At 68.3% G+C, this 161,688-nt stretch carries 133 protein-coding genes, 7 pseudogenes and 3 riboswitches (1 of these 143 cut by a window edge); of the genes and pseudogenes, 52 read left to right on the top strand and 88 right to left on the bottom strand.

Annotated elements, in window-relative coordinates; genetic code table 11:
- From tnpA to AC3IFE_RS03055, 3 genes and pseudogenes are all read right to left on the bottom strand, one after another.
- A partial coding sequence (gene tnpA, locus AC3IFE_RS03065; RefSeq protein ID WP_489189557.1) for an IS66-like element accessory protein TnpA occupies window positions 1–326 on the bottom strand: 326 nt, incomplete at its 3' end.
- A gap of 84 nt (window positions 327–410) precedes the next feature.
- Window positions 411–1,001, bottom strand: a pseudogene (locus AC3IFE_RS03060) (LysR family transcriptional regulator); the annotation flags it as partial.
- An 82-nt stretch (window positions 1,002–1,083) separates the two neighbouring features.
- Window positions 1,084–1,827 (bottom strand): SDR family oxidoreductase, encoded by a 744-nt coding sequence (locus tag AC3IFE_RS03055; RefSeq protein ID WP_489189556.1) that lies wholly within the window; start codon window positions 1,825–1,827, stop codon window positions 1,084–1,086.
- Between the two features lie 206 nt (window positions 1,828–2,033).
- Here AC3IFE_RS03055 and pdxR point away from each other — a divergent pair, with 206 nt between their 5' ends.
- The 8 genes and pseudogenes from pdxR (at window position 2,034) to AC3IFE_RS03015 (ending at window position 7,975) form a co-directional block, all read left to right on the top strand.
- Window positions 2,034–3,533 (top strand): MocR-like pyridoxine biosynthesis transcription factor PdxR, encoded by a 1,500-nt coding sequence (gene pdxR / locus AC3IFE_RS03050; RefSeq protein WP_089467483.1) that lies wholly within the window; start codon window positions 2,034–2,036, stop codon window positions 3,531–3,533.
- A 309-nt stretch (window positions 3,534–3,842) separates the two neighbouring features.
- Complete coding sequence (locus tag AC3IFE_RS03045) at window positions 3,843–4,343, top strand: Ohr family peroxiredoxin (protein WP_089467482.1); 501 nt, start codon at window positions 3,843–3,845, stop codon at window positions 4,341–4,343.
- A 121-nt stretch (window positions 4,344–4,464) separates the two neighbouring features.
- Window positions 4,465–4,742, top strand: a pseudogene (locus tag AC3IFE_RS03040) (bestrophin family protein); the annotation flags it as partial.
- Window positions 4,743–4,797: 55 nt separating this feature from the next.
- A complete protein-coding gene (locus AC3IFE_RS03035; RefSeq protein WP_256979609.1) occupies window positions 4,798–4,989 on the top strand; it encodes a hypothetical protein in 192 nt (63 codons plus the stop codon).
- 179 nt (window positions 4,990–5,168) lie between these two features.
- Window positions 5,169–5,648 (top strand): carboxymuconolactone decarboxylase family protein, encoded by a 480-nt coding sequence (locus AC3IFE_RS03030; protein WP_089467481.1) that lies wholly within the window; start codon window positions 5,169–5,171, stop codon window positions 5,646–5,648.
- 4 nt (window positions 5,649–5,652) lie between these two features.
- Window positions 5,653–6,057: a cupin domain-containing protein gene (locus tag AC3IFE_RS03025; protein ID WP_089467480.1), complete on the top strand. Its 405-nt coding sequence runs from the start codon at window positions 5,653–5,655 to the stop codon at window positions 6,055–6,057.
- 148 nt (window positions 6,058–6,205) lie between these two features.
- On the top strand, window positions 6,206–7,138 hold the full coding sequence (locus AC3IFE_RS03020; protein ID WP_489189555.1) for an MBL fold metallo-hydrolase: 933 nt from the start codon (window positions 6,206–6,208) through the stop codon (window positions 7,136–7,138).
- Window positions 7,139–7,396: 258 nt separating this feature from the next.
- Window positions 7,397–7,975, top strand: a complete 579-nt coding sequence (locus AC3IFE_RS03015) for a YbhB/YbcL family Raf kinase inhibitor-like protein (RefSeq protein ID WP_489189554.1) — start codon at window positions 7,397–7,399, stop codon at window positions 7,973–7,975.
- A 234-nt stretch (window positions 7,976–8,209) separates the two neighbouring features.
- Here AC3IFE_RS03015 and AC3IFE_RS03010 read toward each other — a convergent pair whose 3' ends face one another.
- Window positions 8,210–9,223, bottom strand: coding sequence for a hypothetical protein (locus AC3IFE_RS03010; protein WP_489189553.1), 1,014 nt, complete (start codon window positions 9,221–9,223; stop codon window positions 8,210–8,212).
- Between the two features lie 246 nt (window positions 9,224–9,469).
- Here AC3IFE_RS03010 and AC3IFE_RS03005 point away from each other — a divergent pair, with 246 nt between their 5' ends.
- The 6 genes from AC3IFE_RS03005 to AC3IFE_RS02980 are packed head-to-tail and all read left to right on the top strand — an operon-like array spanning window position 9,470 to window position 14,902.
- Window positions 9,470–10,612 (top strand): acyl-CoA dehydrogenase family protein, encoded by a 1,143-nt coding sequence (locus AC3IFE_RS03005; RefSeq protein ID WP_489189552.1) that lies wholly within the window; start codon window positions 9,470–9,472, stop codon window positions 10,610–10,612.
- Window positions 10,613–10,661: 49 nt separating this feature from the next.
- Window positions 10,662–11,564 (top strand): HpcH/HpaI aldolase/citrate lyase family protein, encoded by a 903-nt coding sequence (locus AC3IFE_RS03000; protein WP_489189551.1) that lies wholly within the window; start codon window positions 10,662–10,664, stop codon window positions 11,562–11,564.
- 8 nt (window positions 11,565–11,572) lie between these two features.
- Complete coding sequence (locus AC3IFE_RS02995) at window positions 11,573–12,226, top strand: pyridoxine/pyridoxamine 5'-phosphate oxidase (protein WP_179233389.1); 654 nt, start codon at window positions 11,573–11,575, stop codon at window positions 12,224–12,226.
- Window positions 12,217–13,455 carry a cystathionine beta-lyase gene (gene metC, locus AC3IFE_RS02990; RefSeq protein WP_301739108.1) on the top strand — a complete coding sequence of 413 codons (1,239 nt, stop codon included), beginning with the start codon at window positions 12,217–12,219 and terminating at the stop codon, window positions 13,453–13,455. The genes AC3IFE_RS02995 and metC overlap by 10 nt, the downstream gene beginning before the upstream one ends.
- Window positions 13,449–14,093, top strand: a complete 645-nt coding sequence (locus AC3IFE_RS02985; protein ID WP_089467963.1) for a glutathione S-transferase family protein — start codon at window positions 13,449–13,451, stop codon at window positions 14,091–14,093. Before metC ends, AC3IFE_RS02985 begins: the two co-directional genes overlap by 7 nt.
- Before the next feature lie 20 nt (window positions 14,094–14,113).
- Complete coding sequence (locus tag AC3IFE_RS02980) at window positions 14,114–14,902, top strand: glutamine amidotransferase (protein WP_489189550.1); 789 nt, start codon at window positions 14,114–14,116, stop codon at window positions 14,900–14,902.
- Here the strand turns inward: AC3IFE_RS02980 and AC3IFE_RS02975 are convergent.
- The 5 genes from AC3IFE_RS02975 to AC3IFE_RS02955 form a co-directional block, all read right to left on the bottom strand.
- Window positions 14,825–15,559 carry an autoinducer binding domain-containing protein gene (locus AC3IFE_RS02975; protein WP_089467471.1) on the bottom strand — a complete coding sequence of 245 codons (735 nt, stop codon included), beginning with the start codon at window positions 15,557–15,559 and terminating at the stop codon, window positions 14,825–14,827. The genes AC3IFE_RS02980 and AC3IFE_RS02975 overlap by 78 nt on opposite strands.
- Window positions 15,560–15,644: 85 nt before the next feature.
- Complete coding sequence (locus tag AC3IFE_RS02970) at window positions 15,645–16,076, bottom strand: hypothetical protein (RefSeq protein WP_089467962.1); 432 nt, start codon at window positions 16,074–16,076, stop codon at window positions 15,645–15,647.
- A gap of 59 nt (window positions 16,077–16,135) precedes the next feature.
- Window positions 16,136–17,674: a DHA2 family efflux MFS transporter permease subunit gene (locus AC3IFE_RS02965; protein WP_489189549.1), complete on the bottom strand. Its 1,539-nt coding sequence runs from the start codon at window positions 17,672–17,674 to the stop codon at window positions 16,136–16,138.
- Complete coding sequence (locus AC3IFE_RS02960) at window positions 17,671–19,035, bottom strand: HlyD/EmrA/EmrK family protein (RefSeq protein ID WP_089467469.1); 1,365 nt, start codon at window positions 19,033–19,035, stop codon at window positions 17,671–17,673. Before AC3IFE_RS02960 ends, AC3IFE_RS02965 begins: the two co-directional genes overlap by 4 nt.
- A gap of 9 nt (window positions 19,036–19,044) precedes the next feature.
- Window positions 19,045–20,544, bottom strand: a complete 1,500-nt coding sequence (locus AC3IFE_RS02955) for an efflux transporter outer membrane subunit (RefSeq protein ID WP_089467468.1) — start codon at window positions 20,542–20,544, stop codon at window positions 19,045–19,047.
- A 103-nt stretch (window positions 20,545–20,647) separates the two neighbouring features.
- Between AC3IFE_RS02955 and AC3IFE_RS02950 the strand changes: the two genes are divergently transcribed.
- Both AC3IFE_RS02950 and AC3IFE_RS02945 read left to right on the top strand, forming a co-directional pair.
- A complete protein-coding gene (locus AC3IFE_RS02950) occupies window positions 20,648–21,484 on the top strand; it encodes an AraC family transcriptional regulator (protein WP_489189548.1) in 837 nt (278 codons plus the stop codon).
- 120 nt (window positions 21,485–21,604) lie between these two features.
- Complete coding sequence (locus AC3IFE_RS02945; RefSeq protein ID WP_489189547.1) at window positions 21,605–22,972, top strand: glutamate--cysteine ligase; 1,368 nt, start codon at window positions 21,605–21,607, stop codon at window positions 22,970–22,972.
- Between the two features lie 19 nt (window positions 22,973–22,991).
- On the opposite strand, the gene AC3IFE_RS02940 is transcribed toward AC3IFE_RS02945, so the two are convergent.
- Window positions 22,992–24,104 (bottom strand): 3-deoxy-7-phosphoheptulonate synthase, encoded by a 1,113-nt coding sequence (locus tag AC3IFE_RS02940; protein ID WP_489189546.1) that lies wholly within the window; start codon window positions 24,102–24,104, stop codon window positions 22,992–22,994.
- Between the two features lie 383 nt (window positions 24,105–24,487).
- Between AC3IFE_RS02940 and AC3IFE_RS02935 the strand changes: the two genes are divergently transcribed.
- From AC3IFE_RS02935 to AC3IFE_RS02920, 4 genes and pseudogenes are all read left to right on the top strand, one after another.
- Window positions 24,488–24,898, top strand: a complete 411-nt coding sequence (locus AC3IFE_RS02935) for an acyl-CoA thioesterase (protein ID WP_089467464.1) — start codon at window positions 24,488–24,490, stop codon at window positions 24,896–24,898.
- Between the two features lie 28 nt (window positions 24,899–24,926).
- Entirely contained in the window at window positions 24,927–25,574 is a 648-nt protein-coding gene (locus AC3IFE_RS02930) for a hypothetical protein (protein WP_489189545.1), read from the top strand.
- Window positions 25,571–26,122, top strand: a complete 552-nt coding sequence (locus AC3IFE_RS02925; RefSeq protein ID WP_489189544.1) for a shikimate kinase — start codon at window positions 25,571–25,573, stop codon at window positions 26,120–26,122. Before AC3IFE_RS02930 ends, AC3IFE_RS02925 begins: the two co-directional genes overlap by 4 nt.
- Window positions 26,123–26,608: 486 nt before the next feature.
- Window positions 26,609–26,825: pseudogene (locus tag AC3IFE_RS02920) on the top strand (SDR family oxidoreductase); the annotation flags it as partial.
- A 31-nt stretch (window positions 26,826–26,856) separates the two neighbouring features.
- On the opposite strand, the pseudogene AC3IFE_RS02915 reads toward AC3IFE_RS02920, so the two are convergent.
- Window positions 26,857–27,039 (bottom strand): annotated as a pseudogene (locus AC3IFE_RS02915) (LysR family transcriptional regulator); the annotation flags it as partial.
- Between the two features lie 262 nt (window positions 27,040–27,301).
- On the opposite strand from AC3IFE_RS02915, the gene AC3IFE_RS02910 reads away from it, so the two are divergent.
- The 4 genes from AC3IFE_RS02910 (at window position 27,302) to AC3IFE_RS02895 (ending at window position 29,394) form a co-directional block, all read left to right on the top strand.
- Complete coding sequence (locus AC3IFE_RS02910) at window positions 27,302–27,721, top strand: organic hydroperoxide resistance protein (protein WP_069620746.1); 420 nt, start codon at window positions 27,302–27,304, stop codon at window positions 27,719–27,721.
- Between the two features lie 66 nt (window positions 27,722–27,787).
- The gene (locus AC3IFE_RS02905; RefSeq protein ID WP_089467460.1) at window positions 27,788–28,114 is read left to right on the top strand and encodes a DUF4148 domain-containing protein; all 327 of its coding nucleotides are present in this window, start codon (window positions 27,788–27,790) and stop codon (window positions 28,112–28,114) included.
- 69 nt (window positions 28,115–28,183) lie between these two features.
- Window positions 28,184–28,513, top strand: coding sequence for a DUF4148 domain-containing protein (locus AC3IFE_RS02900; protein ID WP_489189565.1), 330 nt, complete (start codon window positions 28,184–28,186; stop codon window positions 28,511–28,513).
- 164 nt (window positions 28,514–28,677) lie between these two features.
- Window positions 28,678–29,394 carry a GNAT family N-acetyltransferase gene (locus AC3IFE_RS02895; RefSeq protein ID WP_089467458.1) on the top strand — a complete coding sequence of 239 codons (717 nt, stop codon included), beginning with the start codon at window positions 28,678–28,680 and terminating at the stop codon, window positions 29,392–29,394.
- A 52-nt stretch (window positions 29,395–29,446) separates the two neighbouring features.
- Here AC3IFE_RS02895 and AC3IFE_RS02890 read toward each other — a convergent pair whose 3' ends face one another.
- From AC3IFE_RS02890 to AC3IFE_RS02880, 3 genes are all read right to left on the bottom strand, one after another.
- Complete coding sequence (locus AC3IFE_RS02890; protein ID WP_489189543.1) at window positions 29,447–29,902, bottom strand: MarR family winged helix-turn-helix transcriptional regulator; 456 nt, start codon at window positions 29,900–29,902, stop codon at window positions 29,447–29,449.
- 107 nt (window positions 29,903–30,009) lie between these two features.
- Window positions 30,010–30,138 (bottom strand): hypothetical protein, encoded by a 129-nt coding sequence (locus AC3IFE_RS02885; RefSeq protein ID WP_256979608.1) that lies wholly within the window; start codon window positions 30,136–30,138, stop codon window positions 30,010–30,012.
- On the bottom strand, window positions 30,135–30,506 hold the full coding sequence (locus AC3IFE_RS02880; RefSeq protein ID WP_089467457.1) for a GFA family protein: 372 nt from the start codon (window positions 30,504–30,506) through the stop codon (window positions 30,135–30,137). Before AC3IFE_RS02880 ends, AC3IFE_RS02885 begins: the two co-directional genes overlap by 4 nt.
- Window positions 30,507–30,599: 93 nt before the next feature.
- Here AC3IFE_RS02880 and AC3IFE_RS02875 point away from each other — a divergent pair, with 93 nt between their 5' ends.
- Window positions 30,600–30,800, top strand: coding sequence for a hypothetical protein (locus AC3IFE_RS02875; protein ID WP_489189542.1), 201 nt, complete (start codon window positions 30,600–30,602; stop codon window positions 30,798–30,800).
- Window positions 30,801–31,138: 338 nt separating this feature from the next.
- Window positions 31,139–32,608 (top strand): MFS transporter, encoded by a 1,470-nt coding sequence (locus AC3IFE_RS02870; RefSeq protein ID WP_489189541.1) that lies wholly within the window; start codon window positions 31,139–31,141, stop codon window positions 32,606–32,608.
- Between the two features lie 66 nt (window positions 32,609–32,674).
- Here AC3IFE_RS02870 and AC3IFE_RS02865 read toward each other — a convergent pair whose 3' ends face one another.
- The 5 genes from AC3IFE_RS02865 to AC3IFE_RS02845 all read right to left on the bottom strand — a co-directional run bounded on the left by AC3IFE_RS02865 (window position 32,675) and on the right by AC3IFE_RS02845 (window position 37,320).
- Complete coding sequence (locus AC3IFE_RS02865) at window positions 32,675–33,568, bottom strand: LysR family transcriptional regulator (protein ID WP_089467961.1); 894 nt, start codon at window positions 33,566–33,568, stop codon at window positions 32,675–32,677.
- Between the two features lie 122 nt (window positions 33,569–33,690).
- The gene (locus AC3IFE_RS02860) at window positions 33,691–34,518 is read right to left on the bottom strand and encodes an alpha/beta hydrolase (RefSeq protein WP_489189540.1); all 828 of its coding nucleotides are present in this window, start codon (window positions 34,516–34,518) and stop codon (window positions 33,691–33,693) included.
- Between the two features lie 216 nt (window positions 34,519–34,734).
- Window positions 34,735–35,118 (bottom strand): VOC family protein, encoded by a 384-nt coding sequence (locus AC3IFE_RS02855; RefSeq protein WP_034207330.1) that lies wholly within the window; start codon window positions 35,116–35,118, stop codon window positions 34,735–34,737.
- 27 nt (window positions 35,119–35,145) lie between these two features.
- Window positions 35,146–36,108, bottom strand: a complete 963-nt coding sequence (locus AC3IFE_RS02850; protein WP_489189539.1) for a hydroxymethylglutaryl-CoA lyase — start codon at window positions 36,106–36,108, stop codon at window positions 35,146–35,148.
- A gap of 21 nt (window positions 36,109–36,129) precedes the next feature.
- The gene (locus AC3IFE_RS02845; RefSeq protein ID WP_489189538.1) at window positions 36,130–37,320 is read right to left on the bottom strand and encodes a CaiB/BaiF CoA transferase family protein; all 1,191 of its coding nucleotides are present in this window, start codon (window positions 37,318–37,320) and stop codon (window positions 36,130–36,132) included.
- A 259-nt stretch (window positions 37,321–37,579) separates the two neighbouring features.
- Between AC3IFE_RS02845 and AC3IFE_RS02840 the strand changes: the two genes are divergently transcribed.
- Window positions 37,580–38,545: a D-2-hydroxyacid dehydrogenase gene (locus AC3IFE_RS02840; protein ID WP_489189537.1), complete on the top strand. Its 966-nt coding sequence runs from the start codon at window positions 37,580–37,582 to the stop codon at window positions 38,543–38,545.
- Between the two features lie 201 nt (window positions 38,546–38,746).
- Here the strand turns inward: AC3IFE_RS02840 and AC3IFE_RS02835 are convergent, their stop codons facing one another.
- The 6 genes from AC3IFE_RS02835 to AC3IFE_RS02810 all read right to left on the bottom strand — a co-directional run bounded on the left by AC3IFE_RS02835 (window position 38,747) and on the right by AC3IFE_RS02810 (window position 43,851).
- A complete protein-coding gene (locus AC3IFE_RS02835) occupies window positions 38,747–38,959 on the bottom strand; it encodes a hypothetical protein (RefSeq protein ID WP_006497261.1) in 213 nt (70 codons plus the stop codon).
- A gap of 202 nt (window positions 38,960–39,161) precedes the next feature.
- Window positions 39,162–39,599: a hypothetical protein gene (locus AC3IFE_RS02830; protein ID WP_301739095.1), complete on the bottom strand. Its 438-nt coding sequence runs from the start codon at window positions 39,597–39,599 to the stop codon at window positions 39,162–39,164.
- A 111-nt stretch (window positions 39,600–39,710) separates the two neighbouring features.
- A complete protein-coding gene (locus AC3IFE_RS02825; protein ID WP_060318577.1) occupies window positions 39,711–40,634 on the bottom strand; it encodes an ABC transporter permease in 924 nt (307 codons plus the stop codon).
- Window positions 40,634–41,506: an ABC transporter permease gene (locus tag AC3IFE_RS02820; RefSeq protein ID WP_301739094.1), complete on the bottom strand. Its 873-nt coding sequence runs from the start codon at window positions 41,504–41,506 to the stop codon at window positions 40,634–40,636. Before AC3IFE_RS02820 ends, AC3IFE_RS02825 begins: the two co-directional genes overlap by 1 nt.
- A gap of 49 nt (window positions 41,507–41,555) precedes the next feature.
- Window positions 41,556–42,635, bottom strand: a complete 1,080-nt coding sequence (locus tag AC3IFE_RS02815; RefSeq protein WP_301739093.1) for an ABC transporter ATP-binding protein — start codon at window positions 42,633–42,635, stop codon at window positions 41,556–41,558.
- 49 nt (window positions 42,636–42,684) lie between these two features.
- Window positions 42,685–43,851 (bottom strand): ABC transporter substrate-binding protein, encoded by a 1,167-nt coding sequence (locus tag AC3IFE_RS02810; RefSeq protein ID WP_301739092.1) that lies wholly within the window; start codon window positions 43,849–43,851, stop codon window positions 42,685–42,687.
- 468 nt (window positions 43,852–44,319) lie between these two features.
- On the opposite strand from AC3IFE_RS02810, the gene AC3IFE_RS02805 reads away from it, so the two are divergent.
- Window positions 44,320–45,024 carry a glutathione S-transferase N-terminal domain-containing protein gene (locus AC3IFE_RS02805; RefSeq protein ID WP_301739091.1) on the top strand — a complete coding sequence of 235 codons (705 nt, stop codon included), beginning with the start codon at window positions 44,320–44,322 and terminating at the stop codon, window positions 45,022–45,024.
- Window positions 45,025–45,282: 258 nt separating this feature from the next.
- On the opposite strand, the gene AC3IFE_RS02800 is transcribed toward AC3IFE_RS02805, so the two are convergent.
- Window positions 45,283–46,410 (bottom strand): AraC family transcriptional regulator, encoded by a 1,128-nt coding sequence (locus AC3IFE_RS02800; RefSeq protein WP_489189536.1) that lies wholly within the window; start codon window positions 46,408–46,410, stop codon window positions 45,283–45,285.
- A 595-nt stretch (window positions 46,411–47,005) separates the two neighbouring features.
- Between AC3IFE_RS02800 and AC3IFE_RS02795 the strand changes: the two genes are divergently transcribed.
- Both AC3IFE_RS02795 and AC3IFE_RS02790 read left to right on the top strand, forming a co-directional pair.
- Window positions 47,006–49,489 carry a flavin-containing monooxygenase gene (locus AC3IFE_RS02795; RefSeq protein ID WP_489189564.1) on the top strand — a complete coding sequence of 828 codons (2,484 nt, stop codon included), beginning with the start codon at window positions 47,006–47,008 and terminating at the stop codon, window positions 49,487–49,489.
- A 41-nt stretch (window positions 49,490–49,530) separates the two neighbouring features.
- Entirely contained in the window at window positions 49,531–50,448 is a 918-nt protein-coding gene (locus AC3IFE_RS02790; protein ID WP_489189535.1) for an alpha/beta hydrolase, read from the top strand.
- A gap of 222 nt (window positions 50,449–50,670) precedes the next feature.
- Here AC3IFE_RS02790 and AC3IFE_RS02785 read toward each other — a convergent pair whose 3' ends face one another.
- On the bottom strand, window positions 50,671–51,192 hold the full coding sequence (locus AC3IFE_RS02785; RefSeq protein ID WP_489189534.1) for a MarR family winged helix-turn-helix transcriptional regulator: 522 nt from the start codon (window positions 51,190–51,192) through the stop codon (window positions 50,671–50,673).
- Window positions 51,193–51,320: 128 nt separating this feature from the next.
- On the opposite strand from AC3IFE_RS02785, the gene AC3IFE_RS02780 reads away from it, so the two are divergent.
- Window positions 51,321–52,499 carry an MFS transporter gene (locus AC3IFE_RS02780; protein ID WP_489189533.1) on the top strand — a complete coding sequence of 393 codons (1,179 nt, stop codon included), beginning with the start codon at window positions 51,321–51,323 and terminating at the stop codon, window positions 52,497–52,499.
- A 117-nt stretch (window positions 52,500–52,616) separates the two neighbouring features.
- On the opposite strand, the gene cobM is transcribed toward AC3IFE_RS02780, so the two are convergent.
- The 5 genes from cobM to AC3IFE_RS02755 form a co-directional block, all read right to left on the bottom strand.
- A complete protein-coding gene (cobM, locus tag AC3IFE_RS02775; RefSeq protein WP_089464757.1) occupies window positions 52,617–53,345 on the bottom strand; it encodes a precorrin-4 C(11)-methyltransferase in 729 nt (242 codons plus the stop codon).
- Between the two features lie 43 nt (window positions 53,346–53,388).
- Window positions 53,389–54,120, bottom strand: coding sequence for a cobalt-precorrin-6A reductase (locus tag AC3IFE_RS02770; protein ID WP_489189532.1), 732 nt, complete (start codon window positions 54,118–54,120; stop codon window positions 53,389–53,391).
- On the bottom strand, window positions 54,117–55,205 hold the full coding sequence (locus tag AC3IFE_RS02765; RefSeq protein WP_489189531.1) for a cobalt-precorrin-5B (C(1))-methyltransferase: 1,089 nt from the start codon (window positions 55,203–55,205) through the stop codon (window positions 54,117–54,119). The genes AC3IFE_RS02770 and AC3IFE_RS02765 overlap by 4 nt, the downstream gene beginning before the upstream one ends.
- Window positions 55,205–56,476 carry a precorrin-6y C5,15-methyltransferase (decarboxylating) subunit CbiE gene (cbiE, locus tag AC3IFE_RS02760; protein ID WP_489189530.1) on the bottom strand — a complete coding sequence of 424 codons (1,272 nt, stop codon included), beginning with the start codon at window positions 56,474–56,476 and terminating at the stop codon, window positions 55,205–55,207. The genes AC3IFE_RS02765 and cbiE overlap by 1 nt, the downstream gene beginning before the upstream one ends.
- A gap of 123 nt (window positions 56,477–56,599) precedes the next feature.
- Window positions 56,600–56,941: a hypothetical protein gene (locus AC3IFE_RS02755; protein ID WP_489189529.1), complete on the bottom strand. Its 342-nt coding sequence runs from the start codon at window positions 56,939–56,941 to the stop codon at window positions 56,600–56,602.
- Between the two features lie 101 nt (window positions 56,942–57,042).
- Window positions 57,043–57,233: riboswitch (cobalamin riboswitch) on the top strand.
- A gap of 107 nt (window positions 57,234–57,340) precedes the next feature.
- Here AC3IFE_RS02755 and cobG point away from each other — a divergent pair.
- The 5 genes from cobG to AC3IFE_RS02730 all read left to right on the top strand — a co-directional run bounded on the left by cobG (window position 57,341) and on the right by AC3IFE_RS02730 (window position 63,490).
- Window positions 57,341–58,702 carry a precorrin-3B synthase gene (gene cobG, locus AC3IFE_RS02750; RefSeq protein WP_489189563.1) on the top strand — a complete coding sequence of 454 codons (1,362 nt, stop codon included), beginning with the start codon at window positions 57,341–57,343 and terminating at the stop codon, window positions 58,700–58,702.
- A complete protein-coding gene (locus AC3IFE_RS02745; protein WP_489189528.1) occupies window positions 58,695–59,321 on the top strand; it encodes a precorrin-8X methylmutase in 627 nt (208 codons plus the stop codon). Before cobG ends, AC3IFE_RS02745 begins: the two co-directional genes overlap by 8 nt.
- Entirely contained in the window at window positions 59,318–60,052 is a 735-nt protein-coding gene (locus tag AC3IFE_RS02740; RefSeq protein WP_489189527.1) for a precorrin-2 C(20)-methyltransferase, read from the top strand. Before AC3IFE_RS02745 ends, AC3IFE_RS02740 begins: the two co-directional genes overlap by 4 nt.
- The gene (cobJ, locus tag AC3IFE_RS02735) at window positions 60,049–61,770 is read left to right on the top strand and encodes a precorrin-3B C(17)-methyltransferase (RefSeq protein ID WP_489189526.1); all 1,722 of its coding nucleotides are present in this window, start codon (window positions 60,049–60,051) and stop codon (window positions 61,768–61,770) included. Before AC3IFE_RS02740 ends, cobJ begins: the two co-directional genes overlap by 4 nt.
- A gap of 364 nt (window positions 61,771–62,134) precedes the next feature.
- Window positions 62,135–63,490, top strand: a complete 1,356-nt coding sequence (locus AC3IFE_RS02730) for a chitinase (RefSeq protein ID WP_489189525.1) — start codon at window positions 62,135–62,137, stop codon at window positions 63,488–63,490.
- Between the two features lie 102 nt (window positions 63,491–63,592).
- Here the strand turns inward: AC3IFE_RS02730 and AC3IFE_RS02725 are convergent, their stop codons facing one another.
- The 4 genes from AC3IFE_RS02725 to AC3IFE_RS02710 form a co-directional block, all read right to left on the bottom strand.
- Entirely contained in the window at window positions 63,593–64,342 is a 750-nt protein-coding gene (locus AC3IFE_RS02725; protein WP_489189524.1) for an IclR family transcriptional regulator, read from the bottom strand.
- 60 nt (window positions 64,343–64,402) lie between these two features.
- Window positions 64,403–65,569, bottom strand: a complete 1,167-nt coding sequence (locus AC3IFE_RS02720; protein WP_489189523.1) for an acyl-CoA dehydrogenase family protein — start codon at window positions 65,567–65,569, stop codon at window positions 64,403–64,405.
- Between the two features lie 142 nt (window positions 65,570–65,711).
- On the bottom strand, window positions 65,712–67,013 hold the full coding sequence (locus tag AC3IFE_RS02715; protein WP_489189522.1) for a CitMHS family transporter: 1,302 nt from the start codon (window positions 67,011–67,013) through the stop codon (window positions 65,712–65,714).
- A gap of 134 nt (window positions 67,014–67,147) precedes the next feature.
- Window positions 67,148–68,311 carry a CaiB/BaiF CoA transferase family protein gene (locus tag AC3IFE_RS02710; RefSeq protein WP_489189521.1) on the bottom strand — a complete coding sequence of 388 codons (1,164 nt, stop codon included), beginning with the start codon at window positions 68,309–68,311 and terminating at the stop codon, window positions 67,148–67,150.
- 278 nt (window positions 68,312–68,589) lie between these two features.
- Here AC3IFE_RS02710 and AC3IFE_RS02705 point away from each other — a divergent pair, with 278 nt between their 5' ends.
- Window positions 68,590–68,850, top strand: a complete 261-nt coding sequence (locus tag AC3IFE_RS02705) for a hypothetical protein (protein WP_089467428.1) — start codon at window positions 68,590–68,592, stop codon at window positions 68,848–68,850.
- Between the two features lie 152 nt (window positions 68,851–69,002).
- Window positions 69,003–69,425: an NUDIX hydrolase gene (locus AC3IFE_RS02700; protein ID WP_489189520.1), complete on the top strand. Its 423-nt coding sequence runs from the start codon at window positions 69,003–69,005 to the stop codon at window positions 69,423–69,425.
- A gap of 39 nt (window positions 69,426–69,464) precedes the next feature.
- On the opposite strand, the gene AC3IFE_RS02695 is transcribed toward AC3IFE_RS02700, so the two are convergent.
- The 8 genes from AC3IFE_RS02695 to AC3IFE_RS02660 form a co-directional block, all read right to left on the bottom strand.
- Window positions 69,465–69,791, bottom strand: coding sequence for a low molecular weight protein tyrosine phosphatase family protein (locus AC3IFE_RS02695; RefSeq protein ID WP_089467426.1), 327 nt, complete (start codon window positions 69,789–69,791; stop codon window positions 69,465–69,467).
- Between the two features lie 26 nt (window positions 69,792–69,817).
- Window positions 69,818–70,450, bottom strand: coding sequence for a DUF1993 domain-containing protein (locus AC3IFE_RS02690; protein WP_489189519.1), 633 nt, complete (start codon window positions 70,448–70,450; stop codon window positions 69,818–69,820).
- Between the two features lie 25 nt (window positions 70,451–70,475).
- Window positions 70,476–70,928 carry a YaiI/YqxD family protein gene (locus tag AC3IFE_RS02685; protein ID WP_060172200.1) on the bottom strand — a complete coding sequence of 151 codons (453 nt, stop codon included), beginning with the start codon at window positions 70,926–70,928 and terminating at the stop codon, window positions 70,476–70,478.
- A gap of 61 nt (window positions 70,929–70,989) precedes the next feature.
- Window positions 70,990–71,598 carry a vWA domain-containing protein gene (locus AC3IFE_RS02680; RefSeq protein ID WP_489189518.1) on the bottom strand — a complete coding sequence of 203 codons (609 nt, stop codon included), beginning with the start codon at window positions 71,596–71,598 and terminating at the stop codon, window positions 70,990–70,992.
- Between the two features lie 68 nt (window positions 71,599–71,666).
- On the bottom strand, window positions 71,667–72,752 hold the full coding sequence (locus AC3IFE_RS02675) for a magnesium chelatase ATPase subunit I (RefSeq protein ID WP_489189517.1): 1,086 nt from the start codon (window positions 72,750–72,752) through the stop codon (window positions 71,667–71,669).
- A complete protein-coding gene (gene cobN / locus AC3IFE_RS02670) occupies window positions 72,749–76,558 on the bottom strand; it encodes a cobaltochelatase subunit CobN (protein WP_489189516.1) in 3,810 nt (1,269 codons plus the stop codon). Before cobN ends, AC3IFE_RS02675 begins: the two co-directional genes overlap by 4 nt.
- Window positions 76,559–76,564: 6 nt before the next feature.
- Window positions 76,565–77,653 (bottom strand): cobalamin biosynthesis protein CobW, encoded by a 1,089-nt coding sequence (cobW, locus tag AC3IFE_RS02665; protein WP_489189515.1) that lies wholly within the window; start codon window positions 77,651–77,653, stop codon window positions 76,565–76,567.
- A 328-nt stretch (window positions 77,654–77,981) separates the two neighbouring features.
- Window positions 77,982–78,245, bottom strand: a riboswitch (cobalamin riboswitch).
- Window positions 78,246–78,327: 82 nt separating this feature from the next.
- Window positions 78,328–79,824, bottom strand: coding sequence for an EAL domain-containing protein (locus AC3IFE_RS02660; protein WP_489189514.1), 1,497 nt, complete (start codon window positions 79,822–79,824; stop codon window positions 78,328–78,330).
- Between the two features lie 291 nt (window positions 79,825–80,115).
- A riboswitch (cobalamin riboswitch) is annotated at window positions 80,116–80,353 on the top strand.
- A gap of 110 nt (window positions 80,354–80,463) precedes the next feature.
- Here AC3IFE_RS02660 and cobA point away from each other — a divergent pair.
- The 4 genes from cobA to AC3IFE_RS02640 are packed head-to-tail and all read left to right on the top strand — an operon-like array spanning window position 80,464 to window position 83,590.
- Window positions 80,464–81,273 (top strand): uroporphyrinogen-III C-methyltransferase, encoded by an 810-nt coding sequence (cobA, locus tag AC3IFE_RS02655; RefSeq protein WP_489189513.1) that lies wholly within the window; start codon window positions 80,464–80,466, stop codon window positions 81,271–81,273.
- Window positions 81,270–81,647, top strand: coding sequence for a cobalamin biosynthesis protein (locus tag AC3IFE_RS02650; protein ID WP_489189512.1), 378 nt, complete (start codon window positions 81,270–81,272; stop codon window positions 81,645–81,647). The genes cobA and AC3IFE_RS02650 overlap by 4 nt, the downstream gene beginning before the upstream one ends.
- Window positions 81,648–81,680: 33 nt before the next feature.
- Window positions 81,681–82,283 (top strand): cob(I)yrinic acid a,c-diamide adenosyltransferase, encoded by a 603-nt coding sequence (gene cobO, locus AC3IFE_RS02645; protein ID WP_089467418.1) that lies wholly within the window; start codon window positions 81,681–81,683, stop codon window positions 82,281–82,283.
- Between the two features lie 2 nt (window positions 82,284–82,285).
- On the top strand, window positions 82,286–83,590 hold the full coding sequence (locus AC3IFE_RS02640) for a cobyrinic acid a,c-diamide synthase CobB (protein WP_489189511.1): 1,305 nt from the start codon (window positions 82,286–82,288) through the stop codon (window positions 83,588–83,590).
- 170 nt (window positions 83,591–83,760) lie between these two features.
- Here the strand turns inward: AC3IFE_RS02640 and AC3IFE_RS02635 are convergent, their stop codons facing one another.
- On the bottom strand, window positions 83,761–84,924 hold the full coding sequence (locus AC3IFE_RS02635; protein ID WP_489189510.1) for a M20 aminoacylase family protein: 1,164 nt from the start codon (window positions 84,922–84,924) through the stop codon (window positions 83,761–83,763).
- 324 nt (window positions 84,925–85,248) lie between these two features.
- Here AC3IFE_RS02635 and AC3IFE_RS02630 point away from each other — a divergent pair, with 324 nt between their 5' ends.
- Together AC3IFE_RS02630 and AC3IFE_RS02625 are read left to right on the top strand one after the other, a co-directional pair.
- Window positions 85,249–86,319, top strand: coding sequence for a type IV toxin-antitoxin system AbiEi family antitoxin (locus tag AC3IFE_RS02630; protein WP_489189562.1), 1,071 nt, complete (start codon window positions 85,249–85,251; stop codon window positions 86,317–86,319).
- Window positions 86,288–87,193 carry a nucleotidyl transferase AbiEii/AbiGii toxin family protein gene (locus tag AC3IFE_RS02625; RefSeq protein ID WP_089467415.1) on the top strand — a complete coding sequence of 302 codons (906 nt, stop codon included), beginning with the start codon at window positions 86,288–86,290 and terminating at the stop codon, window positions 87,191–87,193. The genes AC3IFE_RS02630 and AC3IFE_RS02625 overlap by 32 nt, the downstream gene beginning before the upstream one ends.
- A 51-nt stretch (window positions 87,194–87,244) precedes the next feature.
- On the opposite strand, the gene AC3IFE_RS02620 is transcribed toward AC3IFE_RS02625, so the two are convergent.
- The 9 genes and pseudogenes from AC3IFE_RS02620 to AC3IFE_RS02580 all read right to left on the bottom strand — a co-directional run bounded on the left by AC3IFE_RS02620 (window position 87,245) and on the right by AC3IFE_RS02580 (window position 109,501).
- Window positions 87,245–87,661, bottom strand: coding sequence for a PIN domain-containing protein (locus tag AC3IFE_RS02620; RefSeq protein ID WP_089467414.1), 417 nt, complete (start codon window positions 87,659–87,661; stop codon window positions 87,245–87,247).
- Complete coding sequence (gene vapB, locus AC3IFE_RS02615; protein WP_089467953.1) at window positions 87,658–87,921, bottom strand: type II toxin-antitoxin system VapB family antitoxin; 264 nt, start codon at window positions 87,919–87,921, stop codon at window positions 87,658–87,660. Before vapB ends, AC3IFE_RS02620 begins: the two co-directional genes overlap by 4 nt.
- A gap of 250 nt (window positions 87,922–88,171) precedes the next feature.
- Entirely contained in the window at window positions 88,172–89,188 is a 1,017-nt protein-coding gene (locus tag AC3IFE_RS02610) for a GNAT family N-acetyltransferase (protein ID WP_489189509.1), read from the bottom strand.
- The gene (locus tag AC3IFE_RS02605) at window positions 89,188–90,027 is read right to left on the bottom strand and encodes a formyl transferase (protein WP_089467412.1); all 840 of its coding nucleotides are present in this window, start codon (window positions 90,025–90,027) and stop codon (window positions 89,188–89,190) included. Before AC3IFE_RS02605 ends, AC3IFE_RS02610 begins: the two co-directional genes overlap by 1 nt.
- Window positions 90,028–90,115: 88 nt before the next feature.
- On the bottom strand, window positions 90,116–92,356 hold the full coding sequence (locus AC3IFE_RS02600; protein WP_489189508.1) for a TonB-dependent siderophore receptor: 2,241 nt from the start codon (window positions 92,354–92,356) through the stop codon (window positions 90,116–90,118).
- Window positions 92,357–92,401: 45 nt separating this feature from the next.
- Window positions 92,402–93,780 (bottom strand): annotated as a pseudogene (locus AC3IFE_RS02595) (lysine N(6)-hydroxylase/L-ornithine N(5)-oxygenase family protein).
- A gap of 33 nt (window positions 93,781–93,813) precedes the next feature.
- Window positions 93,814–94,845: a GNAT family N-acetyltransferase gene (locus AC3IFE_RS02590; protein WP_489189507.1), complete on the bottom strand. Its 1,032-nt coding sequence runs from the start codon at window positions 94,843–94,845 to the stop codon at window positions 93,814–93,816.
- Window positions 94,835–99,823 (bottom strand): amino acid adenylation domain-containing protein, encoded by a 4,989-nt coding sequence (locus AC3IFE_RS02585; RefSeq protein WP_489189506.1) that lies wholly within the window; start codon window positions 99,821–99,823, stop codon window positions 94,835–94,837. Before AC3IFE_RS02585 ends, AC3IFE_RS02590 begins: the two co-directional genes overlap by 11 nt.
- A 9-nt stretch (window positions 99,824–99,832) precedes the next feature.
- Window positions 99,833–109,501, bottom strand: a complete 9,669-nt coding sequence (locus AC3IFE_RS02580) for an amino acid adenylation domain-containing protein (protein ID WP_489189505.1) — start codon at window positions 109,499–109,501, stop codon at window positions 99,833–99,835.
- A 273-nt stretch (window positions 109,502–109,774) separates the two neighbouring features.
- On the opposite strand from AC3IFE_RS02580, the gene AC3IFE_RS02575 reads away from it, so the two are divergent.
- Window positions 109,775–111,520 carry a cyclic peptide export ABC transporter gene (locus AC3IFE_RS02575; RefSeq protein ID WP_089467408.1) on the top strand — a complete coding sequence of 582 codons (1,746 nt, stop codon included), beginning with the start codon at window positions 109,775–109,777 and terminating at the stop codon, window positions 111,518–111,520.
- Between the two features lie 192 nt (window positions 111,521–111,712).
- Here AC3IFE_RS02575 and AC3IFE_RS02570 read toward each other — a convergent pair whose 3' ends face one another.
- From AC3IFE_RS02570 to AC3IFE_RS02505, 14 genes are all read right to left on the bottom strand, one after another.
- Complete coding sequence (locus AC3IFE_RS02570; protein WP_489189504.1) at window positions 111,713–112,738, bottom strand: ABC transporter substrate-binding protein; 1,026 nt, start codon at window positions 112,736–112,738, stop codon at window positions 111,713–111,715.
- A complete protein-coding gene (gene fhuF, locus AC3IFE_RS02565) occupies window positions 112,735–113,535 on the bottom strand; it encodes a siderophore-iron reductase FhuF (RefSeq protein WP_489189503.1) in 801 nt (266 codons plus the stop codon). The genes AC3IFE_RS02570 and fhuF overlap by 4 nt, the downstream gene beginning before the upstream one ends.
- The gene (gene fhuB / locus AC3IFE_RS02560; RefSeq protein WP_489189502.1) at window positions 113,532–115,622 is read right to left on the bottom strand and encodes a Fe(3+)-hydroxamate ABC transporter permease FhuB; all 2,091 of its coding nucleotides are present in this window, start codon (window positions 115,620–115,622) and stop codon (window positions 113,532–113,534) included. The genes fhuF and fhuB overlap by 4 nt, the downstream gene beginning before the upstream one ends.
- A complete protein-coding gene (locus AC3IFE_RS02555) occupies window positions 115,619–116,470 on the bottom strand; it encodes an ABC transporter ATP-binding protein (protein ID WP_489189501.1) in 852 nt (283 codons plus the stop codon). Before AC3IFE_RS02555 ends, fhuB begins: the two co-directional genes overlap by 4 nt.
- Window positions 116,470–117,477, bottom strand: coding sequence for a TauD/TfdA family dioxygenase (locus AC3IFE_RS02550; RefSeq protein WP_069620685.1), 1,008 nt, complete (start codon window positions 117,475–117,477; stop codon window positions 116,470–116,472). Before AC3IFE_RS02550 ends, AC3IFE_RS02555 begins: the two co-directional genes overlap by 1 nt.
- Window positions 117,478–117,522: 45 nt before the next feature.
- Window positions 117,523–117,765 (bottom strand): MbtH family protein, encoded by a 243-nt coding sequence (locus AC3IFE_RS02545; protein WP_006476052.1) that lies wholly within the window; start codon window positions 117,763–117,765, stop codon window positions 117,523–117,525.
- An 85-nt stretch (window positions 117,766–117,850) separates the two neighbouring features.
- Window positions 117,851–118,519, bottom strand: a complete 669-nt coding sequence (locus AC3IFE_RS02540; RefSeq protein ID WP_489189500.1) for an RNA polymerase factor sigma-70 — start codon at window positions 118,517–118,519, stop codon at window positions 117,851–117,853.
- A 334-nt stretch (window positions 118,520–118,853) separates the two neighbouring features.
- The gene (locus tag AC3IFE_RS02535) at window positions 118,854–119,876 is read right to left on the bottom strand and encodes a fimbrial protein (RefSeq protein ID WP_089467401.1); all 1,023 of its coding nucleotides are present in this window, start codon (window positions 119,874–119,876) and stop codon (window positions 118,854–118,856) included.
- Complete coding sequence (locus tag AC3IFE_RS02530; RefSeq protein ID WP_489189499.1) at window positions 119,873–120,619, bottom strand: fimbrial biogenesis chaperone; 747 nt, start codon at window positions 120,617–120,619, stop codon at window positions 119,873–119,875. The genes AC3IFE_RS02535 and AC3IFE_RS02530 overlap by 4 nt, the downstream gene beginning before the upstream one ends.
- A 17-nt stretch (window positions 120,620–120,636) precedes the next feature.
- On the bottom strand, window positions 120,637–123,123 hold the full coding sequence (locus AC3IFE_RS02525; RefSeq protein WP_489189498.1) for a fimbria/pilus outer membrane usher protein: 2,487 nt from the start codon (window positions 123,121–123,123) through the stop codon (window positions 120,637–120,639).
- An 88-nt stretch (window positions 123,124–123,211) separates the two neighbouring features.
- Complete coding sequence (locus AC3IFE_RS02520; RefSeq protein WP_301739057.1) at window positions 123,212–123,724, bottom strand: fimbrial protein; 513 nt, start codon at window positions 123,722–123,724, stop codon at window positions 123,212–123,214.
- Window positions 123,725–124,550: 826 nt separating this feature from the next.
- Window positions 124,551–126,038, bottom strand: coding sequence for an efflux transporter outer membrane subunit (locus tag AC3IFE_RS02515; protein WP_489189561.1), 1,488 nt, complete (start codon window positions 126,036–126,038; stop codon window positions 124,551–124,553).
- Window positions 126,038–129,178 carry a multidrug efflux RND transporter permease subunit gene (locus AC3IFE_RS02510; protein WP_489189497.1) on the bottom strand — a complete coding sequence of 1,047 codons (3,141 nt, stop codon included), beginning with the start codon at window positions 129,176–129,178 and terminating at the stop codon, window positions 126,038–126,040. The genes AC3IFE_RS02515 and AC3IFE_RS02510 overlap by 1 nt, the downstream gene beginning before the upstream one ends.
- Window positions 129,179–129,193: 15 nt before the next feature.
- Complete coding sequence (locus AC3IFE_RS02505; RefSeq protein ID WP_489189496.1) at window positions 129,194–130,396, bottom strand: MexX/AxyX family multidrug efflux RND transporter periplasmic adaptor subunit; 1,203 nt, start codon at window positions 130,394–130,396, stop codon at window positions 129,194–129,196.
- Window positions 130,397–130,546: 150 nt separating this feature from the next.
- Between AC3IFE_RS02505 and AC3IFE_RS02500 the strand changes: the two genes are divergently transcribed.
- Window positions 130,547–131,209 carry a TetR family transcriptional regulator gene (locus tag AC3IFE_RS02500; protein WP_489189495.1) on the top strand — a complete coding sequence of 221 codons (663 nt, stop codon included), beginning with the start codon at window positions 130,547–130,549 and terminating at the stop codon, window positions 131,207–131,209.
- A gap of 324 nt (window positions 131,210–131,533) precedes the next feature.
- Window positions 131,534–132,808: a M23 family metallopeptidase gene (locus tag AC3IFE_RS02495; RefSeq protein ID WP_489189494.1), complete on the top strand. Its 1,275-nt coding sequence runs from the start codon at window positions 131,534–131,536 to the stop codon at window positions 132,806–132,808.
- A 211-nt stretch (window positions 132,809–133,019) separates the two neighbouring features.
- Here AC3IFE_RS02495 and AC3IFE_RS02490 read toward each other — a convergent pair.
- The 18 genes and pseudogenes from AC3IFE_RS02490 to AC3IFE_RS02405 form a co-directional block, all read right to left on the bottom strand.
- A pseudogene (locus AC3IFE_RS02490) lies at window positions 133,020–133,478 on the bottom strand (ShlB/FhaC/HecB family hemolysin secretion/activation protein); the annotation flags it as partial.
- Window positions 133,479–133,480: 2 nt separating this feature from the next.
- Window positions 133,481–133,954 (bottom strand): annotated as a pseudogene (locus tag AC3IFE_RS02485) (hypothetical protein); the annotation flags it as partial.
- A 150-nt stretch (window positions 133,955–134,104) separates the two neighbouring features.
- Entirely contained in the window at window positions 134,105–136,039 is a 1,935-nt protein-coding gene (locus tag AC3IFE_RS02480; protein WP_489189493.1) for a rhomboid family intramembrane serine protease, read from the bottom strand.
- A 359-nt stretch (window positions 136,040–136,398) separates the two neighbouring features.
- Window positions 136,399–137,703, bottom strand: a complete 1,305-nt coding sequence (locus AC3IFE_RS02475; protein WP_089467388.1) for an MFS family transporter — start codon at window positions 137,701–137,703, stop codon at window positions 136,399–136,401.
- Window positions 137,704–137,935: 232 nt separating this feature from the next.
- Window positions 137,936–139,615 (bottom strand): SpoVR family protein, encoded by a 1,680-nt coding sequence (locus AC3IFE_RS02470; protein ID WP_089467387.1) that lies wholly within the window; start codon window positions 139,613–139,615, stop codon window positions 137,936–137,938.
- Window positions 139,612–140,880, bottom strand: coding sequence for a YeaH/YhbH family protein (locus AC3IFE_RS02465; RefSeq protein ID WP_006476064.1), 1,269 nt, complete (start codon window positions 140,878–140,880; stop codon window positions 139,612–139,614). Before AC3IFE_RS02465 ends, AC3IFE_RS02470 begins: the two co-directional genes overlap by 4 nt.
- Before the next feature lie 124 nt (window positions 140,881–141,004).
- Window positions 141,005–142,927 carry a PrkA family serine protein kinase gene (locus tag AC3IFE_RS02460; protein ID WP_027784391.1) on the bottom strand — a complete coding sequence of 641 codons (1,923 nt, stop codon included), beginning with the start codon at window positions 142,925–142,927 and terminating at the stop codon, window positions 141,005–141,007.
- 510 nt (window positions 142,928–143,437) lie between these two features.
- Window positions 143,438–145,219 carry a methyl-accepting chemotaxis protein gene (locus AC3IFE_RS02455; protein WP_489189492.1) on the bottom strand — a complete coding sequence of 594 codons (1,782 nt, stop codon included), beginning with the start codon at window positions 145,217–145,219 and terminating at the stop codon, window positions 143,438–143,440.
- 290 nt (window positions 145,220–145,509) lie between these two features.
- Window positions 145,510–146,439, bottom strand: coding sequence for a ribokinase (gene rbsK, locus AC3IFE_RS02450; protein WP_489189491.1), 930 nt, complete (start codon window positions 146,437–146,439; stop codon window positions 145,510–145,512).
- Window positions 146,436–147,467: a LacI family DNA-binding transcriptional regulator gene (locus AC3IFE_RS02445; RefSeq protein ID WP_489189490.1), complete on the bottom strand. Its 1,032-nt coding sequence runs from the start codon at window positions 147,465–147,467 to the stop codon at window positions 146,436–146,438. Before AC3IFE_RS02445 ends, rbsK begins: the two co-directional genes overlap by 4 nt.
- Before the next feature lie 35 nt (window positions 147,468–147,502).
- Window positions 147,503–148,522 (bottom strand): ABC transporter permease, encoded by a 1,020-nt coding sequence (locus AC3IFE_RS02440; protein WP_489189489.1) that lies wholly within the window; start codon window positions 148,520–148,522, stop codon window positions 147,503–147,505.
- Window positions 148,519–150,132, bottom strand: coding sequence for a sugar ABC transporter ATP-binding protein (locus AC3IFE_RS02435; protein WP_489189488.1), 1,614 nt, complete (start codon window positions 150,130–150,132; stop codon window positions 148,519–148,521). Before AC3IFE_RS02435 ends, AC3IFE_RS02440 begins: the two co-directional genes overlap by 4 nt.
- A gap of 145 nt (window positions 150,133–150,277) precedes the next feature.
- The gene (locus AC3IFE_RS02430; protein ID WP_060318414.1) at window positions 150,278–151,228 is read right to left on the bottom strand and encodes a sugar ABC transporter substrate-binding protein; all 951 of its coding nucleotides are present in this window, start codon (window positions 151,226–151,228) and stop codon (window positions 150,278–150,280) included.
- A 569-nt stretch (window positions 151,229–151,797) separates the two neighbouring features.
- Window positions 151,798–152,724 carry a CysB family HTH-type transcriptional regulator gene (locus AC3IFE_RS02425; RefSeq protein ID WP_034186954.1) on the bottom strand — a complete coding sequence of 309 codons (927 nt, stop codon included), beginning with the start codon at window positions 152,722–152,724 and terminating at the stop codon, window positions 151,798–151,800.
- A gap of 75 nt (window positions 152,725–152,799) precedes the next feature.
- Complete coding sequence (locus tag AC3IFE_RS02420; RefSeq protein ID WP_089467379.1) at window positions 152,800–153,858, bottom strand: sulfate/molybdate ABC transporter ATP-binding protein; 1,059 nt, start codon at window positions 153,856–153,858, stop codon at window positions 152,800–152,802.
- A gap of 13 nt (window positions 153,859–153,871) precedes the next feature.
- Window positions 153,872–154,816: a sulfate ABC transporter permease subunit CysW gene (gene cysW / locus AC3IFE_RS02415; RefSeq protein WP_489189487.1), complete on the bottom strand. Its 945-nt coding sequence runs from the start codon at window positions 154,814–154,816 to the stop codon at window positions 153,872–153,874.
- Window positions 154,813–155,706: a sulfate ABC transporter permease subunit CysT gene (gene cysT / locus AC3IFE_RS02410; protein ID WP_489189486.1), complete on the bottom strand. Its 894-nt coding sequence runs from the start codon at window positions 155,704–155,706 to the stop codon at window positions 154,813–154,815. Before cysT ends, cysW begins: the two co-directional genes overlap by 4 nt.
- Before the next feature lie 135 nt (window positions 155,707–155,841).
- Window positions 155,842–156,879 carry a sulfate ABC transporter substrate-binding protein gene (locus AC3IFE_RS02405; protein ID WP_489189485.1) on the bottom strand — a complete coding sequence of 346 codons (1,038 nt, stop codon included), beginning with the start codon at window positions 156,877–156,879 and terminating at the stop codon, window positions 155,842–155,844.
- A 264-nt stretch (window positions 156,880–157,143) separates the two neighbouring features.
- Here AC3IFE_RS02405 and lexA point away from each other — a divergent pair, with 264 nt between their 5' ends.
- The 3 genes from lexA to AC3IFE_RS02390 are packed head-to-tail and all read left to right on the top strand — an operon-like array spanning window position 157,144 to window position 158,901.
- Complete coding sequence (lexA, locus tag AC3IFE_RS02400; protein WP_006476077.1) at window positions 157,144–157,791, top strand: transcriptional repressor LexA; 648 nt, start codon at window positions 157,144–157,146, stop codon at window positions 157,789–157,791.
- A gap of 25 nt (window positions 157,792–157,816) precedes the next feature.
- Window positions 157,817–158,152 carry a hypothetical protein gene (locus tag AC3IFE_RS02395; protein ID WP_069621440.1) on the top strand — a complete coding sequence of 112 codons (336 nt, stop codon included), beginning with the start codon at window positions 157,817–157,819 and terminating at the stop codon, window positions 158,150–158,152.
- Between the two features lie 29 nt (window positions 158,153–158,181).
- On the top strand, window positions 158,182–158,901 hold the full coding sequence (locus AC3IFE_RS02390; protein ID WP_489189484.1) for a DUF2939 domain-containing protein: 720 nt from the start codon (window positions 158,182–158,184) through the stop codon (window positions 158,899–158,901).
- A 96-nt stretch (window positions 158,902–158,997) separates the two neighbouring features.
- Here AC3IFE_RS02390 and AC3IFE_RS02385 read toward each other — a convergent pair whose 3' ends face one another.
- Entirely contained in the window at window positions 158,998–159,495 is a 498-nt protein-coding gene (locus AC3IFE_RS02385) for a universal stress protein (protein ID WP_069621438.1), read from the bottom strand.
- A 332-nt stretch (window positions 159,496–159,827) separates the two neighbouring features.
- Here AC3IFE_RS02385 and nodI point away from each other — a divergent pair, with 332 nt between their 5' ends.
- Both nodI and AC3IFE_RS02375 read left to right on the top strand, forming a co-directional pair.
- Complete coding sequence (nodI, locus tag AC3IFE_RS02380; RefSeq protein ID WP_089467372.1) at window positions 159,828–160,742, top strand: nodulation factor ABC transporter ATP-binding protein NodI; 915 nt, start codon at window positions 159,828–159,830, stop codon at window positions 160,740–160,742.
- 6 nt (window positions 160,743–160,748) lie between these two features.
- Window positions 160,749–161,582: an ABC transporter permease gene (locus AC3IFE_RS02375; RefSeq protein ID WP_089467371.1), complete on the top strand. Its 834-nt coding sequence runs from the start codon at window positions 160,749–160,751 to the stop codon at window positions 161,580–161,582.
- 37 nt (window positions 161,583–161,619) lie between these two features.
- Here the strand turns inward: AC3IFE_RS02375 and AC3IFE_RS02370 are convergent, their stop codons facing one another.
- A protein-coding gene (locus AC3IFE_RS02370; protein WP_069621435.1) for a hypothetical protein crosses the window boundary here: on the bottom strand, window positions 161,620–161,688 show its 3' end. The gene runs 354 nt beyond the window's last position; the window shows 69 of its 423 coding nt (coding positions 355–423); its start codon lies off the right edge, out of view; its stop codon occupies window positions 161,620–161,622.

The following is a 161,688-nucleotide window of genomic DNA, read 5'->3' as shown; positions in this document are numbered from 1 at the left end:
GGGCTCCTCTTCGGCGATTGCGGCACGGGTGCGCGCTGCGCCACTGGCATCACGTCGTTGACGGTCACGACCGGTACGAATGCCGATGGCGCCGGCTTACCAGCTGTCGTCAGCGCAGTCCCGCTCGTACGCTCGCGCAAGTGAATCCATTTATGCAGTTGGTTCGCATTGACGCCGGCCTTCAGCGCAAGTCCGGCAATCGACGCACCTGGCTGCATACAGGCCTCGACCAGCTTGCGCTTACCCTCTGGATCAAAGCGTCGCTTGCCGGTGGCGGTCACGCCCGTCACGCGCAGCGGAAAGAAATCAACTTCGTTCTCTGTCATCGGTTGCGTCCGCAAGTTGTAGTTGCGGACGCAAGCCTGCGCGCATTCAGCCTGGAATTCTAGGTGTGCTTAAATTCGCGCTTACGATGGTGCTGCGCAAAGCGCCATCTGCATCGGAATCAGTTGCCGCGCGATGATGCTGGAGTCCTCGATGCGGCCATTGCGAAACGCCACGTCGATCCGTTCCGACACCAGGTCGAGCGGCCGGTCGTCGAGCAGCAGGTCGAAGACGATGTCGGGGTACGCCCGTGCAAACGTTTCCAGCAACGGCGCAACGATTTTCCGGCCAAACCCCACCGCCGAGCTGATACGGATCAGGCCGCGCGGCGGCCCCTGCCGCAGTTCCAGCATGTCGTTCATGGCCTCGACGATCTGCGCGACGCCCTGGCGGCAGTTCTCGAAAAATCGCTGGCCTTCGCTGGTCAGCTCGGTCATGCGCGTGGTCCGCTGGAACAGCCGAGTACTTAGTTGCGTTTCGAGCTTCTGGACATTCCGGCTCACGGCTGGCCGTCCGACGCCGAGCCGTTCGGCGGCCTTGGTAAAGCTTCCCTCGCTCGCCACTGCAACGAAGGCAAGGATGCCTGCATAGCTCGCCCCGAAGCTCGCGGACAGCGCATCGGCGCGACCGGTCAGGTCGCGACAAACGCCCTGCCCCGAAGGTTCCGAATGATTCATTTCCGCTTCCTCAGACATGTCGCTCACTCCGATTGCCCGTTGCCGGCGTGGGTCGGCGAACCACTGCACACACGAACGCGAATCAGCTTCTTGCGAGCCACGGGTCGAGACCGATGCGGCCGAGTCGCGCACTCCCGAGCGGCACCAGCGATTTCTCCTCGACGCGGCCGCCGTAGTAACGGGCATCGCGATCGGTCACCACCGTACGCGTATCGCCGACCGATTTCAGATACCGCGCGACGATCTCCGCGAACGGCGCGCGATCCGGGCCCGCGATTTCGACCGTGCCGTTCCGCGGCCCGGTGAGCGCGATCTGCGCGACGAGCGACGACACGTCTTCCGCGGCGATCGGCTGAAACAGGCCGTCGCCGATGCGGACCGTGCCGTCCACCGTGCCGGCATCCGCGATGCCGCCGATGAATTCCATGAATTGCGTCGCGCGAACGATGGTGTACGGAACGCCCGCCGCCTCGATCGCCTGTTCCTGCGCGACCTTCGCCGCGAAATAGCCGTTCTCCGGCATGCGGTCGCAACCGACGATCGACAACGCGACATGGTGGCGCACGCCGGCCGCCACTTCCGCCTTGCCGAGATTGCGTGCCGACGTGCGGAAGAAGTCCAGCACCGCCTGCGGCTCCCATGACGGCGCATTCGCCACGTCCACGACGACGTCCGCGCCCGTCAATGCATCAGCCAGGTCTTCGCCCGTGATGGTATTGACGCCGGTGCGCGGCGACGCAGCCAGCGCATGATGACCGGCTTCGCCGAGCAGCGCGACGACATGCGAGCCGATCAGGCCCGAACCACCGATGACAACGATCTTCATCGCAAAATCTCCTGACGAATGGATTACATTGAACTGCGAGGGGGTACGCGGCGGCGTCGGATCCGTTGAAAGGCGATCGTGACCGTCGCATGCCGTGCCGCAATTGTGGAAGAATCATGTCCTATCCATAAGTGCCAAGAATCGTCGATCGGACTGGTCCATGCGGCATCGATTCCCGTCCTGTTCGCGCTACCCGGGAGACCGTGATGTCCGCGCAAACGCCCCCGCTGTCCATCGAAATCGACCGGCACCACCAGTTGCCCGTCTATCTGCAGATTTGCGAGCGGTTCAAGGCCGCGATCGCCGCCGGTCATCTGCGCCCCGGCGATCGCGTGCCCGCGCTGCGCGGCCTGGCGACGCAACTGAATACGGCGCGCGGCACGGTTGAGCAGGCCTATACGGTCCTAGTCGACGAGGGCTATCTGCAAATGCGCGGCGCGGCAGGCACGTTCGTCTCGCCGTCCCTGCCGGTCTCGCTGACGCAGTCGCTGCCCGCCTCCGCCGAACATGCCGACCCGCAGCGTGCGTCGGTCGGATCGAACGACACGCCGCCGCTACGCCGAGCGCAGCCGATCGCCGTCGCGCTGAGCGGCGAGCCGCACCCGCTGCAACCCGGGCTCCCGGCGCTCGATGCATTTCCGCGCAAGGTCTGGCACCGGCTCGTGTCGCAGCGCGCGCGCAGCAGCGAACGCGCACTGCTCGGCTATCCGGATCCGGCCGGTTACCGGCCGCTGCGCGAACACATCGCCACCTATCTGACGCTGTCGCGCGGCGTCACCTGCGTGCCGGAACAGGTGTTCGTCACCGGCGGCTACCGCGCCACGCTGGAACTCATCCTGCGCAGCCTGGCACGGGCAGACGAGCGCGTGTGGTTCGAGGATCCCGGCTATCTGCTCGCACGCGGGTTCCTGTCCGAGACCGGCGTACAACTCGTCCCCGTGCCGGTGGACGCCGACGGGATCGACGTCGAACGCGGCATGCAGCTGGACGCGCAGGCACGTTTCGCCGTGGTGACGCCGTCGCATCAGAGCCCGCTCGGGCATACGCTGTCGCTGTCCCGCCGCATCGCGTTGCTCGACTGGGCGGAAAAAATGTCGGGGTGGATCGTCGAGGACGACTACGACAGCGAGTTTCGCTATCTCGGCCGCCCGCTGCCCGCGTTGAAGAGTCTCGACCGGCGCGATCGCGTGATCTATTGCGGCACCTTCAGCAAGGCGATGTACCCCGGTTTGCGGCTCGCCTACGCGGTCGTGCCGGAGCGCGCCGTGGAGCGCGTCGAACGCGTGGCGTGCAGCATGAATGCCGGGTCGCCGCCGCTCCTGCAGGCGGCGCTGGCCGATTTCGTCGAACAGGGGCACTTTGCCCGCCATCTGAAGCGCATGCGCGCGCTGTACGGCGAGCGCCGCATGCTGATCGTGCATGCATTGCGTCAGGCGTTCCGCGAGCGGCTGATCGTCGAGTCGCCGGTGGGTGGGATCCAGTTCGCGGTGCGATTCACCGACGGGCCCGATGGGCCGGTCGACGACGTCGCCGTCGCCGCACGCGCGCGCGACGCCGGGCTCGCGGTCGTGCCGTTGTCGATCTGGTATACGAACAGCCATACGCAGCTCACGCCGCGCGGCCTCGTCATCGGGTTCGCGAACATCGTCGACGCGGACGAAGCGCAGCGTCACGCGACAACGCTGCGCGCCTGCGTCGGCCGCTGACGCGCGGGCCGCAGCCGGCCGGAGTGTCACAGTCCTGCGTCAGGGCCCCGATTGGTGTCCGACGGGAAACATTGAATCGCCCGCGACGGCCATACCGTCGCACGGTGCGCTCCGCTAGCATGGGGCGCCCTTCTCGATGGACGAACCTGGAGTCGGGCTGCACCGGAAGATCGCCGCGGTCCGCATACGATCGTTCGCTCCACCTGTTCGTGAAGAGGCCATCTGCCCGGCCGTGCAGCCCCCCTTTGCAACACGCTTCGACAAATGAACGACCGGGAATCGAAGCGTCGCCGAACTCGAGCACGCATCATGAATGACAACACGCTGCAGGCCCCGCCGCTCTCCCTCCTCGACAAGTATCGGGGTCGGGATTTTCAGCCGCTCTATACGACGAGCGTCACCGTGTCCGGTGGCGAGACGGGACACGGCCGCGCATCCGGCGTCGTGCGCTCGGACGACGGAAACCTCGCCGTCGATCTGCGCCTGCCCGCCGAGTTGGGCGGACCCGGCAACGGGACCAACCCCGAGCAATTGTTCGCGGCGGGTTTCGCCGCGTGCTTTCACGGTGCGCTGAACCTGCTCGAGCAACGCGCCGGCATGGAATCCGCCGATACGATCGTGGAGGTGCGGGTTTCGTTTGGCCGCGATCCGATGGACGGCGGCCATGCATTGCTCATAGACGTTCGCGTCCGGATGCCTGGCGTCGATCAAAACATCGCGGAAGAACGGGTTCGAGCCGCGGAGCGCCTGTGCCCGTACGCGAAGATGGCTAGACAAGCCATCGTCAATATCGTGACTGTCGTTGATTGACGCGACGCCCGTCGGGCGGTAGCGACACCTGTCCGCTGAAGACCTTCGTTGCGGCGCTGTCGCGCGTGGCCGCTGCGCCCTGCACTCGGTGGCGCGCCGAGCCCTCGATGAGGCAAATGAAATGCATCTCGGAAAATCGTACAAGTTGTCGGAGTTCCTGATCTGGACACGCTGGAACCTCTACGCGCTTTTCGTCTTCGGGACTGTGCCGGTCATTTTGTACAAGTTCCTGTGCGTCACATGGTTGTCGATCCCGCTGACGATCGTGGTCTCCTCGGAACCGCGACGTCGTTCATCGTCGGCTTCAAGAATGTCCAGACGTACAACCGCGCCACGGACGCGCTGGACATCTGGACCGAAATCGTGGGCAAGAGCCGTCGCTGGGGCCAACTCGCGCGACCACACGATCATCGCGTTATAGGAACGCGAGCGGATCGATATCCGCGACGCCACCGTGGCCGTCGAAGTCACGTTCGGTCGTGATTCGATGGATGGCGGATATGCGCTGATCGCCAATCTCACCGTCCGCATGCCGGGTATCGACCGGCAGTTCGCTGAACGTCTTGTCCGCGGCACGGAACGCCTGTGCCCCTATACGAAGATGGTGCGACAGGGAATCCGCAGCGTCCTCGCCGTGTCGGTGTGACTGAATCTCGCCGGCATACGTGGCGCACGATTGGTGCCGAAGCGACAACAGAGTGCAGGCGCGCCCGGTACTACTGCCCCGCGGGAGCCGCGATTACGATGGTTGCCACGCGGGTCGTGCGATCGATCGCGATACGCAGGGCCGGAAGTATCCATGTCCACAAATCAGGAGAACGGATCATGACGCAACGTATCAACTACTTTCAGCAATCGCCGGAATTCACCAAGAAACTCGTCGAGCTCGACGGGTTGTTTCAAAAGACGACGATCGAAGCGCCGGTCCGCGAGCTCGTCGAGATGCGCGCATCACAACTGAACGGCTGCGCGTTCTGCGTCGACATGCACGTCAAGATGGCCCGGATCCACGGCGAGCGCGAGCTGCGCATGCATCACGTCGCGATCTGGCGCGAGTCGACGCTCTTTTCGCCGCGCGAACGCGCCGCGCTCGCATGGACCGAAGCGCTGACGCAGCTTTCGTCGGATGGCTTGCCGGACGATCTCTACGAACGCGTGCGTACCCACTATTCCGAAAAGGAGCTGTCGGATCTGACCTTCCTCGTCGGTGCGATCAACTGCTGGAACCGGCTGAATGTCGCGTTCCGGATCGTGCCCGGATCGTTCGACAAGACGTTCGGGCTCGACAAGGCCAACCTGGAGTAACGACATGAAACGCAACATGCTCGCACTTGCACCGCTCGCACTGTCGCTGCTGATGCCCGTTCAGCCGGCTGCCGCCGCGCCGCACGCGACCGTTACAACGCTGACCACGGAGCCGTTGCCCGAGTATCCGGGCAAGGAGGTCGAGATGATCGTCGTGGATTATCCGCCCGGCAGCGTCGATCCCGTTCATCGTCACGACGCGCACGCATTCGTCTATGTGCTGGACGGCAGCATCGTGATGGGCCTGAATGGCGGGAAGGAGGTTACGCTCCATGCCGGCGATACGTTCCACGAAGGCCCGAAAGACCTGCACACGGTGGGCCGAAATGCCAGCAGCACGAAGCCGGCAAGATTCGTCGTGTTCCTGATCAAGAACAAGGGCGCGCCGGTCCTCACGCCGGTGAATTAGCGCAATCGTCGTCGAGGCCCGGCAACGCCGGGCCGTTTCCCCGGTTTTGGTCGAGCGAATGCGTCGCGATCGCGCGCGACCCAGGTCGTAATTCTTGACCATGCCGTTCTGTTCAGATTGCCCAACTTAATCAATAGGATTATTGAAGATGAGCGCAACAATCCGCAATGTGCAGCCGGTCACCGCCAACCTTGGAAAAGGCGGATCGGGCGAACTCGTGTCTTCCCGCTATGCCGTGCGCGTGGGCGACGTCGACGTCGTGTTGATTAGCGACGGCGTTTTGCCGCTGCCGACGTCCACCATGTCGACCAACGTGAGCGAAGCCGACCGCAACGAATGGTTCGACGGTCGTTTCCTCCAGCGCGACATGTTCGACTGGGCACTGAACATCGCGCTCGTGCGTAGCGGCGAACGCCTGATCCTGATCGACTCGGGCGTGGGTGACGGATTCGAATACTTCTCGCGCGCCGGTCGGTCGGTGATGCGTCTGGAAGCGGCCGGCATCGACCTGGCGGCGATCACCGATATCGTGATTACACATATGCACATGGACCATGTCGGCGGACTGAACGTCGATGGCGTCAAGGCCAAGCTGCGCCACGACGTGCGCATTCACGTGTCGGCCCCGGAAATTGAATTCTGGAAAAACCCCGACTTCAGCAAGACGGTGATGCCGGAAGCGGTACCTCCCGCGCTGCGCAAGGCTGCTGCAAAGTTCGTGGAACTCTATCGCGAGAACATCGCGCAGTTCGATCGGACCGTGGAAGTCGCCGCGGGCGTGTCGGCCCGCGTGACGGGTGGTCACACGCCGGGACACTGCGTCGTGGACATCACGTCCAACGGCGAGAAACTCACGTTCGTGGGTGATGCGATTTTCGAAGTCAACTTCGACAATCCCGATTGGCAAAATGGCTTCGAGCATGATCCTGAAGGCGCTATCGACGTCCGCATGGCGTTGCTCGACGAAGCGGCTGAAACCGGCGCACTGCTGGCCGCGGCGCATGTCGCGTTCCCTTCCATCGGTCACATTGCAAGGCGCGGTGAAGGTTTCCGCTTCGTGCCGGTACAGTGGGACTACTGATCGATACTCGACTCTCGACCATCGTCGTATAGGTGGCCTTGACGGTTGCCGGAGAACTGCCGCGAGCTCACATGACTCGCGGCGGTTTTTTCGTCAATAGTCGCCGGCACGAGCGACGATCGAATCGACTGAAAGTCCTGCCAGCGGCGTTGCAGCGAAAGCAACATCGTGGTTCGCGAATCTGCCTTCCGACGCGAATCGCTACACGATACGGTTGATGCCGGCGTACTGAACTCCTACCCTTCAACGGAGCACATCATGCGATCGAGGATTTTATTTCCCGCGCTGCTATGCACTTCAGCAGCAGTAGCGGTCATCCCGGCGACAGCCGGCGCGGCGCCGTTCACCATCAGGGTCGATGACCTCAGTCACGGACACTTCACGAACGAACATGTGTACGGAGGTTTTGGCTGTCACGGTCGGAACGTTTCACCGCGCATTTCGTGGACTCACGTTCCGCGCGGCACGAAGAGCATCGTCGTGACAATTTTCGACCCCGATGCGCCGACCGGCGGCCTCGGCTGGACTCACTGGGCGATCGTCAATATTCCACCTTCGACGTCGTCGATCGAAAAAGGCGCTTCCGGCAATCCGACGTTCTTGCCGGCGGGCGCGGTCGAGACGTTGACGGACTTTGGCGAATCCAGATACGGTGGGCCCTGCCCGCCTGAGGGAGCATCGCATCGATATGTCGTGACGGCGTCGGCCCTGGACGTGGCAAAAATTGACGTGGCGTCGGCGGCGAGTCCTGCGCTCGTCGCCTATCAGATGCACGGGAAAGTCATCGCTCAGGCCAAGTACGTCGCCAGATATCGTCGCGCCTTGACTGACGATTGATGGGTGCAATTACGCGGGGCGATCGGCTGCGTCGATACCCAATCTGGAAAGACTGGGCATGTCGACGGAACCTGGACTCATCACATTGGCCCCGATACCGCGCGCTTTGAATTCGAGCGCCCAACTGCGAGCGAAAGCTTCGAATACTTTCGCACGGGAGCTGGCCATGCAGCCTGCCGGATGGGTGACACCGACGATGCGCGAACTGCACCGATTCAAGGTCATTCGCCGGAACTAGAAATTGCGCGCGACGCCGACCATGAACATGTCCTGATCTTTGTCGTTGCCGGTTGCGACACGATTGAAGCGCAAGCTTGCCGCCCAATCGTTCGTGATCTGATAAGCCACTTGCGCGCTGAGCAACGCATTGAGTCGTGTCGTGCCCGAAACATCGTTCCGATCCCGCGACAGATACGGACCGACGCCTGCCGAAAGCGTCCATTTGCTCCTGATCGGCGCGACGTACCACAATTGCGCGGCCACGCCGCGTCGGCCGGCAACGCCATTGTTGCCTTCATAGATGAAGCTCGCCGAATAGGCCCACGCATTGCCGAGCGGCCGTTTGACTTCGACCATGTATCCCTTCTCGATCGGCACTTGAGGACGGTTCGTCTGCGACGTCCCGGCCCAAACGCCGACCTGCGTCTTGCCGTCCGAAAACGCCGGGCCCGGATCGCCGCCGAAATCCGAGCCGATACCGAAGAGCACCGCGTCGGAATTGAATCCGCCGATCATCTGGACGTGGTTGTACTGCAGCTTGAGGAAGAAGCGATTGGGAACGACGTAATACCGCACCGCTGCCGACGCGCGTACGCCCCAGCGCTTGTCGTTGCGTGGCTGGCCGTCGACATGCGTCGTGTCCATGCTGAAATACGGGCCCGCCGAAAATTCGAGCGCCACACGACTGCCGACCGGCCAACGAAACGAACCCAGGGCGGCAAAACCGTCACGGTGGTGATCCAGCGGATGCCCCTCGTTCAAATATGCAAGGTAGACGGAGAGGTAGTCATTCAAGACGTCGCCGAAGCCGACTTCGTACGCACGCCAATGCATGTCGCCGCCCTCGGTCGCGCGTCCGCCGCCATACACCGCGTAGACGTTGAGCGTTCTCCCGGATGGTGGGGGCCCGCTCGGCGAGCGCGAAGGACCCTCCTCGGCGTGCGCGTGTCCCGGCCCCGACAGTATTGTCAGACCAGCGATCGAGCTTGCGAGGACGAAGCGCGAACAGATGCGACGGCACTTTCCCATTTGGACACCCCCACCCTGGTCAGCACGATTTACTGGAAAAGCTGATAGCGATTATAGGCGGCGTCCGATCAGGCGGAGGACGTGCAGCGAGGCTGAAATGCGACATATCGCCGATCCCGCCAAACCGCTCATTCACCCTGCAACTACCACTACTGCCAGTACCTGCGCTGTCCCTGCCCCCTTAACCTTGTCGTCATCGCTGGCGCGCCGTCGAAGGCCGCGCCGCTTCGACCGGAGACAGGACAGATGCCATTCGACTGGACACAGGAACAGCACGCGACGCTTGCGCGGTTTCGCGAGATCGGCGCGGGGATCGCCGCCGCCGTGGAGCAGGACGGCCGTGCCCCCGCCGCATTCGACGAAGCCGGCTGGACGCGGCTCGGGCACGAAGGGCTGTGGGACATGATCGTGCCCGAGACGTATGGCGGAGACGGTCACGGCTGGTGGCATTTTTCCGCGGCGCTCGAAGGGCTTGCGTCGTCGATCCGCCGCCCGGCGCTGCTGCTGTCGGTGATCGCGCAGGCCGGCATGGTGCGCGCACTCGAGCGCCATGGCACGGCGGCGCAGCAGGACCGCTATTTCGGCGCGATCCTGCGTGGCGAACTGAGCGCAACCGCGATTGCCGAGCCGGGCACCGGCACCGACGTGCGCAGCATCGCGACGACGCTCGCCGAGCACGGCGACGGCTACCGGTTGACCGGCAGCAAATTCAATATCGCGCATGCGCCGCTTGCGCGTTTCATCCTCGTCGTCACGCGCATCGAAACGCCGGGCCGGCGCAATACCGCGCTCGTGATCGTCGATCGCGACCAGCCGGGCATGACGGTGGCCGCGCCCGACCGCAAGCTCGGCCTCGAAGACCTGCCCACCGGCGCGCTGCATTTCGACGACTGTCCGATCACGCGCGGCCAGTTGCTCGGCGAACCGGGCGCCGGCCTCGGCAACCTGATCGACATTATCTCGCTCGGCCGTCTCTATTACGGCCTCGTCGCGGCCCAGGTGACGGCGCCCTATCTGCGCGATGCGATCGGCTATTGCCGCGAGCGACGCAGCTTCGACAGCACGATCGATGCCCACCAGTACGTGCAGCGCCGCCTCGTCGACCTGCGGATCGGCATCGAGCGCGGCACTTGGCTCGCGCGCGGCGCGCTCGCGCAGTTGCTGACGGATCACCCGCAGGCGTTGATGACGTGCTCGATCGCGAAGCTGGTCGGCGCGCAGGATCTCGTCGACGGCGCGATCGGTCTCGTGCGGCTGTACGGCAGCCTCGGCTATCAGGCCGGGCCCGTGGCCGCGTTCGCGTCGGACGCGCTCGGCTTCATGAGCGTCGGCGGCACCGAGGAAATGCATCGCAAGAACATCTTCAACCAGATGATGCGCGCCGGCTGAGTGCCCGCGCCATCGCCACGCGCTCCACGCGCCCTACAGGAAACCACGCATGACACCGACGAACCGACGCCCTTCCCGCCTGCGCCGCTCCTGGCTGTTTCTCGCCGGCGCCGATCACGATGCGCTCGTTGAAGGCACCGCGAGCGGCGCGGATGTGCTGATCCAGGAACTGGAAACCTTCACCCCTCCCGACCGGCGCCCGGCCGCGCGCGAACTGAGCGAGCGCGTGCTCGCGGGCTGGCGCGACGCCGGCGTGCTGGCGTCCGTGCGCGTGAACCCGCTCGACGCGGGCGGCATCGACGACCTGCGCGCCGCGATGCGCGGCCGCCCGGACATCGTGATGATGTCGTACGTGGCGACGCCCGAGCAGGTCGTCGCGCTCGACGAGGCCGTCACGCGCTTCGAGCGCGAATACGACATCGCGCCGGGCTCGACCGAACTGGTGCCGAACGTCGAGACGACGCTCGGCCTCGTGAACACGATGGCGATCGCGCGCTCGAGCCCGCGTGTGTCGGCCGTGCTCGTCGCGACCGAGGACATGGTGGCCGACATGTGCGCGGAACGCACCCGTGCGGGCCGCGAGCTCGACTACGTGCGCTCGCGCTTTCGCGTCGAATGCGCGGCGGTCGGCGTGACCGCGATCGACTGCCCGTACAGCTATGCCGACAACGAAGGCGCGGAACTCGACATGCGCGTGTCGCGCGGCCTCGGCTACCAGGCAAAGGCGATCGTCAACGCGCAGTTCGTGCCGGTCGTCAATCGCGTGCTGACGCCGACGGCCGATGAAGTCGCCCTCGCGCGCCGCGTGATCGACGCATTCGATCACGCGCGGCGTACCTCCGGCGGCCGCCGCGTGGCCGCCGCCGTCGTCGACGGCTTCCTCGCGGAAGTCCCCGACTATCTCGCCGCGCATCGGCTGATCGCCCGCGCGACGCAATTCGGCATCGCATGAGTGTCGCCATGGATACGATTGCCACGCGCCTGAAGGCGCTGAAAACCCTCGCGTATGCCGCACCGCACGTGCCGGCCGACAACTGGGCCGATACGCCGCACGCGCAGTTCGAACGCTGGCTCGACGAGGCCGTGACCGCGGGCGCGCTCGAACCGCAGGTGAGCACGCTGTCCACGGTCCACCCGGACGGACGGCCCGATGCACGTTCCGTCGTGCTGCTGAACCTCGACGCTCGCGGCTGGCACTTCGCGGCGAACGCGCGCAGTCCCAAGGGGCGCCAGCTCGCGAACCGGCCATTCGCGGCGCTGACGTTCTACTGGCCCGCGATCGCGAGCCAGATCCGGCTGAGCGGCCCGGTCGAGCGGTTGCCGGACGCCGAAGGCCATGCCGATTTCGCGAGCCGCCCCGAGCGGTCGCGCGCGAGCATCCTGGCCGGACGGCAAAGCGAACGGCTCGACGATCCGGCCGACCTGACGCGTGCGATCGACGCGCAGCTCGAACGGCTGGCCGCCGATCCGGCGCTCGTGTCGGCCGATTGGCACCTGTATGCGCTGGCACCCGACGAAGTCGAGTTCTGGCGGGCCGACAGTTCGCGCCGGTTCGCGCGGCAGGCTTATCGTCGCGCCGGCGAGCACTGGGAGCGGTGTGCGCTATGGCCGTGACGCCTGACGAACCGCCGTCGCCGGCGTGCGACGGCGCGCACGACCGCCTGCACGACGACACGCGGCTCGCGCACGCGGGCCGCGACAGCGCCGCGTGGCACGGCTTCGTCAATCCGCCCGTGTACCACGCGTCGACCGTGCTCAGCCCGACGGTGTCGGATCTGCTGAACCGCACGCAGCCGTATATCTACGGCCGTCGCGGCACGCCGACGACGGACGCGCTCGAGCGCGCGGTGACGAGCCTCGAAGGCGGCGCCGGCGCGGTGCTGTGCCCGTCGGGCCTGTCCGCATGCACGCTCGCGCTGCTGTCGTGCCTGAAGCCCGGCGACCATCTGCTGATGACCGCATCGGTGTACGGTCCGGTGCGTCACGCATGCGAAGGCGTGCTGGCGCGGCTCGGCGTCGAGACGACGTGGTACGACGGCAGCACGCCGGTCGCCGCCGCGTTTCGTCCGAACACGCGCGCACTGTACGTCGAGGTGCCCGGCTCCTACACGTTCGACATGCACGACATCCCTGCCCTCGTCGGGCTCGCGCATGCACACGGCGCGCAGGTCATCGCGGACAACAGCTGGGCCACGCCGCTGTTCTTTCAGCCGCACGCGTTCGGGATCGACGTGTCGATCCAGGCCGGCACCAAGTATCTGGTCGGGCACTCGGATGCGATGCTCGGCACGGTGTCGGCCAACGCACGCGCATGGCCCGCGCTGAAGCAACTGCATGGCGATCTCGGACTGTGCGCGGGCCCCGACGACGTGTATCTCGCGCTGCGCGGGTTGCGCACGCTCGGCGTGCGGTTGCGGCAGCACCAGCGCAACGCGCTCGCGGTCGCGAGCTGGCTCGAGCGGCGTCCCGAGGTGCAGCGCGTGCTGTATCCGGCGTTGCCGGGCGACGACGGCCACGCGCTGTGGCGCCGCGATTTCCGCGGCGCGTCCGGGTTGTTCTCGGTCGTGCTGCAGCCGGCGCCCGCGCATGCGATCGACGCGTTTCTCGATCACCTGGCGTTGTTCGGGCTCGGCTATTCGTGGGGCGGCTACGAGAGCCTCGCGCTGCCGTTCGAGCTGGATGCGCACGGCCTCGCGGCGCGTTGGCCGTCCGGCAGCCGCGGCGTGCGCCTGCACATCGGCCTCGAGGATGCCGGCGACCTGATCGCCGATCTTGCGGCGGGCCTCGACCGCTACGCGGCATGCGCGTCGATCGCCGCCTGCGAGGATGCCGCGCGATGCTGACCGTCTGGGGCCGCCGCACGTCGTTCAACGTGCAGAAGGTGTTGTGGCTCATCGGCGAGCTCGGCCTGCCTTACCGGCATATTGCGGTCGGCGGCGAGCACGGCTCGCTGCAGACGCCCGCGTTCGCGGCGCTGAATCCGACCTGCCGGATTCCGGTGATCGACTGGGACGGCGACGTCGTGTGGGAGTCGCACACGATCCTGCGTTATCTGGCCGCGCGCGTGCCGAACAATCCGTTCTGGTGCCGCGACACGTTCGCCCGTTCCCGCGCGGAGCGCTGGATGGACTGGTCGCAGACCGCGCTCGAACCCGACGTGATGACCGGGTTGTTCTGGGCACTCGTGCGAACGCCGCCGGAGCGGCGCGACGACGCGATCGTGCTCGACAAGGCCGCACGCAGCGCGACGCATTACCGGCTGCTCGACCGGCTGCTGTCGACCCAGCCGTTTCTCGGTGGCGCGTCGCCGGGCCTGGCCGACATCCCGGCCGGCGCGACGCTGTTCCGCTATTTCTCGCTCGACGTCGAGCGGCCGCCGTTGCCGCACGTCGAGGCCTGGTACGCCCGTCTGTGCCGACGGCCCGCCTACCGCGAACAGGTGATGGTGTCGTTCGACGCGTTGCGCGGCCAGCCGGGCTGACCTTCTACCGACCACACGACATGACGCACTTAGCCCTTCGTCCGATCCTGATCGTGCTGCATCGCGAGCAGTCGAGCCCCGGCCGGATCGGCCGGCTGCTCGCCGCCCGCGGCCATCCGCTCGACATCCGCCGCCCGCCGCTCGGCGATCCTTTGCCGGCGACGCTCGCCGACCATGCGGGCGCCGTGGTGTTCGGCGGGCCGATGAGCGCCAACGACGGCGATCGCTGGATCCGCGACGAGATCGACTGGATCGGTGTACCGCTGCGCGAGGCGGCGCCGTTTCTCGGCGTCTGCCTCGGCGCGCAGATGATGATTCGCCACCTGGGCGGCCGCGTGAACGCGCATCGCGACGGGCGCGCGGAAATCGGCTACTGGCCGATCGCCGCGACGCCGGCCGGCCGGCGGCTCGGTTCATGGCCGTCGCACGTGTACCAGTGGCATCGCGAGGGCTTCGAACGCGTGGCCGGGCTCGAGATCCTCGCGACCGGCGAGCATTTCGAGAACCAGGCGGCTCGTTACGGGCCGTGCGCGTACGGCGTCCAGTTCCATCCGGAAGTGAGCTATCCGATGATGCGGCGCTGGAGCACTGCGGCCGCGCACAAGCTGACGGCGCCCGGCGCGCAGGATCTGGCGACGCAGGCCAGCGAAGGCCGCCGGCACGATCGCGCGACGGCCGCGTGGCTCAGCGCGTTTCTCGACCGCTGGCTCGACGAGACGCCGGCATCAGCGTCAGGTCGGCACCGTCACGTCGGAGATGCTGATCAGCCCCCACTCGACCGCGCGCAGCACGGCTTCGTGCCGACGTGACACGTTGAACTTGCGGCGGATGTTCATGAAGTGGAAGTTGATGCACGACTCGGTCACGTTCAGGATGTGGCCGATTTCCCACGAGGTCTTGCCGGCCGCATGCCAGCGCAGGCATTCGACTTCCCGCCGGCTGAGGCGCGGCACGCTGTCGGGCGGTGTGTGGCAGCGCGTGCCCGCGATCGCTTCGCAGGCGATGTCGCGCAGCAGCGTGAGCGCCGCCAGATGCCGGTCGCAGCGCTCGCGCGTGGCGGCGAGATCGTCCGCGCTCGCGCACGACAGCATGCCGACCTCCCCCTTCGGGCCGCGCACGGGCAGCACGACGCCGCTGCGCATGCCGTACGCGGCCGCCGCTTCGTAGCATGGCCGTTGCCCGGCCAGCCCGAACAGCGTGTCGTCCCAGACGAGCGGCAGCGCCGAGCGGAAGCAATGTTGCAGCGTCGGATCGATGCGGTCGAACTGCCGCTGCCGGTACAGCGCCGTCCAGCCCGGCACGCCGCTGCTCCACTTGCGCGCGAGATCGAACGATGCGCCGGTAAACGGCAACACGATCAGCACGACCTTGTCGAATCCCATGCCGGCGGCCGCGTCGGTCATCCGCTGCCATGACGCATCCGTGTCGCCGGGTACCAACCATTTCAGGCAATCCAGTCCTTTCATACAAGCCACCCCGTTTATTAGCTGGAATCTGCAATCAGGCGGACTTGCGCAACCGGTTCGAGGCGTTGCGCGCGAACGGGCCGCGCTAGACCGCCTCCGTCAAGCGTCGCCGACCCGCCTGCTTCGCGTCGTCGAGCGAAGCCGTCACGTCGAACGGAATCCCGAACGCCTTTTCGATGCCGGCCGCGTTGGCGATGGCCGCTTCACGCTCGCGCGGGTCCGGTTCGACCGACACGAGCGCGCGGCAAACCGCGGCGAGCGCGGCGCGGTTCTGCTTGAGCCACATGCCGCGCTCCTTGCGGTCGTCGTGCGGCTCGTCGGGGCGGGCCGGCGGAAAGATCATGACAAACGGCTCGCCGTGCCGCATCAGCGCGTGCATGTCGTCGAGCCAGCGCTGCGCGTAGCCGGCGGATGCGATTGCATCGTTGCGCACGACGACGAGCGGAAATTCCGTGACGTCGAACACGGCGAGCGCCGCCAGCGCGGACGGCGCGTTCTGAGCGTGGTGGGTAGGCATCGGGTCAATCTCCATCGAATTGAACAACATGGGTCGGAACGGGCCGCGCGGCGCCCGCTTCATCGTTTCGCGGCGGCGCCGGGGCCGAACGGCGGGCGGGCGAGCCACACCACCGCGATCACGGCGAGATACACGCAGCCGAGCGCGAACGACACGTCGTTGAACGAAATCTGATATGCCTGCGCGTCGACCAGGTTGCCGAGCAGCGTCGCCGCGCGTTGCGGATCGCCGCCGCCGAGCTGCGCGAGTTCGGCGCGAACGGCCGGATCGAACGTGCTCAGGTGTTCGCTGAGCTGCGCGTGATGCAGGATCGCGCGCCGGTCCCACAGGAACGACGTGATCGACACGGCGAAGCTCGCGCCGAGCGTGCGCAGGAACGTGGACAGGCCGGAGCCCGCGGCGATCTCGTCCGGCTTCAGGTCGGACAGCAGGATGCTGTTGATCGGCATGATGAACAGCGCGAGGCCGAGGCCCTGCAGCAGCTGGATCAGCGCGATGTGCGTGAAGTCGACGTCGGGCACGAAGCCCGCGCGCAGGAACGACGACGTGCCGAGGATCGCGAACGCGCAGCACACCAGCACGCGCATGTTGAAGCGCGGCGCGTACTTGCCCATGAACGGCGTCATCAGCACGGGGATCACGCCCATCGGCGCGACGGCCAGCCCGGCCCAGAACGCCGTATAGCCGAGCGTGCGCTGCAGCCATTGCGGCACGATCACGTTGACCGCGAAGAACGCCGAGTACGCGAGCACCAGCGTCAGCGTGCCGGCCGCGAAGTTGCGATGCGCGAACAGCCGCAGATTCACGATCGGGTTCGGCTCGTTGAGTTCCCAGATCAGGAACAGCGCGATCCCGAACGCCGCGACCACCGACATCACGACGATGAACGTCGAGTTGAACCAGTCGGCTTCGTTCCCCTTGTCGAGCACGATCTGCAGCGCGCCGACGCCGACGACGAGCGCGGCGAGACCGACGTAGTCGACACGCGCGGCGACCGTCGTCTCGACGCGCGCCCGCATCTGCGCGAACACGCACATCGCGGCGAACACGCCGATCGGCAGATTGATCAGGAACGCCCAGCGCCACGAATAATGTTCCGTCACCCACCCGCCGAACACGGGGCCCGCGATCGGCGCGACGACGGTCACCATCGCGATCATCGACAGCGCGAAGCCGCGCCGCTGCGGCGGGTAGATCGACAGCATCAGCGCCTGCGTGGTCGGGATCATCGGCCCGGCGACGAGGCCCTGCAGCGCGCGGAACGCGACGAGCTGCGGCAGGTTTTGCGCGAGGCCGCACAGCAGCGACGCGAACGTGAACGCCAGCGTCGCCCACACGAACAGTCGGACCTGCCCGACGCGCTTGACGAGAAACCCGGTCAGCGGCAATGCGATCGCATTGCTGACCGAGAACGTCGTGACGACCCATGCGCTCTGCGTCGTGCTGACGCCGAAGTTGCCGGCGATCGTCGGCAGCGACACGTTCGCGACGGTGCCGTCGAGCACCTGCATGAACACCGCGAGCGCGAGGCCGAACGTCGTCAGCGCGACGCTCGACGGACGAAAGCCGGCGTCCGCGGACGGCATCGGGCCGCTCATCGCACACGCTCCGTACGCGCGGCCGCCGGCAGGTTCGCATGCACGACGTCGGCGATCAGGCTGTCGGCGCGCGCGAGTTCGTCGCGGTACACGTCGGTCCGGAACACCGGCGTATCCTGCGCGCGATGCGACAGCATCGCACCGCTGCGGTCGTGCTGGTCGACGCGCGCATGCATCGACAGGCCGATGCGCAGCGGATGCGCGTCGAGTTGCGACGGGTCCGTCAGTTCGATGCGCACCGGCAATCGCTGCACGATCTTGATCCAGTTGCCGGTCGCGTTCTGCGCGGGCAGCAGCGAGAACGCGCTGCCGGTGCCGACGCCGAGGCTCTGCACGCGGCCCGTATAACGCACGGCGTCGCCGTACAGGTCGGCGCTCAGCTCGACCGGTTGGCCGATCCGCATGTGCTCGAGCTGCTTTTCGGTGAAGTTCGCGTCGACCCACAACTGGCGCAGCGGCACGACCGCGAGCAGCGGCACGCCCGGCGACACGCGCTGCCCGACCTGCACCGTGCGCTTCGCGACATAGCCGGTGACGGGCGCGACGATGTCGGTGCGCGCACGGGCCAGATAGGCGGCGCGCAGCCGCGACGCCGCGGCCTGAACGTCGGGATGCGACGCGACCGCGGTGTCGTCGACGAGCGCCTTGCTCGTCAGGTGCTGTTCGCTCAACGTCGCGAGCGCGCTTTGCGCGGCGGCGTACGCGCTTTGCGCGGACGTCAGCGTGTCGAGCGCATGCGCGAGCTCCTCGCGCGAGATCGCGCCGGAGCGGCCGAGATCCTCGCGGCGCCGGTAGTCGGCCTTCGCCTTGTCGAGCGCGGTGCGCCGCGCGTCGAGGTCGGCGCGTGCGCCGTCGATGCTGTTCGCGAGCCCGCGCTCGTTGCTGTACAGGCCGCGCACCTTGCGCACCGTGGCCGCGAGGTCCGCCTGCGCGGCCGCGAGCGCGATCTGCGCGTCGCTCGCGTCGAGACGGACGAGCGGCGTGCCGGCGCGAACGAGGTCGCCGTCGTCCGCGTCGATCGACACGACGGTGCCCGTCACCTGCGGCGTCAGCTCGACGACGTTGCCTTGCGCGTATGCGTTGTCGGTGGATTCGTACCAGCGGCCGACGAGCCCGTACCAGATGCCCCAGCCGACGATGCCGAGCGCGAACACGCCGACGAGCGCACGCACGAGATGCTTGCGTCGTGCGGGCGGCGGCGTGGCCGGTGCGGCGCCGCCCGGCGCCGGTTGCGTGCGGGCGTCCGACCCGCCTGGCGCGCGCGGCGCACCGGTGTGGTCGGCCGACGGGGGCTGGCGGGCAGTGGCGGGATCGGTGGTCGCGGGCCGCGCGGGAGTCTGCAGGGTGTTGTCGCTGCTCATGGTTCGATGTCAAGGACGGTGGGAAGGAGTGGCGGCGAGCGCGACGTCGTCCGGCTCGGCGTGGAAGCCGCCGCCGAGCGCGGCGACGAGCTGCAGCGACTGGTCCGCGCGCTGGGCGCGCAACGCGGCGACTTCGCGGCTCGCGATCAACAGCTGCTGGCGTACGACGAGCGCGTCGAGGTAGCTGCCGACGCCGGCCCGGTAGCGCGCATCCGCGAGCCGCCATGCGTCGGTGGCGGCGTCGAATGCGCGCTGCTGCGCATCGGCCTGCACCGTGAGCGAATGCACCCGGTGCAGATCGTCGGCCACCTCGCCGATCGCGCCGATCAGCGTCTTGTTGTAGCTGGCGACCGCGACGTCGTATTGCGCGTCGCGCTTGCGCAGCACGCCGCGCCGTTCGCCGCCGTCGAAGATCGGCAGGCTCACGGCCGGGCTGACGTTGTAGGTGCGCGAGGCGGCCTGGAACAGCGATGCGCCGCCGCGCGTCGCGAGACCGATCAGCGCGGTGAGGCTCACGTCGGGCAGGAAGTCCGCGCGGGCGGCCGCGACGTTGCGGCTCGCGGCTTCCACCCGCCAGCGTGCGGCGACGAGATCGGCGCGCCGGCCGAGCAGCGCGGCCGGCAGGTCGGCCGGCACCGCGAGCGCGGCGGTGGGCAGCGGCGCGGGCCGCACGAGCGCGAGACCGCGATCGGGGCCGGCGCCGAGCAGGATCGCGAGCGCGATGCGCGCGCTGTCGATCGCCTGCGCCGCACGTGCCTGCTCGCGCATCGCGGCCGCGACTTCGCTTTCGGCCTGGCGCTGCTGCGCGACGTTGTCGATGCCTTTCGTGACACGCTGACGCGTGAGCGACAGCGCTTCGTCGGCGCGGTCGTATTCGGCCCGCGCGACGTCCTGCTGATCGAACGCATAGGCAAGATTCACGTAGGCGCGCGCGACGTTGACGGACAGCAGCACGCGCGCGGCCCGTGCATCGATCCGCGCGGCCCGCGCTTCGCCGAGCGCGGCCTCCCACGCCGCGCGGCGGCCGCCCCACAGATCGAGATCCCAGCTCAGGCCGAGATTGATCTCGCGCGTGTGGCTGAAGAAACCGCCGCCCTCGGCCGTCGAGAACTGCGTGCCGGACGTGCGTTCCCCTTTCGCGCTGGCGCGGCCGACGAGGTGCGGCAAGCGGGCAGCCTGGGCTTCGATCACGAGCGCCTGCGCTTCGCGCGCACGCGCATCGGCGGTCGCGAGATCGGGATTGCCGGCAAGCGCTTCGTCGATCAGCGCGTTCAGCTGCGCATCGTTCAGCGCAACCCACCAGTCGGCGGCCGGCCAGTCGGCGACGGGCGCCTGCGCGAGGCTGCGCGATGCGGCGAGCGTATCGGCGCCGCGCAGCGTGCCGGCGGGTGTGAGCCCGTCGCGGCTCGCGCATGCGCCGAGCATGACGAGCACGACGGCGACGGCCATTCGCGACAGGACGCGCGGCGCGACGGCATCGCGTGGCGGCGGAGCAAGTGCTGCATGCATCGCATTCCTCGGATTCGTTTTGGTTTGAACACGACACGCATTGTTGGACGCTCCCCGGCAAAGCTGATAATGTTGTTTAGACAAAAAATAATGAATTCCGGCCATGCCCATCCGAGAAGCTTTTCCCGCCCGCGCGGTGCAACGCGCCGACGCCGATCCGAGCGAACGCGCGGACGGCCCGTCGCTGATCGCCGTCTGGGGCGAGGACGACGGCAGCAACGCCTACCAGCTCGGCACGCGCGAGGTCGACTGGCACAGCCATCTGCGCGGCCAGGTGTTCTGCGTCGAAAGCGGGTTCGCACACGTGCGCACGCCACACGGTTCGTGGCTGCTGCCGCCGCATCGCGCGGGCTGGATTCCGCCGGGCGAGCAGCACAAGGTCAGCATCAGCGGTGCGTTGAGCGGCTGGAGCGTCGTGATCGCGCCGGCCGCGAGCCGCCGGATGCCCGGCCAGCCGTGCGTGATCGCGATCAGCGAACTGATGCGTGCGCTCGTGCGGCGCGCCGTGTCGTGGGCCGACCAGGACCGGCTCGACCTCGAGCAGGCGCGCATGAGCGTCGTGCTGCTCGACGAGATGCGCCGCGCGCCGCACGAACCGCTGCACTTGCCGATGCCGCAGGACCGGCGGTTGCTGCGGATCGCCAACGCGATCCTCGGGCAGCCGCACGACAGCCGGACGCTCGACGCGTGGGCCGAATGGGCCGGGCTGTCCGCCCGCACGCTGAGCCGGCTGTTCGTCGCCGAAACGGGCACGAGCTTCGCGCAGTGGCGGCAGCAGGCGCGGCTCACGCATGCGCTCGAACGTCTGGCGAACGGCGACAGCGTCGCCGACATCGCGGACGCGCTCGGCTATGCGACGCCGAGCAATTTCATCGCGATGTTCCGCCGCGCGTTCGGCGATTCGCCCGCGCACTACTTCGCGAAGCGCAAGCAACCGTAATGCCGCGCGGCATCGCCCGGCTCCCTATCACCCCTGCCAGTACTGCGCGCGCGTCGACGTCGCTATAGTCGCCGTGCGACCGGCCGGTCGGTCGCCCAATGTGACCTGTGGAGGGTGTCGATGTCGAATGCCGTCGGATCGGACAACACGCCGATCGTCTCCGAGCAGCAGCTCGCCGATCATCTCGCCGCCGGCTGCAAGCCGGCCGCGCAGTTCCGGATCGGTACCGAGCACGAGAAGTTCGTCGTTTCCCGCGCGACGCACGAGGCTGCGCGTTATGAAGGACCGGCCGGCATCGCCGAGGTGCTGGCGCGGCTGCGCGGCGACGGGACGCCGATCGTCGATGCCGGGCAGACCGTCGGCGTGATCCAGCGCGACGGCGCCGCGATCTCGCTCGAACCGGCCGGCCAGCTCGAACTGTCGGGTGCGCCGCTCGATACGCTGCACGACACGCACGCCGAACTGCACGCGCACCTCGCCGCGGCCCGTGCGGCATGCGACCCGCTCGGCCTGCGCTGCGTGCCGCTCGGCTTTCACCCTCACCTGTCGCGCGACGCGCTGCCGTGGATGCCGAAGCAGCGCTACGCGATCATGCGGCGCTACATGCCGCGCGTCGGCACGCGCGGGCTCGACATGATGCAGCGCACCTGCACCGTGCAGGTCAACCTCGATTTCGCATCGGAAAGCGACATGGCGCGCAAGCTGCGCGTGTCGCTCGCGTTGCAGCCGGTCGCGACCGCGCTGTTCGCGAATTCGCCGTTCCTCGACGGCCACCCGTCGGGCCTGCTGTCGACGCGCGCCCACACGTGGCTCGATACCGACGGCGATCGCTGCGGCGTGCCGGCGCTGTTCCTGTCGCGCAGCTTCGGCTTCGAACGCTACGTGAGCTGGCTGCTCGACAACGTGCCGATGTACTTCGTGCGGCGCGGCGATCGTTACGCGGACGCGACCGGGCACACGTTCCGCGATTTCATGCGGCGGCGCATTCCGCATCTCGAAGGCGAGATGCCGACGCTGGGCGATTTCGCGGACCACCTGACGACGGTGTTCACCGAGGTGCGGCTGAAGCGCTATCTCGAGATGCGCGGCGCCGATGCCGGCTCGCCGGACATGATGGTCGCGCTGTCCGCGTTCTGGACCGGCCTGCTGTACGATCCGGCCGCGCTGTCGGAAGCCGAGACGCTGGCCGCCGAGATCGACCGCGGCACGCTGCTCGCGCTGCGTCGCGACGTGCCGCGCACCGGGCTCGACACGCCGGCCGGCGGCCGGACGTTACGCGCGATGGCGGCCGATGCGCTCGCGATCGCGCATCGCGGCCTGCGCGCGCGGGCGCGCACGGATGCGGCCGGCCGCGACGAATCGATGTATCTCGCGCCGCTCGACGAGATCGTCGCCGGCGCGCCGACGCAGGCCGAACATTGGCTGGCCCGCTATCGCGATGCGTGGGCCGGCGACGCGACGCGGATCCATGACGAAGCCGCTGTCTGAGCGCATCGCGCCGGGCCGCTCACGCGCAGCACGCGAGCAGCGGCTCGTGCGCGAACTCCGCGCCGGGCGGCAGCGCATGGCCGCGTCGCCGGGTACGCACGGCGTGCGCGAGCGTCTCGAACAATCGCGCGGTATCGGCGAACGACAGGCACGCGTCCGTGATGCTCTGCCCGTAGCGCAGCGGCACGCCGGGCACGAGGTCCTGCCGCCCTTCGATCAGGTTCGACTCGATCAGCACGCCGACGATGCGCGTATCGCCGGCCGCCACCTGCGCGGCGACTTCCGCGCCGACGGCGAGCTGGTTCCGGTACTGGCGGCGGCTGTTGCCGTGACTGACGTCGATCATCACGCGCGGCGCGACGTGCGCGGCCGTCATCCGCTCGCAGGCGGCATGCACGGCGGCCGCGTCGAAATTCGGCTCGCGCCCGCCGCGCAGCACGACGTGCGTATGCGGATTGCCTTGCGACACGCTCGCGCATAGCCGGCCGTCGGCATCGATCGACAGGAAACGGTGCGCGTGCGCCGCCGCGCGCATCGCATCGACGGCGACCTGGACATTGCCGTCGGTGCCGTTCTTGAAACCGATCGGGATCGGCAGCGACGACGCCAGCTCGCGATGCACCTGCGACTCCACGGTGCGCGCGCCGATCGCGCCCCACGCGACCAGATCGGCCAGGTAGCGCGGCGACAGCGGATCGAGAAACTCGGTCGCGGCCGGCATCTCCGTGCCGTTGACGTCGCATAGCAGCGCGCGGGCCGTCTGCAGCCCGACGTCGATCCGGTCGCTGCCGTCCAGCAACGGGTCGTTGATCAGCCCCTTCCAGCCGACCGTCGTGCGCGGCTTCTCGAAGTACACGCGCATCACGATTTCCAGCTCGTCCGCAAAGCGCGCGCGTTGCAGCGCGAGCCGTGCCGCGTAGTCGCGCGCGGCGTCGGGATCGTGTATCGAGCACGGGCCGGCGATGACCACGAGCCGGTCGTCCGCGCCGTCGAGCACGTCGACGATCGCGCGGCGGGTCGTATGAACGGTGCGCGACGCGCGCGACGCCGGCGGCAGTGCGCCGGCCAGATCCGCAGGGGACGGCAAGCGCAGCACGGGGTCGCGGTTTGTCGTCCAGGCGTTTGCATGCATGGGGACTGCCCTCCTGTCGATAATGAGCGGGATTTTTTACTACAGCGCGACTGTATTGAATGGCGCTTTCGATGCGCAACTAACATATTTATCAGTTTCTCATTAATAACGTTATGAATGAGAAGAATAAGCGTCGGGTCCGATAATCGGGGAACCCGGCTTGAGAACGTTTGCAGTGTGCGAAATGGCGCGTGAATCGGGTTTAATTCGAAAATGCGGATGTGATTCTGCAGAGGGGAATGGAGGCTGGTGCGACTTTCCGCCACGCGTCGCTATTCGTTCTGATAGTGGCGACCCGATATTCGTTCGATTAATTTTCGGATGCCCGACAGGCCGTTCGGGCTCGAAAATATAAATCAACCCAGTCATCGCGGAGAGTCACCATGTCGAAACGACATTACGAAACCCCCATTCACGTCAAGTATCGCGATACGGATTCGATGGGGCATGTGAGCAGCCCCGTCTATTACGACTACCTGCAGCATTCGTATCTCTGCTACATGTTCGACCTGCTCGGCCTGCCGCGCAGCGAGAAACTGCCGCACATCATGGTGAAGACGCAGTGCGAGTACCTCGCGCCGGCGCAATTCGGCGACAACCTGACCATCCGCTCGAGCATCGTGCGCTTCGGCAGCAAGAGCTTCGATCTCGAACACCTGATGGAGCGCGACGACCAGACCATCGTCGCGCGCGGCGTGTCGACGCACGTGATGTTCGATTACGTGAACAACACGACGCTGCCCGTGCCCGACGAATTCAAGACGCGCGTGCTCGAATTCCAGGGGTCGCTGTGATGCGTGCGCATCCGTTCGGGAGCGACACGTGAGCTGCGCGGTGGCGCGCGCCCGGCGCCGGATCGGCGCGATCGTGGAGCGGCGGGACGATCGCGCGATCGTGATCGTCCGGCAGGCGGCGCAGGCCTTGCTCGAGCCGGCTGCGCTCGAGCGGCACCGTGCGCTCGCGTCCCGCCACGAGGACGAGCTGGAGGTGCTGCTGCAGCCGTGCGGTGGCGCGCACGACGGCGTGCGCACGCTGCTCGGCCGGCTGCGGGACGCCGGCGTGGCCGTCGCGCTCGATGCGGCGACGGTCACTCACGATGCGTCGCTGCTCGAATTCGCGAGCTGGGTCACACGGTGTACGACGCCCGACGGCTCGGCGACGGCACCCGACGACGCGGCCGTGCCGGGCGGTGCGCTGCTCGCCGGGCTGGTCGTGCGATGGCGCGATCTGCACGGCAAGTGGCGGCGGCCCGAGCGCGACGCGATAGCGGAACGCACGCCGCGGACTATCGCGGCGGATGCGGCCAAGCACATCGCAGCCGGCGATCCGGACGAGCCGATACTCGGCGCGCTGCTCGACGCCGATGACGCATCGACCGGCGCGGCGCTCGACACGCTGTCGGACGCGGTGCGCGCGCGACGGATCTGCATGGCGACGCGGGCGCGCTGGCCGCTCGCGCGACGGTTATGAACACCGCCGTCGCGACGGCCGGCGGGCGCGCATTTCTGGTCGGCATGATGGGCGCGGGCAAATCGACGCTCGGCCGCGCGCTCGCGGCTTCGCTCGGCTGGGCGTTCGCCGACAGCGACGACGAGATCGAGCGGCGCACGGGGCGCTCGGTCGCCGCGCTGTTCGACCTCGTCGGCGAAGGCGGCTTTCGGTTGCTCGAAACGCAGATCGTCGACGAGTTGACGCAGCGCGCGAACGTGGTCGTGGCGACCGGCGGCGGCGCGGTCCTGAATCCGCGCACCCGCGTGCGCCTCAGCGAACGCGGCAGCGTGATCTACCTGCATGCGGACCCCGATGTGCTGTGGCGGCGGACGCGCGACGACGCGCGGTGTCGGCCGCTGCTGCAGGCGGGCGAGCCACGGCAGACGCTCGCCGCGCTGTACCGGCTGCGCGACCCGCTGTATCGCGAATGCGCGCATGCGCTGGTCGATACGACCGCACACGGCGTCGCGCATGCAACGGCGGAGGTGTTGACGCTGCTGTTTGCGCGGATGAACGCGCCGGCGTGACGGCGCGTTCACTTCCCTCCCCTTCGAATCGACCGCACGCCCGGCGTCACGCGCGTTTTTGAAATGACGAGTTTGGATTATCGATAGTACTATTGTGATAAGAAAAGTTATCCGGATAGCGATATTTTATTATCCAACTACGCGTTTGCGTAGCCAGCGAATCGACGCTTCAAGCTGCCGGAAAATCGGTCCATCAGGCCAGATCCCGCCCGCGCCGGAATGCTGCCGTCGCGCATCGACGCGCTTGTGTGCGACGTGGCGTGCCGACTGGGCGAACAGCCGGTGCAACGGCGGCGTACCCGACTCCAGCGCGGCGATCGCCGCAGACCCTCACCTTTTTCCCGTCATTTGTTCCCGCGACGCAAGACTGTTGCTCCATGGCGGGTGTTCGAAATCGTGACCGGCACGCCTACAGTCTGCCCATCGGATTCATCGATCCGGTCGGTACCGAGACCGAACACCATTCACCTGTCCAGGTACATCATGAGCGCATCCAAAGTCGTCATCGTCACCGGCGCATCGCAAGGCATCGGGGCGGAAACGGTCAACGCAGCGCCCGATACGCACGCGACGGTCGCGTCGCTGCATCCGGTGGGCCGGATGGGCGAGATGAGCGATATCGTCGGTGCGATCCTGTATCTCGATTCGGCTCGTCACCGGCGAAATCCTGCACGTGGACGGCGGTCAGAGCGCCGGGCATTGAGCAGCGGCGTCGAAGCCGCGAGCCGGTGCGTCTATCGCGACGCGCCGGCGCGTTTGCCGCTCGGGCCGGCTGTCCGGCTGGCAGGCGCATGCACGCGCTGTTCGACGAGAAAGTCGACGAACACCCACACGCGCGACGACAGAAAGCGCGCATGCGGGTACAGCAGCACGAAGGGCCGCGACCGGCCGCCGAGGCCGGACAACACTTCCACGAGCCCTGCGGGGCCGCATCCGCCCCACCGGGCGTTTTGGCAGGCCCTGCCCGGCATCCGGCACGCATGCCGGCGCACCGCGCATCGGGGCCGGATCATCCGAAAAGCTTGTCAGGCAAGGCGTTACACGTTTCAGATACATTGAAATACAAAATATCGCATGCGATTTAATCGAATCCGCTTGACGGCGACGGTCGCCAAGCGGAGACTGCATCGCATGCGATCGAATCGCATCTGACACAAACCTCGACTGACGGAGCAAACGATGAGCAAGATCGACAAAGTGCTGTACACGGGCAAGACGCATACGACTTCCGGCGGCCGCGACGGGGCGGCGCGCAGTTCCGACGGTCGTCTCGACATCCAGTTGTCGTCCCCCGGCAGCGCCGGCACCGGCACCAACCCGGAACAGCTGTTCGCAGCCGGCTGGTCGGCCTGCTTCATCGGCGCGATGCAGCTTGCAGCGCGTGCCGAGAAGGTGACGCTGCCGGCCGATCTCGCGGTCGACGCCGAAGTGGATCTTGGCACGGCGGGCAACGCGTACTTCCTGCAGGCCCGGCTGAACGTGAGCGTGCCGGGGCTCGAGCGCGACGTCGCGCAACGCATCGTCGACGCCGCACACCAGACCTGCCCGTATTCGAAGGCGACGCGCGGCAACATCGACGTCGATATCCGGATCGCCTGAACGTTGCATCGGGCGGCCGAGCGCCGCCCTCCCGAATTCCCGATTCCTTTTCCATCGAGGTGAAACATGAAAACCCCATTGATCGCCGCCCTGCTCGTCGCCGTTTCGTCTGCCGTTGCCGCTCCGGCATTTGCCAATGAGGCCACCGTGACGCGTGCCCAGGTGCGCGCCGAACTCGCGCAGCTTCAACAGGCCGGCTATCCGCTGAACCGCGCGACCGACGCCACCTACCCGAGCGATCTGCAGGCGGCGCTGACGCAGATCCACGCCGACGATGCCGTCGCGGCCCATGCACCGGCTGCCGGCTATGGCAGCAACGGCGACACCGCGACGCAATCCGGCCGCCGGTATGTCGCGAGCGTGGCCGAGCGTTCGATCTACTTCGGCCATTGAACGAACGCGCGAACGGCGCCGATGGCCGGCGTGCGGTGCGTTCCCTGAATTCCTTTTCCATCGAGGTGAATAATGAAGTCCCAACTGATTGCCGCCCTTCTCGTTGCCGTATCGGCCACCGTCGCCGCACCGGTTTTTGCAAGCGAAAGCACCGTCACGCGTGCGCAGGTGCGTGCGGAACTGGCCGCGTTGCAGCAAGCCGGCTACCAGCCTAATCGCCCGAACGATCCGAACTACCCGGACAACATCCAGACGGCGCTGAAACGAATTCGCGACGACGGCGCCGTCGCGGCCGATACGCAGGCGGCCGGTTACGGCAGCGACGCCGGCGGCGCCACGCAGTCGGGCAGCCGAATCGCGCTGCGCACCGCCGAGCGCTCGGTCTATTTCGGACATTGAGCACGGTACGGCGAATTCGCCGCCGAAGTCCGTCATATAAAGCGTATGCGATGTAATCGCGTACGCTTTTTTATATTGCATGGATCCGCGTCGACGGTGCTATCTGCCCCGGCCCATCCCGGATTATTCTGTGCGGCATCCCATCTTCCACCAAGGAGCCGCCGATGCCGGACGCCACGACCGGAAACACGACAGGCGATGCGCACGTGCTCGACCGGGTCGTCTGGAATGCGCTGACGGGCAGGCAACGCCGCTTTGCGCTCGGCGACGGCCGTGCGTTGCGGTTCCCGACGGCCATCGCGCCATTTGCCGCGATCGACCAGCCGAGCCCGGCGTCGTTCGACGCACTGCGCATGCTGATTGCGGCACACGGGCCGGCGGCGCTCGTCACGCCGGACGAGATCGAGCCGCCCACGGGATTGTCGGTGATTCGGCGCGCGACGTTGCTTCAAATGATGTGGCAACGGACGTTCGACCCGGCACCCGAACCGGAGCATGTTCCGCTCGGTGAAGCCGACGTGCCCGACATGCTCGCGTTGACCGCCGCCGCGCAGCCCGGCCCGTTCGGCCCGCGCACGTTCGAGCTCGGCCATTACATCGGCGTGCGCCGTGACGGCAGGCTGGCCGCGATGGCCGGCCAGCGGATGCAGGTGGACGGATATACCGAGATCAGCGCCGTGTGCGTGGATGCCGCGTTTCGGCGGCAAGGGCTGGCGGCGCGGCTGATCCGGTCGTTGATCGCGACGATCGATGCGCGTGCGGAAACGCCCTTCCTGCACGTCCTCACGACGAACCGGGTGGCGATCGAGCGCTATCTCGCGCTCGGTTTCGCCGTCCGACGCGAGATGCACCTGCTGGTGCTGGACGAGGCGCGCGCATGACAATGCGGCCGGCGCGATGCACGCGTCGGCCGCTTGCGGCGCCTGAGTATTTTCATGCTTCGGTCGACCGGATCAGGTTGCCGCGCAGCGTGACGATCGCCTTCTGCACCTTCGCGAACTCGTCCGGCTTCAGCCCGGTCGCTTCGACCAGGTTCATGTCGAGCCCCTTCTCGCGCACGCGGCGGCCGCTTTTCGTCAGGCTGACGAGCACCTGGCGCTCGTCGGACGGATCGCGGTGCCGCTCCAGATAGCCCATTGCCTCGAGCTTCTTCAGGATCGGCGTCAGCGTATTGGATTCGAGGAACAGCTTCTCGCCGAGTTGGCCGACGGTCTGGTTGTCCTGCTCCCACAGCGCGATGATCGTGATGTACTGCGTATACGTGAGGCCGAGCTCGTCGAGAAGCGGCTTGTACGCCTTGCCGAACGCGAGGTTCGCCGAGTAGATCGCAAAGCACAGGAACTCGGACAGCTTCGGCGCGGCAGACGACGGGGTTTCGGTCGGCTTCATGGACTTCCTCCAGCGACACGAACGGTCGCAGACAATCGCATTATATATCGCATGCGATCTTATCGGAAGCATGATAATCGGGGGCGATCGGCTGAGGCGCGGCGCGCTCAGCCCGGCTTGCGGCGCTTGCCGGTTGGCCGACGGCTCATCGACAGCAACGTGCATTGCACCGGATGTGCGATTTCGGTGGCGAGGCCGCCCGCGGCAAACAGCAGGATCATCAGCCAGCGTTTCATGCGTCCTCCACGACGGAGAGGCTCGCGCCATCGGCGACCGTCGCGTCGAGCGCGTACGGATCGACGCCGTCCAGGCAACCGAGATTGACGCGCCAGCACGCCGGATCCTTGCGGGTCTGGTGGAACGGATAGACGCCGCACCGGCTGCAGAAATAGTGACGCGCCGTGTGCGTGTTGAAGCGATAGCACGTCAGTGCGCCCTCGCCTTCGACGATCGTCAGGTTGGCGGCGGCGAACATCGGGCTCATCAACGCGCCGCGCCGGCGGCACAGACTGCAGTTGCAGCGGATGGCCGGCGCGATCGCCGTCACGACTTCGAATTTGACGGTCCCGCAATGGCAGGACCCTTTGAACCAGGTGGCAGACATGATGGACTCCAAAGCGGTCATGCCTGCTTTATAGCGAACCTGAGCGCGGGCGGTGTATCTCACTGTATCGGCGGTCGGTGGAGATACAGGACATTGCAAATCCACGGCTCGCGCGATTGGTCCCGCACCGGTTGCATCCGCTCGATCGCCGCGCGCGTTTCGCGTTCGCGCGCCGCGAACGGCTCGGCAGCCGAAGTGTCGGCACGCATGCGGCGCATTTCCTGTTTCGGCCCCAGGATATTCGTCGTGTTCTGCCGGACCACGCTTTCCGCCATGGTGCGCGAAGCGGTCTGACGACCCGACTCTCATGGTTTTCCCCACCCGCCCGGCCGCGCGGGCGCACCCCGTTTCCGGCAAGTCACCCGTGTCACGCAGGCCGCAACGGCCTGCCGCGCGCATCCTGTCCCCCACGCGCGCCCGACCCTTTCTGCTCGGGAAAGGAGGCTTGAGACATCCTCAATTATCACGTGCCGCCGATTTGCCCACCATGTATCGGACGATCGGCGCAACCCGCATGGCAGGCGCTTGCGCGAGCCCGGCGATGCCTGTCGTCGCGCCGCGCGGCCGACCCGTTACGCCGGTCGCGAACGGCGAGAGCCCGCAACACCGCATATCGATAATCAGGAGACACCATGAACAGCCAATCCCTCGACCTCGACGGCCACGCGGGCGGACCCGCGTCCGCCCGCCCGCCGACCGCCGTCGCAGGCGCTAGCACCGGCGTCGACGCAGCGGCCCTCCCCGCCCGCCGCGTCACGCTCGGCGATTTCATGGACGATCTGCCGGTCGGTGCGTTGCATCGATTCGTCGTCTGGGTGATCGGCATCGGGTTGTTCTTCGACATGTACGAGATTTTTCTCGTCAGTACGATCGGCTCCGCGTTGCAGCACGAGTACGGGCTGAGCCGGCAAAGCGCCGATTTCAAGCTACTGCTGGCGTCCGCGTTCATCGGCATGTTCGTCGGCGCGATGTGCCTCGGCAGCCTGGCCGACCGTATCGGCCGGCGCAAGGCGTTCTTGCTCACGCTCGGGTGGTACAGCGCGTGCTCGCTGGTCGGTGCGTTCTCGGTGAACGCCGACATGCTCGTGGCATGCCGGTTCCTGACCGGCATCGGCGTCGGCGCAATCTATCCGGTCGCCGACAGCTTCCTGTCCGAAATCCTGCCGAAGGACAAGCGTGGGCGGCTCGCCGCGTGGGCCTATACGACTTCGTATGTGGCGGTGCCGCTCGTCGGCTTTCTCGCGCTGTGGCTGAACCCGCTGCACGTGGCGGGCGTGGCCGGCTGGCGCATCATTCTCGCGATCGGCAGCCTCGGCGCCGTATATGTGCTGTTCGTCCAGCACCGGCTGCCGGAAAGCCCGCGCTGGCTGCTCGCGCAAGGCCGCGCGGCCGATGCGCACGCGGCGTTGCGGCGCTTCGCGGAAAGCGCCGGCGTGCGCGTGCCCGAACACTTCGCGGAACCGGTCGAGCCGCAGCGGCCGCTCGGGCTCGGCGAGCGCATCGCGCTGCTGCGCCGCCAACCGTATGGCGCGCGCTACCTGATGCTGGGGATCTTTCACCTGTTCCAGGGTTTCGGCTATTACGGGTTCGGCACGCTGGCCGGCACGGTCGTGAAGAGCCGCGGTTTCGACGTGACGGACAGCACGCTGTTCATCGCGCTATCGTTCATCGGCTACCCGATCGGCTCGCTGCTGTCGATTCCGCTGCTCAACTGGATCGAGCGCCGCACGCTCGTGATCGTGTCGATCGTATCGATCGCGGTGTTCGGGCTGTGCTTCGCGTATTCGGGCAATACCGTGCTGATCGTCGGCTTCGGGTTCCTGACGACGTGCGCGTCGAACGTGTTCAGCAACGCGTATCACGTGTACCAGGCCGAGATCTTCCCGGCGCGCGTGCGCTCGACGGCGATCGGCAGCACCTATGCGCTGTCGCGCATCGTCAGCGGCGCGCTGCCGTTCGTGTTGCTGCCGGTGCTCGTCAATTACGGTGCGGGCGCGATGTTCGGCGTGATCTCGGTTGCGCTCGGCGTCGTCGCCGTCACGCTGCGCGTGCTGGGGCCGCTGACCACGCGGCGCAGCCAGGACGAGATCAATCCGGTTTGACGCGGCGAACGGCACGGCGCGCACGGGCGCATGCCCGCGCGTCGCCGTTTCATCTCATCGTCGCATTCACCGCGCCGACATGAAATCGAACAGCTTCGCGACGTCGGTCGTCAGCACCGTGCCGGCCTTCACGCCGACCCACAGCGTGCGCGTCGCCCACGCGTCGTCGAGCGTCACGACACCGAGCCGCGCCGCGCGCTCGCCGGTCACCGCGTCGCGCGGCAGCACGCCGATGCCGAGGCCGGCCTCGATCATCCGGCTCACGCCGTCGAAATTCGATACCTGGATCCGCAGCTTCAGCGAGCGCTCGGCCGCGAACGCGGCATCGGTCATCCGCGCGAGCAGCGAGCTGCCGTCGCTCAGGCCCACGTAGTCCTCGTCGAGCGTATCCGCGAAGCGGATGCTGTCGCGCGCGGCGAACCGGTGCGTGCGCGGCACGAGCAGCACGAGCTCGTCGCGCCGGTACAACCGCCGTTCGATGCCGGGCGCCGGCACGTTGTCGGCGAATACGCCGAGATCGGCCTTGCCCGACGCGAGCGCGTCGACGATCTCGTGGCTCAGCCGCTCCTCGAGACTGACCTTGATGCCGGGGTTGTCGGTGAGGAACGCGGCAAGATCGGCGGGCAGGAACTGGACGATCGCGGACGTATTGGTCCACACGTGGATATGGCCGCGCACGCCGGCGACGTAGTCGCTCATCTCGTGCGCCATCCGGTTCACCTGCTCGATCACCTTCGCCGCATGATCGAGCAGCGCGCGGCCCGCGGGCGTCAGCTCGACGCCGCGCGCGTGCCGGACGAACAGCGCGCTGCCGGTCACGCTTTCGAGTTCGGCGATGCGCTTGCTGACCGCGGACAGCGTGAGCTGGCCGTGTTCGGCCGCCTTCGTCAGGCTGCCGTGCTCGGCGACGAGCGCGAACACGCGCAGCGACTGCAGATCGAAATGAAGCGGGTTCACCATGTCGGGATCCTGGAGGGCCATGCCGGGTATGCGGTCAGCGCACCGGCCTGACGCCGATCATACGCCCGGGCCTTGCGCGTGCGATATGCACGACACGCACGATACGGCACGATATGACGCGGCTAGCGCGGCGCGATGGCGTGCAACGCGGCGAGCATCGCGCCGTCCGGCGTCGCGAGATCGTCGAGCACCGCGAAGTGCCGCATGCCGGGCAGCCACGCGCGGACGACCCGCTCGCCGGCCGCTTCGCACGCCGTCGCGTACACGTCTGCTTGCCGGATGAGTTCGGGCAGTTCGGCGTCGCCGACCGCGATGACGGTCGGGGCGCCGGGCCCGACGTGACGCAGCGGGCTGTATGCGTCGACTTCGTGTGCGGTGAGCTGCAGCTTGTCGTTCAGGCAGCACAGCGCGATCGGTTCGAGATCGACGAGCGGGCTGATCGCAAGCGCCGACACGACGGCCGGATGCGCGCGATGCATGGCCGTCAGGTGGCCGCCCGCCGAATGGCCGCTCAGGTGGATCGGCCGCCCCGCGATGCCGAGGCCGTCGGGATTGGCCGCGAGATGGTCGAGCAGCGCGCCGATTTCGCCGACGATATCGGTCATCGTCGCGACCGGCGCGAGCGTGTATTCGGCGAGCACGACGTCGTAGCCGCGCGCGAGCGGCCCGCTCGCCGCATACGCGAAATCCTCTTTCGTGCAGTGCTGCCAGTAGCCGCCGTGGATGAACACGAACAACGGCGCGTCCGGCTGTCCGCACGGCAGCCAGTCGAAGCGCTGCGCGGGCCGCGCGCCGTAACGCAGGTCGCGGCGGCCGGGCGTCGCCGCGTACAGCGCCGCGCTGCGCGCCTGGCATGACGCCAGCAACGCGGGGAAATCGGGCACGGCCTTCGTGTTCAGGTACGCGGCGTCGAGCGCCGTGCGGTCCATGCCGCGATAGAGGATCGTCATTCGGGAGGCACCTGGATCGGGTTGCGGATGCGCGCGGCGGGCGAATTCCGTGCGCGCGGCGAAGGCGGCGGCCGCGCCGCCGCCGTGGCGCCATTATGCGTAGCGCAGCCGCGCACGGCTATCCGGAATCGGCGGGCGCGGCGCCTGCCTGTCCGCTTTCGGCGAAGGACCGTGGCGGCGGGCGCGCAGCGTGCCGGTGCGCGCGCGGCCGTCGGATCAGATCGGTTCGGAGATTTCGATCAGGTTCAGGTCGGGATCGCGCACGTAGACCGAGCGGATCTTCTGCGTCGCGCCCGTGCGTTCGACGGGCCCTTCGACGATCGGCCAGTCGACGCGCCGCAGGTGCGCGATCACGTCGTCGAGCGGCACCGACGCGATGAAGCACAGATCGAGCGCGCCCGGCACCGGCACGTGCGCTTTCGGCTCGAATTCCGCGCCGCGCACGTGCAGGTTGATCTTCTGGTTACCGAAACGGAACGCGAGCCGGCCGGCGCCGAAGGTTTCGAGTTGCATCTGGAGCACCTCGGTGTAGAAATGCTTCGTCCGCTCCGGATCGACGCAGGTCAGCACGAGATGATCGAGGTGGTCGATCAGCGCCATGGAATTCGCTCCTGTTTCTGTTGACGTTCACGAGAAAGCGCGTTGCGCGGGCATGTCGCCGGCGTCGGCGCGCGGCGGCGGATGAAGGTCCGAGCGGCGCCCGGCCTTCAGGAGCTGGCTCGGCACGTCGTGCCCGATCAGCGCGGGCAGCCGCGCCGACGCGGCGAGCACGGCCGCAAGATCGATGCCCGTATCGTAGCCGTCGAGTTCGAGCATGTGCACGAGTTCCTCGGTGCAGGCGTTGCCGGTCGCGCCCGGCGCGTACGGGCAGCCGCCGAGCCCGCCCAGCGACGCATCGAAGCGGTCGATGCCGGCGTCGAGCGCCGCGAGCGTGTTCGCGAGCGCCATCCCGCGCGTGTTGTGGAAGTGCAGCGTAAGCTGCAACGCCTGGAAGCGCTCGCGGGCACGTGCGGACAAATCGCGCACCTGCGACGGAAACGCCATGCCCGTCGTGTCGCACAGCGTGAATCCGTGCACGCCGAGATCCGCGAAGCGCTGCATCCATGCGAGCACCGTTTCGGCCGGCACGTCACCTTCCATCGGGCAGCCCATCGCGGTCGACAGCGACACGTTGATCGCGACACCCGTGCCGCGCACCGCGCCGATCACGTCGCGCAACTGCGCGAACGACTGCTCGCGCGTCATCCGCAGATTCGCGCGGTTGTGGCTCTCGCTCATCGACATCACGAGGTTGACCTCGTCGACGCCGCACGACAGTGCGCGCTCGGCGCCGCGCACGTTCGGCACGAGCACCGTATAGACGACACCCGGCGCGCGCGCGATGCCGTGCATCACGGCCTCCGCGTCGCGCAGCGCGGGAATCGCTTTCGGCGACGTGAAAGACGTGACCTCGATCTTCGCGTAGCCGCAGGCGCTCAGCGCGTCGACGAGCGCGATCTTGTCGTCGGTGTCGACGAACGCCGCTTCGTTCTGGAAACCGTCGCGGGTCGCGACTTCGTGGATATGGAGTCGTTGCGGATGGCCGGTCATGTCTTCGTCCCCGTGGTTGTTTCAGATCACGCCGCGCGTGCGCCAGTCGTCGCGCGTCGCCGCATCGATGCCGAGCGATTCGAGCACCGCATCGGTATCCGCGCCGAGCGCGGGCGCCGGCCGCTCGATGCGCCCGGGCGTGGCGTCGAGTTTCGGCACGATGCCCGGCACGAGCACGGGCGTGCCGTCAGGCAGCGCGGCGTCGACGATCATGTCGCGCGCACGGTAGTGCGGATCGGCCGCGATGTCGGCCACGTCGTAGACGCGCCCGGACGGAATGCGCGCGCCGTGCAGCGCGGCGAGCACGTCGTCGAGATCGTGACGCGCGCTCCATGCGCCGATCGCCGCATCGATGCGCGCGACCTGGGCGACGCGCCCGTCGTTGTGCGCGAGCGCCGGATCGTTGCCGAGATCGGGCCGGCCGATCAGTTCCATCAGGCGCCGGAAGATGCTGTCGCCGTTGCCGGCGATCAGCGCGTACCGGCCGTCGCGGCAGCGGTACGCGTTGGTCGGTGCGATGCCCGGCAGGCTGCTGCCGGCCGGCTCGCGCACCGCGCCGAACGCCGCGTATTCAGGCAGCAGGCTTTCCATCATGTTGAACACCGATTCGTACAGCGCGACGTCGACGACCTGCCCATTGCCGCCCTGCTGTTCGCGATGCCGCAACGCGAGCAGCACGCCGATCACGCCGTGCAGCGCCGACAGCGAATCGCCGAGCGAGATGCCGACGCGTACCGGCGTGCGGCCCGGCTCGCCGGTCAGGTGGCGCAGGCCGCCCATCGCCTCGGCGATCACGCCGAAGCCGGGGCGGTCGCGATACGGGCCCGTCTGCCCGAAGCCCGACACGCGCAGCATCACGAGCCCCGGGTTGATCGCGGACAGCGCGTCCCAGCCCAGCCCCCAGCCTTCGAGCGTGCCGGGCCGGAAGTTTTCGATCAGCACGTCGGTGTCGGCGACGAGGCGGCGCACGACGTCCTGCCCTTCGGGCGTGCGCAGGTCGAGCGTGAGCGAGGTCTTGTTGCGCGACTGCGCGGCCCACCAAACGGACGTGCCGTCGTGCAGCAGCCGCCATTTGCGCAGCGGATCGCCGACGCCGGGCGGCTCGACCTTGATGACCTCCGCGCCGAATTCGGCGAGCATCCGGCCCGCGAACGGCCCGGCGATCAGTTGGCCAAGCTCCAGCACGCGGATGCCGTCCAGGGGGCGTGTCATGACTGTCTCCGATGAAATTGTGTTGTCGATGACGGCGATCATGACGGCGTTCGCGCCCGGTGAAAATCGATCGATGGTCAACCCGCCTTTCCGAAACGGAAAGGCGCGCGACAGCGCGAGCGCGGTGTCGGCGACGTGTGGCGCGTCAGCCTTTCCATCCGGGAAAGCGCGCTCGCGCAACGGTCAAACGACGGCGCGCGCGCCGCCGGCAGAATCGGATCCGTTCCGCGCCACCGGGCGCCTGTCAGCGAGACCCGCCATGTTTTCCGTTTCCTCTCCCGCGAAGATCGTGTTGCTCGACCGCGCGACGCTGTCGCCGCAGACCGTGCTGAAGCCGTTTCCGTTTCCGCACGTGGTGCAGGCATTCGACCGCACGGCCGCGCACGAAGTCGCGGCGCGCATCCGCGATGCGGACATCGTCGTGACGAACAAGGTGCGGCTCGACGCGACGACCCTCGCCGACGCGCGGCGGTTGCGGATGATCGCGATCGCCGCGACCGGCACCGATATCGTCGATCTCGATACGTGTGCGGCGCGCGCAATCGTGGTGAGCAACATTCGCGGCTACGCGGTGCGTACGGTGCCCGAGCACACGTTCGCGCTGATCTTCGCGCTGCGCCGCAGCCTCGTCGCGTACCGCGACGCGGTACGCGCCGGGCGCTGGCTCGACAGCGGGCAGTTCTGCTTCTTCGATCATCCGATTCGCGACCTGGCCGGTTCGACGATCGGGATCGTCGGCGACGGCGTGCTCGGGCGCGCGGTGGCCGCCATCGCGCGGGCGCTCGACATGCGCGTGCTGTTCGCCGCGCACGGCGACGCGGCGGGCGACGGTCATGCGCCGCTCGACACGCTGCTGCGCGTGAGCGACGTGATCACGCTGCACTGCCCGCTCACGCTCGCGACGCGGCATCTGATCGACGCATACGCGTTCGCGCGGATGGCGCGCCGGCCGCTGCTGATCAATACCGCGCGCGGCGGGCTCGTCGACGAAAGCGCGCTCGTCGACGCGTTGCAGTCGGGGCAGATCGCGGGCGCCGGGTTCGACGTGGTCACGCAGGAACCGCTGCCGGCCGCGCATCCGTTTCACGCGATCCTGTCGCATCCGGCGTTCATCCTGACCCCGCACGTCGCATGGGCCAGTGACGAAGCGATGCAGGCGCTGGCCGATCAGCTCGTCGACAACGTCGCCGCATTTGTCAGCGGAGAACCGCAGCACGTCGTGTGACACACGCAAACGAAACGGCCCCGCTCGATTGCTCGAAGCGGGGCCGACGGAACGCGGGACTGCTTACGCCAGCGACGCGGCACGTAACGGGGTCGTGCATTCGCGCTGTCTTGCGGCGGGTTTCCGAATACGTGACGAGACGACTTCAGGGTATTCAGACCGGCAGTGACATCGCGCAAGGCCGAAAAGCGGAAAGCCGGCTCAGTAAGCGGACATCTCGACGCAAGGATCGACCTTGGACGGCGAGCAGATGACCGAATACTTGGCGCTCTCGCGCATCAGCGCTTCGCCTTCATGCAGTGCGATCTTGATCTCGGGGTGACGCTCGTACGCGAGGAAGGCCGAGCACACGACGGCGGACATCACGACGAGGGAAAACACAAATTTTTCAAGGGTTTGGAAGCGTTCAGGCATGGTATGACCTTTCTCTCATGGCCGGAATTATACCTTGAGATAAGGGTTTTCCCTATAACCCTGCCTGCATACCGAGGATGCGCTCAAACGAGATAGGTGCGGTGCTCGCGCCCTTTTTATCGGAGGGGAAGCGCCGCGGCGCGGCCGGCAAGGCCGAGCCTGTTTATCCGGGGGAACGGAACGAAGGCTCGCCGCCCGCGCGTCACTGCGGCGCCGACGCGCCGCTCGCCGCATTGCCCGGCCATGCCTTGCCGATATGGTCGATCAGCGATTTCGCGGTGCCCGTCACGAGCGCCGCGTCGACGCCCGACGTCTGCCACGCGCCGTCGGCCGCCTTCACGAAGGTCAGGTTCGCGCGCGACGGCGAATAATCGGCGTTGCGCCACGTGACCACGACGTCGCACGAGTACGTGCGATCGCCGAGCTTCTTGCAGTCGCCGTCGGGTTTCGCCGAGATCACGTCGGCCGACACGGGCAACGGCTGGCCGAACAGCGCGTTCAGCCCGCCGTGGTTTTCCGCTTCGAGCGCACGGCGCACCGCGGCGTCGACGTCGCTCGACCCGGGCCCCTCGTGAAGCAGGTTGCAGGCGGCGAGCAAGGTCGAGGCGCCAGCGAGTGTCAACAGCGTTTGAAACTTCATGGATATCCGTCGATCGGGTGAACGCCGCGTAGTCTGCAACGTCCGCGTGTCGTGCGCGGTATCCATTTGTAACCAATTGCATGGCGGCGGCGCGTCCGTTGCCGCCCTCGCCTACTGCCGCTCCTGCTTCACGCGGCTCACGAGCTGGGTCGGACTGACGAACTGCAATGCGATCACGACCCACACGAGCGTGATGGCCATGTAGATCATCGCCATCGCGTCGATCGACTGCGGCGCGCGCACGCCGGTCGAGAACACCGCGTAATACAGCGCGACGACGAGCGTCTGCGTGCTCGGGCCCGCGGTGAAGAACGTCAGCTCGAACATCCCGATCGTGCGCACCAGCACGAGCAACCCGGCCGCGAGCATGCCGGGCACCAGCAGCGGCAGCAGCACATAGCGGAAATAGCGCCACGTGTTCGCGCCGAAGATGCGCGCGGCGGCTTCGAGATTGGGGTCGATCTGCTCGATGAACGGCGTCATCACGAGGATCACGAACGGCAGCGCCGGCACGAGGTTCGCGAGGATCACGCCCGGCAGCGTGCCCGCGAGCCCGATCTTGTACATCACCGTCGCCATCGGAATCCCGTAGGTGACGGGCGGCACCATCAGCGGCAGCAGGAACACCAGCAGCGCGAAGCGCTTGCCGCGAAACTGCACGCGCGCGAGCGCATACGCGGCCGGCACGCCGAGCGCGATCGACAGCAGCACGACCGCGCCGACGACCTCGACGGTCACCCACAGCACGCTCGCGAGCTGGAAGTCTTCCCACGCCTTCGCATACCAGTGCAGCGTGAAGCCCTGCGGCAACGGCGTGCCGAACCAGCGCGTCGCGACCGAGTTCACCGCGACGGTCGCGATCAGCAGCATCACGTTCAGCAGGAAGAACGCCATCAGCCCCCAGACCAGCGCCTTCCATGCGCGGCCGGCGAGGTTGCTTTTCATCCGGTGCGGTTTCCTTGCATCGACAGGCCGCGCATCGGGCGCATCGTGCTTCGGCGGCCACGTGCGAGCGGCATGATTGTCGGTCGCCATCAGCCCTTGCCTCCCGTCACCGCGCCCGTATAGAAGAAGCGGCGCGCGCCGAGCATCGACGCGACCACCAGCAACTGCACGAAGCCCATCACCATGGCGATCGCCGACGCGAGCGAATAGTCGTAGCTCTCGAACGCGGCTTCGGCCGCCGCGATCGAGATCACGCGCGTCGGGCCGGCCGGCGCGCCGAGCAGCACGGCCGACGGAAACACCGAGAACGCCTGCACGAACGACAGGCATGCGGCCATAGTGAGCCCCGGCACGAGCAGCGGCAGATAGATCTGGCGGAACTGCTGCCACGGGTTCGCGCCGAGCGTCGCGGCCGCGCGCGCGAGCGTCGGGTCGATGCCGCTGATGTACGACAGCATCAGCAGGAACGCGAACGGAAAACCCGACACGATCAGCGACAGCAGCACGCCCCAGTAGTTGTGCGTGAGGCGCACTTCGTCGGTGTACAGGTGCAGCCCCTGCAGCGCCTGCGGGAACCAGCCGTTCGGCCCGAAATACGTGAGCATCCCGTCGGCGACGAGCACCGTGCCGAGCGTGACGGGAATCACGAGCAGCGTCGTGACGAACTTCTGGTACGGCGAATGGCGGCGCAGCGCGAATGCGACGGGCACCGCGATGCCGACGTTGAGCAGCGTGGCCGGCACCGCGAGCTTCAGCGTGACGAGCACGGTCGACCACATCGCGGTGTCGGTGAAGAACTGCACGTAGTTCGCGAGCGCGCCGCCGCCGTTCGTCGGCTGGAACGACAGCACGAGGCCGTACGCGAACGGATAGACGAACAGCGCGGCAATGAACGCGAGCGCCGGCGTGACGAGCCAGGCTTTCGCGTCGCGCGGCGCGCCGCTGGTCGCGAGCGTGCTCATGCGGCCTCCGGGGTACACGCCGCCTCGCGCGCCGGCTTGCGCGGACCGTTCATTGCGCGTCTCCCGCATAGACGAGCGTGCGCGCCGGCGCCACGCGCAGCCGCAGCGCCTCGCCTTGCGCGAACTCGCCGGCCACGCGCGCCCAGATCGCACCGAACGGCGTGATCGCGCGGATCAGCAAGTCGCGGCCGCCGTACTCGACCGTCTCGACGGTCGCGTCGAACGCATTGTCGGCACCGGCTTCCGCGCGCTCGACGTCGTCCGGGCGCAGCGCGACCATCACGTCCTTCGCATCGAAGCCGGCCATCGGCACGCCGACGAGGCGTACGCCACCGGCTGTCACTCGAACGCCGTCGCCGGCCATCCCTTCGAGCGTAAACGGCAGCACGTTGCGATAGCCCATGAAGCGCGCGACGTGCAGGTTGTGCGGGCGCGTGTAGACGTCCTTCGGCGACGCGACCTGCTGCACGACGCCCTCCTTCATCACGACGATGCGGTCGGCCATCGACAGCGCCTCGTCCTGGTCGTGCGTCACGTAGATCGTCGCGCGTTCGAGCTGCGTGTGGATGCGGCGAATCTCGGCGCGCATCTCGATGCGCAGTTTCGTGTCGAGGTTCGACAGCGGCTCGTCCATCAGCACGAGCGGCGGCTCGATCACGATCGCGCGCGCGATCGCGACACGCTGCTGCTGGCCGCCCGACAGTTGCCCGGGCAGCTTGCCTTCGTGACCGACGAGCTGCACGAGTTCGAGCGCTTGCTGGGCACGCCGCCGCGTTTCCTGCTTCGCCACGCCGCGCATCTTGAGGCCGAAGCCGACGTTGTCGAGCACCGACATGTGCGGAAACAGCGCGTAGTTCTGGAACACCATCCCGAAGCCGCGACGCTCGGGTGGCAGCACGTCGATGCGCGTGTCGTCGAGCCAGATGCCGCCGCGCGTGAGCGGCTGCAACCCGGCGATGCAATTCAGCGCGGTCGATTTGCCGCAGCCCGACGGGCCGAGCAGCGCGATGAACTCGCCGCGCCGGATCTCGAGGTCGAGGCCGCTCAGCGCGGCGACCTGCGCGCCTTGCGCATTGGTGAAACTGCGGCACACGCCGTCGAGCCGCAACCGTTCGAAACTGTGCTTCATTCCACGAACTCCATCGACGCGGGCGCCGCGGCGCCCGCCGGTTCAGCCGTCACTTCGATTTCTGCGAGCCGATCTCGCGATCCCACTTCTGGAACGCGGCGACCATCGCCTGCGCGTTGAGCGGCTGCACGTGCGGGCGATCGGCGAGCAGCTTCGCGTATTCGGGGCGGCCGAATTTCCTGATCACTTCCTGGCTGTGCGCGGGCGCCATCTCGAGCGTCACGCCCTTCACCGCCGGGCCCGGATAGAAGTAGCCGTCGTCGTAGGTCATCGCCTGCTGCGCCGGCTCGAGCAGGAAATTCATCAGCTTGAACAGCACGTCGAGCTTTTCCTTCGGCACGCCCTTCGGGATCACCATGTAGTGCGCGTCGTTCACCCACGTCATGTTGTCGAACGCCTGGATTTTGAATTCGGCCGGCACGATGCCGAGCGCGCGCGGGTTGATATCCCAGCCGGTGACGGTGACCGTCATGTCGCGCGTGCCTTCGCCGAGCTCCTTCATCACCGCCGACGTGCCGCCCGGGTAGTACGGCACGCAGTCGTTCAACTGTTTCAGGAACGCCCAGGTCTTGTCCCAGCCGTTGATCGGGTCCTGCGGATTCTTGTCGCCGAGCACGTACGGCAACCCCATCAGGAACGTGCGGCCGGGGCCCGAGTTCGCCGGGCGCGCATAGATCAGCTTGTTCGGATGCGCCTTGCACCACGCGAGCAACTGATCGGGCGTCTTCGGCGGGTCGCTGACCTTCGCCGGGTTGTATTCGAGCAGCGGGCCGGCCGGCATGTAGGTCACTTCGAGGCCGTAGCCCTGCGCGAGATCCTGCATCTTGCGCGGGCCGGGCGCGTACTTGTCGAGCACGCCGGGGAACGCGGCCGCGTTGTCGGGCAGCAGCTTTTGCCACAGGTTCTGTTCGATGCCGGCGGCCAGTGCGTCGGTGCCCGTCAGTACGAGATCGATGTCGGAGCGCCCCGCCGCCTGCATCGCCTTGATCTTGCCCGGCAACTGCGGCGCGGGCGCGTTCGTGAACGTGACGTTCGCGACGAGGGTCGGGTTCTTCTCCTTGAATGCCTCGATGGCCTTCTGCGTCAGTTGCAGATTGCCTGCGACGTCGACGATGTTCAGCGATACGGGGGCGGCAACGGCTGAGGCGGCCGACAGCGTGAAGCCCAGGGCGAGTGCGATCCGGCGGACGCGGCGAGCGATCGGGGTGGTGTTCATGTCTCCTCACTTCGGTCGGTGGATGGGACTTTTCTTGTCAGGAAATCATGACGGTGTTATACGATGTCGGTCAACAAAAAACAGCCGGATGCGGGGCGGGACTTTCCCTGACAAAAAGCTTCCGTTTGTCGATGAATTGCGCGGTGCTCGACTTTGTCGGCAGTTGCGGGGTTGTTTTGCAAGACGTGTAGGACGTCGTATCTCGATGGGAGGCGAAATGTGCGGGGCCGCCTGCGGTCCGTCGGCCAACGGAGGCGCCCTACGCGTCGTGTCTGGCGGCATCGGCGCGACGCCAAGCACGGCTCTCGAGCCGACTCGTCGGCGGCCGGCCGACCCCTGCATCGATTTCCCGGATCGGCTACAGTGGGCGCTTTCGGCGCGCTGCGCCCGGCCGCCGCGTCGCGAACCGTGCGTGAGCGAGGCGGCACGGGCGCAGCGCGGATCATTCACTTCGACGAGCGAACCTTCATGCCCGACCTGTCCGCCTTCTCGATCACGCAAAAGTGGCCGGCCCAGCATCCCGACCGCCTCCAACTCTACTCGCTGCCGACGCCGAACGGCGTCAAGGTGTCGATCATGCTCGAGGAAACCGGCCTGCCGTACGAGCCGCACCTCGTGCGCTTCGACACGAACGACCAGTTGTCGCCCGAATTCCTGTCGCTGAACCCGAACAACAAGATCCCCGCGATCGTCGATCCGAACGGCCCCGAGGGCCAGCCGCTGCCGCTGTTCGAATCGGGCGCGATCCTGATCTATCTCGCGGACAAGACGGGGCAGCTGATCCCGAAGGATCTCGCGGGCCGCTACGAGACGATCCAGTGGGTGATGTTCCAGATGGGCGGCATCGGGCCGATGTTCGGCCAGCTCGGCTTCTTCCACAAGTTCGCCGGCCGCGATTACGAGGACAAGCGCCCGCGTGACCGTTACGTTGCCGAATCGAAGCGGCTGCTCGGCGTGCTCGACGCGCATCTCGCGAACCGCCAGTGGGTGATGGGCGATACCTACACGATCGCCGATATCGCGATCTTTCCGTGGGTGCGTAACCTGGTCGGTTTCTATGAGGCGGGCGATCTGGTCGGGTTCGGCGAATTCCGGCACGTCAAGCGGGTGCTTGATGCTTTCGTTGCACGGCCGGCTGTGGAGCGGGGGCTCAATATTCCGGCGCGGGGGTGAGTGACCGGGCTGCAGCGGGCACGCCGTCCGCGGCCCGCGCCGCGCTTGAGCCAGGCCCGCCGCGATGCGCGGCGGGTATTTTTTTGCTCGTCACGAATTTTCGGGGAACGCTGGAACGACTGTCGGTGTGCGGCCAGGAACGGTCAATCGACAAGTCAGCGCAGATCGTCGACAAGTTGTTTGAACCGAAGAGAATTATCTTGGGCATCAGCGAAGGCATGAGACTTACGCGGTTGCGGCATTGTACGCTGCGGAGTTTTACCGTTTCCGACGCCGAGTCCCGCTGCCGTTGCGAGAATGTTCCCGGCTTATGATCTCTTCTCTTCTCTTCTCTTCTCTTCTCTTCTCTTTTCGCCCGCCCGCGAGTCCCACACGATAAACCTGCGGCGCGACCCCGTACCATCTCTTGAAGGCTTGGGAGAAACTTGACAAGTCGCTGTAACCGAGCCGCTCAGCAATTTCGGTCAGTGTCAGCCGCACGTCGCCCAGCAACGTTTCGGCCATCGCACTGCGAGATTCATTGAGCAGGGTTCGGAACGTCGTGCCATCCTCCTGTAGCCTGCGCTTGAGTGTGCGCGTGCTTGTGCTCATCATCCGAGCCATTTCTTCAAGCGAAAGCGGGCGACCGTCCCATCCCGCATTCAGGTAGTGGCGGACCATCGCCGACGTGCCGACGCGGGCGCGCCTTGCGTCGAGCAAACGACTGCACATCTGTTCGCACATCGATACCGTGATCGGGTTTGCATGCGGCAGCTTTCGGTCGAGGTACGTGCGCTCAAACGCCAGACTGTTCGAACGCGCCCCGTACTCGGGCTCGACGCCTCCGATACGTAACGCGGGTGTAGCCGCATTACGTGCCGACGTCGCGCGCGTCGCCTGCAGCGCGAAGCGCGACAGCACGAAATCCGGACCTGAGATCTCCTGTAACAGCATCGCCGCAGCTGCCATATCGCGCTCGACACAGAACCGGCTCAATGCCATTGGTAGTGCCGGTGCGTCGAACTCGAGTACGCCCGCGTCGGGCTCATCGCGATACGTGATAACGGTGAATGCGTAGGTAAGCGGCAGGAAGCGCATCGCCAGCGCGAGCGCGTCTCGTGCCGTGGCGCTGGCGATCAGCCCGTAGCCCCACACGCCGTACGTGGAAAAGTGATAACGCAGCCCGACCTCGAGGCCGAGGTCATTCGGGTGACCGAGAGCGCGCAGCAGGTTGCCTGCCACTCCCAACTCTTGGGCGGCAGTTACCTCGACATTCGGATCGCCGAGTTGCGCTTGCGTCAGCCCCGTGCCGGCCAGCAGCGTCGCGTGAGACACGTCGCGTTCGCCGCCAAAGTCGACCAGCAACCGGACGCTGGCCGGACTCCGGGTGAAGTCCCAGAAACTCATGCGGAGAAACCCTCAAAGCGTCGATTTGGCCCAAATACTAAAGCAATTGTCCCGACGCAGCATTGGTGTTTTCCCATCCCGCAGGCACGATCGGCATCACTCAGTTGTCGTTCGAACGACACCATCGCATCCGGGAGGAGACCCCATGCAAACGCGTTGTCCGGCCGATGTTGCTGTCCGCTTCGAGCAGCAGCGCGAGGTGCTTACTCGTGAGCCGACGCTGCTGCTAGAGAAGCGGACCTCTTGCCTTGAGCGCCTGCGCACGCTGCACGAAGGAGGAGATCCGAGAAGTGCTGCGTTAGCACGCCGACACCCGTGTATCACCCGGTCGGCACATGAGGATAGGACACGATGCGCTCCTGCTGGCCGATCCTAACGCGTGCGTTGGCTCGAAGGGTGGTCCATCGTCGACGCGTCTGTGATGTCGACGCCAATCGGCGACAACATCAACGCACAGACGATCACGATCGCAGGCCAGGCCGTCGACCTGATTTGCGGCGTCAGTCGCGTGCATCCTTCATGGATGCACGCACCGCAGCCCCTGTTGAACCTAGCGCGACCGATGTCCCCAACACCAGTCAAGAGGAGACGCGAAATGCAATCGTCTGATTCCATTGCCCATTGCACAGAACCACTGGCCGCCATCGTCATCGGCGCAGGCTTTGCCGGCATCGGCATGGGCGTCGCCCTCAAGCGCGCGGGCATCGACAACTTCCTGATTCTCGAGCGCTCGAACGATGTGGGCGGCGTATGGCGCGACAACGGCTATCCCGGCGCGGCGTGCGACGTGCCCTCGCACCTCTACTCATTCTCGTTTGAACCGAATTCCGAATGGACACGAACATTCGCGCCTCAGCCGGAAATATACGCATACCTGCAGCGTTGCGCGGCCAAATATGGACTCGAGCAGCATCTACGCTTTCGAGCGGAGGTCACGCATGCTCGCTACGACGAGTCCCGCGCGTTGTGGTGCGTGACGTTATCAGACGGCTCGACGCTTGACGCGGCGCAGTTGATTAGCGGTACGGGGCAACTGAGCCGGCCGGCGCTGCCGAAACTGCCCGGAATGAACGAGTTCCGGGGCCGCGCTTTTCATTCTGCCCATTGGGATCACGATTACCGGCTAGAGGGAAAACGCGTCGCCGTGGTCGGCACCGGCGCCTCCGCCATCCAGTTCGTACCCGCAATCGTCGATACCGTTCGGTCGCTCACGGTCTTCCAGCGTTCGGCCGCCTATTTGATGCCGCGCCACGACCGGCAGTACAGCCAGTGGCAACGCGCGCTGTTCCGAAAGTTGCCGTGGATGATCAAACTACATCGCGCTGCGATCTACATGCGCTACGAGTCGCGTGCGATCGCATTTACGCGTATGAAAGGATTGATGAAATTCGCCGTCGGCCGGCCATTCCGCAAGTTGCTCACGCAACAGGTTCACGACGCGGCGTTGCGTGAACGACTTACGCCCGACTATCCGATCGGGTGCAAGCGCATCCTGCTATCAAGCAACTATCTTGCGGCGATGAATCGGGACAACGTCGAACTGGTTACGTCTGAAATTCGGCGCGTGACCGGGAGCGGGATCGAGACCACTGATGGCACGCTCCGAGAGTTTGACGCGATCATCTACGGGACGGGCTTCGCCGCCACCGAATTCCTCTCTCCAATGCGCATTACGGGGCGCGGCGGACTTGACCTCAACGAGGTCTGGCAGCGCGGGGCTGAAGCGTGGCTAGGCATGACGGTACCTGGCTTTCCCAACTTCTTCATGCTGTACGGTCCGAACACCAACCTCGGCCACAATTCGATCATCTACATGCTCGAAAGCCAGATTGCGCACGTGATGCGCTGCTTGCTGGAAATGCGGCGCTCGGGTGCAAGCGCAATCGAGGTCACTCAGCGTCGCTATCGGCGATTTAACGCGCACGTGCAGCAGCGTCTGGCGACGACGGTGTGGCAGGGCTGCAAGAGCTGGTATGTGGATGCGAACGGACACAACAGCACGAACTGGCCAGGTTTCACGTTTGGATACCGTTGGCTCACGCGGTACTCATCGCTCAACGCTTACAACTTCATCGAGCCTTACCGCAGCGTCGAAAATGTGACGCGGTACGCCGAGCCGATTAGTGCGCTGGAGTCTTTCAGTGCCAGCATGTTGAGGTTGCTCCTGCGCGTGACGTTCAAGGCATTCGTTCGGCCGCCCATCGGTGTCGGTACGCAACGCCTCATCGTGAGCGCGTTGTCATGCCTCATGCCGAGCGACGGGCCTGTACGTGTCGCGCGTCAAAAGGTCGAGGGCATGACCACCGAAGTGATTTCCCCCAGGCAGGCGGACGAAATGGGGACGACGGTGCTCTACCTGCATGGCGGCGGTTTCTGCGTGGGCAGTGCCCGAACCCATCGCAGCTTGACGACACGCCTCGCCGCAACCGGGATGACGGTCTGGGTGCCGCAATACCGGCTGGCTCCCGAGCATCCTCAGCCAGCCGCAATAGACGACGCACTGAGGTGCTACCGCCATTTGCTCCAGCGCGGTCTGGCACCCCACCAGATCGTGGTTTGCGGTGACTCTGCTGGCGGCGGTCTGGCTCTGAACCTGGCGTTGAGACTGCGTGATGCGGGCGAGCCTTTGCCTGCGGCACTGATGCTGTTGTCGCCGTTCGTGGACACGACCTTGTCGGGGGAGACAATTCGATCCGCTTCGGCGCGCGATCCCATGCTCGCTGTAGCATGGCTGAGGCAAGCTGTACGTTGGTATGCACCGGAGAACGAGCACCAGATTTTGGAAGCCGATCTGAGCGGCCTGCCCCCCATGCTGATTCAAGTAGGTGACCAGGAGGTACTGGAATCCGATTCGATCGGATTGAGCGCGCGTGCCGCTCGCTGTGGCGTGCCATGCCAACTGGAGGTATACGCAGGGCGTTGGCATGTGTTCCAGCTTCAGGCGGCGTTCCTGTCCTCGGCCGCAAATGCCGTGAGCCATCTGGCCACGTTCGCTGTGCAGAGGACACAACTGCAACCATTTCGGCACGCTTGGCATGAGGTCGGTGGCGACCCTGTCGCCAAGGCCATGATTCTCTGATCCAGCATTCGCATGAAATGCATGACCTTCGGAAGCCTAAAATGAAATCCCGCCGCAATCCAGATACCTCGCATGTGCGCCTGCGCGCCATCAAGTCCGCCTTCACCGCAGAGGGGGCGCTGTGCGGTGCCACACTCTATGTGCCGGAGGACGCTCGTCCCGATCAGGAGTTGCCCACCATCCTCATGTTGGGTGGCTGGGGCAGCATACAACGAGCCTTGACGTCATCGTTCACCCATAGCTTTGTCGAGGCCGGGTTCGCGGTGATGGAGTTTGATTACCCAGGCTGGGGCGACAGCGGCGGTTTTCCACGGCAGGGTATCAACCCCTGGCGCAGAACACGCGTAGCGGATACGGCACTGGCTTACCTCAAATCCCAGCCCATGGTGGCAGCCCATCAGATCACGCTGTGGGGTACTTCCTTTGGTGGTGGGCACGTGGTCGACCTGGCTTCCCAGCACCCTGAACTGAAGGGCGCCATCATCCAGGTGCCGATGCTCGATGGACTGGCCGCGACGTTAGCCACACCACCGGGTCGGCTCCTGAAGCTGATCTGTCTCGGCACGCTGGACCAGTTCAAGCCAGGTGGGTCGATCTACATTCCGACCCTGGCGCGCGAGGGCCGGTTCAGCACCATGGATCGCGATGGCGCCTGGGACGCCATGGAGATCGGGCTGGACGACTGGAAGTACGGCAGCTACGACAACCGCGTGGCGGCGAAGTCCGTACTCACCATGCCGTTCTATCGTCCTTGGCGACGTCTGAAGGACGTGAAGATCCCGATGCTCATGATTGGCGCCACAGGAGACACGGTCGCGCCGTTTGTGTCGGACAAAGTTCGGCGTGTCGGTAACCCGCACGTGCAGGTGATCGAGATTGACGCAAATCATTTCGACCCGTACTTTGATCCGCTGTTTCCGGAGGTGCTGGCACACCAATTGAAATTTCTCCGCCGATGACTGCGTGCCAAGCGCTTCTATGGGTCGACGGATTACTTGGCTGGAAGGAATGCCGACTATTAAAGGTCGGCAACGAGGTAGCGTTACTTATTCGACAGCCTCCTTGGCCACCTACGGCAACGAAAGAGAATGTCGACCGTCTCTTGCGGGTCGGCAAGCGACATCCGCGAAAATTCACGAATAGCTTTTCTGCCCGCGGCGTACGTTTCCATCACGCATTCTTCAACGCGGCGTCCCTTCCTTCCCTTCCGGCGCTCCGCCTTCCAGCCCCGCCAGCAACTTTCCCAGCAAGTGCGACAACTGCGCCTGTTCCGCCTCCGACAATGCAGCCAACAGCACCCGTTGATTATCGATATGCGCAACAACCGCTTCATCGATCAACGCCCGCCCGGCATCCGTCAGCGCGACGAGCGTGCCGCGCCCGTCGGCCGGGTTCGGCCGCCGCTCGACCCAGCCCGCCTTCTGCAGCCGGTCGATGCGTGCGGTCATCCCGCCCGACGACATCATCAGCGCGTCGTACAGCGCGGTTGGCGTCAGCGCGAACGGCGTGCCGCTGCGCCGCAGCGTCGCGAGCACGTCGAATTCGCCCGGCTGCATCCCGTAGCGCGCGAACAGCGGATTGAGACGGTCGCGCGCGATCACGAGCGCGGCTTCCTGCAACCGCCCCATCACCACCATCGACGTCGCGTCCAGATCCGGACGCTCGGCGCGCCATTGCGCGAGCGCATGCTCGGCTCGATCCATTAACCCTCCTCGGCTCGCCAGTTATCTTGACGTCGAGATAAATCGGCGATTATCTTGATGTCGAGATACTTTACCTGAAAACGCGCGGCGCCCCGCGGGCAGCCGCGCATCGATATCGAGGCCATGCAATGAATCGCTTCACTTCCCCCGGATGGCGGCTCGCCGTGATCGTGCTCGTCGGGCTGAACCTGCGGCCGGCGCTCGCCGCGGTCGGCCCGCTGCTCGACATGATCCAGCGCGCGACGGGGATCGGCGACGGCGCGGCCAGCCTGCTGACGACGATTCCGATCCTGCTGATGGGCCTCGGCGCGCTGAGCGCGCGGCGCCTGCAGCGCGTCACCGGGATCGCGGTCGGCGTGTGGCTCGGCGTCGCGTTGATCGGGCTGGCCTGCGCATCGCGCGTCGGTGCGCAGCATGCGTGGCTGCTGCTCGCGAGCGCGTGCTGCGCAGGCGTCGGGATCGCGATGGTGCAGGCGCTGTTGCCCGGCTTCGTGAAGGCGCATTTCGCGACGCGCATCGGCGGTGCGATGGGCGTCTATTCGACGTCGATCATGGGCGGCGCGGTACTCGCGAGCGTCGTCGCGCCGTTCGCCGCGGCGCGCTGGGGCTGGCTCGCCGCGCTCGCGGGCTGGGCGTTGCCGGCGGCGCTCGCCGCACTGGCCTGGCCGCTGGCCAGCCGGGGCGGCGACGCGCTTGCCGCCGGGCCGGCGTCGGTATCGAATGCTCGGCCGTCTCGTTCGCTCCGCGCGTGGCGGCTCGCGCTGTTCTTCGGCATCGCGACCGGCGCTTACACGCTCGTGCTCGCGTGGCTGCCGCCGTACTACATGCGGCTCGGCTGGTCGCCGACCGCGGCCGGCAGCCTGCTCGGCGGCGTGACGCTCGCGGAAGTTGTCGCGGGACTCACGATTTCCGCGACGATGGATCGCTTGCCCGATCGCCGGCCCGCGCTGCATGCGGCGATCGCGTCGCTGTTCGCCGGGTTGCTGGTGATGCTGGCCGCGCCGGAAGCACTTGCATTGCCGGCCGCGCTGCTGCTCGGCGCGGGAATCGGCGCGCTGTTTCCGCTGTCGCTGATCGTCACGGTCGACCATGCAGCCACGCCCGCCGATGCCGCGTCACTGACGGGGTTCGTGCAGGGTGTCGGCTATTTGATCGCCGGCTTGTTTCCGTTCGCGGCCGGCATCGTGCGCCAGCATCTCGCGGACCTGACGCCCGCGTGGATCGCGATGGCATGCCTCTGTGCCGTGCTGTTCGCGCTGGCGGCCGGGTTTGCACCGAAGCTGGCGCGGCACGTCGCGCGGGCCTGAGCGACGCCGCGGGCTAGCGGCGCGGGCGCCTGCATGCAGGCTGTCGTCCCGGGCATGCTCGCGCCAGGAATATCGTCGCGGCCCATCCGGATACTCGGCTCCACGGCGCAGGCGCGTTCAGCCCGCGCTCGCGTACAGCGTCGAATCCGCGAATCCTTCGGCGTCGAGCACGCGCCCGATCAGGATCAGCGCGGTGCGCTCGATCTGCGTGCCGCGCACCTTGCCGACGATGTCGGCCAACGTGCCCGTCACGCGTTCCTCGTCGGGCCAACTCGCGCGATAGATCACCGCCACCGGGCAATCGGCGCCGTAATGCGGCAGCACTTCGTCGACGATGCGCGCGAGATGGCGCACGCCGAGATGGATCGCGAGCGTCGCGCGATGCGCGGCGAGCGCGCCGAGCGCTTCGCCTTCCGGCATCGTCGTCTTGCCCGCGAAGCGCGTGAGGATCACCGTCTGCGCGACGCCGGGCAGCGTCAGCTCGACGCCGAGCGTCGCCGCGCACGCGGCCGTGGCCGTCACGCCCGGCACGATTTCGTACGGAATCCCGAGTGCTTTCAGGCGGCGGATCTGTTCGCCGATCGCGCCGTACAGCGACGGGTCGCCCGAATGCACGCGCGCGACGTCCTGCCCTTTCGCGTGCGCGGCGGCGAGCAGCGCGACGATCGCATCGAGGTCGAGCTCGGCCGTGTTCACGACCTGCTCCGCGCGATGGCCGTCGAGCACGGCGGCCGGCACGAGCGAGCCCGCATACAGGATCACCGGGCACGTGCGCACGAGGCGCTGGCCCTTTACCGTGATCAGCTCCGGGTCGCCGGGGCCCGCGCCGATGAAGTACACCGTCATCGAAATTTCTCCGTCAATTCGTGGGATGGCCCGCTGCGTCGCGTCACGCGCGCGCGGCCGGATCGAGTGCATCGACGAGCGCCGTGACCGAGTCGAACGCGCGGTCGGCATCGGGCAGCGGCGGCCGGCGCAGCATCACGACCGGCAGCCTGCGTTCGCGCGCGACGTCGAGCTTGGCCTCGGTGGCCGCGCCGCCGCTGTTCTTGCTGACGACGACGTCGATGCCCGCCAGCGCGAACAGCGCACGCTCGCCGTCGGGTGTGAACGGCCCGCGCGCGGCGAGGACCTGCGCACGGGCGTTGCCGGGGTGCGCATCGAGGCAGCGCACGAGCCAGAACTGGTGCGGCGGGATCGCATCGAGATGCGCGAGCGGCTCGCGGCCGAGCGTGAACAGCGGGCGCCTGAACGGCGCGAGCGCGGCCTCGATGCCGGCCCAGTCGTCGACCATCCGCCAGTCGTCGCCCGGTTGCGGCGTCCACGGCGCGCGGCGCAGCGCCCACAGCGGCACGCCTGCGTCGCGCGTCGCCGTCGCGGCGTTCGCGCTGATTTGCGCGGCGTACGGATGGGTGGCGTCGATCACGAGGCCGATGCCGGCGTCGCGAAGATACGCGGTCAGCCCGGCTGCGCCGCCGAAACCGCCGACGCGTACGTCGCAGCGCAGATCGTCGGGTGTCTTGCCGAGACCGGCGAGACTGTAGACGTGATGCGGGCCGAGCGCGCGCGCGATTTTCAGCGCATCGCCGGTGCCGCCGAGCAGCAGAATGCGTGGACTCATCGCGCCTCCCCGACGAAACGGCCTTGCCGGTCGATCGCGAACATCTCGACCGCGATCGACGGCGGCACGATGTCGCGCGCCACCCGCAGCGCATGCGTGCAGACGAGATCGCCGAGCGGCACGCCGTCGGCCTGCGCGAGTTTCAACGCTTCCTGGCTCGTGTTCGCGGCGCGCATCGTCGCCTGCAACGCCTCGCTCGCGCCGGCTTCGGCCGCCCACTGCGCGAGCAGCGGCAGATCGATGCTCGAATGGCGGCTGTGCAGGTCGAGATGGCCGGCCGCGAGCTTGCTCAGCTTGCCGAAGCCGCCGCACATCGACAGGCGCGCGACCGGCGCGCGCCGCAGGTGCTTGAGCACCGCGCCCGCGAAATCGCCCATCTCGATCAGCGCCATGTCGGGCAGACGGTAGTGCGCGCGCATCGCATCCTCGCTCGCGTTGCCCGTGCAGGCGGCGATGTGCGCGATGCCGTTCGCCCGCGCGACGTCGATACCCTGATGAATCGACGCGATATAGGCCGAACACGAAAACGGCCGCACGATGCCGGTCGTGCCGAGGATCGACAGCCCGCCGACGATACCCAGGCGCGGGTTCATCGTCTTCAGCGCGAGCGCCTCGCCGCCTTCGACGCCGATCGTCACGTCGAAACCGCCCGTGTAACCGTGTTCGGCGGCGAGCGCTTCCAGGTGCGTGGTCATCATCTGGCGCGGCACCGGGTTGATCGCCGGTTCGCCGACCGGCAGCGTGAGCCCCGCGCGCGTGACCGTGCCGACGCCCGGCCCCGCATGAAAACGCACGCCGGACGCCGCCGCGAGCGCGACGCGCGCGAAGACCAGCGCGCCGTGCGTGACGTCCGGATCGTCGCCGGCATCCTTGATCGTGCCGGCTTCAGCGCCCTCAGCCGTGGCGCGGCAGAATTCGAGCCGCATCATCACGCGTTGCCCCTTCGGCAGCACGATCTCGACCGCGTCGTCCGCGTGGCCCGCGAGCAGCAGACGCGCCGCCGCGAGCGACGTCGCGGTCGCGCAGCTGCCGGTCGTGTAGCCGAAGCGCAGCGGCGCGGGCTGTTCGGGGGTTTCGTCGCGCATCACGCGTCCATTGGGTTCGACGGATTCGACATATTCGACGAGCCGGCCGCGTCGGCTGCGTCTGTCGTGTCGGGTTTGCGCACGTCGTACAGCGTGACCGGCAGCGGTTGCCGCCACGTGTCGAAACGGCCGAGCGGTTCGGCGTGCGCGAGCGACACGCGCGTGAGCGTGCCGCCGTGCGCATCGCGCCACGCGGCGAGCGCCATCTCGCCTTGCAGCGTCACCGCGTTCGCGACCAGCCGCCCACCGGGTTTCAGCGACGCCCAGCACGTGTCGAGCACGCCGGGCGCCGTCGCGCCGCCGCCGACGAAGATCGCGTCGGGCGCGGCGAGCCCCGCGAGCGCATCGGGCGCACGGCCTGAAACGAGTTGCAGGCCCGGCACGCCGAGCGTATCGCGGTTGTGTTCGATGAAGCGCTGCCGTTCCGCATGCGCTTCGATTGCGATCGCCTGGCAGGATGGATGCGCGCGCATCCATTCGATGCCGATCGAGCCGCTGCCGGCGCCGACGTCCCACAGCAATTCGCCGGCCGCGGGCGCGAGGCGACCGAGCGTCATCGCGCGCAGGTCGCGCTTGGTGAGCTGGCCGTCGTGGCGGTACGCGTCGTCGGGCAGCCCGGGCGTGAGCGCGCGGCGCGGTGCGTCGGGGCTCGCCCGACAGTCGAGCGCGACGAGATTGAGCGCGGCGGTTTCGTCGATGTTCCAGTCTTGCGCGAGGCCGTCGATCCGCCGCTCGAGCGGGCCGCCCAGATGTTCGAATACGCTGATGCGCGTCGGCCCGAAGCCGCGGGCGGCGAGTTCGGCGGCGACCGCGGCCGGCGTGCGGCCGTCGGCGCTCAACACGAACAGGCGCCGGCCCGGCAGCAGGTGGCGGGCCAGCGTCGCGAGCGGACGCCCAACGAGCGAGACCGCACCGACGTCCTGCAGCGCCCAGCCCAGGCGTGCGGCCGCGAGCGACAGCGACGACGGCGCCGGCAGGACGCGCCATTCGTCCGGGGAAAGCTCGCGGGCGAGCGTCGCGCCAACGCCGAACAGCATCGGGTCGCCGCTCGCGAGCACGCACACGGGCGCGCCGCGGCGCGCGAGCAGCCCCGACAGGTCGAACGGCGACGGCCATGCTTCGCGCGCGGCGCGCAGCCGCGCGGGCAGCATGTCGAGATGCCGTTTCGCGCCAACCACATGCGTCGCGTCGAGCAACGCGCGCCGCGCGTGGCGCCCGAGCCCCGCGTAACCGTCGTCGCCGATGCCCACTACCGTCAGCCACGCCGTCATGCACCCTTCCCCATCGTTCGATTTCATACCGTGTGTAGCGATGCGCAGCCGCCGAGCTGCCGCGCATCGATCCGTTTCCGTGCCGCGGCATTGGCGCCACGGACGATGCCGCCACGCTCCTGGTCAGCCGCGCGGCGTGCCGCCGATCCACATCACCATCGCCAGATACAGTCCGGCGATCGCCGCGACCAGCAGCCAGCCGAGCAGTAGCCATGCGAGCGGTCGCACGCCGCCTTTCCTGAACAGGTAGGTTCCACCTGCCGCGATCGGCGCCGCGAGGCCGGCGAGCCCGACATTCTTCGGCCATTCGGCGGACGGCGCAAACGGAATCAGCATGCCCGCGAGCATCATCCATGCGGGGAGGCCCAGCAAGGCCAGTGCGATTCCGATGCCGAACAGCTCCGTCCTGCCGAGTTTCATCATCGCGGATACCGGCGTCGCGCCGATCGAATGTCGAGCCGCCAATCGTACCATCCGCGCAACCGCACGCCGGTCGTCACAGCCATGCTGCGACACCGTTGCAGCGCACACCGCCGATGCAGGATCGCCGCGAAAATCGGGTATCCTACGGCCGTTCGTTCGCCGGTGCCCTTCGGGGCCGAAGAGGGAACACAGGGCGCACCGCGCGCCGCTGTGGCTGCCCCCGCAACTGTAGACAGCGAGCCGATCTCCCCCTCATGCCACTGGTTTCACCGGGAAGGCCGGGAGGAGGCGCCGACCTGTCAGCCAGGAGACCTGCCGGCCAGAAAGTGCGTGCGTGCCAGTCGGCGTCGGGCGGGGTGTACCGATGCGTTGGCCGCGGCGCCACACTGTTCCGGTATCCCGTTGAGTTCCGCCCCCGATTCGATTCCTGCGTCGCCCGTCGTGCGCCCGTCGGCTTGCCCGGGGCTCGTGCGCGTGGTCGCGGCCGCCGACGGCGGGCTGTGCCGGATCAAGTTGCCGGGCGGCCGGCTCGACGCGCGCCAGGCGCGCGCGATCGCCGCCGCCGCGCGCCGGTACGGCTCCGGCGAGATCGATGCGACCAATCGCGCGAATCTCCAGTTGCGCGGCATTCGCGACGGCGCGGCCGATGCGCTCGCGCGCGCGCTGCTCGATGCGGGGCTCGGCCCGCGTACGAGCGCCGACAATACCGCCGTCGATGCGGCCGCGCTCGCGGCGAGCGACGACGTCCGCAACGTGTTGCTCAGCCCGCTCGCCGGGCACGACCCGGCCGCGCTCGTCGATAGCCGTGCGCTCGCCGTGCCGCTGCTCGACATGCTCGCGAGCGAGCCGCGCCGCGGCGAACTGTCGCCGAAATTCTCGATCCAGCTCGACGGCGGCGAAGCGGTCGCGGCGCTCGATCATCCGCACGACATCTGGCTCGCCGCGTGGCGTCGCGGCGACGGCGCGGTACGTCTCGCGGCGGGGCTGGCCGGCTGTCCGCCGGTGGCGCACCACGACCGGCCCGCGTCGGTCGACGTGTCGATCGATCAAGGCGTCGCACTGGTTCGCGCGCTGTTGCTCGCGTTCCTCGATCTCGCGCCGGCCGACGTCGCGCGGATGCGCGCGCTGCTGTCGACGTGCGGCGAACCCGCCCTGCTCGAGCGCGCGCAACGCTACCTGCCCTTCCCGCTCGCGGCCGATCCGACGCTCGCCGGCTGGCGACGCACGCGTGCCGACCCCGCGTCGCGTTTCGGCGCATACCCGTCGCGCGACGCGGCGCGCTGCAGCGTCGGCGCGCAATTCGCGCTCGGGCGGCTCGACGCGGCGCAACTGGAGCGGCTCGCCGCGCTGGCCGAAGCCGACGGCGACGGCACGCTGTCGATGACGCCGTGGCAAGGGGTGTTCATGCACGGCGTGCCGAACGAGCGTGCGGCGGCGACGCGCGAAGCCCTCGCGTCGCTCGGCCTCGTGTGCGCGGCGTCCGACCCGCTGGCGACCCTCGTTGCCTGCACCGGCAGCGCGGGCTGCGCGAAAGCGCGCGCCGACACGAAACACGACGCGCGCGTGCTTGCCGCGCGCATCGGCCATCCGCTCGACGTGCATCTGACCGGTTGCGAACGCCACTGCGCGCTGCCGCACGCTGCCACGCATACGCTCGTCGCGGTGGCGCCCCAACACTACGACCTTTATCGGCGCGACGCGGCCGCGGGCCTCGGCGCCCCGCTCGCGCGCCGTCTGACGATTGACCAGGCCGCGGTCCGACTCATGGACGCGCGGCGCAGCCAGGACACCACCGATGCTTGACTACATTCGCGACGGGCAGGAAATCTACCGCCAGTCGTTCGCGACGATCCGCGCCGAGGCCGACCTGTCGCAGGTGCCGCCCGATCTCGAGAAACTCGCGGTACGCGTGATCCACGCGAGCGGGATGGTCGACGTCGTGTACGACCTGCGTTTTTCCGTCGGCGCCGGCACGGCCGGCCGCGCGGCGCTCGCGGCCGGCGCGCCGATCCTGTGCGACGCGAGAATGGTCGCCGAAGGCATCACGCGCGCGCGGCTGCCCGCGGCCAACCGCGTGATCTGCACGCTCGGCGAGCCGGAGGTGCCCGACCTCGCGCAACGCGTCGGCAACACGCGTTCGGCCGCCGCGCTCGAACTGTGGCGTCCGCATCTCGCGGGCAGCGTCGTCGTGATCGGCAACGCGCCGACCGCGCTGTTCCACCTGCTCGACATGATCGATGCCGGCGCGCCGCGCCCCGCGCTGATCCTCGGTTTCCCGGTCGGCTTCATCGGCGCGGCCGAATCGAAGGCGGCGCTCGACGCCGACAGCCGCGGCGTGCCGTACGTCACGCTGCTCGGCCGGCGCGGCGGCAGCGCGATGGCCGCCGCCGCGGTGAATGCGCTCGCGACGGAGGTCGAATGACGCGCGTGCGTGGGCGGCTGTTCGGCGTCGGGGTCGGCCCCGGCGATCCCGAGTTGATGACGATCAAGGCGCTGCGCGTGCTGCAGGCGGCGCCGGTGGTCGCGTATTTCGTCGCGAAGGGCAAGAAAGGCAACGCGTACGGCATCGTCGAGGCGCACCTGCTCGACGGGCAGACGCAACTGCCGCTCGTCTACCCGGTGACGACCGAGGCACTGCCGCCGCCGCTGTGCTACGAGACGGTGATCGCCGATTTCTACGACACCGCGGCCGAGATCGTCGCCGCGCACCTCGATGCAGGCCGCGACGTCGCGGTGATCTGCGAAGGCGACCCGTTCTTCTATGGCTCGTACATGTACCTGCACGACCGCCTCGCGCCGCGCTACGAGACCGAGGTGATCCCGGGCGTGTGCGCGATGCTCGGCGGCACGGCCGTGCTCGGCCAGCCGCTCGTCTATCGCAACCAGAGCCTGTCGGTGCTGTCGGGCGTGCTGCCCGAGCACGAACTGCGCGAGCGGCTCGCGCGGGCCGACGCGGCCGTCGTGATGAAGCTCGGCCGCAACTTCGACAAGGTGCGGCGCGTGCTCGACGCACTCGGGCTCGCGAAGCGCGCGCTGTACGTCGAGCGCGCGACGATGGCGAACCAGCGCATCGTGCCGCTCGACGAAGTCGATCCGATAGCGTCGCCGTATTTCTCGCTGCTCGTCGTGCCGGGGGAAAAATGGCAAGGATGACGACGCCGCCCGCGATCGTGATACTCGGCGCGGGCGCGCTCGATACCGCGCGACGTATCCAGGCGCGTTACCCGGGCGCGCGCGTGCACGGTCTCGCGTCGCGCGTCAACGCCGACGTGCCGTTCGACGAACTCGGCGTGCATCTGCATGAACTCTATGCGCGCGGCTCGCCGATCGTCGCGCTGTGCGCGGCCGGCATCGTGATCCGCTGCCTCGCGCCGGCGCTCGCCGACAAGGGCGTCGAGCCGCCGGTGCTCGCGGTCGCGGAGGACGGCTCGGCCGTCGTGCCGCTGCTCGGCGGGCTGACGGGCGTCAACGTGATCGCGCGCGAAATCGCCGAATGCGTGGGCGTCGCGCCGGCGATCACGACGAGCGGCGAACTGCGCTTCGGCGCGTGCGTGCTCAATCCGCCGGAAGGCTATGCGCTCGCCGATCTCGCGCAGGGCAAGCGCTTCGTGTCCGACCTGCTCGCGGGCGCGTCGCCGCGCCTCGACGGCGCCGCGCCGTGGCTCGACGACGTCGCGCTGCCGCGCGATGCCGCGGCCGCACACGCGATTCGCGTGACGCCCGATGCGTGGCGCGGCGCGCACGACGAACTCGTGATTCATCCGCGCAGCGTGGTGGTCGGCGTCGCGGCGGATGCCGTGCATGCGGACGAAGCGCTGGCCGCGCGCATCGCAGCCTCGCTCGACGCCCAGGGCCTCGCACGGCTGGCGCTCGCGGCCATCGTCGCGCCCGCGTCGGCGATCGGCGAACCCGCGCTGGAAGAAGCGGCGCACACGCTCGACGTGCCGCTGCGTTTCGTCGATGACGATAGCGATCCCGATCGCGACACGCCCGCGGACGCCGCCACGCTGCTCGGCCGCGCATTACGCGTCGCCCACACACTGCGTGAAGCATCGAACGGCCTCGCGTGCGCAATCGCATCCCATCCGGTCGATCCGGCCACGCTCGGCCGCGCGCGCGGCCGCCTGACGGTACTCGGCCTCGGTCCAGGCGGCGCCGCCTGGCTCACGCCGGCCGCGCGCGCCGCGCTCGCGGACGCGACCGACATCCTCGGCTATACGACCTACGTGAACATGGCCGGCCCGTTTCGAGCGGACCAGCGCGTGCACGGCACCGACAATCGCGAGGAAATGCAGCGCGCGCGCCATGCGTTCGAACTGGCGGCCGAGGGCCGGTGCGTCGCGGTCGTGTCGTCGGGCGACCCCGGCGTGTTCGCGATGGCGGCGGCCGTGCTCGAAGCGCTCGATGAAGCCCGCAACCCGCACTGGGCCGCGGTCGACCTGCGCGTGGAGCCCGGCATCTCGGCGTCGCTCGCGACGGCCGCGCAGGCCGGCGCGCCGCTCGGCCACGATTTCTGCGCGATCTCGCTGTCGGACAACCTGAAGCCGTGGGACGTGATCGAAACGCGTCTGCGGCACGCGGCGCAAGCCGATCTCGTGATGGCGTTCTACAACCCGATCTCGCGCGCGCGGCCGTGGCAGCTCGACCGGGCGCTCGACATCGTGCGCGCGCATCGCGCGGCCGAGACGGTGGTCGTGCTCGGCCGCGACATCGGCCGGCCGGGCGCGACGCTTTCGACGACGACCCTCGGCGCGCTGCGCGGCGACCAGGTCGACATGCGCACGATGGTGATCGTCGGCTCGTCGACCACGCGGCGCTTCGCGATCGGCAACGCACGCGAATGGGTCTATACGCCGCGCTGGTATCGCTGAACGCCGCTGCGCCCGCCGGTTGCGCATACCTACCGCATCCGACGGCATTCGCACGAATGTGAACGCACAGGCGTGCGAGCGAGCCGTTCATCGACATGCCGGCGCGTCGCCGGTTCGCTGGAACCGGTCCATCCGCGCGGCGTCGTGCGATCGATCGGAAAAAATGCCCTCCGCGCGTTTCGATATTCGACCGAATCGGCAAGTTCGTTACGTATCGAGAATCGAATAACAAAAAGAAGAACACCTAAGTTTCCTATTCGACGCGAATCCTCCAAGATAGGCACGCCGCCGGCGGGACACGTGCTTTTCCCGCCGGCGACGATACGCAGGCCAGCGTATCCCTCTTCCACTTGGAGAACACAGAATGAACAACAATGTGTTGCCGCGTTTCATTCCGCGTGCGTTTGCCGCGGGTTGTCTGCTCGCGATGGCGAGCGTGTCGCAAGGTGCCGGCGTCTATGCGCCCTTTGTCGACGTGACGCTTTATCCCACGCCGCTGGTCGACCAGATCGGCGTGCGCCAGGGCATCCAGCAGTTCACGCTCGCGTTCGTGGTCGCGGGCAACGGCTGCGTGCCGTCGTGGGGCGGCGTGCAGCCGATCGGCAACGGCGCGAGCGGCGGCCTGCTGACCGCGCTGTCCACGTCGATCGCCAGCTACCGCGCGAAAGGCGGCGAAGTCGCCGTGTCGTTCGGCGGCGCGAACGGCACGCCGCTGATGCAGGCGTGCTCGACGGTTCCCGCGCTGAAGACCGCGTACCAGACGGTGATCGACACGTACGGCCTCACGCATGTCGACTTCGACATCGAGGGCGCGTCGCAGCAGGACACGGCGGCGGTCGCGCGCAACTTCCAGGCGGTCGCGCAACTGCAGGCCGACTACGCGGCGAAGGGCAAGCCGCTGCACGTGACGCTGACGCTGCCGACGATGCCGACCGGGCTCACGCAGGACGGCGTGAACGTCGTCAACGCGGCCATCGCGAACAAGGCCACGTTCGACGCGGTCAACGTGATGGCGATGGATTACGGCCCCGCGAACATCGACATGGGCGCCGCCGCGATCAGCGCCGCGCAGGCGCTCTATTCGCAGCTCGACACCGCGTTCAAATCCGCCGGCCAGCCGAAGACCAACGCGCAGCTGTGGCAGATGGTCGGCGTCACGCCGATGATCGGCGTCAACGACGTGCAGGGTGAAACCTTCACGCTCGCGAATGCGCAGACCGTGCTGAACGCGGCCGTCGCGAACGGCTACGGTTTCTTCGGCAACTGGTCGGTCGGCCGCGATCAGGCGTGCCCGTCCGGCGGCACGTATGCGTCGCCGACCTGCTCGGGCGTCGCGCAGCAGCCGTACGCGTTCGCGACGATCTTCAAGAAGCTCGACGGCAAGTGGGGCGCGGGCGTCACGCAGGACCCGAACTACGGCGGCGGCTCGGACGGCGGCACGCCGCAGCCGGGCGCACCGTGGGCGGCCGGCCAGGTCTATACGGCCGGCGCGACGGTCACCTACCAGGGCACGACGTATCAGGCGCAGTGGTGGACGCAGGGCGACGTGCCCGGCCAGGCGGCCGTATGGAAGCCGATCAACGGCGGCACGCCCACGTGGTCGGCGACGACCGCCTATCAGGGCGGCACGTGCGTGACGTATCAGGGCGCGAAGTATTGCGCGAAATGGTGGACGCAGGGCGACAACCCGAGCGCGGGCGGCGTGTGGGTGAAGTCGTGACGGTGCGACGCGCTCGCGCGTGACGCGCGGCGGGGCGTTGCCGGCGTGGCGGGACCGCACGCCGGCGACGGCCCTCTGCCGGCGCCGGCGCGCGCCGCCGCCCTACCCGCGCGCGTGTTCGGCCAGCAGCCGCGCCTTCGCGTCGACGAGCAGCGCCGCATGCGTGTCGCGATGCTGGCGGATCCGCTCGGTCGGCCCGACGACCGACAGCCCGTACCAGTCGCCGTCGAGCGTCAGCGCGACCGCGATCGCGATCGCCGACAGCTCGGGCGCGCTCTCGCCGAAGTTCTCCGCCCAGCCGAGTTCGCGAAACCGCGCGGCCTGCGCGACGAGCGCCGGGAGATCAACCACCGTCGCATCGGTAAAGCGTTCGAACGGCAGTTGCGCGCCGAGCGCCTGCTGCGCGTCGCTCGCGAGTTCCGCGAAGATCGCCTTGCCGATCGAGTTCGCGTGCAGCGGCCGCAGCTCGCCCGGCTGGCGCGTATAGCGGATCGCCTGCTCCGATTCGACGACGTCGAGATACGTGACCGACGCGCCCTGGATCTTGCCGAGCACGGCCGTTTCGCGGCTCGCGTCGCGCAGCGCGACGAGGTGCGGATGCACGATGTCGACGACCGGATCGGTCGCATCGATCGCGGCGGCGACCGTCTGCAGGCGCCGCGTCGGGTAGTAGCCGCCGCGCTTGCGCACTTCGTACAGGTAGCCGCGGCTTACGAGCGTGCGCGCCATCGCGAGGCAGCTCGACGCCGGTACATTGAGCAGGCGCGCGAGTTCGGTGAGCGGCAGCGGCCGCCGTTCGGCGGCGAACAGCTCGAACAGGTCGAGCGTGCGGGCAACGAGTTTGACGTCCATGACGAGCGCTTGATTCGGAACGGGAAACCGCGCGCCGGGCGGCCTGCCGGGGCGGTACGGTCAGTACGACTTCGGCAGCCCGAGCACCTTCTCCGCGATGTAGCACAGGATCAGTTGCGGGCTCACGGGCGCGAGCCTCGGAATCATACACTCGCGCAGATAGCGCTCGACGTGATATTCCTTCGCGTACCCCATCCCGCCGTGCGTCGCGATCGCCGTCTGGCACGCCTGGAACGCGGCTTCCGCGCCGAGGTATTTCGCGGCGTTCGCCTCCGCGCCGCACGACTGCCCCGCGTCGTAGCGCGTCGCGGCCTTCATCACCATCAGCCACGCGGCCTGGAGCTGCATCCACGCCTGCGCGAGCGGATGCTGGATCGACTGGTTCTGCCCGATCGGCCGGCCGAACACCACGCGCTCGCACGCATATTGCGTCGCGCGGCGCAGCGCGGCCTGCCCGAGGCCGATCGCCTCGGCCGCGATCAGGATCCGTTCGGGGTTCAACCCGTGCAGCAGATAGCGGAAACCGTCGCCTTCGTTGCCGATCAGGTCGTCGCGCGACACGCGCAGGTTGTCGATGAACAGCATGTTCGAATCGACCGCCTTGCGGCCCATCTTGTCGATTTCGCGCACCTCGATGCGGGTACGATCGAGGTCGGTATAGAACAGGCTCAGCCCGTCGGTCGGCTTCGCGACCTGGTCGAGCGGCGTCGTGCGCGCGATGATCAGCATCTTGTTCGCCACCTGCGCGGTCGAGATCCAGATCTTGCGCCCGCTCAGCACGTAGTGATCGCCGTCGCGGCACGCCTGCGTGCTCAGGTGCGTGGTGTCGAGGCCCGCGTCGGGTTCGGTCACCGCGAAGCACGCCTTGTCGCGCCCCGCGATCAGCGGCGGCAGGAAGCGCGCCTTCTGCGCGTCGTTGCCGAACACCTGCACCGGGTTCAGCCCGAAGATGTTCATGTGGACGGCCGACGCGCCCGACAGGCCGGCGCCCGACGCGCTGATCGCGCGCATCATCAGCGCGGCCTCGGTCATCCCGAGCCCGGCGCCGCCGTAGGCCGGGTCCATCGCGATGCCGAGCCAGCCGGCCTCGGCGAGCGCCGCGTGGAAATCGGCCGGAAACCCGCCCGCGCGATCGCGTTCGAGCCAGTAGTCGTCGCCGAAGCGCGCGCAGATTTTCTCGATCGCGCTTTCGATCGCGCGCTGGTCGTCGGTCAGGTCGAACTGCATGGATTGCTCTCCCGGAAAAAGCCGAGCGGCCGCGCCGCTCTCAAGAAAATGCCAGGGGGCGCCAGGGTTTCCGCTTCGAACGATGGTCCTGCGCGGGATTGCGCGCCGGAAGCATCGGCACGAAGCGGCAGGTCCCGGGCGCTCACAACGGAAACACGCCCACGATCACCGCGGCGAAGACCATCAGCACGGTGGCGGCCAACAGGAACGGAATGGTGAATTTCTGGTGCTCGGCGAGCTCGACGCCGGTCAGGCCGACGATCAGGAACGTCGCGGGCGTGAGCGGGCTCACCGGAAAGCCCGTCGTCATCTGGCCGAGCAGCGCGGCCTGCGCCATCTGGATCGGCGGCACGCCGAGCAGCTTGCCGCTCTCCGCGAGCACCGGCAGCACGCCGAAGTAGAACGAATCGGGATCGAACAGCAGGCTGAGCGGCATCGACAGCAGCCCGAGCACGAACGGCATGTGGCGCGCATGCTCGACGGGCACGTGCGCGACGACGACTTCGGCCATCGCCTTCAGCATCCCGGTGCCGGACATGATGCCGGTGAACGCGCCGGCCGCGAGGAGCACGCTCGCCATCATCAGCGCGGCCTTCGCATGCGCGTCGATCCGCTCGCGCTGCGCGTGGACGTCCGGATAGTTGATCACCAGCGCGGCGACCGTGCCGAGCATGAACATCACCATCGGGTCGACGATGCCCGACACCAGCGTGACGAGCACGACCAGCGTCAGTGCGACGTTGATCCCGAAGCGTCCCGGCCGGCGCAATGCGCGTTCGGCGTCGGTCAGCTCGCGCGGCGCGATCGCGAGCGCGGCCGCGCCGGCACGGTCGAGCCCGAGCCGTTTCGCCTCGCGCACGCCGAGCACCCACGCGGTGCCGAACACGAACGCGAGCCCGACGATCTGCACCGGAATCATCGGCGTGAAGATCGCCGAACCGGGAATGTGCAGTGCGGCCGATGCGCGCAGCATCGGCCCGACCCACGGCAGGAAGTTGACGCCGGCCGCCATCGATGCGACGCACGCGAGGATGCGGCGATCCATTCCGAGCCGCGTGTAGAGCGGCATCATCGCGGGCAGCGTGACGAGAAACGTGACCGCGCCCGAGCCGTCGAGATGGATCAGCAGCGCGAGCAGCGCCGAGCCCATCACGATGCGCGGCGGATGGCAGCCGATCACGCGCAGCACGCCCGCGATGATCGGATCGAGCATCCCCGCATCGGTGAGGATCCCGAAAAACAGAATCGCAAAAACGAACATCCCGGCGATCGGGCCGATGTTCTGTACGCCGTGCACGATGAACTTGCCGGTCTGCAGCCCGAAACCGGCCGCGAGCGACGCGGCCACCGGCACGACGATCAGCGCGACGAGCGGCGACAACCGCTTCGTGATGATCAGGCCGAACAGCGCGACGATGGCGATCGCGCCGATCCATGCGAGCATGATGCGTCTCCTCTTCAGCCGGTGCGCAGGTCGATGCGGGTCGATGCGCGGGCCGGCGTGATGTCCGAATGGGGGTATGCCGGCGCGCGCGGCCCTGCGCCGCGGTACGGCACGGCTGGCGGCGGCGATGCCGGTCAGGTGCGGCGGGGGCCGTCGTTGCCGTTATCGCCCGCAAACACCTGCGCCGCATGTTCGTTCAGCGCGGGCGGCGGCCGCCGGTACGTGGCCGGCGTGCGGCCGAGCTTGATCGGCGACGCGATGCCGCGATGCCGGCCCAGTTCGACCTTCATCTGCCGGTGCGCGACATGCGGATGGTCGAGCGCCGCGTCGAGCCCGAGCACGGGCGCGCACGGCACGCCGCGGCGCATCAGGTGCTCGGCGAGCGTCGCGCCGTCGTGCGCGGCCAGCGCCGTTTCGAGCAGCGTGCGCAGCGCGGCGCGGTGCTGGCTGCGCGCGCGGTTGTCGGCGAATCGCGGATCGTCGAGCCAGTCGCGCGTGCCGAGCACGTCGCACAGCGCCGCGAACTGCCCGTTGTTGCCCACCGCCAGAAAGATGTCGGCGCCCGCCGTCGGAAAACTGTCGTACGGCGTGATGTTCGGATGCGCGTTGCCGGTGCGCACGGGCGCGTTGCCTGAATGGAAGAAGTTCGGCGTATGCGGATGCAGGATCGACAGCGCGCAGTCGAATAGCGTCGATTCGACGAACTGGCCGCGCCCGCTCGCGTCGCGTTCGCGCAGCGCCATCAGCACGCCGAGCGCCGCGTTCAGCCCCGTGACGAGATCGACGATCGGCACGCCGACGCGCAGCGGTGCGCCGCCGGCTTCGCCGTTGACGCTCATCAGCCCCGCGAGCGCCTGTACGGCCGCGTCGTAGCCCGGCAGCCCGCCGAGCGGGCCGTCCGCGCCGAAACCCGACACGCGGCAATAAACGAGGCGCGGAAACCGCGCATGCAGCGCGTCGAACCCGAGCCCCCAGCGCTCCATCGTGCCGATCTTGAAGTTCTCGACCAGCGCATCCGCGTGTTCGAGCAGGCCGAGCAGCCGCTCGCGATCGGCCGGCTGCGTCAGGTCGAGCGCGATGCCGAGCTTGTTGCGGTTCACGCCGAGGAAATACGACGCGGTGTCGCCGTCGAACGGCGGGCCCCACGTGCGCGTCTCGTCGCCGGATGGCGGTTCGACCTTGATTACCTCCGCGCCGTGGTCGGCGAGAATCTGGGTCGCGTACGGGCCGCCCAGCACCCGCGACAGATCGATGATGCGCAATCCCGCCAGCGCGCCCTGCTGCTCGTGTTCCGCCATGCGTCTCGCTCCTGGTTCCGGTCGATCGGACTGCCGGTTCCGGTGGCCCGGCGCTTGCGCTCCGCTTCTCCGGATTCGACAAATAATTCTTGTGTGTGAATTTATATTCACACTCAGGAATTGCATTGTCAACCCCGGATGGACCCCGGCTGCCCCGCGGGTCACGTCGTTGCTCGCCAATAGCGACGACGCCGAACGCGGGCCGGTTGCGGTGACGCCCCGCCGTTCGTTAAGCTGGCGGCCCACGTTCATCCCGGACGATACTAGGCGGAATATTCATGAAACGATTGTGGCTGGCGGCCTTCGTGCTGGCGTCGATGCTGGGCGTCGCGCACGCGCAAAACCAGACTTTCCATTTCGGCGAAGGACAAACCGGGATGCCGGGCGCCGCGCCGCACGCTAGCGCGTCCACCGCCCGGCCCGCGCCCGCACGCCGGCATGTCACGGCGCCGTCGCCTCATCACCGGCGTGCCGTTCACACGCGCCGCCGTTCGCGCCATGCGAAGCCGACGCGCAGCGGGATCTACACGCACGCATGAGTGGCCGTCCGTGGCGCGACGGCAGTGCATGGAACTGTCACGAACGGCCGGTAACATCGGCGCGGCGGCTTGCATGCCGTCGCCGCCTGCTGTCGGACAACGGCCGCCGGCGTGCACTTCTCTCCACGCTTCAGCACCTGTCTTGCCAGACCATGAGCACCGGGCCGGATACCCTCGCCGTCATCAAGGAGCGCGCCACGATCGTGTGCCGTCAGCGCAGCAGCGTGCTGCTGGTCGCGCGCACCGCCGCGCGCTGGTCGCTGCCGGGCGGCACGATCCGGCGCGGCGAGACGCCGCTCGAAGCCGCGCGGCGGGAGCTCGCGGAGGAAACGCGGCTGGAGGGGCTCGCGCTCGACTACGCGGTGCAGTTCGGCGGCCTGACGAAGCTGCATCACGTGTTCGTGGCCGACGTGCCGGCGCACCTGACACCGCGCGCGAGCAACGAGATCGCCCGCTGCAAGTGGTTCGCCGTCGACCGGCTCGACACGCTCCGGGCGAGCGTGCCGACACGCAGGATCATCGAGCTGCTGCGGCTCGACTGTTTTTCCGCATTCGCGAGCCCGCCCCTTCGCTGAGGTCGATCCCGGCCCGGACTCGAGCACGGATGGCGCCGATTACCCGCGCAGGAACGGCCCGGCCTTGCGTTCGAGCAGCGCGACGAGTTCGGGCTGCATGAACGCGTAGCGGTCGGGGATATCGAGGCAGACGATCTTCCGGTGCTTCAGATGCGCGCCGAATTGCGCCGACAGTCGCGCTTTGTGCGCGCGCTCCATCACGAACACGATGTCCGCCCAGTCGAGTTGCTCGGCGGACAACCGCACGTCCGCGTCGGGCGCGAGGCCCGCGGAATCGGTTTCGATGCCCGGCCACGCGGCGAACACCGCTTCGGCCGTCGGGCTGCGCAGCCGGTTGCGGCTGCAGATGAACAGAGCGCGTGCCATGTCGCTTCGCGCCGCCTGGAGCCGGCTCAACCCTGCGGAATCGTGCCCGGCCGCACGTACGCGAGCATGTGCGGCACGCAATCGGCCTTGCCGAGTTCGACGCCGTGATGGCGCAGGATCGCGTACGCGGCGATCGCGTGAAAGTAGAACTGCGGCAGCGCCCAGTCGCGCGCGTACTGTTCGCCGGTCATGTCGAACGCGATCCCGTTCGACATCTCGAGCGGGATCGGCAGCGTTGCGCCGCCATCGAGCGCATCCGGTGCGAGTTCGCCGAGAAAGGCGAGCGTGCCGGCGATGAGCGCCTGCGCATCGGCCGGCGAGCCGGGTTGCGCATCGGCGTTCCAGCCGGCCTCGCGCAACGCGAGCAATGCCGCCGGCAGCGGTTCGCCGCGCAGCCGGTGAACCGGCTCCATCGCCTGGAAACACGAGAAGCGCACTTGGGCGGCGAGCGGATACATGTCGGGCGCGAGCCTCAGCGTCATCGCCGCGTCGGGCTCGTCGCCCGCGGCCTGCCGGTGCGCGATGGCCTTGTCGAGCCACGCGGACAGTGCGCGCAGCATCTGGGTATAGGTCGGAACGAGAAGTTGGGTCAGTGACACGCGTGCGCTCCTGTGCTGGGGTTCTCGTCCAACGATAGCAGCGTCGGCGCGAACCCGCATCCTCGCCGCGCGCAGACGCATGCCGTTACGGCTTGCCGTGCCGCGCGAGGAACCGGTCGAGCTGCGACGCGAACGTCTTGCCGTCGCGCGCGCTGAACGGCGCCGGCCCGCCCGTGTCGATGCCCGCGCTGCGCAACTGGTCCATCATCGCGCGCGTCGACAGGCGTTCCTCGATGTTCTCGCGGCTGAACCAGTTGCCGCGCGGGTCGAGCGCGTGCGCGCCCTTGTCGAGCACGGCGGCGGCCAGCGGGATGTCGGCGGTGATCACGAGGTCGCCGGCTTCGGCCAGCTCGACGATGCGCGCATCGGCCACGTCGAAGCCGGCCGGCACCTGCACGGCCTTGATGAACGGCGACGGCGGCGTACGCAGAAACTGGTTCGCGACCAGCGTCACGCGGATTTCGGCCCGACGCGCGGCGCGAAACAGCATGTCCTTGATGACGGCGGGACATGCGTCGGCATCGACCAGTACTTGCATGGCGGGAGTTTCCAGTGGGCAGAAGCGCAAACGCCGATCATAGCGCACCGCCGGCCGGCCATCAGCCGGCGAGATCCGTGCGCAGCGCGTCGGCCGTCACCCACTGCGCGCCCCACGCCGCGGCGAGCCGCGCGCCCTGCCCGATCCGCACGGCCGCATCGTCGAAGTCGACGAACACGACGTGATCGGCCGCCGCGGGTTTGGCCGGCATCTCGCGCGTGCGCCCGTCGGACAGCACCCACAGCCAGCGCTGCTTGCCGGGCTCGCGGCGAGCGGCGCGGGCAAGCAGCCGCGCGGCGGTCGCGATACCGTCCGCGAGCGGCGTGCCGCCGCCGCCGTCGACCGGCTCGAGCCAGCGCGCATTCCACCAGCGCGGCACGGCCGGGCCGAAGCGCCGCGCGGCGCCTTGACCGCCGAAGCAAATCAGCGCGGTTTCGACGCGTGCGTGCGCGGCCTGATCGAAATACGCGACGATCAGCCCCTTCGCGAGCGCGAGCCGCTCGTGCGACAACATCGACGCCGAACAGTCGAGCACGAAGCAATGCAGCGCGTGCGGCGCACCCGCGCGTTTGCCGTAGCGCAGATGCTCGCGATGCAGCGGGCCGCCGCGTTTCGCGGCGAGCGTCGCCGGCCACGCGACGGCCGTGCCGGCGCGCACCGTGCCCGGCACGCGCGCGGCGGCGCCTGACTGCCATCGAGGACCGCGAATCGCGTTCGCGGCGGCGCCGGCTCGATGGCTCAGCGTTTTTTTAGCGGCAGCGGCACCACGCTTTTCACGTCGCGCAGCCCGGCCGGTTCGGGCGGCAGGTAGCCCCAGTCGCCTTGCGATGCGGACGCGTCGGCCGCTTTGTCGTCGGTGTCGCCTTGTCGCTTGTCAGGCTGCCGGGGTGTATCCGGCCGCACACGATCGTCGCGCTCACCATCGTGCTGCGGCGACTGCTGCGACGGCGGCGGCCCCGCATGGCGCCGATGCCGAAGCACGGCTTCGGCCACGCGCGCCACATGCGACACCGTCACCGCGTCGGCCCGCTCCAGCGCGGCCAGCGCCCGCGCGGCACGCAGCATCACGAGATCGGCGCGCAATCCGTCGACGGCCGCGTCGATGCACAGCGCGCTGACGCGCGCGTGGACCGCATCGTCGAAATCCAGCGTCGGCAGTCGCGCGCGCGCCGCATGAATCCGCTCCGCGAGCTCCCGCTGGGCAGCCGCGTGACGCGCGCGAAACGCGTCCGGATCGAGATCGAACGCAAGACGCGCCTTCACGATCCGTTCGCGCTGCGCGGCGTCGAAGCAATTCTCCAGCTCGACCATCAGCCCGAAGCGGTCGAGCAGTTGCGGACGCAACTCGCCCTCCTCGGGATTCATCGTGCCGACCAGCACGAAGCGCGCGTCGTGCGCATGCGACACGCCATCGCGCTCGACGATGTTCACGCCGCTCGCGGCGACGTCGAGCAGCGTATCGACGAGCCCGTCGGCGAGCAGGTTTACTTCGTCGACGTACAGCACGCCGAGATGCGCCCTCGCGAGCAGGCCGGGCCGGAACCGCACGCCGTTTTCGGCCAGCGCATGCGCGAGATCGAGCGTGCCCGTCACCTGCTCGTCGCTCGCCGACAGCGGCAGCGTGACGAACTGCCCTTCCGGCAACAGCTCCGCGAGGCCGCGCGCGGCGGTCGATTTCGCGGTGCCGCGCGGGCCGCTGACGAGCACGCCGCCGAGCGACGGGTCGATCGCGGCAAGCAGCAGCGCCTGCTGCAACGCGTCCTGCGCGACGAGGGCCGCAAACGGAAAAACCGCGCGGGCGCGGTGCGTCGTCGGATCGGTCATCGCCGTTCTCCTTCCTGACGTTGTTCGCTGGCGAGCCAGATCGCTTCGATCCGCTCGCGATAGTGGCCCGGCTGCTGCCACAGCCCGCGCTGCATCGCTTCGACGAAGCGTTCGCAGATGCCGTGCAGCGCCTTCGGGTTGTGCCGTTCGAGGAACGCGCGGGTGGCGTCGTCGAACAGGTACGCGTCGGCGACGAGCGCGTACTGGTGATCGGACAGCACACGGGCGGTCGCGTCATAGCCGTACAGATAGTCGACGGTCGCGGCGAGTTCGGCCGCGCCCTTGTAGCCGTGACGCTTCACGCCGTCGAGCCATTTCGGGTTGACGACGCGCGAGCGGATCACGCGCGCGATTTCCTCGGGCAGCGTGCGCATCTTCGGCGCGACCGGGTTCGCATGGTCGCCGTGATAGATGCTCGGCTGCTGCCCCGACAGGTGCCGCACGGCCGCCGTCATTCCACCCTGGAACTGGTAGTAGTCGTTCGAATCGAGGATGTCGTGCTCGCGGCTGTCCTGGTTCTGCACGACGACGTCGATCGTCGCCAGCCGCTCGCCGAACACGTCGGGCGCCGCGTCGCCCGCGCTGTTCTGCGCGTACGCATGGCCACCCCATTGACGGTAGGCATCCGCGAGATCGGCGTCGGTCTGCCAACGGCGCTGGTCGATCAGGTCCTGCAGGCCCGCGCCGTAACTGCCCGGGCGTGCGCCGAACACGCGCCAGCCGGCGCGGCGCCGTGCTTCATCGGGCGCCACGCCCTGCGCGACCCACTTCTCCCGTTCGCGCTCGATGCGCGCGCGGATCGGGTTCAGTGCCTCGGGCTCGTCGAGCGCGGCGACCGCCTGCACGGCCGCATCGAACAGGTGCATCAGGTTCGGGAATGCATCGCGGAAGAAACCCGACACGCGCAGCGTCACGTCGATGCGCGGCCGGTCGAAGATCTCGATCGGCAGGATCTCGAAGTCGGTCACGCGATGGCTGCCGTGCGCCCATTTCGGCCGCACGCCGAGCAGCGCGAACGCCTGCGCGATGTCGTCGCCGCCCGTGCGCATCGTGGCCGTCCCCCACACCGACAAGCCGATCGCGCGCGGATAGTCGCCGTGATCCTGCAGATGGCGCTCGATCAGTTGCTGCGCGGATTTCAGGCCGAGCGACCAGGCGGCCTGCGTCGGCACCGCACGCGTATCGACCGAGTAGAAATTGCGGCCGGTGGGCAGCACGTCGGGACGGCCGCGCGACGGCGAGCCGCTCGGCCCCGGCGGCACGAAACGGCCGTCGAGCCCGCGCAGCAACTGGCGCATTTCCTCGCCGCCGCACGCGTCGAGCGCGGGCAACAGCGTCGAACGCACGCGTTCGATCACCGCGAGCGTATGCGGCCATTCGCCGGGCGGCGGCATGTCGATGCCTGAATCTTCCGAAGCGGCCCCGCACACGGCGTTCAGCCAATGCTGCGCAAGCCGTTCGAGCCGCTCGCGCGTATCGCCCGCATGACGCCACGGCGACGCGTCGAGCGTGTGCAGCACGGCCGGCCGCGGCCCCGTCCACGGGGCGGCCCAGTCGGCCGAAAGCGGGTCGAAATCGTCGCCGAGCGCGAGATCGCGCGCGAGCGCGCCGATCAGCCCGGCCCGTTCGCCCTTGCCGTCGCCAACCGGGAAGCGTGCGAGCGCGAGCAGCGTGTCGCGCCGCTGGCGCTCGACCGGCGACGCGCCAAACACGTGCAATCCGTCGCGAATCTGCGCTTCCTTCAATTCGCACAGCCACGCATCGACGCGCGTGAGCAGCGCATCCTCGTCGCCCGCATCGCGCGGCGGCGACACGCTCAGTTCGTCATGCAGACGATGCTCGGCGATCGTCGCGAGGATCGTCTTGCGCAGCAGCTTCGCGCGCCGCGCATCGACCATCAGCGCTTCGTAGTACTCGTCGACCTGCCGTTCGAGATCCTGCAGCGGGCCGTAGTTTTCCGCGCGCGTGAGCGGCGGCATCAGGTGATCGACGATCACGGCCTGCGCGCGGCGCTTCGCCTGGCTGCCCTCGCCCGGATCGTTGACGATGAACGGATACAGGTGCGGCAGCGGCCCGAGCGTCAGGTCGGGCCAGCACGCGTCGGACAGCGCGACGCTTTTGCCCGGCAGCCACTCGAGATTGCCGTGCTTGCCGAGATGGATGACCGCGTCGACGCGATACGCATCGCGCAGCCAGAAATAGAACGCGAGATACGCGTGCGGCGGCACGAGGTCGGCATCGTGGTAGCTCGCATAGTCGTTGTCGTCGCGTGAGCGCGACGGCTGGATGCCGACGAACACGTTGCCCGCGCGCCAGCCGGCGATCGTGAAGCGCTGTTGCCGCAGCGTCGGGTCGGCTTCGGGCGGCCCCCAGCGTTCGTTCAGCGCGTCGCGCACGGCCGCCGGCAGCCGCGCGAAACGCGCGACGTAGTCGGCCAGCGCGTAACTCTGAAACGCGGGACGCAGCGTGCGCACGGCGGGATCGTTGGTCACGCCTTCGGTGAGTTGGGCAATCAGTGCGTCGCCGTCGGGCGGCAGGTCGGCCACCGTATAGCCCGCATCGCGCAGCGCCGCGAGCACGCGCAGCGCGGAGGCCGGCGTGTCGAGCCCGACGCCGTTGCCGATCCGCCCTTCGCTTTGCGGATAGTTCGCGAGAATCAGCGCGATGCGCTTGTCGGCGTTATCCAGCGTACGCAGCCGGCACCAGCCGCGCGCGAGCGCCGCGACGAACGCGATCCGCTCCGCGTCCGGCTGGTAGCGCACGACGTCGACTTCGGTGTGCGGGCAACGATACGCGAGCCCCTTGAAGCTCACCGCGCGCGTGACGATGCGCCCGTCGACTTCGGGCAGCGCGACGTGCATCGCGATGTCGCGTGCATGCAGGCCCTGGTTGTCGGCCACCCATGCGTCGCGGTTGCCGCCGGACAGGATCACCTGCAGCACCGGCGCGTCGCCGGCCAGCACGTCGTGCTCGGGGCTGTCGATCGCGCCGGCCGCGAACGCGGTGGTGTTCAGCACGAGCGCGACGCCGTGCGTATCGCACAGCTGCGTGATGACCTCGCGGCTCACCGCGTCCTTCAGCGACGTCACCGCGATCGGCAACGGATTCAATCCTTCGTCGACGAGCGCATCGGCCAGCGCCTCGAACACGGCCGTGTTCGCGGCCTGCCAGTGCGCGCGATAAAACAGGATCGCGACGACCGGCGCGTCGGGCGTCCAGCGCGGCCGCCAGTCGTCGACGCTCGCGCGGTCACGCGCCGGGTGATACAGCGCGGCGGCCGGCAGCGGGCGCGGCGGTTCGGGTGCTTCACCGAACCCGAGCGTGTGAAACGCGATGCTGCGCAACAGCGCATCGGCGTTGTGCACGCCGCCTTCGCGCAGGTAGCGCCACCACAGCCGGCACAGCTCGGCCTCGACCGTGCTCTTCGCGACGAGGTTCGGATCCTCCTGCAGGTCGCCCGAGAACATCGCGAGCTGCTGCCCGCGCTTCGACGCGAGCGACACGGCCTGCTCGATCCCGTACGGCCAGTACGCTTCGCCGCCGAGATGATCGATCACGACCGTCTTCGCGTGGCGCAGCACGTCGTCGACGTAGAAATCGACCGACGCCGGCTGCCGCAGGAACGTGACGTTCGCGAGCCGCACGCTCGGGAACCCGGCCGGCAAGTGCGGCACGACGCTCGCGAGCAGCGACAGCGTCGTGTCGGCCGAACTCAGGATCACGATGTCGGCCGGCTGCTGGTCGATCCGGACGACGCCTTGCGTATCGTCGACGAAGCCGCCCGGCGTGGTGCGCAACAGATGCATCGTGCGTTACGCCTGTTGCGGCTCGGCCGCGCACGCGGCGTCGAACGCGCGTTGCAGCGCGGCCGCGTCGAGATCCTCGCCGATCAGCACGAAGCGGCTCGCGCGCGTTTCGCCGTCCTGCCAGCGGCGGTCGAAATAGCTGTCGAAACGGCGGCCGACGCCCTGGATCACGAGTCGCATCGGCGCGCCGGGCAGCGCGGCGAAGCCTTTCGCGCGATAGATCGTGTGCGTTTCGACCACCCGCTGCAACGCGGCGATCGTCGCTTCGCGCGTGCCGGCGTCGCCCGACACCACGACCGAATCGAAATCGTCGTGATGGTGGTCGTGATCGCCGTCGTCGGCCGAGCCGTGATGGTCGTGACGCAGGTGGATCGTCTCCTCCGACGCCGATTCGAGGCCGAGCAGCATCGCGAGATCGAGCTCGCCGCGCGTCGCGCGCACGATCTTCACCTGCGGCGGGATTTCCTCGCGGATCGCGGTTTCGATCTGCGAGAATTCGGCGTCGCCGACGAGGTCGGCCTTGTTCACGATCACGAGATCGGCCGACGACAGTTGATCGGCGAACAGTTCGTGCAGCGGCGATTCGTGGTCGAGGTTCGGATCGGCGCGACGCTGCGCGTCGACGGCCTGCGGGTTTTCCGCGAACTGGCCGCTCGCGGCGGCCGGCCCGTCGACGACGGTCACGACCGCGTCGACCGTGAAGCTGTTGCGGATCGTCGGCCAGTTGAACGCCTGCACGAGCGGCTTCGGCAGCGCGAGGCCCGACGTTTCGATCAGCACGTGATCGATGTCCGCGCGGCGCTCGACGAGCGCTTCCATCACCGGATAGAACTCCTCCTGCACGGTGCAGCACAGGCAGCCGTTCGCGAGTTCGTACAACTGGCCCGAGGCCTCGCCCTGGGCGCCGTCGGCATCGTCGCAGCCGATGCCGCAGCCCTTGAGGATTTCGCCGTCGATGCCGAGCTCGCCGAATTCGTTGACGATCACCGCGATGCGGCGGCCTTCGGCGTGCTGCAGGATGTGCCGCATCAGCGTCGTCTTGCCGCTGCCGAGAAAGCCCGTGACGATCGTGACGGGCAGCTTGCGTAGGGTCATGGTAGGTCCGGTGTCGAAGAGGGAATCAGGACGGGATCGTCGCGTCGGGGGCGGCGCGGCCATTCACGGGGCGGTACGCGGGAAGGTCGCCGCGCAGTCCGGCCGGACAGCCGCGGGACGGGCGGAACAATGGATCGGGCATGGTGCTTCCTTGCGAACGGTCGACATCGTGAATGCCAACACGGCTGCCGCCTGCCTCGCCCGCGTCGCCTGCCGTTCGCCGCGCCGGTCGCGCACGTGCGTGCGGCGGCAGATGGGCGGAGCAAGCATCGAACACCGGGCGTCGGGCCGGCTGCGGCCGTGGACGATGCGCCGCCTCCCCGCGGCGCTGAACCCCAACGTTTAGGCCGGTATCCGGGCTGACGAACACGCCGCTTCGCCTTCCCGGATGCGCGGCATCCAGTGGCGGTCGTCCGCATGCGCGGGGCATGCGGCGAAGCGGCGCTGCGTGGCGCTTGCGCGCGACGCGTTCGCTTACCGTTGCGGGGGCAGCACAGGTTGGCTCGACTGCGGTGCAGGCAGGCTCCCTGTTTCCCGTTTAACTGCACGCGCCGGAGCGGCGCGCGCGAGCACCAAAACGCGTGCGAGTGTAGGCGGCGGGGCCGGGAGCGTCAAGGCGAGCCGTGCGGGAGTCCATGCGAGCGCGGGTCGCGGCCGGGTTTTCGGTCCGATGCTCAGCCCGTTCGCAGCGATTGCGCCGTGATCGCGCCTTGCAGCGCTTCGACCGTATCGGGGCGCCCGAAATACCAGCCCTGCGCACAGACCGACTGCCCCGGCATGTCGAGCATGTGCGCCTGCTCACGGGTCTCGACGCCCTCGAAGACGACGCCGACCCCGAGCCGGCGGGCAATCGCCAGGATCTCCGGAATGATCGAGGTGCCGTCGTGCTGCGGCGTGGCCGGCAGCAGCGAACGGTCGACCTTGATGTAGTCGATCGGAAGATGCTGCAGCAGGCTCAGGCTGGAGTAGCCCGTGCCGAAATCGTCCATGTAGACGGGATGCCCGAGGTCGCGCAATTGCCGAAGCGCCGGCACAATTTCCGGCAGTTCCACGGTCGACCGTTCGGTCAGCTCGAAACCGACATGCTTGCGCGGCAATCCGGCCGGCCAGCAGTTGTCCAGCGTCGCCATCAGGCTGCCGTCCCGCAACTCGGGCGCGCTGATGTTGACGGTCACGCGAAAGTCCGGCGCGTTGTCGAACAGCGCACGCATCTCCCGCAGGACCGTGCGCACGACGAAGGCCGTGACGTCGACGATCATTCCGGCGCGTTCCGCCTCGGCAATGAACACGTCGGGTGCGGCCGGCCCGTCGATCCAGCGGATCAGCGCTTCGGCGGAGACGATCCGTGACGACGCGCCCAGCGCGACGATCGGCTGATAGCGCAGGACAAATTGTCCGTTTGCCAGTGCTCGACGTATCTGCGCCGCAAGCGCGGCCCAGCGTCGGTGCAGCATCAGCGCCCCGAGCCCCAGGCAGCAGCCCGCCGCGCCGCCGGCGATCCCCAGCAGCCAGGCGGCGTGCCGGCTGGCGTTGGCCAGCGCTTGCGGCGTCACGACGACGATGGCGCACACCGGCACGCGGGCCGAGCAGAACGATTTGCCGTCCCGAAACCCCGGCACCTGGCCGGCATCGACGTACGCCGGGACACCGCGCGCGTCGAGCCCGATGACGCGCGCGGTCGGGTGGCCGCTGAGCCCGATCAAGTAGTGCAGGCCTGACGGCGGCAGTACCCTGAAGGCGTCCAGATCCATCAGCAGGTTCGCCCGCCTTCCCGCGACCACGAGCCCCAGCGTGTCGGGGCTCGACAACAACGGCACGGTCCAGAAGGCCGACATCGTGTCGGTCAGCCGGAATGGCTGCCGCTTCGGAGAAAAGGGCCTGGGCAGCATGCCCAGCATCGTCGTGCAGAGCAGAGCGGCGCCCGACCGGCGTCCGACGTCCTTGACGTACTTCGACCGCACGGAAGCCGATCGCAACAGGCGCAAATCCTGCGGCGAGCAGTCCGCGTACGGCGACGCATCCACGTCGGCAAGCGTCCTGGCCGCCGAATCGAACACGACGTCGATCTGCTGCACGACTTGCGTCCCCAGCCCGGCAACCGATTGCGCCAGCACGGTCTTCGTGACCAGCGGCCACGTTTCCAGCGCCAACCCTGCCGAAACGACCAGCATGCCGATCGCGAGTGCATAACCGGCCCGACTGGAGGTTGTCCATCTGCGTACGTTCGCCATAGGCGCGGCACTTCGCGATGTAGTGGTAGTGGCCATCGCCCTGCAGGTCCGGCAGAGCGAGCCGATTTTGGTATGACTCTCGTCAGCTTGGTGCGACCGGCCACCCGAGGCTGAGCCTTGCTCATGACGCCGGCCAGATGATTGCACACCAGCGCGATGGCTCTCCCAAGGATTGCGTCCCGGACGGATACGGGCGCGGTTCGCCGGCCTCGCGCCCGATGCACGCTGTGCTATCGTATGCGCCGCGTTCGGTGCTCGCATGCGCATTCCGTGCATGCAGTTAAACGGGAAACAGGAGGCGGATATCCGCCCGGCCTGTGCTGTCCCCGCAACGGTACGCCGCCCGCGCCACGCGCTTTCCCGCGCGTGCGCCCAGGCCGCCCGCGATGCCACTGCCCTTCGACCGGGCGGGAAGGCTGCGGTCTGGCAAGCGGCCAGCCCGGATACCGGCCGACGCAAGGGGCGAGCGCGATGCTTGCCGAACGCCCGATCCGCGGGGAACGGATCGGGTGCGCATTCCCCCCGCGCTCGCGCGGATTTTGCCCGTTCCGACATGCACTGCCTGCCCGCCGGCCGCCGATGTGCCGCCCGCCTTCCCTGCTTCACTGTTTCGACACGGTGCGCGCCGTGCCGCGCGCGATGAGCCGCGCGTGGCTGATCGGCGCCGGCCCCGGCGACGCCGACCTGCTGACGCTCAGGGCCGTGCGCGCGATCGGCGCGGCCGACGTGCTGCTCGTCGACGATCTCGTGAACCCCGACGTGCTGCGCCACGCGCGCGCCGATGCGCTGATCGAGCACGTCGGCAAGCGTGGCGGCCATGCGTCGACGCCGCAGGAGGCGATCGTCGCCGCGATGCTCGCGCACCTGCGCGCGGGCCGCAGCGTCGCGCGGCTCAAGGGCGGCGATCCGTTCGTGTTCGGCCGCGGCGGCGAGGAGCTGATCGCGCTCGGTGCGGCGGGTTTCCCGGCGGAAGTCGTCAACGGGATCACCGCGGGCATCGCCGCGCCGGCCGCGCTCGGCATCCCGGTCACGCACCGCGGCGACGCGCAGGGCGTGATCTTCGTCACCGGCCACGGCGCGGGGGCCGACGAGCCCGACTGGCGCACGCTCGCGGCCACCCGCATGACGATCGTGATCTACATGGGCATCCGCCGGCTCGACGCGATTGCCGCGGCGCTGCGCGACGGCGGCCTGCCCGGCGACACGCCGTGCGCGGCGATCGAGAACGCGACGCGCCCCGACCAGCGCCACGTCCTCGCGACGCTCGATACGCTCGTCGATCGCGTCGCCGAAACCGGTATCGGTTCGCCGGCGATCGTCGTGATCGGCCGCGTCGCGGCGCTCGCCGACGATCCGGCGGTGCGTGCGGCGCTCGGCGGCCGCGCATGATGCGCGTCGCGCTCGGTGTCGGTTTCCGCGCGGGCGTCACGGCCGCGCAACTCGATGCCGCGATCCGCACCGCGCTCGCGCGCTATCCGGCCGCCGAACCGGCGCTCGTCGCGACGCTCGCCGACAAGGCGCGCGCCTGTGCGCTGCGCACGCTGTGCGCGCGCCGCGGCTGGCCGCTCGTCGCGTTCGATGCGGCGCGGATTGCGAATTGTCCCGAATGCGCGTCGAGCGCTCCGTCGGCGGCCGCGCTTGCGCGTTTCGGCGTCGCCGGCGTGGCCGAGCCGTGCGCGCAGCTCGCGGCGCCGCATGGCCGGCTGCTCGGCCCCAAATCCATTCTGGGCGGCGTGACGGTTGCGCTCGCCGGCCCGCTCTGAACCTTTATTCCGCTTTCGACAGGACGACTCCCGATGAAGACCGATGCCGAATCCCATCAACGGATGACCGAACGCCGCCGCGCCGGCCATGAAAAGAAACAGGCCGCCGCCACCCAGGAAAAGGGCCTGCTGATCGTCCACACCGGCAACGGCAAGGGCAAGAGCACGGCCGCGTTCGGGATGGCCGTGCGCGTGCTCGGCCACGGCATGCGGCTCGGTGTCGTGCAGTTCATCAAGGGCGCGCTGCACACGTCCGAGCGCGATTTCCTCGGCGCGGTCGCGGAGTGCGATTTCGTGACGATGGGCGACGGCTATACGTGGAACACGCAGAACCGCGACGCCGACATCGCGACCGCGCGCAAGGGCTGGGACGAGGCGCGCCGGATGATCGAAAGCGGCGATTACCGGATGGTGATCCTCGACGAGCTGAACACCGTGCTGAAGTACGAATACCTGCCGCTCGACGAAGTGCTCGCGACGCTCACGGCTCGTCCGGAATCGGTGCACGTCGTCGTCACCGGCCGGCACGCGCCCGATGCGCTGATCGATGCGGCCGATCTCGTCACCGAAATGCGGCTCGTCAAGCATCCGTACAAGGAGCAAGGCGTGAAGGCGCAGCGCGGCGTGGAGTTCTGAGCATGCCGGCCTGCCCCGCGCTGTTCGTCAGCGCGCCCGCGTCCGGACAGGGCAAGACGTCGGTGACGGCCGGCCTCGCGCGGCTGCACCGTCGGCTCGGCCGCCGTGTGCGCGTGTTCAAGACCGGACCGGATTTTCTCGATCCGATGCTGCTCGAACGCGCGAGCGGTGCGCCCGTGCATGCGCTCGATCTCGGCATGGTCGGCGAGGCCGGTTGCCGCGCGCTGCTCGCCGACGCCGCGCGCGACGCGGACCTGATCCTGATCGAGGGCGTGATGGGATTGTTCGACGGCACGCCGAGCAGCGCCGATCTCGCGGTCGCGTTCGGCGTGCCGGTCGTCGCGGTGATTTCGGCGAAGGCGATGGCGCAGACGTTCGCGGCGATCGCATTCGGGCTCGCGCGGTTCCGGCCCGAGGTGCCGTTTCACGGCGTGCTGGCGAACCGCGTCGGGTCGGCGCGGCACGCGGAATTGCTGCAACAGGCGTTGCCCGACGCGTTGCGCTGGCTCGGGCACGTGCCGGCCGATGCGGGCATCGCGCTGCCGGAGCGGCATCTCGGGCTGCATCAGCCGGCCGATATCGACGATCTCGATGCACGGCTGGATCGCGCGGCCGATGTGCTCGCGCAAACCGCACTCGCCGAGTTGCCGCCTGCCGTCGCGTTCGCGGAACCGGACGTGGCCGCGCCGCTGCCGCGCGCGCTGGCCGGCAAGCGGATCGCGGTGGCGCGCGATGCGGCGTTTTCGTTCATCTATCCGGCCAATCTCGCGTTGCTGGAGACGCTCGGTGCCGAGCCGCGGTTCTTCTCGCCGCTCGCCGACGAACCCGTGCCCGACGATTGCGACGCGCTGTTTTTGCCGGGCGGCTATCCGGAACTGCATGCGGCGACGCTGGCGGCGAATGCCCTGACGGCTCAGACGATTCGCGCGCATGCGGCAGCCGGCAGGCCGATCGTCGCGGAATGCGGCGGCATGGTGTATCTGTGCGAATCGCTGACCGACGTGGACGGCTCGACGACGCCGATGCTCGGCCTGCTGCCGGGGCGTGCGACGATGCAACGCCGGTTCGCGGCGCTCGGCATGCAGCAGCTCGATACGCATACCGGGCCGATGCGCGGCCATACGTTTCATTATTCGCGGCTGGATACGCCGCTGGCGCCGGTCGCGACCGCCATCCGGCCCGATGGCGCGGCCGGCAGCGGCGAAGCCGTTTATCGCGCGGGGGCGATCGTCGCGACGTACATGCACATGTACTGGCCGTCGAATCCGGATGCGGTCGTGGCGCTGTTCGGTGGGGAAGCGTTCTGAACGATCGATGTCGTGCCTGCATGACGCGGCACGAAGCCTGTCGAGATGGACGTCGCTTTGTAGCGACTACAGCATTCGACGGGCGCGGCTACAGATGTCGGTACATTTTGCATTCGCCCCGCTTAAGTGGGCCGATGGTCGGCCCTGTGCCGCATGTCTCGCCTCCTCCGTCACACCAGAAACGCCTCGGCCAGCTTGACCCAGTACGACGCGCCGGTCGGCAATGCCGCGTCGTTGAAGTCGTAGCCGGGGTTGTGCACCATGCAACCGCCCTCCCCGTCGCCATTGCCGATGATCAGGTAGCAGCCCGGCCGTTTCTCGAGCAGGAACGCGAAATCCTCGCTGCCGGTGAGCGGCACCATCCCGTCGATCAGATTGGCTTCGCCGACCCATTCGCGTGCGACGTCGCGTGCGAACGCCGTCATCTCCGCATCGTTGACGAGCACCGGATAGCGGCGCTGATAGTCGATCGTCGCGGTCGCGCCGAACACGGCCGCCTGCGCATGGACGACCTCCTTGATGCGCGTTTCGAGCAGGTCGCGCACGTCGGGTTTCAGTGCGCGCACCGACAGGCGCATCTGCGCGCGATCGGGAATCACGTTCGGCGCGTCGCCCGCATGGATCGCGCCGACCGTGACGATCGCCATGTCGAGCGGCGACACGTTGCGCGACACGATCGTCTGCAACGCCAGCACGATCTGCGCGCACACGACGACCGGATCGATCGCGCGATGCGGCACCGCGCCGTGGCCGCCGCGGCCCTGCACGTCGATGACGACGGTATCCGACGACGCCATGAACGGCCCCGGCAGGAAACCAAAGGTGCCGGTCGGGAAGCCCGGCATGTTGTGCATCGCGAAGATCGCGTCACACGGAAATTGCTCGAACAGCCCTTCGTCGAGCATCTTCTTCGCACCGCCGAGCCCTTCCTCGGCCGGCTGGAAAATCAGGTTCAGCGTGCCCGAGAAGCGGCGTTCGCGCGCGAGGTGCTTCGCGGCCGCGAGCAGCATCGCCGTGTGGCCGTCGTGGCCGCACGCGTGCATCTTGCCCGCGATCGTGCTCTGGTACGGCAGGCCCGTCGTTTCGTGGATCGGCAGCGCGTCCATGTCCGCGCGCAGGCCGAGGCGCTGCCGGCCCTTGCCCACTTTCAACTGCGCGACGACGCCGGTGCCGCCGAGCCCGCGATGCACGACGTAGCCCCACGACTGCAACTGCTCGGCGACGAGGTCGCTCGTCGCGAATTCCTCGAAACCCAGTTCGGGATGAGCGTGGATGCGGTGCCGGATCTCGATCATTTCGTCGGCGAGGCCTGCGGGAATCACGCTGTGCGTCACGGTGTCGTCTCCTGAAGTGCGGTGGGGAAGGTGCAGGCAGGATAGTGTGTTGAGCGACAACCGGACAGACAGAAAGTCGTCATGGCAGCAACTATTGATTGCCGGTCGAATCGCCTCTCCCATCCGGACGACTGCCGCGTGCGCTCGGTACGCGCGACACTCTGTGTTCAGGCTCGAATTTTCACACGGAGGTTATCGTTGGCTGCGACTCATCGCCCCGAAACAGCCCTTTCATATCAAATGCTTGAGAAAGTTTGTTCATTTTTTGACGGCTGTACATTTTTTGTATACGCTGACAAAACAATGAACAAGCGCTTCTCCGTGATGCCCGCGAATGCCTCCCTCCCGATGTCGGAACAGCACGTGCTCGACGCGGCCTGTGCCGCGTTCGCGCGCGCGACCCGGCGCTTCGATGCGCGGCCCGTGCGCGTGCCGGCGGCGTACCGGGCGCGCGCCGACGCGATGATCCGCTTCGACATCGCCGGGCAGACGTTCGAGATGCCGGTGGCCGTGAGTGTCGGCATCGACTCGCTGCAGGGCGCGCTCGCGGCGCTGCGTCGCCGCGGCGGCACGCCGGTGCCGGGCGAGCGGCCGCTGATGCTGGTCGCGCCTTATTTTTCTGCCGAACTGGCCGCCCGCCTGACCGAGCACGATATCCCGTTTCTCGATACCGCCGGCAATGCGAGCCTGATCCAGCCGGAGGCCACCGTGATGATCTCGGGCCGGCAGAAACCTGCCCGCACGCCGCGCCGTCAGGCGTCGCGCGCGACCACGCCGAAAGGGCTCGCCGTGATGTTCGCGCTCGCGACGCAGCCTGGCCTCGTCGCGCAGCCGTACCGCGCGATCGCCGCCGCGTCGGGCGTCGCGCTCGGCACGGTCAACCTCGCGATGGACGACCTGATCGCGCGCGGCCTCGTCGCGCAGCGGCGCAACGGCGAACGGCTGATGCCGGACTGGCCGCGCTTCCTGCAGGAATGGGTCGCGCTGTACCCGAGCCGCCTGCGCGCGAAACTGCCGGCCCGGCGGTTTGCCGCGATCGCACCCGACTGGTGGCGCGGCTTCGATTTCGCCGTGTTCGATGCACGGCTCGGCGGCGAAGCGGCGGCCGATCTGCTCACGCACGACCTGAAGCCCGCGACGATCACCGTCTATACGCACGGCGCCGTGCCGAACCGCCTGCTGCTGCAAGCCCGCCTGCGCCCGGACGAGCACGGCGACGTCGAACTGCTCGAAGCGTTCTGGCCGCCGTCGCCGACGCTCGACTGGCGCGAGCAGGACGTGCCGCTCGTGCCGCCGCTGTTGATCTACGCGGATCTCGTCTCGTCCGGAGACAGCCGCAATCTTGCTGCCGCCGAACACATCCATGACCGATACCTCGCCCACCCGCCCGCTTGAAATCGACGCGCGCCGGCCGCTCGAGCCGGCGGCGGTCGCGCTGCTGCAGGCGGTCGGCACGGCCTGCGCGCGGCTCGACGCGGCATTCGTCGTTGCCGGCGCGACCGCGCGCGACATCCTGATGTGGCACGTGTACGGCATCCGTCCGATGCGAGCGACGCGGGACGTCGACGTCGCTGTGTGCGCGGTGAGCTGGCCGTTTCATGCGCAGCTCGTCGATACGCTCGTCGCGACCGGGCGATTCGCGCTCGCGCCGAAACATCGGCAAAAGCTGCTGTTCGACAGCGGCTCGCCGGGTTTTCGCACCGAACTCGATCTGGTGCCGTTCGGGCCGCTTGAAACGCCGCCCGGCGAAATCGCCTGGCCGCCGGGCGGCGACTTCGTGCTGAACGTGCTGGGGTTTCAGGAGGCGGTCGATACGGCGCTCGCCGTATCGATCGGCGCCGGCGTCACGGTGCCGGTGGCGAGCCTGCCGGCGCTCGCGCTGCTGAAGCTGCTCGCGTGGAAGGACCGGCGCGCGCGCCAGAACAGCGACGCGTACGACCTGCTGTTCCTGCTCACGCATTTTCACGACGCGGGCAATCGCGAGCGGATCTGGGACGTTGCGCCCGATCTCGTAGAACTGCATGGTTTCCAGCCGGCGCTGGCGGCAGCGGCGTTGCTGGCGCGTGATGCGAAACAGATCGCGTTGCCGCAGACGCACGACGCCATTCACGCGCTGTTATCCGACGACGCGATTTACGCAATGCTCGGGCAGGATCTGCTGGCGCGTGCGTTCGCACTGTTGCCGGGTGAATTCAACGACGACGCGGACCGGTATCTCGACGCGTTCCGTGGCGCTTTTCTTGCCGCTCCGCTCGCGCGCGACGTGTGACGTGTAACGTGACGCACCCCGGCAAGATGACGACGCCACAGCCCATCCGGCTCAAGCTGCCCAGTCTTCGACAGACAACCCCGTGACACGACCGAATTCGCGGCCGTTGTTCGTGACCAGCACCGCGCCGGCCGCGATCGCATGCCCGGCGATCGACGCATCGTTTGCGCCGATCGGCGTGCCGCGCACGGCGAGATCCGCGCGAATCGCGGCGGTGGCGTCGACTGCCGCCGCATCCCACGGCAGCACGCCGTCGAGCCGCGCAACGAAGGCCGCGACGAGTTCCGCATGCTTCGGCGACGCTTCCTTGCCCACCGCGTCGAAGCGCATCTCGGCATAGGTCACGGCCGACACGACGATCCGGTGCTGCGCGTGAACGCACGACTGCAACCGTGACAGCACCACGGGCGGCCGCTCGCGCATGATGAACGAACAGATGTTCGTATCGAGCATATAGAGCGTGGTCACCGATGGGACTCCGACGGCGCATCGGCATCGCCGGACAGGTCGAAGCGACCGGATTCGATGACGGCCGGGCGTTCGGCCAGGAAATCGGCATCGGCCCGCGGTTCATTCGCGAACGACAGCCACGTGGGACGGACCGGCCGCAACAGCAGTGTGTCGCCCTCGCGGCGGATCTCGAGTTCCGTGACGCCCTCGAACTCCATGTCCTTCGGGATGCGGATTGCCTGGTTACGGGCGTTCTTGAAAATGGAAACAGTGCGCATGAGCCACTCCATGGGAGTACGATGCGCCCATTCTAGGCATATGCTGGCATATGTCAATTTGGCGGGACGCGAATTCTCCGCTGCGCCCCACGCCGTCGAGGATGTCTGATTCATGCTGCCGGCCTGTCGTCGATGAGAGGAGCGATCCATTCTTCATGACGCAGGCCGCGCGGTCCATATACCGGACGGCCGATGCATGCGCATCGCCAGGCCGCGCACGCCGTCGCACCGACGCCGCGCGCCCGCCCTCTCACGGCAACCGGAAAGTGTCAAAGAACGTCTCGCGCTCGATCACCGTGAGCGCCGCGCGCTTGTGCGGAAAATCGAATTCCTTCAGCGTATAGAACCCGAGCCGATGCATGTACGCGATATGCCGCACGTGATCGACGCGCGGCTCGCCGACGAGCCGCTGGGTACGCGGTTCGTCGACGAACATGTAGTGCAGCACCCCGCTCCACCACGCATGCAGCTTGCCGGCGCTCTGGAACCGCGAGTCGCCGATCAGCAGGTGCAGCCCGCGATCGTAGTCGTGCGCGTCGTAGAACGGCGCGAGGCGGTCCTCCTTCGCCCAGTAGAACTCGAAATAGCCGAACGGCGTGTCGTCGAAATAGCCGATCATCGGGTGCATGTGCGGGTCGGCCAGCCGTTCGGCGAGATACGCCGCATGCTCGTCGCGCGTGCCGCGCTGGTCCCAGAAATGCGCGACGCGGTCGAGGTTCATCCAGCCGCTGAACAGGTCCGCGTGCGCGTCGATGTCGACGGTGCGCAGGCTGAACGTCATCCCGACCTGCGGCATAGGGCGCGCATAGATCTCGCCGGCCGGCGACGGCGGCCGCACCGGATGACGATGGCCGTTCGTGATCGCGTAGCGCAGCGGCATCCCGCCGGACGCGGGCGCCTTCAGCCACGGCCGCGGATTCTGCCAGAACGTCGTGCGCGACACGGTGAGCCGCAGCGTGTCGCCCGCGACCTGCGCGCCGTCGATCACGCCTTCGCGCACCGCACGCGCCACGTACGACGCCACGGCCGCCGCATCGGCGCCGCCGAGCGGCACCGAGACCGTCGCCGCGTCGAGCCGCGTGTCGGTGTTGAACAGCGCCACCAGCGTCGGGAGCAGCGCGTCGGGTGCGTCGTCGGGCCGCCATGCGTCGAGCGCATGCTCGACGACGGCCGCCGCCTGCCCATGCACGGCGCCGTCGAGCGCGGCGGCCACTTCACCTTCGACGGCGTCGGCGGCGCCGGTCGGTTTCGTCAGCGTGTCTTGCATCACAGTGCTCCCGCGTCGTGGCGATCGGCGAGCACGTGCAGCCCGCGCTCGAGCGCCGGAAACAGGCTGCGCTGGAAGTTGTTCCAGCGCAGTTCGAGAATCGTGTCGTCCGGCGCGATCGGCGTGTCGAGCACGTCGCAGATCACCTCGCCGGAATCGATACCGTTGTCGACGTAGTGGAACGACGCGCCCGTCATCGTCACGGGTTCGATGGACGACGTCGCGCCGGTGGCCCAGTCGACCCGTTCGCCGCGTGCGCCGTGCAGCGCGTCGAGCGTCGCCCACGCGCCGCGCCGCTGGTACGGCGAATCGTCGGCGGTGATGCCCGGGTGGATGTTCGCGATGCGCCGGTGAAAGCGCGCGCCCGGCCGCACGAGTTCGTCGAGGATCACGAGCAGCCCGTCGAGCACGACGATGTCGGCGTCGAGTTCGAGCAGGCGCTCGAGCAGGCGGCGCTCGAACGCCTGTTTGCCGGCCACGCGCTCACGCGCGTCGCGCGGCAGCCGCCGATACGTCGACGGGATCGAACAGAACAGTTCGTCGACCGCCCGGCCCTGCACCGTCAGGCCTTCCGGCAGGATCCACGGGCGGCCCGGCGTGCGCGCGAAACCGTAATCGGCCACTTTCGCGCGATCGGCCGGCGAGCCTTCGTCGTCGTCGACGATCACGCCCTGCAGCGTGTAACGTTCGCCGAGCGGCGAATCGTTCAGGCGCTCGACGAGGAATTCGAGCGGCGCCTTCATGTAGCGCGTGCCGCCTCGATAAGCGACCGGCTGGCCGGCGCGATCGGCCGCGCCGTTGCGCAGCGACTGGATGTAGACGAGATTTTTCTTCGGCATGGATGCGTCGTGGAAAAAAGCGGACGAAGGCGCCGCGGCCGGCCCGCGCCGGCCGCGAGGGCCGGCCGGCGAGCCGTGGCGCGCGACGTCACCAGTTGTATTTCGCGGTGGCGATCACCGTGCGGTCGGTCCCGAAAACGCAGACGTTCGCCGACTGGCAACCGCTGATGTAATGGCGGTTGAACAGGTTCGTTCCGTTCACGGCGAAGCGCCAGTTACGCACGTCGTAATGCAGGCCCGCGTCGAACAGCGTGACGCTCGATACCGTCAGCGAGTTGTCGGCCGCACCGGCCGACGCGCTCTGGTAGCGAATGCCGCCGCCGAGGCCGAAGCCGGCGAGCGGCCCGGTGTGCCAGGTCCAGTCGGTCCACAGCGACGCCATCTGGCGCGGCCGCGGAATGTCGACCGGCCAGTTGTTCAGCGAGACGTCGTTGGCCTGCACGTTCTTCACGTCCTGATAGACGTACGACGCGATCACCGACAGGTTGCGCGTGACCTTGCCGGTCGCGCTCAGCTCGATCCCGCGCGAACGCACCTCGCCCGTCTGCACCGACTTCGTGCCGGTCGGGTCCTGGCTCGGCAGCGCCGACGTGAGTACGTTGGTCTGGTTGATCTGGTAGATCGCCGCGTTCAGCATCAGGTTCTTGCCGGGCGGCTGCCAGCGCAGGCCGGCTTCGATCTGCTTGCCGCGCGTCGGTTGCGGCAGTCCGCCGCCGAGCAGGTTCACGCCGATCAGCGGATTGAACGACGTCGCGTAGCTGACGTACGGCGACAACCCGTAGTCGCCCTGGTACGTGAGGCCGACGCGGCCGGTGAAGGCCGTCACGTCGGCCTTCGTCGACGTGCCGGCCGCGCGGTCGTCCTGCCGCATGTTGACCCAATCCTCGCGGCCGCCGAGCGTCAGCGTCCAGCGGTCCCACTTGACCTGGTCCTGCGCGTACAGGCCGAACGTGTTCATCGTCGTGTACGTGTTGGTGCGGAACGTCGCGTCGGGCGTGAACACCGCCGTCGTGACCGGCTGGTACACCGGGTTGTAGATGTTCAGCGGCGGCGCGGCGGCGAGCCATTCGCTGTCGGTCGCGGTCTGCCGGTTGTACTGGAAGCCGAGCAGCAGCGTGTGCTGCAGCGGGCCCGTCGCGAACCGGCCCTCGAGGTTGTTGTCGATGTCGAAGCGGCTGTAGTTCATCTGGAACACGCCGGCCCAGCGCGACACGTCGGTCGTGCTGCCGTCGACGAAGCCGTTGCCGAACACCGAGCCGTTGTCCAGCGACAGGTGCATCAGCCGGGTGTTCTGGCGGAACGTCCAGGCCGGCGTCAGGTTGCGCTCGAACTGGTAACCGACCGACCACTGCTTCTTGCGGTAGTAGTTGAAGCTGCCGTCGCCTTCGTAGATGTCCTTGTTGATCTGGCCGTTCGGGTTCGGCAGCACCGTGCCCTGCGCGGGCATGAAGTTCGACGAGATGTCGCCCCAGTCCTGCAGGTAGGTCGCCGACAGCGTCAGCGACGTATCCGCGTCCGGGCGCCAGCGGAACGACGGCGCGAGCGCGACGCGCTGGTCGTTGTTCGGGCCGGTCAGCGCGTTGCCGTCGCGCGCGACGCCGACGAACCGGTACGCATACTTGCCGTCCGGGTCGAGCTTGTCGCCGACGTCGATCATGAACTGCTTGCGCGCGTAGTTGCCGATCTGCACGCCTGCCTCACGCACGCGCTCGCCGTCGGCGAGCTTGGTGTGCACGTCGATGATCGCGCCCGGATCGCCCGCGCCGTACAGCACCGAGGTAGGCCCGCGCAGCACGCTGATGCTGTCGATCATGTACGGATCGACGCGCCAGCTCGCGAGATTGATCGTGTTCGGCACCTGCAGCCCGTTCACGTAGGCGGTCGGCGTGAAGCCGCGCAGCGCCGCGTACCAGTCGGAGCGGTTGTCCGACCCGTACGACGAGAAGCCCGGCACGTAGCGCAGCGCCGCGTTCACGTCGGTGGCGCCGGTCATCTCGATCTGCTGCGCGGTGACGACGTTGATCGTCTGCGGGATCTCGTTGAGCGGCGTGTCGGTCTTGGTGCCGGTCGTGCTGCGCTTCGCGACGAGTCCGACCGTGCCGTCGCCCTCCGAGGCCGCGTTGACGGTGATCGCCGGCAGCGTGCCGTTCTGCGCGGCGGTCGACGTATTCGCCGCCGCGCCATTTTGTGCACTGCTGGCCGACGCCGCGGCGCCTGCGTTCACGGCCGGCGCCGTCTGGGCATAGGCGTGCCCTGCCGCTGCCGTACCGAACGCCACGCTTGCCGCGGCTGCGATCGCACGCAAACGCGTGCCTGTTGCCCACTCCATCTTCTTCTGCTCCACTTTTTCATGCGGTCTCCGACCGCGCCTTTGTCAAAGAGCGAAAGCCATCCGGCCCGCGCTCACCCCGTTGTTCGGTCGTTGTTCTTGCGTGGCCCGGGCCGCGCCTTCGTCATGCCTGGGCGCGATCCCGTCTTCGAGCGACGCGCAGATTTCGTCGGCGCGGCGCGCCAGTACCGACAGCAGCGTGTCGGACAGGCCGTGGCTGTCTTCGCAGCAGCCTTGCAGGTAGATGCGCGGCGCGAAGTGCTCGGGCGTCGCGAGCAGGTAGTCGCGCGTGACCTCGCCGCGCGTGAGCGCATCGCCCAGGTGCGGCGCGAGCCCTTCGAGCAGCGCCGAATGCGTGTCGCGGCGGTAGCCGGTCGCGAGCACGAGCGCGTCGAAACGCTCGACGCGCGTGGCGCCGCTCATCCGGTCGCGCAGCGTCAGTTCGATGCGGCCGTCGGGGGGGGGCCCCCCGCCGCCTCGATCGCGGTGTTCGCGAGCAGCGCATGACGCGGCGTGCCGTCGATGCGCTGCAGGTACAGCATTTCGTAGATCTGCTCGATCAACGGCCGGTCGACCACCGCGTAGTTCGTGTCGCGATAGCGCTCGAGCAGCGCGCGGCGCGCGTCGTGCGGCTGCGCATAGACGACGTCGGTGAATTCGGGGCTGAAGATTTCGTTGACGAACGGGCTGTCGTCGGCCGGTTTCAGCGCGCCCGCGCGCATCACGAGGCTCGCGTCGACGTGCGGGAAGCGGCGCGCGAGGTCGATGAACACCTCGGCCGCGCTCTGCCCCGCGCCGATCACCGCGACGCGGCGGCGTTCGCCGTCGGGCGACGCGACGAGCCGGTCGATGTCGGCCAGATACGTCGACGAATGGATCACGCGGTCGCGGCCGAGCGCGGCGAACGCATCGGGAATCGCCGGCGTGCCGCCGACGCCGACCGACAGCGCGCGCGTGACGCGCTGGCGCTCGTGGCCGGCCGCGTCGCGCGACAGCACGCGCAGTGCGTCGATCTTCGCGCCGTCGCCGCGCACGGGTTCGATCCCCAGCACGGTCTCGCTGTAATGGACGCGATCGTCGAACGCGTCGGCCACCCAGCTCAGGTAGTCGTGGAATTCGACGCGGGTCGGATAGAAGTTCTTCAGGTTGATGAATTCGTTCAGCCGGCCGCGTTCGAACAGGTAGTTGATGAACGTGTAGCGGCTTTTCGGATCGCGCATCGTCACGAGATCCTTCAGAAACGAAATCTGCATCCGGCAATCGTCGAGCAGCATCCCGCGATGCCAGCCGAATTCCGGCTGGCGCTCGATGAAGCAATGGGCGAGCGTGTGCGCACCGCTGCGCTCCGCGAGGCGCACGGCCAGCGCCAGATTCGACGGCCCGAAGCCGACGCCGATCAGGTCGAATACGGTTTCTCTCTGCATGTCTCAGCTCCCTTTATCGGTGAATCCGGCCCGTCAGACGTGACGGCCGGAGAAGAACGTCTCGCGCAGCGTGCGCATCCACAGCGGCTGCGCGTCGGCCAGCGCGAGACGGCGCTGCCGCGCGAAGCCATGCCGCGCGAGATGGTCGGCAACCCGCGTGTGGCCGGCCGGAACGGCACAGCCGACCGCTTCGGTACGCAGGTCGTCGAGAAACAGGTAATGCACGACGGACGGCAGCCAGCCGGCCACGCGGTGCGCGCCGCGCCAGCGCGGCTCGCCGACCAGCATCCGCAGCCCTCGGTCGTAGTCGCGCGCCGCGACGTGCGGCGCGAGCGCGTCCTCCTTCAGCCAGAACGCCTCGAAATACGCGAACGGCTCGCCGTCGAAACAGCCGACGAGCGGTGTTACGTGCGGGTCGGCTTCCTGCGCGCCTTGCGCGCTGTGTTGCGCGGGCCGTGCGCCCGGCCAGCCGTCGCGCACACGCGGCTCGTCGAACCAGCGCGCGAGCCGCTCGGTGTCTTCCGCCGGCTGCCAGCCGCGCAGCGTGAAGCGCACGCCGAGCGCCGGCAGGTCGCGCGCATAGACGTCGCCGCGCGGGGCGGGCGGCCGGCGCGGATGACGCCGGCCGTCGGTGATGGTCGGCAGCGTCGCGCACGGCAGATGCGGGCCGGCGCGCCACAGGTCGGCCTGTTGCGCCCAGCCGTCGCGCATGCAGCGGCCGCCGTCGGCCAGCACGCCGCTCGCGCGCAGCGCGTCGAGCGCGCCCGCCGGCCCTGCGGCGGGGTCGAGCCGGATCGCCGCGTGGCGCGCGCTGTCCGAAAACGCCGCGGCCAGTGCGGCCAGCAGCGCCCGCCGCTGGTCGGCCGGCGCCGCGCGATGGTTGTACGCGACGAGGCGCAGCGCGCCGTCGTCGCCGAGCTGCGCGCGCAGCAACTGCGCGCCGATCCCGTCGCCCTGCGCGACGCGGATCTCCGCGCCGTCGCGCGCGGCGAACAGGCCGTCCGCGAACGCGAGGCGGTAGGTATCGAGCATCGTGAATCCGTCCGGGCGCACTTCAGCCAGCATGACGCGCCTCCTGCCCCGCTTCCGCGTGCGCATCGAGCCGCGCGCCGAGCGCCGCCAGCGTCGGCGCCGCGAACACGTCGGCGACCGTCAGCGCATGGCCGGCACGGCTCGCCGCGTCGACGAAGCGCACGACGTCGAACGACGTCGCGCCGGCTTCGAACAGGTCCGCATCGGGCTCGGGGGCGGCCGTCGAGAGCGTGTCCGACCACAGCGCGGCGAGCACGGCGGCCGCATGCGACGGCTTTGCGTGGAGCGGTGTCGCGGCGTTGGTACGTACGCCGGCCGCCGCGTGCGTGGCGGCGTGCGCATCGGGTCCGCCGAGCGCCGCCTGCGACGCACCGGCGAAACGCGCGACTTCGTCGTGATACAGATCGACGAGCGTCTCGACGAAATCGCGCGCGAGCAGTTCGTCCGCATACGAAAACGCGGCGCTCACGCGGCCGTCCGGATGCTCGACGATGTCCAGCTCCAGCGTGAACACGACGCGATGGCGCACGTCGTCGAATCCGGCCAGCGACAGGCCGGCCCAGTCGCGCGCGGCGGCGCCGGTCGGGCGGAGGTAGTTGTACATCACCTGGAACAGCGGATTGGCCTGCGCGGCGCGCGGCGCACGCAGCGCGGCCACGACGTCGGCGAACGGCACGTCGGCATGCGCATACGCGGCGAGCGCCGTGTCGCGCACTTGCGTCAGCACGTCCGCGCGGCGCGCGGCCGGATCGATCCGCGTGCGCACGACGACCGAGTTGATGAAGAGGCCCAGCGCAGTGCGGGCCGCGTCGCCCGTCAGCTCGCGCGTCGACGCGAGCACGCCGACCGGCTGGTCGGCCACGCCCGTCGCGCGGAACAGCGCGGTATTGAGCGCCGCGTGCAGCAGCATCGGCAGCGTCGCATGCGAGGCCGACGCGGCGTCGCGCGCGGCGCGAATCAGCGGCGCATCGAATTCGAACGCGATGCGGGCCGCGCGCCATTGCGGCACGGCCGGCGCGTCGGCGCGCTGCGGCAATACGCGCGACGGCAGATCGGCGAGCGCATCGCGCCAGTACGCGACGCGCGCCGGATGGCACGGCGCGGGCAGCACGAGCGGTTGCGCGGCCGGTTCGACGGCTCGATCAGCCGGCGCGGCGCTGCGTTGCACGCGGGCAACATAGCGGGCGCGCACCGCGTCGAGCCACAGCTCGATCGATTCGCCATCCGACACGATGTGGTGGATCGTCACCGACAGCACGTGATCGTCCGCCCCGAGCCGCAGCACGCGAGCGCGCCACAGCGGCGCGTCGGCCGCGAGGTCGAACGGGGCGAGCGCATCCGCGTCGGTCAGCGCGGCCGCGCGAGCCAGCGCATCGGCTTGCGCCGACAGGTCGATTACCGGCAGGTCGACCGCAACGTCCGCGTCGATCCGCTGGCCCGGCAGCGCGCCGTCGCGGACGACGAGCCGCGCACGCAGCGCCGGATGCACGGCCGCCGCCTCCGCGAACGCGGCGCGCAGCGCATCGACGTCCAGCGGGCCGCGCACGCGCAGCGCGACCGGAATGTTGTACGCGGCGCTGTCCGGCTGCGCGCGCCACAGGAACCACAGGCCGAGTTGCGCGGGCGACAGCGGCCACACGCCGTGCGCGTCCGGTTTGGCCACGGCCACGCCCGGCGCGGTGGCGCCGGAATGCGCGGCGCGCGGCGCATCGGCCACTTGCCGCGCGTATTGCGCAAGCACGGGCGCCTCGAACAGCGCGCGCACCGGCACGTCGCGGCCGAGCCGTTCGGCCACGCGCGTCGCGACGCGCACGGCCGCGAGCGAATGACCGCCGAGATCGAAGAAGTGATCGCCGCGGCCGACGCGTTCCAGGTTCAGCACGTCGCACCAGATCGCCGCGAGCGCGGCTTCGTCGCCGTCGTGCGGCGCTTCGTACGCGCGTTCGACACGCACCGGCGCGGGCAACCGCGCCCGGTCGACCTTGCTGTTCGCGTTGCGCGGCAGCGCGTCGAGCACGATCAGTTGCGCGGGCACCATGTAGTCGGGCAGCGTGCGGCGCAGGTGCGCGTCGAGCGTCGCGGCTTCGACCGGCTGCGCGGCCGCCTGTGCTTCGGCGGTCAACTCGACGTACGCGACGAGCTGCGCGAGCGCGCCCTGCCCGTGCACGACCGCGCAGGCTTCGCGCACCGCGTCGTGCGCGGCGAGCTGCGCTTCGATTTCGCCGAGTTCGATGCGCAGGCCGCGCAGCTTCACCTGGTGATCGACGCGGCCGATGAAATCGAATACGCCGTCCGCGCGGCGCCGCACGAGATCGCCGGTACGGTACAGCCGCGCGCCCGGCGCGCCGTACGGATCGGGCACGAAACGCTCGGCCGTCAGCGCCGGGCGGTCCAGGTAGCCGCGCGCGACGCCGATGCCCTCGCCGCCCAGGTACAGTTCGCCGATCACGCCGACCGGCAGCGGATGCAGCCGCGCGTCGAGCACGTGCGCGGTGCGCGCACCGACCAGCGTGCCGATCGGCAGATATGCGGCGTCGCCGAGCTTCGCGAGATCGTCGCCGGGGCGGAACATCCACAACGTCGGCGTGATGACCGTTTCGGTCGGGCCGTAGCCGTTGACCACCCGCACGTTCGGCAGCGCGCGGCGCAGCATCGCGAACGCCTCGCGCGACGTCGCCTCGCCGCCGACGGTCAGCGAACGCAGCGTCGGCGGCGCACCGTGCGCGAGCGCCCATTCGGCGAGCTGGGCCGCGCAGCCGGGCGGCACGTAGGTCATCGTCACGCCGTCGCGGATCATCATCGCGCAGGTCTGCGCGGGCGGCCACAGCACGTCGGCCGTCACCGACACGGCGGCGCCCGACATGTACTGCGAAAACCAGCCTTCGTGCGCGCCGTCGAAATTGACCGACTGGAACAGCAGGAACACGTCGTTCTCGCCCGCGCCGTAGCGCTCGGCGATCGCCGCGCAATGCAGCGCGAACGACGCGTGATCGACGATCACGCCCTTCGGCTTGCCGGTCGATCCCGACGTGTAGATCGCATACGCTGCATGGCCGGGCAGCACGGCCGGCAGCGCGACGTGCGCGGCTTCGTCGAGCGCATCGATTGCGTCGGCGCGCCAGATGCGCAGTTCAGGCAATTCGGGCAGCGATGCGGCGCTCGCGGCGTCGGTCAGCACGTGCGCGATGGCCGCATCGCCGACGATCTGCGCGAGCCGTTCGCGCGGATGAGCCGGATCGAGCGGCACGAACGCGGCGCCCGACTTCAGCACCGCGATCAGCGCGACGAGCAGGTCGACCGAGCGCTGCAGCGCGACGCCCACGCGCATCTCGGGCCGCACGCCGGCCGCCACCAGATGGCGCGCCAAACGTGCGGCACGGGCATCGACCTCGCCGCGCGTCAACGCGCGGTCGATATCGGCGACGCCACGTGCGTCGGGCCGCGCGTGCGCATGCGCGGCGATGCGCGCATGCACCGGTACGAACGGCTCGGCGTCGGTCGCGCCGGCCGGCGCGTTCCACGCGAAGAGCTGCGCGCGTTCGTCGGCGGGCAGCCAGTCGAGATCGCCGATCGGCATCTCGGGACGCGCGAGCGCATCGGTCAGCAGCGTGACGAAGCGCGCGGCCAGCCGTGCGATCGCATCCGCGTCGAACAGGTCGAGCGCGTAGATGAAGGCGGCGTCGAACGTGCCGTCCGGCGTCGCCTCGACGGACAGCGTCAGGTCGAATTTCGCGGACGGCGTGCCCGACGGCAGCAGCGCGGCCGACGCCGCGCCGAGCGGCGGCAGCGCGCGGCGTTCGCCGTATGCGGCCATCACCTGGAACAGCGGATGGTGACTCGCGCTGCGCGGCACGCCGAGCGCGTCGACCACCTGCTCGAACGGCACGTCCTGGTGCATCTGCGCGTCGACGAGCGCGCGCTGCGTACGCGCGACCAGCGACGAGAAATCGCCGTGCGCGGGCACGTCGACGTCGATCGCCAGCGTGTTGACGAAGAAGCCGATCAGGCCGGCGACTTCCGCGCGTTCGCGGTTCGCGGCCGGCACGCCGACGCAGATCCGCGCGTCGCCGGTCGCGCGCGCCAGCAGCGCATCGAGCGCGGCGAGCAGCACCGCGAACGGCGTCGCGCCGGACGCCGCCGCGAACGCACGCAACTGCGCGCCGATACGCGCGTCGAGCGAAAACACATGACGCGCGCCGCGCGCACTGCGACGGGCCGGCCGCGCGGACGCGCCGGGCAGCGTCAGCACGCCGCGCTGCGGATCGAGCCGCTCGCGCCAGAATGCGAGCTGACGGTCGCGTTCGCCGGCATCGAGCCAGCGGCGCTGCCACAGCGCGTAGTCGGCGTACTGGATCGGCAGCGGCGCGAGCGGCACCGGTTCCCCCGACGCATACGCGCGATAGAACGCCGCAAGCTCGAACAGCATCACGCCCGACGACCAGCCGTCCGACACGATGTGATGCACGGTCAGTGCGAGCCAGTGATGCGTCGCGTCGAAGCGCACCAGATGCGCGCGCACGAGCGGCGCCGTGCCGAGATCGAACGGCTCGGCTTCATCGGCCGTTGCCACCGCTTCGGCGCGCGCCGCGCGCTGCGCGTCCGGCAGCGCTTCGAGATCGGTTTCGCGCCACGGGCAGCGCAGCGGTGCGTGGATCGTCTGCGCGACGCCGTCCTGCGCTTCGTCGAAGGTCGTGCGCAGCGCCTCGTGGCGCGCGATCAATGCATCGCATGCCAGACGCAGCGCATGCACGTCGAGCGGCCCCGTCAGCGCCAGGCGCTCGGTGATGTGATACGCGTCCGGCGCATCGATCAGCCGCGCGTGCAGCCACAGCCGCGTCTGCGCGAACGACGCCGGCACGCGATCGCCGCGCGGCGTGCGCGGCGGAATCGGCAGTACGCGGAAGTCGATGCCGGCCGCGCCGAGCTTGTCGATGAAGACCGCGCGCTGCGCGTCGGGCAGTTGCGCGAAACGCGTCGCGAGCGCGAGCCAGTCGGGTTGAACCTTCGTCATCCGTCGTCCTTATTGGGTTTCCAGTTCGCCGAGCAGCGCGTCGATCGCGCTCGCCGCATCGGTCGCGCCGCGTGCCACGCAGGCCGCGTCGATCGCTTGCGCGCAGCGCGCGAGCGTGCGCGTATCGAACAGCGTGCGCAGCGGCAGCGCGAGCCCCCAGTGCAGGTTCGCCTGCGCATGGGCCTGCGTCGCGAGCAGCGAGTGGCCGCCGAGCAGGAAGAAATCGCCGTCGCGGCCGATCGCGTCCACGTGCAGCACGCGTTGCCAAATTGCCGCGAGCGCGCGCTCGGTATCGGTCGCGAGTTCGACGGTTTCGCTTGCTTCGCGCACCGGCGCGGGCAGCGCATGGCGGTCGCACTTGCCGTTCGGCGTGACCGGCAACGCATCGAGCTCGATCAACTGCGACGGCACCATGTACGCCGGCAGTTGCGCACGCAGCGCGTCGAGCAGCGCCGCACGGTCGAGCGGGCCGGCGTCGCCGCGCGCGACATAGCCGATCAGTTGCTCGTCGCGCACGATCACGACCGCATCGTTGACGCCCGGCGCCGCGCGCAGCAGCGCTTCGATCTCGCCCGGCTCGATCCGCTGGCCGCGCAGCTTCACCTGCGTGTCGACACGGCCGAGGTAGTCGAGCGCGCCGTCCGCGCGTCGGCGTGCGAGGTCGCCGGTGCGGTACATGCGCGCGCCCGGCACGAACGGATCGGGCACGAAGCGCTCGGCGGTGAGCGCCGGACGGCCGAGATAGCCGCGCGCGAGGCCCGCGCCCGCGAGATACAGTTCACCGGTCGCGCCGGCCGGCACCGGCTGCCATGCGGCATCGAGCACGTGCAGTTGCAGGTTCGCGATCGGATGGCCGATCGGCACCGCGACCGCCTGCGCGTCGTCGGGGCCGCAGGTCCAGTGCGACACGTCGATCGCGGCCTCGGTCGGCCCGTACAGGTTCACGAGCGTCGCGTTCGGCAGCAACCGCGCCATCTTCGCGACGAGTTCGGGCGCCAGCGCCTCCCCGCTCGCGACGATCAGGCGCACGCTGTCGCATTGCGCGGCGGCCGAGAAATCGTCGAGATACGCGGCGAACGCGGCGAGCATCGACGGCACGAAATGCAGCACCGTCACGCCGTGCGCGTGGATCGCGGCGGCCAGGCGCGCCGGGTCGCGGTGGTCGCCCGGCGCGGCGATCGCGAGCTTCGCGCCGATCGCGAGCGGCCACACGAACTCCCACACCGACACGTCGAAACCGAACGGCGTCTTGTGCAGCACGACGTCGTCGCGCGTCAGCCGGTACGCGTGCTGCATCCACGCGATCCGGTTCGCGAGCGCGCCGTGCGTGTTGCCGGCGCCCTTCGGCTTGCCGGTCGAGCCGGACGTGTAGATCAGGTACGCGAGCTGCGCGTCGTCGATCGCGATGGTTGCGTCGTCGATCTCGCCCGCTTCGTCGGCCAGCAGATCCGCGACCGTCAGCAACGGCGTGTCGGCGCCCTCGCCCAGCGCGGCCTCGACCGGCTCGCGCAGATGCGCCTGCGTGATCGCGACGGCCGGCCGCGCATCGCGCAGCAGGTATGCGATGCGCTCGGCCGGATAGTCTGGATCGACCGGCAGGTACGCGGCGCCGGCCTTCAGCACGCCGACGAGCGCCATCACCATGTCGAACGAGCGCTCGACGCACAGTGCGACCGGCGTATCGGGCTGCACGCCGCGCCGGCGCAGCGCGGCGGCGATGCGCGACGTAGCGGCGTCGAGTTCGCGATAGGTCGCGCGCTGCACGCGGCCGTGAGCGTCCGCGTATTCGAGTGCGGTCGCGTCGGGCGTCGCGCGTGCGGCGTCCATGAATTGCAGATGCAGCGGCTGACGCTGCGCGTCCGGCCAGGTTTGCGCCGTGTCCTGCGCAGCCGCCAGCGCATCGCGGGTCGCCTCGTCGGCGATCGACAGCGTGCCGAGCCGCGCTTCCGGCGTACGGGCCAGCGCATCGAGCGCGCAGGCAAACGCACGATGCCAGGTCTCGACCTGACGCGCATCGACGCGTGCGGTGTCGTAGCCGTAGTCGATCGTCAGTTCGGCGCCGCTCTCGATCACGAGCGTCAGCGCGAAATCGGTCGCCTCGATGCTGCGTACGCCGCTCAACGCCAGCGCGCGCGGATCGGCGTCGCGCACCGATTCGTCGACCGGATAGTTCTCGAACACGACCAGCGTGTCGAACAGTGCGCCGCCCGACCCGCGCGCCCAGCGCTGGATGTCGGCGAGCGGCGTGTGCGCATGTTCGGCGGCCGCCGCGTTTTCGCGTTGCAGCGTTTGCAGCCAGTCGGCCGCACGTTGCCGCGGCGCCGGTGCGGTGATGACCGGCAGTGTGTTGATGAAGAGGCCGAGCACCGAGTCGACGTCCGCGAGCGCATCGGGACGGCCGGCGACGGTCGCGCCGAACGCGACGGCCGGCTGGTGCGTCATCCGCTGCAGCGCGAGCGCCCATGCGCCCTGCACCAGCGTGTTGACGGTCAGCTTCAGCGCGCGGGCGGTCTGCGCGACGCGCGCCGTCGTGTCGGCATCGAGCGTCGCGCGCCACGTGACCATCTCGGCCTCCGCGCGGTCGGCCGTGCGTTCCGCGATCAGCGTCGGTGCGTCGAGCCGCGCCAGGCGCTCGGTCCAGAAGCGCTCGTCGGCGTCGCGGTCGCGCGTGCCGAGCCATGCGATGAAATCGCGATAGCGCAGCGCCGGGCGGCTCGCGAACGGCGACACGGCGTCCGGGTCGCGGTAGTCGCGCAGCACGTCGGCGAGCAGGCGCGCGGTGCTCCAGCCGTCGAGCAGCACGTGGTGACGCGTCCAGACGACCCGCCACGCATCGTCCGTCACGCGGATCAGCGTGAGCCGCATCAGCGGCGGCTCGCGCCAGTCGAAGCCGCGCGTGCGGTCGGCCGCGAGCCACGCGTCGAAATCGGCGTCGAGCGTGTCGCCGCGCGTGCGCCAGTCGAGCTGCTCGACCGGCATGCGCGCGTGACGATGCACGCACTGCAGCGGCGCGGCCTCGTCCGGCATCACGCTCGTGCGCAGGATGTCGTGACGCGCGACGGACGCGTCGAACGCGGCCGCCAGCCGGTCGGCATCCAGCGCGGTCGCGGTCGCGACGAGCTGGTTCACGTAGCTCGCGTGGCCCGGCGCGAACAACGCATGGAACAGGATGCCCTGCTGCATCGGCGACAGCGGATACACGTCGTCGATCGCGCGCCAGTCGAGCGGCGCGCGTTCGATCGCGGCCTGCGTGAGTCCGGCGGCCTGCGCGAGCGGGAAATCGCCCGGCGTCGCGCCGGCGCCACGATGCGCGATGCGCGATGCGCATGCGTCGACGAGTTCGCGCAGCGCGGCCGCGAAGCGTGCGGCGAACGCGTCGATCGTCGCGCGTTCGAATTGCGGCGCACCGTAGACCCAATGCACTTTCAGCGTGCGCGCGCCGTCGCCGTCCGTGTCGAGGTACGCATGAATCGCGAGCGTATTGCCGAGCGGCCCTTGAGGATCGCGCTCGACACCCGTGCCGCCGAAACGCGGGACGAGCGTCGCATCGCGCGGCGCGTCGAACTGGCCGAGATAGTTGAACGTGACGCGCGGGCGCGGCACGGCAGCCAGCGTCGCACGCGTGGCCGCATCGCCGTAGTGCGCGAGCACGCCGAAGCCGAGCCCCTTGTGCGGCACCGCGCGCAGCGTGTCCTTGACCGCGCACAGCGTGTCGCGGGCCGTCGCCTCGACCGGCAGCGTCACCGGGTAATGGCTCGTCAGCCAACCGATCGTGCGGCTGGCATCCGCATCGTCGAACAGCGCTTCGCGGCCGTGTCCTTCGAGTTCGACCCGGCACGATGCGGCGCCGCGCGCGCCGGCCAGCGCCAGCGCGAGCGCCGCGCCGAGCAGCTCGATCGTCTGCGTGCGATAGGCCGCGTGCGCGTCGGTGAGCGCGGCGCGGGTCAATGCCGCGTCGATCGTCTGCACGACGACGGCCGCATCGGCGTTCGTCGCCGCTGCGTCGGCGTGATCGGGCACGATGTCGTCGCCCTGCGCCATGCCGGCCCAGTAGGCGGCTTCGCCCGCGAACGGCGACGCCGGCTCCGTCGCCGCGCGGGCGAGCCGTGCGGCCCAGGCGTCCGCACGCAGGCCCGGCTGCGACAGGCGGAGCGGCGTGCGTTCGCATGCGGCGCGGTAGCCGGTGTCGAGGTCGTCGAGCAGGATGCGCCACGACACGCCATCGACGATCGCATGGTGAATTGCCAGATAGAGTCGCGTCGAACCGTCCGGCAGCCGTGCCGCACACGCGCAGGCAAGCGGCCCGTTGCCGAGGTCGAGACGGCGTTGCAGCGCATCGAAGCGCGCCAGCGCGTCGGCTTCGTCGCGTGCGACGACTTCGACGAACGGCAGCGCGTCGTACGGCTTCGCCGCGTCGCTCGCGTGCCATGTGCCGTCAGCGCCGCGCGCGAAGCGCTGGCGGAATGCGTCGTGATGCGTGAGCAACGCGTCGAATGCGCGTGCGAAGGCGTCCGCATCGAACGTGCCGCGCACATCGAACGACACCGACTGGTTCCAGTGGCCACGGCGCGGGATATCGAGCGCGAAGAAGCGCTGTTGCGCGGGCGTCAGGATCGGCGTGTCAGCCGGTGTTGCATGTGTCGTTCCGACCGTGCTCGCCGGCTGCTGCGCGGCGACGGCCGTGTCATCCGTTTTCGCGATGCGCGCGAGTTCGGCGACCGTCGGCCCGTCGAACAGCTGCTTCGGCGTGAAGCGCACGCCGCGCTTGCGCGCCCGGGCGATCACCTGCAGCACGAGGATCGAATCGCCGCCGAGTTCGAAGAAATTGTCGTCGCGGCCGACCTTCGGCGCCTTCAGCACGGCCTGCCAGACGTCGGCGAGCACCGTTTCGATCGTGCCTTGCGGCGCATCGCCGGACGCGGCTGCAACCGGCGCGACGGCCAGTTCGCGCAATGCCGCGCGATCGATCTTGCCGTTCGCCGTCACCGGCAGACGCGCGAGCGCGACGAATTGCGCGGGCACCATATAGTCGGGCAGCTTCGCGGCGAGCGCGGCACGCAAGGCCGCTTCGTCGAACGCGGCGCCGTCGCGCATCACGACGAACGTCGCGAGCCGCAGGCGGCCGTCGTGCTCGATCGCGAGCGTTTCGGCCTGCGCGATCGGGCCGGCCGCGCGCACGGCCGCACTCACCTCGCCCGGCTCGACACGGTAGCCGCGAATCTTCACCTGATCGTCGATACGGCCGAGGAAGGCGACGCGGCCGTCCGTACGCAACCGCACGCGGTCGCCGGTGCGATACAGCCGCGCGCCCGGCGTGAACGGATCGGGCACGAAGCGCTCCGCCGTTTGCGCCGGGCGGCCGAGGTAGCCGCGCGCGACGCCCGGGCCGCCGAGATACAGCTCGCCGGTCGCGCCGGCCGGCACGCACGCGCCGAACGCGTCGAGCACCAGCGCGCGCGCATTCGGCAACGGCAGGCCGAGCGGCACGCCGCTCGCGGGATCGCGCGCATCGGCGGCGATCGACGCGGTGTCGCATGCGATCGCGCCGACCGTCGCTTCGGTCGGCCCGTAATGGTTGATCACGCGGCAGGCCGGCGCGAGCGCGGCCAACCGCGCGACGAGCGCCCACGTGAGTGTTTCGCCGCCCGTCACGAGCGCGTGGCGCGGCAGCACGTCGGCCGGCACGCGCGCATCGAGCAGCGCCTGCAGGTGGCTCGGCACGATCTTCAGCACGCCGACTTCACGGCGGCGCATTTCGTCGGCGAACAGGTCCGGATCGAACGCGCACGCGGCCGGCAGCAGGTGCAGCGTGCGGCCCGCGCACAACGCGCCGAACAGCGTCGTGTGGCCGAGGTCGGCCGCGACGGTCGACACCATCGCGAACGATGCGTCGGGCGCGAACGCGAGTTCGTCGAGCATCCCCTGCACGTAGTCGGCCAGCGCGCCGTGCGACACGACGACGCCCTTCGGCGTGCCGGTCGAGCCCGACGTATAGATCAGGTACGCACCCTGTTCCGGGTGCGGCGCGACGCGCGCGCCGGCCGCATGGGCGAGCGTCGCGTCCTGCGCGAGCGCGTCGACGTCGAGCGGCTGCGCGTCGATGCCGGCCGGCCACGCGGCCGGCTCGGCGACGAGCGCCCAGCGCACGCCGCAGTCGGCAGCAGCCGCCGCAAGACGCGCGGCCGGCTGCGCGGGGTCGAGCAGCACGGCCAGCGCGCCGGCTTTCAGCGCGCCGAGCAGGCCGACGACGAAACGCGCCGAACGCTCGATACAGACGACGACCGGCGCTTCGGCGGCCACGCCGCGTTGCGCCAGCGCCCGCGCGATGCGATTCGATGCGTCGTCGAGCTCGGCGAACGTCAGCGATGCCGATGCGTCGGCAAGCGCGACGCGATGCGGATACGCGGCCGCCTGCCGCGCGAATGCGGCAACGACGTCGGCATGTTCGACGCGCAGTGCACGGCCGTCGCGCGGCTGGCGCGACACAGCCGATGCATCGCACGGCAGCGCGGCCGTCGTCGCATGCGGCTCATGCGCGGCGGACGCGACGAGCGCCGCATAGCTGTCGAGCCAGGCACGCGCGGTATCGGCATCGATGCAGTCGGTCGCATAGGCCGCGACCAGTTCGATCCCGTTCGCGTCGTCGGTGAAATCCAGCGCGAAATCGAAGCGCGCGGCGAGATCGGGCCCCGGCGTCGCGACCGCCGTGGCGCCCGGCAGCACGCTGTCGTGCCGTGCGTCGAACTGCTGCGCGAATTTCACGCGCAGCCATTCGTCGCCGCGCTTGACGGGCGGCTTCACCGCGTCGACGACGCGCTCGAACGGCACGTCCTGGTGCGCGACCGCATCGAGCGCCGCGGTACGCGCCGCGTCGACGAGCGCACGGAACGGCAGCGTCGGCGCCACGCGTACGCGCAGCGCGACCGTGTTCAGGAAAAGACCCAGCAACGCACGCGTTTCGGGGCGCTGGCGATGCGCGACCGGCACCGCGACGACGACGTCCGTTTCGCCGGTCAGGCGCGACAGCCACGCGTCGAGCGCGGCCAGCAGCACCGTGAAGACGGTCGCCTGCGCGTCGCGGGCGAGTTGCCGCACGTCGGCCGCGACCGCATCGGGCAGGCGTACCGATACGCGCGCGCCGTGCAGCGTGCGTGCGTCGCCCGGCTGGCGATCCACCGGCAGCGCGAGCGGGCCCGGCACGTCGCGCAACGCGCCTCGCCAGTAGTCGAGCTGGCGCTCCCCCTCGCCGCCGGCCAGCATGTCGCGCTGCCAGTCCGCGTAGTCGGCGTACTGGATCGGCAAGGCGGGCAGCGACGGTTCGCGGCCTTCGGCATACGCGCGGTACGCCGCCGACAGTTCGTCGAACGCGCAGCGCGAGCTCCAGCCATCGGTGATCGCGTGATGCGCGGTCAGCAGCAGCCGGTGACGGTCGTCCGCGAGCGCGACCAGCGTCGCGCGCAGCAACGGGCCGCGCGCGAGGTCGAACGGTTCGGCCGCGTCGCGCTCGGCAAGACGCGCGGCTTGCGCGTCACGGGCAGCCGGCGGCTGTTCGCGCAGGTCGACCGCGGCGATCGACACCGGCAGATGCGCGTGAATCCGCTGCATCACGACGCCGTCGTCGTTGTCGACGAGCGTCGTGCGCCATGCTTCGTGACGCCCGATCACGTGATCGAGCGCACGCTGCAGCGCGTCGCGGTCGAGCACGCCGTCGATCGTCCAGTGCGCGGCGATGTGATACGCGGCGCTGGCGTCGCGCGTTTGCGCGAGCACCCAGAAGCGTTGCTGCGCGAGCGATGCCGCACGATCGACGTACGGCGCACCCGCCGCGGCCGCATCGGCCGGCGCGCCGCGCGCGGCAATCGCGGCCAGCGGTTCGCCGGTCTCGCGTTCCGCGCGGTCGACGGTTTCGGCCAGTTCGGCGAGCGCCGGATCGGCGAACAGCGTGTCGAGCCGCAGATTCACGCGCACGGCGGCACGGATCGCGGCCTGCAACTGCATCGCGGCGAGCGAGTCGGCGCCCAGCGCGAAGAAACGATCGTCGCGCGACGGCGTGACGTCGAGGCCCAGCAGCGTTTGCCAGATATCCGCGATCTGTTGTTCGGTCGGCGTGCGTGGCGCCTCGCCGGCAGCTTGCGTCGTGTCGCGCGCGGCGGCAATCCGCTCGCGCAGCGCGGCACGGTCGAGCTTGCCGTTCAGCGTATAAGGCAGCGCGTCGCAACGTACGAACCGGTGCGGCTGCCACGCGGCCGGCAATTGCGCGGCCACGTGCGCCTTCAATGCGGCATCGTCGGCCGCCGCGCACAGCGCGACGCACGCGATCAGCCGCGTCGGCCCGCTGGCGGTGTCGGCCAGCACGGCCGCGTCGGCCACGGCCGGGTGCGAGCGCAGGCACGCGGCGATTTCCGCCGGCTCCACGCGCACGCCGCGCACCTGGACCTGATCGTCGAGGCGGCCCAGATAATCGTATGCGCCGTCGTCGCGCAGGCGTGCAAGGTCGCCGGTGCGATAGACGCGCGCGCCGGGTTCACCGTCCGCATCGGGAATGAAACGCTCGGCCGTGAGCGCCGGGCGACCGTGATAACCGCGTGCGACGCACACGCCGCCGAGCAGCAACTCGCCCACCCCAGCGGCGTCGGCGCCGTCGATGCGCGCGACCCGCGGGCCGATCACGCGGCCGATCGGCAGCGACGCAAATGCGTCGTCGGCGGCCAGCACCGGCGTCTCGCCCGGTTCGACCGGCCACAGCATCGGCGAGATCACGGCTTCGGTCGGCCCGTAACCGTTGATCAGACGTACCGCCGGGAACGTGCGGCGCACGAATTCGAACGCCTGCTGCGGCAGCGCTTCGCCGCCGAACGCGAGCACGCGCAAGGCCGGCGGCACGCCGTCGCGCGCGGCGACGGCCGCGAATTCGCGCAGGTACGCCGGCGGAAATGCGGCGACGTTCACGGCTTCGCGCACCATCAGCGCATGCGCGGCGTCCGGCGCGAACGGCTGCGGCGGCGCCACGACGATGCCGGCGCCGACCGCGAGCGGCGCGAGCCAGCATTCGTGCGCGGCGTCGAAGTTGACCGACGCGAAATGCAGCAGACGGTCGCCGGCCTCGATCGGCAGCGCGGCCGCGAGCGCGTCGCAATGCGCGGCGAGCGGCCCGTGCTCGACGACCACCGCCTTCGGCGTGCCGGTCGAGCCCGACGTATAGATCATGTAGGCGGCCGAACGCGGATGCACGGTCACGATGTCGTCATCGAACGCGGGATCCTGCGCGACGCCCGATGCCTTCTCCGTTGCGTCGAACGCGTGTTCGAACGGCGTGCCGAGCGCCGCGCGGCCGGCGGCGTCGACGATGCCGTGGCGCAATTGCGCGTCCTGCACGATCCAGTCGAGGCGCGCGGCCGGATGGCGCGGATCGAGCGGCACGAACACGCCGCCGGCCTTCAGCACGGCCAGCAGCGCGACGAACAGGTCGCCGGAACGCTCGACACACACGCCGACCCGCACTTCGGCGCCGACGCCGGCCGCGCGCAGGCGCCGGGCGAGTTGCGATGCGCGTGCGTCGAGCGCACCGCGCGACAGGCGCAGGTCGTTCTGGAAAGGCACCGCGATGGCGGGCGCGTCGGGCGCGATGCGCGCCAGTTCGCGGATTCGGTGATGCAGCGCAGTCGGGAAACTCGTCATGTGCGTGAAATCCTTCGGTCCGGCCGCTTCGGCCAAGTCTCGGGGCCGCTTGGGGCGGCTTCACTGGTGTGACGAACGACGCGGCCGATTTTTTACCGCTTTGTGCGCAAAATGCGTGCGACCGCTTTTTTTTGACGATGTCGCTAAATATTTGCGCGGCCCGTTCGTCTATCAGGGAGGAAAGCCGGAACGGGGTTCGCCCCGCCCGCCGCTTTCGCGCCGGATTTGCCGTTTTTCGCGTTATTGCCTGCCTTCCCTTTACCGACGTTGCCGATGACAGCCGCCCACGAGCCTTCTTCCCCGCCGTCCCTCGACGCTTCCCCCGGCCGCCCCGCGGCGCGCCTGATCCTTGCGCTGCTGCGCGAAAGCCGCGTGTCGCTCACGCTGGCGCTGACCGCCTGCGTGCTGAACGGTGTCGCGAGCGTGCTGCTCGTCGCGACGCTGAACCGCGCGCTGTCCCAACCGGGCGCCGCCGATGCGTCCCTCGCGTGGCGCTTCGCACTGTGCGCGGTGATCGCGCTCGTCACGCGGATCGTGTCGGGCACGCTGTTCGCCCGCCTGTCGCAGGACACGATGGCGCGGCTGCGCGTGCATCTGGCGCGGCGCGTCGGCGCGGCCGAACTGCGCGACATCGAGCGGATCGGCGCGGCGCCCGTGCAGTCGGTGCTGACCGACGACGCGACCAACGTGTCGATGCTGTTCTTCGCGCTGCCGAACCTGGTCATGCACGGCTCGATCGTGTTCGGCTGCCTCGGCTATCTCGCGTGGCTGTCCTGGCCCGTGTGCCTGCTGGCGCTGGCCGCGATCGTCGCCGGCTCGCTCGGCTATCACACCGGCGACCGCCGCGCGATCGCGGCGCTCGAAGCCGCCGGCCAGGCGCAGGACCGCCTGTTCGGCTATCTCGGCTCGCTGTTCTCCGGCGCGAAGGAGCTGAAGCTGCACGACGCGCGCGCCCGCCAGTTCGTCGACGGCCAGCTCGGCGCCGCCATCGGCGAAGTGCGCGACCACCGCCGCCGCGCGTTCAGCGCGTATGCGGTCGGGGTCGGCTGGATCATCTTCCTGTTCTACGTATTCCTCGGCGTCGCGTCGTTCTGGCCGCAGCTCGGCGTGCATGCCGACCCGGCCGCGGCCGCCGGCTACGTCGTCGTGTTCCTGTTCATGCTCGTGCCGCTCGACGGCCTGCTGAACAACCTGCCGACCGTCAACGCGGCGCGCGTGTCGCTCACGCGGATCGAAGGCGTGATGGCCGAGTTCGGCGCGCTGCGCACGGTGCCGCCCGCGGCCGATGCGCCCGACATGCCGCCGGCCGGCGCGGTCACGCTGCGCGGCGTCACGCATGCGTATTTCCACGAGCGCGACGAACGGATGTTCAGCATCGGGCCGATCGATTTGACGATCAAGCCGGGCGAGCTCGTGTTCATCGTCGGCGGCAACGGCAGCGGCAAGACGACGCTCGCGAAGGTGTTGACGGGGCTGTACGAGCCCGAGCAAGGCACGATCGAGGTCGATGGCTGCACGATCGGCTGGCGCGAGCGCGCGGCCTATCGGCAGCGCTTCAGCGCGGTGTTCAACGATTTCCACCTGTTCGATGCGCTGCTCGGCATCGTCGACCCCGACGATCCGTCCCGCGCGCAGGCCGATGCGCGGGCGAACGCGCTCGTCGCGAAACTCGCGCTCGACCACAAGGTGAAGGTGGTCGACGGCGCGTTTTCGACGCGCGCGCTGTCGACCGGGCAGCGCAAGCGGCTCGCGCTCGTCGTCGCCTACCTGGAAGATCGCCCGTTCTACCTGTTCGACGAATGGGCGGCCGACCAGGACCCGTCGTTCAAGGCCGTGTTCTACGAACAACTGCTGCCCGAGCTGCGCGCGCGCGGCAAGGCCGTGATCGTGATCACGCACGACGACCGCTACTTCGATCTCGCCGACCGTCTGTTGAAGCTCGACAACGGGCGCATCGTCAGCGACACGCAACCGGCGCGCCTGCGTGCGCAGGATGGCGTCGATGCGCTGAGCGCGTAACACGACACCGACGGTCGATCGAAAAAATCGCCGACACGCTGCGATGGCAGCGTGTCGGCGATTTTCGTTTCAGCGGGGGATTCGACTGACGTGTCGCGAAACGGAAAGGCGGAAACCGCGTGTCGTCAGGCCGGTCGCCGCGCCCTGCCCGTCAAATGCAGCGTCGTCCGCGGCTCGAAGCGCGCCCGGCGCTCAACGCACGGCCGGCAGCTTCAGCATCGTATCGGTCATCACGTCGGCCAGCTTCAGCGCCGACATCGGGCCGCCGAATCCCCAGATATTGCGCTCGATCAGCGCGATCCGGTGCTCACGCAGCGCGGGCACGAAACGCCATACAGGCGAATCGAGTTTCGACGACAACGGCACGTCCATCCCCGACGCGGTCACGAACAGCACGGCCAGGTCGCGCTGCCGCAGCAGATCGGCCGACGTCACGTACAGCGTGCCCTCCCGCGTCGGCTTCCGCGGCCACGGATCGAGCCCGAGCGCGCGCGCGAGGCCCGCCGACGTGCTGTTGCCCGTATAGGCCCAGTAACGATCGGGCAAGCCGAGATCCTGCAGCAGCGCGACGCGCTCGCCGTGGCGGCCCGCGGCCGCGAGCCGCGCCGCGTTGCGCGCGATGCCGGCGTCGAGTTGCGCTTCGACCGCCTGCGCGCGCGCGTCGCGCCCCGTCACCGCGCCGATCGTCCGGAAGATCTGCCGCATCCAGTCGAGCTGCGTGACCGGCACGCCGTCTTCCGACACGTTCGGGCTGAACTGGAACAGGATCGTCGGCGCGATCCGGTCGAGCGCGTCGAAGATCGGCGCATGCCGGAAACCGACGCCGATGATGAGATCCGGCTTGACCGCCGCGATCGCCTCGAGCCCCGGCTCCTGCCGCGAGCCGATGTCGGTCACGTGCGCGAGCTGCTCGCTGCGGTAGCCGAGCCAGCCCGGGTAGAACGCGGTATCGGCCATCCCGACCGGCACGAGGTCGAGCGCGATCACGCTTTCCGCGAACATGAAGTCGAGCGCGACCACGCGCTGCGGCCGCACGGGCATCCTCGCGCTAGCCTGCGACACGACGGGATTGCCGGCCAGCGACACGCCGCCCTGCGCACCGCCGGCGCCTCCGGCCACGGAAGCGGCGGCCGCCGACGCGGAAAACGCGCCGCAGCACGCGGCGCCGAGCGCGGCCGCGAGCGTGCCGAGCACATGCCGGCGGCCGGCGTGCGTCACCGGATCGCGTCCTGCCCGGCCAGCGCCGCGTCGTCCATCGTCAGTAGCAGGGGGCAGCTTCCACACAGTTGCGTTTCTCCAGGAATTTCGTAGCGCAGGCAGCACACGCGGCGCGCGCGAAACGGCGTCGGCAGCAGCGGCGAGCGCGGCACGGCATCGCGCACGGGCTGGCGCAGCGGATTCGATTCGCCGCGCACGCAGGCCGAACCGAACAGCCAGTCCGCATCGCGGACGGGATCGGCCGCGCACGGCAGCGAACGATACGTATCGAGCAGATAGTCGAGCAGGTTGCCCGCGTTGCTCCACAGCACGCGCGGCGTGACGCGGCCCATTGCCGCGAGCAGGTCGATCACCGCGCCGAGATGCGCGACGAGCCCCGCATAGCGCGGCTCGGGTTCGTCGCACGGCGCGCCGAGCGCGTCGCTCGCGAAATACAGCGCGGCCGGCATCCCGTCGTCGAGCGCGACGAACGTGCGTTCGGGCGTCATGTCGAGCGGACGGCCGAGCGTCAGCGCGGCGACGACGCCGGCCGGCGCCGCGCGGCCGAAATAGTATTTGCTCCATTGCGACATCAGCGCGCGCGCATGCTGCGCGGGATCGCCGCCGTAATGGTCGACCATCGCGCCGAGCACGGCGTCGCGGTGCGCGGGCAACGCGCTGACGGGCACGATGACGCGCCCCGGCGCATGCGCGTCGTCGGGCATGCCGAGCCACACGACGTCGAGGTGCTCGGCGAACGGTTCCGGCGCGAACGCCGAAAAGCGCGTGGCGCGCGCGCCGTCGAGCGCCGGCGTCATCGCCCCGCGCGCCGGGCGCGGCGCCCCTCGAGAATCAGCAGCCCGAGCAGGTACGGCGCGCCGATCAGCGCGGTCAGCACGCCGGCCGGCACTTCGCGCGGCGCGACGACGGTGCGCGCCGCCAGATCCGCGACGCCGAGGATCAGCGCGCCGCATGCCGCCGCGAGCCACAGCCGCGTGCGATGCCGGCGCGCGCCGAGCATCGTCGCGACGTGCGGCGCCATCAACCCGATGAAGCCGACCGGCCCGACCGCCGCGACGGCCGCGCACGCGGCGAGCGTCGCGATCGTCAGCGCGAGCGGCCGCAGCGCGGCCACCGGCAGGCCGAGCGCGGCCGCCTGATCGTCGCCGAGCGCGAGCATGTCGAGCGGTTTCGCGAGCCACGCGAACACCGGCACCGCGAGCACGCACCACGGCAGCAGCATCGACACCTCGCCCCAGCTGCGACCGTACGTGCCGCCGACGAGCCACACGACGAAGCGCGCGGGCTGCACGCTTTCCTGCGTGATCAGCCATTGCGCGAGCGTGGTCCACAGCGCGCCGATCACGATGCCGGTGAGCGCAACCGCGAGCGGCGCGTAGCGATGGCGGTGATTCAGCGCGAGCGTGATCGCGAGCGACAACCCGCCGCCGATCAGCGCGGCGGCGGCAAGCGTCGCATGGCCCATCAGCGGCCACGTCGACAACGCGAACAGCGTGACGAGCCCCGCGCCCTGCGTCACGCCGAGCACTTCGGGGCCCGCGAGCGGATTGCGCACGACGCTCTGCATCGCGACGCCGCTGACTGCCAGCAACGCACCGGCGAGCAGCGCGCACAGCAGGCGCGGCATGCGCAGGTCGATCAGCATCCGCGCGAGCGCGTCGTGACCGGACAGCGCGGCCGACCAGCGCGCGGGCGACAGCCATTCGGGGCCGGCCGACACGCCGACGAACACGACCAGGCCGCCCGCCACGACGAACAGCACGGTGCGCAACGGCCAGCCGAGCCGTTCGAGCCAGCCGACGAGCCGCGTCGAGCCGCCGCCCGCCGCGCGTTCGCCATCCGCATGCAACACGCCCGACCACGCGGCGCCGCGCCGGATCATCGCGAGCATCAGCGGCGTGCCGACCAGCGCGATCGCGACGCCGGTCGACAGCGTCGCATCGAGGCCCGACGCGAGCACCGCGCTGTCGGTGACGAGCACGAGCGCACCGCCGGCGAGCGCCGACAGCGGCACCAGCACGCCGAGCCGCGCCGCGCGCGCGCCGCGCACCTGGCGCAGCAGGTTCGGCGCGACGAGGCCGACGTACGACAGCGGGCCCGCGATGCTGACGGCCACGCTCGTGAACGCGACCGCGACGATCGTCGCGGCGAGCCGCGTCGCATCGACGCGCACGCCGGCCGCGGCCGCCGCATCGTCGCCGAGCGTGAGCGGATTCAGCGGCCGGATCACGAACGGCAGCGCGACGAGCGGCACGACGAGCCAGCGCGCGGCGAGCGCGAGGCCCGTCGCGCCCGGCTGGTACAGGCTGCCGTTGGTCCACAGCGCGGCGCCCGCGATGTTCTGCTCGAAAAACGCGAGCACGAGCGTCGACAGCGCCGCGAACAGCAGCATGCAGACGCTGCCCGCGAGCACGAGCCGCAACGGCGTCGCGCGCCAGCCGCCCGCCGCGACGATCGCGCAGGCGGCGGCCGCGAGCCCGCACACGAACAACAGCGGCACCGACGCGACGCCCGCCAGCGCCGGCACCAGCATCGCCGCGAGCAGCCCGAGCTGGGCGCCGCCCGTCACGCCGAGCAGGTCGGGCGACGCGAGCGGATTGCGCGTGAGCGACTGGAACAGCGCGCCGGCGATGCCGAGGCAGCCGCCCGCGACGAGCGCGGCCGCGACGCGCGGCAGGTTGAGGTCGAACAGGAACACGTGCGCGAGCGCGGCGGCATCGCTGCCGGGCGCCGCGGCCCACCACACGCGCAGATCGGGGGCGATCCGCAGCGCCGCGAGCAGCGCGATCAGCGCGACGAGGCCGAACGCGATCGCGCCGGCCCGCCCCTTCGCCGCGCCCCTGCCCGTCGCCGCGAGGCGCCTGCGCATCGCGAACGTCGTCATAGGGCGAGATCCCGGTCGAAGACGCCGGCCGCCTGTGGCGGTGCGCCGTCGGTCGACGGCCCGTAGGCCGGCACGCACATCGGCGCGCCCGTCTGCGGATGCGCGAGCTTCAGCATCTCGACGCCGAACGCCGCGCGCAGTCGCGCCGGGTCGAGCATCGCGTCCGGCGTGCCCTGCGCGACGAGGCGGCCCGCGCGCATCAGCACGATCTCGTCGCTGTACGCGGCCGCCTGGTTCAGGTCGTGCAGCACCCATACGATCGTCAGCCCGCGTGCGCGGTTCAGCGCACGCAGCGCATCGAGGATGTCGAGCTGGTGATGAATGTCGAGATAGGTCGTCGGTTCGTCGAGGAGCACGATCGGCGCCTGTTGCGCGAGCGCCATCGCGATCCACGCGCGCTGGCGTTCGCCGCCCGACAGCGCGCCGACGTCGCGTTCCGCGTCGCCCGCGAGGCCGCTCGTGTCGAGCGCCTCGTCGATCGCCGCATGATCGGCCCGCGACAGGCCGCGCAGGAAGCCGCCGTACGCATAGCGCCCGTACGCGACGAGCTCGCGCACCGTGAGGCCCGACGGAATCTGGTTGAACTGCGCGAGCATCGTCAGCTCGCGCGCGAGCGCGCGACGGCGAAACGACGCGAGCGGCTTGCCGTTCACGTCGACCTGGCCGGCACGCGCGGGCTGCAGGCCCGCGAGCGTGCGCAGCAGCGTGCTCTTGCCGCAGCCGTTCGGTCCGCACAGCGCGGTTACGCGGCCGGCCGCGATCGACAGGTCCAGCCCGTCGATCACGACATGGTCGCGATATCCCACCGACAGCCCGCGCGCGGCAAGCGCGGCGGTACTACGCGTCATCAATCCTCCGTTCGGTCGCGCGGGACCGTGTAACTCTGCGCCATCGCGACGACGACCTTGCGCGGCCCCTCGAACGGGTCGCGTGCATGCGCGGTCAGCATGTTGTCGAGCATCAGCACGTCGCCGGTGCGCCACGGGAACACGATGCGCTGCTGGTCGAGCACGCCGCGGATCTGCGCGAGCGCATCGGCCTCGAGCGGTTCGCCGTCGCCGTAATACACGTTGCGCGGCACGTTCTCGAGCCCGACCGCGTCGACGAGCGCTTCCTGCATGTCGTCGTCGAGCGCCGACAGGTGAAACAGGTTCGCCTGATTGAACCACACGCGCTCGCCCGTGCGCGGATGACGCGCGACGGCCTGGCAGCGTTCCCGCGTGCGCAGCAGCAGCTCGCCGTCGTCGTCCGTGCGCCATGCGCATTCGATGCCGCGCGCCGCGCACATCCGCTCGACCTCGGCCGGCTCGTCGGTGCCGAACGACTGCTGCCACGGCAGATCGAGCCCCTGCCCGAAATTGCGCACGTACAGCAGCTCGCGTTTCTCGAAGCGCGCGACGAGCGCCGGATCGAGCGCGCGGTACACGGCGCGGCTGTCCGCGATCGGCGTCGCCCCGCCCTTCGGCGCGGCGAGCGCGCAGTGGAACCAGATCCGCAGCGGCCATTCGCGCGTGTACGACTGCTCGTTGTGCAGCGGAATCGCGCGGTGCGGCGGGTATTCGGTCGACGTGTAGACCGCGCCCTCGACCTGGCTGCGCGGCGTCGACGCGTATTCATAGCCGATCAGCGGATCGCCGAACGAGGCCGCGAATTGCTGGAACGTGTCGATCGACGGCACGCGAAAGCCCGTGAACAGCACGCCGCCCGCCCGTTCGAGCGTGTCGGCCGCGATCTCGCGCGCGAGCGGCGCGACGTCGTCGATCGACATCCCGTCGTTGCCGCGCGGCGACACGACGGTGGGCAGCCCCGGCTCGATACGCAGGTCGTCGAGCGTCGGCAACGAAAGCAGGGTCATGCAACGTCCTCTTCAGGTGACGCGCCGCACATGCGGCGCAACGGGTCACGACGCGCGCGTCGCGCGCTCGCCGTCCATCGCGCGGCGCAGGCTCGCGGGGCGCATGTCGGTCCAGACGGTTTCGATATGCGCGAGGCAGTCGGCCTTCGGGCCGCTCACGCCGACTTCCCGCCAGCCGGCGGGCACGGGCCGGAACGTCGGCCAGATCGAATACTGTTCTTCGTCGTTGATGACGACCGTATAGACGAGATCGTCGGTGTCGGCGGAAGGCGTCGGGGCTTGCGTCATGATCGGAAATCGCTGGGCGGTTGAAGGAAGCGAAGCGGCGCATTCGGCCGCTCCTGTCTGATAGACGGTTGGGCGGCGCGTTTTTTTACCGCCGCCGTGCGCGGCCGCCCAGGAACACCGGGCAGGCGACGCCGCGGTGGCACGCGTCGAGGCATTCCGCGCAATGGCGCTCCGCGTCGCGTACCATGAAATGCACGAGCGTCTGCGACACGTTCAGCGCGCGCGCCGCGGTCTGCAGCGTCTCCTCGCGCAGCCGCACCATCTCGAACGCCGCCCGGCTGCGCGCCGGCAGGTCGTCGAGCGCGGCCCACACGCGCCGCAGCGTATCGCGCGTCATCAGCGCGGCTTCCGGCGTCGGTTCGGACGACGGCACGTCGTAGCCGTCGTCCTCTTCGGTGTGGTAGACGTTTTCGAGGCTTTGCCGGCGGCACGCGTCGATCGATGCGTTGCGCACCATCCGCGTCACGTACGCGACCGGCTGGCGCACCGCGTCCTGATTGGGGAATTCGACGAGCTTCACGAATACGTCGTGCACGACGTCCTCCGCGCGGCTCGCGCAGCCGACGAAGCCGCGCGCGACGTTCACGAGCATCGCGCGATGCGAGATCAGCACGTCGAGCAGCGCGCCCTGCGCACGCGGCTCGGACGCCCGGCGCACGCGCGGCGCGGCGCGCGCCGGCAAGTCCGGATAACTGCCGAGGAACGGGTTTGCCGCTGCCGCCGTCGGTCGGTCGAGCACTTCCGCCATCGCCATCGATCTGCTCCGTCAAATTCCGAGATAAGGGAATTTAACGTAAACGCAAATCATTCTCAATCTGATTACGAGATGACCCTTTGGTTTGTCGGGATTTGTCTGATCAATTGCCGGAATGTCCGCGTTGACGGACAGGATGAACGCGAGGTGTCCGCGGAGCACGGCAAGCTTTCCGCGACAAAGGAAGTTGCCGGACGGCCGAAACGGCCGAGGCCCATGATCGGCTCCACCCTGCATCGACGCACGACGCGGCCGCGCGATCCGCATGGCTTGCGTGACGCCGGCAAGCTGTTTCCGCGATCCGACGGCACGCATGCCGCCGCGCCCCCCGCCGTCAGTAGATGAACAACCGGATCGTCGCCGTCGCATCGAATCGTCCGATCTTCGGCGGGCCGAACGACTTCAGCACCGCGTCCATCGGCACGCTCTGGTTCATCACGTTGGACGCGAACTGAGCCAGCGTGAACTGCTGGTTGAACGGAATGGCCTTGCCCTGGCCATCCTCGATGCCAATCCCGAAATTGCTGTCCTTCGCCGGCACCAGCAAGCCGTTCTGGACCGGAAAGCTCGTTTCGAAATACCCGTCCACCCGCACCGCGACGTTGCATTTCTTGGTCAACGACAGCGAAAAACGCTTGCGCGGCACCGCCGGCATGAAGCCGTTACCGGCCGCCTGCACCTGCCCGAAATTGACGATGCCCGGTTCGGGCGTCACGAGCACGTCGACGAAGCACGGCGTCGGCTTGAGGTTGCGCAGGCCGCTCAGCCGGTACTGGAAGCTCGTGCCGAACGCATTCAGCCCGAACTCGCCGTCGAACTGGAACACCGTGTAGATATCGCTCGGCGGCTGGACCCAGTTGCCCTTCTTGCGCACGACGACCTGGTAGTCGATGCTGATGTTCGTGCGTTGGCAACGCCCGCGGTCGAAGTCGTACCGGCTGCACGGCGGCACCGCATAGCCGGTAAACACCCCGCCGCCGCGATTGCTGGTCTTGTCGAAATAATCGACGCCCTTGTAGCGGATGCCGATCTCGAGCCCCCACGCGACAGGGTCCGTGCGATTCGGATTCGCGTAGAAGTAGACGTTGTCGACGACCTTCAGGCTGCCGGCGTCCCCCAGATCCTTGTAGCAATACCCCGACGTCGTGCGCACCGGCGACACCCAGATCACGTAGCCGTCGGGCGCGTCGGTCGGATACGACGCCACGCCGCCGATCGGCTCGGTCAACGACGTCGCGCCGCTGTTCGTCAGGCAGCGCAGCGCCCACGCCGGCTGCACGGCCGCGATCAGCAGCGCGAGTACGACCCAGCGCAACCATGCCGCCGGCGCCGCCCGATCGCGCATGCCCGCGCTCATTTCTTCACGCTCTTGCACGCACCCGCGTCGCACGCATACTCGACCGCCACCTGCCCACCGTAATCGTCGATATGCGTGACGAACAGCGTCGCTGGCGTCGCGGCCTTGAACGGCACGTCGGCCGTGCTCATCGGGCTCACCATCACCGGCTCGATCGGCACCGGCGTCTTCTGCGCGCCCGCGCTCACGTCGACCACCGTCACGTGGTACGGCGTCGGGTTGTCGAACACCAGCTTGTGCGCGGCCGCATCCACCCGCAGCGTCATCGGCAGCGTCCAGTCCTCGTCGCGCGCGGGCTGCACGGCCTTCGGCCGGTAGAACAGCTTCATCTGCGTATGCAGCGCGATCTGCAGCGTGTTCGGCGTGTCGGTCTTCGGCGGCACTTCGCGGATGTTCAGGTAGAACACCGTCTCGCGATCGGCCGGCAACCCGGTGCCCGGCAGCTTCGCGATCCGCAGCACGTTGCGCTCGTTCGCCTCGATGCGTTGCAGCGGCGGCACGACCATCAGCGGCGACGTGGTCCTGTTGCCCTTCGCGTCCTCGAGCCACGACTGCACCAGATACGGATACGTCGCGCTCTTGTTGGTGATCGTCACGATCGCGGCCTGCTCGCCTTCGTTGAAGATCACGCGCGTGCGATCGGGCACGATCGCCGCCTGCGCGGCGCCTGCCAGCATCGCGCCGGCGCTCGCGAACACGCACAGCGCGCGCCGCGGGAAAGCAAGGGGAAAAGCATTCTTCATCGCTGGATCCATGAAAATCATCGGTCGACCCGCGCGGCCGCCGCATGCGACTCGCCCGGTGTCCGGCACGTCACCGGAATCGGCGTGCCTTCGAGTTGGAGCTGGTTCGGCAGTGCGTCGATCGTGCACAGCGTGCGTTCGCCCGCCCGCACCGCCAGCGCGGATTTCGGCTGAACCTGGGTCAGGAACGCCGCGCCGCCCTCGCCGACGATGCCGAGTTCCTTGCCGTTCGCCGCGTCCTGCACCGACGCGCCGAACGGCAGCGCCTTGCCGGCCGCGTCGGTCAGCGTCAGGTACAGGTTGCTGCCGCGCGCGGCGGAGAACTTCACGAAACCGATCGCGCCGTCGGTCAGCACCATGCGCTGGATCGGGTTCGTCACCTGCACTTCGAGCGGCAGCTTCTCGACGTTGACGGTCGCGTCGTACACGTTGTAAGGCGAGATGCCGTCGAGCACCGCGTAGCCGCGCGAATCGGTGCGCGTGAGCGTGCCGGACAGCGGCACGTCGGGCACGCCGTCGGTCGACACCAGCAGCCGCGTATCGCCCGCATTGCCGTTCGCGTGCGCGGACACGCCGTACTGCGTCGCGACGAACGAGCCGTCGACTTCGAGCGACGCGGCCGCATACGCATTGGCGAGCGTCGATGCCTGCGCGGTGAGCTGGTACGCCGACGTGCGCTGCCGGACGCTCGCGTTCGCCGACGCGCGGCCGCCGGTCTCGCCCGCATTGACCTGATAGGTGCGGCCGGCCGGATCGTCGTAGATGTAGCCGGCGTTCACGCTGGTGCTGCCGTTGCCTGTCGTCAGGTTCGACGTGACGGTGTGGCGGCCGCCGATCGGCAGCGTCGCGGTGACCGAGAACTGGTTGCCGCTCGCGCCGGCGCTCTGCGTGCGGAATGCCGACACGCTGACGTTCAGGTTGCGCAGCGTGCCGATCGAGAACGCGCGCGTGAGCGTCAGGCCGACGCGCTGCTCGTTCGCACGCGCCCAGTAGGTCGTCTGGTCGTAGGAAAAATAGGTCGACGTGTCGCCGAAGCGCTTCGACAGCGTCGCCGAATAGCGTTGCTTGCTGTTGGCGAGGCCGTACGCGGTCGGGTCGCCGGAAAACTGCGCGAAGCTGGTGTACTCGCGCTCCGAGAAGCGATAGCCGAAGAAGCGCACGTCCGCGTCGAGCCCGTCGAAGTGCTTCGAATAGTTGATGCGATACGAGTTGCCGTTGCGTGTCGCGCCGTTCCACCACAGGCGCGCCCGCGCATGCGTGACGTCGGCCGACACCGCGCCGAAGGCGCCGAAATCGCGACCGACGCCGAGCGCGATCGACGTATAGCCCGACGCGGCGATGAAGCCGCCATAGGCGGTGACGTCGAACGGCAAACCGTACGCGATTTCGCCGAAACCGAAGAACGGCGTGACGCCGGCGCCGCCGAACAGGCGCGGCTTGCCGACCGCTGCCTTGTAGCGCAACTGGCCGGTACGCGCGAGGAACGGCACGGCGGCCGTCGTCACCTGGAAGCGCTGCACGCTGCCGTCCTCTTCCTCGACCGCGACGTCGAGCGTGCCCTGCACGCTCGTGTTGACGTTCTGCAGCGCGAACGCGCCCGGCGACACGCGCGTCACGTACAGCACGCGGCCGGCCTGCGACACGGTGACGGTCGCGTTGGTGCGCGCGACGCCCGAGATCAGCGGCGCATAGCCGCGCAGCGACGGCGGCAGCATGCGGTCGTCGCTGCGGATCGACGCGCCCGTCAGCGCGAACGTGTCGAAAATGTCGGAGCTCAGGTAGTCGTCGCCGAACGTCACCGTCGACTGGATCGACGGCAACGCGCGAAACGCATACAGCCGGCTGAAGCGGAACGTGCGGTCCGCGTACGCGGTGTTGCCCACGTTCGATTGCGCCTGGTAGTCGCCGCGAACACGCCACGCCTCCCAGTTCGCGCCGACCGTCCCGTACGCCTGGATCGCGTTCGTCTGGCCGCCGCCCGCACCGAAGTTGCGGTTCGTGTTCGCGATCACGCGATAGTCGAGCATCGCGCCGGGAATCCCTTCGGACCAGTGCTCCGGCGGCAGGTAGGTCGAATCGGTGAACTCGAGCGCGGCCTGCGGAATCGTGATCTTGAGCCGCCCGTCGCTTTTCAGGTAACGCACGGTCGCCCCTTCGATCGCGGCCAAGTCGACGCAACTGCCGCCCCGGAAACGCGGCAGGTCCTTGACCAGCGACGGCTTCAGGCCGAACCGCGCGACGAGCGCCGGTCGCAGGCACGGCTTGCCCGCGCCCGTCGCATCGACCGCCACGAATTCGATCGGCTGCAATCCGAGATACAGGTCGTTGACCTGCACGTCGAGCATGTACTCGCCGGGCAGCGTGAAGTCGGCTTGCGAGAACTGCGACAGGTCGACGTTGCGCGTTCCGTCGATGTCGAGGAACGACGAATTGAATTCCGTCGCCTGGCTCTGGCTGCCGACGACCAGCACGGAGACGCAAAGGAAGGAATGTCTGATTCGCACGCGGTGCTACCGGGAGTCCGAGGAGAACGGAAACGGGAGGAAAGATGAAGGAGGAAGGCATGCACGCCCCCTCCTCCGGTACGGACGCTTACTGGTAGCGGACCGTGAAGTTCGCGACGCCGTCGGCGGTACCCGGCGTCACGCCGGCTGCCGTCGCTTCGTACATCGCCGCGAAGCGCGCGATGTTCGTGCCGTTCTGCAGCACGGTCGGCGCCTTCTGCTCGGCGCCGTTGTCGAGGTATTCGCCCGACGCGGCCTGCAGGCGAATGCCGACGTTGGTTGCCGAACCGATCGTGGCGAGCAGCTTCGGCTGGCCCGCGCTCGACGTGCCCGTGAACGTGAAGTACGCGTTCTTCGCGACGCTCGTGTCGCAATCGGTCAGCTTGATGTCGAAGTTGGTCGGCGTGGACTTGTCGCCGGCTTGCTTGAACACGTTGGTCGGCACCTTGCCGAGGTTCACGGTCTGGTTGACCGAGCCCGAATCGATGCCGCATGCGCCCGCGACGATCTCGCCCGTGAAGTTGATCGTGCCGGTGCCCGCCGCGAAGGCCGAGGTGGACAGGGCCGCGAGTGCGACAGCGCTCAGGATGGATTTTTTCATGACGTTTCCCGTGAGAAATGCAAATGGAATGGACAACGTGACGGACACAAACGGCAGCGTATGGCGGCTCCCGCCCGGCACGAGGCGTGCATTATCGAGATAACCATGAAAGATTTTTGTAAATCATTGTCAAATGCATCTGACAATGTTCGATTTACCCCTCCAAAACGCCATTCTTTCTTTTTGATTTCCAATGACGGGGATTTTATCCGCAGTCCTTTTTGATTTCCCGGAACCAATTGAAGATTAAGGGAATTTCTTTCCGACAACCACCGGCACCGCGTCCTTCCTTGCTGGTATTGGCTTGCGCAAGGCCGACGCTCAAAGGACAAAACATTGTCCAATGCCGCCATCGTTGTCCGATTACAACTCGAATATCGAATCATTTTCAACTGACAGGAAATTAACGATGGCATTTCATCAACACGGATTTATCACGCAAACGATTGCGCAAGAATACAAACGTTTTACCGCGACACTTTGCCGTCGCCATTCATTCCAATATGTTGATTAATCCAATCGTCAATTACCGAACTTGAATCGCATGCATGCGCGGCCGCTGGAACGCGGCCGGCATGCCCCATTGGACGAGATGAAACGGGAAGGAACGCGACACACGTTTGCGCCGGAGCGCGACACGATCGGTCGCCGGGTGCGGATGGCGGGCAAGCGGCCTGCGCCCTGCCGGGAGATGAAAAGGATGCGGGGAACAGCGCCAGGAAGCGCCGATGCCGAGCGGCAAAAGGCGGCCGCACGACGCATCGTACGGCCGCCTTCATGTCGCCCGACCCGCTGCGGCGTCAGGCGATGCGTGGCAGCTCGCACGTCACGCGGAAGCCGCGGCCTCCGCCGTAGCCGGCGCCCAGCCGCCGCCGAGCGCGCGATACAGCGCGATCGCGTTCGCGAGCCTGAGCTGCCTGAGCCGGATCAGCTCCTGTCCCGACTCGTACGTGCTGCGCTGCGCGTCGAGCAGCTCGAGATAGGTCGCGACGCCGCCCGCGTAGCGGCGCTCCGCGAGCTTCAGCCGCGCGCCGTCCGCCGCATACACGTCCTGCTGCGCGGCGAGCTGCCGGTCGATCCAGTCGCGTGCGGCGAACGCATCGGCCACTTCGCGAAACGCGGTCTGCACCGCCTTCTCGTATTCGGCGACCGCAATGTCCTTGCGTGCGTGCGCGGCGTCGAGATTCGCGCGATTGCGGCCGCCCGCGAAGATCGGCAGCGTGATGCGCGGCGCGAACGTCCACACGCTCGTGCCGGCCGCGAACAGGCTCGAGAACGCGTCGCTCACCGACCCGTAGTCGGTCGTCAGCGCGATGCGCGGGAAGAACGCCGCGCGCGCCGCGCCGATGTTCGCGTTCGCGGCCTTCAGCCGCGCCTCGGCCTGCCGGACGTCCGGCCGCCGTTCGAGCAGCGCGCTCGGCGCGCCGGGCGCCACGGGTGCGATCGACAGCGTGTCGAGCGCGGTCGCGTCGTCGGGCACGTTGCGCGCGAAGTCGCCCGCCAGCAATTGCAACGCCCGTACGGCCTGCGCATGCTCGCGCTGCAGCGCGGCCTGCGACGCGCGCGCGGACGCCACCAGCATCTCGGCCGACCGCAGCTCGATCGCGTCGCTCGTGCCGGCGGCATAGCGGCGCTGCGTGAGCGCGGCCATCCGTTCGCGCGCATCGAGCGTGCGCCGAGCGAGTGCCCGTTGCTCGTGCAACGATCGTTCGGAAACGTACGCGCCCGCCACTTCGGCGATCACGCCGATACGGACCGTGCGCTGCGCATCGGCGGTCGCGAAATACTCGGCGAGCGCCGCGTCGGACAGGTTGCGCACGCGGCCGAACAGGTCGAGCTCGTATGCGCTGACGCCGACGCCCGCCCGATACAGCCCGCTGATCGCGCTTTCGCGCACGACCGGGTCGTACTGGCGCGCGCGTTCATAGCCGAGATTCGCATCGACCGACGGCATCCGGTCCGCGCGCTGCACGCCGTACAGCGCGCGCGCTTCCTCGAGTCGGCCGGCCGCGATCCGCAGGTCGCGGTTGTTCGCGAGCGCCGCGTCGATCCACGCCTGCAGCGCGGGATCGGTGAAATAGGCATGCCAGTCGTCGAGCAGCGCGGCATCCTGTGCCGCGCTCGATCGGGTCACCGGCGCCGTACTGCCGTCGACCGGCGCATAAGTCGCCGGCACAGGCGCCGTCGGACGCTCGTAACGCGGTGCGAGCGAGCACCCGGCGAACCCGGCGAGCGCGAGCGCGGCGGCGAGCGCGAGCGCGGCGGCCAGCGCGAGCGGAGCCCGCCGCGCGGCGCGTGCATTCAGCGCGAACATCATGGTTGCGAACCCTCCATCGTCGTCGGCTGCGCGCCGCCGCGCCGGCGCGGCCCGACGTCGAACAGGCGGCCGACGATCACGAAAAACAGCGGGACGAGGAACACCGCGAGCACGGTCGCCGTGATCACGCCGCCGAGCACGCCGGTGCCGATCGCCGTTTGCGCGCCGGACGCGGCGCCCGACGCGAACGCGAGCGGCAGCACGCCGACGCCGAACGCGAGCGACGTCATCACGATCGGCCGCAGCCGCAGGCGCGCGGCCTCGAGCGCCGCGTCGACGAGCGACATGCGCTGCGCGACGAGATCCTTCGCGACTTCGACGATCAGGATCGCGTTCTTCGCGGACAGCCCGATCGTCGCGATCAGCCCCACCTTGAAATAGATGTCGTTCGGCATCATCCGCAGCGTCACGCCGAGCACCGCGCCGATCACGCCGAGCGGGACGACCAGCATCACCGCGAACGGAATCGACCAGCTCTCGTAGAGCGCCGCGAGCGCGAGAAACACGACGAGCACCGACAGCGCGAACAGCATCGGCGCCCGCGCGCCCGACAGCCGCTCCTCGAACGACTGCCCCGACCACGCATAGCCGATGCCGGCCGGCAGCTTCGCGGCGATCCGCTCGATCGCGGTCATCGCCTCGCCGCTGCTGTGGCCGGCCGCGGCCGAGCCGTTGATCGTGAACGACGGATAGCCGTTGTAGCGCGTGAGCTGTGGCGGCCCCATCGTCCAGTGCAGCGTCGCGAACGCCGCGAGCGGCACCATCTCGCCGCGCGCGTTGCGCACGCGCAGCTTCTTCACGTCGTCCGGATCGAGCCGGTGCCGCCCGTCGGCCTGCACCATCACGCGCCGCACCTGCGTGCCGTGCATGAAGTCGCCGATATAGTCCGAGCCGAACATCACCGCGAGCGTCGTGTTGATCTCGTCCATCGACACGCCGAGCGCGGACGCCTTCGCGCGATCGATGTCGAGCTTCAGCTGCGGCGCGTCCTGCGTGCCCGCGAACATCAGGTCGGTGAGCGCGCGATCCTTGCCGCCCGCCGCGAGCAATTGCTCGCGCGCGGCGCTGAACGTCGCGTAGTCGAGCCCGCCGCGGTTCTGCAGCCGGAAGTCGAAGCCGCTCGACGAACCGAGGTCGGGCAGCGCCGGCGAGTTCATCGCGAACACCGTCGTGTTCGGCGTGCCCGCGAAGCGTTCGTTGATGCGTGCGACGATCGACTGCACGTGATCGCGCGCGGCCTTGCGTTCGTTCCAGTTCTTCAGCGTGACGAAGATCATCCCGCCGTTCGGCCCTTCCCCGTACAGGTTGAAGCCGCCGAGCGCATATGTATAGGCGGCCGGCTCGTCGCGGCGGATCGCCGACTCCACGGCGCGCACGCTCTGCATCGTTTCCGCGAGCGGCGTGCCTTGCGGGCGGATCACCATCACCATGAAGTTGCCCTGGTCCTCGTCCGGCAGGAATGCGGTCGGCAACTGCGTGAGCATCAGCGCCGCGGCCGCGGTCAGCGCGCCGTACACGACAAGCCAGCGCAGCGGCTTCTTCAGCATCGCGCCGACCCGCGTCGCATAACGCTGCGTCGCACGCGCGACGAAACGGTTGAACCAGCCAAAGAAGCCGCGCTTCTCGTGATGGTCGCCTGACACCGGCTTGAGGAGCGTCGCGCACAGCGCAGGCGTCAGCGACAGCGCGAGGAACGCCGAGAAGCCGATCGACACCGCGAGCGACAGCGCGAACTGCCGGTAGATGTTGCCCACCGCGCCGCCGAAGAACGCCATCGGCACGAACACCGACGTCAGCACCACGGTGATTCCGACGATCGCGCCGCCGATCTGCCGCATCGCCTTGACGGTCGCGTCGTACGGCGCGAGCCCCTCCTCGACCATCAGCCGCTCGACGTTCTCGACGACGACGATCGCGTCGTCGACTAGGATGCCGATCGCGAGCACCATCCCGAACATCGTCAGCACGTTGATCGAGAAGCCGGCCGCATACATCACGCCGAACGTGCCCGCGAGCGCGACCGGCACGACGAGCGTCGGAATCAGCGTCGCGCGCAGGTTCTGCATGAACAGGAACATCACGAGGAACACCAGCACGCCGGCCTCGATCAGCGTCGTGACGACCTTGTTCATCGACACGCGCACGAACGACGACGTCTCGTACGGGATCTGGTATTTCACGCCCGGCGGGAAGTATCGGGACAGCTCGTCCATCGTCGCGCGCACGCGCTTCTCGGTAGACACCGCGTTCGAACCCGGCGCGAGCTTGATGCCCATCCCGGTCGCGACCTTGCCGTTCACGTACGACGGATAGTTGTAGTCGTTGCCGCCGAATTCGATGCGCGCGACGTCGCGCAGGAACAGCGCGGCGCCGTCGGCCCGCGCGCGCAGCGCGATCGCGCCGAAATCGGCCGGCGTCTTCAGCGGCGCGTCCGCGAACACGGTCGCCGCGATCGGCGCGCTGTCCGGCACCGCGCTGCGGCCGATGTCGCCGATCGTCACGCGCGCGTTGTGCGCGCGCACGGCCGACGCGATATCCGACGCGGTGAGGCCGTGCCCGGCCAGCTTCACCGGGTCGGGCCAGATCCGCATCGCATATTCGGCGCCCCAGAACTGCACCTTGCCGACACCCTCGACGCGGCGCAGCGCCTGCACGACGTTCGCCGACGCGTATTCGCCGAGCTGCACGTCCGTCATCCGGCCGTCGTCGGACGTCAGCGACACGACGAGCTGGATGTTGTCGGCGGCCTTCTCGACCTGGATGCCGTCGCGGCGCACGGGCTCGGGCAAGCGCGCATCGACCGTCTTCAGCCGGTTCTGCACTTCGACGGCGGCAAGATCGGCGTTCACGCCCTGCTTGAACGTCAGGTACAGCGACGCCGCGCCGGCGCTGCTCGTCGCGGACGTATACAGCAGCCCCGGCGCACCGTTCATTTCGCGCTCGATCAGCGCGGTCACCGATTCCTCGACGACCTGCGCGGACGCGCCCGGGTACGCCGCATAGATGCTGACGACGGGCGGCGCGATGTCCGGGTACTGCGCGACGGGCAGCGCGCGGATCGCGAACAGGCCGCCGAGCATGATGAAAATGGCGATCACCCACGCGAACACGGGGCGATCGATGAAGAAACGTGCCATGTTGATTTGAACCGGTCAGGTTTGACGGGCGGCCGCCTGCGATGCGGCTGCTGCCGGCGCCGCCTTCGACGGCGACGCCTTTTCGACGGGCTGGACGGCCGTATCGGGCGCGAACTGCGCGACGTCGTCGACGATCACGCGCTCGCCGCCCGCGAGGCCGCGCGTGATGCGCCAGCCATGGCCGCTCATCTGGTCGGCCGCGACCTCAACGTCCTTGACCTTGCCGTTCGCGCCGACGACACGCACCGACGTACGGTCGGCCGTGCGCAGCAGCGCGTCGCGCGGCACGAGGATCGCCCGCTGGTCCACCGCCGTGTCGAGCGCGATCCGCACGTACGCGCCCGGCAGCAGCTCGCGCTCCGGATTCGGGAACAGCGCGCGCATCGCGACGGTGTCGGTGGTCGGATCGACCGCGAGATCGCTGAACAGCAGCTTGCCCTTCAGCGGATACGCGGTGCCGTCGGCGCGCAGCAGCGTCACCGCGACGTCGTGCTGCGCGATGCCCGTCGCGCGCCCGCTCTTCACCGCGCGGCGCAGTGCGTCGACGTCGGCGGCCGGCTGCGAGAAGTTCACGTAGATCGGATCGAGCTGCTCGACGGTCGTGAGCGGCGTCGCCTGGTCCTGGCCGACGAGCGCGCCCTCGGTCACGAGCGCGCGGCGTGCGCGGCCCGCGATCGGCGCGGTGACGGTCGCGTAGTCGAGTTGCAGTTGCGCGCGCGCGAGTTCGGCCTTCGCCGACGCGACCTCGGCCTTCGCCTGCGTATCGGCTGCGACGGCTTCGGTGTGGTCGCGCTCGCTCACCGCGCGATCGCGCACGAGATCGTCGTAACGGCGACGCTTGTCGGTCGCCGCGAGCGCGGCGGCCTGCGCCTTCGCGAGCGCGCCCTGCGCGGCGTCGCGCGCGGCCTTCAGCGGCGCGGAATCGATGCGGAACAGCACCGCGCCCTGCTTCACTTCCTGGCCTTCCTCGTAAGTGCGCGCGGTGACGATGCCCGCGACTCGCGCGCGGACTTCCGCCTGCCGGTACGCGTCGAGCCGGCCCGGCAGTTCGACGGTCATCGGCACGGCCGTCGGGCGCACCGTCACGACGGTGGCCTGCTTCGCGGTCTCCGCTGCGGTGTCCTTGTCGCCCTTTCCGCATCCGGCCACGGCCAGCAGCGCCGCGAGCGCGAACGGCGCCAGCCGCATGCGGCGCCACAGGGTGCGTGTGTTATTCATGTTCCGACCTCGGATCGTTCGCCGCCGATACAATGCGGCGGCTCAGGGTGGCCGATTATAATCAGTCACGACTGATTAAATACATCCGCTTTCAATCGGCTGACGCACTGTCTCAATAAAACGACAGCGAACTGTAAGGAATTTCACGACATGGCCCGCAAGACCCGGGAAGAATCGCTCGCCATCAAGCACCGGATCCTCGACGCCGCCGAGCTCGTGCTGCTCGAAAGAGGCGTCGCGCAAACCGCGATGGCGGACCTCGCCGAGGCGGCCGGGATGTCGCGGGGCGCCGTCTACGGCCACTACCGCAACAAGATGGACGTGTGTCTGGCGATGTGCGATCGCGCGTTCGCGCGCACGTCCGAAGGATTCGACGCGGGCGACGGCCTGCAGCCGCTCGCTACATTGCGGCGCGCCGCGTCGCACTACCTGCAGGAATGCGGCGAGCCGGGCCCGATGCAGCGCGTACTCGTGATCCTCTATACGAAATGCGAGCAGAGCGAGGAAAACGGCGCGCTGCAGCGGCGGCGCATGCTGCTCGAGCTACAGATGCTGCGGATCACGAAGGCGCTGCTGCGTCGCGCGATCGCAGCCGGCGAAGTTGCCGCCGATCTCGACGTGCATCTGGCCGCCGTCTATCTCGTGTCGCTGCTCGAAGGCGTGTTCGCGTCGATGATCTGGACCAACCGGCTGCGCGGCAATCTGTGGAACGACGCCGAGGCGATGCTCGACGCCGGTTTCGACGCCGTGCGCACGTCCGCCGCGCTGCGTCGGCGCACGCAAAAATTGCCTGACCAACGAAAATCGTCGTAACAAATGCTGATTTAACCCGACTTACCGCAGTGCGAAACGAGTGAGCCGACCCTCTTTAAAATTTTTAACGTTTCGCGGAACATCGGTAGACTGACGCTGTCATCTTTCTTTAGCGTCTTCGTGATAACCGGGTTCGACCCGGTATGCACGCCGCCGTTCGAAGCGGGCACCGCCCCGCAGGTTGGGTCGAACGGAAACGACACAGGCCCCTGGCGGCGCCTGTTTTGTTGCACGCCCGCCGCCCGCCCCGTCGCCGTTCGACGGATGTGCCGCCGGCGGCCCCCGCCCACACCCCTTTGAACCGCTTTCCTGGATGTGGACACCTTGGTCAAGCCTGTCGCAACCCCTGATGCCGTCGCGCCCGGTCGCGCGCAGCGCGCCGTGCGCGCGCTCGTGCCGGCTGCCGTGCTCGGCGCCCTCGCCGCATTCGGCCTCGCCGCCGCGCTGCCGGCCGTGTCGCAATTGCCGGGCGCCGTCGATTCGGGCACGGCCGCGCTGCCGCAGCGCGTGCTGTCCGATACGCCGTTTCCCACCGCGCAGCATTTCGTGACGAGCGAGCTCGCGCGCACGATCGGCGAGCGCAACGAACATCTCGATCGCAACAACGATCGCAGCCTGCAGCCGGGCCTGTTCGCGCCGCTCAGCGCGCATCGCAACGACATGCTCGGCTACACGAGCCTGTTCCAGTTCGCGTCGCCCGATCACCGGCAAGGGATGCGCGCGGGCGATATCGAACTCACACTGTCCGATACGCTGAACCGTCTCGACGTGCCGCCCGAAGTGCGCATCCAGCTCGGCGACCTCGTCACCGGCAAGGTCGCGATGCGCGCGAGTGCGCAGCGCGGCGACTATTACCGCGTCGCGTTCGACACGAACGACGGCACGCCGCGCCTCACCGCGCTCGAGCTGCGCGTCGCCGGCCGCACGTTCGGTGCGATCTGGTTCCGCGCGCCGGGCGCCGAGCACGGTGCGTACTACACGCTCGACGGTTCGCCGCTCGAAGCCGCGGCGTTCACGATGCCGGTCAAGTGGACGCGCATCAGTTCGTTCTTCGGCGAGCGCATCCATCCGCTGTCGCAGGCGATGGCGTTCCATACGGGCGTCGATCTCGCCGCGCCGAGCGGCACGCCGGTCGATGCGGCGGCCGACGGCGTCGTGTCGTTCGTCGGCACCGATCCGGGCGGCTACGGCCGCTATGTGATCGTCGATCATGCGGACGGCTATTCGACGTACTACGCGCACCTGTCCGCATACGCTCGCGGGCTGAAGGTCGGCGAAACCGTGAAGCAGGGCCAGCGCATCGGCTCGGTCGGGATGACGGGCGCGGCCACCGGCCCGCACCTGCACTTCGAGGTGCGGGTTGCGAACGATCCGGTCGATCCGCTCGTCACGCTCGCGAACGCGCAGACGGGGCTGTCCGACATGCAGCTCACCGCGTTCCGCCAGGAAGCCGCGCAATGGCGCTTCCGCCTCGCGTCGATCAATAAGACGCCGTTCGCGTTCGCGCAGAACGACGGGCCGCTGTGGGGGGATTTCGCGACCGGTTCGTCGACGCTGCGCGCGGTTTTCGATACGCACTACTCGGCGGAACGAGGCTGACTCCGACGCACACGGTCCTGGTGGTTGGAGAAGCGTACGGTTGTCAGAATGCTCGCGTGCTCTTCTCTACACCGTCGGCTGGTCACGGGCTTGAGCCGACGTTTTGGTGCGGGATAAGGGCAGACCTCCGCCCGATACCGCCGGCGGAGTGCACTTACCCCTCGCAATTGACCGAGATAGGTTCCGTCATGACAAACAAGACCGCGTTTATTCAGAACTGAGCAGTCAGCTGAAAACCGAGCGTCACTCGCGCAGTCGGAAAACCCGACGGCTTGTAGATAGGCGTACCCGCGAAGCAATCGTACGCATAGGCTCCGAATCGCGTGCCCACGCTGCCCTTTATGCCGATCACGGCGCCGGCCAATTGCGTCCCGACGAGGACGACAGGCTGCGGGCCCCATACGCGACCGTAGTCGAGTCCCGCATAAAGTGCCTGCCCCGTCTGGCCGATCGGCGCCTGCAGTTCGTTGCGCCAGTAAAAGCCGCGTGCCGCCGCGAGCATCGTTTCGCCATCGAAACCGCGCACCGTATAGCGACTGCCAATCGTCAAGTCGTCGATGTAGTAAAGCGTGTTTCCGGTGTACTGGCCGTGGAATGTGCCGACATAGCGGAATGGCTGCTTGCCGATCGCGAACGGCACCGACAGGTTCGCGTCGAGCACCGTCATCTTGGCGTCTGCTCGCCCGGCTTCGTGATATTGATCGTGCCGGCGCTCACCGCGCTCTTCGTCGTCGCGCTCTGGTCGCCGCTGTCGTTCTGGAACACCATCGGCGTGACGCCGCCCGAGCCCGATACCGACGACGGACCAACTGCCTTGTTGCTCGGTCCGACCGATGCACCCGCGCTAAAGCCCGCGCTGTTCGCGCTGTAGTGCGAGCGGTTCTCGATGTCGCTCGTCGCGAGCGTGCCAGTCGTCAGGCTGTTCTTCGATGCGTCGGCCGTGCTGGCGATATATGCGCCCTTCAGGTCGGTGTTGCCTTTCACGGTCACATCGAAACCGCCTGCGCGCGCCTGGATGCCGGCCTGCTCAGTCACACCCGCATAGTTGCCGCCCGCCTGGCCGTTCTGCGCACTGAAACTCCCGCCGACGCCGCCCGCCTGATTGATCGTGAAGCCGCCACCCGCGCTCGACTGATGCGCGGCGCACATCGCGACGGAGTATGCCGTCGCGAAGCCACTAACGTATCAGCGCGTGCGGCGAATCCGAACCAACAAATGGCGCTTTGCTCTGCGGATTTCGTGATGAAGCGCGGCCCACGCATCGCGCGCGTTCATCACGCCGCCCCACGCTCGCGCTCACTCGTCGCCGTCATCCGTGCCGCCGGCGGTGGACACCGCACACAGAAATTCACCGTCGCCATTGTCCTGCAGGTAGTCGAGCGACCGGTCCATGCTCAGGAACGACAGCGTGCCCGATGCGCCAAGTGCGAACAGCGTGCGGTGGTCCGGCGCGAAGATGGCCTGCGACACGCCGCCCGTCACCGGAAATTCGCCGACCGTGCGGCGCGTCGCGGTCTTGATCACGCGCAACGGCTTGTCGTCGTATCCGGTCACCGCGATCAGCGTGCCGTCGCCATTGCCGTCGAAACCGTGCATCGACGTCTCGCAGACCGGATAGCTGTCGCGCGCGACCAGGCTCGACGCGTCGCGCCACTGCACCGACGACGCGTTGTAGAACCACGTTCCCGCACCGTTCGCGCCCGGCATCGCCTGAATGAAATCCTGATCGACCGGATAGGTCTGGACCGGGGCATTCGTCGCCGTATCGAACGCGACGATCGCGCCCTTCTGCATCGCGTAGGCATACAGTCGCCGGCCATCGGGCGACAACCACATCGACAACGCGCGGCCGAACTCGACGCCCGCCGCATCGTGCTCGCCGAGCGGCAGCGTCGCGATGACCTGTGGCCAGTGCGCGAGGCTGACGACGGAGATCGTGTCATCGAGGCTGTTCAGCACGTAGAGCCTGTCGTTCGATGCGGACGCGACGACCGCGCGCGGAAACCGGCCAAGCGCCACGCCGTCGACGATCGCGCCGCTGTTCAGGTCGATCCGCACGAGGCCGTTCTCGCGCATCGACGCGACGTAGGCGTACCGCTCGTCCGGGCTCACATAGACGCCGCTCGCGCCGCGCCCGCGGCACATGTTGCCCGGGCAGCCGGCGAGCCCCGTCTTGAACGGCTCGCCCGTGACGGTGCGCACGACCGCGCGTCGGTCGACGTCGACGACGACGAGCGTGTTCGCGTCGATGTCGGTCACGTACAGGCGCTTGCCGGATGCGCCGAGCACCATCGCGTACGGCGACTTGCCCACCGGCACGACCGTGCCGGCGGCCTGCTCGGCCGACACCGGTGCGGGACGGTGCTGCTCGTCGTCGCGGATCTGCGCGTCGATCGCCGCCGCCTGCCGTTTCGCCTGACGCTGCGCGGCGTCGTGCGCCATCTCCCGATCCATCTCGGCACGCCATGCCTGCAATTCCTCGCTGCCGGCCTGCTGCGCGGCGAACAGCATCGCGGCGCTGCCGAGCACCGCAAGCATGAGCGGCACGACGACACCGCCGCGGACCTGCCCCGGCCCGCCGGCGCCGTAGATCAACCAGCCGGCGACGAAGCCGGCGATCACGCCGCCGAGATGCGCGGCCTGGTCGATGCCGCCGATGAAGAAGCCCGACGCGAGATTGATCGCGATCACCTGCCCGACCGCGCCGAGGTTGATCACGCCCGGCGCGTCGTGCCCGCCTTCGCGCGCGCGGCGCAGCGCGAAGGCCGCGGCCGCACCGGCCAGCCCCATCAGCGCGCCCGACGCGCCGACGCTCACGACCGGCTTGATGCCGCTCGTCTGAAGCGCGACACCGAACGCGAGGCTGGTGCCGGCGACCTCGTGATAGCCATGCCACAGCGCGCTCAACAACGAGCCGCCGAGTGCGGACAGCAGATAGACGACGCCGAATCGCAGCGTCCCGCCGACGCGTTCGAGCACGGCGCCGAGCACGACGAGCATGTACAGGTTCAGCGCGAGATGCGTCCAGCCGCCGTGCAGGAACGCGCTGGTCAGCAGCCGCCACGGCTGCCCGGTAAGCGTATAGGGCGCGAAGTTCGCGCCCCAGTCGAGCAATAGCGCGTTCGATAACGGGCCATACGACGCTTGCCGCCACATCAGCATAAAGATGACTGCATTGACGACGGCCAGCAGAATCGTCAGCCACGGCATCGGGCGTTGTTGTTCTCTCATAGGGATCTTGGTATGGGTTGCCGCGCGCAAGCCGCGCGAGCGCCATTATATTTCGCGTCCCGTCAGGAGAACGTGGCGACACTGGCCTGCGGATCCGGAATAAAAAGACGCCCGCTGCACGCAGCGGGCGCGAATCCCAGTCAAGGAGGTGTCACAGGAACTACGCAGCCAGATTAAGGAAATCGCGCGCCACGGACAACGAATCGATTTCCATATCGATATGACGGGCCGCGCTCATGTCGACATTCCCCGGGTCGAGCCGCCACGACCACCGCACGCGTCATCGCCCGTCGCAAAAAAACGTCCCGCCGATCGGCGGGACGTTCGTCATGATGCACGAGCGCGCAACACGCGGCCGATCACGGCTCGTGACGCAGATACCCTTCCTTGCTCGGATCGCGCATCCGCCACGACACGATCAGCGAGATCGCGCACAGCACGGTCACGTACCAGTAGAACGTTTCCTCGCTGCCGATCGACTTGAACCACAGCGCGACGTACTCGGCCGAGCCGCCGAAGATCGCGTTCGCCACCGCATACGACAGGCCGACGCCCATCGCGCGCACTTCCGGCGGGAACATCTCGGCCTTGATCAGGCCGCTGATCGACGTGTAGAAGCTGACGATCGCCAGCGCCACCGTGATCAGCACGAACGCGGCGACCGGGCTCGTCACGGTCTTCAGCGCATGCATCAGCGGCACCGTGCCGATCACCGCGAACGAACCGAACAGGATCATCGACGTGCGGCGGCCGATCTTGTCCGACAGCGCGCCGAACACCGGCTGCATCAGCATGTAGACGAGCAGCGCGACGGTCATCACGTTGCTGGCCGTCTTCGCATGCATGCCGGCGGTATTCACGAGGTACTTCTGCATGTACGTCGTGAACGTGTAGAAGATCAGCGAGCCGCCGGCCGTGAAGCCGACCACCGTGAAGAACGCGCCCTTGTGCTGCCACACGCCGCGGATCGTGCCGGCATCCTTCTTGTCGCGCGATGCGCTCGTCGACGTCTCGTCGAGCGACTTGCGCAGGTACAGCGAAATCAGCGCAGCCGCCGCGCCGACCACGAACGGGATGCGCCAGCCCCACGCTTTCAGCTCGCCGGCCGACAGCGTCTGCTGCAGGATCACGAGCACCAGCAGCGCGCACAGCTGGCCGCCGATCAGCGTCACGTACTGGAACGACGCGAAGAAGCCGCGCCGCCCCTTCAGCGCGACTTCACTCATGTAGGTCGCGCTCGTCCCGTACTCGCCACCCACCGACAAGCCCTGGAACAGGCGCGCGACCAGCAGCAGCGCCGGCGCGAGCGCACCGATCTGCGCATAGGTCGGCAGCACCGCGATCACCAGCGACCCGCCGCACATCATCAGCACCGAGATCATCATCGCCGTGCGCCTGCCGTGGCGGTCGGCGATGCGGCCGAACAGCCAGCCGCCGATCGGACGCATCAGGAAGCCGGCCGCGAACACGCCCGCCGTGTTCAGCAGCTGCGTCGTCGTGTTGCCGCTCGGGAAGAACGCCGGCGCGAAGTACAGCGCGCAGAACGAGTAGATGTAGAAGTCGAACCATTCGACGAGGTTGCCCGATGAGGCGCCGACGATGGCGAACACGCGCCGCCGGGTGTCGTGCGCGGACAGCGCAGCTTGGTCGGTCTGGACGTCCATGGGGTGGTCTGTTCCTTGTAGTACTTTCTGGGCGAGACGGCTGGGGCCGCCGCGTGCGGTCGCACGTGGCACCGGTTCCGGCGCACGGCGCTAGGGGATTTTAGCGAAATGTAAAGTAATAAGCGCTCCGGGTTCGTCCCGATGTAGAAGATTTTTCTCCCGCCACGCGTTCGTCATATGAAAACGCCAGCCCGAAGGCTGGCGTCCGATGCAAACATGGTCGGCGCGACGATCACACGCGCACTTCCGGCGGCACGTAGCGGCACTCGTAGCGCTTGCGCACGGTGCCGGCCTCGTCGACGCTTTCCAGGTACACGTCGAACTGCCAGAGCCGCGCCATGTGCTTGAGCACTTCGTCGCTGTCGTTCGACAGATGGCGGTTGTCGGTCATGAAGTGGCGCAGCGTGAGGCTGCGGTCGCCGCGCGTGTTGACGGCCCACACCTGGATGTTCGGCTCGCGGTGATGGATGTCGTACTGCCGCGACAACGCCTGCCGCACGTACTGGTAGCCGGAATCGTCGTGGATCGCCGAGACCTCGAGCGAATCGCGCATGTCGTCGTCGAGCACCGAGAAGAGCCGCATCTCGCGGATCAGGTTCGGCGACAGGTACTGCGCGATGAAGCTCTCGTCCTTGAAGTTGCGCATCGCGTAGTGCATCGCCGGCAGCCACGGCGTGCCCGCGATCTCCGGAAACCACTTGTAATCTTCCTCCGTCGGCGCTTCGCAGATCCGTCGGATGTCGCTCATCATCGAAAAACCGAGCGCATACGGGTTGATCCCGCTGTAGTACGGCTTCGTGACGGGCGGCTGGTAGACCACGTTGCTGTGCGAATGCAGGAACTCCATCATGAAGCCGTCTTCCAGCTTCCCCTGGTTGTACAGCGTATTGAGCAGCGTGTAGTGCCAGAACGTCGCCCAGCCTTCGTTCATCACCTGCGTCTGCCGCTGCGGATAGAAATACTGGCCGATCTTGCGCACGATGCGGATCACTTCCCGCTCCCACGGCTCGAGCAGCGGCGCATTCTTCTCCGCGAAATACAGCAGGTTCTCCTGCGGCTCGGACGGATAGCGGTCGTCCTGCTCCTCCGTGAGCTCGGGTTTCTTGCCCGGCAGCGTGCGCCACAGCTCGTTGACCTGCGACTGCAGGTACGCCTCGCGCTCGCGCCGCAGCGCCGCTTCCTTCGACAGCGACGGTTTCTGCGGCCGCTTGTAGCGGTCGACGCCGTAGTTCATCAGCGCATGGCACGAGTCGAGCAGTTCCTCGACGCGATCGAGGCCGTAGCGCTCCTCGCATTCCGCGACGTAGTTCTTCGCGTACACCAGATAGTCGATGATCGCGTGCGCGTCGGTCCACAGCCGGAACAGGTAGTTGCCCTTGAAGAACGAATTGTGCCCGTACGCCGCGTGCGCGATGACGAGCGCCTGCATCGTCATCGTGTTCTCTTCCATCAGATACGCGATGCACGGGTTCGAATTGATGACGATTTCGTAGGCGAGGCCCATCTGGCCGCGGCGGTAGCTCTTCTCGGTCGCGAGGAAGTGCTTGCCGAACGACCAGTGACGGTAGTTGACGGGCATCCCGACCGACGCATACGCATCCATCATCTGCTCGGCGCTGATCAGTTCGAGCTGGATCGGGTAGATGTCGAGCTCGTATTGTTCGGCGACCTGCGCGATGTGCGTGTCGTATTCCTCGAGCAATTCGAACGTCCAGTCGGACGGGCACGGCAGCGGCTTGCGTTCGGCAACGTTCATACGCGCTTCCTTCTGCCCGGAACCGGGCAAGTCGGCGGCCGGCGGCGGCGGTTCGGCCTGCGCGCGTTGCTGCGGTGCGGCAGGGCCAGCCGTGTCGTCGCCGGAGGGGCGCGGCTCGTAGCCGCGCGACTCGTTGTGCAGGTGGCGGGTCGTCATGACATTTCCACCTGCTTTTCGAACAATTCGCGAAACACCGGGTAAATGTCCGCAGCCGATTCCACTTTTTTCATCGCGAGATGCGGTTGCGACAAGGCCAGTTGCGCGTATTCCAGCCACAGATTCTGCTCTTCCGGCGCGACCTGGATATACGCGAAGTAACGCGTCTTGGTGAGGATATCCTCTTCCAGGATTTTGCGACACTTGGGCGAATCGTCAGTCCAGTTGTCGCCGTCGGACGCCTGCGCGCCGTAGATGTTCCACTCGGTCGGCGAGTAGCGCTCGTCCATCACCTTGCGCATCAGTTCGAGCGCGCTCGACACGACCGTGCCGCCGCTTTCGGTCGAGTGGAAGAACGTATCCTCGTCGACTTCCTCGGCGCGCGTGTGGTGACGGATGAACACGACCTCGATGCGCTCGTAGTTGCGCTTGAGGAACAGGTAAAGCAGGATGAAGAAGCGCTTCGCGAGATCCTTGCGCTGCTCGTCCATCGACCCCGACACGTCCATCAGGCAGAACATCACGGCCTGGCTCGACGGTTGCGGCTGCTTCACGCGGTTGATGTAGCGCAGGTCGAACGGATCGATGAACGGAATCCGCCAGATGCGCCCTTTCAGGTGATGAATCTCGGCCTCGAGCGTCGCGATTTCCGCGCGGCGGTCTTCGGGGTCGCTCTTCAGCGCTTCAAGCTGCGCCTCGAGCTCGCGCAGCTCGTTGACGAGCGGCGAACCGAGCGCGATGCGCCGGCCGAGCGCGCTGCGCAGCGAACGCACGACGTCGATGTTGTTCGGTGTGCCTTCCGCCGACCAGCCCGCGCGCACGTTCTTCCAGCTCGGCACCGTCAGCAGGTGCGTCTTCACGAGGCGCGGCAGTTCGAGATCGTCGAAGAAGTACTGCATGAACTCGTCGCGCGACAGCTCGAACACGAAGTCGTCCTGCCCTTCGCCCTCGTTGCTCGCCTGACTGCCGCCGCCGCCCGAGCCGCCCTGCGGACGCGGAATCTTGTCGCCGCGCACGTAGTCTTCATTACCCGGGTGCACGTATTCGCGACGCCCGCCCGGCGCGTGCCGGAAATTCGGCTCCGCGATGTCCTTGCGCGGGATCGTGATGCTCTGCGTGCTCTGGATATCCTTGATGCTACGGTCACGCACCGCATCGGACACGGCACGACGAATGTAGTTCTTGACGCGACGCAGAAAGCGTTCGCGATTGGCGATGCTCTTGTTCTTGCCGGCCAGCCTGCGGTCGATGATTTGATGAAGCACTCCCGGTCTCCCGCTCGAAGTCGATCTGCCGGGGCACTCGCCGCGCATGCCGTGTGCCGTCATGCGGGCGGCGCCTCTGAAAGCGCCCGTACGGACTCGCCGTACGGGCCCGATACCGCGCGCGTCATGACGACTTGCGCACGCGCAGGTACCAGTCGCAAAGCAGCCTTACCTGCTTCGGCGTATAGCCCTTCGCGACCATCCGGTTCACAAAGTCCTCATGCTTGCGCTGCTCCTCCGCCGAACCCTTGGCGTTGAATGAAATGACAGGCAACAGTTCCTCGGTGTTCGAGAACATCTTCTTCTCGATCACGACGCGCAGCTTCTCGTAGCTCGTCCACACCGGGTTCTTGCCGGCGTTCGCCGCCCGTGCGCGCAACACGAAGTTGACGATCTCGTTGCGGAAATCCTTCGGATTGCTGATCCCGGCCGGCTTCTCGATCTTCTCCAGTTCCGCATTCAGCGCGGCGCGGTCGAAGCTCTCGCCCGTGTCGTGATCGCGGAATTCCTGATCCTGGATCCAGAAGTCCGCATACGTGACGTAGCGATCGAAGATGTTCTGGCCGTATTCCGAATACGACTCGAGATACGCCGTCTGGATCTCCTTGCCGATGAACTCCGCGTAGCGCGACGCGAGCACGTCCTTCACGAAGGACAGATACTTCTGCTCGGTTTCCGGCGGGAACTGCTCGCGTTCGATCTGCTGTTCGAGCACGTACATCAGATGCACCGGGTTCGCCGCGACCTCGCTCGTATCGAAGTTGAACACGCGCGACAGGATCTTGAACGCGAAGCGGGTCGACACGCCGGTCATCCCTTCGTCCACGCCCGCGTAGTCGCGATACTCCTGATACGACTTCGCCTTCGGATCGGTGTCCTTCAGGTTTTCGCCGTCGTACACCTGCATCTTCGAGAACAGGCTCGAATTCTCGGGCTCGTGCAGGCGCGACAGCACCGAGAACTGCGACATCATCTTCAGCGTGCCCGGCGCGCATACGGCCTCGGCCAGCGACGAGTTGCGGATCAGCTTCTCGTAGATCTTGATCTCTTCCGACACGCGCAGGCAGTACGGCACCTTCACGACGAAGATCCGGTCGAGCAGTGCCTCGTTGTTGCGGTTGTTGCGGAACGCCTTCCACTCCGATTCGTTCGAGTGCGCAAGAATCACGCCGTCGAACGGAATCGCGCCGAAACCTTCGGTACCCTTGAAGTTGCCTTCCTGCGTGGCGGTCAACAGCGGGTGCAGCACCTTGATCGGCGCCTTGAACATTTCGACGAATTCGAGCAGGCCCTGGTTCGCGAGACACAGGCCGCCCGAGTAGCTGTACGCGTCGGCATCGTCCTGCGCGTACTGTTCGAGCTTGCGGATATCGACCTTGCCCACCAGCGACGAGATGTCCTGATTGTTCTCGTCGCCCGGCTCCGTCTTCGCGATGCCGACCTGCCGCAGGATCGACGGATAGCGGCGCACCACGCGGAACTGGCGGATGTCGCCGTTGTATTCGTGCAGGCGCTTGACCGCCCACGGACTCAGGATGCTTTTGAGGTAGCGGCGCGGAATGCCGTATTGTTCCTCGAGGATCGGGCCATCCTCGTCGTAGTCGAACAGCCCGAGCGGCGATTCGTTGACGGGCGAGCCCTTCAGCGCATAGAACGGCACGCGCTCCATCAGTTGCTTCAGGCGCTCGGCGATCGACGACTTGCCGCCGCCCACCGGGCCCAGCAGATAGAGAATCTGCTTCTTCTCTTCAAGACCTTGCGCAGCGTGGCGGAAGTATGCGACCACCTGCTCGATCACCTCCTCCATTCCGTAGAACTCACGGAATGCCGGATACACCTTGATGACCTTGTTCGCGAAGATCCGCGACAGGCGCGGGTCGTTGCGGGTATCGATCTGTTCAGGTTCCCCGATTGCTTCCAGCATGCGTTCACCAGCCGTCGCGTACGCGGATGGATCGTTCTTGCAGAGCGCGAGATACTCCTCCAGCGAGAGCTCTTCCTCTCGCGTTTTTTCGAAGCGGTTCGCGAAGCTGCTGTAAATATCCATGCTACCTCCCTCGCCTGAGTCTGAAGACGTGCCTGCCTTCGTACGACTGCGCAGAAGCAAGCGCGTTCGAATTCATCCTAAACCCTTTCTTATTTTTTTTCACGAACTCTTCGTATGAAGTTCGTCATTCTCGACAACACCGCTTGGACAACGCATTTCGTCGTTTTACAATCGACCTCCCGAGCCGCAGAAACTGCATCCGCCGCGTCTCGTCGAACATCGAAACGTCTCGTGCGTTGGACACCTCCGACGTCGCCGCCTCTCCCCTTCATCCCTATACGTTCGAGCGCTCGCGTGCGATGACACGCCGCGCGCACCGTTACAAATTTTTTTCGCAGTCCCTTACGGACATACCCGTACGATGAACGCGGGAACACGACGCGCCACGCACATGCCGATGCACGCTCGATCGTCCGCGCTGTCACATTCGACCGGCCGCGGAAACGACGACGCCCGCAATCGCGGGCGTCGTGCGTCACCAAATGGGGATAGATACGCGGCGCGCGTGGATCAGAACGTCTCCCAGTCGTCGCCACCCGCGGTCGCGGCGGCCGGCGCGGGCGCGGGCGCCGCCGATACGGCGGCAGACTTGCGCGCCGGCGTCGCGGCGGCCGCGCGTTTCGGCGCGGCGTCGCGTTCGACGCGTGCGGCAGCCGGTGCGGGCGCCGCAGCCGGGACGGAAGGCACGGCAGACGCGCGCGGCGCGGGACGCGCCGCCACCGCAACGACGGCGCCCGCGCGGGCCGCTGCGTCGTCGAGCTGGAATACCGCCGCCGTTTCGCGCAGGCGGGCCGCCTGTTCCTCGAGCGACTGCGCGGCAGCCGCGGCTTCCTCGACGAGTGCGGCGTTCTGCTGCGTGACCTCGTCCATCTGCGTGACCGCGCGCGCCACCTGGTCGATCCCGCTGCTCTGCTCCTCGGACGCCGCCGCGATCTCGCCCATGATGTCCGTCACGCGCTGGACCGCGCCGATCACGTCGCTCATCGTGCGCCCTGCTTCGTCGACCAGCGTCGAGCCGGTCCGGATACGCTCCACCGACGCGTCGATCAGCGCCTTGATTTCCTTCGCCGCGCTCGACGAACGCTGCGCGAGGCTGCGCACTTCGCCGGCGACGACCGCGAAACCGCGGCCTTCCTCGCCCGCCCGCGCGGCTTCGACGGCCGCATTCAGCGCAAGAATGTTGGTCTGGAACGCGATTCCCTCGATGATCGCGATGATGTCCGCGATTTTCGCCGAGCTGTCGTTGATTTCGCCCATCGTGCCGACCACCTGGCCGACCACCGTATTGCCCTTGTTTGCAATCTCCGACGCATTCGCGGCCAGCGAGCTTGCCTGACGCGCATTGTCCGCGTTCTGCTTCACGGTGCCGGTCAGTTGCTCCATGCTCGACGCGGTTTCCTGCAGCGCCGAGGCCTGTTCCTCGGTGCGCGACGACAGGTCGATGTTGCCGGCCGCGATCTGGCGGGCCGCGGTCGCGATCGACTCGCTGCCGCCGCGCACGGTGCGCACCGTGTCGACGAGCCCGCGCTGCATCCTCGCGAGGCCTTCCAGCATCCGGCCCATCTCGTCGCGCCGGTCCACGACGATCGGCCGGCGCAGGTCGCCCGCGGCGATCGCGTCGAAATGCGACAGCGCGTCGGCGATCGGACGGCCGATCGCGCGGCTCAGCGCCAGCCACGACAGTACCGCGGCGCCGATGCCGGCCAGCAGCATGACGATCGCCAGCGCGCGCATCGTCCCGAACACCGATTCCGCCTGATCGAACCGCGCCTGCGCATTGGTGAACTGGAAGCCGCGCAGTGCTTCACCGGCCGCGGCCAGCTCGGTATAGCGCACCTGAAGCTGCTTAGCGCCGTCGCCGATCCGGTCGTGATCGCCGGCCGCGACCGCACTCGCGAACGCGTCGCAACTGCCCTGCAGCACCTTGCGCCGGGCGGCGACGTCCTGTGCAAGCCGGTCTTCGTCGGCTTCGCGCGGCAGCGCAAGGTATTTCTGCCACCAGGCGTCCGATTGCGCCCGCATCGCGCGGCTGCGCTCGATGGCCGCCGCCGAGTCGGGCGTACCGACCAGCAGCGCCGCACGGTCGAGGGCGAGACGCTCGCGCGCGGAGAACATTTCCGCCATCGCCACGTCGACCGCGCTCGGCATCTGGTTCGTGAAAATCTCGCGCATCGAATCGTTCGAGCGCGTCATCCCGTGCAGACCGAGCACGCCGGTGACCCCGAGCAGTACCGCCAGAAACGCCATCGTCAAACCGATGCGCGCACGAATCGTCAGGTTCCTGAACACCATCATCCATCCTGTGTTGCGTCGTCATGAACGGGCCGGGCCCGTTGGCTCGAAGCATTGCTTCACTCGGTGCATTTACGACCGCGCCACGCATAACTTGATGGTTTTGGCGTGTTTACTTCAAATTATTCGTCCGTATATTGAATAAGTCTGAATAAATGACGAAATTCGGGGCTGGATGGAGAATCGGGGTAAAGGCCTGGGGGAAGCGGCAACGGATTGCCGGCGGCGCGGCCGGCCGTCTCATGCGACGGACCCGGCAGCACGGCGAACGGGAAACCGGTGAACCGGCCCTAGTCGGCCAGTTCGGCACGCGTCGGAATCGACGGCTGCGCGCCCGCGCGCGTAACCGACAGTGCCGCCGCGCGTTGCGCGAAGCGGATGGCTGTATCGACATCCGCACCAGCCGCGAGCCGTGCGGAAAACCCGCCGATGAAGGTGTCGCCGGCCGCCGTCGTGTCGACGGCCTGCACGACCGGCGCCGGATAGTGGCGTGCGGTGCCGTCGGCCGTCAGCGCAAGCACGCCGCGCGCACCGAGCGTGATCAGTACGTTGCGCGCGCCGCCGGTCCGAAGCGCCCGCGCAGCGGCTTCGGCCTCCGCCGGGTCACGCACCGGCAGCCCCGTCAGCGCGGCCGCCTCGACCTCGTTCGGGATCAGGTAATCGACGAGCGGCAGCCAGCCGTCCGGCAGCGGTGCGACGGCCGGGGCCGGATTGAGCACCACCGTGCGGCCGAGCCGGCGCCCGGCCGATAGCGCCGCGAACACCGCGTCCGGCGGCGTCTCGAGCTGGCAGATCAGCACGTCGGCCGCCGCCAGCGCGGCCTCGTGCCGCGCGATCGTATCGGTCGTGACCTCGCCGTTGCCGCCAGCGACGATCACGATCGCGTTCTGGCTCGCATCGTCGACGACGATCAGCGCGACGCCGGTCGACGCCGATGCGCTCGTCGCGAGCCCCGTGCAATCGATTCCCTCGGCCTCGAGGCCCGCGCGCAGTGCCGCGCCATGCGCATCCGCGCCGACGCAGCCGATCATCGCGACCTGCGCGCCGAGCCGGGCCGCGGCGACGGCCTGGTTGCCGCCCTTGCCGCCCGCCGCCTGCGCGAACGCGTGCCCGGCAAGCGTTTCGCCCGGCAGCGGCAGCCGCGGCGCGCGCACGACGAGATCCATGTTGAGGCTGCCGACCACCGTCACGCGGCCGGCGTCCGTTGCGCGCGCCGTCATGCGCGCGCGCCCGGCGCGGCCGGCTCGCGGTAGACCGCCGTCGATTCGCGCAGCACGAGGCGCGGCGACACGACGCGGCGGCGGCTCGGCACGGCGCTCGAGCCGCCGCCGATCCGTTCGATCAGCGTCTGGGCGGCCATTTCGCCGAGCGCGCGCACCGACTGGCCGACCGTCGACAGTGCCGGATACGTGTAGCGGGAAAATTCGATGTCGTCGAAGCCGATGATCGAGCAGTCGTCGGGCACGCGCAGCCCGCGCTCGGCCGCCGCGCGCAGCGCGCCGACGCCCATCAGGTCGTTGCCCGCGAAGATCGCGCTCGGCCGCACCGATTCGAACAGCCGCGACGCCGCGTGATAGCCGCCGAGGCACGAGAAATCGCTTTCGGCGATCGCGCCCGGCACGATGTCGACCCCGCGCTCGGCCATCGCGCGGATGAAGCCGTGCACGCGCATCGCGCTGACCGCGGTGTCGGTCGGCCCGGTGATGCAGCCGATCTTCGCGTGTCCGAGTTCGAGCAGGTGGCGCGTCGCCAGATACGCGCCGCGCTCGTGATCGATCTGCACGAGATCGGCCGCGAGCCCCTCGATGTTGCGGTCGACGACGACGAGCGGCGCATGGATGTCCGCGAGCGTCTGCGCGAGCACCGCGTCCTCGCCCGCCGACGCGACGATCAGCCCGTCGATGCGTTTTTCCTGCAGCACGCGCAGGTAGTTGCGCTGCTTCACGGGATCGTCGTCCGAATTGCAGAAGAACACGCAATAGCCGTTGGCCGCGCACTGATCCTCGATGCCGCGCGCCAGCTCGGCGAAGTACGGATTCGTGCTGTTCGGCACGACGAGGCCGATGGTCGCCGTCGCCCGCGCCTTCAGCGAGCGCGCCACGGCCGATGGCACGTAATTCAGCTCGCGGATCGCGCCCTCGACCTTCGCACGCACGTCGGCGGACACCGGCCGCGAATTGTTCACCACGTGCGAGACGGTCGTAAACGACACGCCCGCCATGGCCGCCACATCCTTGATCGTCGCCATTTCCCGTTTCTCTCTGGTCTGTTCTGTCTGTCTTTTTACCGCACGCGCGTACGCCGGCTCCGATACGTATCGAGCACGACCGCCACCACGATCACCGCACCCGTGATGATCCGTTTCGTCGGCTCGTTCGCCCCGATCTGCGCGAGCCCCGCGGCCAGCACGGAGATGATCAACACGCCGAAGAACGTGCTGATCACCGAGCCGCGCCCGCCCATCAGGCTCGTGCCGCCGATCACGACGGCGGCGATGACCTGCAGCTCGAGGCCCGCACCCGCGTTCGGATCGGCCGCCTCGAGCCGCGAAATCTGGAACAGCGACGCGAGCCCCGCGAGCGCGCCCATCAGGGCGAATACGAGGATTTTATACGGCCGCGGGTTAACCCCTGCAAGTCGCACCGCTTCCTCGTTCGTGCCGATCCCGACCAGATAGCGCCCGAACACGGTGCGCGTCAGCACGAACTGGGCCGCGATCATCACCGCGACCGCGATCAGGAACGCCGGCGAGATGCCCAGCGCGATCGGGTTCGACAGGAAGTCGAACGCGTCGCCGATATACGCGGTGCGCGAATTCGTCAGCTGGTACGCGAGGCCGCGCGCGGCCTCCAGCACGCCGAGCGACACGATGAACGACGGAATCCGCCACCCGACCGTGACCGCGCCGGTGAGCGCGCCCGTGGCGGTCGCGACCGCGATCCCGATCAGCGCGGCCGGCAGCGGCCCCCACTGCCATTTCAGCGCGGCGACGCTGACCATCGACGCGGCGAGCGCGAGCACCGAGCCGACCGACAGGTCGATCCCGGCGATGATCAGCACGAACGTCATCCCGACCGACATCACGACGAGATCGGGAATCTGGTTCGCGATCGTGCTGAACGTGTCGTAGGTCAGGAAATGCGAACTCAGCACCGAGAACAGCGCGATCATCGCGGCCAGCGCGCCGGCGAGCCCGAGATAGGTCGACACGCCGAGCCGCGTGCCGGACAGCGTGCGCGCGCGGCGCCCCGTCACGTCCTGCTGCGCGCCTGCGTCGGTCGGGGATACGGGAGGCTGGGTCATTGCTGTCGTCCTGTCGTCGAAGTGCCCGGAGCGGCGCCGCGCGCGTGCTCCGCGTCCGGATGCTGCATGGCGGCCGCCGGCGTCTCGCGGCCGAAGCCGGCGAACGCCGCGGCCAGCAACGCGTCCTGGGTCCAGTTGCCGCGCTCGAACACGGCGGTCATGCGCCCGGCCGACATCACGCCGATCCGGTCGCAAATCAGCATCAGCTCGCGCAGGTCGCTCGATACGACCACCAGCGCGCGGCCTTCGCGCGCGAGCGCGCTCATCAAAGTGTAGATCTCGAATTTGGCGCCGACGTCGATCCCGCGCGTCGGCTCGTCGAACAGCAGCACGCCCATGTCGCGCGCGAGCCAGCGGCCGATCACGACCTTCTGCTGGTTGCCGCCCGACAGCTCGCCCACCGGCTGCGCCGCGCCGTGCGTACGGATCCGCAGCGCATCGATCTGCTGCTCGGCGAGCGTCGTTTCGCGTGCCGAATCGACGATGCCACCGCGCGCGAGCCGGTCGAGCTGGCCGAGCGACACGTTCGCGGTGATCGACTGCGACAGCAGCAACCCTTCGCCCTTGCGATCCTCGGTGATCAGCGCAATGCCCCGCTTCACCGCATCGACCGGCGACGCGATCCGCGCCGGCTTCAGCGGCTGGCCGACCGCGATCGTCCCGGCATCCGGCGTATCGGCGCCGTAGATCAACCGCAGCAGCTCGGTGCGCCCCGCGCCGATCAGCCCCGAGATCCCGAAGATCTCGCCCGCGCGCACCTCGAGCGACACGTCGCGCACCGCCGTCCCACGCGTGAGGCCCGATATGGCGAGCCGCGGCGCGCCGAAGCGGCGCTCGCCGAGATCGATGTGTTCGCCGATCTCGCGCCCGACCATCAGCGTGACGAGCCCGTCGGAGGTCGTCGCCGCCATGTCGCCCGCATGCACGAGCCGGCCGTCGCGCAGCACCGCGACGCGCTCGGCGACGCGTGCAAGCTCCTCGAGCCGGTGCGAGATGTAGACGATCGCTACGCCGCGCGCCTTCAGCCGGTCGATCTGCTCGAACAGCAGCTCGACTTCGCGCGCGGTCAGCATCGCGGTCGGCTCGTCGAGAATCAGCACGCGGCAGTCGCCGATCAGGTTGCGCGCGATCTCGACCATTTGCTGGTGGCCGATGCCGAGCGCGCCGACCGGCGTATCGGGGTCGACCGCGTCGAGCCCGACCTGCGCCATCGCCGCGCGCGCGTCCTCGCGCAGCCGCGCGCGATCGATGATGCCGAAGCGCCGCGGCAGGCGGTTCAGGAACAGGTTTTCGGCGACGCTGAGCGTCGGCAGCAGGTTCAGCTCCTGCATCACCATGCGCACGCCGAGCGCCTCGGCCTGCGTGCGACTCGCCGGCGCATAGGCTTTCCCGCCGAGCTGCATCGTGCCGGCGGTCGGCTCGACGAGCCCGCCGATGATCTTCGACAGCGTGCTCTTGCCGGCGCCGTTCTCGCCGGTGAGCGCGAGCGCCTGGCCCGCGCCGAGCGTCAGCGTGACGTCGGCGAGGACGGGTTCGGCATAGGTCTTGCCGATGCCGGAGACGGACAGCACGGGGTGGGCTGAACGGGAGGGTTGGAAGGTCGGTTCCATCGCGATCCTGGTTGCGGCCGCGCGCACGGGGCGCGCGGGTATGACGCTCACAAGTGCATGTGCATGCAGTGGCCGTGATCGCGCTCACACCGGATAACGGCCGCCGCGCCGGATTCTTGAGCGCGGCGGCCGGACCGGTGCGGCGTTACTTCGTCACGAGATCCACCGGCGTCTCGACCACGCCGGACATGTCGGCTTGCTTGCGATGCTCGGCGATCGCCTTGAGCGCCGTGTCGATGCCGAACACGGCCTGCTTCGCCGCGTACTGGTCGGCGGTCGCGAGCACGCGGCCGTCCTTCAGCATCGGCTTGATCGCGTTGATGTTGTCGTAGCCGACCACGAGCACCTTGCCCTGCTTGCCGGCCGCGCGCACGGCCGACACGGCGCCGATCGCCATGTTGTCGTTGCCGCACAGCAGCGCCTTCAGGTTCGGGTATTCGTTGAGCATCGCGGCAGCCACCGCATTGCCCTTGTCGATTTCCCATTCGCCCGACTGCACCGACACGACCTTCATCCCGCCCGCCTTCATCGCGTCCTGGAAGCCGGCCGTGCGCTGCTGCGCGTTGGTCGTCGTCGACACGCCTTCCACGATGCCGACCTGGTCGCCCGCCTTCAGCCGCTTCGCGAGGTAATCGCCGATCTTGCGCGCGCCCTTGCGGTTGTCCGGGCCGACGAACGGCACGTTCAGGTTCTTAGACTTCAGCACGTCGGGATCGAGCCGGTTGTCGATGTTCACGACGACGATGCCCGCATCGACGGCCTTCTTCACGACCGGCACGAGCGCCTTCGAATCGGCCGGCGCCAGCACGATCGCATCGACCTTGGACACGATCATCTGCTCGACGATGCGGATCTGGTTCGCGGTGTCGGTCTCGTCCTTGATGCCGTTGGTGATCAGGTCGAACTGGTTCGCGTTGTGTTTCTGGTATTCCTTCGCGCCCGTTTCCATGGTCAGGAAGAACTCGTTGGCGAGCGACTTCATCACGAGCGCGACCTTCGGCTTGGCCGCGGACTGCGCGTGGACGACCGGGGCGGCGGCGACCGCGACGGCGGCGAGCGCGGCGGTCAGGAAGCGACGGCGAAAGCGGACATTCATACACATCTCCTGGCGACTGGCCCGAAGGCCGGATTGTTGTTCGGTTGTTGTTTTAATGAGAGCAAACGTTTGCGTCACACTACCCGGGCAATGGCCATCGATGCTGCTGTCGGTACCACGGAATGGAAACGAGGCAGACGGCCGACTGCCTGGCGCGTGCTGGCGTTGACGCACCGCCGCCGGCGGGACGCCTGCGGAGTGAAGGCTATGCTGTACCGATTCGCTTCGGCGCGCAACCTGTCTAACCAATATTTAAGGGTTTATTCGGAGCGCGCGAGCGCGCTTCACGACGCGCAAATACGACACTCGCGATGCCGACGGCGGCTCGCCGAAGCGCCGTGCAGTTCGGCGTTGCCGGTTGTTCTTGTTTTTCTGTCGCAGAGGAATGCAAGCCGAGCGTCGGCCGACGCGACGCACCTGATCGGGGGCGTCGGCCGATGCTTCGAGCGTGATGGAGGCCATCCCCGCCATCACGCACCGCCGCCCGGTGTGGCGTACGGCAAGGTGGGCGTCATGCGTATCGCGCGCCGTCCGCGGCGTCTGCCCGGACAGCGCGCGACACGCGCGAATCAAACGGCTTCGCGCAACAGCCCCGCGATTTCCGCTTCGTTCAGGTGCGGCGCGAACATTTCGATCAGCCGGTACGCGTAGGCACGCAGGAATGCACCCTTGCGCAGCCCGACCCGCGTCGTGCTCGCCTCGAACAGATGCTGCGTGTCGAGGGCGACGAGCCCCGTATCGCGCTGCGGGTCGTAGGCCATCGCCGCGACCACGCCGATCCCCATCCCGAGTTCGACGTAGGTCTTGATCACGTCCGCGTCGATCGCGGTCAGCACGACGTCGGGCACGGCGCCCGCCTGCGTGAACGCCTGGTCGATGTGCGAGCGGCCCGTGAAGTCCTGGTCGTACGTGATGATCGGGTATTCGGCGATTTCCTCGAGCGTCAGGTTCTCGCGGCCGACGAGCGGGTGGCCCTTCGGCACGACGACCGTGTGGTGCCACGAATAGCACGGGAACGTGACGATGTCCGGATAGCGGTCGAGCGCCTCGGTCGAGATGCCGAGATCGGCCTCGCCGTTCAGGATCATCTGGGCGATCTGCTGCGGGCTGCCCTGGCGCAGCGCGAGATGCACCTTCGGGAACACCTCGGTGAACTGCCGGATCACCTTCGGCAGCGCGTAGCGCGCCTGCGTGTGCGTCGTCGCGACGACGAGGTGGCCGCTGTCCTGATCGGCGAACTGGCGCGCGACGCGGCGCAGGTTCTCGGCGTCGAGCAGCATCCGCTCGATCAGCTGGTGCACCGCCTTGCCGGGCTCCGTGAGCCCCGTCAGCCGCTTGCCGCGCCGAATGAAGATGTCGACGCCCAGCTCATCTTCCAGATCCTTGATCTGTTTCGACACGCCCGACTGCGACGTGTACAGCACGTTCGCGACTTCCGTCAGGTTCATGTTCTGGCGCACCGCTTCGCGCACGAACCGCAATTGCTGAAAATTCATGGGTATGCCTCTTAGGCTGTCGTTGTTTGCTTGTCGAATCGGAGCGAATCCCGCCCTCTGCCCTGCATTGTCTCGTCAACGTGCGGGAAATACCCGCACCGCGCGCGGCACGGCGGTCGCGCCGTCGCCGACCTGCAGCGCAAGCGCGCGCCATGCGTCGCGGTCGAGTTCCGCCTCGAGCGCGCCGCCCGCGCGCGCCTCGAGCTCCACGCGCACCGAACCGCCGAGCGGAATCACGCGCCGCACGTCCACCGCGATGCCGTCGCGGTGCCCTTCGCCCGCCGGCCACAGCTGCAGATCGTGCGGCCGCACGTACGCGTTCGCGGGGCCCGCGAAATCGGCGTCGACCTCGATCGGCGCAGCCGCGCCCTCGGCGACGAAGCCGCGCCCGGCAACCGTGCCCGGCAGCCGGTTCGCCGCGCCGAGGAACTCGTACACGAACGCGCTTTGCGGATGATCGTAGACGTCCTGCGGGCTGCCGACCTGCTCGACGTGGCCGCGATTCAGCACGACGATGCGATCGGCCACCTCGAGCGCCTCTTCCTGGTCGTGCGTGACGAAGATCGTCGAGATGTGCAGGTCGTCGTGCAGGCGACGCAGCCAGCCGCGCAGTTCCTTGCGCACCTTCGCGTCGAGCGCGCCGAACGGTTCGTCGAGCAGCAGCACCTTCGGCTCGACCGCGAGCGCGCGGGCGAGCGCGATACGCTGGCGCTGGCCGCCCGACAGCTCGGACGGATAGCGCTGCGCGAGCCAGTCGAGCTGCACGAGCTTGAGCAGCTCGTGCACCTTCTCGCGAATCGCGGCTTCGGACGGCCGCTCGCGGCGCGGCTTCACGCGCAGCCCGAACGCGACGTTCTCGAACACCGTCATGTGGCGGAACAGCGCGTAGTGCTGGAACACGAAGCCGACCTGGCGCTCGCGCGCGCCGACCGACGCGACGTCGAGCCCCTGCAGCACGACCTGGCCGGCGTCCGCGTGCTCGAGGCCCGCGATCACGCGCAGCAGCGTGGTCTTGCCGCAGCCGGACGGCCCGAGCAGCGCGACCAGCTCGCCGGGCGGAAAGTCGAGCGAGACGTTGTCGAGCGCCGTGAAATCGCCGAAGCGCTTCTGAAGGTGACGGACGGTGATACCCATTCTGGTTGCCTCTTTACGATTTCGACGAAACGGCGCCGACAGGGCCGGCATGTGCGGGAACGGCGTCGTGCTTATCGGCCAGTTCGGCCGCGAGGTGACGCTCGGCGATCAGCTTCAGCGCGAGCGTGACGAGCGCGAGCAGCGCCAGCACCGACGCCACCGCGAACGCCGCCGCGAAGTTGTATTCGTTGTAAAGGATCTCCACGTGCAGCGGCATCGTGTCGGTCACGCCGCGGATGTGGCCGGACACGACCGACACCGCGCCGAACTCGCCCATCGCGCGCGCATTGCACAGGATCACGCCGTACAGCAGACCCCATCTCACGTTCGGCAGCGTCACGCGGCGGAAGATCTGCCAGCCCGACGCGCCGAGCACGCGCGCGGCTTCTTCCTCGTCGGTGCCTTGCGCCTGCATCAGCGGAATCAGCTCGCGCGCGACGAACGGGAACGTGACGAAGATCGTCGCGAGCACGATGCCCGGCACCGCGAAGATGATCTGCACGTCGTGATCCTGCAGCCACGGCCCGAACCAGCCCTGCGCGCCGAACAGCAGCACGTACACGAGGCCCGAGATCACCGGCGACACCGAGAACGGCAGGTCGATCAGCGTCGTCAGCAGCGCCTTGCCGCGGAATTCGAACTTCGCGATCGCCCACGACGCGCACATGCCGAACACGAGGTTCAGCGGCACCGCGATCACGGCGACGGTCAGCGTCAGCTTGATCGCCGACCACGCATCGGGATCGGCCAGCGATTCGAGATAGAAGCCGACGCCCTTGCGCAACGCCTCGACGAACACCGCGGCGAGCGGCACGACGAGGAAGAACGCGAGGAACGCCAGCGCGATGCCGGTGAGCAGCCAGCGCACGACGCGCGACTCGCTGACGGGGTCGAGCCGCTTCGCGGCACGCGCGGCCGGCGACGGGGTTTTCAGCACGACGGTGGCCTTCTGGCTCATTGCTGGCCTCCTGCCGCGACGGCGGTGACGGCGGCGGGCGCCGGGCCGCTCGCGCCCTTGCTCGTCCTGCGCTGCAGATACCACTGCAGCGTGTTGATCAGCAGCAGCATCAGGAACGACACGACCAGCATCACGACCGCCAGCGCGGTGGCGCCCGCGTAGTCGTATTGCTCGAGCTTGGTGATGATCAGCAGCGACGTGATCTCGGATTTCATCGGCACGTTGCCGGCGATGAAGATCACCGAACCGTATTCGCCGAGCGCACGCGCGAACGCCAGCGCGAAGCCGGTGAGCAGCGCCGGCAGCACGGCCGGCAGCACCACGCGGCGGAACGTCAGCCAGCGCGACGCGCCGAGGCACGCGGCGGCTTCTTCCTGCTCGCGCTCGAAATCCTCGAGCACCGGCTGCACGGTGCGCACGACGAACGGCAGCCCGATGAAGGTCAGCGCGACCAGCACGCCGACCGGCGTGAACGCGATCTTGATGCCGAGCGGCGCCAGATACTGGCCGACCCAGCCGTTGGTCGCGTACACGGCCGCGAGCGAGATGCCGGCCACCGACGTCGGCAGCGCGAACGGCAGGTCGACGACCGCGTCGACGAGGCGCTTGAACGGGAACGTGTAGCGCACCAGCACCCAGGCGACGAGGAAGCCGAACACGGCGTTGATCAGCGCGCCGCCGAGCGCGGCCGAGAACGTCAGCCGGTACGACGCGAGCACGCGCGGCGACGTGACGGCGGTGACGAACTGGTCCCACGACAGCGTCGCGGTCTTCAGGAACGTGGCGGCGAGCGGAATCAGCACCACGAGGCTCAAATAGGCCACCGTGATGCCGAGTGTCACGCCGAAACCGGGCAGCGCGCTCGGCTTGCGAAAGGTGTACGTCGTCATCGGATGCTCTTGCTGGGTCGATGCTGCTCACGGGCCCGACGCAAACGCCGGCGCAGTGCATCGCGCCGGCGGCCCGTCGGGGAGGCGGCGCGCTATCGTGGCGCGCCGCTTGTCGTTATGGTGTGACTGCGTGCGTTATTGCGGCTTGTAGATCGAATCGAACACGCCGCCGTCCGCGAAATGCGTCTTCTGCGCATTGGTCCAGCCGCCGAACGTGTCGTCGACCGTGTACAGCTTCAGCTTCGGGAACTGCTTGGTCAGCTCCGCCGGCACGTTCTTCGACCGCGGCCGATAGTAGTTGCGCGCCGCGATCTCCTGGCCTTGCGGGCTGTACAGGTAGTTCAGGTACGCCTCGGCCAGCTTGCGCGTGCCCTTCTTGTCGACCACCTTGTCGACCACCGCGACGGGCGGCTCGGCCAGGATGCTTACCGACGGCACGACGATCTCGAACTTGTCGGTGCCGAATTCCTTGACCGACAGGAAGGCCTCGTTTTCCCATGCGATCAGCACGTCGCCGATTCCGCGCTGCACGAAGCTCGTCGTCGCGCCACGCGCGCCCGAATCGAGCACGCCTGCGTTCTTGTAGAGCTTCGTGACGAATGCCTTCGCCGACTGCTCGTTGCCGCCCGGCTTGTGCAGCGCGTACGCCCATGCAGCCAGGTAGTTCCAGCGCGCGCCGCCCGAGGTTTTCGGGTTCGGCGTGACGATCGAGATGCCCGGCTTGGTCAGATCGTCCCAATCCTTGATCCCCTTCGGATTGCCCTTGCGCACGAGGAACACGATCGTCGACGTGTACGGCGACGCGTTGTCGGGCAGGCGCTTCTGCCAATCCTTGTTCACGAGCCCCTTGTTCGCGAGCGCGTCGATGTCGTAGGCCAGCGCCAGCGTGACGACGTCGGCCTGCAGGCCGTCGAGCACCGAGCGCGCCTGCGCGCCCGACCCGCCGTGCGACTGCTTGAAGTTGACGGTTTCGCCCGTCTTCGCCTTCCACTCCTTGCCGAACGCCTGGTTGAAATCCTGATACAGCTCGCGCGTCGGGTCGTACGACACGTTCAGGAACGTCGTGTCGGCCTGCGCGTGCGTCGCGACGCCCAGCGCCGCCGCCGCGCCCAGCGCGAGTGTTGCGATCAGGCGACCCGCTCCGCCCGCCAGCCCCGTATTGCGCTTCGCCATCCTTGGTTCTCCAGTGTTGTCGGTATTGCGATGTCGGGCCAGTCTATCGAACGGGTTACATGATTAAAAATAATCGTTCCTCATTTTTTAATACTCAAAAGTGCTAACGCAGACGGGACGGACGGTTGCGGCGGACAAACCGGCGTCCGGGAGTCGCGAAATCGCGCCGGAACCGGCGCGATCGCGTCGAACCTCAAGTAACACTTGAAATTCCCCAAGTACTGTATAAAAATACAGCTCACTGTCTATCCATACAGTTGAGCCATGACCAAACTCACCGCCCGTCAGCAGCAAGTGTTCGACTTGATCCGTCGCGCGATCGAGCGTTCCGGATTCCCGCCCACCCGTGCCGAGATCGCGGCCGAACTGGGCTTCAGCTCGCCGAATGCCGCCGAGGAGCACCTGCGCGCGCTGGCGCGCAAGGGCGTGATCGAGCTGGCGGCCGGCGCATCGCGCGGCATCCGGCTGCTCGGCATCGACGACGCCCCGCACCAGTTCACGCTGCCGCACGCCGGCCTGATGCAGCTGTCGCTGCCGCTCGTCGGCCGCGTCGCGGCCGGTAGCCCGATCCTCGCGCAGGAGCACATCTCGCAGCACTACGCGTGCGATCCCGCGCTGTTCACCAGCAAGCCCGACTACCTGCTGAAGGTGCGCGGCCTGTCGATGCGCGACGCCGGCATTCTCGACGGCGACCTCCTCGCCGTGCAGAAGCGCACGGAAGCGAAGGACGGCCAGATCATCGTCGCGCGTCTCGGCGACGACGTCACGGTCAAGCGCCTGATGCGTCGGCCCGGCGGCCTCGAGCTGATCGCGGAGAACCCGGATTACGAAAACATCTTCGTCAAGGCCGGCAGCGCGGATTTCGCGCTGGAAGGCATCGCCGTCGGGCTGATCCGCTCGGGCGAACTCTGACATTCCGTCTCGCTAGGAGAACATCATGGAACGCCTTTCCCGCCTGCTGCCTTTCCGTCAATTCGGTCGCCTGCGTCATCTGCGCGGCCGCACGCCCTGCGCACCGCTGTCCGCGGCGGCGCCTGTGCAAGAAGAAATCGCAGTCGAACGGCAGGCGTCCCTGCTGCCGTCAGCGCTTCCCGCGTTCGCGCGGGTGTCGCTGAACGCCGGTCTGAATCACGCGGAACCCGCGCGCCGTGCGCCGGTGCGCGTCTATCACGGCCGCTCGCGCCTGATCATGGTGGGCACGATCGATGCCGTGTGCCGGATGATCGATCGCTGCATCGCTGAGGAACGATCGGCCACGCCGGGCGGTCTCTGATTGCGGAATCTTCCCGCACCGGAGGCAACGTGACTGAACCGTCGCGCCGCGCATGGCGAATCAAGCCGCTGCTGATCGTTGCGCTGGTCGTCGCCCTCATTGCGGCGCTCGGCTATGCGTACGCGTCGCCGTATGTCGCGCTCGGTCGCCTGAAATCGGCGATCGATGCGCGCGATGCGCAGGCGATCAGCGAGTATGTCGACTTTCCGTCGCTACGCATCAGCCTGAAGCAGCAGGTCACGGAAGAGTTGATGCGCCGGATCGACGCCGTGAAGAAGAACAATCCGTTCGCGGTGATTGGCGCACTCATCGGGTCCGCGCTGATCGGCCCGCTGGTCGATGCGTACGCGACGCCGGAAGGCGTCGCCGCGTTGATGAGCGGATTGCCGCCGCGCGGCAATCCGGGCGAGCGCCCGCCTGAATGGTCGAGTCAGCCGCCAGCAGGCAATGCGTCCGGCAACGCGCCTGCCGCACCGCCCGCCAATCCGCCGCCGGCAAGTACTGCGGTACCGGGCGGCAACGCGGCTGCTTCGGCGGCATCGTCGCCGGCACCCGCGCCCGCCACACCGGCTAGCCCGAGCGAAACGCCGCAAGCGCCGCGCCAGCAGCAAACCAGCGCGGGCTATCGGAACATCGATGAATTCGTCGTCACGTATCAGCGCAGCGCCGATGGCACGCGCTATGCGGCGATCTTCCACCGCTTCGGGCTGTTCTCGTGGAAATTGTCCGGAATCGACCTGCACGCATAACAAGCTGCGCGCGATGCGCGCATCGCCGATGCAGCGCGACGCCTGACCGGCCCGTACCACCGGTCAGGCTGTCAGGCGGATCACCCGGCCTTTAGATCATTGGCCGCTCGCCGTGGCCGCTTCACGTTCGCGCGCGATTTCGGCCTTCTGCTCTTCGGCCGACGAACACGCGACCAGAATGCTGCAGTTCACGCGATCGAGCAGTTGCGTATTGCCCGACCCCATCCACCATCTCGACAATCCGCTGCGGCACCGGTGGCCGACGACGACGAGGTCGACCTTCAGCTCGGACGCGAGATTCGCGATTTCGTCAATCGGGTAACCGAATGCGAAATGGCCTTCGGCCTGGACGCCGCGCTCGCGCAGCCAGTTCACGCCTTCCTGCAGGATTTCGCGCGCGGTTTCCTCGAAGCGGCCGCATGCGACATCGGTCAGCAAACCCGCGCTTTGCGCAATGCTCGAACGCATGTCCACGACCGAAAGCAAGTGCGTTTCGGCCTTCAGATCCATTGCGAGATTGGCGCCGTAACGCAGCGCCTTGCGCCCTTCGAGCGTGCCGTCGTAACACAGCAAAATCTTGTTGTAGCTAGCCATGAAGCCTCCCTATCGCGACAACGAGCCTACGCATTCATCATGGTGCGCCGCAATTCAGGACGCAAGGGATGGAAAACGCTGATTCGTCCCGCGTGGCGCGTGCGCGATGATGCGGTGCACGATCGGTGCGCACTTGCATCGCACCGTGCACGCATGCCCTTGAGCGATGCAGCCGATGCACTAGAATGGCCCCGTTCCACGTCCGGCGCGCCATCTCGCGCCCGCGTCGCATGCTTCGGCCATGCCCATGTGACACGCCTTCGCGCGATCCGTTCGCACATCGGCCCGCGCACCGGCAGCGGAACGCGCCCGCTTACAACGACAACACGCCCATGTCCGTCGCACCGATCGATTTCCGCAACGTCGAAAAGCGCTATGGCGACAAGCTCGTCGTCAATGGCCTGTCCTTCAACGTGAAGGCCGGCGAATGCTATGGCCTGCTCGGGCCGAACGGCGCCGGCAAGACCACGACGCTGAAGATGCTGCTCGGCCTCGCGCATCCCGACGCGGGCACGATTGCGCTGTGCGGCGAACCGGTTCCATCACGCGCGCGACATGCACGCCGGCGCGTCGGCGTCGTTCCGCAGTTCGACAACCTCGACCCCGACTTCACCGTCCGCGAAAACCTGCTCGTGTTCAGCCGCTATTTCGGGATGTCGGCGCAGGCCGCACGCGCGCTCGTGCCGCCGTTGCTCGAATTCGCCAAGCTGGAGAACAAGGCCGACGCGAAGGTCGGCGAGCTGTCGGGCGGCATGAAGCGCCGCCTGACCCTCGCCCGCGCGCTCGTCAACGATCCCGACGTGCTGGTACTCGACGAGCCGACGACGGGCCTCGATCCGCAGGCGCGGCACCTGATGTGGGAACGGCTGCGCTCACTGCTCGCGCGCGGCAAGACGATCCTGATCACCACGCATTTCATGGAAGAAGCCGAGCGCCTGTGCGATCGGCTGTGCGTGATCGAGGAAGGCCGCAAGATCGCCGAAGGCGCGCCGCACGCATTGATCGAATCGGAGATCGGCTGCGACGTGATCGAGATCTACGGGCCCGATCCGGCCGCGCTGCGCGACGAATTGTCGGCGCTCGCGAAGCACACCGAGATCAGCGGCGAGACGCTGTTCTGCTATGTGACCGACCCCGAACCGCTCAGCGCGCGACTCAAGGGCCGCACGGGGTTGCGCTATCTGCATCGCCCGGCCAATCTGGAGGATGTGTTCCTGCGGCTCACGGGCCGCGAGATGCAGGACTGATCGACCATGGACGTTCGCAACTACTCCGCCACCACGCCGTCGGCCCCGCCACGCGAATCACGCTTCGCGATCGCGATGCCGGCGAACGCCAGCAACTGGGTCGCCGTCTGGCGGCGCAACTATCTCGTATGGCGCAAGCTCGCGCTCGCATCGATGTTCGGCAATCTCGCCGATCCGATGATCTATCTGTTCGGGCTGGGTTTCGGGCTCGGCCTGATGCTCGGCCATGTCGACGGCGTGTCGTATATCGCGTTCCTCGCGGCCGGCACGGTCGGCTCAAGCGTGATGATGTCCGCGAGCTTCGAATCGATGTATTCGGGTTTCTCGCGGATGCATGTGCAGCGCACGTGGGAAGCGATCATGCATACGCCGCTCGCGCTCGGCGACATCGTGCTCGGCGAGATCGTCTGGGCGGCCAGCAAGGCGATGCTGTCGGGGAGCGCGATCATGCTCGTCGCGGGCGTGCTCGGCTACGCCGAGTTTCCGTCGATGCTCGCGGTGCTGCCCGTGATCGCGCTGGCCGGCCTCGCGTTCGCCAGCCTCGCGATGATCGTCACGGCGCTCGCGCCGTCCTACGATTTCTTCATGTTCTACCAGACGCTCGTGCTGACGCCGATGCTGCTGCTGTCGGGCGTGTTCTTCCCGATCACGCAATTGCCGCCGCTCGCGCGGCACGCGGCGCAGGCGCTGCCGCTCGCGAATGCGGTCGAGCTGATCCGGCCTGCGATGCTCGGCCGGCCGGCGGCCGACATCGCGTTGCACGTCGCGGTGCTCACCGGCTACGCGGTCGGCGGGTTCTTGCTGTCCGCGTGGCTGTTCCGGCGGCGGATGATGCGCTGACGGCCGGCGCGCCCGGCGCCGGCTTCATGCGACGACGTTACTCGTCGTCATCGCTCCACGGAATTTCGACGTCGGTCAGGAACGCGACGGTCGCGAGCGGGCCGCC

Source organism: Burkholderia sp. APQ4-4ca (assembly GCF_057837105.1).
Note: the sequence above shows the minus strand (reverse complement) of the source record. Positions and strands in the feature narration are given on the sequence as shown.

Excerpts from the sequence above, each read along its gene's own strand:
- AC3IFE_RS02740 (WP_489189527.1), top strand. The coding sequence starts at position 59,318 with ATGACGCGCGTGCGTGGGCGGCTGTTCGGCGTCGGGGTCGGCCCCGGC.
- AC3IFE_RS02500 (WP_489189495.1), top strand. The coding sequence starts at position 130,547 with ATGGCCCGCAAGACCCGGGAAGAATCGCTCGCCATCAAGCACCGGATC.
- AC3IFE_RS02965 (WP_489189549.1), bottom strand. The coding sequence starts at position 17,674 with ATGAGCGGCCCGATGCCGTCCGCGGACGCCGGCTTTCGTCCGTCGAGC.
- AC3IFE_RS02815 (WP_301739093.1), bottom strand. The coding sequence starts at position 42,635 with ATGAAGCACAGTTTCGAACGGTTGCGGCTCGACGGCGTGTGCCGCAGT.
- AC3IFE_RS02890 (WP_489189543.1), bottom strand. The coding sequence starts at position 29,902 with ATGAAGCCGACCGAAACCCCGTCGTCTGCCGCGCCGAAGCTGTCCGAG.
- AC3IFE_RS02580 (WP_489189505.1), bottom strand. The coding sequence starts at position 109,501 with ATGACGAGTTTCCCGACTGCGCTGCATCACCGAATCCGCGAACTGGCG.
- AC3IFE_RS02445 (WP_489189490.1), bottom strand. The coding sequence starts at position 147,467 with ATGGCGACGATCAAGGATGTGGCGGCCATGGCGGGCGTGTCGTTTACG.
- AC3IFE_RS02440 (WP_489189489.1), bottom strand. The coding sequence starts at position 148,522 with ATGACCCAGCCTCCCGTATCCCCGACCGACGCAGGCGCGCAGCAGGAC.
- AC3IFE_RS02855 (WP_034207330.1), bottom strand. The coding sequence starts at position 35,118 with ATGGCGCTGATCGACCACCTCGATCATCTCGTGCTGACCTGCGTCGAT.
- AC3IFE_RS02895 (WP_089467458.1), top strand. The coding sequence starts at position 28,678 with ATGCCGGACGCCACGACCGGAAACACGACAGGCGATGCGCACGTGCTC.
- AC3IFE_RS02905 (WP_089467460.1), top strand. The coding sequence starts at position 27,788 with ATGAAAACCCCATTGATCGCCGCCCTGCTCGTCGCCGTTTCGTCTGCC.
- AC3IFE_RS02545 (WP_006476052.1), bottom strand. The coding sequence starts at position 117,765 with ATGACGCAAGCCCCGACGCCTTCCGCCGACACCGACGATCTCGTCTAT.
- nodI (WP_089467372.1), top strand. The coding sequence starts at position 159,828 with ATGTCCGTCGCACCGATCGATTTCCGCAACGTCGAAAAGCGCTATGGC.
- AC3IFE_RS02705 (WP_089467428.1), top strand. The coding sequence starts at position 68,590 with ATGAAACGATTGTGGCTGGCGGCCTTCGTGCTGGCGTCGATGCTGGGC.
- cobO (WP_089467418.1), top strand. The coding sequence starts at position 81,681 with ATGAAGACCGATGCCGAATCCCATCAACGGATGACCGAACGCCGCCGC.
- AC3IFE_RS02780 (WP_489189533.1), top strand. The coding sequence starts at position 51,321 with ATGAATCGCTTCACTTCCCCCGGATGGCGGCTCGCCGTGATCGTGCTC.
- cobA (WP_489189513.1), top strand. The coding sequence starts at position 80,464 with ATGTGCCGCCCGCCTTCCCTGCTTCACTGTTTCGACACGGTGCGCGCC.
- AC3IFE_RS02455 (WP_489189492.1), bottom strand. The coding sequence starts at position 145,219 with ATGGTGTTCAGGAACCTGACGATTCGTGCGCGCATCGGTTTGACGATG.
- pdxR (WP_089467483.1), top strand. The coding sequence starts at position 2,034 with ATGTCCGCGCAAACGCCCCCGCTGTCCATCGAAATCGACCGGCACCAC.
- cbiE (WP_489189530.1), bottom strand. The coding sequence starts at position 56,476 with ATGACGGCGTGGCTGACGGTAGTGGGCATCGGCGACGACGGTTACGCG.
- AC3IFE_RS02605 (WP_089467412.1), bottom strand. The coding sequence starts at position 90,027 with ATGCCGAAGAAAAATCTCGTCTACATCCAGTCGCTGCGCAACGGCGCG.
- AC3IFE_RS02375 (WP_089467371.1), top strand. The coding sequence starts at position 160,749 with ATGGACGTTCGCAACTACTCCGCCACCACGCCGTCGGCCCCGCCACGC.
- AC3IFE_RS02845 (WP_489189538.1), bottom strand. The coding sequence starts at position 37,320 with ATGACACGCCCCCTGGACGGCATCCGCGTGCTGGAGCTTGGCCAACTG.
- AC3IFE_RS02995 (WP_179233389.1), top strand. The coding sequence starts at position 11,573 with ATGGATACGATTGCCACGCGCCTGAAGGCGCTGAAAACCCTCGCGTAT.
- AC3IFE_RS02460 (WP_027784391.1), bottom strand. The coding sequence starts at position 142,927 with ATGGATATTTACAGCAGCTTCGCGAACCGCTTCGAAAAAACGCGAGAG.
- AC3IFE_RS02955 (WP_089467468.1), bottom strand. The coding sequence starts at position 20,544 with ATGCATGCAGCACTTGCTCCGCCGCCACGCGATGCCGTCGCGCCGCGC.
- AC3IFE_RS03010 (WP_489189553.1), bottom strand. The coding sequence starts at position 9,223 with ATGGGAAAGTGCCGTCGCATCTGTTCGCGCTTCGTCCTCGCAAGCTCG.
- fhuF (WP_489189503.1), bottom strand. The coding sequence starts at position 113,535 with ATGACGCCGGCGCTCGACGGCGCGCGCGCCACGCGCTTTTCGGCGTTC.
- cobM (WP_089464757.1), bottom strand. The coding sequence starts at position 53,345 with ATGACGGTGTACTTCATCGGCGCGGGCCCCGGCGACCCGGAGCTGATC.
- AC3IFE_RS02945 (WP_489189547.1), top strand. The coding sequence starts at position 21,605 with ATGTCGAATGCCGTCGGATCGGACAACACGCCGATCGTCTCCGAGCAG.
- AC3IFE_RS02860 (WP_489189540.1), bottom strand. The coding sequence starts at position 34,518 with ATGACGATCCTCTATCGCGGCATGGACCGCACGGCGCTCGACGCCGCG.
- AC3IFE_RS02700 (WP_489189520.1), top strand. The coding sequence starts at position 69,003 with ATGAGCACCGGGCCGGATACCCTCGCCGTCATCAAGGAGCGCGCCACG.
- AC3IFE_RS02725 (WP_489189524.1), bottom strand. The coding sequence starts at position 64,342 with ATGGACGTCAAACTCGTTGCCCGCACGCTCGACCTGTTCGAGCTGTTC.
- AC3IFE_RS02800 (WP_489189536.1), bottom strand. The coding sequence starts at position 46,410 with ATGAGTTTCTGGGACTTCACCCGGAGTCCGGCCAGCGTCCGGTTGCTG.
- AC3IFE_RS03020 (WP_489189555.1), top strand. The coding sequence starts at position 6,206 with ATGAGCGCAACAATCCGCAATGTGCAGCCGGTCACCGCCAACCTTGGA.
- AC3IFE_RS02510 (WP_489189497.1), bottom strand. The coding sequence starts at position 129,178 with ATGGCACGTTTCTTCATCGATCGCCCCGTGTTCGCGTGGGTGATCGCC.
- AC3IFE_RS02825 (WP_060318577.1), bottom strand. The coding sequence starts at position 40,634 with ATGGCGACCGACAATCATGCCGCTCGCACGTGGCCGCCGAAGCACGAT.
- AC3IFE_RS02515 (WP_489189561.1), bottom strand. The coding sequence starts at position 126,038 with ATGTTCGCGCTGAATGCACGCGCCGCGCGGCGGGCTCCGCTCGCGCTG.
- AC3IFE_RS02425 (WP_034186954.1), bottom strand. The coding sequence starts at position 152,724 with ATGAATTTTCAGCAATTGCGGTTCGTGCGCGAAGCGGTGCGCCAGAAC.
- AC3IFE_RS02420 (WP_089467379.1), bottom strand. The coding sequence starts at position 153,858 with ATGGGTATCACCGTCCGTCACCTTCAGAAGCGCTTCGGCGATTTCACG.
- AC3IFE_RS02835 (WP_006497261.1), bottom strand. The coding sequence starts at position 38,959 with ATGCCTGAACGCTTCCAAACCCTTGAAAAATTTGTGTTTTCCCTCGTC.
- AC3IFE_RS02975 (WP_089467471.1), bottom strand. The coding sequence starts at position 15,559 with ATGAAAGGACTGGATTGCCTGAAATGGTTGGTACCCGGCGACACGGAT.
- AC3IFE_RS02970 (WP_089467962.1), bottom strand. The coding sequence starts at position 16,076 with ATGCCTACCCACCACGCTCAGAACGCGCCGTCCGCGCTGGCGGCGCTC.
- AC3IFE_RS02550 (WP_069620685.1), bottom strand. The coding sequence starts at position 117,477 with ATGACCCTGCTTTCGTTGCCGACGCTCGACGACCTGCGTATCGAGCCG.
- AC3IFE_RS02785 (WP_489189534.1), bottom strand. The coding sequence starts at position 51,192 with ATGGATCGAGCCGAGCATGCGCTCGCGCAATGGCGCGCCGAGCGTCCG.
- AC3IFE_RS02960 (WP_089467469.1), bottom strand. The coding sequence starts at position 19,035 with ATGAGCAGCGACAACACCCTGCAGACTCCCGCGCGGCCCGCGACCACC.
- AC3IFE_RS02810 (WP_301739092.1), bottom strand. The coding sequence starts at position 43,851 with ATGAACACCACCCCGATCGCTCGCCGCGTCCGCCGGATCGCACTCGCC.
- AC3IFE_RS02940 (WP_489189546.1), bottom strand. The coding sequence starts at position 24,104 with ATGCATGCAAACGCCTGGACGACAAACCGCGACCCCGTGCTGCGCTTG.
- AC3IFE_RS03030 (WP_089467481.1), top strand. The coding sequence starts at position 5,169 with ATGACGCAACGTATCAACTACTTTCAGCAATCGCCGGAATTCACCAAG.
- AC3IFE_RS02745 (WP_489189528.1), top strand. The coding sequence starts at position 58,695 with ATGCTTGACTACATTCGCGACGGGCAGGAAATCTACCGCCAGTCGTTC.
- AC3IFE_RS02790 (WP_489189535.1), top strand. The coding sequence starts at position 49,531 with ATGAAATCCCGCCGCAATCCAGATACCTCGCATGTGCGCCTGCGCGCC.
- rbsK (WP_489189491.1), bottom strand. The coding sequence starts at position 146,439 with ATGACGGCGCGCGCAACGGACGCCGGCCGCGTGACGGTGGTCGGCAGC.
- AC3IFE_RS02795 (WP_489189564.1), top strand. The coding sequence starts at position 47,006 with ATGCAATCGTCTGATTCCATTGCCCATTGCACAGAACCACTGGCCGCC.
- AC3IFE_RS02770 (WP_489189532.1), bottom strand. The coding sequence starts at position 54,120 with ATGAGTCCACGCATTCTGCTGCTCGGCGGCACCGGCGATGCGCTGAAA.
- AC3IFE_RS02950 (WP_489189548.1), top strand. The coding sequence starts at position 20,648 with ATGCCCATCCGAGAAGCTTTTCCCGCCCGCGCGGTGCAACGCGCCGAC.
- AC3IFE_RS02650 (WP_489189512.1), top strand. The coding sequence starts at position 81,270 with ATGATGCGCGTCGCGCTCGGTGTCGGTTTCCGCGCGGGCGTCACGGCC.
- AC3IFE_RS02690 (WP_489189519.1), bottom strand. The coding sequence starts at position 70,450 with ATGCGGGTTCGCGCCGACGCTGCTATCGTTGGACGAGAACCCCAGCAC.
- AC3IFE_RS02710 (WP_489189521.1), bottom strand. The coding sequence starts at position 68,311 with ATGGCGGAACACGAGCAGCAGGGCGCGCTGGCGGGATTGCGCATCATC.
- cysT (WP_489189486.1), bottom strand. The coding sequence starts at position 155,706 with ATGACGACGTACACCTTTCGCAAGCCGAGCGCGCTGCCCGGTTTCGGC.
- AC3IFE_RS02880 (WP_089467457.1), bottom strand. The coding sequence starts at position 30,506 with ATGTCTGCCACCTGGTTCAAAGGGTCCTGCCATTGCGGGACCGTCAAA.
- AC3IFE_RS02985 (WP_089467963.1), top strand. The coding sequence starts at position 13,449 with ATGCTGACCGTCTGGGGCCGCCGCACGTCGTTCAACGTGCAGAAGGTG.
- AC3IFE_RS02530 (WP_489189499.1), bottom strand. The coding sequence starts at position 120,619 with ATGAAGAATGCTTTTCCCCTTGCTTTCCCGCGGCGCGCGCTGTGCGTG.
- AC3IFE_RS02480 (WP_489189493.1), bottom strand. The coding sequence starts at position 136,039 with ATGAGAGAACAACAACGCCCGATGCCGTGGCTGACGATTCTGCTGGCC.
- cobW (WP_489189515.1), bottom strand. The coding sequence starts at position 77,653 with ATGACCCTACGCAAGCTGCCCGTCACGATCGTCACGGGCTTTCTCGGC.
- AC3IFE_RS02475 (WP_089467388.1), bottom strand. The coding sequence starts at position 137,703 with ATGGACGTCCAGACCGACCAAGCTGCGCTGTCCGCGCACGACACCCGG.
- AC3IFE_RS03005 (WP_489189552.1), top strand. The coding sequence starts at position 9,470 with ATGCCATTCGACTGGACACAGGAACAGCACGCGACGCTTGCGCGGTTT.
- AC3IFE_RS02910 (WP_069620746.1), top strand. The coding sequence starts at position 27,302 with ATGAGCAAGATCGACAAAGTGCTGTACACGGGCAAGACGCATACGACT.
- AC3IFE_RS02600 (WP_489189508.1), bottom strand. The coding sequence starts at position 92,356 with ATGGAGTGGGCAACAGGCACGCGTTTGCGTGCGATCGCAGCCGCGGCA.
- AC3IFE_RS02575 (WP_089467408.1), top strand. The coding sequence starts at position 109,775 with ATGACAGCCGCCCACGAGCCTTCTTCCCCGCCGTCCCTCGACGCTTCC.
- AC3IFE_RS02555 (WP_489189501.1), bottom strand. The coding sequence starts at position 116,470 with ATGACGCGTAGTACCGCCGCGCTTGCCGCGCGCGGGCTGTCGGTGGGA.
- AC3IFE_RS02395 (WP_069621440.1), top strand. The coding sequence starts at position 157,817 with ATGGAACGCCTTTCCCGCCTGCTGCCTTTCCGTCAATTCGGTCGCCTG.
- AC3IFE_RS02675 (WP_489189517.1), bottom strand. The coding sequence starts at position 72,752 with ATGACCGATCCGACGACGCACCGCGCCCGCGCGGTTTTTCCGTTTGCG.
- lexA (WP_006476077.1), top strand. The coding sequence starts at position 157,144 with ATGACCAAACTCACCGCCCGTCAGCAGCAAGTGTTCGACTTGATCCGT.
- AC3IFE_RS03055 (WP_489189556.1), bottom strand. The coding sequence starts at position 1,827 with ATGAAGATCGTTGTCATCGGTGGTTCGGGCCTGATCGGCTCGCATGTC.
- AC3IFE_RS02765 (WP_489189531.1), bottom strand. The coding sequence starts at position 55,205 with ATGCGCGACGAAACCCCCGAACAGCCCGCGCCGCTGCGCTTCGGCTAC.
- AC3IFE_RS02585 (WP_489189506.1), bottom strand. The coding sequence starts at position 99,823 with ATGACGAAGGTTCAACCCGACTGGCTCGCGCTCGCGACGCGTTTCGCG.
- AC3IFE_RS02715 (WP_489189522.1), bottom strand. The coding sequence starts at position 67,013 with ATGCTCGCATGGATCGGCGCGATCGCCATCGTCGCGCTGTTCGGCCTG.
- AC3IFE_RS02590 (WP_489189507.1), bottom strand. The coding sequence starts at position 94,845 with ATGCTGGCTGAAGTGCGCCCGGACGGATTCACGATGCTCGATACCTAC.
- AC3IFE_RS02405 (WP_489189485.1), bottom strand. The coding sequence starts at position 156,879 with ATGGCGAAGCGCAATACGGGGCTGGCGGGCGGAGCGGGTCGCCTGATC.
- AC3IFE_RS02870 (WP_489189541.1), top strand. The coding sequence starts at position 31,139 with ATGAACAGCCAATCCCTCGACCTCGACGGCCACGCGGGCGGACCCGCG.
- AC3IFE_RS02935 (WP_089467464.1), top strand. The coding sequence starts at position 24,488 with ATGTCGAAACGACATTACGAAACCCCCATTCACGTCAAGTATCGCGAT.
- AC3IFE_RS03000 (WP_489189551.1), top strand. The coding sequence starts at position 10,662 with ATGACACCGACGAACCGACGCCCTTCCCGCCTGCGCCGCTCCTGGCTG.
- vapB (WP_089467953.1), bottom strand. The coding sequence starts at position 87,921 with ATGCGCACTGTTTCCATTTTCAAGAACGCCCGTAACCAGGCAATCCGC.
- AC3IFE_RS02840 (WP_489189537.1), top strand. The coding sequence starts at position 37,580 with ATGTTTTCCGTTTCCTCTCCCGCGAAGATCGTGTTGCTCGACCGCGCG.
- AC3IFE_RS02695 (WP_089467426.1), bottom strand. The coding sequence starts at position 69,791 with ATGGCACGCGCTCTGTTCATCTGCAGCCGCAACCGGCTGCGCAGCCCG.
- AC3IFE_RS02730 (WP_489189525.1), top strand. The coding sequence starts at position 62,135 with ATGAACAACAATGTGTTGCCGCGTTTCATTCCGCGTGCGTTTGCCGCG.
- AC3IFE_RS03025 (WP_089467480.1), top strand. The coding sequence starts at position 5,653 with ATGAAACGCAACATGCTCGCACTTGCACCGCTCGCACTGTCGCTGCTG.
- AC3IFE_RS02435 (WP_489189488.1), bottom strand. The coding sequence starts at position 150,132 with ATGGAACCGACCTTCCAACCCTCCCGTTCAGCCCACCCCGTGCTGTCC.
- cobJ (WP_489189526.1), top strand. The coding sequence starts at position 60,049 with ATGACGACGCCGCCCGCGATCGTGATACTCGGCGCGGGCGCGCTCGAT.
- AC3IFE_RS03045 (WP_089467482.1), top strand. The coding sequence starts at position 3,843 with ATGAATGACAACACGCTGCAGGCCCCGCCGCTCTCCCTCCTCGACAAG.
- AC3IFE_RS02625 (WP_089467415.1), top strand. The coding sequence starts at position 86,288 with ATGACCGATACCTCGCCCACCCGCCCGCTTGAAATCGACGCGCGCCGG.
- AC3IFE_RS03015 (WP_489189554.1), top strand. The coding sequence starts at position 7,397 with ATGCGATCGAGGATTTTATTTCCCGCGCTGCTATGCACTTCAGCAGCA.
- cobN (WP_489189516.1), bottom strand. The coding sequence starts at position 76,558 with ATGCATCTGTTGCGCACCACGCCGGGCGGCTTCGTCGACGATACGCAA.
- cysW (WP_489189487.1), bottom strand. The coding sequence starts at position 154,816 with ATGAGCCAGAAGGCCACCGTCGTGCTGAAAACCCCGTCGCCGGCCGCG.
- metC (WP_301739108.1), top strand. The coding sequence starts at position 12,217 with ATGGCCGTGACGCCTGACGAACCGCCGTCGCCGGCGTGCGACGGCGCG.
- AC3IFE_RS02820 (WP_301739094.1), bottom strand. The coding sequence starts at position 41,506 with ATGAGCACGCTCGCGACCAGCGGCGCGCCGCGCGACGCGAAAGCCTGG.
- AC3IFE_RS02865 (WP_089467961.1), bottom strand. The coding sequence starts at position 33,568 with ATGGTGAACCCGCTTCATTTCGATCTGCAGTCGCTGCGCGTGTTCGCG.
- AC3IFE_RS02925 (WP_489189544.1), top strand. The coding sequence starts at position 25,571 with ATGAACACCGCCGTCGCGACGGCCGGCGGGCGCGCATTTCTGGTCGGC.
- AC3IFE_RS02830 (WP_301739095.1), bottom strand. The coding sequence starts at position 39,599 with ATGAAGTTTCAAACGCTGTTGACACTCGCTGGCGCCTCGACCTTGCTC.
- AC3IFE_RS02535 (WP_089467401.1), bottom strand. The coding sequence starts at position 119,876 with ATGAGCGCGGGCATGCGCGATCGGGCGGCGCCGGCGGCATGGTTGCGC.
- AC3IFE_RS02610 (WP_489189509.1), bottom strand. The coding sequence starts at position 89,188 with ATGCAAGACACGCTGACGAAACCGACCGGCGCCGCCGACGCCGTCGAA.
- fhuB (WP_489189502.1), bottom strand. The coding sequence starts at position 115,622 with ATGACGACGTTCGCGATGCGCAGGCGCCTCGCGGCGACGGGCAGGGGC.
- AC3IFE_RS02640 (WP_489189511.1), top strand. The coding sequence starts at position 82,286 with ATGCCGGCCTGCCCCGCGCTGTTCGTCAGCGCGCCCGCGTCCGGACAG.
- AC3IFE_RS02980 (WP_489189550.1), top strand. The coding sequence starts at position 14,114 with ATGACGCACTTAGCCCTTCGTCCGATCCTGATCGTGCTGCATCGCGAG.
- AC3IFE_RS02885 (WP_256979608.1), bottom strand. The coding sequence starts at position 30,138 with ATGAAACGCTGGCTGATGATCCTGCTGTTTGCCGCGGGCGGCCTCGCC.
- AC3IFE_RS02660 (WP_489189514.1), bottom strand. The coding sequence starts at position 79,824 with ATGCTGGTCGTTTCGGCAGGGTTGGCGCTGGAAACGTGGCCGCTGGTC.
- AC3IFE_RS02850 (WP_489189539.1), bottom strand. The coding sequence starts at position 36,108 with ATGACCGGCCATCCGCAACGACTCCATATCCACGAAGTCGCGACCCGC.
- AC3IFE_RS02540 (WP_489189500.1), bottom strand. The coding sequence starts at position 118,519 with ATGGCGATGGCGGAAGTGCTCGACCGACCGACGGCGGCAGCGGCAAAC.
- AC3IFE_RS02430 (WP_060318414.1), bottom strand. The coding sequence starts at position 151,228 with ATGAATGTCCGCTTTCGCCGTCGCTTCCTGACCGCCGCGCTCGCCGCC.
- AC3IFE_RS02685 (WP_060172200.1), bottom strand. The coding sequence starts at position 70,928 with ATGCAAGTACTGGTCGATGCCGACGCATGTCCCGCCGTCATCAAGGAC.
- AC3IFE_RS02720 (WP_489189523.1), bottom strand. The coding sequence starts at position 65,569 with ATGCAGTTCGACCTGACCGACGACCAGCGCGCGATCGAAAGCGCGATC.
- AC3IFE_RS02385 (WP_069621438.1), bottom strand. The coding sequence starts at position 159,495 with ATGGCTAGCTACAACAAGATTTTGCTGTGTTACGACGGCACGCTCGAA.
- AC3IFE_RS02470 (WP_089467387.1), bottom strand. The coding sequence starts at position 139,615 with ATGACGACCCGCCACCTGCACAACGAGTCGCGCGGCTACGAGCCGCGC.
- AC3IFE_RS02630 (WP_489189562.1), top strand. The coding sequence starts at position 85,249 with ATGCCCGCGAATGCCTCCCTCCCGATGTCGGAACAGCACGTGCTCGAC.
- AC3IFE_RS02505 (WP_489189496.1), bottom strand. The coding sequence starts at position 130,396 with ATGAATAACACACGCACCCTGTGGCGCCGCATGCGGCTGGCGCCGTTC.
- AC3IFE_RS02805 (WP_301739091.1), top strand. The coding sequence starts at position 44,320 with ATGCCCGACCTGTCCGCCTTCTCGATCACGCAAAAGTGGCCGGCCCAG.
- AC3IFE_RS02520 (WP_301739057.1), bottom strand. The coding sequence starts at position 123,724 with ATGAAAAAATCCATCCTGAGCGCTGTCGCACTCGCGGCCCTGTCCACC.